We start from the raw sequence: 223650 nt of genomic DNA on the forward strand, positions 1-223650 counted from the left end.
GGAGATGTTGACCGAATTGGACCGGTCACCACCGGTGCCGACGATGTCCACCGACGGCCTGTCGATCGTCACCCGTTTGGCGTGCGCCAGCATGGCGTCGGCCATGCCGGAGATTTCCGCCGGTGTCTCACCTTTCGCGCGCAGCGCGACGGCGAACCCGGCGATCTGGGAGGGCGTCGCCGCCCCGCTCATGATCTGGTCCATCGCCCACGCGGTGTCCTCTTCGGACAGATCCGCGCGCGCGATGAGCTGGTTGAGCAGGGACGGCCAGGTCTTGGCGGCCGCGCTCATCGGCTCAGCCGTGCACGGCCGGCACCCGCCGGGCGCGCAGCACGTCGGCGACGGTCTCGGCGGCCGTCAGCGGGTCGAGCGGGTGGACGAGCACCGCGTCGGCCTGCGACCAGGTCGCGAGCCAGCGGTCGTCCTTGCGCCGGACCGAAACCACGATCGGCGGGCACTCCTCGATCTCGTTCTTCAGCTGCCGGGTCAGCCCGATGCCGCCCGTCGGCTGCGCCTCGCCGTCGAGGATGGCCAGGTCCACGTTGCCCGCGTCCATCTCGACGAGAACCTCGGAGATGCCGGAGGCCTCGGTGTAGTCCACCCGGCCGAGGTCGGCGGCGGGCCTGCGGCCGACGGCGTTGATGATCGCCTCGCGCACCTCCGCCTTGTGGCTGAACACCAGGATCCGCATCGCCTGCTCGCCCATGAGCGCGCCTCCGCCTCGTCTAGTCATGTCGACCCCGCGATGTTATCCGCCATGACCGACATCACGTGGACGCACCCGACGGCTGGAGCGCGTCCCAGCCCAGCGAGTCGCCGCCGAGCCGCTGCGCGAGGCCCGCCATCCGTGACCGTTCCTGCGCGCAGTGCAGCGCGTCGAGGGTCTGGACGCGCACCGCGTGCGTCAGGGTGAAACCGCCGTCGGAGCCCTGTTCCCGCAGCTCCCAGCCGTCCTGGGCGAGGATCGATGTCGCCTCCGCCACCTTTTCGGGCGGCAGTTTCAAGTGGTGGCGCAGGATCGCGGGCGCTTCGGCGACCCAAGCGGGTGATCTCGCCAGCACCGAAGAATCCGCCTCGGCCGGGTCGAAAGCCTCCGCGACGATCTCCACACCGGGCGTGTCGACGGTCAGACCTGGGAACTTGGGCTTCTTGACCAGGTCACGAAGCCGATCTAGTAAACCCATGAGTAGCCCTGTTCCCACTTTCGTTCAGATGTGACCCGACACGCACGCGACTTGCCGTGGACCCACCCGGCGGGCCCCGTGCGTGAGAGGACATAATGCGACGCGTGACAACGGCAGCTCCCACCATCAGCCAGCGGGTCCACTCGCTGAACCGGCCGAACATGGTCAGTGTCGGCACCATCGTGTGGCTGTCCAGCGAACTGATGTTCTTCGCCGGACTGTTCGCCATGTTCTTCACCGTGAAGGCGCAGAACGCGTCCGGCCAATGGCCGCCGCCGCTGCACGGTGAGCCCTTCCACCTGAACATCGCGCTGGCGATCCCGTTCACCGTGATCCTCGTGGCGTCGTCGTTCACCTGCCAGTTCGGTGTGTTCGCCGCCGAAAAGGGTGACGTGTTCGGCCTCCGCCGCTGGTACATCATCACGTTGATCATGGGCGCGATCTTCGTCGGCGGCCAGGGTTACGAATACATCAACCTGATCCACGAGGGGCTGACGATCCCGTCCGGCGCGTACGGCACGGTCTTCTACCTCGCGACCGGGTTCCACGGCCTGCACGTCATCGGCGGGCTCATCGCGTTCGTGTACTTGCTCATCCGTACCAAGCTGAGCAAGTTCACCCCGGCTCAGGCCACCTCGGCGATCGTCGTGTCGTACTACTGGCACTTCGTCGACATCGTGTGGGTGGGCCTGTTCGCGGTGATCTACATCCTTCCGTGAACGAAGCCGCCACCACGACCTATCGGCCTGAACTGACAGCAAGGGTTGCCGCAAGATGACCTCCAGCAAGGACAACACGGAGCGCCGCTTCCGCAAGCGGTCGAAGGCACGCAGGCGGTTCGCCGGCGCGCTGGCGCTCGGGATCGCGCTGCTGAGCGTGGGCGGGTTGTACGCCGTTTTCGCCCCGGAGCCGCAGACCGCGCAGGCGCAGGGTGAATCCGCCCTCCTGCGCGAGGGCGAGAAGCTCTACAACAACACGTGTATCGAATGTCACGGGCCGAAGCTCGAAGGTGTCACCGACCGTGGCCCGAGCCTCATCGGCATCGGCGACGCGGCCGTGTACTTCCAGACCTCCACCGGCCGTATGCCGGCGGTCCGCCAGGAAGCCCAGGCGCAGCGGAAGCCGCCGAAGCTGTCCGAGGCCGAGATCAACGCCCTGGGCGCCTACATCCAGGCCAACGGCGGTGGCGCGCAGCGCCCCACCGAGAAGGGTGACGCGCTGCGCGGCGAGGACGTCGCGCGCGGCAGCGAACTCTTCCGCCTCAACTGCGCCTCCTGCCACGGCTTCACCGGCCGCGGCGGCGCGCTCTCCTCGGGCAAGTTCGCCCCGAACCTGGACCCGGCCACGGAAGAGCAGATCTACACCGCGATGCTCACCGGGCCGCAGAACATGCCCAAGTTCTCCGACCGGCAGCTCTCGCCGGAGGAGAAGAAGGACATCATCGCGTTCGTGAAATCCGTTAGTGACGGGAAGAACTCCCCTGGCGGTAGCTCGCTCGGCGGTCTTGGCCCGGCCTCGGAGGGCGCGATCGCGTGGATCGTCGGGATCGCCGCGCTGATCGGCGTGACGTTGTGGATTGGATCGAAGGCATGAGCGCCGAAGGGCCGAAGCCGCCGACAGAGGCGGAATTGGCGGACATGGATCGCGACCAGCTGGTCAAGCTGGGTACCGCGCTCGACGGGGTCGAGATCATCGAATACCCGACGCCCTGGCCGGTCGAGGGGACGAAGGCGGAGAAGCGCGCCGAGCGCGCTGTCGCCCTCTGGTTCGTGCTGGCCGCGCTGTCCGGCCTCGCGTTCGTGGTCCTCCTCGCGTGGCCGCACTGGTTCGAGTACAAGGAGCCGGGCAAGACCGGCTACACCATGTACACGCTGTACACGCCGCTGCTCGGTGTCACGCTCGGCGTCGCCGTGCTCGCCATCGGCGTCGGCGCCGTCCTCTACACCAAGAAGTTCATCCCGGCCGAGGTCGCGGTCCAGGAGCGCGGGGACGGCGGGTCGAAAGAGGTCGACAAGGCCACCATCCTCGCCCAGCTGGCCGACTCGGGCAGCCGCAGCACCATCGCGCGCCGTTCGATGATCAAGCGGTCCGCGGGTGCCGGTGCCGGTGTGCTCGGCCTCGCCGTCGCGGCGCTGCCGGTCGCGTCCTTCATCAAGGACCCGTGGAAGGACACCGAGAACCGCGACTCCCTGTGGCACTCGGGCTGGAAGAAGAACTTCCCGGACGAGGTCGTCTATCTGCGCCGCAACACCGGCCGTCCGCACGAGATCTCCCTGGTGAAGGCCGAGGACCTCGACGCGGGCGCGATGGAGACGGTGTTCCCGTACCGCAAGTCCGAAGAGCACGACGAGCACGCGCTGTCGGCCGCCTTCAAACGCGTCGACAACCCGGTCATGCTGATCCGCCTCCGCCCGACCGACGCCGCCAAGGTCGTCAAGCGTCAGGGCCAGGAGGACTACAACTTCGGCGACTACTACGCGTACACGAAGATCTGCAGCCACGTGGGCTGCCCGACCTCCCTGTACGAGCAGCGGACCAACCGCATCCTCTGCCCCTGCCACCAGTCCCAGTTCGACGCGCTCCACTACGCCAAGCCGATTTTCGGGCCGGCGACCCGGCCTTTGGCCCAGCTTCCGATTACAGTGGACTCTGAGGGCTACCTGATCGCGCGCGGAGACTTCAACGAGGCCGTCGGACCGGCCTTTTGGGAGCGTAAGTCATGAGTTCACTCACCACCCCGACGAAGGGGACGAACCCGGTCGAGAAGGCCGCGGGCGCTGGTGCGAAGTGGGCCGACGACCGGTATCACCTGGCCAAGGGCATGCGGCACCAGCTCAACAAGGTGTTCCCGACGCACTGGTCGTTCCTGCTCGGCGAGATCGCGCTCTACAGCTTCATCATCCTGTTGCTGTCGGGTGTCTATCTGACGCTGTTCTTCGACCCCTCCATGGAGGAGGTCGTCTACAACGGCAGCTACACCGGCCTGCAGGGCGTCGAGATGTCGCGGGCCTTCGCGACCACGCTGGACATCTCGTTCGACGTCCGTGGCGGTCTGTTCGTCCGCCAGCTGCACCACTGGGCCGCGCTGATCTTCGTGGCTTCGATGATGGTGCACATGTTCCGGATCTTCTTCACCGGCGCGTTCCGCCGTCCGCGTGAGGCGAACTGGGTCATCGGTGCGCTGCTGCTGGTCCTGGGCATGTTCGAAGGCTTCTTCGGCTACTCGCTCCCGGACGACCTGCTCTCCGGTACCGGTATCCGCGCGACCCTGTCGGGCATCGTGCTCTCGGTGCCGGTCATGGGCACCTGGATCCACTGGGCGCTGTTCGGCGGGGAGTTCCCCGGCAACGAGATCATCCCGCGCCTGTACACGATCCACATCCTGCTGTTGCCGGGCATCATGCTCGGCCTGGTGGCCGCGCACCTCGCGCTGGTCTGGTACCAGAAGCACACGCAGTTCCCCGGCGTGCGCCGCAAGGAGACCAACGTCGTCGGCGTCCGCATCATGCCGGTCTTCGCGCTCAAGGGCGGTGCGTTCTTCGCGCTGGTCACCGGCGTCATCGCGCTGATGTCGGGCCTCTTCCAGATCAACCCGATCTGGAACATCGGCCCGTACAACGCGGCGCAGGTCTCGGCGGGTTCGCAGCCGGACTGGTACATGGCCTGGGCCGACGGCATGCTGCGGATCTGGCCAGCGTGGGAGCTCTACCTCGGGAACTACACGGTCCCGGCGGTGTTCTTCCCCGGCGCGGTCGGCATGCCACTGCTGATCGGCCTGCTGGTGATGTATCCCTGGATCGAGCGAAAGCTGTCCAAGGACACCGCGCACCACAACCTGCTGCAGCGTCCGCGCGACGTCCCGGTGCGGACCTCGCTGGGCATCATGGCCCTGACCTTCTTCGCGGTCATCATGCTGTCGGGCTTCAACGACATCATCGCGTTCGCCTTCGACATCTCGCTGAACGCGACGACATGGGCGGGCCGGATCGGTGTCCTGCTGCTGCCGCCGATCGCGTACTACGTCACCTACCGGATCTGCCTCGGCCTCCAGCGGGCCGACCGCGAGGTGCTCGAGCACGGTGTCGAAACCGGCATCATCAAGCGCCTGCCGCACGGTGAGTTCATCGAGATCCACCAGCCGCTCGGCCCGGTGGACGACCACGGCCACGCGATCCCGCTCGAGTACCAGGGCGCGTCGGTGCCGAAGAAGATGAACAAGCTCGGCTCGGCGGGGCACGCCGTCGCGGGTTCGGCCTGGTCGCCGGACCCGGTCGAGGAGACGATCGCGCTGGAACGCGCCCGGGCCAACGGGCACGGCAACGGCAAGGTCGACGACATCGGTGGCGAGCCTTCGGAGGAGCGCAAGGAGATCACCTCCGGGCACTAGCCCGAGACACGCGTGAAGGCCCCCTTCTCTCGGTGCAGCCGAGGGAAGGGGGCCTTCACGCGCTTCAGGGCTTAGCGGTTCCGGAGGGCGCCTCCGGATGCCATGAAAGGTCCTTTCCTTGCGAATTTTGCAAGGAAAGGACCTTTCATGGCACGTGCGCCGGCAAAAAAGAGGCTCAGGCGCCTTCGACACCGATGTCGAACGCCGACTCGCTGTCGGCCTTCGAGTACGAGCGGAACGCGATGTGCGTGACCGTGCTCAGCACGCCGGGGACCTTGCCGATCTTCGCCGGGATCAGATCCGCGAGGTCCTCGTGGGCGGCGACGCGGACCGAGGCGATCAGATCGACATCGCCCGCGCAGGAGTAGACCTCGCGGACCCCCTCGATGTCCGCGATCGCCTGTGCCGCCTCGGGGATGGCATCGGCCTCGACCTGGATCAGCACGATCGCGGTGATCACTACAGCGCCTCCTACGTCAATGAATCCGGTGCCGAAATCCTAGCCCGCCACGCGTTCGAGTGCCGTCGCGCTCGACGCCAGGTCGAGCCACTCCTGCCAGCCGCCCGCCACGGCGGCGGGCTCCGCCCAGGGCTGCGTCGTGCGCACGAGCCGGACACCCGGGCGGGTCAGCCAGCGCAGGAGGATCTGGATCTCCTCCGGGATCGCGCCGAAGAGCGGACCGGGGCCGGGGATCACCGTCTCCGCCGAGGCCACGAGCATCTCGACCACCGGCATCGGCGGTACCCCGCGTCGTGCGACACCCGCCGACGCGAGCCTGCCGTACCGGATCACGGCCAGTTCCCAGCCGCCTTTCCCGTCCGGCCCGGCGGCGATCAGTTCCGGGATTCCGGCCAGCGCCGACTGACGGTGCGCCCGGCCGACCGCGCGGATCAGCCCGGCCAGTTGATCGCGATGCTGGGCGGCCTGTTCGTAGTGCTCCGCCGCGGAGAGCCGGGCGAGTTGCTCGGCGGCGGCTCGCAGCGGACGTCCGTCCGTCCCGGCGATGAGCCCGGACACCGCCAGCACACTCGGCCGGTACGCCTCGATCGTCTGCTGCCCGGCGCACGGCGCTCCGCAGCGCCCGAGTTCGGCGAGGACACAGGGCGTTCCGTTCGGCGCGGTGGCCGAGATCCGCTGGGTGCACGTCCGCAGTCCCGAGGCGCCGGCGAGGGTGTCCGCGGCCGAGCGGGCGTCGGTCTGGGTGCGAAAGGGCCCCAGCATCCCGTCTCGCGGCATGCGGACCACCGAGAGGCGGGGGAACGCCTCCTCGGTCAGCGCGACCCACCAGGCGTGCCGTGGGTTCTTGGAACGGCGGTTGTACATGGGCCGGTGGGCGGCGATCAGCCGGAGCTCCCGGACCGCGGCCTCCAGCGCGTGCGCGCATTCGACCGCGTCGACCCGCTCGGCCAGCGCGACCATCTCCCGGATCCGTCCTCGGCTCTCCGATCCGGTGAAGTACTGCCGGACTCGGCGGCGCAGGTCCGACGACGTCCCGACGTAGAGGACCTCGTCGCTCGGGCCGCGGAACAGGTAGACACCGGGCCTCGACGGCAGGTGCTCGGCCAGCGACCGTTTGCGGCGCTGGGCCGCCGTCACCTCGGGCAGGTAGTCCAGCAGCTCCTCGAGAGTGTGGACGCCGAGGTTGCCCACGCGTTCGAGCAGCGCGTGCAGGACGTCGACGGTGGCGCGCGCGTCCGCGAGGGCACGGTGGTTCGGTGTCGTGCGCGCCCCGAACAGCGCGGCCAGCGCGGAAAGCCGGTAGCTGGGGGTCTCGTCGCGGGAGATGACCCGGCGGGCGAGCCGGACGGTGCACACGACGGCCGTCTTGGGCCAGCGGTAGCCGTGGCCCTCGCAGGCCGCGCGCATGAAGCCCGTGTCGAAGGGCGCGTTGTGCGCCACGAGCACGGCACCGGAGATGAACTCGAGGAACGCGGGCAGCACACGCTCGATGCGGGGAGCGTCGTAGACCATCGCGCTCGTGATGCCGGTGAGCTCGACGATCTGCGGCGGGATCGGCATCCCCGGATTGACGAAGGTGGCGAACTCGCCGACGATCTCGCCCGCGTGGACCTTGACGGCGCCGATCTCGGTGATCCCGTCCGGACCGGGTTTCGTCCCGGTGGTCTCCAGATCGAATACGACGAAAGTGGTGTCGCGCAAAGGGGTTCCGAGCTCGTCGAAGGCGAGTTGCGCCGCGCCGGGCCGCCGTCCGGTGTCCATGGTCGGGCACAGTAGGGGTGGGCACCGACAATCCCGGGAACGCCGCACGCCGTCCCATCCAGCGCGCCCCGAGGCCATGGGGCCTACGCTGGAGCGATGCAACCGCAGCCCGCAGAGCCCGAATCACCCGAGGACGCCACCGGTGGTCCCTCGGGTGTCGTGGCGTCGGCGGGCGCGGAGGAGCCGTCCGAAGAGGTACCGGCCGAAGGCTGGACGTCCTTGCCGGACACCGTGCGGGAGCGGATCGCCGAGCTGGCGGCCGCAGCCGTCGGCAAACTGCCGGTCGCCGACGTGCCGAGGCAGCTGCGCCCGGTCGCGAAGTTCGCCCCGGCGAAACGCGCGAAACTCGGCGGGGCGGCGTTGCTCGCCGCGCTGGGGGAGTCTTCGCAGTTCCGGGTCGCGGTCACCGAATGGCTGCGCGACCACCGCAAGGACGCCCTCGACCCGAACGCCCCCGATTCCGTCGCCGCCGCGGCCGCCGCCGTGCTCCTTGGCGAGGCCGGCGCGGCCGGACGGGTCCGGCTGGTGGCGAAGAACGCCGAGGAGACGGCGTTGCGCGCCGAACGAGATGCCGCGCTGGCCCGCAACCAGCGGCTCGAGACCGAACTGGCCCAGCTGCGCGAAGAGTTGCGCGAGGCCAAGGAGATCGCCAGTGGCGCGCGGGGTGAACGCGAGGCCGAGGTCGAAAAACTGTTGAAGCGCTTGCGAGAGCAAGGTGTCCAGCTGCGTCAGGCCAAGGACGCGGTCGCCGAGGCTCGCGCCGAAGTGGAGAGCGGCGGCGCCGAGAGCGCCGCGGAGATCAAGGCGCTGAAGGCCCAGCTGGACCGCGAGAGGCAGCGGGTCGCGGCCGAGCGGGCGCGCGCGGAGAAGGCCGTCACCGACGCTGAGATCGCCCGTCAGTCCGCCCGCGAGGCGCGTCAGGCCGACGAGGTCAGGCTCGGGCTGCTGCTGGACACCATCGAAGGCGCCGTCGGCGGGCTTCGCCGGGAGCTTTCGGTGAGCGCGCGGGGCCAGCGCCCGGCGGACATGGTCCGCGGCGCGACGTCGGGTCTCGGGGCGGGCGGCAAGATCCAGGACGTCACCGCGCTCGACCGGCATCTCGCGTTGCCCAACGTGCACCTGATCGTCGACGGCTACAACGTCACGAAGACCGGCTACCCGGAACTGGCGCTTTCCGATCAGCGCGACCGGCTGATCCACCAGCTTTCCGCGCTCGCCGCGCGGACTTCGGCCGAGGTCACCGTCGTGTTCGACGGTGCCGGTGTGCTCTCCGTGCCCGCGGCCGTGCCGCGCGGGGTGCGGGTGCTGTTCTCCGAACGCGGCGTCCTCGCGGACGACGTCATCCGGTCCCTGGTCGCGGCCGAGCCGCCGGGGCGCCCGATGGTGGTCGCGAGCACGGACCGCGCGGTGGCGGACTCGGTGCGGCGCAAGGGCGCGCATCCGGTGCCGTCCGCGGTACTGGTGTCGCGGCTCAGCCGGGTCTGAAGTCCGGTAGGGCGTACTTACGGCGGGCGGGTCGGGATCGCAGGTCCGTGAAGGACCCCAGTACATGAAGGACCCCTTCCTTGCGCCTAGGTACAGGAAGGGGTCCTTCATGTACCTCACGCAAGAAGCGCCACAGGTCACGCGGTAGGTACCTAGAGGAGGCTCGCCAGAACTGTCCTTGCCACTCACGAGGCCGAAACTGTCGGTGGTCGCTCTTAATGTGCACCTCACCACTGAAAGTGAGGAGTCGAGATGGACGGCAAGGCCATCGCCGATATAGCGGATATAGAGACCTTCGTCATCGATTGCGACCGTTGTGCGGTCCGCGGTGACGCATGTCATGACTGTGTCGTCAGTGTCCTTCTCGGCGCGCCGCCGGCGCTCGAATGGGACGTCGACGAGCGGAGGGCGGTCGACGCGCTCGCGGAAGCCGGGATGGTCCCGCGCCTCCGGATGGTCGAAATCGTGGGGCAGGAGCGCCGGAAATCCGCCTGAGACACGCCACGACCGGGGCATTCGACGAGTGGTCGATCCGATCGGGTGAACGGTAGGTAGTCGTGACCAGCCCCAGGATGTAACGCCTGTCACACCTTTCCGCTCATGCTGGTCCGAAGGTGTTTCGGCGCATCACGGAGAGTTTTTGCGCCTGCCATGGTGGACGTGGTGCCTGTGGTTTCGTAACCTGTCCGAGATCTCGTGGCCGGAAGTCGTCGCCAGACGGCGACACGGGATCGCCACTGAAGCAGCTTTGTCGGGGAGTTGCGCCAGAACCAGCCGTACGCCAAACCTGTTGCGATAGCACTCGGCCAGGCGCACGGCGGGAACGCGGAGAACCGCGCGGGCCTCACGGTCGGCGTCGCGGCTTCGCGGAAGAGGGCCCCCGACCTCTTCGTCCCGGGTTCTGAGTCGGTGGCCGACAGCAAAGGAGACACGCGCGACCGTGCAGTCGCATCCAGTCAAGCGCGTGGTGTCAGGAGCTTTGGCCGCGGCCGCGGTGATCACCGCCGTAACGGTCGCCCAGCCTGCTGCCACTGCTGCCCCAGCCCCCGCCCTCCAACAGCCCCCGTCCGGTTCGGACGCTCTCGCCAAGTACCGCGACCTCGCGGCACAGGCGGAGAAGGCGAACGAAGACCTCCTCAAGGCGAAGGACGATCTCGCCGCGAAGCAGGCAGAACTCGACAAGGCCACGGCGGACGCCGCCGCCGCCAAGGACCTCGGTGTCAAGGCGGCCGGTGACGAGAAGACGTTCCAGGCCGAGGTGAACAAGTTCGCCGGTGCCTCCTTCACCAGCGGTGTGCAGCTGAACAAGCTGTCGTCGCTGCTGTCGGGCGCGTCGACCCAGGACTTCCTGGAGCGCTCCTCGGCGCTCGAGGTCCTGGCCGCGAACAAGAACACCGCCCTGACCAACCTGAGCGGTGCCGTCGCCCAGGCGGCGGCAGCGGCGAAGCAGGCGGCTGACGCCCAGAACACGGCGACCGCGGCCCGTGACACGGCCGCCAAGCTGACCACGGACATCGAGGCGCGCCAGAAGACGCTGAACGACCAGCTGAAGGAGATTCAGCGGGCCAGCGGCAACCTGAGCACCGCGGACCGCAACGCCCAGAAGGACAAGGGCGGCGCGTTCCCCAACCTGCCCGCTCCGGGTCCCGCCGCGGCGGCGGCCCTGTCGGCCGCCAAGAGCAAGCTCGGCAGCCCGTACGGCTGGGGCGACGTCGGCCCCTCGTCGTTCGACTGCTCGGGTCTGATGCTGTGGGCGTACAAGCAGGCCGGTCTCACCCTGCCGCGGTCGAGCCGTCAGCAGTCGACCTTCGGCGCTCCGGTGCAGAGGTCGCAGCTCCAGCCGGGCGACCTGGTGTTCTACAACTCGCCGGTTTCGCACGTCGGCATGTACGTCGGCAACGGCATGATGGTGCACGCGCCGACCACCGGTGACGTCGTCAAGGTGTCGCCGCTGCAGAACAACTACGTCGGGGCCCGTCGCCCGACCGCTTGATCGAACACCCGAAAAGGGGCGGTACCGCGCGAGCGGTGCCGCCCCTTTCGCCTGCGGAGGGCCAAGTAGCCTGCAGAGGTGCTGAGGACCCTGCTGGTGACCAACGACTTCCCGCCCCGGCCAGGCGGCATCCAGAACTACCTGAACTCGCTGGCCACCCGCCTGCCCGCGGACGACCTCGTCGTCTACGCGCCCTCCTGGGAATCGAGCACCGGTTCGCACGGCGAGTTCGACGCCGCCGCCCCCTTCGAGGTGGTGCGCCATCCGACGTCGCTCATGCTGCCGACCCCGGACGTGCTCAAGCGGGCGAAGGAGATCATGCGCGCCCGCGACTGCGAGGCCGTCTGGTTCGGCGCGGCCGCGCCGCTGGCGTTGCTCGGACAGCCGCTGCGGGCCGCGGGCGCCCGCCGGGTGCTGGCGTCGACGCACGGCCACGAGGTCGGCTGGTCGATGCTCCCGGGTTCGCGGCAGGCGTTGCGCCGGATCGGCGACACCGTCGACGTGATCACCTACGTCAGCAAGTACACGCGCTCCCGGTTTTCGGCCGCCTTCGGCCCGATGGCGGGGCTGGAGATGCTCCCGTGCGGTGTCGACACCGCGCTTTACCGGCCGGACCCGGCCGCGGGCAAGGAAATCCGCGAGCGGCACGGCCTCGGCGACCGTCCGACGATCGTGTGCGTTTCGCGCCTGGTGCCGCGCAAGGGCCAGGACATGCTGATCAAGATCCTGCCCGAACTCCGCAAACGGATCCCGGACGTGGCGCTGCTGCTCGTCGGCGGTGGCCCGTACCGCAAGACGCTCACCGGGCTGGTCGAGGCGATGGGGGTCGCGGACAGCGTCGTCATCACCGGATCGGTGCCGTGGAAGGAGTTGCCCGCGCACTACAACGCCGGTGACGTCTTCGCGATGCCGGCGCGGACGCGCGGGAAGGGACTCGACGTCGAGGGCCTTGGCATCGTGTACCTGGAGGCTTCGGCGTCCGGGCTGCCGGTCGTCGCCGGGAATTCCGGGGGCGCGCCGGAAACGGTGCTGGACGAGGTCACCGGGCACGTCGTCGACGGCCGCGACGAGCAGCAGCTGCGAGAGACGCTGGCCGCGTTGCTGGCGGATCCGGTGCGGGCGCGGCGCATGGGGGCCGCCGGTCGCGAATGGGTGGGCGAGAACTGGCGATGGGACACCATGGCGGACAGGCTTTCCGGGCTGCTCGACGGCGATGCCGTCGCGGCCGTGCGCTGAGCAGTCAGGGTTCGTAGCGCGCCGGGTGCTTCGGGTCGTCGACGCGGACCACCACGTCGGACAGCGCCGACGGGTCGACTTCCTGTTCGTAGCGCTCGTAGGCGGGGAGCGCCCATGCGTCCGGCACCCGCCGCTTGAGCGCGGCAGGTGAGAGCCACAGGTGCACGCTCAGGTCGAAAGCGAGCCCCGCGCCGAAGAGGAACTCGCCGTCCAGCAGGACGACACCGCCTTTGGGCAGCTCGACGCGTTCGGCGCGGGTGGCGCGATCGCGGACCGGATCCCACAGCGACGGGAGGACCAGTCCGCTGCCGTCCTCGGCGAGCGGGTCGAGTACCTCGCGGCGCAGTGCGCCGAGGTCGAGCCAGTCGCTGTAGCGCGAGTCCGGATCCTGTTTGCCGCGTTCGAAACGCAGCGAGGCGGGGCGGAGGAAGTCGTTCGCCGAGATCCGCAACGCCGCGTGACCGGCGATCCGCAGGGGATCGACCAGGGCATCGGCGAGTTCTGTGGTGTTGGTCGCACCGGCCGCGCCGTCGACGGCGACCGCGATCCGGCGGCGGTCGGTGATCGCCGTGATGCGTTCGGTCAGTTCGGAGACCAGCAGAGCGGGAGAAATCGGACGGTAGCGCACGGAAAGAGATCCTCCACCCGGACCGGTGACCGTCGCACGGTACACCCGATGGGATGATGGCCCGGTGACCAAAGCAACGGCCAAAACAGCCGGAAGTGGTTGGCAGGTAGGCGTTTCCCAGACCGTGCCGTACAACAGCACACAGGTGTGGGACTTCCTGGTCGGACGTGAAGGCGTGGGCATCTGGCTCGGCCCCGGTGCCGAACTCGGCCACGAGCCGGGCGCGGGGTACGAGACGGCCAACGGGACGACCGGCGAGATCCGCCGTCGCTCCGAGGGCGACAAGCTCCGCCTGACCTGGCGGCCGAAGGACTGGGACCACGACTCGACCCTGCAGATCACGGTGAGCGGCACCGAGCAGAAGACCACGCTCCGTTTCCACCAGGAATGGCTCGCGGGCGCCGACGAGCGCGAAGAACAGCGGGCATACTGGACCGAAGTGACCGAGCGAGTGGTGGCCGCGCTGGCCGAACGCTGACCGGCGCGCCGGGGGAGGCGTACCGATGGGGGAACCGAAGAACCTGGCCTGGGATCTCGTCCAGGAACCACACCGGGTCTCGGCGCTGCTGCGCGAAGAGGGCCCGGCCCGCAAGGTCCGGATGCCGCGCGGCCTGGACGCCTGGATCGTCACCGGATACGCCGAAGCCCGCGCGATCCTCGCGGATTCCCGCGTCGGCAAGGATCCGGTGGCCATCCGGCGGCTCTTCGAACGCGACGGCTTCGAATCCGCGGCCGACAGCGCCGTACGCGCGCTCGGCGCGCACATGCTCAACACGGATCCGCCGGACCACACGCGGCTGCGCAAACTGGTCAACCAGGCCTTCACCTCGCGCACCGTTTCCCGGCTGCGGCCGAGGATCGAGCAGATCACCGCGGAACTGCTGGACGGCATCGGCGACGCCGAACGCGTCGACCTGCTGCCGTCCTTCGCCGTCCCGTTGCCGATCCGGGTGATCTGCGAACTGCTCGGCGTCCACGCGGGCGACCAGCCGGCGTTCGCGACGTGGTCGAACACGATGCTCGCCTGGTCGACGCCCGAAGAGCTCCAAGCCGCGGCCGCGAAGATGCACGCGTACCTCGTCGACCTCATCGAAGAAAAGCGCGCCGAGCCCGCCGGCGACCTGCTTTCGGGCCTGATCCACGCCAGTGACGAAGGCGATTCGCTCGCCGCGGACGAATTGCTGGCCATGGCGTTCCTGCTGCTGGTGGCGGGGTTCGAGACGACGGTCAACCTGATCGCGAACAGTGTCCTGGCGCTGCTCCGGGAGCCGGACCAGCTGGCCGCCCTCCGCGGGAATCCCGCCCTGCTGCCCGGCGCGGTCGAGGAGTTCCTGCGCTACGACGGCGCGATCCACCTGGCGACCATCCGGTTCACCAAGGAACCCGTGCCGGTCGGTGACGTCGAGATCCCGGCGGGCGAATTCGTGCTCGTCTCCCTGCTCGGCGCGAACCGGGACGCCGCGCGGTTCGAGGACCCGCACCGGCTGGACGTCACGCGGCCGGCCTCGGGGCATCTCGCGTTCGGGCACGGGATCCACCACTGCGTCGGCGCCCCGCTGGCCCGTCTGGAGGCCGAGATCGCCTTGCGCGGGCTGCTGGAGAGGTTCCCCGCCCTCGCCCTGGACGCCGAACCGGAAACCTTGCGGTGGAGGGAAAGCTCCCTCGTCCACGGCCTGGAAACCCTCCCTGTGCGCCTGCGCTGAGGAGGACGTGTCGTAGGGTCGCCGGATGGACGCCGCCGAACTCCTCGCGCTCGACGCGGAACACGTCTGGCACCCGTACGGGCCGATGCCGAGCACGATCGATTCCCTGCTCGTGCGCGAGGCGAGCGGGGTCCGGCTCACCCTCGACGACGGCCGCGAACTGATCGACGGCATGTCGTCCTGGTGGGCGGCGATCCACGGCTACCGGAACCCGGTGCTGGACGCGGCGCTGGCCGAGCAGGCGGGCCGGATGAGTCACGTGATGTTCGGCGGGCTCACCCACGAACCGGCCATCAGGCTGGCGAAGACGCTGGTCGACCTCGCCCCGGAGGGCTTGCGGCACGTCTTCCTGTGCGATTCGGGGTCGGTGTCGGTCGAGGTCGCCGTCAAGATGTGCCTGCAGTACTGGCAGTCGGTGGGGCGCAAGGAAAAGCGGCGCCTGATGACCTGGCGCGGCGGCTATCACGGCGACACGTTCACGCCGATGAGCGTCTGCGATCCCGAGGGCGGGATGCACGCGCTGTGGCGCGGGATCCTGCCGGACCAGCTGTTCCTGCCCAAGCCGCCGGGTGGTTTCGCCGACGAGCCGGATCCGGCGTACCTCGACCTGCTCGCGACCGAGATCGAACGGCACGCGGGCGAACTGGCCGCGATCATCGTCGAGCCCGTCGTGCAGGGCGCCGGCGGCATGCGGTTCCACCCGCCCGCGTACCTGCGCGCGCTGCGCGAGCTCACCGAGGCCAACGACGTCCTGCTCATCTTCGACGAGATCGCCACCGGTTTCGGCCGCACCGGCACGATGTTCGCCGCCGAACACGCCGGAGTCACGCCGGACGTCCTGTGCCTCGGCAAGGCGCTGACCGGTGGTTACCTCACGATGGCGGCGGCGCTGTGCACGCCGGAGATCGCCGACGGGATCTCGCGCGGTGAACTGCCGGTGCTGGCGCACGGCCCGACCTTCATGGCGAACCCGCTGTCCTCGGCCGTCGCCAACGCGTCGCTGGGGATCCTGGCCGAAGGCGGCTGGAAGTCCGACGTCCCACGGATCGAGGCCGCGCTGAAGGCCGGGCTCGAACCGGCTCGTGCGCTGTCTTCGGTCGCCGACGTGCGGGTGCTCGGCGCCATCGGCGTGGTGGAACTGGACCATCCCGTGGACATGGCGGTGGCGACCGAGGTCCTCACGGAGAACGGGGTCTGGCTGCGCCCGTTCCGGAACCTGATCTACACGATGCCGCCCTACATCTCCGAGGCGGACGACCTCGCCGCGATCACTTCCGCAATGGTCTCGGCCGCACAGAAAGCGTAAAAACGGCGAAATTCAGCACAAAGAGTGTGACCGTGGCCACAGGAAACCGGGAAGGCCACGCTCGGTACAGAGCGTGGTCATGAGTTGATCTTGGTAAGGCCAACGGGCGAGTCCGATCGGGACCCGTCTCGGGTGCTTTGTCGCAAATAGGTGTTACGTCCTAGTTCCTCGACGCACAAGCAAACCTGAGAAACCTTTGCGTAGCGGACTTTTGCGCGCCGATCGGGTTTCCTGCCCCCATGATCGACTTCGTTGGTGACGAGCACGACACCGGGCCCCCGGGCCGCCGCAATCCCGCAAAGACCCTCCTGAAGAACCTTCGCCACGACCTCCCGGCTTCGGTCGTCGTCTTCCTCGTGGCGGTCCCGCTCTCGCTCGGCGTCGCACACGCCGCCGGAGCCCCCTTGCTCGCCGGACTCATCTCCGCCGTCGTCGGCGGAGTCGTCGCGAGCCTCTTCGGCGCCTCCGCCCTGCAAGTCAGCGGTCCCTCCGCCGCGCTGACGATCGTCATCGCGGAGACCATCTCGACCTTCGGCTGGGCAGCCACCTGCGCGATCACCGCCGCGGCGGGCGTGGTCCAGATCGTCTTCGGCGTCTGCCGCGTCGCCCGCGCCACGCTGGTGATCTCGCCCGCCATCGTGCACGGCCTGCTCGCCGGGATCGGGCTGATCCTCGTCCTCGGCCAGCTGCACGTCGTACTCGGCGGAGCGGCGCAAGGCTCCACGATCGCGAACATCCTCGCGCTGCCGGGCCGGATCGTCGGTCACCACGACCAGGCCGCGCTGATCGGCGTGGTCACCGTCGGCGTCCTGCTGGCGTGGACCAGGATGCCGGCTTCGGTACGCCGCGTCCCCGGTCCGCTCGCCGCCGTCGCGCTCGCGACCGGCCTTTCCGTCGCGGCGGGGATGGACCTGCCGCGCGTCGACCTCCCGAACGGCTTGCCGGGGCTGGGTTTCGTCCCCGAGGTGCCGTCCGGGTCCATGGCGGCGATCATCGCCGCCGTCCTCTCCATCGCGCTCATCGCCAGCTTGGAGAGCCTGCTTTCCGCCGTCGCCATCGACAAGCTGCGCGAAGGCCCGCGCACCGACCTCAACCGCGAACTGATCGGACAGGGCCTGGCGAACGCCGCGGCCGGTTCGCTCGGCGGATTCCCGGTCACCGGCGTCGTCGTGCGCACCATGACCAACTTCGAAGCGGGCGCCCGGACCAGGATGTCGGCGATCCTGCACAGCGCCTGGATCCTCGGCTGCTGCCTGTTCCTGGCAGGCGCGCTGCGGCTGATCCCGCTCGCCGCGCTCGCCGGTCTCCTCGTCTACGTCGGCGCCAAACTGGTCAACCTCACCAATCTTCGCGAGGTCCGCCGCCACGGCGACCTGCCGGTCTACCTCGCGACCCTGCTCGGCGCGGTCGCCGTCAACCTGCTCACCGGCGTCGCCGCGGGGATCGTGGCGGCGCTCGCGCTGATGCTGCGCCGGATGCTGTTCTCCGGGATCCACGTCGAACCGGACGGCCCGCGGACCCGCGTCGTCATCGAAGGCGCGCTCACTTTTCTTTCCGTACCAAGGCTCACGAGCGTTCTGGCCACAGTCCCCGGGCGTTCCGAGGTGACGCTGGAACTGTTCGTCGACTACCTCGACCACGCCGCTTTCGACTGCCTGCGCGGCTGGCAGCGCGCGTACGAACGCGCCGGGGGCACCGTGGTCGTCGACGAGATCGGGCATCCGTGGTTCGGACGCGGCAAGGCTGGCGTGCCGACCGTGCGCCGCGGCGTCGCGTCACGGGTGGTGCCGCGCTGGCTCGCGCCATGGTCGCAATGGCAGGCCGAACACCTCGAACTGCCGAGCCAGCGCGGTGGCAGCGCCCCGTTGTGCCGTGGTGCTTCGGAGTTCCAGCGGCGGACGGCGCCGCTGCTGCGGAGCACCTGGGACGGGCTGGCGAACGGGCAGCGGCCGCATACCTTGTTCATCACCTGCGGCGACGCGCGGATCGTGCCGAACCTCATCACCACCAGCGGTCCGGGAGACCTGTTCACCGTGCGGAACATCGGAAACCTCGTCCCGCACGCCGGTGCCGACGCGGATTTCTCCGTGGGGGCGGCGATCGAGTACGCCGTCGGGTTGCTGCGGGTGCGGGAAGTGGTGGTGTGCGGGCATTCCGGCTGTGGCGCGATGAAGGCGCTGCTCGGGGACGCGCCCGCCGGGCTCACGCAACTGAGGGGCTGGCTGCGCCACGGCGAGGAAACCTTGCGGCGCAGGGAAAGGGAGGGACCGGTGCTGCTCGACGGTGCCCGTCCCGCGCACGAAAGCGATCAGCTCGCCCTGCACAACGTGGTGCAGCAACTGGAAAACCTGCGCTCGTATCCGGTCGTCGACGCGGCGCTGGCGCGTGGCGAACTCCGGCTCACGGGTATGTACTTCGACGTCGGCGAGGCGAACGTGTCGCTGCTCGACGAGGTGCCGCGGTCGTTCACCTCGGCCGCGACGCCGGTGAAGTCCTGAGCGCGTAACGGCCAGGCTCGCGCGTGAAGGGGCACTTCACCCCAGCCCAAGTACATGAAGGACCCCTTCCTTGCGCCTAGGTGCAGGAAGGGGTCCTTCATGTACTTCGGGCAGCACGCAAGAAGCGCCGCAGGTCACCCGAATCGCCACTCACGACCCACCGGAGTTGACCGGGCGGCCGACCGATACATCCCAGGATTCGGGAGCCCGTAAGGCTTTTCGCCACACGGAGGACATCTCCGGGCAACAAACCGAGCCGAAAGTGGGCCACGCCACCCGACAGTAGGGTGATATTCACTCGATAGGGTGGTGCATATCGGACAATTCACCAGTTATCTGGTGATCATGATGGTGATCATCAAAAAACCTCTCGCCGTGCTTCGGCACGACCTGCCCGCCTCGCTGGTGGTGTTCCTCGTCGCCGTCCCGCTCTCACTCGGGATCGCTCTCGCGTCGGGGGCGCCGATCGTCGCGGGGTTGATCGCCGCCGTGGTGGGAGGTGTGGTCGCCGGAGCCCTCGGCGGCTCCCCGCTTCAGGTCAGCGGTCCGGCCGCCGGGTTGACGGTGATCATGGCCGAAACCATCGCGACCTTCGGCTGGGCGACCACCTGCGCGATCACCGTCGTCGCGGGCGCGCTCCAGATCCTGCTCGGGCTGAGCCGCATCGCCCGCGCGGCGCTCGCGATCTCGCCCGCCATCGTCCACGGCATGCTCGCCGGTATCGGCGTCACGATCGTCCTCGGCCAGCTCCATGTCGTACTGGGCGGAACGGCACAGAGCTCGGCGCTCAAGAACATCGCCGAACTGCCCGCGCAGATCGTCGGCCACCACGACACCGCCGCGTTGATCGGCGTGCTCACCATCGGCATCCTGCTGCTGTGGCCGCGGCTTCCGCGGTCCGTCCGCAAGGTGCCCGGTCCGCTCGCCGCGATCGCGCTGGTGACCGTGCTGTCCGTCGCCACCGGGATGACCCTGCCCCGCGTCAACCTGCCGGGTGACCTGCTCAACATCCGCTTCGCGCCCGAATTCCCGGACGCGGGCTGGGGCGCGTTCGCCGTCGCGGTCATCACCATCGCGCTGATCGCCAGCGTGGAAAGCCTGCTGTCGGCCGTCGCCGTCGACAAGATGCACACCGGACCGCGGTCGAACCTCGACCGCGAACTGATCGGGCAGGGTGCCGCGAACATGACCTCCGGCGCGCTGGGCGGGCTCCCGGTCACCGGTGTGATCGTCCGAAGCTCCACCAACGTCGCCGCCGGCGCCCGCACCCGGGTGTCCGCGATCCTGCACGGCGTCTGGATCCTGGTGTTCGTCGCCGCGTTCGCCGGGCTGATCCAGAACATCCCGCTCGCGGCGCTGGCGGGACTGCTCGTCCACGTCGGCGCGAAACTGGTCAACCCCGGCCATATGAAGCAGGTCCTCAAGCACGGTGATCTGGGGCTGTACCTGGTGACGCTCGCCGGTGTCGTCGTCTTCGACCTGCTCACCGGCGTCCTGCTCGGTATCGCGCTTTCGGTGCTGCTGATGCTGCGGCGCACCGTGTGGTCCGGGATCCACGCCGAACGCGACGGCGACGAATGGCGCGTCGTCGTCGAAGGTGTCCTGACGTTCCTCTCGGTGCCGAGGCTCAGCCGGGTGCTCGCGACCGTGCCCGACGGCGCGAAGGTGACCCTGGAGCTTGTCGTCGACTACCTTGACCACGCCGCTTTCGAGAGCCTTTCGAACTGGCAGCAGGCGCACGAACGCTCCGGCGGGCAGGTGACCGTCGACGAGATCGGGCATCCGTGGTTCGCCAACGGCAAATCCGGCGATCCCACGCTGACCAGGACGGCCGCGATGCGTTCGGTGCCGCGGTTCCTCGCGCCGTGGTCCGACTGGCAGGCCAAGGACGTCGAGGTGCCTGGCCAGCGCGGCGGACCCACACGGCGCGGGGCGACCGAGTTCCAGCGGCGCACGGCCGCGCTCATGCAACCCGCGCTCAGCAAGCTGGCGGGCGGCCAGTCGCCGCACACCTTGTTCATCACCTGCGGCGACGCGCGGATCGTGCCGAACATGATCACCACGAGCGGCCCCGGTGACCTGTTCACCGTCCGCAACATCGGGAACCTGGTGCCCGCCCGCCGGGCCGACCCGTCGATGGGTGCCACCGTCGAGTTCGCCGTCGGCGTGCTGAAGGTGCGCGAGATCGTGGTCTGCGGGCACTCCGGCTGCGGCGCGATGCAGGCGCTGGCCACCGGCGCCCCCGACGGTGCGCCGATGCTGGCGTCCTGGCTGCGGCACGCCGAGCCGAGCGCGCATCGCGACGTCCCGGTGACCCTCGACGGCGAACGCCCGGACAGGCACGTCGATCGGCTGGCGCTGCAGAACGTGCTTCAGCAGCTGGAGCACCTGCGTCACTATCCGCTGATCGCCGAGTCGGAGGCACGCGGCGAACTGCACCTGACCGGGATGTACTTCGACGTCGGGGCGGCGCAGGTCTACCTGTCGGACGACGAGAGCCCGGCGTTCGCCCCGGTCGGTGTCGTGACCACCGTGCCCGATCGGGAGAGCTGAAGGACGCTTTCCCCGCATGCCACGAGGTGAAAGCGCCCTTCACCCGATCGCATGCGGGGATGGTCCCCTTCAGCCTCCCTGTAGACCGACCCACTAAGTTCAACGCACGTGAGCATGCTGGTCATGACCGGCACCGGTACGGGTGTCGGCAAGACGATCTCCACCGCCGCCATCGCCGCGCTGGCCGCCGGTCAGGGCCAACGCGTCGCCGTGCTGAAACCGGCGCAGACCGGGGTCGGCCCCGACGAGCCGGGTGATCTCGCCGACGTGCTCCGGCTCGCCGGTCCGGTCACCACCCGTGAGCTGCGGCGATACCCGGATCCGCTGTCGCCGGAGGCGGCGGCCAGGCTCTCGGGACTGCCGACGCTCGGCCCGAGTGAGATCGCCGCCGCGGCGAGCGACCTCAACGGCGAACACGACCTCACCCTGATCGAGGGCGCGGGCGGCCTGCTGGTCCGGTTCGACGCCGACGGGGCCACGCTGGCCGACGTCGCGTGGTCGCTCGGCGCGCTGGTCATCCTTGTGGCCGAGGCGGGGCTGGGCACGCTCAACGCGACCGCGCTGACCGCCGAGGTCGCGACCAAACGCGGGCTCACCGTGGCCGGGGTGATCATCGGCTCGTGGCCGGAGGAGCCGGATCTGGCGGCGGTGTCGAACCTGCGTGACCTGCCGGTCGCCGCCGGTGCCCCGCTGCTGGGCGTGCTGCCCGCCGGGCTGGGCACGGCCACTCCCGAGGAGTTCGCCGACCGGGCGAGGGCCGGCCTCTCGCCGTGGTTCGGCGGGGAGTTCGACCCGGAATGCTTCGTCGGCCAGGCGTCGGCCAAGAAGTGACCTGCGTCGCTGTGGCCGAGGCGCCCGGTCGTGCACGATGATGTGCCTTTGCTTCACCGCCCCACCCCGAACAGGAGCCGCCCCGTGACCACAGCCCCGGAGACCGTCGACATCCTCGCCGTGGCGCGTGACCAGGTCCTCGAGCGTGGTGTCGGACTCGCCGAAGAGCAGATCCTCGAAGTCCTGCGGCTCGACGACGACCACCTGACCGACCTGCTGGCGCTGGCCCACGAGGTCCGCATGCGCTGGTGCGGCCCCGAGGTCGAGGTCGAGGGCATCATCAGCCTCAAGACCGGCGGCTGCCCCGAGGACTGCCACTTCTGTTCGCAGTCCGGGCGTTTCCCGACGCCGGTGCGTTCGGCGTGGCTGGACATCCCCGGCCTGGTCAAGGCCGCCCGCCAGACCGCGGAGACCGGCGCGACCGAGTTCTGCATCGTCGCCGCCGTCCGCGGCCCCGACAAGCGGCTGCTCTCGCAGGTCCGCGAGGGGATCAAGGCCATCCGCGAGGACGGCAACGACATCCAGATCGCCTGCTCGCTCGGCATGCTCACCCAGGAGCAGGTCGACGAACTCGTCGAGATGGGCGTGCACCGCTACAACCACAACCTGGAGACCGCGCGGTCGCATTTCGCGAACGTCGTCACCACGCACACGTGGGAAGAGCGGTGGGAGACCCTGCGCATGATCCGCGAGGCGGGCATGGAGGTCTGCTGCGGCGGCATCATCGGCATGGGGGAGAGCATCGAACAGCGCGCCGAGTTCGCCGCGCAGCTGGCCGAGCTGAACCCCGACGAGTGCACGATGAACTTCCTCATCCCGCAGCCGGGTACGCCGTACGAGGGATACGAGATCGTCGAGGGCAAGGACGCGCTGCGCACCGTGGCCGCGTTCCGGCTGGCGATGCCCCGTCCGCTGCTCCGCTTCTCCGGCGGCCGTGAGCTGACCTTCGGCGACCTCGGCACCAAACAGGGCATGCTCGGCGGCATCAACGCGATCATCGTCGGCAACTACCTGACCAACCTCGGCCGCCCGGCCACCGCGGACCTGGAGATGCTCGACGAGCTGAAGATGCCGGTGAAGGCGATCAGTGACGTCCTCTGACCGGCCCGCGTTCTGCGTCCACTGTGGACAGCCGTCCGACGCCGGCGCGGAACATCCCGCTTGTCACAACCCGAGAACGGCACTCGAACCGCCGCGCTACTGCACGTACTGCGCGCGGCGGATGGTCGTCCAGATCACCCCGGTGGGCTGGACGGCCAAGTGCAGCCGTCATGGTGAACTCGCCGGCTGACTTCCCTCCCGCAATTCGTCATCTAATTGCGGTAGTTGCGCGCGCAACCACCGCAACCAGATGACGAATTGCGGGAGATACGCGGCGGGTTGCGTGCGCTGGGGGCGTCATTGGTTACGCTCTGCACAAGCAGTTCGAGGGAGGAGTCCGGGGTTGGGCGAGACGACCGGTAAACCGGCGCACCTGTCTTCCAGCGTGCCCGACCCCTGGTCGGTGCCCGTGCTGCCGAGGCCGCGCCGTCCGTTCCCCAAGGTCGTCGTCAAGGCCGATCTGCTGCCGGCGGTGAGCGTCCTGTCCACGGCGGGACTGCTCGGCTTCCCGCTGGCCTGGCTGTGGGCGCGGCTCGCGCCGCCACAGCGGATGCGGGTGATCAACGACCGCGGTGGCCTCGCCCCGCTGGAACTGGAGAGCTGGCACCGCTTCGACGACCTTGCCGTCTACGGTTTCCTCGCACTCGGCGCCGGGCTGCTGATCGGCATCGTGACCTGGCTGCTGCGGGAGCGCCGCGGCCCGGTCGTGCTGATCGCCGCGACCGGCGGAGCGACCCTCGCGGGCTGGCTGGGGACGACGATGGGGGTCGCGTTCGCCAACGGACGCTACGAGATCGCCTCGACGCCCGCCGTCGGTGACGTCATCGCGAAGGCGCCGCAGATCGAATCCCCGTGGATCATGCTCGCCGCGCCGCTGATGACCACGCTGGCCTACACGCTGCTGACCGCGTGGAACGGACGGGAAGACCTGGGTCGCCGCCTCGGCTGACGAATTTCCTCTAGGGTGGGCGGCAACTTCTCTAGGGGGCTCTCTCTTGACCGACGACATCGAGGTTTCCCGGCACAACGCCGTCCGGTTCCCGGGCATCAGCCCGCGCGCCTACGAACACCCCGTCGACCGCGGCGCCTTGGCCACCTTGCGCGCGGTTCCCGGATTCGCGCAGGTCGTGAAGGCGGTTTCCGGTTTCTACGCCGAACGCGGCGAGCGGCTCATGGCGCTCGCGTCCGGAATCCGGGTCGGGCCGACGCAGTATCCGGAGCTGGACAAACTGCGCAACGAATGCGCCGAGACACTCGACCTCGACCGCGTGCCGAACCTGTTCGTCGCCCGCAGCCCCGAGGTCAACGCGCAGACGATCGGCATGGACGAGCCGTTCATCGTGCTCAACACCGCGGCCGTCGAGGCGATGGACCTCGCGTCGCTGCGGTTCGTGATCGGGCACGAGATGGGGCACGTGCTGTCCGGGCACGCGGTGTACCGCACGATCCTGCTGCGGCTGATCAATCTCCAGATGTCGATGTCGTGGACACCGGTGAGCGCGATCGGCATCCGCGTCGTCATCGCCGCGCTGCGCGAGTGGTACCGCAAGGCCGAACTGTCCTGCGACCGCGCCGGGCTGCTGTGCTCGCAGGACCCGACGGCGGCGCTGCGCTCGCAGATCCTCGTCGCGGGCGGGATCGACCCGTCGAAGATCGACATCCCGGCGTTCCTGAAGCAGGCGGCGGAATACGAGTCGGTCGAGGACATCCGCGACAGCTACCTGAAGCTGCGTTACGTCGAGACGATGTCGCATCCGCTGGCCGTCGTGCGCGCCGCGCAACTGCAGAAGTGGGCCGCGTCGGAGGACTACCGGGGGATCCTGGCCGGCGAGTACCCGCGCCGGGACGCGGACGCGCCGTCGTCCACCTGGACCGACGACCTGAAGTCGGCCGCGAAGTCGTACAAGGACTCCTGGAACAGCTCGGCCGACCCGCTGACGAAGGTGTTCAGCGACGTCGGCGAGGCGGTGTCCGGGGCGGCGGGCAAGGTGTGGAGCAAGTTCGGCGGGGGTAGCGGTCCGGACGAGGAGTCGGCGCCGGAGTCGGGTAAGTAGCGTCTCGCGCGTGCTATGAAAGGCCCCTTCATTGCAAATTTTGCAATGAAGGGGCCTTTCATAGCGTTTGAGGGGGGCTTAGTTCAGGTTCGAGGACGCGCGTGCCGGCGTCAGCCTGAGTACGGGCTGAAGGGGACTTTCCCCGCGTCTCGTGTGGTGAAGGGAGCTTTCGTCGCGTGGCATGCGAGGAAGGCGTCCTTCGCACCGCGGCCTCAGTTCAGGTTCGAGGGGCGGGTGAACTCGCCGAGTTCCCCCGGCGGCATCGGGACCGCGCCGAGGGTGCTGAGGAACCCGGCCTCCCGCGTCAGCAGCCGGCACGCGATCCGCAGCCGCCGCAGCGGGTTGGTCTCCTCCAGCAGGCGCTGCCGGTCCTCCATCGGGAGCAGGCAGTCCGCGGTGAGCCGGTAGGCGAGGGCCGCGATGTCGCCGTCCTCGGGCGGGGTGGTCCAGTCGTCGGCGTCCCAGGCGGATTCGCAGTAGCGCCGGTGCGCGGCCTTCGCGACGTCGGCGAGCCTGTTCACGGTGTCGCCGGGCACCGTGGCGACCTGGTCGTCGGGCACCCACTCGACCGCGCCGATCAGGTACGGCGCGGAAACGCGGTCGATCTCGAGCAGCCGGAACCGGCGCCGCGCGGTGGTGACGACGTCGAATCTGCCGTCCGGCAGCCGTTTCGCCTCGCGCAGCACCGTGCTGCAGCCGACTTCGTGGACGTGCTCCGGCCCGCTGACCTCCCTGACCATCGCCGAACGCAGCGCGATCACCCCGAACTCGCGGTCCGGGATGACTTCGCCGACGAGGTCCGCCATCAGCTGCCGGTACCGCGGTTCGAAGATGTGCAACGGAAGGTGTGTTCCGGGCAGAAGCACGGTCTGTAGCGGGAACAGCGGCAAGATCGCCTTCCCGGTGGACTCCTCGCTCGGCTCGGTCACCCGTTCAAGGTACGGGGACCGCGAGGACTTCGCAGGACGGTCACTTCCGGGCGGGCGGGCGGAACACCGCGAACGGGTCGGTGATCTGCATCCCCTTGCCCGCGAAGGAGAAGAGCGCCGCCGGACGGCCGCCGCTGCGGCCCGGAGGGGCGGTGTGCCCGGTGGGCACGAGCAGTCCGCGCCGGGACAGCACACGCTGCAGGTTCGTCGCGGACACCCGGTAACCCAGCGCAGCCGAGTACAGCCCCCGCAACGCCGATACGGTGAACTCTTCCGGGGCGAGCGCGAATCCGAGATTCGTGTAGCAGAGCTTCGAGCGGAGCCGGTCCCGCGCGCGCAGCACGATGGACTCGTGGTCGAACGCCGTCCGCGGCAGCGCGGAGACGTCGTGCCATTCGGTGTCTTCCGGGATCTCGGGGTCCACATCGGACGGTACGAGGCCGAGGAACGCCGTCGCGACGACGCGCGGGCCCGGCACCCGCTCCGGCGCGCTGAAGACCGCCAGTTGCTCCACATGCTTCAACTGGCGTACGTCGACCTTCTCCGCGAGCTGCCGCCGGATGGACGCCTCGACGTCTTCATCCGGGCGAAGCCTTCCGCCGGGAAGGGACCAGCGGCCCAGATGGGGATCGAGCGCGCGCCGCCACAGCAGGACCCGGAGTGTGTCCGAGCGCACTTGCAGGACCGCTCCCAAAACCTCGTGGGCGAGGGGGGTCTGGGTGTTAAGATGACTTCGCACGGTTTTCGATTATAAGGCGAAAACCGGAGACAGGTCCAGGAGGGCCAGACGATGACGAGCACCCTGCAGAACGATCTGACCCCGTACGGCGGAGTTGTCGCCGACGCCGCTTGGGCGGAGGAGGTGCGGAGCCTCGCCCGCAAGCGCGACGCCGTCCTGCTCGCGCACAACTACCAGGTCCCCGAGATCCAGGACATCGCCGACTTCACCGGCGATTCCCTCGCGCTCAGCCGTATCGCGGCGAGCAGCGACGCGTCCACCATCGTCTTCTGCGGCGTGCACTTCATGGCCGAGACGGCGAAGATCCTGGCGCCGGAGAAGACGGTCCTGATCCCGGACGCGCGAGCGGGCTGCTCGCTCGCGGACTCGATCACCGGCGACCAGCTGCGCGCCTGGAAGGCCGAGCACCCCGGCGCCGTCGTCGTCTCGTATGTGAACACCACGGCCGAGGTCAAGGCGGAGACCGACATCTGCTGCACCTCGTCGAACGCTGTCGACGTGGTCGCCTCCATTCCCGCTGACCAGGAGGTTCTGTTCCTGCCGGACCAGTTCCTCGGCGCACACGTCAAGCGGGTGACCGGCCGGGAGAACATGCACATCTGGGCGGGTGAGTGCCACGTGCACGCCGGGATCAACGGCGCGGAGCTGGCCGAGCGGGCCGCGGAGAACCCGGACGCCGACCTGTTCATCCACCCGGAATGCGGCTGCGCGACGTCGGCGCTGTACCTGGCGGGCGAGGGCGCGGTCGCCCCCGAGCGGGTCAAGATCCTCTCGACCGGCGACATGGTCCACGCCGCCCGTGACACCAAGGCGAAGTCGGTGCTCGTCGCCACCGAGATCGGGATGATCCACCAGCTGCGCAAGGCCGCGCCGGAGATCGACTTCCGCGCCGTGAACGACCGGGCGTCCTGCCGGTACATGAAGATGATCACGCCCGCCGCCCTGTTGCGGTCGCTGCGCGAGGGTGCCGACGAGGTCCACGTCGACGTCGAGACCGCCGCCCGTGCCCGCGCTTCCGTGCAGCGCATGATCGAGATCGGGCAGCCTGGCGGCGGAGAATGACCGACCCGGTTACCGCCCTTCAGGCGAAAACCCTCCCCGTGTGGGAGGCCGCCGCCGATCTCGTGGTGATCGGCAGCGGGGTCGCCGGGCTCACCGCCGCGCTGCGCGCGCGGGAGCTCGGGCTGCACGTCCTGGTGGTCACCAAGGCGGCGGTCTCCGACGGGAACACCCGCTGGGCGCAGGGCGGGGTCGCGGTCGTGCTGGAGGGTGAGCACGAGCGAGGCGACTCCGTCGGCAAGCACGCGGCCGACACGCTCACCGCGGGCGCCGGGCTATGCGACGAGGACGCGGTCCGATCGATCATCGCCGGTGGCCCGGCCGCGGTGGCCAGGTTGCGGGCGGAGGGCGCCCGCTTCGACCCGGCCGTCGAAGGCCGTGACGAACTGGCGCGCACTCGCGAAGGTGGCCACAGCGCTTTCCGTGTCATCCACGCCGGTGGCGACGCGACCGGCGCGGAGGTCGAGCGGACGCTGGTCGCGAAGGCCGGTGACCGGCGGATCCCGGTGCTGGAGCACCACATCGCCGTCGACGCGATCCGCACGCCCGCGGGCGAGGTCGTCGGCGTGACCGTCCTGGACCACAACGGTGTGCCCGGCGCCGTCCGGGCGCAGGCGGTACTGCTGGCCAGTGGCGGGCTGGGGCAGCTCTATCAGGCGACGTCGAATCCGGAGATCGCCACGGGGGACGGGCTCGCGCTCGCGTTGCGCGCGGGGGCGCAGGTCGCGGACGTCGAGTTCGTCCAGTTCCACCCCACGGTCCTGTTCACGCCCGGCGCGCGCGGCCGCCTCCCGCTGGTCACCGAGGCGGTGCGCGGCGAGGGCGCGACCCTGCACGACGCGACGGGCGCCTCGGTCATGCGCGGGGTGCATCCGCTCGGTGATCTCGCGCCCCGCGACGTCGTATCGGCGGCGATCACGCGCCGGATGGTGCAGGCGCCCGGCGGTATCGACGACCACGTTTTCCTCGACGCGACAGGGATCTCCGGGTTCGCCAAGCGATTCCCGACCGTGCACGCGGCGTGCTCGGCGATCGGGCTGGATCCGGCGAAGGACCCGATCCCGGTCACGCCGGCTGCGCATTTCGCCTGCGGCGGTGTGGTGACCACTGTGGACGGACGTTCCGGTGTCCGCGGTCTCTACGCGGCGGGCGAGGTCGCGAGGACGGGCCTGCACGGCGCGAATCGCTTGGCCTCCAACAGTTTGCTCGAAGGACTCGTCGTCGGGCAGCGAGTGGCGGAGGCGGTCGCCATCGATCTCGCCGCCGGCTTGCTCGCCGACCCGCGCCGCGGTGTGCTCCTGCCTCCGGCGAAAGTCGCGGTGGCCGACCGTGACGCGCTGCAGCGTGCGATGAGCCGCTACGCCGCGATCGGCCGGGACGCCGAAGGACTTTCGGTCGTCGGTTCGGTGCTGGATCTTTCGGTGATCGAGAGTCCTTTGTGGACGCCTCGGATCGTGGAGGACGCGGCGCTCACCCTGGTGGCGGAGGCCTTGGTCGCGGCGGCCGCGCGCCGGACGGAATCCCGCGGCTGCCACGTGCGGACCGATTTCCCCGAACGTGACGACAACGTCTGGCAACGCGGCCAGCTCATCCGGCTCAGCCCGTCCGGGCAGCCGGTGCTGGCCGATCCGATCGCTTTGGAGGGTGTGGCATGAGCGAATTCTCCCCGTGGGTCACCAAGGCGCTGGCCGATCACGGTCTCGACGTCCCCGATGTGCACCGTGTCGTCTCCACGGCCTTGGCCGAGGATCTGCGGTACGGGCCCGACGCGACGACGAACGCCACCGTGCCAGAGTCCGCGACCGCGCTGGCCGAGCTCACGCCGAGGACGGCCGGGGTGGTCGCCGGGATCCCGGTGGCGCTGGCGGTGTTCGACGTCGTGCTCGGTTCGGAGCTGGAGATCCTGGCCGCCCGCGACGACGGCGACCGGCTGACCGCCGGCGAACCCGCGCTGGTGCTCCGCGGTCCGGTGCGTGGCCTGCTCACCGCCGAACGCACCGCGCTGAACCTGCTGTGCCATCTGTCCGGCATCGCCTCCGCGACCGCCGCCTGGGTTAACGCCGTGGAGGGAACCGGTTGCCGGGTCAGGGATTCGCGCAAGACCCTGCCCGGGCTGCGGTTGCTGGAGAAGTACGCGGTCCGCGCCGGCGGCGGGGTGAACCACCGGCTCGGCCTCGGTGACGCCGTGCTGATCAAGGACAACCACGTGGTCGCGGCCGGTTCGGTGACCGCGGCGCTCGCCGCCGCCCGTGAGCACGCGCCCGAACTGCACTGCGAGGTCGAGGTCGACGACCTCGACCAGTTGGAAGAGGCGCTCGCCGCGGGAGCCGACGAGGTGCTGCTGGACAACTTCACGCCCGACGAATGCGCGAAGGCCGTCGACAGGCGCGACGAGGTTTCGCCGAAGACCCGGCTGGAATCCTCGGGCGGCCTGCGGCTGGACGTGGCGCGGGCGTACGCGGAGTCCGGTGTGGATTTCCTCGCCGTCGGCGCACTCACCCATTCCTCACCCGCGCTCGACCTCGGGATGGACCTCCGCTGACCTTCGACAGTAGAATTCCCTTGTGTGACAAGGGGATTCTGGAGGAATGGTGGGCTTTGCCGGTAAAACTGCCGTCGCGGGATGCGTCGCTTTCATGGCATCGCTCGGCATCGGAGTCCCGGCGACGGCGGTCGCCGAGCAGTGCGCGAATCCGACGGGTACCTACACCGCCGCCGTTCCGTGGGGACAGCGGCTGATCGACCCCGTGCGGATCTGGCCGCTGTCGCGCGGCACCGGCCAGCTGGTCGCGGTGATCGGCACCGGGGTCGACGGCGGCAACGGCCAGTTCGCGTCCGGTCAGCTCGTCGGCGGCCAGGGCACCACGGCCGACGACTGCGACGGCCGGGGCACGATCGCCGCCGGGATCGTCAGCGCGCAACCGGATCCGTCCACGACGTTCACCGGAATCGCGCCCGGCGCCAAGATCCTGCCGATCCGCTACACGCAGGTGAACGGCGGCGGCGATCCCGGGCAGCTCGCGTCCGCCATCGAAACCGCGCTGAACCGCGGCGCCGGGATCATCCTGATCGCCGTCCCCGCGGCCGCCGACAGTCCCGCGCTGACCGGCGCCGTCTCGCGCGCCAGGGAGAAAGGCGCGCTGATCATCTCTCCCGCCGCGGGGACACAGCAGGGCCAGACGTCCTACCCGACCGCGACGCCAGGGGTGCTCGCCGTGGGGTCGACGAACCAGACCGGTGCGGCGGTGCAGACGGAATCCGGTTCGTACGTGGGGATTTCCGCGCCCGGCGCCGAACTGGTCAGCACCTCCGCCGGCGCGGGCGGGACGGTGGCGCACCGGTGGCCGGTGAGCGACCCGAGCCTGGCCGCCGCGCACGTCGCCGGTGTCGCCGCGCTCGTGCGCGCGTATCACCCGGAGCTGTCGCCGGAGCAGGTCGTCGCCCGGCTGACGCTGACCGCGCACCGTGGTCCGGGCGGCGGTCACGATCCCCGGCGGGGCTGGGGCGCGATCGACGCCTACGCCGCCGTTTCCGCCTCGATCCCGGCCGGTACACCCGGCCCGGGCGGTCCGCCGAGCGTCGCTCCGGACACCTTCGTCGTCCCCGCCGCCGCGCCCGCCCGAGCCAACGCGGACAAGGTTTCCGGCGTACTCGCCATCGCCGGGGTGGCCGCGGCCATCGCGGCGGGCGTGGTGGTGGCCGCGGTCCGGCGGGGCAAACGCCGGGGCTGGAAGCCTTCACGATTTCGCGCCTCGTGAGCGGCAGCGGTGTACTGGGGGACACCGCCACCGCTCACGAGGTCTTTTCGCGACCCCCTGGGGGTAAGTGTCCTGCGTCGGAAATCCGGCACGTGTCCCGGCAGAAACCTGGATCCACCGATCTACGCGCCGCATTTCCGACGCAGGACACTAGGGGACGACGGGTACGCAGGCCGTCGAGCCCACGATGGCCACGCCGTCGCCGACGCGGGAGACGTGCACGTTGAAGTCGGCGCCGTCGCGGCTGAACTGTGCGATCAGCTCACGCGGGTTGCTGCGGTCGCGTGTCCGCCAGCCCTGGTTTTCCATCAGGGGCAGGACGACGTCGACGAGGGTGCGGACCGCGTCGGACGCGTCGTCCACGCGGAGGCCGTACTGCCAGCACAGCGACCGGCCCGGCTGAGCCGGGTCGCAGTCCAGTTCGCCTTCCACGGTGCGCTCCGCGGCGGTGCCGAAGGTGCCCGCGACGCCGTCGATGACCGCTGCCAGATCTTCGGCCAGCGGGTCGAGCGCGGTGTTCGTGGTGATCATGACAAACCCTTCACAAGCCTCGTCCGACGCCTTCGATGGCCATCTCGCGCAGCGAGCCGCCGGTGAAGCCCTCGTGCGTGACCGCGCCGCCGGTGAGCACACCGTAGATGTTGTTCCACGAATCGGAACCCGGCTTCAGAACACCGCTATGGGAATCGAAGCCCCACTGCAGGTCGCCGTTCGCGTCGCGGCCGGTTTCCAGTTCGACGACGCCGGGGAAGCGGTCGGGGTCCGCTCCGTGCCCGGCGCCGAGCCATTCGAAGAGGCCCGCGTTGCCCTGCGCGACCACGATCGGGTCGAAGGGGGCCGTCATGGAGTACCGCTGCACACCGGCCTGGCTGGCCGGGAGGTCGTCCGGGCCCCATATCCCGTGTCCCATCCCCGCGGACTCGACGTGCAGCACCTGGTCGGCCCTGAGCCCGAGCTGCTCGGCGAGCCCCACGGTCGCGCCGCCGTAGCTGTGCCCGACGGCGGTGACCACGACGCCCGGTCCGGCGTGGCTGTCGATCTGGCCGCGCAGTTCGTCGCCGAACGCCTTGAGCTCGGGCGCCATCGTCTGCGCGTAGTGCGCGGCCGGCCCTTCGGTGATGACGTTCTGCGGGAAGACCCCGTCGGCCCAGACCACCATCGCGGTCCGTCCGGTGGCGTCCGCGGCGACCAGGCTCTTGCCGAGGTCGGCGTAGCTCTGGAAGTTGTCGAACGAGGTGTTGACGCCGGGGACGAACAACCCGACGTTGCGCGTGCCCGGTTCGATGCGGCCGACCAGTTCGGCGATGCGCCCGTTTCCGGACGGATCGAACCGCAGGATCTGCCGGTCGTTGGCGAGGATGTCCTCGTACAGCGCGATCCGGGTGCGCGCGCTCGCGATGTCGTCGGCTTTCCCGCCGTGCGCGAGGAGGTTCGCGAGCCGCTCGCGTTCGGAGGTCAGCGCGTCGGTGACCTTCGTGCGGTTCTCGGCGATCGCGGTGGCCCAGGAACCGGTGTCGGCCGCGCCGCCGACGCCGGACGGATTCCCGGCCTTGGGCAACGGGTTCTCCGGCATCAGCGACCGGTACGAGGCGGCGACCTGGACGTCGGCGCGCCGGTAACCGCCACCCGCGGAGGTGAGGCCTTGGTGGATCACCGTCGCCTTGGTGATCTGGCCGTCGAGTTTGCCCGCGACGTCCTTGATGCTCTTGGTGTACGTGGCCGAAGCTGCGCTGGAAGCCGAAACCTGGCCGAACGCGGCGGCGGGGACGTTCTCACCCGCCAGCGCGGTCTGCGCGGTCTTGAGCACGCCGGCACGCTGTTCGAGTTCCGCCGCCGCCGCTTCGAGCCTGGTGGGGGCGACTCGGTAACCGCCCGCACTGGATGCCATCACCGAGCCGCCTCTCCTGGTCGGAAAAGATCAGTACTGTTCGGGTTCTTCGCCGAGTACGGCGGGAGCGACCGGGGACGACTGGCCCCAGACGTTCTCGGTCTCCACGAGCCACGGCGGGATGCGCCGTCCGGAACCCATGTCGCCGCCCGCGCCCATGCCCATCGGCATCATGGGCATCATCGGCATCGCGCCCTTGGCCGCCGCCGCGCCCGCCGCACCGGCGGCCCCGCCCGCGAGCCCGCTCATCGCGCTGCCCGAGCCGCCGTCGCCCGCCAGACCGGAGAACGCGGCAGGCACCTCGCCGGGACCGGAGACCCCGCCGCCGCCGGCGCCGATCGCGCCGCCGTCCAGCGAAGGCGCGCCGCCACCGCCGATCGGGATGCCGCCGCCGGCACCGCCCGCGGTCGCGCCCGCCCCACCGGCGCCGCCGCCGACGACCTCGCCGTCCTTCTTCTCGTCCTTGGGGTTCTTGCCGTTGGCCCAGCCCGGCACCCGCGGCATGATCGAGCCGAACCGGCCGAAAGCGGCGGCCGAGGCCGCGGCGAGACCGGCGGTGAACATGTCGCCGAACAACGGATTCGACTTGGGGACCTGACCCGGCTGCCCGGTGGTGGGCGGCGTGGAGCCGTCCGAAGGCAGCGGATGCGTGTTGTCGCCCGGCACCACACCGACACCGGGCGTGCCGCCGATGTTGTTGCCGACCGAGCCACCCGGGGCGGTGCCGCCACCGGTGACCGGCGGCGGCGTGACGGCGTTCGGCGAGGCCGGAATGGACTCTTCCGCCGTCGAGTACTCGCCCGCGAGCTGGGTCATCACCACGATGGCCTTGCTGTGCGCCGCGCTGGCCGCGCCCGCGGCCTGTTGCTGCGCTTCGACGTTCGCGATGGCCTGCTGCCGTTGCTGCGCCGCGTTGATGATCGTCGCCTGCGACGCATCCGGCGGCAGCAGCGGCGGATTGACGGCCAGCGCGAGATCGGCGGGGGCGACGTCGGGCACCGCGACCGGCGGCGGCATCTCCTTCTTGGCCTTCACCAGCGCGTCCGCCGCGTCCTCGAGGAGGTTGTTCATCGCATGCGCGGTCTGGGCGACCTTGCGGATGCCACCGACCAGGTCGGTGATCATCGTGTGGTACTTGTCGGCGGCGCCGCCGGTCCAGCTGCCGGAGAAGTCCTTCAGCTCACCGGTCAGGTTCTCGGCCTGTTCGAACAGGCCGGAGCCGGTGGACTGCCATTTGTGGGCCGCGTGACGCGCCGTGTTCGGGTCGCCCGACTGCAGCATCGCGTAGAGCTGCTGGTGCGAGTACGCGGCGAAGTTCGTGTGCGCGGTCTCGGTCATCCCTTGTTCCCCCCGCCGTTCGAGCCGCTGTTACCGCCCAGCACGCCCCCGAGGACGTTGAGCAGCGGATCGAGCAGCCCGGTCTGCTGACTCGAGTGGTTCATGTCGCCCGCCACCGAATCGTCGGCCGCCGCGTAGCCGTCGGCGACGGTCGTGGTGACGTCCTGCGCGAAGGTGATCGCGCCCTTGACCTGGTCCAGCAGCCCCTGCATCTCGGCGACGGCCGCCTGGTGCGCCTTGTTGAGTGAACCCGCCTCCCCGAACTCGCCGAACAGCAGCGGCTGTTCGCTCAGGGTCAGCAGGAAGTCGTTCGGCTTGGACATCGCGTGGATCTGGGTCTCCAGTTCCCGCACGAAGTCCTTCAGTGATTCCAGATGGACGTAGTACGACTGGTCTTGCATTGATCCCGGCTCTCTCGTGAACGGCCACGCCGACAAGGGGACGACAACGCGCAAAGCCGGCCGGCCGGTGCCGAGGGGGTGAAAGCACCGGCCGGCCGACGGATGGGGGGTCAGCCGGCGAACAGGCCCTGGTTACGGTTCTCCAGGCTGTGCTGGAGATCGTGGGCGTCGCCGACCTTGCCACCGAACTGCGCGATGATCGCCACGATGTCCGCGGTGGCCTGGCGCAGGCGGGTTTCAGACGCACGGGCCGCTTCACCGGCGGAGCTGCCGGAGGCGTACCAGGTCTGGGTGATCGGCTGCAGGTTCGTGTGCAGCTGTTCGAGCTGGGACGTGAGCGCCTTGGCCTTGGCGGCCAGCGAGGCCGAGCTGTGCTGCAGCGCGGCGAAGTTGATTTCGACGACGTCAGCCATGATTGGTGGTCCTCTCGCGGATCAAGGGTTGAGCCGGTGGAACACGGTCTGGTCGACGGTTCCGCTGACCCCGGTCAGGCTTTCCCGGACCTGCTCGTCACCCGAGTTGTAGTTCCGGTTGCTCTCGTGCACGAGGCGCGACATCGTGTTGAGCTCGTTCACGGCGATGGTCATCTTCTCCTGCAGACGGCGCTGCAGATCCCAGAACGCGACCGCCTGGTCACCCTTGTAGTTGTGCAGGGTCTGGGTCAGCTCGCTCTCCAAGCTGGCCATCGTGGTCTTGGCGTTCGACGCGGTTTCCTCGAACCCCTGGACGGCGCGCGCCATCGCAGCTGCGTCTGCCTGATATCCCGTACCGGTCATTGATGGGCCACCTCCTCTCATCTCGCTGGAAATCCCGGTGAGCACCAGGGGACGCCCTGTCTGCTCTTGTGAAGGACACGCTAGAAAACAGGGGAGTCCGGTCAAACGGCACAACTGCCGGTCGCGGTGACGGCACTATTACCCACAGGTCGTCGGTAGGGCCTTCCCCACCATCGATCAGGGGGAGTACTCCAGTGTCCGGACCGGTGCCTCCCGGCACCCTCGAATCCATGGTGGACAAGGGTTCCAGGACAGTACTGCATCGGCCGCTGATGATCTTGGCGGCGGCGATGGCGGTGCTCGGGGTGATCGCGCTCGGCGGTCTCGTTTTCGACGATCGCAGCCTCGTCAACGCACCCATCTGGCTCAAACCGCTCAAGTTCACGATTTCCGTGGGGCTCTACGCGGTGACCCTGGCCTGGCTGATCGGGCAGCTCACACGGGGCAAACGGCTCGGCTGGTGGCTCGGGACGGTGTTCGCGGCCGGCCTCGGCATGGACATGGCGCTGCTGTTCTGGCAGGTCATCGTCCGCGGCAGGACACTCCACTTCAACCAGGCGACCCCGGCCGATCAGTGGATCAACAACATGGTCGCGAACGGCGCCTTCACCGGATGGGCAGCGACGGCGGCCATCGCGGTTCTCCTGCTGTTCCAACGTCTTCCCGACCGGGCGATGAACTCCGCGTTGCGCGCGGGTGCCGCGTTGTCCGTCGCCGGCATCGGGATCGCGCTGCTGATGTTCGGGGCGAACGAACAGCAGAAAGCCCAGTTCCGCTCCGGCGAACGGCCGTCGATCGTCGGTGCCCACGCGGTCGGCGTGCCCGACGGCGGCCCGGGGCTGCCGGTGCTGGGCTGGAGCACCGTGGGCGGGGACATGCGGATCCCGCACTTCTTCGGCATCCACGCGATCCAGGTGCTGCCACTGCTCGCTTTCGGGCTGCTCAAGCTCGCCAGGCGGTATCCGGTGCTGGAATCGGAGTTCGTGCGGCGGAATCTGGTCCGGACCGCTTCGGTGGGCTTCGCGGGGCTGCTGGTGCTGCTCACCTGGCAGGCTCAGCGCGGGCAGTCCATCGTGCACCCCGATTTCTGGACGCTGGTCGCGGGCGCGGGGATCATCGCCGTCGTGGGTGCCGGGTCGGCGCTTTCGCTCCGGACGAGGCGGCCGATGCATCAGCTGCGGTGAACCTCCGCGAAATCCAGTCGGGACTTCCTTCGGGATCGGATAGCTTCCGGTTGATGAAGGGGGTAGGCGTGTACAAGACACGTACATTTCGGCGGTTTTCGGGCGTGGCGTTCACCGCCGCGGTAGTGCTGATCGGCGGGACGGCTTGTTCGTCGGCTTCGCCGGACACGGGGGCTTCGGCGGCACCGGAGTCCTTCGGCCCGGCGGGATATCGCGGGCTGACGCCAGGGATGGCCAAGGACGCCGCGTTGGCGGGCGGGAAGCTCGCCACGGCACCGACGTCCACTTTGGATGGTTGCGCCGACTTTTCCTACGCGGGCGGCCCGGCACCCGACCCGGCGCGGATGAAGGCGGAGGCCGACGCCGAGACCAAGGCCAAGGAACTGAACAAGAAGGCCGACGAACTCCAGGCCGATCCGAAGCCGGGCGCCTCCGCCGAGGAGAGCGCCAAGGCGGCGGAGAAGTCCGCCAACGACACCCGGTTGTTCGCCGACGCCGCTCAGGCGTCCGCTGATCTGGCGGGCAAGCGGGAGGAACGCGACAAGGCCTTCGTGGCCGCCGGTGGTGCCTCGTTCGGCAAGGACGGGCTGCGTGAACTCGCGGCTCCTGCGGACGCGAAGACGGCGGAAGGGATCGGTGCCGGTTCGTCACTGGCCGAACTCAAGGCGGCCTACGACGCCAAGGGTTTGAAGATCGGCGACAACGGCCGGTTCCAGGTTTCTGTCGACGGAAAGCCGGGCTGGGTCTACGAGTTCACCGTCGACGGGGAGAAGGTCGGCTCGGTGTCGATGATCGACCCGAAGTCGAAGTGCGCCTGAGCCATCCGGTTCTCGGGCAGGGCGAAGGGCCGTTCGTTTCCGAACGGCCCCTTGCCCGTCTTCTCAGACTCCCGCGGTGGTGCGGATCCAGTCGCGGCTCGCCGCGACGCTGGCGTAGTTCTGGGTGCCCTGCGGGTTCGTGCCGGAGTTGCTGCCGGTCGAGCAGACGCCGACCTGGACGCCGTTCGAAAGCTGCGGGCCGCCCGAGTCGCCGTGCCAAGCCGAACCGTTGACGCCGACGCTGGCGATGGCCTGGCCGCCGTACGCGTCGCTGCTGGTGCCGGTGATGCGGACGTTGGCCGTCTTCAGGACGCTCGACGGCGGGTTGGTGCCCTGGGTGCGGCCCCAGCCGTAGATCTGGTTCGTGGTGCCGTTGGCCGGGTTCGCGGTGCCGAGCTTCATATAGGTCGTGCTGACCGCGGTGGTGAGGTGCAGCAGGGCGATGTCGCCGCTCGGGGCCGCCTTCTGCTGGTCGACGTCGGCCTCGGTGCCCTGGTTCAGGTTGACGTTGCCGACCTTGACGTGCATGCCGGGCTTGTTGAGGCAGTGCTTCGCGGTGAGGACCCACTGCGGGGCGATGATCGTGCCGGAGCAGTTGAAGCCGCCGAACACGGTGGCGTCGTCCCAGTAGATCTGGGCGCCCCACGGCGCGGAACTCACGGTGCCGCCGCCGATGATGTCCTGGCCCGCGTTCGCGGCGGGGGTGGCGGCAAGGGTCAGCGCCGCGGCGGCGCTCGCCACCGTTGCGACGATTTTGGACATACGCATGAATACGCCCTTCGGCCTGCGTCGAGGAGTTCGCTTCGAGTTGAAACGGTTTCACCAAGTTAGGCGGCGGTAAGGGTTTTAGTAACCTACCGAAGTCGGTAGACGATGCGAGGAAAGTAGTGGGCCGTCCGGGTGGGTCTCCTTGGGAAAAGCAAGTTCTGCGCGCATTTCAGAATTGGGTGGATACTGCCCTTTGCCGTGGACGTCCGTTGTATCCGAATTCCGGACGTGGCTCGCCTGCCGGTGTCTAAGGTGTTCGCGTGACGACAGTGATCGTGCTGAACGGTGGCTCCAGTTCGGGTAAGTCGGGGATCGCCAGGTGCCTGCAGGCGGTGCTGCCGGATCCATGGCTCACCCTCGGCGTGGATACCTTGATCGACGCCATGCCGTCCACGGTGGACGACGGGATCGACTTCGCCGCAGACGGTGGAGTGAGTGTCGGATCCGGTTTCCAGCGGCTCGAGAACGCGTGGATGGCCGGTGTCGCGGCGATGGTGCGGGCCGGGGCCCGGGTCATCATCGACGACGCCTTCCTCGGTGGGGCCGCGTCGCAGCTGCGGTGGCGTGACGCGTTGGACGGACTCGACGTCCTGTGGGTCGGGGTCCGGTGTGACGGCGTCGTGGCCGCCGGGCGGGAAATGGCGCGCGGGGATCGGGTCACGGGGATGGCGGAGGCGCAGGCCGAAATCGTGCATCGAGGCGTGGTTTACGACTTCGAAGTGGACACGGGGGTGAACGAAGCCTTGGCCTGCGCGCGGGAGATCGCCGCACGGGTCGGGTGACTTCGCTGGGGCGGGGCAGGGCTGCTTGCAGGGGGTGTGCCGGCGGTGACCTGGACCGTCCCGGTAGCAATACGGATGCGGCTCGACACTCCGGCCCTTGTCGTCTGTGGTTCTGGCCTGGCACGCGCACGCTATGACTGCCCGGGAGTCAGCCGAAGCAGGGGGAGCGCAATGCCGCCGCGAGCGCATCGCAACTTGACGGCCACGTTGTCCCGCACTCGTGTGCGAGCTCCAAAGTGGACGAAGCCGTTACGGCCATGGCTGAGCCACGGAGGCGCCTCCGTCGAAGTCGGGCGGCACGCTTCAGAAGGGTGGGGTGTCGTCCTCCGGTTCCGGTCGTGGGTCGTGGAGTGGTTCGGGGGTGGCGGTGTAGGTGCGGCCGGTGGGGGTGGTGATGGTCGTGCCGCCGTTGCCGGTGGGTTCGGTGGTCCAGCCGGGTTCTTCTTTGAGGAGGTTGTGGATTGTGCAGGCGGCGTGGCAGTTGTGGTGGTCGGTGGTGCCGTTGCGGGCCCAGGTGGTGATGTGGTCGATCTCGGAGAACTCCGCCGGGCGGTGGCAGCCGGGGTGGGTGCATTCGCGGTCTCGGGCTTTGATCAGCCGGGCTAGTGAGGCGGGGGATCGGTAGGTGCCGGGGCCGGCTTCGAGGAGTTGGCCGGTGGTGGGGTCGGTAATCAGCCGGGACCAGGTGGAGCCGGGATCGGCGGCGATCTCGCGGACGAGCCAGCCGGGGATGGGGCCGTAGCCGGCGAGGGTCGCGGGATCCTCCCGGGCACCGGCCAGGGTCAGCAAGTCGACATAGACGTGGACGTGCGCGCGGGGTGTGCCGTGGCCGTCTTCGGCGAGGAGTCGTTCGGCGAAGAGGTCGGCGCGGTGTTGATCGAGGGTGCGGGATGGGTCGTGTCTGCGGCGGGTTTTGGCGGCGTGGCTCAGTGACGCGTAAATCGAGCTGGCCACTTCGGCGGGGAGCCAGCCCGACAGTTTGGACATGGTCTCGTCTTCGTGTTCCAGCGAGATGTGCCGTAACGCGCGTTTGTTCGCGGCGCGTTCCCGGTGACCGTCGGGATCGAATTTCTGTACCGCGTGATCCACCGATTTCCGGATCGCCCCAGGGTCACGGTCGGCGAGACGACCGGCCATCCAGGCGTCCACCTGGGCGGCGATCTCGTCGGAGACCTCACGGGTCAGCTGACTGACCTTCGACGCCTTGTACAGGTCGATGTCGCCTCTTTCCAGTGCCGCCAACGTGTTCGGCAACCGGCCCACCAGGGCACATGAGGTTTCGACCAGTAGATGCGCCTGGTTACGGGAGACCGAGAAGGCCAACGCGACCTCCTCGGTCACCGATCTTCGGGAACCACCCACCGCGGCGAAACCGGCTATCGCACGCACTTGACGCCCCTGCGCCCGACGGAGCACAAGTTCCTCGTCGCAAGCGGTATCCAGAAGACGAGCGGCTTTCGGATTGAAAGCAAAAGATGTGGTCATGAGCAAGATCATACTCGAACTGATGTTCGATCGCCACTAAATCGACGCCTTGTGCTCGGTCGCCTGGTGCGAAGCGAGATTCTCTTGAGGGATAAGGGAATGCGGAATCGTGGAGTTTGCTGCGCTAGTTCAGCTCGGCGTGCAGATTCAGGCCATGAACGGTCACCGCACCACAGGAACGGCATCCGAAACAATGCGCACGAGTTGCTCGACCCGTTGTCCCCAACGGGAAACGATGACGAGATCACGATCGGGGTCGATCCAGAGCAGATGTTGATCGGCGTTGCCTCGGGCGAATCGGCCGGCCGGGGGCGCGGCCGGAAACGGGGTCCGCGTACCGTTAAGCCACCAGAGATAGCCGTAGTCGGGGTTGTGCGGACAGGGTGTCCAGGTGCGGTCGATCCACGTTTCGCCGAGCAAGCGCCGTCCGTCGTGTTCGCCCTTGCGGAGATAGAGCAGGGCGAGGTCGCCGGCGGAGACCCGGAGTCCGCCTCCCCAATGGGCACCACCGCTGACCACCGGGACGGTCTCGCCGTCGATGGTCGTCATCGAGTTGCGGTAGCCGTGCCAGGACCACGTACTGGACGCGCCGAGCGGGCCGAGGACGTGCTCGTCGAGCACCGCGGGCAGCGGGCGGGCGAAAAGGCGGTGACGGTCTCGCCCCAGGCGGCGATGCGCTCTCCGCCGTGGAGGATCACCCCGCTGGTTCCGGACGCCGGCCACAGCGGCCCGAGCACCTCACGGTGTGAACGCTCCTTCACCTGGCTAGCCAGGTACGCGCGCATGTCGTCGATGCCCGGCGTGACGCGCTCAACCTGGGCCGCGGCGGCGGCGTGGACAGCGGACAGATCCAGTGCCATGGGCCCAATCCTCCCGACAGGCGGACCCCTTAGTCCTCCACAGGCTTCGTCCAGGCCACCTGCACCAGCCCCGTCCCGTGCCGCCGCGAGACCAGCACACCCCGCCCCGCAGGCTGCGGCCCCGGCTTGACCTCACCGAGCAGCGCCCCTTCGTCCCGCGACCCGGACATCACCAAGCCCGGGGACCCCAGCTCCCGGATCCGTTGCAGCACAGGCTCGAACAGCGAACGCCCGGCCCCGCCGCTTCCGCGCGCGATGACGAGGTGGAGCCCGATGTCCCGCGCCTGCGGAAGGAATTCCAGCAGCGGCAGCAACGGGTTCCGGCCAACGGTCGCGACCATTTCGTAGTCGTCGACGAGCACGAACAGCTCCGGGCCCCGCCACCAGGACCGGTTCCGCAGCTGTTCCGGCGTGACGTCCGCGCCGGGGAGCCGGTTCCGCATGGCCTGCTGGCATTGGTCGATCAGCCCGGTCAGTACGGTCTCGGAGCCCGCGTAGCCGAGCAGGTGCGAATCCGGCACCGCACCCAGCATCCCTCGCCGATAATCGGCGACGACGATCGCGGCCTCTTCCGCCGAGTACTTCGACACGATGCCTTGCGCGATCGCGCGCAGGAGCGAGCTCTTGCCGGATTCCACGTCACCGAAGGCCAGGAAGTGCGGTTCGGTGGCGAAGTCGAGGTACACCGGTCGCAGGTTCGATTCCGCGATGCCGAGCGTGACCTGCTTGCGCGGCCCGGATTCCAGCGAGTCCAGCGGGACCTCGGGAGGCAGCAGCCGGACCTGCGGCGCCGCCGCACGATTCCAGGCCGCCGAAATCCGGCGGTTCAGATCCAGGCCACCGGCGCCGACGGTATCCGGCCGCTGATCCGAGTCGATCCGCGGCAGTGCCGCGAGGAAATGCAGTTTGTCCGCGGTCAGCCCGCGCCCCGGCCGGTCGGCGGGGACGTTCTGGGCGATCTTGCGGTCGATGAGCGAGTCCGCCGGTTCACCGAGCCGCAGTTCGAATTTGGTGCCGATCGCGTCGCGCAGCGGCGCCCGCATGCCCATCCACTGGTTGATCGAGACGACGACGTGGATGCCGAAACCGAGCCCGCGCGACGCCAGGCTGGTGATCTGTTCCTCCAGCTGTTCGTATTCCTGGCGGATCGTGGTCCAGTTGTCCACGAACAGGAAGACGTCGCCGAATTCGCGGCCTTCCGTGCTCTCCCGGAACTCCGAACGCCGCTGGCGGAACGTCGTGATCGACTCGATCCCGTTGGCGGAGAAGAACTCCTCGCGCTGTTCGAGCAGGGTCGTCAGTTCCGCCACCACGCGGCGGCAGCGCTGGGCGTCGCGCCTGGTCGCGTAGCCGGACACGTGGGGCAGCCCGGCGATCGGTGCCAGCGCGCCACCGCCCATGTCCAGCACGAACAGCTGGACCTCTTCCGGAGTGTGGGTGAGCGCGAGCATCGCGGCGATGTCACGCATCAGTGTGCTCTTGCCGCTCTGCGGCGCCCCGACGATCAGCGCGTGCCCGGCGGCACCGGAGAAATCGGCCCACAGCATGTCGCGTCGCTGCTCGAAGGGCTTGTCCACCAAGGCGACCGGGATCATCAGCTTGCCGTTGCCGCCCCAGCCCAGCGGGCACAGACCGCGTGCCGGGTCTTCGCCGAGCGGCGGCAGCAGCTGGTCCAGGGTCGGCGGTTCGGCCAGCGGCGGAAGCCAGATCTGGTGGGCCTCCGGGCCTTGGCCTTCGAGCCGCGAGATCATCGCGCCGATGATCGTCTCGCCGGTGCCCTTTTCGACCGGCTCCTCGGCCTCGACGGTCACCGGGATCTCCACCGGCGCCAGCGTGAACGGCATCAGGCCGAGACTCTGGCCGTCCTTGCGCACGATCTTGCTGCGCGGCGGCAGTTCCCCCGAGACGTACGCGGCCTTGAGCCGGATGAGGGTGTCGTTGTCGGACTTCAGATACGCCGAACCCGGCACGGGCGGCAGCTGATAGGCGTCCGCGACGCCCAGCACGGCGCGGCTCTCCGACGCGGAGAACGTCCGCAGGCCGATCCGGTACGACAGATGCGAATCCAGCCCGCGCAGCCGTCCCTCCTCCAGCCGCTGCGAAGCCAGCAGCAGGTGGATCCCGAGACTCCGCCCCAGCCGCCCGATCGCGACGAACAGGTCGATGAACTCCGGCCGCGACGACAGCAGCTCGCTGAATTCGTCGATGATCACCAGCAGCGACGGCAACGGCCGCAGGTTGGCACCGGATTCCCTGGCTTTTTCGTAGTCCCGGACCGACGCGTAGTTCCCGGCGGCGTGCAGGAGTTCCTGACGCCGCAACAGTTCACCGTTCAGCGCGTCCGCCATGCGGTCGACCAGCGCGAGATCGTCGGACAGGTTGGTGATGACGGCGCAGGTGTGCGGCAGCCCGGTCATCCCGGCGAAGGTCGCGCCACCCTTGAAGTCGATCAGCGCGAGGTTCAGCTTCTCCGACGAATGCGTGACGGCGAGCGCGGTGACCAGTGTCCGCAGAAGCTCGCTCTTGCCGGATCCGGTCGCGCCGATGACCAGCCCGTGCGGCCCCATCCCGCCTTCGGCCGATTCCTTCAGGTCGAGGTCGACCGGCCTGCCATCGGGGTTGACGCCCAGCGGGATCCGCAGCCGGTCGCGCGCGGACCGCGGCGCCCAGGTGACGGCCGTGTCGGTGTCGCGCGGGTCGCCGATGCCGAGCAGCCCGGCCAGCCCGAACGTCGCCGACATCGGCGCCTCGCTGACCACCGCCGCCCCTTGGAACAGCGGCGTCAGCATCCGTGCCAGCGCCTCGGCGGCCCCGCGGTCCAAGGTGTCCGGCATGCCGAGGAAACCGAGCCGCTGCTCCGTTCCGTCCCCGACGACCATTCCGAGCTGCTCCGGGCTCATGTGCAGGCTCAGCAGCCGTTCCGACGACACGGATCGCGGCTGCTCGGTGCCGATCTCCACCACGGTGACGCCGAGCCTGCCCTCCTCGGCGACGAGCCGCGCGTCCCCGAGGGTGTGCCCGCCGTCCACGATGACGACGATCTGGGGAAGGTCCAGCCGGGTATCCGGCCGCCGGGTGAACGCGGGCCGGTCGCCGAGGTCGGGGCCGAGGAGGTCGGCGAGTTTCCCGGAGTCGGCGTCGACGAGCCGTCGCGGACCGGCGGCGTCGGCGGCGGTGGAGGCCACGTGCGGCAGCCACTTCGCCCATTCCCAGTCGTGCAGCCGGTCGTCGTTGACGCAGAGCGCGATCCGCAGGTCGCCGGGTGAGTGGAAGGTCGCGAGCTGGGTCAGCAGCGCCCGCGCGGTCCCGAGCGTGTCCGGGCGGCGGCCGGACAGGCTGACCTGCGCGAACGACCGCAGCGAGACCGCGACCGGCAGTCCGTCGACCGTCGAATAGGTCCGGATGAAGTGCTTGAGGTTCGTCGAGCACACCGGGTCGAGGTCTTCCAGCGGCACGGTCTGCGGTGCCTTCAACGGCGTCGCGAGCCGCTGCGGCCCCGTCCCGACGCGCACCTGCCCGAACTGCGGGTCGGACCGGCGGCGATCCCACAGCTTCCCCGTCTCGATGTACGCCCACAGATCGGCCGGGTCGGGCTGCAACGCCGCCATCGCCGCGCGCTGGTTGTCCGCGATCTCCCGGACCTGGCCGCGAAGACCGGTCAGATACCGCTGGTAGTCCCGGCGTTCCTCGTTGATCTGCGCCTTCTTCGCCGCGCCACCGCGCCCGAGCGACATCACGACCATGCCCACCATCGCGGTGAGGAACAACGCGCCGAAGATGTAGGTCATCACCCCGCCGTCGCGTCCGATGTAGACGAACGACATGGCGCCCATGCCCAGCATCATCGGCATGAACATCAGCAGCTGCATGGCTCCGCCGGACGAGCTCTTCGGCAGCATCGGCGGGGACTGCAGGACGATTTCACCGGGCTGCTCGCCCAGGGCCGGCAGGCGGTCGCGAGTGGCGCTCATCAGGGTCTTTCTGGCCGCTTGTGGGTAATCCTGCCGATCATTCTGGCCACTCGTGCCGCCCCTGCGGTGGGTACTTTTGCCGTCCGCTCGCGTCTGGTGGCGAACTTACGCTGCTCGAACAGTCGCAGGCGTGGGGGAACGAGAGAAGGAGAGCCATGGTCGGCACGGGCGAGTACCGGGCGGAGCCCGAGGCCATGCGCTCGGCGGTCGGAAACCTCGGCGGCATCATCATGCAGGGCATCAATGTCGTCGGCGACCTCGAACGCACCGTCCTGCAGCCGATGTCGTTCGCCACCTTCGGCAGTGCGGTGGCCGCGGCCAACACGGCCATGCAGAGCCAGCAGGTGGTCGCGGTCCGAACCCTCCTGCAACTTCTGCAGCAGATCAACGGCTTCATCAAGAGCAGCGCCGACGCCTACCAGGCCGCGGACGAGGCGGTCGCGGGCGGCTACGGCGGCCGTCCCGGCGGCGGCGCCGGATCGGCGTCTTCGTCGATCTGGGGGAATTCGCACGCCTCCGAACTGGCGACGCTGGCCATCAACGACAGCGCCGGCGGCGAGGGCGAGCCGTCTTCGGTCGGCAACGTGCTGCGCTACCTGGGGGACGCGCGGCTGGGGCAGCTCGGCGACCACCCGATCACCGACACGCGGTTCCACGGCGTCTCGGACTTCAACGACTGGCTGGCCGGTGACGCCGACAACCAGGCGCGGGTCGGGGTCATCGAGGTCTACGCCGGCACGGCGCGCAACTTCGGCGACGTACCCGGCGGTGTGCACAGCGGGGACGTCGTCGTGGTCGAACCGCTCCTGTTCTCCGACCGCCGGCCGGTCATCGCCATCGCCGGAGAGGGCGGGCTGCTCTACAACCACGGAATCGTCGACGCGGACATCAACGGCCTGGCGAAGGTCAGTGTCTACCGCCCGGCTTCCGTCTGACTTCCGGCCTGAGGAGCGACCATGCTGACTTATCCGAATTCCAGCGCGATGGACGCCACGGCGTCCTCGGGCGGGCCGATCACCATCCTGCCGCAGATCCTCACCGGGCAGCCGGAGCAGATCGCCAAGCACGTACTCGAGGTGCTCAAGAAGGCCAACGAGTTCCTCACCATGTACAACGAGGTGACGAAGGCCGCCGAGCAGCTGGGCAAGATCTGGTCCGGCGCCGCGTCGGACTCCGCGCTGAAGAAGATCACCGACTCCCTGAACTCGCTGAACAAGATCATCCAGGTCGTGCAGAAGGGCGCCGAACTGCTCGGCGTCGCCGGGACGCTGATCAAGACCGCACAGGCCGCCTACAAAGCGGTGGTGTCGGCGGTGAACCCGACGGTCGCCGGCCTGATGTCGAATCCGTGGACCTACGGCGCCGCTGTCGCGCTTTCCACCGCCACCAGTGCTTCGCTGCGCGCGTTCATCACCGCGATCGGCGCGCTGCTGAAGGCGCTCGGCGTGGTCGATCTCGCCAACCAGATCACCCAGATCGCCACCATCATCGGCGAAGTCCAGAAACTGTTCGGGCACAACGACGCCGGTGACAACGGCGCCGCGGGCAACTCGGCGGTCTCGGGCACCCCGATCACCAACCCGCAGGCACCGGGCTCGGTCGCCAGCGGTTCGGGGCAGGCCGCTGTCGGCGGCTCCGGCGGAGGCGCTTCCGGCGGTGGCACGACGCCGGGCGAGACGCCGCCGTTCACCCAGTACCGGCCGCCCGCGCTGGGCGGCAACGGTTCCCAGGGCAACTGGCCGGGTGGCGCGGACGCCTGGATCCCGGTGGACAGACCCTCGGGCGGTGGCGCGGGCTCCGGAGGCTCGTACCCGGGCGCGGGCACTGGGAACACGGTCACCATCACCACCGACCTGAGCACCGGCAAGTCCACCGTGCAGGCGCCGGGCGGGCAGGACATCGATATCGACATCGACATGAACTACGGCGGGAAGCACTTCGAGCAGCACATCGATATCGATGCGGGAGCTGACTCACCGGCGAAGGGCAGGTAGCCGTGTGGGGGAGCGGTGTGGTCGACGCGTCGGGCGTCGTCAGTTCGATCCTGTCGAATTACCGGCGGCTCGTGGTCGAGTACCAGCGGCGGGTCACCGGTGATCCCGCCGCGCTGAACGCGGCGAGCCAGCGGTGCGGCGAGCGGGCGTCGACGGTTTCGGGTCGCGCGGAGGAGATCGGCAAGGCGGCCAAGGCGCTCAACGCGTCCTGGGAAGGCGACGCGTACGTCGCGTTCTCCACCTCCGCCGCGAAACTGAGCCAGGAACTCGGGGAGCTCGGCACGAAACTGGGCGACCAGTCGAACCGGCTACGGGGAGGCGCGCAGGCCCTGCAGGGTGCGAAGTCCTGTGTGGACTCGATCCTCGCCCAGTTCGACCAGTACGCCGCGCAGCTCACCAGTCAGGCGCGGACGGCGAACGCGAACGCGGTCAACGCGTTCATCTCCGCCGCCCGGCAGCTCGGCGAACGCGCCGCGCAGGCGGCGCAGGAGATCGCGGACGAACTGAGCGAGGAACTCGCGCGGCTGTTCCCGCCGGAGGGCGCCGGCCGGATCGAGCACGAACTGGGCAAATGGGGCCGCGGCCCGTTGTACTGGCTCAACGGAGAAGCGCTCGACGGCCGCAGGCGGCCGCGCTCGCATCCGTCGTGGTTCGGCAATTCGGGCTGGAAGAAGCTCACCTGGGACGGTCTCGAAGGCACGCGCGCCCCGCGTGCGGGTGACACGCCGTTCGGCAGGCCGAAGCCGGAAGGCCTGCGCGACAAGGCCTGGAACAGCACCGAGATCACGTACGCGAAATGGAAGCAGGAACAGGACGGCTTCACCCCGGGCTGGGACGCCAAGGTCTCCTCGCAGGGCTGGGACCTCAAGGCGTCCGGGCACGCCGAACTGGCCGCGTTCAAGGAAGAACTCGAACGCAAGGGCGAATGGGGCGTCGCTTCGGGCAGCGCCAAGGGGACGGCGTTCGTCGGCGGTGAGGTGAACGGCTCGCTCCAGGCGGGCGCGCACGGTGTCGGTGTGCACGCAAACGCCTTCGTCGGCGGCAAGATCGAAGGCGAACTCGCGGCCGACGTGGCCGGGGTGGGCGTCGGCGCGAGCGGGACCCTCCAATATGGACTCGGCGCGCAGCTCGACGGCCAGGCCGTTTACGACGCGGGACACATCAAGGTCGACTTCAAGGCCGGTGTCGCGCTCGGTCTCGGCGCCGGGATCGGCGCGAAGATCGACATCGACCTGCCGAAGATCGCGGACACCGTCGGCGAGTACGGCGGCGCGGCCGTCGACGCGGTGAGCGGCGCGGCGGGCGAGGCGGCGGACGCCGTCGGCGAGGCATGGGACGACGCGATCACCTACGTGGGCACGTGGTGAGCGGGATGAGCACGGAGGACCGGGTCTCCCTCCCGCTGGGCTTCGACATCCCCGAGGGCTGGGTGCCCGTCGAGCCGTCGTCCGTCGGCGCCGACGGCGCGGTCTTCGTGGCGGTGCACTCCGCGACGGACGGCGAGTTCACCCCCAACATCACCCTGAGCGTCGGGCAACGGCCGGACCGGGCGCGGATCACCGACATCGCCGACGAGGCCGTCGAACGCCTCGGCCGGTCGATGGCCGCCCTCGAAGTGGTGCGGCGCAAGGAGATCGGCACTCCGGTCGCGCCGGGGGTGACGCAGGTGCTGCGCATCCGCACCGGCGAAGGACAGGATCTCGTACAGACGCAGGTGCAGCTGACCGTGCCGGGGGCGAGCCCGGCCGAGCGGCTGATCCTCCAGATCGCCTGCACCGCGACACCCGAGGCGGCCCGTGGCCTCGGCGACGACTTCCGGCGGTTCGTGGGCAGCGTCCACGTCCGGCGGGATGCCACCGCAGATGAAGGAGAAGACTCGTGACCACCGACCCCTACGCCATGCCGGACATGGACGAGTTGCTGGACCAGGTCCGCAAGCAGACCGAAGAGGTGCAGCGCATCCAGCGTTCGGTCGAGGCGATGGAGGTCAAGGCGCACTCGCGGCAGAACGAAGTCACCGTCGTGCTGCGCGGAGACGGCCGTTTCACCTCGATCGACATCGACCCGCGCGCACTGCGTCAGTACGACGCGCGCAACATCTCGGAGATCGTGCTGGAGGCGGTCAACAACGGGCTCCAGAAGCTGGCCGAGGCCAGCAACGCCAAATTCGCGCCCGTCATCGAGTCCGCCAAGTCGATCGAAGCATGACGGCCGCGATCGCGGGCTCCACCCGGCGCGTCACGGTGGTGACACCGCGGGCGCGTGTCGACGTGGCGCTGCCGCAGCAGAGCACGTTCGCCGAACTCGTCCCGCAGCTCGTGCGGCTCGCGGGTGCTTCGGGGCAGGCGTCGGCCGAGCATCCCGGCTGGGTGCTGTCCCGGCTCGGCGGCGCTCCGCTCGCGCTCGGGCTCACGGTCGCCGCGGCGCAGGTACGCGACGGCGAAGTCCTCCACCTGACCCCGCGGGAACGCCCGCGGGGTCCGCTGCTGTTCGACGACGTCGTCGACTCGATCGCCAGCGTCGCCGAGTCGGGTACCGGGCGGTGGGGGCCGTCGGTGGCGCGCAAGGCGGGCATCGTCGCGTCCGTGGTGCTGCTGCTCGCCGGTGGACTGCTGGTGCAGGCGGCGGCGTCCGGGAGTGTGCTGGCGCCGATCGGCACCGGACTTCTCGCGCTGGTACTGGTGCTGGGCGGCGGCGCGCTGAGCCGCGCGTACGGCGACGCGGAGGCCGGCGCGGCCGGCGCACTCGCCGGGGTCGGCGCGGCACTGCTGGCCGGGATGTCGATCCTGCCGCCGCATCCGCTGTTCTCGCTGTCGGCAGGACCGCTGGCCGCCGGGCTCGCGGTGGTGACCGTCTACGGCGTGATCGCGGCCGTTTCGGTGGCGGACCGGTTGCCGTGGTTCGTCGCGGTGACGGTGTCGGCAGGGCTCGGTGCGATCACCACCGCCATCGTCCTGCTGGCCGACGTCCGCCCGGTTTCGGCGGCCGCCGTGGTCGCCGTCGTGGCGACGGCGCTGGCCGCGGTCGCGCCGATGATGGCGCTGCGGCTCGGCAGGCTGCCGCTGCCCCGGGTGCCCGACGACATGGACGCGTTCCGTGCCGACGAGGACCCTTCGCTCGGTGAAGACATGGTCGGTGGGACGACTTACGCGCAGGCGTTGCTGACCGGGCTGCTCGTCGCGCTCGGGCTCGTCGTGGTCTCGGCTTCGGTGGTCCTGTCGTCTTCCGGCGGGGCGTGGGAAGCGGGCTTGTGCGCGCTGCTGGGTCTGGCACTGATGCTGCGCTCGCGCGCCTTCGCGGGCCGCTCGCAGCGGGTCGTGCTCATCGGTTTCGGCGCGGCGGCCTTGGCGGCGGCCGGTTTCTGGCTCGCCGCGAGCGGACCGCGTTCGTTCGTCTTCGCCGCGGGCTGTGCCGTCGTCGTCGCGGCGGGCGTCTGTCTCACCTACGCGACGCGTGTCGCGAAGGGACGTCGTTCTCCGTACTGGGCAAGGACTCTCGACATCGTGGAGTTCCTGGTGCTGCTCTCGCTGATCCCGTTCGTCGGCATGATCGCGGGCGTCTACGAGGCCGTACGAGGCTGACCCACATTGCCGCAATTCGGCACCTGGTTGCGACCCTTGCCCGGGCAAGGAACGCAACCAGGTGCCGAATTGCGGTGTACGCGTTACGTCCGTGGAGGACTCCTTCCCTACCCTCAGAGAAGAAAGGAGTCCTCCACGGACCGTCCCCTCAGTTCTCCAGCGCCAGCGGCAGGGTCCGCCGGACCGCCGCAGCGTGCCGTCCGTGCAGCGGGATCACCGCGACCCCGCCCGGCCGCACAGTCTCCGCCCCGGGCCGTCCGCCGACCCGGATGGTCACTTCGGACTTCTCCCGTCCGCCAGGCGTCCGGTGCAGCGTGTACGAAGTCGCGGTGAACGCCGATCCGGGGACGTGCAGATCCAGCGTCCGCGCGAGATCCCGCTCGGACCGTGGCCGGTAACAGACCTGCGACGCGCCGCCCCAGTCCCAGGAACGCCAGCCGTTCACCGGCGCGCCCTGGCCGTGGCCGAGCGCGACGCGCAGTTCTTCCGCCACTTCACCGGCTTCGAGCACGGTGCTCTCGAATCCGGCTTCGGCCAGCGTGCCCATCAGTCTCAGGGCCGCGCAGGCGGTGCTCCGCAGTGCGCCGAGTTCTCCGCCGCCGCGGGCGAGCGCCGCGATCGGCGCGTTCTCGGGCCGGTACCGGACGGTGAGCCAGCGGACGCGGAGCACGGACTGTCCATTGGGGACGGTCCAGGTCAGTAGTTGCGCGCTGGACAAAGGGATCCCGGTGCCCGCGAAGGCCTCGCGCAGGATGGCGACGAGGGTGTCCGGCCCGGGTGCCATGGCGCCTGGGGTGAGCCGCACGATGGCGCTCCAGCCGTCGCTGACCTCGGCGACACCGAAGCGGTTTCCCGCGCGGTCGACGTGCTGGCGTACCCGGGCGGGACCGGCGAGCCGGTGCAGCGGATCGGGGACCTCGTTCTTGTCGCGGCGCTTCAGCCGGTAACCGGCCCAGGTGAGCAGCCAGCCCGCGAGGTGACGTCCGGCGAAGCGGACCGACGTCGTCAGCACGAGGACGCCGGCGACGGCGGTGATGCTGATCTGCGCGGCTAGGGGGATCCCGTCCACGGTGAAGGCCAGGAGGATCGCGATCCCGGCGATCTCCCAGAGCGCCGCCTGCAGCGGGCGGATCGGCAGCAGCCAGGGCAGCGGCGCCGCGCCCGCGACACCGCGCGCTGGAGCCTGGTCCTGGACCGGGCGGGCCGGGGCTTCAACCGACAAGGATTTCCCCTCCTCCGTGCACGCGCCCGACGGTAGCCGCGCCCCGCGCGGGGGAGGGGCGTAAAAAATACCCTCACCGCGAATCGGGCCCAGACCTAACGTGAGCACCCTCGAACGGGTGGGCACGAGCGGCGGGGGACGGGAGCGTGTGGACGCAGCGGGACCAGATCCAGGCCTACCAATTCCTCCGCAGGAGACTGGTTTCGGCACTGGTCTCGGCTGACGCCAACCATCCGGTCGCCCCGAGCCGCAGGCTGGTCATCGGAACCCTGTGCGGCCTCGGCGTGGCGCTGCTGGTCACCGCGGTGTTCGGCGTGATCGGCCTGCTGAACCCCTCCGGCGGCAAGGACTGGCTGGCGGGCGGCAAGGTGATCGTCGAGGAGGGCACCGGCGCGCGCTACATCCTCGGCCAGGACGGCGCGCTGCACCCGGTGCTCAATTACGCCTCCGCGCGGTTGATGGCCGGCGGCAACGGCGAGGCCACCGTGACCGTCCCTTCCGACAAGCTCGCGAAGGCGCCGCGCGGCTCGCAGATCGGCATTCCCGGCGCGCCCGATTCGCTGCCCGCGGCGGCCGCGCTGGTGAACACCCCGTGGACGAGTTGCACGCGGACCACCCAGGACGCGCCCGCGTCGGCCGAACCGGAGACGACGGTGCTCCTCGGCGCGCCCGCCGCCGGGGTCGACCTGCCGAGGGACCAGGCCGTCGTGGTCCGCGTCCCCGAGGGGGAGCGCTATCTCGTGACGGCGGGGCGCCGCTACAAGCTCACCCCGGAAGCCGCCACGGCGTTGCAGTTCGACACCTATCCGGCGATCGCGGTGTCGTCCCGGTGGATCGGTACCGTCGCCGCCGGACGCGATCTGGCCTACCGCGCGGTCGAAGACGCCGGACGGCCAGGCCCGAAGGTCGGCGGCACCGCGACGAAGGTCGGTTCGGTGCTCGGCGTCGTCGACGCGATGGCGACACCGGGCAACGCGACGTCGTACTACCTCGTCCACGCCGAAGGGCTCGAACCGATCGGCCAGACCGAGGCGAGCCTGCTGATCAACACGCCGCAGAACGCGGACGCCTACATCGGCGTCCCGGCGCCCGTCGCGGTGCGCGCGGCCGACGTCGCCGCGGTGCCGAAGGTCGGCACGGCGAGGTCGGGCGGGGCCGATCCCGCGGAGTATCCGGACCGGATCCCGCGAAAAGCGCCCGTTACCGGACAGTCCGTGACGTTATGCGCGCAGGGTTCTCGAATCGTTATCTCCGCACAGGTCCCGTTGCCGCAAGGTGCGAAGGCGATCCCGGTGACGGCGCGGACGGACGCGTTGGTCGCCGACGCGGTTTTCGTGCCTCCGTCGGGAGGCGCGGTGGTGGCGGAATCCGGTTCCGGCACGGTTTACGTCGTGACCGACACGGGCTTGAAGTACCCGGTGGCGAGCAGTGAGGCACTCGCTTCCCTCGGATACGGCCAAGCCGAACGGCAACCGGTTCCGAACGGATTACTGGCGCTGGTGCCACGAGGACCCGCGCTGGATCCGGCGCAGGCGGGCCGTGCGGTGTCCGCGGCAGGTGGGACGGGGTGAGCGGAAACGTGCAGATGACTGAAGACAGGCCGGAGACCGACCGGGTCGACGTCGCGGTGATCGAAGACCATCCGTTGTACCGGCACGCCGTGGTCCGGGTCCTCACCGAGGCCGAAGGGATCGAACTGGGCGCGGTGGTCGATTCGGTCGCCAGGTTCCACGTCCATCCGCAGCCGCCCGGCAGCGTGGTGCTGCTCGACCTCGGCCTGCCGGGGATCGCCGGCGCGGCGGCCGTGCTCCAGGTGTGCGAACTGGGGCATCACGTGCTCGTGGTGTCCGCGCAGGCGGAACCCGAGCAGGTACTGGGCGCGATCGCCGCCGGTGCCAAGGGATTCCTGTCCAAGGACGTCGACGTCGACGAGCTCCTGATCGCGATCAGGACGGTCGCGCAGGGCCGGGCCTACGTTTCCGCGGTGGTGGCCGGAATGATCATCAAGGACAACGCCGACCGTCCCGTGCCTGCTCCGGACGTCGCGCTTTCCGCGCGCGAGAAGCAGGTCCTGCGGCTGGTCGCGGCGGGCGAACGCGACGTCGACATCGCCCGCATCCTGGGCATCGGAGTCCGGACGGTTCGCGGTTATCTGGACCGGATCCGTGACAAACTCGGAGAGAGAAGGCGGGCCGGTCTGGTCCGCAAGGCCATCCAGCTCGGGCTCGCGTCGCCGCCGGAGGTGCCCGGCCCGTCTCGGCCGGTCGTACCCCGCGCCGACGCGGGCGGATTCGAAGGACGCCGGTGAACGCAGACGAGCAGCAGCCGAAACGCATCATGCCGATCAACGTCGGGGTGATCGAAGATCATCCGCTGTACCGGGACGCCGTCGCGCGCGTCCTCACCGAAGCGCCCGACATCGAACTGGGCGCCGTCGCCGACTCCGTCGCGCGGTTCGCCGTCCAGGAGCAGCCTCCCGGCAGCGTCGTCGTCCTCGACCTCAAGCTGCGCGGTGTCCAGGACGCCGCCGCGGTACTCGAAGTGGGACAGATGGGGCACAAGGTGCTCGTGGTGTCCGCGCACGCCGAGCAGCCCGAGGTACTGGGCGCGATGCAGGCCGGCGCCAAGGGCTTCCTGTCCAAGGACGTCGACGGCGACGAACTCCTGCGCGCCATCCGCACCATCGCCGACGACAACGCGTACGTGTCGCCGACGCTGGCCGGAATGATCATCCAGGACAGCGAGGACCGCCACGCCGGGCCCAAGATCGTCCTGTCCGAACGGGAAAAGCAGGTCCTGCGGCTGGTCGCGGCCGGCGAACGCGACGTCGACGTGGCGGAGATCCTGAACATCAGCGTGCGGACGGTGCGGTCCTACCTCGACCGGATCCGGGACAAGACCGGCGAACGGCGGCGGGCCGGATTCGTGCGGGTGGCGATCCGGGAAGGGCTGCTGCGTTAGCCGCTTCGGGTTGTGCGCTCAACCCGCCACTCCGGGCTGAAAGACTGCAATGAAGGGGCGCCTTCACCGCATGTGACGCGGCGAAGGTCCCTTTCGCGTCGCAGCGCTAACCGCGCGGCCCCGAGAAGTTCACCCGCAGCGTGTACACCGAACTGGACGCGGTGATGAACAGATCGTTCCGCCGCGGCCCGCCGAAGGTCAGGTTCGAACACACCTCCGGCACCCGCAGCTTCCCGATCCGCGTGCCGTCGGGCGCGAAGCAGTGCAGGCCGTCGTGCGCGGCGGCCCAGACCCGGCCCGCGGCGTCCAGGCGCACGCCGTCGAAACCGCCGGCGTCGGAGGTCGCGAAGACCTCGCCGCCGGAAAGCCGCCCGTCTGCCACCGAGAAAACCCTGATGTGGCTGGGGTTCTGGCGCGTGTCCACGATGTAGAGCCGTGTTTCGTCCAACGAGAAGGCGAGCCCGTTCGGACGCGAGAAATCGTCCGCGACGATCCGCACGGAACCGTCCACCGGGTCGGCGCGGTAGACGTGGCAGGCGCCGATCTCGCTTTCCGCCTGATGGCCTTCGTAGTCGCTGTCGATCCCGTAACTGGGGTCGGTGAACCAGATCGCGCCGTCCGAGGATTCGACGACGTCGTTGGGGCTGTTGAACTTCTTGCCCTGATAGGTCTCCGCGAGGACGGTGGTCGTGCCGTCGTGTTCGGTGCGCGTCACCCGGCGGTTGCCCTGTTCGCAGCTGACGAGCCTGCCCTGACGGTCGACGGTGTGCCCGTTGTGGAATCCGGCGGGCTCGCGGAACACGCCGACCGCGCCCGTGGTCTCGTCCCATCGCAGGACGCGGTCGTTCGGGATGTCGCTGAACACCAGGTACCGGCCTGCCGGGAAGTAGGCGGGCCCCTCGGTCCACCGGCAGCCCGTGTGCAGGCGCCGCATCCACTCGTCCCCGTTGACGCGGGCGAACCGCTCGTCGAGGACTTCGAAGTGTGCCTTGACCATGTCCATGAAAACCCCAGTGCTTCGAACGAGATATTGCGATCATCATGAACTGCTGAACTTGATATGGTCAACCCATGGATGACGTGGATCGCATATTGCTCACGGAGTTGCAGCAGGACGCGACGCAGGCGTACGCCGCGCTCGGCAAGGCGGTCGGCTTGTCGGCGGGCGCCGCGCACGAGCGGGTCCGCAAACTACGCGAACAGGGCGTCATCCGGCGCACGACCGTCGACGTCGATCCGGCGGCGGTCGGTCGCGGGGTGATGGCGTTCGTGCTGATCGAGGCGGGCTCGTGGATGGGCGACTCGCCGACCAAGGCCGCGCTGGAGGCGCTGCCGGAGGTCGTGGAGGCGCACATCATCGCGGGTCCGGCCTCGCTGCTGGTGAAGGTGCGCACGCCGACCACCGAGGAGCTCCAGGCGTCGCTGCGCAGGCTGTACGCCATCGAGGGCGTCACCGGGACGCAGACGATCGTCGTGCTCGAATCCTTCTTCGAACGCTCCGTGAACGCTAGAGGCGGCGGTTCGCCAGAACGCCCGTCGCCGCCCGCGCCTTCCCGCTGACCGCGGGATCCAGGTCGACGACCACCAGTTCCGGTCCGGGGCCCAGCTGCGTGTGGACGCGGCCGAAACCGTCGGACACCGTGGAGTAGCCGATCCCGGTCGGCGCCTTCGGGTTCACCGGCGTCGAGGTCGTGGCCGGATCGGCCTGCCCGCAGCCGAGGACCCAGCAGCCGGAGTCGAGCGCGCGGGCGCGCACCAGCACCTCCCACTGCTCGCGTTTGCCCTCGCCCGCGCCCCAGGAAGTCGGCACGAGGACGATGTCGGCGCCGTCGTCGGCGAGCCTCCGGAACAGCTCCGGGAAGCGGATGTCGTAACAGGTCGCGAGGCCGAACGTGACCCCGTCGACCTCGAAGGTGGCGGACGCGGTGCCGGGGGCGACCGTGTCGGATTCGGCGAACCCGAAGGCGTCGTACAGATGGATCTTGTCGTAACCGAAGTGATGTCCGGCGCCGGTGACCAGCAGGGTGTTGCTCACACGCCCGTCGGGCGACGGCGTGAACATGCCCGCGACGACCACTACACCGTGTTCTTCCGCGATGGACGCCACAGAGGACGCCCACGGTCCGTCCAAAGGTTGCGCCACGGGTCCGAGCGGGATGCCGAAGCGCGCCATCGCCGCTTCGGGGAACACCACGATCCGCGCGCCGTCGGCCGCCGCGGCCGCCACGCCTTCGCGAATCGGCTTCAGGTTCGTTTCGGGATCCTCGGCGGCCGTGAGCTGGCACAACCCGATTCGCGGCACGGCCGCCTCCCTCATCGTGGGATCGCTGGTCACCACCCCAGTGTGCCTGCTCGGGGCGATCGGGCCACCTCGTACCCTTGACCCATGCTGAACCGTACCGACCTGCGTGGACAGGTCCCGTCCGTTGCCGAACTCAGGAGCACGCTCCCGCGTGCCGAGTACGACGTGGACGCGGCGCTGCATCACGTACGGCCGGTGGTCGAGGCGGTCCGCGATCGCGGCGTCGAGGCGGTTCTCGAATACACCGAGAAGTTCGACAAGGTCCGCCCCGGCGGTGTGCGTGTCGCCGCCGCCGAGCTCACCAGCGCGCTCGAGAACCTGGATCCGGCGGTCCGCGAGGCGCTGGAGGAGTCGATCGTCCGGGCACGGAAGGTCCACGGTGATCAGCGCCGTCAGGACGTCACGACCGAGGTCGTCGACGGCGGCACCGTCACCGAGCGCTGGATCCCGGTGGAGCGCGTCGGGCTGTACGCGCCGGGCGGGCTCGCGGTGTACCCCTCGACCGTGGTGATGAACGTCGTCCCGGCGCAGATCGCCGGCGTCGGCACGCTCGTGCTGTGCTCGCCGCCGCAGGCCGCGTTCGGCGGGCTCCCGCACCCGACGATCCTGGCCGCGGCCGAACTGCTCGGCGTCGACGAGGTGTGGGCCGTCGGTGGCGCGCAGGCCGTCGCGCTGCTCGCGTACGGCGGAACCGACACCGACGGCACGACACTGGAGCCGGTCGACATCGTGACCGGGCCGGGCAACATCTACCTCACCGCGGCGAAGCGCATGTTGCGCGGCATCATCGGCATCGACTCGGAGGCGGGCCCGACCGAGATCGCGATCCTCGCCGACGAGACCGCCGACCCGGTGCACGTCGCCGCCGACCTGATCAGCCAGGCCGAGCACGACCCGCTCGCCGCGAGCGTGCTGGTCACCACGTCCGAGGCGCTCGCGGACGCCGTCGACAAGGAACTGACCGGCCGCGTGGCCGCGACCAAGCACTCCGAGCGGGTGACGGAGGCCTTGAGCGGCAAGCAGTCCGGCATCATCCTCGTGTCCACCATGGACGACGGGATCCGCGTCGTCGACGCGTATGCCGCGGAACACCTGGAGATCCAGACCGCGGACGCGCGTTCGGTGGCGGCCCGCGTGCGCAACGCTGGCGCGATCTTCGTCGGTGCGTACGCGCCCGTCTCGCTCGGCGACTACTGCGCCGGGTCGAACCACGTCCTGCCCACCGGCGGGTTCGCGCGGCACTCGTCCGGCCTTTCGGTGCAGAGCTTCCTCAAGGGCGTGCACGTCGTCGACTACAGCCAGGACGCGCTGCGCGAGATCGCCGGCCGCGTCGTCGCGCTGGCGAACGCCGAGGATCTGCCCGCGCACGGCGAGGCCATCACGGCACGGTTCGAAGGGGAGCGGGCATGAGCATCGGCGAGGAGATCACGCTCGACGCGCTCCCGCTGCGCGAGGACCTGCGGGGCAAGACCCCGTACGGCGCGCCGCAGCTCGACGTGCCGATCCGGCTCAACACCAACGAAAACCCGTATCCGCCGCCGGACGCGCTGGTGGCCGACGTCGCCGAGGCCGTCCGCGCCGAAGCCGCGTCGCTGCACCGCTACCCGGATCGCGACGCCGTCGCGCTGCGCCAGGACCTCGCGGACTACCTCGCGGTGTCCACCGGCGTGCTGGTGTCGGAGTCGAACGTGTGGGCCGCCAACGGGTCCAACGAGGTCCTGCAGCAGATCCTGCAGGCCTTCGGCGGTCCTGGCCGCTCGGCGCTGGGCTTCGAACCGTCGTACTCGATGCACCCGATCATCTCGGCGGGCACCCGCACCGACTGGCTGCCGGTGCCGCGCCGCGACGATTTCACGCTCGACACCGAGAAAGCGGCCGCGCTGGTGCGCGAACGCCGTCCGGACATCGTCTTCGTGACCAGCCCGAACAACCCGACCGGCGGGTCGATCCCGTTCGGCGAGCTGCGCGGCCTGCTCGAAGCGGCGCCGGGCATCGTGGTGGTCGACGAGGCGTACGCGGAGTTCTCGTCGCAGCCGAGCGCCATCGAGCTTCTCGAGGAGTATCCGGCGAAGCTGATCGTGTCGCGCACGATGAGCAAGGCGTTCGCCTTCGCGGGCGGACGGCTCGGGTATCTCGCGGCCGCGCCCGCGATCGTGGACGCGCTGCAGCTGGTGCGGCTGCCGTACCACCTCTCGAAGCTCACGCAGGCCGCCGCACGGGCCGCGCTGCGGCACGCGGACGCCACCCTCGCCTCGGTCGCCAAACTCGCGGCCGAACGCGACCGGGTGGTGGAAGCGTTGCTGGGCTTGGGATTCACGCCGGTCCCGAGCGACGCGAACTTCGTCCTCTTCGGACGGTTCGCGGACGCGCCCGCGACCTGGAAGTCCTATTTGGACAACGGCGTGCTGATCAGGGACGTCGGCATCGAGGGGCACCTGCGGGTGACCATCGGGACGCCGGAAGAGAACGACGCCTTTCTCGAGGCCAGCAAGGAGGTGCCGCGATGAGTCGCGTCGGCAAGGTGGATCGCACCACCAAGGAATCGTCCATTTCGGTCCAGCTCGACCTGGACGGCACGGGACAGGTGGAGATCGACACCGGTGTCCCGTTCTACGACCACATGCTCACCGCGTTCGGCGTGCACGGCTCGCTCGACCTCAAGGTGCGGGCGACCGGTGACGTGCACATCGACGCGCACCACACCGTCGAGGACACCGCGATCGTGCTCGGCCAGGCGCTGCGGCAAGCACTCGGTGACAAGAGCGGGATCCGCCGGTTCGGCGACGCGTGGATCCCGATGGACGAAACCCTCGCGCACGCCGCGATCGACGTCTCCGGGCGCCCGTACTGCGTGCACCTCGGCGAGCCGGAGCAGTTCAACAGCTTCACCATCGGCGGGAACTACCCGTTCGTGCTGACGCGGCACGTGTTCGACTCGCTGTCGTTCCACGCGCAGATCGCGCTGCACGTGCGGGTGCTGCACGGCCGCGACCCGCACCACATCGCGGAGGCCGAGTACAAGGCCGTCGCGCGTGCGCTGCGTGCCGCGACCGAGCCGGACCCGCGGGCGGGCGGCATCCCGTCCACGAAGGGCGTCCTCTAGTCCTGCCGCAATTCGTCACCTGGATGCGCGGATGTCGCATCCAGGTGACGAATTGCGTTGTAGGTGTTGAGGGTGACGCCGGACGGCGTTGTCGTCGTGCCGATGAGCTCCAAGGACTGCGCCGGGGTTGCGTCCGCGAAGAAACGCTTGCCCGTGCCCAAAAGGAGCGGGTAGACGGCCAGCACGACTTCGTCCGCGAGGCCGTGTTCGAGCAGCGTCGAGGTCAGGGTGGAGCTGCCCGAGAGGATCAGGTTCGGGCCGTCCTGCGCCTTGATCCGGCGGACGTCTTCGGCGATGTCCGGGCCGAGCCCTTCGAACGGGCCCCATTTCAGGCTTTCCGGCCGGCGGGTGACGACATACTTCGTCGCCGCCTTGAGCCGGTCGGCGAGCGGATCGCTCGGTGCGTCCGGCCAGTAGTCCGACCAGATGTCGTAGGTGCGGCGGCCGAGCAGCAGGTCGAAGGCTTCACCGTGCGCGGCCGTGACGGCGTCCCGGCCTTCGGGTGTCCGGTAGGGCGTGTTCCAGCCGCTGTAAGGGAAGTCGGTCTCATCGGCGGAGTGCTGGATCACGCCGTCGAGCGAGACGTGTTCGATGATCTTGAGTTTTCTCATCACGTCTCCAGGAGTGCGTCGAGTTGGGGCATCGCCGCGCGAAAGCCCTCTTCCATCCCCGGGATCGTCTTCTCCATGGCTTCGATACTGGAAAACCGGGTGACATGGGTCAGCCGTGAGCCTGTCGGTGTCGTCTCGAAGGTGAACGTCATCGAGGACGGCATGTCCTCGTCCGCGGCGTTGTCTTCACCGTCTTCCGCCTCGAACGAGTCGATGGGGTTCACCGCGGTGAACTTCCACGAATCGGCCCATTTCTCCCCGTTCGGCCCGGACAGGAAGTACTCGGCGCGGCCGCCGACCCGGAAATCGTGGTGGGTGAAGGTGGCGGGCGCGAAAGGTGGCCCCCAAAAGCGCTCTAGTTGCCGTGGATCGGCCCAAGCCTCCCAGAGGCGTTTTTGCGGCACGGGAAAGTCCGCCACGACGGTGAGGCTGAGCCGCTCGGGTTCTTTGGTGACCGAGGTGATCGGCATCGTCAGTTTCCTTCCCGCAGGACATCGTCGAGCTGCTCCACACGTTGGCGCCAAAGGACTTCGTAGGAGTCGAGAAGTTCACCGGCCCGCTGGAGCCGCGCGCGGTCGGTCGAGACCAGCTGCTCACGACCGTTGGCACGTTTGCGCACGAGACCCGCGCGCTCCAGCACGGCGACGTGCTTTTGCACGGCGGCGAAACTCATCTCGTACCGCGCGGCGAGATCGGACACCGACGGCGCTTCCGCGATCGCCCGCGCCAGGATGTCGCGGCGCGTGCCGTCGGCCAAGGCGCGGAAGAGCTGGTTGAGCGACTCCTCGCCCTCCTCCAGAAGTACAACCATGTGGTTGTACGTTAGCCGTGCCCGGTCGCGAGGGCAAGGCCCGGCCCGGCGCGGTCGCGGTGGCGGACATGTGGCAGGGTGGCGGTCGTGAGTAACACGACCATCGCTGTGCTGCTGTTCGCGCTCGGCGGCTTCCTGATCGGCGGCGTCTACGCGACCTGGAAGAGCGTCAAGTTCATGGCCGTCGTGCTGGGGATCGGCGCGGTGCTGGCCATCGGCGGCGCCATCGCCTGGCTCGCCTGAGCTCTGCCCGGTAATTCGGCTGCGCGCCGCGACGACGGCGAGCATGCTGTCCGGCATGTCCGGAAACCCGCGCTCGGTCGCCGAGGTCGTCCGGCTCCAGCGATCGGGGAGCCGCGTCAAGTTCCTGTTCTTCTGGGGCCATCAGCCTCGGCGTGACGGCACGATCGGGCCGGAATGCTTCAGCCAGTGGTGGCCCGCCCGGTTCGCCGCCGACGGCGAAAGCTTCTCGACGGCCGAGCACTACATGATGTGGCGCAAAGCAGTTCTGTTCGACGACGCCGAGAGCGCGGCGCGAATCCTCGGCTCCCGGCATCCGCGTGAGGCCAAGACGCTGGGCCGCGAAGTGCGGGGATTCGAGCAGGGCCGCTGGGAAGACGAGCGCTACGGCATCGTCCTCGACGGAACGATCGCGAAGTTCGGGCAGCACCCGGAACTGCGCGACTTCCTGCTCGGAACCAAGAACCGGGTGCTGGTCGAGGCCAGTCCGCTGGACGCCATCTGGGGGATCGGGCTCGCTGCCGACCACCCGCATGTCGAGAACGCGGAACGCTGGCGCGGCCTGAACCTGCTCGGCTTCACACTGGGAGAGGCCCGCGCGGCGCTCGCCTGAGTACGTGAAGGGGGCCTTCACGTACTCAGGCAAAAGGTGGCGTGTCGCGAAAGCCACTTTCGGGACGCCAGGCGTCCCGAAAGTGGCTTTCGCGACACGGGCGCCGACCCACGTCCCGGATGAACTCGCGACCAGTGCCTACTTCGAGGCGTCGACCAGCTCCCGCTCGTCAGGCGCGTCCAGCTGCTTCGCGAGCTTCTCGCCTTCGACGTCGACGTCCGGCAGCACCCGGTCCAGCCACTTCGGCAGCCACCAGGCACCGCGTCCGAGCAGGGACATCAGTGCCGGCACGATGGTCATCCGGATCACGAACGCGTCGACGAGCACGCCGAAGGCCAGCGCGAACCCGATCGACTGGATCAGCGAAGACTCCGCGAGGACGAATCCGGCGAACACGCTGATCATGATCAGCGCGGCGGCGACCACGACGCGGGAGCCGTGCCGGAAGCCGGTGACCATCGCCTGCTGCGGGTCGGCGCCGTGGACGTATTCCTCCCGCATCCGCGTCACCAGGAACACCTGGTAGTCCATGGCGAGCCCGAACAGCACACCGATCAGCAGGATCGGCAGCATGCTCATGATCGGCCCGGTCGTCTTCACCCCGAGCAGGTCGGTGAGCCAGCCCCACTGGAACACCGCCACCACGGCGCCGAACGTCGCGACCACGGAGCCGAGGAAGCCCAGCGTCGCCTTCAGCGGGACCACGATCGACCGGAACACCAGCATCAGCAGCAGGAACGCGAGCCCGACGATCAGCGCGAGATAGGGCAGCATCGCGTCGGCGAGTTTCTCCGAGACGTCGATGTTGGCCGCGGTCTGGCCGGTCACCGCCAGCGACGCGCCGGTGGCCGTGCCCAGTTTCGCGTTCAGGCCGCGGATGTCGCTGACGAGGTCTTCGGTCGCGGTGCTGCTCGGGCCGCTCTTCGGGATGACGGTCAGCAGCGCCAGGTCACCGTCCCGGTTGACCTTCGGCGGCGTGACGATCGGGCGTTCGGGGAGGCCGCCGATATCCGCGGCCGCCTGCTGGAGCGCGGCCTGGCGGTCGGTGCTGCCCGCGAGGTCGACGACGATCACGAGCGGCCCGTTCGCGCCTTCGCCGAAGCTGCGGGCGACGGTGTCGTAGGCCTTGCGCTGGGTGGTGTCCGGCGCGGCGGTGCTGTCGTTCGGCAGGCCGAGCTGCATGCTCGCGGCCGGGACGGCGACGATCGCGAGTCCGGCGATCGCGGCGATCAGCACCGGGATCCGGTGGCGGGCCACGAAACGTGCCCAGCGCTCGCCGTGCGTCGTCGTGTTTTCCTTGCGGCGCAAGCGGATCTTGCCGCCCGCCAGTTTGCCGCCCGCGAACCCGAGGATGGCGGGCAGCAGGGTCAGCGCGATGACGACCGCGATGGCGACGGTGATCGCCGCGGCGACGCCCATCTCGCCGAGGAACGGGATGCCGACGACGGTCAGGCCCGCCAGCGCGATGATCACGGTAAGCCCGGCGAACACCACGGCGGAGCCCGCCGTACCGGTGGCGCGTCCGGCGGCTTCCTCCGGATCTCGGCCGATCGTCAGTTCGTGCCGATAGCGGGAAACGATGAAGAGCGCGTAGTCGATGCCGACGGCGAGGCCGATCATCAGCGCGAGCACCGGCGTGTTCGTGTTCAGTTCGAGGAAACCGGACGCCGTCGTGATGCCCGCCATGCCGATCCCGACGCCGATGAGCGCGGTCAGCAGCGGGATCCCGGCCGCGAGCAGCGAGCCGAAGGTGATGATCAGGACGACGGCGGCGACCGCGACACCGAGGCCTTCGGTGGCGTTCGTGGCGGGCATCGCCTGGACGGCGTCACCGCCGAACTCCACCGTGTACCCGGCGGCCTTGGCGGAATCCGCCGCGGCCATCAGGCCGTCACGGTCGGCGTCGGTGAGCTCGAAGCCCTGCACGCGGTAGCTGACCTGGGCCAGCGCCACGTGCTTGTCGGGCGAGATCGCCTGCGCCTGCAGCGGGTCGACCACGCCGGCGACCTTCGGCGCGTCCTTGAGGCCGGTGACGAGGCGAGCGATCGCCGCCTGTCCGCCGGCGTCGGTGATGTCACCCGGTGTCGAGATGACGACACGCGCGGTCGCGCCGCCGGCGGCGGCTTCGGGGAACCGGTCGGCGAGCTGGTCGATCGCCTTCTGCGACTCGGTGCCGGGGATGGTCACCGAGTTCGAAAGCTGGCCGGACAAGGTCAGCGCACCCGCGCCGAGGGCCACCAGGAGGACGGCCCACACCGCCGTCACCAGTGCCCGGCGTCGGAACGAGAACCGGCCCAGTCGGTACAGGAAGCTGGCCACGAAAGTCTCCCGTTCACTCGTTCAGGTTCATTCCAAGCTAGCCGATCGGCTAGGGCGCTACAAGCCGATCGGCAAGTGTGTGACTAGCCGCACGGCTAGTACTCGTTTGGCTCGGCGGGCTCGCTTGACGTAACCTCCGACGGCTGAACGAGGAGGGATCATGGACGTCGTCCAGGCGGAGGACACCCGCACGCGACTACTGCGCACGGCGTTGGGGTTGTTCACCGAACACGGCGTGGAAGGCACCTCGCTGCAGATGATCGCGGACGCCCTGGGGGTCACCAAGGCTGCCGTCTACTACCACTTCAAGACGAAGGCGGAGATCACCGAAGCCGTCGCCGAACCCGTGCTGCGCGAGCTGGAGGGCATCGTCGACGACGCCCGCGCCCAGCGCACCCGCGGCGCGCAGATCGACCATCTGCTGGACGGCTTCGTCGACCTCGTGGTGCGCCACCGGGCACTGGTCGCCCTGTTCTCCAGCGACCCCGGCGTCGCGCGGGCGGTCGAAAAGTCCGTCCACCGCTCGGAAAGCTTCAAGAACCGGCTGCTGGAGATCCTCGCCGGCCCGGAGCCGGACGTGCTGGGGATGGTCACCGCGCAGGTGCTCCTGGCCGGTATCGCCCTCGCCGGCGGCTCGCCAGAGGTCGCCTCGCTCGACGACGAGACGCTGCGCGAAACGCTCCTCAGCGTCGGCCGCAAGCTCTACAACCGTCCGCGCCGCCGCTCGTGACCGATGTGTTCAAGACAGGCGTCGCGATCCGCGCGACCCTGTAGGCATGAACATCGATCTGAACGGCGTGGCCACCTTCATGGCCACCCAGGCCCGGCTGCTCGACAAGCGGCGCTTCGAGGTCCTTTACCGCGACGGCGACCCGGCGGCGGTGCTCGCCGCGCTGGAGGGATACCGCAACCCTGACGGCGGCTACGGCCACGGGCTCGAACCCGACTGCCGCTCGGCGACCAGCCAGCCCGGCGGTGCGCTGCACGCTTTCGAGGTCTTCGCCGACGCCGGCCCGGCGACCAGCCCGCGGGCGGCCGAACTGTGCGACTGGCTCACCTCGATCTCCTTGCCGGACGGCGGTATCCCGTTCGCTCTGCCGATGCCGGACCCGGCGGGCAGCGCGCCTTTCTGGGCCAGTGCGGACTCTTCCGTCTCCTCGCTGCAGATCACCGCGATCGTCGCGGTCACCGCGCACCGCGTGGCCGCGCACGATCCCGTGGTCGCCGCGCATCCCTGGCTCGCGAAGGCCACGCGCTACTGCCTCGACGAGATCGAGAAGCTCGACGAGGCGCCGCACGCGCTCGTGCTCGCCTTCGCGATGAAGCTGGTGGACGCGCTCGGCGACACGCGACTGGTCGAGAAACTCGGCCGGTTCGTCCCGGACGACGGGGTGGTCGCCGTCGGCGGCGGGATCGAGGGCGAGGCCATGCGCCCGCTCGACTTCGCGCCGGAACCCGGCGGCCCGGCGCGGAAGCTCTTCCGGCCGGAGGTCGTCGAAGCGGATTTGCGGCGGGTGGCCGACGGGCAGCACGACGACGGCGGCTGGCGGGTCGACTACACGAGCTATTCGCCCGCCGCCGCGCTGGAGTGGAACGGGTTGTTCACCGTGGCCACGCTCGGGCTCCTGCGGGCCAACGGCCTGGTCTAGGGGAGTCTGCGCAGGAACTCCGGCGGAACGGCGGCGGTGAGCCAGACGCCGTTCGCGCTCACCTGGAATTCGTGTCCGGCGGCGGACATCCGCCGTGCGTCCACGGCGAGCAGGACCGGGGCGCCGCGCCGTGCCCCGACGGTCCGCGCGGTGTCCACGGTCGCCGAGAGGTGTACGGCATGCCGCTTCATCGGCCGGAGTCCCTCGTACATGATCGCGTCGAGGAACCGGGAAACCGTGCCGTGATAGAGCACGTCCGGCGGGATGGCGGCGGGCAGCGCGAGGTCGACGGCGACGCTGTGTCCCTGGCTGGCGCGGATCCGCAGCCCGTCGTCATCGAAGGCGAAGCGTCGTTTGTCGTTGCCCTCGACCACTTCGTCGAGCTCGGCGCGGGTGAGGGTCAAGCCGTTGCGCCGCAAGGCGGCCAAGAGCGTGTCGACTCCGACCCAGCCGTCGGGGGTCAGGGTGATCCCGATGTCGCCGGGAGCGTGCCGAAGATGCCGTGAGAGCCGTTTCGAGGCTCGGATGAGGTGTTTCTTGTCCATTTCGCGTCCCAGTGACGCACATCCGGCCCCCGCGTGGCAACGGAATTCAGATGCCGCCCTCGGAGGCCGGGCGCAGTTTCCCCGCGCCGGGGCCGAACCGGGACATCTGGTCGTCGGCGTTGTACAGCCCGCAGCTGCGCAGGGAAAGGCACCCGCAGCCGACACAACCGGTCAGCCTGTCGCGCAGGCGCTGTAACGCGTCGATCCGCGCGTCGAGTTCGTCCTGCCACCCCCGCGAGAGGCGGGCCCAGTCGGCTTTGGTGGGGGCGTGGTCCCTGGGTAGGGTCTCCAGTGCCGAGCTGATGTCGTCCAGGCTGAGGCCGACCCGCTGCGCGGCGCGGATGAAGGCGATCCGGCGCAGCACCGAACGCGAATACCGCCGTTGGTTGCCCGCCGAACGCTCCGAGCTGATCAGCCCTTTGTCCTCGTAGAAACGCAAAGCCGTATGGGGCACGCCGCTGCGGTCGGCGACCTGCCCGATGCTCAGGTGTTCAGCCAGTCTCGTCACGTCGCCAGGCTAGCCTTGACTTCGACCTAAGTCGAGGTTGCAACCTCGGTTCATGACCACTGACATCAAGACCGGCTACGAGGATCTGCCGAGGCTGATCTCGTTGATGACCGGGGACGAGAAGCACCAGGCCGCCGCGGAGTCCACTGTGGACGTCTTATGGGTGCTCTACGACCGTGTGCTCGACATCACCCCGGAGAACCTCCGTGACCCGGGCCGGGATCGCTTCCTGCTGTCGAAGGGGCACGGCCCGATGGCCTACTACGCCGTGCTGACGAAGAAGGGCTTCATCCGGGAGGAAGAACTCGCCGACTGGACTTCGGCCGAGTCCCGGCTCGGGCACCATCCCGATCGGGCGCGGCTTCCCGGCGCCGAGATCTCCAGCGGTTCGCTCGGGCACGGGCTCCCGCTGGCCATCGGCACCGTGTTCGGCCTGCGCGCCAAGGGATACCGCGACGCCAAGGTCGTCACCCTCGTCGGCGACGCGGAGCTCGACGAGGGCTCCAACGCCGAGGCCATCGCGATCGCGGGCCGCATCGGCATGCCGCAGCTGACCGCCGTCGTCATCGACAACTCCTCGGCCACGCACGGCTGGCCCGGCGGGCTCGCGCGCCGGTTCGAGGTCGAGGGCTGGACCACCCGCACCGTCGACGGCCGCGATCACGAAGCGCTCTACGAAGCCTTCACCACACCCCATCCGGACCGGCCGCTCGCCGTGGTCGCGACCGTCGAGCGAAAGGCCTGAACCCGTGAACATGCGCGAAACGTTCCTCCACGCCACCGCCGAGGTCCTCGACACCGATCCGAACGTCGCCGTCGTGCTCGCCGACATCTCCGCGGCACAACTCGCCTTCGCCGCCCGGAAACATCCCGACCGGGTGCTCAACGTCGGCATCCGCGAACAGCTGATGATGAGCACCGCGGGCGGGCTGGCACTGGCCGGGATGCGCCCGATCGTCCACACCTTCTCGTCCTTCCTCGTCGAGCGTGCGTTCGAACAGGTCAAACTCGACCTCGGGCATCAGGACGTCGGCGCCGTGCTGGTGTCCTCGGGCGCGTCCTATGACATGCCGACCGCCGGGCGGACGCATCAGGCGCCCGGCGACGTCGCCCTCATCGACACGCTGCCCGGCTGGACCGTGCACGTGCCGGGGCATCCGGAGGAGGCACGGCGGCTGCTGCTCGAGTCCATCCCCGGCAACGGGCGGGTGTACCTCCGGCTTTCCGCGCAGGAGAACGAGAAACCGCATCTGGGCGCGGGCATGCAAACGCTGCGGGAAGGCGGCCGGGGTGTGGTGGTGGCCGTCGGGCCGATGCTCGACAGGGCACTGGAAGCGACCGCCGATCTCGACCTGACCGTGCTCTACACCTCGACCGTCCGGCCGTTCGACGCCGCCGGGCTGCGCTCGGCCGTCGAGGCCACGGGGAGCACCGACATCGTGCTGATCGAGCCGTACCTCGCGGGGACATCGGCGCACGCGGTGTCGGACGCTTTGCCCGAAACGCCGCATCGGCTGCTCTCACTCGGCGTCCGGCGCGACGCGGAAGTGCGGATCTACGGCGAAATGGCCGATCACGACCTCGCGCACGGCCTCGACGCCGGCTCGATCACCTTGTCCGTCAAGGAATTCCTCCGCTAGCGTCAGCAGGATGACGAAGATCCGCGCGCTCGCGCTCGGGGTGATCCGCCGCGGCGAAGACCTTCTCGTGTTCGAAGGCCGCGACCACGCCAAAGGCGAGACCTACCACCGCCCGCTCGGCGGCGGCATCGAGTTCGGGGAGACCGCCGCCGAGGCGCTGCACCGCGAATTCCAGGAGGAACTCGCGGCGGAGCTGACCTCGGTCGAGCAGATAGCCGTGCTGGAGAACGTGCACGTCTACGAAGGCAGGCCAGGACACGAGATCGTGTTCCTGTTCACCGCCGACCTGACGGACAAGGCGTTCTACGAGCGCGACGAAGTCGGCGTGGTGCTCGACGACGGCGCGCGCGTGCACTGGCTGCCGATGGCCGACGTGGCGAGCGGCAACGCGATCCTGTACCCGGCCGGACTCGCGGAACTCCTCTGAGCAGGCGCGGAGGTCAGCGGAAGGCGGCGAGCCCGGTGACCGACTGGCCGAGCGAGAGCGCGTGCATCTCTTCGGTGCCCTCGTAGGTCAGCACGGTTTCGAGGTTCGACATATGCCGCATCACCGGGTACTCCAGCGAGATCCCGTTGGCGCCGAGCATGCCGCGCGCGGTCCTCGCGACCTCCAGCGCGGAGCGGACGTTGGCGAGCTTGCCGAAGCTGACGTGGTTGTGGTGCAGCGTGCCGGCATCCTTGAGCCGCCCGATCCGCAGCGCGACCAGCCCGGCGCGGTTGACCTCGACGACGAGGTCGGCGAGCTTGCGCTGGGTGAGCTGGAACCCGGCCAGCGGCTTGCCGAACTGTTCCCGGCTCAGCGTGTACTCCAGCGCGGATTCGTAGCAGGAACGAGCGGCGCCGACGACACCGAACAGGATCCCGTAGCGCGCTTCGTTCAGGCAGGACAGCGGCCCGCGCAGTCCCCGGACCTCGGGGAACGCCGCCGACTCCGGCAGGCGGACGCCGTCGAGCACGAGCTCCGCGGTCAGCGAGGCCCGCAACGACAGCTTGTGCTTGACCTCGTTCGCGGTGAAGCCCGGCGTGTCCGTGGGGACGACGAAACCGCGCACGCCTTCGTCGGTCTGCGCCCAGACCACCGCGACGTCGGCCACGGTCCCGTTGGTGATCCACATCTTCGTACCGCTCAGCACCCAGTCCGAGCCGTCGCGCACCGCACGCGTCCGCATGCTGCCGGGGTCGCTGCCCGCGTCCGGCTCGGTCAGGCCGAAGCAGCCGAGCGCCTCGCCCGCGGCCATCCGCGGCAGCCACTCCTGCCGGTGCTCCTCGGTGCCCCATTTGTGGATCGCGTACATCGCCAGCGAACCCTGCACCGAGACGAAGCTGCGCAGCCCGGAGTCGACGGCCTCCAGTTCGCGGCAGGCGATGCCGTAGGCGACGGCGCTGGTCCCGGCGCAGCCGTAACCCTCCAGGTGCATGCCGAGCAGCCCGAGCTGCCCGAATCCCTTGGCGAGGTCGGCGGCGGGCAGGGCGCCCGTCTCATACCACTCGGCGACGTTCGGCAGGAGCTGGTCCTGCGCGTAGGCGCGCACGGCGTCACGCATGGCCCGGTCCTCGGCGGAGAGCTCGGCGTCGAGATCGAGGAAGTCGCGCGGATCCGGGCTGCTGCTCATGCGGTCACTCCTGGTCGGCTCGGTGGTGCATCTTCCCAAGAAGAAAACCACACACCTGACCGGAGTCGAGTGTCAGCGATCCCGCCATCCGGTGGTCTTCGTCACCTGAACCGATGCGGTGGCCGGCCGATTGGGGGCGGAGCGCCGCTTCTGCGCCGGAATCAGCAGCTCCGCGAAGGTAGGGAAAGGCACACTCTCGATGTCTTCACGCCAGGCGCGAAGCAGGCAGGTCAGGTCGTCGGCGTCCTGCATCGTTCCTCCATCCGTGCAGGGCGGTCCAGCGCCGACCCTTCACTCGGAGTCGCTATTACCCAGAAGAGTGAAGGTCGAAACGGGGAATCCGCGGAAAACCCGGTCCGCTAACCTGGACGGGTGGCTAATCCTCGCGTGGTGATCCTGGACTACGGGTCCGGCAACCTCCGGTCCGCCGAACGCGCCGTCCAGCGCGCCGGCGCGGACGTCGAGGTCACCGCCGACCCCCATGCCGCGCTCGAGGCCGACGGCCTGGTCGTCCCTGGTGTCGGCGCCTTCTCCGCCTGCATGGAGGGGCTTCGCTCGGTGTCGGGGGAGAAGCTCATCGGCAAACGCCTCGCCGGCGGCCGTCCGGTGCTGGGCATCTGCGTCGGCATGCAGATCCTGTTCGAACGCGGGGTCGAACACGGCGTGGAAGCCGAGGGCGCCGGTGAGTGGCCGGGCACGGTCGACAAACTGGAGGCCGACGTCCTGCCGCACATGGGCTGGAACACCGTCCGCGCCCCGGAGGACTCGCAACTGTTCGCCGGTCTCGACGCGGACACGCGCTTCTACTTCGTGCACTCCTACGCCGCGCGGACCTGGGAACTGGACTCCGGCCTCGCCGGGCAGCAACCCAAGGTGACCTGGGCGAACCACGGTCAGGACTTCGTCGCCGCCGTCGAGAACGGGCCGCTGTGGGCCACGCAGTTCCACCCGGAGAAGTCCGGGGACGCCGGGGCGCACCTGCTGCGCAACTGGCTGAACACCCTCGCTTAGAGTGGGCGCGTGACTTTCACGCTCCTTCCCGCCGTTGATGTGGCCGATGGCCAGGCCGTGCGACTCGTCCAGGGCGAGGCCGGCACCGAAACCTCCTATGGCAGCCCGCTGGAGGCGGCGCTCGCCTGGCAGCGTGACGGTGCGGAGTGGATCCATCTGGTGGACCTCGACGCCGCCTTCGGCAAGGGCTCCAACCGTGAACTGCTCGCCGACGTCGTGGCGAAGCTGGACGTCCAGGTGGAGCTGTCCGGGGGCATCCGCGACGACGCCTCGCTGGAGGCCGCGCTGGCCACCGGCGCCCGCCGGGTCAACCTCGGCACCGCGGCGCTCGAGGACCCGGAATGGACCGCGAAGGTCGTCTCCTCCTACGGCGACCGCGTCGCCATCGGGCTGGACGTGCGGATCACCGAGGCCGGGCACCGGCTGTCCGCCCGCGGCTGGACGCAGGACGGCGGCGACCTCTGGGAGGTCCTCGACCGGCTCGACCGCGACGGCGCGCAGCGCTACGTCGTCACCGACGTGAGCAAGGACGGCACCCTCCAGGGCCCGAACATCGACCTGCTCCGCGAAGTCGCCGCCCGCACCGACGCGCCGGTCATCGCCTCCGGCGGCGTGTCCAGTGTGGACGATCTCCGCGCGCTGGCCGCGCTGGCCCGCGACGGTGTCGAGGGCTCCATCGTCGGCAAGGCGCTCTACGCCGGCGCGTTCACGCTGCCCGAGGCGCTCGCCGCCGTCGCGGAGTTCTGAGCTTTACCTCCCGGGTAATCGACGCCACCCGCCCGTTCGGTCAGGATTCCTTCCAGGACACCAAAACCTGGAGGGAATCATGACCGCCTACGGAATCGCCCACCTGCGCCCCGCCGCCGTGCTGGCCGAAGAGGTCTTCGAGTACATGGAACGGATCCAGGCCACGCTCGATCCCTTCGGCGGCCGGTTCCTCGTGCACGGAGCCGAGGTGCAGGTGGTCGAGGGAGAGTGGCCAGGGGCATTGGTGATGATCGAGTTCCCGAGTCTCGACGCCGCTCGCGAGTGGTACGACTCGCCCGCGTACCAGGAGATCCTGCACCTGCGGGCGGACCACATCCCCGGCGACCTGATCCTGGTGGAAGGCTGCGGGCCGGACCACGACTCGGCGGCGATGGCGGCGGGACTGCGGGCGTTGCAGGCCTCGTGACCCCGGCGTCGAGCTCTTACGACCGCGAATCTCACGTGAGCGCCTGACTGGAGTCCTTCTCCGCGCTCCCGAGTGCGGCATCCAAGTACACGAGTCACGCCTTCATGTACTCACGACCGGTCGTCGAGGTCACAGCTCTCCCACTATCACCAGGGGTCACATCTGACGGTAGCGAAAGCCTCCTTCACTACCGTCAGAGTAGGCAAGGAGGCCCTCGCTACCAGGAGAACGCGTGCGCAGCCACTCACGAGCTAGTCCGCCAGTTTGATCGCGATTCCCACGGTCCGGTCCTTCGGCCCCCGCAGCCTGCTGAAGAACATCGTCACCCGCCCGGTGATCCCGTACTTGCGCGCGATCACCTTGCGCACGCGTTCGGTACCGTCGAGGTCGAGCAGCCGCGCCTCGCCGGGGACAACGTCGCCGTGGGTGTTGTTACCGCGGAAGTCGCAGGCCTGGACCTCGACCCGGCCGCTGTTGCGGATGCGCTTGACCTTGCCCGCCTTGCGCTCGGACCAGAGCACCAGTTCGCCGCCGTCGCCCGCCGCCCAGACCGGGGTCGGCACCGGGGTGCCGTTCTTGCGGAAGGTGGTCAGGACGACGTACTTCTCGGCGGCGATCCGCTCGAACTCCGATCCCATGTGGAGAGTCTATGCAGTTCGGCGCCGCAACGTCGCCGCGCCGAGGATCAGCGCGGCCAGGGCGCACGCCCCGACGATGATCAGGTTCCGGATCAGCGTCGCGTCCACGGTGCCCGAGGTGGTGACCCGCGTCAGCGCCTCGACGGCGTACGAAAGCGGCATGACGTCCGAGAGCCAGTTCAGCAGCCAGCCCATCTGGCCGCGCGGCACGAACAGTCCGCACAGCAGGATCTGCGGCAGGACGAACAGCGGCATGAACTGCACCGCCTGGAATTCCGTCCGCGCGAACGCGCTCACGAACAGGCCGAGCGCCATCCCGAGTAGCGCGTCGAGGACGGCGATGAGCAGCAGCATCCCGATCGACCCCGCGATGTCGAGGCCCAGCCAGGCGAGCGAGACGCCGGCCGCGAGGCCGACCTGCACGATCGCGATCGAACCGAACGCGATCGCGTAGCCGAAGAGCAGGTCGAGCCTGCCGATCGGCAGGGTCATCAGCCGTTCCAGGGTGGCCGTGGTGCGCTCGCGCAGCGTGGTGATCGAGGTGATCAGGAACATGATCAAGAACGGGAAGACGCCGAGCAGCGCCGGGGCGACGCGGCTGAACACCGCTTCGGAGTTGAAGACGAACCGCAGCAGCACCATCAGCAGCGACGGGACGACGATCAACATCGCGACGGTGCGCGGATCGTGCCGTAACTGCAGGAGGATGCGGCGGGCCGTGGCGAGCGTCAGTGTGGGGTTCACGAGGTCATCTCCGTCTCGCGGACGAGCCGCAGGAACGCCTGCTCCAGATCGGTCGTCCCGGTGCGTTCGCGCAGCCCGGCCGGGGTGTCGTCGGCGAGGATCCGGCCTTCGCGCATGAGCAGCAGGCGGTCGCATCGCGCCGCCTCGTCCATGACGTGGCTGGACACGAGCAGTGTCGCCCCGCCGTCGGCGAGACGGCGGAAGAGCGCCCAGAGTTCGTCGCGGAGCACGGGATCGAGGCCGACGGTGGGTTCGTCCAGGACGAGCAGTTCGGGTTTCCCGAGCAGCGCGACGGCGAGGTTGGCACGGTTGTGCTGGCCGCCCGACAGTGAGCCGACCAGCTTGCCCGCGTGGTCGGCCAGTCCGACTTCGGCGATCACCCTGTCCACATCGGACATCGGCGCGCGAAGGACGGATGCGAAGTAGCGCAACGCTTCCGCGATGGTGAGGTCGGCGTAGATGGCCGGGTTCTGGGTGGCGTAGCCGATCAGCCGCCGCAGCGGCGGGCTGCCCGCGGGATGACCGAGCACGGTGACCTCGCCGCCGTCGACGATCTGCACGCCGACGATCGAGCGCATCAGCGTCGTCTTGCCGCAGCCGCTCGGCCCGAGCAAGCCGGTGATGCGGCCACGCGGCGTCTGGAACGCGATGTCCTTGACGACCTCGCGGCCGCCGCGGACGACCTTCAGCCCCGTCACGGAGATCGCTGAATTAGCCATGCGTTTAATTCTGCGCCCGTTGAGAAGCGTGAGTCAAGGCTGCGTGTTTCAGGACCGCCGGACGGCGATGCCCGGGTAATCGTCGACGAGCAGCCGGCTCGCCGCCGCGGGAAGGCTCACGGCACCAGGACGAGCTTGCCCCGGACGTGCCCCGCTTCGCTCTCGTCCTGGGCCGCGGCCGCTTCGGCGAGCGGGTAGACCCTGGCGATCGGCAGGTCGAGCTTGCCTTCGGCGGCCAGCGCGACGCCTTCGTCCAGCGCGCCGGGGACCTGCTCGGCCGGGGAACCGGAGGTGAAGCGGACGCCGTGGTCGGCCGCGTCCGGCGCGGCGATGGTGACGACGCGCTTCGGGCCGCCGGTCAGTTCGACGAGGGTGGCGAGCGAGCCGCGTCCGGAGGTGTCGAAGGACGCGTCGATGCCCTGCGGCGCGACGTCGCGTACGCGTTCTGCCAGTCCTTCGCCGTACTGCACCGGGACGGCGCCCAGTGAACGCAAGTAGTCGTGGTTCGCTTCGCTCGCGGTGCCGACGACAGTGAGCCCGCGCGCGACCGCGAGCTGGACGGCGATGGTGCCGACACCGCCCGCCGCGCCGTCGATGAGCAGCGTCTCGCCCTCCTGGAGATCCAGCAGGTTGAGGGCGCGATAAGCGGTGCCGACGACCACGGGCAACGCCGCGGCGAGTTCCCAGGACAGCGCCTCCGGCTTGCGGGTCAGGCCCGCCGGATCCGCGAGGACGTACTCCGCGTATCCGCCGATACCCCTGCCGAGGACCTCGTCACCGGCCGCGAAGCCGGACACACCTTCACCGACGGCGTCGATCACGCCGGCGATGTCCCCACCGGGAACGGCGGGGAACTTCGCCGGGTACACCTCGGCCAGCAGCCCGGCGCGGATCTTCCAGTCGATCGGGTTCACCCCCGCGGCCCGGACGGCGACCCTGACCTGGCCGGGGCCGGGTTCGGGAAGCTCACGCTCGAGGACACGCAGGACCCCGGAGTCGCCGTATTCGGTGAACGCGATGGAGCGGTAGGTGTCCGTCATGCCGTCGACAACCTCCGCCCGCCCGTCACTATTCCGGCGGTTTCCCGAACCAGCTGTAGTCGCCGGGGACGATCTGCAGGCCCTCGGCGATGTCGGCCAGCGTGGCCCTGTCCCGTTCACCCGACACGGTGAGCCAGCGCCCGCCTTCGACCTGGACGGCGACCGTTTCGTCCAGCTGCCCGAGCCGCCCGTTCCGCGCGGGGAGGGCGAAACCGTCGAGGCCCCGGATCTTGAGCGGCACGGGCGCGGCGTCGCCCGCGTCCGGCCGTTCGCCGCCGAGCTTCGCCGTGACGACCGCCGGAGCGGTGGGCTGCCCGGCACGGGTGGCTTCGAGCTCGGTCATGCCGCCGCCGACCGCCATGGGCAGGTTCACCCCGGACAGCTCCAGATCGGCGGGCAACCTGCCGAACCGCAGTTCGCCCGAAACCCGGGCACGGCCGTCCCTGACCATCTCGTCCGCGATCCGCTGACCCACGCCGCGCGGGTCACGCACACCGTGCAGGGTCAGGTTCAGCACGTACGCGTTGTCGGGTGACCAGGTCAGCATCGTCGCGTCGCCGTCGACCTCCGAGACCATGCCGACCCGGCCGTGCACGATGATCTGGTTCGGGGCGGGCGCGATCGTCCACGGCCCGCGCCGCTCGTCCAGCGGAGTGGTCGTCAGCTTGACCTGGCCTGCCTCGCCGCCGTTCCACATCCTGGTCTGAGGCGCGGGGTAGGGCTTCGCGGTGCGGCTCATCTCCGTGAAACCGTCGGGCAGCCAACCCGGTTTGTACGGCAGTACCGCCCAATCGGCGTTGCGCTGCGCGGCCGGGGGAACCGCGGTGAAGGCCCGCAGGCCGAGCGGCACGCCGAGCGCGATGATCGCGACCGCCGCCGCGACCAGTGCCAAGGCCATCTTCGGCCTGCTTCGCGACCGTTGGGCCAGCACCTCGCGGATCTCGGCCCCGTCGGGCGCCCGCGCCGCCAGCTGTTCGAGGCTCTCCCGGAGCAGATCCTCGGTGCGTTCTTCACTCAGTCGGGTCATTTGCGGGCTCCCGTGGGCTGAACGGACGAGGACGGACCGGTTTCCCGCAGCGTCGCGAGCGCGCGCGAAATCTGGCTGCGCACGGTCGACGTCGCGCAGCGGAGTACCGCGCCGATCTCCTCGTCGGAGTAGTTCTCGTAGTAGCGGAGCACGATCGCGGCGCGTTGTTTGCGCGGGAGCTTCGCGAGCCTGTCCAGCATCGCGTCGCGTTCGTCGTACTCGGCGGCGTGATCGGAGACCGGCGGGCTGACGAGGTCGAGGACCTCGGGTGACGACGGCACCACCCGGCGGACCGCCAGCCGCCTCCGCCACGAGAGGTACTCGTTGGTCACCATCCGGCGGACGTACGTCGGCGGCGAGTCGATCTTCGGCCAGCGTTGCTGAGCGCGCAGCAGTACCTCCTGGACGATGTCCTGCGCCAGGTACGGATCGTCGGTCAGGACGGTCGCGTAGCGCAGGAGCCCGTCCAGGCGATCCGCGACGAACTCGTCGAAGGTCGCAGGCACGTGTTCCCCCTCAGCCGATGGTCTCCCTCTAGTGACGCGCGAGACCACCTGGCTGATGCATCGGGGGCCGGACTTTCTCGGCGCCGGGGGTCAGGTAGTACTGCGCGACCGGCGCCAGCATCGCGACGACCTCGTCCTCCGAGGCGGCGGCCAGCGGCGGGAGCCCGATGACGTAGCGCAGCAGCGCGAACCCGATCATCTGCGCGGCGATCCCGGCCACCCGGGCCTTCGGCACCCCGCGCGCCTCGGCGACCCGCGCCAGCACCGCGCGTTCCAGGAACTGCCGCATCATGGTCGCGACCTGTTCGTTGGTGGTCGCGGACCGGATCATCGCCAGGAACGGCGCGCGGCCCTCCGGCGCCTGCCAGAGGCCGAGGAACGCGCGGACGAGACGCTCACCGATCTCGTCTTCGGGGCCTTCGAGGATCCGGGGGACCAGTTCGCCGGGGTCGACCGGCAGGTTCATCGACGCGGCGAAGAGCCGTTGCTTGGTGCCGAAGAAGTGGTGCAGCAGCGCCGCGTTCACCCCGGCGTCGGCCGCGATGCCGCGGACGGTCGCCCCGTCGTAGCCCAGTTCGGCGAACCTGCGCCGTGCCGCGTCGAGGATCTCCTCCCTCGTCTCGGTCTGCCCCGGCCGCCGCCCCGCTTGTGCCATCCCGCGAGCTTAGAACGGCGCTTGACTACGCTTGTCCCCATGTCAGTCGCAGTCAGGGTCATCCCGTGTCTCGACGTCGACGCGGGCCGTGTGGTGAAGGGCGTCAACTTCGCCGACCTGCGCGACGCCGGCGACCCCGTCGAACTCGCCCGTCTGTACGACGCCGAGGGCGCGGACGAGCTCACGTTCCTCGACGTCACGGCGTCCTCCGGGGACCGCGAGACCACTTTCGACGTCGTCCGCCGGACCGCGGAACAGGTGTTCATCCCGCTCACCGTCGGTGGCGGTGTGCGCACGAACGACGACGTCAACCGGCTGCTGCGCACCGGCGCGGACAAGGTGAGCATCAACACCGCCGCCATCGCGCGGCCGGAGTTCCTGCGCGAGGCGTCCCGCCGGTTCGGCGCGCAGTGCGTCGTGCTGTCGGTGGACGCGCGCCGGGTGCCAGAGGGCACCGAGCCGACACCGTCCGGATTCGAGGTGACCACGCACGGCGGGCGCCGCGGCACCGGGATCGACGCCGTCGAGTGGGCCGCGCGCGGGGAAGAACTGGGCGTCGGCGAGATCCTGCTCAACTCGATGGACGCCGACGGCACCAAGAACGGTTTCGACCTCGAACTCCTGCGCCAGGTGCGCCGCGCGGTCCGTGTCCCGGTGATCGCCAGCGGCGGCGCCGGCGCGCTCGAGCACTTCCTGCCCGCCGTCGAGGCCGGTGCGGACGCGGTGCTCGCGGCCAGCGTGTTCCACTTCGGACAGTTGAAGATCGGCGAGGTCAAGGGCGCGCTGCGTGCCGGGGGAGTCGTGGTCCGGTGATGCCGTCCAAGTGGAAGGCCGCCACCGAGGTCAAGGTCGTCTGCGCGCTGCTGATCGGGCTCGCCCTCGCCTACCTCGCGATGGCCGGGATCCTCATGTTCGCGCCGTACTCGTCCGCGCGGACGTTCCTGCTGCCGGCGACGTCGCTGGTCCTCGGCGGGCTCGTCGTGGCGGGGCTCGTGCTGAAGATGTCTTCGGCGCGGTTCGCCGGTTTCGGCGTCAGCTTCCTGTTCGCGTTGCTGCACGCGCTTTCCATGCTGGCGGCGGAACTCTTCTGGGTGAAGATCGTGTCCGGGCTCCTCTTCGCCGGGTATGTCTACGCGGCGGTCCTGCTCAACTCGATGCCGGTGAAACGGCACCTTCTCGGAGCCACGAATGACGCTTGACCCCGCCCTCTCCGCCCGCTTGAAGCGCAACGCCGACGGGCTGATCGCCGCCGTCGTCGTCGAACACTCCACATCGGACGTGCTGATGATGGCGTGGATGGACGACGAGGCACTGGAACGCACCCTCACGACGCGGCGCGGAACGTACTATTCGCGCAGCCGCAAGGAATTGTGGGTCAAGGGCGAGACCTCCGGCCACGTCCAGCACGTGCGCGAGGTGCGGATCGACTGCGACGGCGATACCGTCCTCCTGCGCGTCGACCAGACCGGCCCGGCCTGTCACACCGGCACGCACACCTGCTTCGACACCGACGAACGGCTGCTGCTGGCCGACGAGAGCGAATAGCCCGTGAACGTCGTCGCCACTGTGCTGGTCGGCGGGGAAGAACAGGCCATGGTCATCCTGTTCCCGGCCGGACCGTCGGAGCCGCCAGGCTGAGCCGCCTGCTCACTTGCACGCTCGGCCGAGGCTCGCGGTTGCCCCGGAGCGACAGTGAACTCGTTATCCGGAAATGCCGCTGTTCGCGGCTATTCTCGGCGCATGAAACTGGGGCGAGGGAAGAGAAGGCCGGGAAAGCCCGAGCGTCCGAGAAGACGTCCGCACGTGGCCGGGCGGCCTCGGTCCATTTCGGATGGTGACGTCACCGAGAGCCATGACCCGCTGATACACGAAGCCGTGGCCACCCCGCTGATCGGGAAGCTGTCGCACTTCAAGGTGCGCGCGCTGGCGTTCACGGTGCTGTGGCTGGCTTTCTTCATCGCCTGCCACATGGTCATCGATCTCTCCCAGAAAGCGGCGGTGGAGCTGGCGAAGACCGGGATCCCAGTGGAGGGCACGGTGGAAAAGGTCGAGCCGTCCTCCAAACCGACGCGCCACAAGGTCACGCTCACCTACCCCGCCGGCACGAAACCGCGCACGATCGCGGTCGGCGCGGAAAAGTCCCGCGGCTTCAAAGCCGGGGACAAGATGTCTCTGGCCTACGCGCCAGGAGATCCCACGAGGCTCCTGGCAATCGATGGATACGTCGTGGACAACCCCGACGACGATTTCCTGACGCCGCTGTCCTTCTCCGCCTTTTTGGGCATTCCGACTTGCGTGTACGCCGCCTGGCTCTGGCGGAGCCGGTATCGCTCGGCCCTGAAGACCGGCTTGCGCGAGGCCACCGCGACCGTACGGCCCGGTTGGTTCTTCCCCAAGATCGACGTCTATCTGGCGCAGGACTACAAGCTGCTCCAAACGCGACGGTCGCTGCGGATCGCTCCCCGTTTCAAGGGACTCCAGAAGGTTCCCGTCTTCATCGGCGGCGAGGAGACGGACATGATCGTGATCTTCCCGCGCGGACGGTTCTTCAAGGACCGGCTGCACACCGTTCCCGCCAAGGAGATCGAGCCGGACACGGACTGAGCCACCTCGTGAGTGGTAAGGGGTAAGGGGTAAGGCAAAGGTGCCGGGTCGCGGGGATTCGCTCGCGGCCGTGGGGCGGAGGTGTCGCGAAAGCCACTTTCGGGACCTCAGGCGTCGCGAAAGTGGCTTTCGCAACACGCCACCTTTGACTTTCGGCTCACTAACCGTCCTTGCCACTCACGAGACCTCCCACTCTCTGCCACCTCAGTCGATCTTCCCGGTCAGGTAGCGCTGCATCGTCGGCGCGATCGCGGTCACCAGCGGCTCGATCTCGCTCGAAGCCATCGGCTCGAACTTCGCGACGTACCGGACCATGCCCATGCCGACCAGCTGGGACGCGCACAGGGTCGTCCGCAGTTCGATGTCGTCCGAGCCGATGTCGCCGATCACCTTGGTGAAGAAGTTCTGGAAGAACCCACGCAGCACCTGTGCCGCCTGTTCGTGGCCGGCGACGCTGCGGACGAGGGCCTGGAACACGTCGCCGCCCGCGCCGTCCCATCGGGTGAGGAAGGTCCGCACGATCCGCTGCCCGAACTCGTCGTCGGGGCCGTCGGTCAGTTCGGCGAGGAGTTCGCGCGGGTCGAAGGGGAGCTCCAGGATGGCTTGTCCGAAGAGGCCTTCCTTGCTGCCGAACCAGTGGTTGACCATCGCCGCGTCCACCCCGGCACGCGTCGCGATCGCGCGTACGGTCGCGCCGTCGAAGCCGCTCTCCCCGAACACCACGCGCGCCGCCTCGATCAGCGCGGTGCGGGTGTCCTGTCCGCCGGGCCGCCGTCCCCGGCGTCGAGCGGTAGTGTCTTCTCCAGCCATGGCGTCATCATGAACGGACCCGGCGCAAAATTCAACAATACTTGAATTTTGCCCCCGGTCCCGGACCCGCCGACCGTTGCAGCACAATGAGCGGCATGGTCAGCGCCGCAAACGCCAGCCCGTCGGGGCTCGGCTCGGTCAGCCCTTCGCGCGACGAGTTCCGCGCACTCGCCGAGGGCCGTCGCGTCATCCCCGTTGTCCGCCGCGTGCTCGCCGACGGTGAGACCCCCATCGGGGTCTACCGCAAGCTCGCCGCCGACCGGCCGGGGACGTTCCTCTTCGAATCGGCGGAGAACGGCGCCTCCTGGAGCCGATGGTCGTTCATCGGCGTCGACAGCCCAGCCGCGTTGACCGTGCGTGACGGCAAGGCCGTGTGGACCGGCACCCCGCCGGTCGGCCTGCCGACCGAGGGCGACCCGCTCACCGTGCTGCGGGAGACCGTCGCCGCGCTCCACACCGAGCAGTTGCCCGGGATGCCGCCGCTCACCGGCGGCATGGTCGGCTACATCGGCTACGACGCCGTCCGCTGGCTCGAACGGCTCCCCGAACTCGCCGAGCGTGACCTCGACATCCCCGAACTCACCATGCTGCTGGCGACCGACCTGGCCGCCTTCGACCATCACGAGGGCACCGTCACGCTGATCGCCAACGCGGTCAACTGGGACGACTCGCCCGAGCGTGTCGACGCGGCGTACGACGACGCCGTCGCGCGCCTGAACGCGATGACCAAGCAGTTGCATGTCGCGGCCCCGGCCACGGCCGCCGTCTTCGACCGCCCCGCGCCCGAATTCACGCGCCGCCGCTCCAAGCCGGACTTCCACGCGGCCGTCGAGAAGGCCGTCGAGGCGATCAAGGCGGGCGAAGCGTTCCAAATCGTGCCGTCGCAACGATTCGAGATCGAGACCCAGGCCGACGCGCTCGACGTCTACCGCGTCCTGCGCACGTCCAATCCGAGCCCGTACATGTACCTGCTGCGCCTCGACGGTTTCGACATCGTCGGGTCCAGCCCGGAGTCGCTGGTCACCGTCCGGGACGGCCGGGCGACCACGCATCCGATCGCCGGTACCCGCTGGCGCGGCGCCGATCCGGAAGAGGACGCGCAGCTGGCCAAGGACCTGCTCGCGGACGAGAAGGAACGCGCCGAGCACCTGATGCTCGTCGACCTCGGCCGTAACGACCTCGGCAAGGTCTGCAAGCCCGGCACCGTGCGCGTCGTCGACTTCTTCGACGTCGAGCGCTACAGCCACGTCATGCACATCGTCTCCACGGTCACCGGCGAACTCCTCGACGACAAGACGGCCTTCGACGCCGTCACCGCGTGTTTCCCGGCAGGGACGCTCTCGGGCGCGCCGAAGGTCCGCGCGATGCAGCTGATCGAAGAGCTGGAACCGACCCGCAGGGCGCTCTACGGCGGCGTCGTCGGATATCTCGACTTCGCCGGGGACGCCGACACCGCGATCGCGATCCGCACCGCGCTGATGAAGGACGGCACCGCGTACGTCCAGGCGGGCGGGGGAGTCGTCGCCGATTCGGTGGCCGACTACGAGGACAACGAGTCGCTCAACAAGGCCCGCACCGTACTGTCCGCCGTGGCGGCGGCGCAGACGATGATCGCGGCGGACGAACTCGACCCGGCGGGTGACAGCACTCGTGTCTGAGGCCCCGGAAGACGCCGCCCCGCCGTCGAAGAAGGCCAAGCGTCCACTGTGGATCGCCGTGGTGGGCCTGCTCCTCGGCGCGATCGCGCTGTGGGGTTCTTCGCGGCTCGTGTGGTTCGCGGAGTTCCGCGACGGAGGCGTGCGCGGCACGGTGCTGTACACGGAAACCGGTTCACAACGTGCGGTCGCGCTGATTCCGCTCGCGTTGCTGGCGCTCGCCGGCACGGCGGGGCTGATCGCCACCGGCGGCTGGCCACGCCGGGTGCTCGGCGTGGTACTCGCCGTGGCCGGGGTCGCCGCGGTGTGGGTCGGCGTGGCGGGCGGCTCGTTGAGCGGGTTCGCCGACGGCCTTCCGGCCACCCAGATGCTGGGAGCCCGCGGCCTCGCGATCCTCGGGGGAATTCTCGTGACAGCCGGGGGGTTGGCAGCCATCAAGGGCGCGGGCCGGATGCCGCGTCTCGGCGCGAAGTACTCGGCGCCGGGAGCGAAGAAGCGGGCCGCGAGGGATCCGGAGACCGAACTGTGGGAGGCCCTGTCCGAAGGCGAAGATCCCACCGCGAGCCGGTGATGGCCGCGGAAAACGCGCGTTTTCGAGATCTACGCCGCGAAAGATGACACGGTTGGCATTCGGAGCAACGGACATACCCGGAACCAGGCCGTATCCGTGCGGGGGTTAGCATCGTTTCGGCGGGAAGGGGAAGGTTTTTGTGAGCGACCTTGCGAAGGAATCCGTGAGTACGACAGCCGGTGAGGGACTCCGGTGAGCGTGCTCGAAGACATCGTCGCCGGCGTCCGTGCCGATCTCGCCGAGCGCGAGGCGGTTCTGCCGTTCGACGAACTGAAGAAGCGCGCGACCCAGGTCGCGCCCCCTCGAGACGTGCTCGCGGCCCTGCGCGAGTCCGGTATCGGCGTCATCGCCGAGGTGAAGCGGCGCAGCCCGTCCAAGGGTGATCTGGCCGAGATCCCGGATCCGGCCGCGCTGGCGAAGGACTACGCCGACGGCGGCGCCCGGGTGATCAGCGTGCTGACCGAGCAGCGGCGGTTCGGCGGTTCGCTCGCCGACCTCGACGCGGTCCGCGCGGCGGTGGACATCCCGGTGCTGCGCAAGGACTTCATCGTCAGCCCGTACCAGGTCCACGAGGCGCGGCTGCACGGCGCGGACATGGTCCTGCTGATCGTGGCGGCGCTGGAGCAGAACGCCCTGATCGCGTTGCTGGACCGGGTCGAATCCCTCGGGATGACCGCGCTGGTCGAGATCCACAACGCCGAAGAGGCCGACAAGGCCCTCGAAGCCGGCGCGAAGGTGATCGGCGTCAACGCCCGCAACCTGCACACCCTCGAGGTCGATCGTGACGTCTTCTCGCGGCTGGCCCCCGGCCTGCCGATGGACGTCTTCAAGATCGCCGAGTCGGGTGTCCGCGGTCCCGGTGACCTGATGTCCTACGCGGGTCACGGCGCCGACGCCGTCCTCGTGGGCGAAGGGCTCGTCGCTTCGGGCGACCCGAAGGGCGCGCTGGTCAAGCTCGTCACCGCCGGATCGCACCCTGCCTGTCCGAGGCCTTCTCGATGACCACTGAGTACCACGAAGAACCCCACGGCAAGCACGATCCGGACGACCGGGGCTACTACGGCCCGTACGGCGGCCGGTTCATGCCCGAGGCTCTCATCGGCGTCGTCGACGAGGTCGCGGCCGAGTACGACAAGGCGCGGAACGACCCGGACTTCGTCAACGAGTTCCGGCGGCTTCTGCGTGACTACGCCGGTCGTCCGTCGCTGCTCACCGAGGCCAAGCGCTTCGGTGAGCACGCCGGCGGCGCCCGGATCTTCCTCAAGCGCGAGGATCTGAACCACACCGGTTCGCACAAGATCAACAACGTGCTGGGCCAGGCGTTGCTCACCAAGCGGATGGGCAAGAAGCGGGTCATCGCCGAGACCGGGGCCGGTCAGCACGGCGTGGCCACCGCCACCGCCTGCGCGCTGCTGGACCTGGAATGCATCGTCTACATGGGCGAGGTCGACACCGAGCGGCAGGCGCTGAACGTCGCCCGCATGAAGCTGCTCGGCGCCGAGGTCATCCCGGTGAAGACCGGTTCGCGCACGCTCAAGGACGCGATCAACGAGGCGCTGCGCGACTGGGTCACCAACGCCGACACCACGCATTACCTGTTCGGCACGGCGGCGGGCCCGTACCCGTTCCCGATGATGGTGCGGAACTTCCACAAGATCATCGGCGAGGAGGCCCGCGTCCAGATCCTGGAGCAGGCCGGACGCCTGCCGGACGCCGTCGCGGCCTGCGTCGGCGGCGGATCCAACGCGATCGGCATCTTCCACGGCTTCATCGACGACCCGGAAGTCCGGCTCGTCGGTCTCGAGCCGGGCGGCGAGGGCATCGAGGGCAACCGCCACGGTGCCACGCTGACCAAGGGCACCCCCGGCAACCTGCACGGCGCGATGACGTACCTGCTGCAGGACGAGGACGGCCAGACCGTCGAGTCGCACTCGATCTCCGCGGGCCTCGACTACCCGGGCGTCGGCCCGGAGCACTCGTGGCTCAAGGACAGCGGCCGCGCCGAGTACCGGCCGGTGACCGACGCCGAGGCGATGGACGCGTTCAAGCTGCTTTCGCGCACCGAAGGCATCATCCCGGCGATCGAGTCGGCGCACGCGCTGGCGGGCGCGCTGGTGCTCGGCCGCGAACTCGGCCCCGAGGGCTTGATCATCGTGAACCTGTCCGGTCGTGGCGACAAGGACATGGACACGGCCGCGAAGTACTTCGGCCTGGTGGAGAACGCATGAGCGGGTTGAAGGAGCTCTTCGCGGCGACGCGCGCGGAGGGGCGTGGAGCGCTGATCGGGTACCTTCCGGCAGGCTTCCCGACGGTCGACGGGTCGAAGGATCTGCTGGCCGCGGTGGTCGACGGCGGCGCCGACCTGGTCGAGGTGGGCGTGCCCTACTCGGACCCGGTCATGGACGGCCCGACCATCCAGGCCGCGTCGGTGAGCGCGCTCTCCGGCGGCTTCAAGCTCAAGCACCTGTTCGAGGTCGTCGAGTCGGTGTCGTCGCGCGGCGGCAAGGCCGTCGTGATGACGTACTGGAACCCGGTGCACCGCTACGGCGTCGACCGCTTCGCGCGGGATCTCGCCGCCGCGGGCGGGCTCGGCATGATCACCCCGGACCTGATCCCGGACGAGGCCGACGAGTGGATGGCCGCCTCCGAGCAGCATGGTCTGGACCGCATCTTCCTGGTCGCGCCGTCCTCTTCGGAGGAGCGGATCGCGAAGACCGTCGAGGCCTCTTCGGGCTTCGTGTACGCCACCGCGGTGATGGGTGTGACAGGCGCCCGTGACCAGGTCGGCGTGCACGCCGAGGACCTGGTCGCGCGGACCCGCGCGCATACGGACCTGCCGATCGGTGTCGGACTCGGCGTCCGTTCCGGCGAGCAGGCGGCGCAGGTCGCCGGTTTCGCCGACGGTGTCATCGTCGGCTCGGCGCTGGTGACCGCCGCCGCGAGCGGCCTGGACGCGGTTCGCGAGCTTTCGGCCGAACTGGCCGCGGGTGTACGGAAGACCGTCGCCCCCGCTTGATCCTCACGACCAACTGGACCGGCCGCTCACCGGAGCTCCCCGGTTCAGTGCCGCCACCGCTGCGCCTCGGTGATCTCCTCCGGGGTCGCGAGCGCGAACCGTTCGATCTCCGCCCGCCGCACGTCCACGATCGTCGTCGCGAGCGGCGCGCCGAAGGCGGTCGCCAGCTCCTTGTCCGCCTCGAAGGCCATGACGGCTTCCTCCAACCGCTGAGGCAGCCGCTCGATCCCGCGCGCGGCGCGTTCGGCCTCGGTCAGCGTTCCCGGATCGACGTCCACCGGCTCCGGCAGTGCCGCCTCCTCGTCGACGCCCGCCAGCCCGGCGAACAGCAGGGCGGCCGCCAGCAGATACGGATTCGCGGTCAGGTCGAAGCATTTGATCTCGAGGTTCGCCGCCGAGTCCCGGTTCCCGGCGACCCCGCGCACCAGCCGCAGCGGCGTCTCCCGGTTCTCCAGTCCCCACGCGGTGTACACGCCCGCCCAGTGGTGCGGTTCCAGCCTCAGATAGCTGACGACCGACGGCGCCCCGATCGCGAGCAGCGCGGGCAGCCGCCGCAGGATGCCCGCGCTGAACGACTCCGCGACCGGCGTCAGCCCGAAAACCCTTTCCCCGCCGGAGAAAAGGTTCCGTGCGCCGTCCAAGACGCTCAGATGCACGTGGCCGCCGTTGCCGACGCCGGCGGGCGCGAACTTCGGGGTGAAGGACGCCTTCAGCCCGTGCCGGTGGCTGAGCGCGCGGATCGTTTCCTTCGTCAGGACGGCGATGTCGGCCGCACGCACCGGATCGGCCGCGGCGACGGACAGTTCGAACTGGCCGTCGGCGTATTCGGGGTGGATCTGTTCCACCCCGGCGCCCTGTTGGTCCAAAGTGGACACCAGAGCGCGGAGATAGTCCGCGTGCTCGGAAAGCCTCGCGTAGCCGTACGCCGGGCCCGCGGTGGCCGATGTCGGATCGTCCGGTGCGTCGGCACTGGTGATCACCCATTCGATCTCGAAACTCATCCTCGCCCGATGCCCGCGCGCGGCCAGCCGGTCCACCGCCGTCGCCAGCAGGGCACGCGGATCCTGCGGATGCGGCTCGCCATCCTGGTCGAGTTTCGTCACCGGCGCCCATGCCCAGCCGGGCTGCCCGGCGAGCACGGTCAGCGCGTCGAGGTCCGGATGCAGCCGCAGGTCACCGACCGGGCCGAGGGAATGCTCGCCGCCGGTGATGACGTCGTCCGAGCCGAAGAAGTCGAAGGATTTCGAAGCGCCGATACCCCACGCGGCCGCCGACGGCAGCTTCCGCAGCGGGATCGCCTTGACCCGCGCGATCCCGGCGTTGTCCACGAAGGTCAGCGCCACGAGTTCGACACCCCGCGACCGGAGCTCCGCGGTGAGGGCGGTCGCGCGGGCGGTCAGTGCTTCCCGGTTCACCATGGTTCCTCATCCTGGCCCCATTCCGAGCCCCTTGCCACGCCCGGATCCGGTCATAGGGTGGGGCCGCACTCGTCGACCACGAGAAGGGACGCGCTCATGCCGGGAACCCCGATCCTGCCGTTCGTCGCCCGGACGAGGCTGGTGGACCACCACTGCCACGGCGTCGTCACCGGCGATCTCGGCCGGATCGAGTTCGAACAACTGCTCACCGAGGCCGACACCGTCTCGTCGCTGGGCACGACGTTGTTCGACTCGCTGATCGGGCTCGCGGTCCGGGCCCGATGCGCGCCCGTGCTCGACCTGCCGCCGCACGTCCCGGCCGAGGTCTATCTGGCCCGCCGCGCCGAACTGGGTGCCGCCGAGGTCAACGCGCGTTTCCTGCGCGCCACCGGTACGACCGAATTCCTGCTCGACGGCGGCTTCCTGCCGGACACGCTGACCACGACCGAGCAGTTCGGGGCCCTGTCCGGCGCCCGCGCGCGGGACATCGTCCGGCTCGAACAGGTCGCCGAAGCGGTGATCGGATCCACCACCGCGGCCGGATTCGCGTCGGCCTTCGCCGGGGAACTGGCGAAACGCGCCACGACGGCCGTCGGGTTCAAGTCCATTGCCGCCTACCGGGTCGGCCTCGACCTGGTGGGGGAGCGGCCGACGGACGCGGAAGTCACCGAAGCGGCGGGCCGCTGGCTCGCGCGGATCGAGGCGGGCGAACCGGTCCGGCTCGCGGACGAGGTGCTGCACCGGTTCCTGATCTGGACCGGCGTCGACCTGGCCCTGCCGATCCAGTTCCACGTGGGTTTCGGCGACTCCGACGTCGACCTGCACCGCTGCGATCCGCTGCTGCTCACCGGGCTGCTGCGGGCCACTCGGTCACGCGGTGTGCCGATCATGCTGCTGCACAACTATCCCTTCCACCGGAACGCCGCGTATCTGGCGCAGGTGTTCGAGCACGTGTTCATCGACGTGGGACTCGCGACGCACAACGCCGGTCATCGTGCGCCCGCGATCATCGCGGAGACAATGGAGATCGTGCCGTTCGGGAAGCTGCTGTTCTCCACGGACGCGTTCGGGCTGGCCGAGCTGTACCACCTCGGCACCGCGCTGTTCCGGCAAGGACTGTCGGATTTCCTGTACGCGGGGCTCACCGCGGACGTACTGTCCGAAGTGGACGCGCATCGGATAGCGGCGCTGGTGGGGCACCGCAACGCCGAACGGGTTTACGGGCTGGAGGGGACATGACGGAACTGGACGAACTACAGGACCGCTGGGAGGCCGCCGTCGAGGCGGAGCTGCCCTCCGCGATCGAACTGCGGCACCGGGTGCATGCCGATCCCCGCGCGTCGGGGGACGAAGAGGACACCGCGCGGGTCGTCGTCGAGGCGCTCGGCGCCGACGAAGGGGTTCGTGTCGCCAAGACCGGGCGAGCGGTGCTGTTCCCGGGCACCGGGCCGGGTCCGGCCGTGGCCCTGCGCACCGAGCTGGACGCGCTGCCGGTCTCCGAGCGCACCGGGGTCCCGTGGGCTTCGGAGACGCCGCTGATGCACGCGTGCGGGCACGACGTGCACATGGCCGCGCTCGTCGCCACCTGCCGCGCGGCGGCCGTCGTCGGGGTACCGCGGCCGCTGCTCGCCCTCTTGCAGCCGCGTGAGGAGACGTCGCCGTCCGGTGCGCTGGACATCGTCGAATCCGGCGTACTCACCGAATACGGCGTCGAGGCGGTCATCGGCGCGCACGTCCAGCCCCGGCTCGCGGCGGGCGTGGTGTCGGCGGTGCCGGGACCGGTCAACGCCTCGACCGACGAGTTCGAGGTCGTCGTCCGCGGCCAGGGTGGGCACGCCGGCTACCCGCACCTCCTGCGGGACCCGATCCTCGCGCTCAGCCAGATCGTGGTGAGCCTGCAGCAGCTCGCGAGCCGCCGGGTCGACCCGGTGTTCGGCGCGGTCTGCTCGGTCGGCCGGATCGAAGCGGGAACGACCGCGAACGTCGTGCCGAACGAGGCCCGCCTGTCGGGTTCACTGCGGCTGATGCGCGCCGACGACCGCGACCTCGCGCTGGAGGGTCTCGCCGAAGTCGTCCACGGCACCGCGAAGGCGCACGGCTGCCGGGCGGAGCTCGAGATCAGCCCGTGCGAACCCGTGCTGCACAACGACGCCGGGCTCACCCAGCGCGCGCACCGGCGGCTCGTCCGGGCCGGGGCGGGCGTCGACACCGATTTCCGGTCGTTCGGCGCCGACGACTTCGCGCACTACTGCGGGGCGACGCGCGGGCTGATGATGTTCGTCGGCCTCGGCGACACCGCGGGCGCGCCGAGCCTTCACGACGAAGTGTTCCTGCCGCCCGATGCCGCCATCGGGCACGTCGCGTCCGCGCTGATCGCGGGCTATTTGGCCGCCGTCGAGGGCTGACGCCCCCAAGAAGCCGGCGAAGCGCTACGGTGGCCGACGTGAATACCGCCTCGGCAGCGTTCCTCGCGACCATCCCCAGTCCCGACCAGGGCGTCTGGCATATCGGGCCGGTCCCGATCCGTGCCTACGCGCTCTGCATCATCGCCGGCATCATCGTGGCGATCTGGCTGGGCGAACGGCGCTGGGTGAACCGCGGCGGCACGAAGGGCACCGTCATCGACGTCGCCGTCTTCGCGGTGCCGTTCGGCCTGGTCGGCGGGCGGTTGTACCACGTCATCACCGACAACCAGCTGTACTTCGGCGAGGGCAAGAACCCGATCAACGCGCTGAAGATCTGGGACGGCGGCCTCGGCATCTGGGGCGCCATCGCGCTCGGCGCCGTCGGCGCGCTGATCGCCTGCCGCCGACGGGGCATCCCGCTGCCCGCGATGGCCGACGCGCTCGCGCCCGGGATCGTGATCGCACAGGCGATCGGACGGCTCGGCAACTACTTCAACCAGGAACTCTACGGCGCGCACACGACTCTGCCGTGGGGACTGGAGATCTACCAGCGCTACAACCCGACCAACCCGGACGACTTCCTGAACGGCATCGCGATCGGGCACGTCCCGCTGCCGGACAGCCCGGTGCACCCGACGTTCCTCTACGAACTGATCTGGAACCTCGGCGTCGCGCTGCTGATCATCTGGGCGGACAAGAAGTTCCGCCTCGGCCACGGCCGCGTGTTCGCGCTGTACGTCGCCGGGTACACCGCGGGCCGGTTCTGGATCGAGATGATGCGGACCGACACCGCGAACCACATCCTCGGCCTGCGGGTGAACGTGTGGACCTCGATCCTGCTGTTCGTCGCGGCGGTCGCGTACTTCATCCTGGCCGCCAAGCGGGGGCCGAGGGAGGCGCCGGAAACGCTGTGGAGCAAGGACGTGCCGCGGGAGGACGACGCTTCGGCTTCTGCGGAGCCTTCTTCGGAGCCTTCCGAAGAGCACGCCGACGTGGCCGCGGCTCCGGACACCGTCCGGGACTCCGCCGCCGACAAGGCGACCGAGGATCCGAAGCCCGACGCGGAGAAGTAGCGCTCCGCTCTCGCTTCCCAGGCCTGTCTCAAGCGCCATGAAAGAGCCTTTCCTTGCAAAATTTGCAAGGAAAGGCTCTTTCATGGCATCCGGAGCCCTCTCAAGTCCGTGAGGGCCTCCTTCCCTACCCTCAAGGTAGGCAAGGAGGCCTTCACGGACCAGCGCCTCAGGGGGAGACCAGGCCCCGTCCCGTCACCAAGGGCAGGTCCAGCGCCGTCAGCAGCCCCGGCGGAGCCGCCACCACCGCCGGGATCGCGTTCACCAGCCGCATCGCGGTCGCCTTCAGCCCGGCCGTGTTGTGGTCGCCGTCGGTGCCGACCAGGCGCAGGTCCAGCACGTAGTTCGGCTCCCCGGTCACCTGGACGCGGTAGCAGCCCTGCCCGGTCGGCTGCGGCCAGTCCGGCCCGAGGTCGCCGCGCAGACGCGTGACGTGCTCCAGCACGCACACCGCCCGCCCGCCGCGCATGCCGCGCACTTCGAACCGCAGCGCGGCCGCCGTCCCCTCTTTGATCGTCCCCGAAGCGATCTCGAACGTCTCCGGGGCCGGAAGCCGTTCGTAGACCTCCTCGACGGAGTCGAGTTCGACGTCGAGTCCCGCCGCGAGCTGCCGCACGACACTGCCCCAGGCCAGCGACAGCACACCGGGCTGCAACAACAGCGGCAGGTCGTCCATCTCACGGCCGAAGCCCATGATGTCGAACAAAACCTTGCCGTTGTCGTACGTGGAGTAGTCGAGGATTTCCAGACAGCGCACCTCGTCGATCCGTTCGCACACGCCGGTGAGCACGAGCGGCAGCCAGTCGTTGGCGAAACCGGGGTCGACACCGTTGACCCACAGCGAAGCGCCGCCTTCGCGGGCGGCCTCCCGGATCGGCTCGATCATCTCCGGCGGGACGACGCCTTCGGGATACTGGAGGAACACCGGGCTGCTGGACACCACGTTGATCCCCGCGCGCAGAAACCGCTTCAGGTCCTCGACGGCCTCTACTAGCCGGTCGTCCGCCATCGCCGTGTAGACGACACAGTCCGGCTTCTGCGCGATGAGCGCGTCCGCGTCGGTCGTCGCGGAGACGCCGAGCGGGCGGCCGAGTCCGGCCAGCTCCCCGGCGTCCACGCCCGCTTTGGCCTCGCTCGAGACCCAAACCCCGGCGAGTTCGAGGTCGGGGCGGGCGTCGATCCCGGCCAGCGTGTGGCGGCCGACGTTCCCGGTACTCCACTGGACCACGCGCACGGCGTCGCCTCCTACAGGTCGGGCAAGCCCAGTTCGAGGTTCGGGGCCTGCAATCCACCGTCGACTTCGATGATCTTGCCGGTGACGTACCGGCCTGCCCGCGACGCCAGGAACACGACGGTGGCCGCGATGTCCTCGGCCTCGCCGATCCGGCGCAGGGGAGTGGCGGCCTCCATCCGGCCGCGGAGTTCGTCGTTGCCCACCACGACTTCGAGTGCGGAGGTCGCCACCGAGCCGACCGAGATCGCGTTCACCCGCACCTTCGGCGCGAGGTCGGCCGCCGCGAGGCGGGTGTAGTGCGCCAGCGCGGCCTTCGCCGTCCCGTACGCGGCGAAGCCCCGGCCGGTCACGCGGCCCATGACCGACGAGATGTTGACGACCGATCCGCCCGACTCCAGTAAGGACGGTGCCGCCGCGACGGTCAGCGCGTGCGCGGTGGAGACGTTGAAGCGAAAGGCTTCTTCGAGGAAGTCCGCGGTGGTTTCCAGCAGTGGCCGGGGATAGGTGCCGCCGACGTTGTTGACCACCAGGTCGAGCCGTCCGAACTCCGCCGTCGCGATCCGCGCCAGTTCCCCCGCGGCGGCCGGGTCGCTCAGATCGGCGGGCACCACGTGGGCGCGTCTGCCGGTGGCGGCGACCAGGGCCGCGACGTCCTCGAGCTGGGCTTCGGTGCGGGACGAGATCACCACGTCGGCGCCGGCTTCGGCGAGCGCCACGGCCGTCGCCGCGCCGATCCCGCGTCCGGCGCCGGTGACCACGGCGACCTGGTCGGTGAGCCGGAAACGGTCCAGGATCATGCGCCGAACTGTAACACGTTCTAGTGGCGACCGGTCCCGCTTCGGCGGGAAGCGGGACCGGCGCCGGGCTAGCCGTTCACGATGAACGAGTAGTACCGCGGATCACCGAGGTTGCCGTTGGTGAGGATCACCCGGACCTCGATCCGGTGCTGTCCGGCACTGGCCGGGGTGAACGTGATCGTCGCGGTTCCGTTCTCCGCCGCGACGAAAGCGGGTTCCCCGTCGTCGATCGTGTAGTAGAAGTCGGTGACGTCCGGCCGGGCCGAGGAGAAGACGAACTCGCCGGGCACGCCGATCCCGCCACCCGGCTGATCCGCCGGGTAAGTGGAACTGGTGACCGCCGGGACGCTGCTCTGCTCCATCGTGCCGCGCCACTGTTCGGACCGCCAGCCTTCCTTGGTCCGGCTCGACACGGTCAGATAGGTCGACGGCCGTGCCGGGGTGATCGTGGTCGTCGCCGCGCCGTCCGGGCCGGCGGGGACCACGACTTCGGCGCCGGTGCCCAAGGTGTAGACGTATTCGACGACGCCGGGCATCGCGCCGGGAGCGAAGTCGAGCCGCAACGGCTTGCCCACGGCGACGTCGTCCTTCTTGAAGGTGACGCCCGGCTTAGACGGTGTGGCCACGAAACCGTAGGTCGCACCCGGACCGCTGTTCCCCGCCTTGTCCTTGCCCCAGGCGCCGAACGTCTCGAACTCCCGCGTCGGCGTGTACCGGACGGTCGCCACACCGCCGGGACGATCCAAAGGCACGTAACCGCCGCTGGTGCTGAAGCCGACGATGTCCTGATCGCCCTTGGCGTCGACCGTGAACGTGCCCGGTATCCCCACGGCGCCGTGCCGTTCGCGGTCGTTCGGGTAGTCCGTCGACGTCACCAGCGGTTCGGTGGCCGGTGGAACCCGGTCGATGACGAAGGAGCACGGAGCGCTGACCGGTCCGGTCAGTCCTGCCCCGCCTTCCTCGACACCCTGCATGGTCCAGCGGTACTCGCGGCCGTGAGTGGTGAAATCGGACGGCAGCCAGTAGCGCACGTAGCGCGGTGCGGAGGAGAAGTAGTCGGGGCCCAGTTCCAGCCGCTTCGCGGGGTCGTCGGCCGCCCAGACCGTCACCTTGGCGGAGACCGCGGACCGGTCGTGGTCGTCGACCCGGCCGAAGATCTCGATGGGATTGTCCGCTGTGTACACCGGATCCGCGCCGCACGGCTTGAGGCCGACGTGCAGTTCGGTCGGTGCGGTCGGCGGCCGGTTGTAGTCGATGTAGAGGTGCAGGCGGTTCTCGACGCGCCTGCCGTAGGCCGGATCGAACTGGCGGTCGTTCGGCATCCGCAGCGTGAGGGTCACGGAGTCCTCGCCCGCCGCGAGCGCGGTCGAGATCGCCTGGGTCGCGTTCCATTCCACGCGGTTCCACAGGCAGCCGTCCTGAGCGCCCGGGCCGGGGAGCTTGGTTCGCTCCTTCGGCTGACGCAGCCAGGTCGGCGCCGTCGCCGGGTCGGTGACCCACATTTCGGTCGCGCGTGGCTTGGTGCAGTCGTTGGCGGCGGTCTCGGTCGCGTAGGCCTGAGCGTGCCCGATCGTGGCACCTCGATACGGGTGCAGATCGAAGGTGAAGTACGCCTTCGACGTGTGGAATCCGCGATCAGTCCACGCGCCCACCGGGACGTCCTCGTCGCCGGCGGTGAAGGACTTCGTCGGCGACCGCAGGTCCGTGTGGACGCCGGGCGACGACTCGGCGGTTCCGGAGGTGGCCGAAGCCGGCGAGGTCGCGAGCAGTGCGGAGAACGCCACTGCGGCGACTGTGAGCACAACGGATCTTCGGGCGAATTTGATCATCGATCCCCCTGGTGAGGTGGCGGTTTCACCGGCTTGTCGATCAAGGGGGCCGTAAAGTTAACGTGAAGATCGCGATTGGGCTGAACGGCGTAAAGGCCTTCGGCTCGCGCCAGGCGCCCGGAGTGACTAGGGTCGCGTCACCGCGTCTCGTGACTTCCCGGAACAAGACATATACTTAGCGGAACGAACTACTGTGACCTCATCAGGAACTGTGTCGTTCCGGGCGTCCATATCGTTACCCATCGGCGGGCTTTCGCGTCCGCCGAACTGATGCCGACGTGTTTCACAGGTGTTAAAGTCGCGCTAACGAACGGGCCATCGTCGTCCCGTGCGCATTCCCCCGGCCGGCCCCGTCCGCGCCGCTGAGCACAGACGACGAAGGAGGTCCCTTCATGATCTTCTCCGCCATTCCAGGCAAACAGGGCCTTTACGATCCCGAATCCGAACAGGACTCCTGCGGTGTGGCCATGGTGGCCGACGTCCGCGGGCGGCGCTCGCACGGCATCGTCACCGACGGCCTGTCCGCGCTGACGAACCTCGACCACCGTGGTGCCGCCGGCGCGGAGCCGACCAGTGGCGACGGCGCGGGCATCCTGGTGCAGCTCCCCGACGAGCTGCTGCGCGCCGAAGTGGACTTCACCCTGCCCGAGGCGGACGCCGACGGTCACCAGACCTACGCGACCGGGATCGGTTTCCTGCCCTCGGACGGCGAGGAGCGGAACAAGGCCGTCGCCCTGATCGAGCGGATCGCCACCGAAGAGGGCCTCGACGTCCTCGGCTGGCGTGAGGTCCCGGTGGACGCCGATCGCGCCGACATCGGCCCGACGGCGCGTTCGGTGATGCCGCATTTCGCGATGCTGTTCGTCGCCGCACACGAGACCGGCGGCCGACGCCCCGGCGGCCTCGAACTGGACCGCCTCGCCTTCTGTCTCCGCAAGCGTGTCGAGAACGAGAGCGTGACCGCGGGCTGCGGCACCTACTTCCCGTCGTTGTCCTCGCGGACCATCGTCTACAAGGGAATGCTGACCCCCGAGCAGCTCCCGCTCTTCTTCGCCGACCTGACCGACACCCGGCTCACCAGTGCGATCGCGCTCGTGCACTCCCGGTTCTCCACCAACACCTTCCCGTCGTGGCCGCTGGCACATCCGTTCCGGTTCGTCGCGCACAACGGCGAGATCAACACCATCCGGGGCAACCGCAACCGCATGCGCGCCCGTGAGGCGCTGCTCGAATCGGACCTCATCCCCGGCGACCTGACCAGGCTGTACCCGATCTGCTCGGCCGACGCGTCGGACTCCGCCTCGTTCGACGAGGTGCTGGAGCTGCTGCACCTCGGCGGGCGGTCGCTGCCGCACGCGGTGCTGATGATGATCCCCGAGGCGTGGGAGAACCACACCGGGATGGACGCACAGCGTCGTGCGTTCTACCGGTTCCACGCGAGCCTCATGGAGCCGTGGGACGGCCCGGCCTGCGTCACCTTCACCGACGGCACGCTCGTCGGCGCGGTGCTGGACCGCAACGGCCTGCGTCCCGCCCGCTGGTGGCGCACCGCCGACGACCGTGTCGTCCTGGCCAGTGAGGCCGGGGTGCTCGACGTGGCCCCCGAGGACGTCGTGGCCAAGGGGCGTCTCAAGCCCGGCCGCATGTTCCTGGTGGACACCGAGGCGGGCCGGATCGTCGATGACGAAGAGGTCAAGTCGGAGCTGGCGAAGCAACTCCCGTACGAGGGCTGGCTGCACGCCGGTCTGCTGCAGATCGCCGACCTGCCCGACCGTGACCACATCGTGCAGAGCCACGATTCCGTGCTGCGGCGCCAGCTTTCCTTCGGCTACACCGAAGAAGAGCTGAAGATCCTGCTCGCGCCGATGGTGGTCAAGGCGGCCGAGCCGATCGGTTCGATGGGGTCCGACACCCCGCCCGCCGTGCTGTCGCAGCGTTCGCGGCTGCTCTACGACTACTTCAAGCAGAACTTCGCGCAGGTCACCAACCCGCCGCTGGACGCGATCCGCGAAGAGCTCGTCACCTCGATGAGCCGGATCATGGGCCCCGAGCGGAACCTGCTCGCCCCCGGTCCGGCCTCCTGCCGTCACGTGCAGCTGCCGTATCCGGTGATCGACAACGACGAACTCGCCAAGCTGATCCACATCAACGACGACGGCGACCTCCCTGGCTTCGCGTGCAGTGTCCTTTCCGGACTGTACGAAGTGGACGGTGGTGCCGACGCGCTGGCGTCCGCGATCGAGCGGGTCCGGCGTGAGGCCTCCGAAGCGATCGCGGCGGGCGCGCGCACGCTCGTGCTGTCCGACCGCGACTCCGACCATCGCATGGCGCCGATCCCGTCGCTGCTGCTGGTCTCCGCGGTCCACCACCATCTGGTGCGCACCAAGGAAAGGCTTCGTGTCGCGCTGGTCGTCGAGACCGGCGACGCCCGCGAGGTCCACCACATCGCGCTGCTGCTCGGATACGGCGCCGCCGCGGTGAACCCGTACCTGGCCTTCGAGACCATCGAGGACATGATCTCGACCGGCGGCATCACCGGGATCGAGCCGGCCACCGCGATCCGCAACTACGTCAAGGCGCTCGTGAAGGGCGTCCTGAAGATCATGTCCAAGATGGGCATCTCGACCGTCGGCGCGTACACCGCGGCGCAGGTCTTCGAATCCTTCGGCCTCGCCCAGGATCTCCTCGACGAGTACTTCACCGGGACGTCGTCGAAGCTCGGCGGTGTCGGCCTGAGTGTGCTCGCCGAAGAGGTCGCCGTCCGTCATCGCCGCGCGTACCCGGACAACCCGACCGACAGGGTCCACCGAGGACTCGAGACCGGCGGCGAGTACGCGTACCGCCGCGAGGGCGAACTGCACCTGTTCACCCCCGAGACCGTCTTCCTGTTGCAGCACGCGACGAAGACCGGCCGGGAAGAGGTGTACAAGAAGTACTCGGACGAGGTGCACCGTCTCTACCGCGAGGGTGGCGCGCTGCGCGGGCTGTTCTCGTTCCGCGAGGGCACCCGCGAACCCGTCCCGCTGGACGAGGTCGAGCCCGTCGAGACGATCTTCAAACGCTTCAACACCGGCGCGATGTCCTACGGCTCGATTTCGGCCGAGGCACACGAAACGCTCGCCATCGCGATGAACCGCATCGGCGGCCGCTCCAACACCGGCGAGGGCGGGGAAGACCCCGAGCGGCTCTACGATCCGACGCGGCGCAGTGCGATCAAGCAGGTCGCGAGCGGCCGGTTCGGCGTCACGAGCGAGTACCTTGTCAACGCCGACGACATCCAGATCAAGATGGCGCAGGGCGCGAAGCCGGGCGAGGGCGGGCAGTTGCCGCCGAACAAGGTCTACCCGTGGATCGCGCGCACGCGGCACTCGACGCCCGGTGTCGGGCTGATCTCGCCGCCGCCGCACCACGACATCTACTCGATCGAGGATCTCGCCCAGCTGATCCACGATCTCAAGAACGCCAACGAGAACGCCCGCATCCACGTGAAGCTGGTGTCCTCGCTCGGCGTCGGCACGGTCGCGGCGGGCGTGTCGAAGGCGCACGCCGACGTCGTGCTGATCTCCGGCCACGACGGCGGCACCGGCGCCTCCCCGATGAACTCGCTCAAACACGCGGGGACACCGTGGGAGATCGGGCTCGCCGAGACGCAGCAGACGTTGCTGCTCAACGGTTTGCGTGACCGGATCACCGTGCAGGTCGACGGCGCGATGAAGACCGGCAAGGACGTCGTCATCGCCGCGCTGCTCGGCGCGGAGGAGTACGGCTTCGCGACGGCGCCGCTGATCGTCGAAGGCTGCGTCATGATGCGCGTCTGCCACCTCGACACCTGCCCGGTCGGCGTCGCGACCCAGAGCCCGGAACTGCGCAAGCGGTACACCGGCCAGGCCGACCACGTCGTCAACTACTTCCGGTTCGTCGCCGAAGAGGTCCGTGAAACGTTGGCGGCACTGGGTTTCCGCACTCTCGACGAGGCGATCGGGCACGCCGAGATGCTGAACGCCGACGACGCGATCGAGCACTGGAAGGCCTCCGGCCTCGACCTCTCGCCGATCTTCGAGATGCCGACCGAGACTCCTTACGGCGGGGCGAAGCGGCGCACGCGGACGCAGGACCACGGCCTGGAGCACGCGCTCGACCGGACGCTGATCCAGCTCGCCGAGGCGGCGCTGGAGGACGCGCATCCGGTGCGGCTCGAACTGCCGGTGCGGAACGTGAACCGGACCGTCGGCACACTGCTCGGCTCCGAGATCACCCGCCGCTACGGCGGTGAGGGCCTGCCGGAGGACACGATCCACGTGATGCTGACCGGTTCCGCCGGACAGTCGCTCGGGGCGTTCCTGCCGCGCGGCATCACGCTCGACATGGTCGGCGACGCGAACGACTACGTCGGCAAGGGGCTTTCCGGCGGGCGGATCATCGTGCGCCCGCATCCGGACGCGAAGTTCGCCGCCGAAGGCCAGACCATCGCCGGGAACACGCTCGCTTACGGCGCCACCGGCGGCGAGATGTTCCTGCGCGGCCAGGTCGGCGAACGGTTCTGCGTGCGCAACTCCGGTGCCGTGGTCGTCGCCGAGGGCGTCGGCGACCACGCCTTCGAGTACATGACCGGCGGGCAGGCCGTGGTGCTCGGCCCGACCGGGCGCAACCTCGCGGCGGGGATGTCCGGCGGCGAGGCCTACGTGCTCGACCTCGACCGGGGCAAGGTCAACGAGGAAATGGTCAACCTGCTGCCCCCGTCGTCGGAAGACCTCGTCTGGCTCAAGAAGACCGTGCAGAAGCACTACGACCTCACACGTTCGGCCGTGGCCGCGTCGCTGCTCGGCGACTGGCCGCGTCGCTCGGCGGCGTTCACCAAGGTGATGCCCCGCGACTACCAGCGTGTCCTTGACGCGGCGAAGGCGGCGCGTGCCGCGGGCCGCGACGTCGACGAAGCGATCATGGAGGCCGCTCGTGGCTGATCCGACGGGTTTCCTCAAGTACGAACGCGAAGAGCCGAAGAAGAAGTCCAAAGAGGACCGTCTCGCCACCTGGGGCGAGGTGTACGCCGACGTGGAACCCGCCGAGCGCAACGAACAGGTGCGCGAACAGGCGACGCGGTGCATGGACTGCGGCATCCCGTTCTGTCATTCCAGTGGTTCCGGCTGCCCGCTGGGCAACCTGATCCCGGAGTGGAACGACCTGGTGCGCCGCGGCGACTGGGCCGCGGCGAGCGACCGGCTCCACGCGACCAACAACTTCCCCGAGTTCACCGGGAAGCTGTGCCCCGCGCCGTGCGAGGCGGGCTGTGTCCTGTCGGTCTCGCCGCTGTCCGGCGGGCCGGTGGCGATCAAACGCGTCGAGCAGACGATCGCCGACCAGTCCTGGGAAGCGGGCTACGTGCAGCCGCAGATCTCGGAGGTCTCGTCGGGGCAGCGGGTCGCGGTCGTCGGCTCCGGCCCGGCCGGGCTCGCCGCCGCGCAGCAGCTGACCCGCGCCGGCCACGAAGTGACCGTCTACGAACGGGACGACCGGCTCGGCGGCCTGCTGCGGTACGGCATCCCCGAGTTCAAGATGGAGAAGAAGGTCCTCGACCGGCGGCTCGCGCAACTCCGCAAGGAAGGCACGAAGTTCGTCACCGGCTGCGAGGTCGGCGTCGATCTGACCGTCGAGGAACTCCGCGCGGGCTACGACGCGGTGGTGCTCGCCGTTGGCGCGCTGCGCGGCCGCGACGACACGACCACACCCGGTCGCGAGCTGTCCGGGATCCATCTGGCGATGGAACATCTGGTCCCGGCCAACAAGTACGTCGAGGGCGACGGCCCGTCGGCGGTGGACGCGGCGGGCAAGCACGTGGTCATCATCGGCGGCGGTGACACCGGGGCCGACTCGTACGGCACCGCGACCCGTCAGGACGCGCTTTCGGTGACACAGCTTGATCAGTACCCGACGCCACCGTCCACAAGGGACGACGAGCGGTCGCCGTGGCCGACCTGGCCGTACATCCTGCGCACCTACCCCGCGCACGAAGAGGCGGGCGAGCGCAAGTTCGCCGTCGCGGTCACCCGGTTCATCGGAGACGACGACGGCAACGTGCGCGCGGTCGAGATCCGGCAGGTCCGCGTGGTCAAGGACCCCGAGACCGGCAAGCGCATGGTGACCCCGGTCAACGACGAGGTCGAAGAACTGCCCGCCGACCTCGTGCTGCTCGCGATCGGGTTCGAGGGTGTCGAGCACATGCCGCTGCTCGACGGGCTCGGGCTGTCGTTGACCAAACGGGGCACGCTCTCGTGCGGCGCGGACTGGCAGACCTCCTCGCCCGGCGTGTTCGTCTGCGGCGACGCGCACCGCGGTGCCTCGCTGGTGGTGTGGGCGATCGCCGAGGGACGTTCGGTGGCGAGCGCGGTGGACGCCTACCTCACCGGCGCTTCGGACCTGCCCGCTCCGGTGCACCCGACGGCGCTGCCGCTCGCCGTCGTCTGAGCCCGGTTCGCGCCGACAGCGTGGTCGGCGCGTTCCCTCCTGCCGAAGGTGGAGGGCGGGGATCAGCCCCGGGTCCGACGCGGTAGAGCCTTTTCGCCCGCCAAGCTCTGCCGCATGAGAAAAACGTTGGCGATACTGGCTTTCCTGCCACTGACCATGGCCATCCCGGTGACCGCCGAAGCGGCTCCGGCACTGAAGTGGACGTCGCCGTGCCCGGACTACGGCATGACGCCCTCACCGACCGCGGGCCTCGAATGCGCGAAACTCAAGGTGCCGCTGGACTACGCCGACCCCGGCGGGCGCACCATCGAACTCACCGTCTCCCGTAAGGCGAGCACTTCGCCGAAACGCCGTGGCGTGCTGCTGATGAACCCCGGCGGCCCGGGGAGCCCCGGCCTGGCGATGCCCGCGCAACTCGCGCAGCGACAGGGCCAGTCCGGTCTGCTCGACGGTTACGACGTCATCGGTTTCGATCCGCGCGGCACCACCTACAGCACACCGGTGACCTGCGATCTGACCGAGGAACAGCGGTTCATCCTCACCGGCCCGTACGCGGACGGCCCGCGTGACGTCGCCGAGAAGGCAGCGAAGTCCCGTGTGGTGGCGAAGCAATGCGCCGAGTCGAAGACGGCGGATCTCCTGCCGCAGATGACCACCGCCAACACGGCGCGCGATATGGACCGGATCCGCGAGGCGCTGGGGGAGCGGAAGATCTCCTATTACGGCGTCTCGTACGGGAGCTATCTCGGCGCCGCCTACGCCTCGATGTTCCCGGCGCGCACGGACCGGATCGTGCTGGACAGCCTTACCGGGCCGAACGGCCTGGACGTCCGGGCGCACCAACGCTTCGCGGAAGGTTTCGACGACCGCTTCGGCGACTTCACGGCTTGGGCGGCGGCGCGGGACGACGTCTACCACCTCGGGCGGACACAGGCCGAGGTGACGGCGAAGTTCTTCGAGCTGGTGGAAAAGCGTCCGGGAATCCGAAGTGACACTTGGGGAGCCCTGTACGACGACGCGAACTTCCCCGGTCTCGCCGAGCAATGGTCCGCACCTGCAGCGAAGGCCCAGGGCGGGCCGCTCGACGGAGACAACCACGCCGCGCTCCAGCTCCAGGTGCTGTGCAACGACTCGGACTGGCCGGAAAGCGTGCGCTACTACCAAAAGGCGGTCGAACGGGCCCGCGTGACGCATCCGATGTTCGGCCCGGCCGCGGCGAACATCACGCCCTGCGCGTTCTGGCCGGTGGAGCGTCGCGAGCCTCCGGTGCGGATCCACGACCGCGGACCGTCGAACATCCTGTTGGTGCAGAACCTCCGCGACACGGCGACGCCGCTCGTCGGCGCCCGCGAAATGCGGTCGGCGCTGGGGGCGCGGGCGAAGTTCGTCACCGTCGACGCCGGCGGGCACGGCGTCTTCACCAAGGAGAACGCCTGCGGGAACGACACCGTCGTCCGCTATCTGCGGGACGGCGTCCTCCCGGCCGCCGATTCGCACTGCCGCTAGGCCGATTGGCCGACATGTCGCCACGGATGCGGCCGAACGGCCGCTTGTACGCCTGGTAGCAGGACAAATACTTTCGAAATGTCGTGCAAGTCATACGGCAATTCACCGGTGGCGAAAGGTGGTACGCCATGCAGAGGACGGCTTCCCGGACGGGGATCCTGGCGGCGCTCATGGGGCTCGCGGTGACGGCGCTGACCGCTGTCGCGAGTCCCGCTCACGCCGGACCGGTCCATCATCAGGCAGCGGCCGGCGCGCAGGCGGTGGCGGCCTACTGGACGCCCGAGCGGATGCGGTCGGCGGTGCCGATCGAGCAGCTGGTCCAGGCCCCGCCCCTTTCGCTCAAGGACGTCGCGAAGGGGGAGAGCACGATCATCCAGAGCATCCCCAACGGCGGTGGTGCGTGGACGGGGGCCGGCAAGGTCGTGCAGACCGCCGGCCGGGTGTTCTTCACCATGGGCGGGCGGAACGCGTCGTGCTCGGGTGACGCGGTCACCAGCGCGAACGGCAGTGTCGTGATCACCGCCGGGCATTGCGTGAAGTACCAGGGCGCCTGGCACACCAACTGGACCTTCGCGCCCGGCTACAACAACGGCAACACGCCCTACGGCACCTGGGCGGCGAAGAGCACGCTGACCACTCCGCAGTGGGAAGCCAGCGAGGACATGAACTACGACATCGGCGCGGCCGTGGTCAACCCGCTCAACGGGCAGAAGCTGACCGACGTGGTCGGCGCGCAGGGGATCGCGTTCAACCAGGCGCGCAACCAGTCGATGTACACCTTCGGCTACCCGGCGGCGGCGCCGTACGACGGCTCGAAGCTGATCTACTGCAGCGGGAGCACGTTCACCGACTTCCTGCTCACCAAGGACCACGGGATGAACTGCAACATGACCGGTGGTTCGAGCGGCGGCCCGTGGTTCCTCAACTTCAGCGAGGCGACCGGCGCGGGCGTCCAGGCCTCGGTGAACAGCTTCGGCTACAACTTCCTGCCCGGCTACATGTTCGGCCCGTACTTCGGCACGGACGCGCAGAACCTCTACAACAAGGCGCAGGCCGCCTGATCAACCCGCCGCCCGTCCACCTTTTGGGACTTTCGTCCCGGTGGGCGGGCGGCTTTCGGCGCGGCATATCCTGGTCCGGTGAACTGGACAGTGGACGTTCCCGTCGACACGCTCCCCGAACTGCCTCCTCTGCCTCCCGAGCTGCGTGATCGGCTCGACGACGCGCTTTCCCGGCCCGCCGCGCAGCAGCCCGAATGGCCGGACGCCGAGCTGACGAAACGCGTCCGCGGCGTGCTGGAGAGTGTGCCGCCGATCACCGTCCCCGCCGAGATCGACCGGCTCTCCGACCGGCTCGCCATGGTCGCCCGCGGTGAGGCGTTCCTGCTGCAGGGCGGTGACTGCGCGGAGACCTTCGAGTCGAACACCGAGCCGCACATCCGCGCCAACCTGCGCACCCTGCTGCAGATGGCCGTCGTCCTCACCTACGGCGCGAGCCTGCCGGTGGTGAAGGTCGGCCGGATCGCGGGCCAGTACGCGAAGCCGCGTTCGGCGTCCACCGACGCGCTCGGCCTGCCGGTGTACCGCGGCGACATCATCAACTCGCTCGTCGCCAAGCCCGAGCTCCGCGTGCCCGACCCGGGCCGGATGATCCGCGCCTACGCCAACGCGGGCGCCGCGATGAACCTCGTCCGCGCCCTCACCGGCGCCGGCATGGCGGACCTGCACCAGGTGCACGACTGGAACAAGGACTTCGTGAAGTCCTCGCCCGCCAGCGAACGCTACGAGGCGCTGGCCGCGGAGATCGACCGCGGCCTGCGGTTCATGTCGGCCTGCGGCGTGACCGACTCCTCGCTCCAGTCCACCGAGATCTTCGCCAGCCACGAGGCGCTCCTGCTGGACTACGAGCGCTCCATGCTGCGGATGGACCGCGCGGACGCGGCGAACCCCAAGCTGTACAACCTGTCCTCGCACTTCCTGTGGGTCGGCGAGCGGACCAGGCAGCTCGACGGCGCGCACATCGCCTTCGCCGAACTGCTGGCCAACCCGATCGGCCTCAAGATCGGCCCGACGACCACGCCCGAACAGGCCGTCGAGTACGTCCGCCGCCTCGACCCGCGCAACGAGCCCGGCCGCCTGACGCTGATCGCCAGGATGGGCAACGGCAAGGTCCGCGAGGTGCTGCCCGCGATCGTCGAGAAGGTCGAGGCGTCCGGGCACAAGGTCATCTGGCAGTGCGACCCGATGCACGGCAACACGCACGAGGCTTCGACGGGCTACAAGACCCGGCACTTCGACCGGATCGTGGACGAGGTGCAGGGCTTCTTCGAGGTGCACCGCAAGCTCGGCACCTACCCGGGCGGCATCCACGTCGAGCTCACCGGCGAGGACGTCACCGAATGCCTCGGCGGCGCGCAGGAGATCTCGGATCTGGACCTTTCGGGCCGGTACGAGACCGCGTGCGACCCGCGCCTGAACACGCAGCAGTCGCTGGAGCTGGCGTTCCTGGTCGCGGAGATGCTGCGCGGCTGACGCCTCTCACCTGCGCCATGAAAGGTCCTTTCCTTGCGAAATTTGCAAGGAAAGGACCTTTCATCGCACGCGCTAGGCGGTGTCCAGCAGCCTCGCGGCCGACTTGAGCACCCCGTCCCGCAGCGAACCCACGTCCGAGACCGCCGCCCCGTTCGCCTGAAGGCCGATGTGGACGGAGTCGCGGTAGGTCGCCACCGCGATCCCGATCGCCTGCCGCGGCGCCAGCGGCACGAACGGGTACACACCGTGGAGTTTCGTGCCGTCGAGGGTGAGCCGGTTGGGCGGCACCGGCACCGTGGTGATCACGAGGTCGAACAGCAGCGGCGCGGCGAGTCCGGCGGCCTTGCTGCCGAGCCGGTGCAGCATCGGCGGCATCCGGTCGGCGAGCAGCGGGAACGCACCGGGGCCACGGGCCGGGCCCGCGGCCTTGTTCCGGCTCATCTCGCGCTGGACGGCCAGCAGCCGCTCCAGCGGGTCGTCGAGGCCGACCGGCAGATCGCAGAGGTAGCCGGACAGCTTGTTCCCGCCGAGTTGCTCGGCGGACCGTCCGCGCACGCTGACCGGGATGAGCGCCCGCAGCGTCCGGTCGTCGGCGCGCTGGCCGCGGTTGATCATCCATTCGCGCAGCGCGCCGCTGAGGATCGCCAGCACGACGTCGTTGGCCGTCCCGCCGTGGGCCCGGCGGATCCGCCGGATCTCGGTGGTGTCCAGCCGGACGAGGCCGAGCCGTCGTTCGGTCGACGGCGGCGCGCTGATCGGCGACAGCGGCGAACGGGTCGCGCGGACGACCGAAGAGGCGATCCCGGCCTGGGCCAGCGTCGAGCCGACGGCTTCCTTGACAGCGTCCACAGGGGAGCGAGGCGTGGGCGGTCCGGAGCCGCTGTGCGGACGCCTCGTCGCGCGTGGGACCTCGTCGAGCAGGCCCGCGGCGACGGCGTACGCGCCGGCCCCGTCGGTGAGCGCGTGGTGCAGTTTCAGCAGCAACGCGAACTCGCCGTCCGGCAGGCCGGTGACGAGATGCAAGTCCCACAAGGGTTTTCCGGTGTCGAGCGGCCGTCCCATCCAGCGCGACGCGTAGGCGGAGAGCGGGTCCGGTTCGTACAGGGAGCTCAGGTGGTGATGTGAAATATGTTCACTGGCAACGAAATCCGGGTCCTCGGCCCAGGTCGCGGCGCCGGGCGGGAACAGCGCGGCGCGAGGGCGCTGACGCAGCTTCGGGAGCCGTTCCGCCCGCTCGGCGAGCAGCGTGGTCAGCTTACGCGCGTGCACCTGCCCGTGCGGGCGGAACGTGGCCACCGCGCCCATGTGCATAGGTGTCGTTTCGCTTTCCAGGCAAAGGAAAGCGACATCGAGTGCGCTCAGCTGAGGGCCTGACATCAGTGACCTTTCTCGGTTCTCCGGCGATGGGCACAACTGCATCAGCCTGACATGACGGGCGGGTGGTCGTCATGTTTCCTCGGCGCTAACTACCGTCGGTTTCACTCGAACGATGGGATGGTGTTCGGACATGGACCACGGCTCTGCGGCAGATGGTGGACAGTGCGTCCCGGGGTAACTCGTTAGCGGATCATCGGAGGAAACCGGCAGACTGCACCACCATGACCGACGAACCCAAGCGCCCCGAACCGCCGCTCACCGGCGACGAGCGCACCCAGCTGAACGGCTTCCTCGACTTCCTCCGCGCGACGGTCGTGTGGAAGTGCTCGGGCCTCACCGACGAGCAGGCCCGGCGGCCGCTCGTCCCCAGCGAACTGACCACCGTCGCCGGTCTGCTCGGCCACCTCACCCTCGTCGAGCAGTACTGGTTCACCGTCGTGCTCAACGGGCAGGAAGATGTCTGGAAGGAGGCACTGGAGGTCGATCCGGACGCCGAGTTCCGGGTCGCCATGCAGACCCCGATCGACCAGCTGATCGCCGCCTACGAGGCCGAGTGCGAACGCAGCCGCAAGGTCGTCGCCGGGATGGGGCTCGACGACGTGGTCCCCTTCCGTGGCGATCGCCAGGTCAACGTCCGGTTCGTGGTCGCGCACATGATCGAGGAGACCGGCAGGCACGCCGGCCACCTCGACCTGTTGCGCGAGCTGACCGACGGTCTCACCGGGGAGTGACGCGGCTGCGTCATTCAAGGCGCGCTTTCGGATTCCCGTAGCCGGGCCGTGGCACGGGCTGGTCACTCACTCCGGCCTTTCAGCGGCCCGCCTCCGCGAATCCGAGGCCTCCGGCCGACAAGAAACGCGCGCGCGTGCTCTCGAGTAGCCGGTCTCAGTTCAGGAGACACCCCCTCGGCGAGGGGGCAGCGGGAAGAAACCGCTGGTCCGCTCGACGTACGTGGCGTATCCCGGCCGGGAACGCCGCAAACCCTTCTCCAGCAAAGGTTTTCCGGTGCCCTTGGCCAGGGTGTACGTCATCGCGATCGGCGACAGGATCGTCGCCGCCCCCACCCAGCTCGAACACGCCAGCAGGTACAGGCCCCACCACACGCACGCGTCACCGAAGTAGTTCGGATGCCGGGTGTAGCGCCACAGCCCGGTGTCGAGGACCTTCCCCTTGTTGTCCGGGTCGGCCTTGAAACGCCGCAGCTGTTCGTCGCCGATCGTCTCGAACCCGAAGCCGACCAGCCACAGCGCGACGCCGAGCCACGCCGTCACCCCGAAGGTGTCGCCGTACATCGCGAACTGGACCGGCAGCGAGACGAACCAGAGCACCACGGCCTGGAGCAGGTACACGCGGACGAAGAGCTTGAGCGCCGGATTCTCCCCGGCGTTCTCCGCCATCCGCACGTAACGCGGGTCTTCGGGCAGCTTGTGGTTGCGCAGGTGGAGGTGGACGCCGAGGCGTACACCCCAGACCGTGGTCAGCAGCGCGGTGACCACGCGCAGCGCCACCGACCCGTCCCCGAGCGGGGCCGCCACCAGCGCGACGAGCGCGAAGCCCGGCCCCCAGAACGTGTCGACGGTGTCGTACCGCTTGCGCCACCGCGCGACGGCGAAGGTGACGACGAAGGCCACGAGAGTCGCTCCCGCCGTCACCGCGAGGGTCCCGCCGAGGGGCATCAGGACCACTCCCGGGTGGCGGGCAGGCCGCTCAGGCCTTCGTCGGACGGGCGGACCGCGAGGATCTGGTCGACGCCCATCCGGTTCTCCTCGAACGCGAGCGCCCCACCGACCAGGTACAGCCGCCAGACCCGCGCACCGGACTCACCGATCAGCGCCACGACGTCGTCCCAGTTGCCTTCCAGCGTCTTCTCCCATGCCCGGACCGTACGCACGTAGTGCTCGCGCAGGGCGTGGACGTCGCGGATCTCGAATCCGGCGGTCTCCAGATGCCCGAGCGTGCGGCTCAACGGCCGCATCGTCATGTCGGGGGCGATGTAGCGCTCGATGAACGCGCCGCCGCCGGGCGCCACCGCGCCGCGCGACATCTGCTGCAGGACCAGCCGCCCGGTGGGCTTGAGCATCCGGAACAGCGTCCGCGTGTACTCGGGGTAGTTCTCCTCGCCGACGTGTTCACCCATCTCGATGGACGCGACCGCGTCGAACGGCTTGTCGGCCAGCTCGCGATAGTCCTGCCGCCGGACCTCGACCCGTTCCTCCAGGTCGTGCTGGGCGAGCCGGCCGCGGACGTGTTGCTGTTGTTCCGCCGAAAGCGTGATCCCGACGGCGTGCACACCGTGGTGTTTCGCGGCGTGCACCAGGAGCGACCCCCAGCCGCAGCCGACGTCGAGCAGCCGCATCCCGGGCCGCAGGCCGAGCTTCCGGCAGATCAGTTCGAGCTTGTCCCACTGTGCCTGCTCGACGCCGTACCCGTCCTCGTCGGAGGTCCAGTAACCGGACGAGTAGGCCATCGATTCGTCGAGCAGCAGCTGGTAGAAGGCGTTGCTCAGGTCGTAGTGGTGCGCGATCGCGGACTTGTCGCGGAGCAGCGTGTGCAGTTTCCCGGACAGCCGGGCCTCCTCGGCGGGCGGCTTGGGCGGAGGCCCGACGACGCCGAGGCGCACCGCGATCCGCAGCGCTTCGGCCCATTCGCGCGGGCCGAGCCTGGCACCGCGCAGGGCACCCGACCGGGTCAGCGCCCAGATCCGGCGGAATCCGTCGGCGAGGTCGCCTTCGACATCGAGATCACCGGAGACGTAGGCCCTCGCCAGCCCCAATTCGCCGGGGGCGTAGAGGAGGCGGCGCAGCGCACGCCGGTTCCGGAGTACCACGGTCGGGGCATCCGGCGGACCGGCGCGTACGCCATCCCAGGTACGGAGACCGACCGGGAGGGAGCAACCGAGGAGCCGCTCGACGAACGGGGCTAGGCGGGACGCGGGACTGTTCGGCATAGTCGTCATTCGCTCCCGGACCGGAAAGGGATGGGTCGGATGTGGCACCGGTTCACGCGATCCAATCCTCGCCCGATCCGGCTCCGAATGCTTCACGTGCACACCAAGGGTCAACGCATCGGAGTCATCGGCAGCGGCGTCGCCGGTCTCACGGCGGCCTATCTGCTCCAACGCCGCTACGAAGTGCTGCTGTTCGAAGCCGACGACAGGCTGGGCGGGCACGCGCACACCCACGACGTCCCGAGCGCGCACGGCGGCACCGTCGGCGTCGACTCCGGCTTCATCGTGCACAACGAGCGCACGTATCCGAACCTGCTCCGCCTGTTCGCCGAACTGGGCGTCGCCACCCGCGACACGGAAATGTCGATGAGCATCCGCTGCGACGGCTGCGGCCTTCAATACGCCGGGGCGAAGGGCATGAAGGGCCTGTTCGCCCAGCCGCGCAACGTCACCCGAGGGCGCTATCTGCGGATGCTCGCCGACGTCAAGCGCTTCCACCGGCACGCCAAGCGCGTCCTCGAAGCACCCGAGGCCGGAGACGTCACGCTCGGCGCGTTCCTCGCGATCGGCGGGTACTCGAAGTACTTCGTCGACCACTTCATGCTCCCGGTCGTCTCGACCGTCTGGTCGGCCGACCGCACCGACACGCTCCGCTACCCGGCGCGCTATCTGTTCGAGTTCCTGCGCAACCACGGGATGCTGTCGGTCGGCGGGTCCCCGCGCTGGCGCACCGTCGACGGCGGCTCCCGCGAGTACGTCGAGCGCGCCGCCAAGCAGCTGACCGCCGTGCACCTGTCGACGCCGGTCCGCTCGGTCAAGCGCACCGCGCGCGGGATCGAGGTCCGCGACGACGCCGACACACGGCACAAGCTCGACAAAGTCGTCCTCGCCACGCACGCGGACCAGGCGCTGAAGCTGCTCACGTCGCCGACCGAGGCCGAACGTGCAGTCCTCGGCTCGTTCCGGTACTCCAGCAACGAGGCGTGGCTGCACACCGACACCGGCGTGCTCCCGACGGCGGAATCGGCGCGGGCGGGCTGGAACTACGCCACCCCGTTCTGCGGCGCCGCCCACGGCGCGGTCCAGGTGTCCTACGACATGAACCGCCTGATGCGGCTCGACGAGCCCACCGGCTACGTCGTCACGCTCAACCCCGGCACCGCCCCCGACACCGGTTCGGTGCTGGCCAAGATGACCTACGAACACCCCGTCTACACGCCGGAATCCGTGGCCGCCCAACGCCGGCTTCCCGAACTCGGCGACGACGTGGTCGCGTTCGCCGGGGCGTATCACGGCTGGGGGTTCCACGAGGACGGCTGCGCTTCCGGTGTCCGCGCGGCCGAGAACTTCGGGGTGCGCTGGTGACCGTCATGGCCGTGCTCTACGACTCCACGGTGGCGCATGTCCGGCGCCTCGATCCGCCGCTCTCGTTCGCCCATCGCGTCTATCTGTGGTTCGTCGATCTCGACGTGCCGCCGAAGCTGCCGTGGTGGCTGCGCCCCTTCGCCCGCTTCGACTCACGAGACCACTTCGCGCCCGAGGACGCCTCCAGCATCCGGTCCAAATTGGACCGTTGGCTCGCGGCTCGCGACGTCGACCTCCACGGCGGCCGGGTGCAGATGCTCGCCGGCGCGCGGATGTTCGGCCACAACTTCAACCCCATCACCCTGTATTGGTGCCACCGGCCCGACGGGGAACTCGAATGCGTGGTCGCCGAGGTCCACAACACCTACGGCGGTCGGCACGCGTACCTCCTGCGCCCCGACGAGTCCGGGAACGCCTTCGCGGACAAGGAGTTCTACGTCTCGCCGTTCCAGTCGATGGACGGCGAGTACCGGATGGAGGTGCCAAGGCCGGAGTCACTGCTCTCGGTCAAGATCGCCCTCCGGCAGGGCGGGAAGACGCCGCTGACGGCGTCGCTGCGCGGGGTGCGGCGACCGGCCACAGCCAAGTGGCTGGCGCATATGCTGCTCACCCGTCCGCTCATGCCGCACCGGGTCTCCGCGCTGATCCGGCGGCACGGGATCACACTGTGGTGGAAGAAGGCGCCGATCACCCGGCGTACGCCGCAGACGGCCGGAGGCACGCTTGATGGATGAATCGGCACGCCCGCGCCGGATGGCGCCCGTCCCCGGGGACGGCGAACCGGCCGGTCCCACGGCCGAGGATCTGCTCGTCCGGGTCGCGAAGGGCGACGAGCGGGCCTTCGACGCCTTGTACGACAAACTCGCCGGACCGGTCCTCGGACTGGTGCGGCGGATCCTGCGTGACTCCGCGCAGTCGGAAGAGGTCACCCAGGAGGTCATGGTGGAGCTGTGGCGCACGGCCACGCGCTACTCCCCGGAGCGGGGGAGCGCGCTGAACTGGGCCATGACGCTCGCGCACCGCCGTGCCGTCGACCGCGTCCGCTCGGCACGCGCCAGTTCGGATCGCGAGGTCAAGGCGACCTTCGAGGCCGCCCGCGCCCGGCCCTTCGACGAGGTGGCCGAGGCCGTCGCGGCCCGCTGGGAACGGTCGCAGGTGCGCCGCTGTCTCACCACCTTGACCGAGCTGCAACGGGAATCCGTGCTGCTCGCCTACTACCAGGGCTATACCTATCGCGAGGTCTCGGAAGTGCTCCAGACTCCGCACGGGACCATCAAGACCCGGCTCCGGGACGGCCTGATCAGGCTCCGGGACTGTATGGGGGTGACGGCATGACCATGCCCGAAATGCACACGCTCACCGGGGCCTACGCCGTCGACGCGCTGTCCGAAGTGGAGCGTGCCCAGTTCCAGCGGCACCTCGGCGAGTGCGCTTCGTGCGCTCAAGAGGTCCTGGAACTGCAGATGACCGCGACCCGTCTCGGTGCCGCGCTGGCCGAAGACCCGCCGCCCGAACTCAAGCGCCGGGTGCTCGCGGAGGCGATGGCGACCAGGCAGCAGCCGCCGAAGACACGCTTCGAGACCGGGGAGCGCGTCAAGGGCCGCCGCCGCGCCCCGCGCTGGGCGATCGCGGCCGCCGCGGCGGCGATCGTCGGGCTCGCGGGAACCGCCGTGTTCGGCGGCATCGCCTTCGACAACCACACCCAGCTGACCGCCGCGCGCGAACAGGCGGCGCAGTACGCGGCTCGGTACGCGCCCGTCGCCGAGGTGCTTTCGGCGGCCGATCTCCGGACCGGGCACGCCGAAGCTTCCGGCGGGGGCGGCGGGACCGTGATGATGTCGCGCTCGAAGGACAAGCTCGTCTTCATGGCGGCACAGCTGCCGAAGAACGAACCGGGCCGGACGTATCAGGCGTGGCTGATGTTCCCGGGCACCGCGCCCAAGCCCGCCGGGCTCATTCCCGGTGGTCAGGACGGTGCGCTGCTGGTCGCCGACGGACTCGGCGGGGCCGAGAAGTTCGCGCTCAGCGTCGAACAGGACGGCGGATCACCGACCGGAACGCCGTCGAAGGACGTCGTCATGGTCATGTCCATGCCCACCTGATCTCCGCTCTTACCAGGCCGCCGTTCGCCGCCGCGACCGGGTCTCGCTCTTGCGCCCGCGAACATGTTGTGGCAAAACACCTTTGCGACACACGGCGTGGCTACTGGATTCGAGCCAGCCTGGTGCATACCGTCCTGCTTCAACGTCGGCAGTTGACATAACTCTCAATCTGAACTTCAGCTCGAGGGTTCGGCCCAGGCTCAGCGACCGGCGGGCAGCACGAGCACACACGATCAGGAAGGCGGCTCCGATGACGCCCCCGCACAACTACCTTGCGGTGATCAAGGTCGTCGGTATCGGCGGCGGCGGAGTGAACGCCGTGAACCGCATGATCGAGGTCGGCCTCAAGGGCGTCGAGTTCATCGCGGTGAACACCGACGCTCAGGCACTGCTCATGTCCGACGCCGACGTCAAGCTCGACATCGGCCGGGAACTGACCCGCGGCCTCGGTGCCGGCGCCGCCCCCGAAGTGGGGCAGAAGGCCGCCGAGGACCACCGCGAAGAGATCGAAGAGGTCATCAAGGGCGCCGACATGGTGTTCGTGACCGCGGGTGAAGGCGGTGGCACCGGCACCGGTGGCGCGCCCGTCGTCGCCCAGATCGCCCGCAAACTCGGCGCGCTGACCATCGGCGTCGTCACCCGCCCGTTCACCTTCGAGGGCAAGCGCCGCAGCAAGCAGGCCGAAGACGGCATCCAGCAGCTGCGCAACGAATGCGACACCCTCATCGTCATCCCGAACGACCGGCTGCTCCAGCTGGGCGACATCGGCGTCTCGCTGATGGACGCCTTCCGCTCGGCGGACGAGGTGCTGCTTTCGGGTGTCCAGGGCATCACCGACCTGATCACCACGCCGGGTCTGATCAACCTGGACTTCGCCGACGTCAAGAGCGTCATGTCCGGTGCGGGTTCCGCACTGATGGGCATCGGCTCGGCGCGCGGTGAGGGCCGGGCGATCCAGGCCGCGGAGAAGGCGATCAACTCGCCGCTGCTGGAAGCGTCGATGGACGGGGCGCACGGCGCGCTGCTGTCGATCGCGGGCGGGTCGGACCTCGGCCTGTTCGAGATCAACGAAGCCGCGTCGCTGGTGCAGGAATCCGCGCACCCCGACGCCAACATCATCTTCGGGACGATCATCGACGACTCGCTCGGCGACGAGGTCCGGGTCACCGTGATCGCGGCCGGTTTCGACGCCGGCACCCCGACCCACAAGAAGCTCGACCCGTCGACCTTCGGCTCCCGCTCCAACTCGTCGACCGCGTCCGCGCAGGCGGGCCAGGTCAACGGCGGCGGGGCGACTCCGGTGCAGAGCCCGCCTTCGGGTGCCACGCCGGTGCCGTCGACCGGTTCGAACGGCTACCCGGTCGCGCCGCCGCGCACGCACACGCCGATGCAGTCTTCCCGCAACGAAGGCAACGGCTCGCTGAGCGGCGGACTTCCGCAGCCCGGCGGCGGCTCGCGCGGCTACTCGCCGATCGGGTCGAACTCGACCCACGGCAGCCTGCCCGGCCGCGCCACCCCGGTGCACGACGACCCTTCGGACGACGAGGTCGACGTGCCGCCCTTCATGCGGCGGTAGCTCGCCAGTACGTTTCGTGAAGGCCTCCTTGACTACAGTCGAGGGGGCCTTCACTCAGGTCTAGGAGGAAACGCGTGCGCGTACGGCGGATTGTCACGACAAGGGCGGGCGGGGCCTCCCGGCCGCCTTTCGACACCTTCAACCTCGGTGATCACGTCGGTGACGACGCGGGCGACGTCTACGCCAACCGCAAACGTCTCGCCACCGAACTCGGCCTCGCCGAGGACAGGCTGGCGTGGATGGAACAGGTCCACGGCCGCACCGCCACCGTCGTCGACGGTTCCGAAACCTCCGCCGCCGAAGCGACCGACGCACTCGTGACGGCCGAGCCCGGCCTCGCGCTCGTGGTGCTCGTCGCCGATTGCGTTCCTCTCATGCTCGCCGACGTCGAAGCCGGTGTCGTCGCCGCCGTCCACGCCGGCCGCGTCGGCGCCAGGGTCGGGGTCGTCCCCGCCGCGATCGAGGCGATGCGTTCGCTCGGCGCCGAACCGGCCAGGATCGAAGGGCTGCTCGGTCCCGCTATTTGCGGCGACTGCTACGAAGTCCCCGCGGACATGGCCGCCGACGTCGAAAAACACGTGCCGGGCAGTGCCTGCAAAACCCGTAAGGGCACGCCGGGGCTCGACCTGCGCGCCGGTCTCTGGCGGCAGCTGGCCGACCTCGGTGTCGGCAAGATCGGCGTGGATCCGCGCTGTACCAACGAAGACAAGACACTCTTCAGCTTCCGCCGCGACGGCACCACCGGCCGGATCGCGGGGATCACCTGGCTGGACGCGTCGTGAGTGACGCACGAAAGGCGGAACTCGCCGCGTCCCTCGCCGAAGTGGAAGAGCGGATCGGCGCCGCGTGCAAGGCCGCCGGCCGGACGCGCGACGAGGTCAAGCTCCTCGCGGTCACCAAGACCTTCCCTGCGCTCGACGCCGCGCTGCTCGCCGACCTCGGCGTGCTCGACCTCGCCGAGAACCGCGATCAGGAGGCGGGCGCGAAGGCCGAAGAGGTCGCCGGTCTCCGTCCCGACGCCCGGATCCGCTGGCATATGGTCGGCAGCCTGCAGCGGAACAAGGCCAAATCGGTCGTGCGCTGGGCGGACGAGATCCAGTCCGTCGACTCCGAACGCCTCGCCGACGCGCTCGCGAAGGCGACCAAGTCGGCCCTCGATTCCGGGCAACGCGAGCACCCGTTGGACGTCCTCATTCAAGTAAGTCTCGATGACGATCCGAACCGCGGGGGCATTCGGTTGAGCGAGTTACGCCGGTTGGCGGAGCGGGTAGCCCATGTGGGTGATCTTCGGCTTCGGGGGCTTATGGCCGTGGCTCCGCTGGGTACTGACCCCGCTGAGGCGTTCGAGGAACTCGCTCGCGCGTCGGAGAGTCTTCGGGAAGAACACCCAAAAGCCCGTGAGATCTCCGCCGGAATGAGCAATGATCTCGAGCAGGCTATCGCGCACGGCTCGACCTGTGTGCGTGTCGGAACCGCGTTGCTCGGTGGACGCGGTTTAGCCTCGCCCTAGGGAATACCGTCTCGTCGTTACGGGGAGTGGCGGCGAGGGCGGGGGAGTACGGTGCGGGACGCGGCTAAGGCTAGGGAGAGGCATGAGCGCGCTGCAGAAGCTGAAGGCCTACTTCGGGATGGTGCCCGCGGACGAAGACGGCTATGACGTCGAGGATGACTACCGGCGAGGCTACGCCTCGAAGGAATACGTCGACGACGAGTACGACTACGACGATGAGCCGCCGGCCCGGTCACGGGGTGGACGTTACCGGGACGTCGATGACACTTATGACGAGCCCGCGCCGCGGCCTCGGTCACGCTCCGTGCCCAGCCCGGAGCCTGCGGTCCACGGGGCATTGGCGATCGACCGCCAGCCGGAGCCGGTCGCGCGGCTACGGCCGGTCACCGAGCCGGTCCGTGCCGCGGTGCGTGACCCGTTGAGCCGGATCACGACGCTGCACCCGACGAGCTACGCCGAAGCGCGGGCGATCGGGGAGCACTACCGGGAGGGCATCCCGGTGATCATGAACCTCACGGAGATGGAGAACGCGGACGCGAAGCGTCTCGTCGACTTCGCCGCGGGGCTCGCTTTCGCGTTGCGCGGATCGATGGACAAGGTCACCAACAAGGTGTTCCTTCTCTCACCGCCCGATGTGGACGTCACCGCGGAGGACCGTCGGCGGATTGCCGAAGGCGGATTATTCCTGCGCGGCTGATCACCCGGTGACCGCTGAACGCAGCCGGATGTGATTTTGTCGACTCATCGGCATCCGGAGCCCGTCAACTGCGTGTTTTGACGCGAGGCATGGCAGAGTGGTTACGTGAATGCTGTGTTGCTGGTCGTCTGGTACGTGCTGTTCGCTTTCTGGCTCCTGCTGACGGCACGGATCGTCGTTGAGCTCGTGCGTGCTTTCGCTCGCGAGTGGCGTCCTGCCGGAGGGGTTGCGGTAACGCTCGAGACCATCTACACAGTGACCGACCCACCGGTTCGTCTGTTCAGACGAATCATCCCGACCGTACGAATCGGCGGCGTCGGACTGGACTTATCGATTATGGTGCTGCTGTTGGTTGTGTTCTTTGCGATGCAGCTGGCAACGCCAGGGTGATTTTCGGGGAAGCCCCGGTGGACCTGCAGGCCATGGAGTGCGTGAGGTGATCTGATGTCGTTGACCCCCGCTGACGTGCATAACGTCGCGTTCAGCAAGCCGCCCATTGGCAAAAGGGGCTACAACGAGGACGAGGTGGACGCGTTCCTCGACCTGGTGGAGACCGAGCTTGCCCGGTTGATCGAGGACAACAACGAACTGCGGCAGCAGGTCGAGCAGCTCGACAACGAGCTCGAGACCACCCGTGGTGAGCTCGAGAACGCCAAGGCCGGTGCCGTCGGCCCGCCGCCACAGGTACGCGACGAGCCGTCGCGCCGCCTGGCGCCGGTGCCGCCGCCGCAGTCGGCGATGGAGCAGACCCAGGCCCATTCGATGGTGCCGGACAACGGGGAGCCCAACGTCCAGGCCGCGAAGGTGCTCGGGCTGGCTCAGGAAATGGCCGACCGGCTCACCGCCGAGGCCAAGACCGAGTCGGACGGCATGCTCGCCGAAGCCCGGACCAAGTCCGAGCAGCTGCTGTCGGACGCGCGATCCAAGTCGGACTCGATGGTGAACGAGGCACGCACGCGTGCCGAGACCATGCTGAACGACGCGCGAACCCGTGCCGAGACCTTGGAGCGCCAGGCGCGCGACAAGGCGACGACCATGGAGCGCGAAGCTCAGCGCAAGTACACCGAGACCATGAACAACATGAACGCGGAGAAGGGCTCGCTGGGCAAGAAGATCGAAGAGCTGCGCACGATCGAGCGGGAGTACCGCACGAGGCTGCGCGGGTTCCTCGAGTCCCAGCTGCGTGAGCTCGACGACCGCGGTTCGGCCGCTCCCGCCTCGGCGTCCTCGTCGAACTCGGGGCAGTCGTCGTCCTCCGGTGGCGGACAGGGTTACTCGTTCGGTCCTCGGGCCGAAGCGGGCTGATCTCTGCTCGGTTTCTACACAGTTGTTTCTACACAGTGGAACGGCCTCGACACTCTCCGGAGGGTCGGGGCCGTTTCGCTTGGCTCTCGTGTTGTAATTCACCGTGCTCTACATCGTCCTGGTACTGGTACTGGCGGCTCTGGGGCTGCTCGTCGCGGCGCTCATCACCGCGAACTCCCTGTGGGCTTGGATCTCCATCGGTCTCTCCGTCGTCGCGGGGTTGCTGCTCCTCTTCGACCTCCTGCGCCGCCGGAAGAAGCGCGCGGCGGAGGTCCCCGTCGAAGAAGCGGCGGAAGACTCGGCCGAAGACGCCTCCGACGACGAGTCCTCCGAGGGTGAGGAAAAGAAACCCGAGGACGTCGAGCAGACCGTCTTGATGCCGGCCGCCGGTGAGCTGGGCGACGCTGAAGAGGCGGAAGAGCCGCAGCGCACCGGTGACCCCGGCGAGGAGGACAGCGACCCTGATGACGTGGCGGTCGTCTCCGAACTCGAGACCGAGGTCGTCGTCGTCGACGAGTACCCGCGCTATCACGTGACGTCGTGCACGTGGCTCGAAACCCGGGACACGATCCCGCTCGGCATCGGCGAGGCGCGGCAGCTCGGGTTCACTCCGTGCGCGCTGTGCACGCCCGACGCCGAGATCGCCGGGCAGCACCGCGAGAAGGCTTAGAGCTTCTGAGCCGCTTCGCCGACCGTCACCACGTCGGCGGCGATCGTGTCGAGCACCAGCCGCAGTTCCTCGTCCGCGCCCCGTGGCACCGGGATCTCCGCCGCTTCTTCCGTCCCGAGCGTGCGGGCCGCTTCGTCGACAGCGTCCGCCGCACCGGCTGATCCCGGCCGCAGCAAGAGCGACGACGCGGTGACGGACAGGCCGCGCAAGGCTTCGGCGGCGTTCTCCAGCGCGTCCCGCTGGCCGGGCGCGGGTTCCTTCGTGCCCGGCTCCGCCGCGCGCAGGCCGTGGTGCGCGACGGCGGCGGCACGGAACTCGCGGCCGAGCGTCCGCGGGTCGACGTCCTCGCCGCGCAGTTTCCGCCCCACCGAGCCGAGCAGCGCACGAGTGGCGCCGACCGCGCTCTCGAACCGTTCCACCGGGCCGGGTTTCGGCACGCCGGGAATCGCGGCGAAACCGAACAGCAGGGCGATGGCGCCGGCGAGGACCATCAGAAGCAGGTACTCGACGAGGACGTAACGCGGGTCGAGATGTCTGGTGGTCGCGTTCATGCCGACCGACATCAGGACCATGCAGCCGTTGAACACCGCCGGCCGTGTCTGCATGAACGAGAACCCGCCGAGCAGTGCGACCAGCCCGATCGGCAGCAGAAACCCTTGCGGCAGAAGCCAAAGAACGAGCGTGAGCACGACGGCGCCGCCGAGAGAGCCGCCGATCCGCTGCCAGGCCTTGCCAAGACTGTCCCGCCATTCCGGCTGCATGATGGCGAAAGTGCCGAGCAGGAATGACACGGTGAGCGGGTCGCCGGGCCGGAAACTCGCGACCACCAATGCCAGCCCGACACCGAGCCCGCAGCGGAGCGCGTGCCGGAACTGCGCCGACTGCCAGGAAAACGCGCCGCTCAGCTCGATGCGGCGCAGCTCCTTCCGGAGTCCTTTCGGAACGTCCACACGCGACTCGTCGCGTTCGATCGCCGCGGCCCGGATGGTTTCGAGCGCGTCCCAGAGCCCGTCGACGAGCCTCGCCGTGGCCCCGGGAAGTCCGACGGGTTCCTTGCGCCGCACCGGTTCGACCTCGTCCGGTGCCGCCGTGCTCCGGACGGCCTCGGCGAGCCTGGCGGCTTCTTCCTTGGCGGCGTCGAGCGTTTCGCCGATTTCTTCGCTGTTCAGTCGTTTCCGCCGGATCTCCAGCAACCCGGTCGCCGCGCGGTACCGGAACATGCCGCCGAGAACCCTGCCGGTCCAGCGACGAGGCCGATCGGCGAGCCAGAGCCTCGCCGCACGTTCCTGCGTTTCGAATGAACCCGCCGCGAGCGCGTCGGCCAGCGCGTCACGAGTCGGTTTGGCCGGATCCTTCGCGCCCATCAACACCCGCAACAGGACCACGACCCCCACCGCGAGCGCGGGCGCACCCAAGATCTGCCCCGCCGACGCCGTCCCCGTCAACTGGAAGCCGTACCCGAACAGCGACGCCATCCCGAGGCCCAGGCCGACCGTCACGAACCGCGCCCCGAGCACCGGCAACAGCCCGGCGACGACCACGATCACCACCAGTAGCCCGATCGCCGCCCACTGCGACACCGCCCCCAGCAACCGCGGCACGCCGACCGCGAGGATCAACGCGGGCGCGAACCACGCCAGCAGCCGCAGATCCGCCCAAAGCGGCCCGCCGACCGCCGCCATGAGACAGAAGAGCGCGGTGAGGGCCGCCAGAACGGCCGCGTTGCCCAGCCCTAGGACGAACCCCAGCCCACTGACACCGCCGAGGACCACCAGCAGGACGACGAGGAGTCCGGGCCCCTTCACGGAGCCTCGCAGATCGACATACCGTCAACCTAGAGACGGTGGCGGGGATGGCAACTCGGACCCTTCCCCAAGTACATGAAGGACTCCTTCCTTGCGTCTAGGTACAGGAAGGGGTCCTTCATGTACTTCACGCGAGCACTGGCCTCCTGGCATCAGGCAAATACACGCCGCACGTCACCTGTGAAAGGGTCGCTAGAACCCCGAACTGCCCCTCACGACGCCTTCGCGCCTTTAAGGTCGCTTCGCTTCTTTATCTGCATGTGCATTTCGGATTCTTTTCACGCTAGGCCGTTCGTGCTCGCACGTCTGTTCGATTCGGTGTATCGTTGGGGTCGTGGCCAGCAACGACGCAACCCAGACGACACCCACCGAGTGGTGGCGCGTCGACACCGCGACGCTGCACGCCCGCAAACAAGAACTCGAAATCATCAAACGACGAGCGGATGCGGAACAGAACGCAATCTTGGCGGAAATCAATTCCCGCGGGGTACGCGGGTGTTCGGGTCATTCGACGTTGGCGGCGCTGATCTTCGAGGACTTTCATGTGACGGACAAGGAAGCCGGTGCCCGCGCCGACCGCGTCCTGGCCCTGCATCCGGGCCCGGCTATCGGCGGAGACCCCGAGCCACCCCTCGCGCCGCTGACGGCCGCAGCCGCTGCGGAGGGCGCGATCGGCGGTTCGCAGATCGACGCGATCATCCGCACCCTCGCCCGCATCCCCTCCACTGTGCCCGACGAAGACGTGCGAGCCGGGGAGAAGATCCTCGTCGACCTGGCCCGGCACGCCGGGCCGCGGCAGATCGCCCGCGCCGGGCGGCGCCTGCTGGACGAACTCGACCCCGACGGCAAGGAACCCCGCAACGAGGATCCGAAGGACACGCGTCCGGAGATGCGGTTCGTCAAACACCGCGACGGCACCCTCGGCTTGAAAGCCACCCTCGACCTGGAAACCTACGCCCGCTTGAAGTCGGATCTGGATCCGATGGCCAAGCCGCACAAGGCCATCGACGGCAACCGGGATTCCCGTACTCAGGATGAACGCTACGGGGATGCCTTCACCGACTACGTCCTCTTGAAGACCACCAGCCGCAACCTTCCCGGCCAGGCAGGCGAGGCGACCCACATTTTGGTCACCATGTCGTATGAGGACCTCATGCGGGATCTCGGCGAAGCCCACCTCGACCTCGTCGGACCGATCAGCGCCACCGACGCAAGGATCCTCGCCTGCGACGCCCGCGTCCGACCCGGCGTCCTCGGCACCGCAGGCGAACCCTTGGACATCGGCCGCTCCAAACGCACCGTCTCCCTCGCCCAGAAGTACGCCCTCACCCTTCGAGATGGCGGCTGCGCGTTCCCGGGCTGCGACATGCCCGTGCCCCGCTGTACCGCCCACCACATCGTCTTCTGGCGACACCACGGCGAAACGAAGATCGACAATCTAGTGCTCCTGTGCACCAAACACCACCGACTCATCCACCACAGTGAATGGAAAGCCCACATCGCCCAAGACGGACTGCCCGAATTCACCGCCCCCACCTACCTCGACCCCGCCGGGGCGCCAAGGAGGAACACCATGCACCTCAGGATTTAGGTCGGCCCACGACCGTATAACGACCTACACGCCCGCGCTCTCAGAAAGCTGCGTGGTGGACTTGTCGCGCCGTGTTCCACGGGACGCCGTCGACCGCGACAAGATCGGTGAAGGCGAGGACCGATTCGTCGAGTCGTTGGAAGATCAGCCCGCCCTCGTGCGTCTCCTCCAGTTCACCCGCGACCAGCGCCAGTGGTCGTCCTCCGATCCGGAAGTGAACTTCGGCCAGGAAATGCCGCTCGTGGAAGACGGCGACGTGATCGACCGGACCGGTGGGCAACTCGGGAAAGGACCTCCAGCGATAGATACCGTCCCAATGGCCGTCGTCGGACGATCCGCCCGACGGGTGGCCGCAGAGACCGAAGCCATCGTCGTCCTGGTAGGTGTAGATCTCCACCGCGCTGCCGTCGTCCAACCAAGCTTGAAGCCAGTACAGCTGCAGGCAGGGAACCTCGGGGTCGGCGAATTGCGGGCCGGTTCCCGCCACGTCCTCCCGCACTGCCATCTCCACGCCGGTCCACCTGTCGACCCGCTTGCCGTGCAGTGCGGTGAAGGTCCGTGTTTGCCCGGCGAGCCAGTCTTCCCGCGTCATGCCCGCAGTATCGCCGAAACCGTCGATCCCGCCACATCCGTGCGGGAGCAGACCTGCGAACGATAAGCCCACCCCGGACAACCCGGTTGCCCCCGCGCGCTACCCTTGAATCAACTGGCACCGATCCGGCCATCACCGGGGAGCCTCCGGAAGAACAGGGCCCGCGTCTCAGCAGAACGAGCCCTCAGTAGAACCGGACGGGTACGGCCCGTCACAGCCGTCGAATGAGCGGCCCAGCCGGAACACCACCGGCCGGGCAAGCGGGGTGGTACCGCGGAACGCGCCGGAAACGGCCGTCTCGTCCCCGTGTGGGCGCAAGCCCGTACGAGAGAGACGAACCGCGAGGAGCACCGAAGATGTATCCCAAGGCACAGATGGACGGCGAGACCGGCGTCCCGTCCCAGCCTTCGTTCCCCGAGTCGGAAAAGCGCGTCCTCGCGTACTGGGAATCCGATCGGACCTTCCAGGCTTCGATCGACGCCCGCGACCCCGGCGTCAACGGTTCGAACGAGTACGTCTTCTACGACGGCCCGCCGTTCGCCAACGGTCTCCCGCACTACGGTCACCTGCTCACCGGGTACGTGAAGGACCTGGTGCCGCGTTACCAGACCATGAAGGGCAAGCGCGTCGAGCGCCGCTTCGGCTGGGACACCCACGGCCTGCCCGCCGAACTCGAGGCCATGCGCCAGCTCGGGATCACCGAGAAGTCCGAGATCGACGCGATGGGCATCGACGTCTTCAACGAGGCCTGCCGCGAGTCCGTGCTGCGCTACACCGGCGAATGGCAGGACTACGTCACCCGCCAGGCCCGCTGGGTCGACTTCGACAACGACTACAAGACGCTCGACCTGTCCTACATGGAGTCGGTCATCTGGGCGTTCAAGCAGCTGTGGGACAAGGGCCTGGTCTACGAGGGCTACCGGGTCCTGCCCTACTGCTGGCGCGACGAGACGCCGCTGTCCAACCACGAGCTGCGCATGGACGACGACGTCTACGCCAGCCGCCAGGACCCGGCCGTCACGGTCGGTTTCCGCCTGGAGGGCAACGACAACGAGCTCGACGGCACGTATCTCCTGATCTGGACGACGACCCCGTGGACGCTGCCGTCCAACCTCGCGACCGCGGTGCACCCCGACGTGCGCTACGTCGTGGTGGAGTCCGACGGCAAGCGGTTCCTGCTCGCCGAGGCGCGTGTCGCCTCGTATGCTCGCGAGCTCGGTGAAGAGCCGGCCGTCGTCGGGCACTACACCGGCACCGAACTGCTCGGAACCCGTTACGCCCCACCGTTCCCGTATTTCACCGGACACGAGAACGCGCACCGCGTGCTGTCCGCGGACTACGTCACCACCGAGGACGGCACCGGTGTCGTCCACATCGCGCCCGCCTACGGTGAAGAGGACAAGGTCGTCACCGACGCGGTAGGCATCGTGCCGGTCACCCCGGTCGACGCGCAGGGCAAGTTCGACGCCACCGTCTCGGACTACGCGGGCCAGCAGGTGTTCGACGCCAACCCGAACATCATCAAGGATCTCAAGAACGGCACCGGATCCGCCGGCCGTCAGGGCGCGGTGCTGCTGCGCCACGAGACCTACGAGCACCCGTATCCGCACTGCTGGCGCTGCCGCAACCCGTTGATCTACCGCGCCGTCTCGTCGTGGTTCGTCGCGGTGACCGAGTTCAAGGACCGGATGATCGAGCTGAACCAGCAGATCACCTGGTACCCGGAGAACGTCAAGGACGGCCAGTTCGGCAAGTGGCTGGAGAACGCCCGCGACTGGTCGGTCTCCCGCAACCGGTACTTCGGCACGCCGATCCCGGTGTGGCAGTCGGACGACCCGGCGTACCCGCGCACGGACGTCTACGGCTCGCTCGACGAACTCGAACGCGACTTCGGCGTGCGGCTGGAGAACCTGCACCGGCCGTTCATCGACGAGCTGACCCGGCCCAACCCGGACGACCCGACCGGGAAGTCCACCATGCGCCGGATCGAGGACGTGTTCGACGTCTGGTTCGACTCGGGTTCGATGCCGTACGCGCAGGTGCATTACCCGTTCGAGAACACCGAGTGGTTCGAGCACCACTACCCGGGCGACTTCATCGTCGAGTACATCGGGCAGACCCGCGGCTGGTTCTACCTGCTGCACGTGCTGGCGACCGCGCTGTTCGACCGGCCGGCGTTCCGCACCTGCGTCTCGCACGGGATCGTGCTCGGCTCGGACGGCCAGAAGATGTCCAAGTCGCTGCGCAACTACCCGGACGTCAACGAGGTCTTCGACCGCGACGGCTCCGACGCGATGCGCTGGTACCTGATGGCGAGCCCGATCCTGCGCGGCGGGAACCTGGTCGTCACCGACAAGGGCATCCGCGACGCCGTCCGCCAGGCCGTGCTGCCGCTGTGGAACTCGTACTACTTCCTCGCGCTCTACGCGAACGCCGAGGGCGTGGAAGGCCAGTGGCGCGCGGATTCGAAGCACGTCCTCGACCGGTATGTGCTGGCGAAGACGCACGAACTGGTGACCGACGTCGAGCACGCGCTCGACACCTACGACGTCGCCGGCGCCTGCTCGACCGTCCGTGACTTCCTCGAAGTGCTGACGAACTGGTACGTGCGCCGGTCGCGCGACCGGTTCTGGGCAGGCGAGCAGGACGCGATCGACACCCTGCACACCGTGCTGGAGGTGACGTCGCGGGTGGTGGCACCGCTGCTGCCGTTGACCAGCGAGGTCGTCTGGCGCGGGCTGACCGGCGGCCGCTCGGTGCACCTGACCGACTGGCCGAACGCGCTCGACCTGCCCGCCGACGCGGCGCTGGTGACGGCGATGGACCGGGTCCGCCAGGTGGCGTCCTCGGCGCTTTCGCTGCGGAAGTCGAACAAGCTGCGGGTGCGGCTGCCGCTGGCCAAGCTGGTCGTCGCCGCGCACGAGGCCGACTCGCTGCGCGAGTTCACCGACATCCTGCGCGACGAGGTCAACGTCAAGTCCGTCGAGCTGACCACGGACGTCGCCGCGCACGGCGGTTTCGAGGTCGCGGTGAACGCGCGTGCCGCCGGACCGCGGCTGGGCAAGGACGTCCAGACGGTGATCAAGGCCGTCAAGGCCGGCGAGTGGACGACGTCGGAGAGCGGTGCCGTCGTGGCCGCCGGGATCGAACTCGTCGAAGGCGAGTACGACCGGCGTCTGGTCGCCAAGACCGGCGGCGCGGCCGCGGAACTGCCGGGAGGCGCCGGGCTGGTGTTGCTCGACACCGAGGTGACCGGCGAACTGGCGGCCGAGGGTCTCGCCCGTGACCTGGTCCGGGTCGTGCAGCAGGCCCGCCGGGACGCCGGGCTCGACGTCGCCGACCGGATCTCGCTGACGGTCGACGCGCCGGAAGACGTGGCCACGGCCGCGAAGACGCACGAGGAGTTCATCGCTTCGGAGACGCTGGCGACTTCGGTGGCCTACGGCGCCGTCGCCGACGGCTCGGCCGGGACGGTCGGGGAGGGCACCAAGGTGACCGTGGCGGTCGCCAAGGTCTGACCCTAGCGAGCGCTATGAAAGGTCCTTTCCTTGCAAAATTTGCAAGGAAAGGACCTTTCATAGCATCCGGGAGGTCCCGACCGCCGGGATCACGAATCGGATTCGGAACAGCCGCTTTCCCGTCCGAAGGCAGCCTTGCCCCGGGGAAATCGGCAGGCTGGCCCGAGGCGCGCGAGGGGTGCGCCGCACTGGGGGAGAGCGAATCCATGAGTCCTGCCCGGAAAAGAGGGATCCTGATCGGCGCCGTGCTGGCGGTCGTCGCCATCGTGGTGGCCGCGGTGGTGTTGTTGGTCAAGGGGGACCAGGCGCCCGCGGCCGACGGCGGACCAGGGGAGTCCGCCGCGAACGTGCAGGACAGCCCGGCGCAGGTCGCAGCCCGGTTCCTGCGGCTGTTCGACCTCGGTGACCTGACCACGGCCCCGGTCGACGACCCGGCGGTGGCCACGGCCGCGCTGACGGGGACGCGCAACACACTCAACGGGGCGTCGGTCAAGACGACGCTCGGCGAGGTCCCGACGACGCCGGGTGACGCGACCTCGACGTCGGCCACCTTCCACGCCGCGTGGACCTTCGCGAGCAAGAGCGTCTGGAAGTACGAAGGCAAGCTGGACCTGGTGCGCAACGGTGGGAAATGGGTGGTCCGATGGGCGATGTCGGCGATCCACCCGAAGCTCGAAGCCGGGCAGCGGCTTTCCGTCGCGCCCGTTTCGGCCAAACCGGTCGTGGCCGACCGGGACGGCAAGGCCCTCGTCGGCGGTGACGCGGCCGGTGTCGCGCCGATCCTGCAGGGGGCGCTGTCCAAGGTCGCCTCCGAGCAGAACGGCGGCACCGGGGCCCCGGCCACCGTCACGGTGTCGCGCGTCGACGCCTCCGGCAAACCGGTCGAAACGCTCTTCGGGCAGGCCGCCGGGACCGATAAACCGCTGGTCTCGACGTTGAGTGTGGCGTCACAGGCCGCCGCGCAGAAAGCCGTCGACGGTTTCGGCGGATCGGCGATCATCGTCGCGATGAAGACCTCGGGCGAACTCCTGGCGGTTGCGCAGAACGCCGCCGCCGGGAACCAGCCGAAGGCGCTCAGCGGTCTCTACGCGCCGGGTTCGGCCTTCAAGATCGCCACGGCGACCGCGGCGTTGCAGCAGGGCGGGGTTTCCGCCGACTCGCCGGTGGCCTGCCCGGGCAGCGAGCAGATCGGCACCCGCACGCTCAAGAACGACAACGGGTTCGACCTGGGAACGGTGCCGCTGAAGACGGCGTTCGCCGCGTCGTGCAACACGACCTTCGGGCGGCTCGCCGGGCAACTGCCCGCGGACGGCCTCGCGAAGGCCGCGAGCCAGTTCGGCCTCAACGCCGACTTCGAGATCCCGGGGCTGGCCACCGAGACCGGGAAGGTGGAGTCGTCGGGCAGCGGCGACGAGCAGGTCGAAGCCGGGATCGGCCAGGGAAGGGTGCAGGTCAGCCCGCTGGGCGCGGCGCTCATGGCCGCGACCGTCGCCACGGGGAAACCGGTGGTGCCGAAGCTGTGGCAGGGGCTGGAGACCAAGGTCAACGCCGGTTACCAGGCTCCGTCCGCCGGGGTGTTGAACCAGGTCCGCGCGATGATGCGCGAGGTCTGCACGACGGGGACCGCGAAGGCGTTGAAGGGCAGCGGCGCGGTCTTCGGCAAGACGGGGACGGCGCAGTTCGGTTCGGGTGCCGACGCCAACGGCTGGTTCGTCGGCTACCGCGGGGACGTCGCCTTCGCCGTCATGCTCGAGGGTGCCAACGACTCCAAGCCCGCGGTGCAGCTGGCGGCGAAGTTCCTGGCCGGCTGACGGTTCGGCGCTCGCCGAAGCGTGGGTCTTCTACGGTGAACGCATGGAAACGATCGCACTGGCCGAGGTCGCGGCCGTGCTCGCCGATCCGAGCCGCGCGTCGATGTGCCTCGCGCTGCTCGACGGGCGCGCCTGGACGGTGACGGAGCTGGCGGGCGCGGCCGAGGTGGCCGCGTCGACGGCGAGCGAGCACGTGACGAAGCTGGCCGAGGCCGGGTTCGTCGTGCGGGTGAAACAGGGACGGCACAGTTACGTCCGGATAGCCGACCCCCGGGTGGCGGAGCTGATCGAGCATCTGGCGCAGCACGCCGAGCACCGCCCGGTGAAGGGATTGCGCTCGTCGGTGCGGGTGAAACGGCTGGAGTTCGCCCGGACCTGCTACGACCACCTCGCCGGGAGGGTCGGCGTCGCGCTGCGGGACGGGATGCTCGCCACCAGGCTGATCGACGAGGCCGACGGCCTGACGTTGACCGGTCGCGGACGCGAGGTGCTCGGCGGGCTCGGGGTGGAGATCGCCGACGGCCGCCGCCCGATGCTGCGCGACTGTCTGGATTGGACGGTCCGGCGTGATCATTTGGCGGGCCGGGTCCCCGCGGCGTTACTGTCTCACGCGGTGAGTGCCGGCTGGTTGTCCCGTGAGGGCGACCGCGCGGTGAAAGTCCTGCCCGCGGCAGAGAAACCGCTCGCGGAACTCGGTGTCGACCTGGTGGCCCTGCGCAGTCCCTAGTGGACAGTCTGTAACACAGTCCGTTCGGCTCGCCGTCGAGCGGTGCACGAAGGTGTGACGATCACCGCCTCACTATTCTGGAGCCCTCACGGCGACCGGACGGGAGGCGACATGGAGCAGCTCCCGCTCATTCTCGGTACCGGTGGAGCCGTCCTCCTCGTCGCCGTGATCGCCGTCCGGGTGTCGATCCGGGTCGGCCTTCCCTCGCTGCTGCTGTACCTGGGGATGGGGGTCCTGCTCGGCGAAGCCGGGTTCGGCATCCAGTACGACAACCCCGAGCTCACCCAGTCGCTCGGCCTCGCCGCGCTGGTGATGATCCTTTCCGAGGGTGGCCTCACCACCCGCTGGACGGCCGTGAAACCGTCGCTGGGCATCGGAATCGCACTGTCCACAGTGGCCGTCGTGGTGAGCATCGCGGTCACCGGCGCGGCCCTGCACTGGTTGCTGGGCCTGGACTGGCGGATGGCGTTGCTGTGGGGTGCGGTGCTGGCGTCGACCGACGCCGCCGCGGTCTTCTCCGTGCTGAGATCGGCGGGGATCGGCAAGCGGCTCGTCGGTGCGCTGGAGATCGAGTCGGGGATCAACGACGCGCCCGCCTACATCGCCGTCGTCGTCCTGGCCGAGGGCACGACCATCGACTGGTCGCTGCCGCTGCTGGTGATCTACGAACTCGGCGCCGGGCTGGTGATCGGGCTGGCCTTCGGCTGGGGCGGGGCGTTCGCGCTGCGCCGGGCGGCGCTTCCCGCCACCGGTCTGTACCCGCTGGCCACGGTCGCGGTCTGCGTCGTGGCGTACTCGAGCGGGCAGCTCGCCCACGCGTCGGGTCTGCTCGCCACCTACGTCGCGGCCCTGGTGCTCGGGAACTCGAAGCTGCCGCACCGGTCGGACACACTGTCCTTCGCCGAGGGGCTCGGGTGGCTCGCGCAGATCGGGCTGTTCGTGCTGCTCGGCCTGTTCGCCTCGCCGAGCAGGATCCTCGAAAGCCTGGTCCAGGGCCTGGTCGCGGGCGCGGTCGTGCTGTTGCTCGCCCGTCCGTTGTCCGTGGTGCTCTCGGCGCTGCCGTTCAAGATCCCTTGGCGAGAACAGGTGTTCCTGTCCTGGGCGGGCTTGCGCGGGGCGGTCCCGATCGTGCTCGCGCTGATCCCCCTGTCGTCGGGGGTGCCCGGCGCGCAGGAACTGGTCGACGCGGTGTTCGTGCTGGTCATCGTGCTGACGCTGCTCCAGGGCGCGACACTCACCCCACTCGCGCGCGTGCTCGGGCTTGCCCAGCACGCCGAAGCGCACGAGATCGACGTCGACTCCGCTCCGCTCGACGAGATGGGCGCGGAACTCCTGCAGGTACGGATCAACGCCGGATCCAAGATGCACGGCGTCTACCTGGCCGAACTGCGGCTGCCCATCGGGGCGACGATCAGCCTCCTCGTCCGCGACGGCACCGGCTTCACACCCAACAAGAACACCCGGCTCCAGGAACGGGATCAGTTACTCGTCGTGACCACTGCCGAAGTCCGTGACGCGGCCGAGCGGCGCCTGCGGGCCGTCGACCGCGCCGGACGCCTCGCCAGGTGGAAGGGCGAATCCGGCCAGTAGGTCACGGCCCGGCACCAGCTGTTCGTCGGTTGATCTCAGAAAATTCTTCCCTTCCGTCCTCCTTTTGGATTACTTTCCCGGCAATCGACTCCATCGAATGGGTGAGTGTCGCCGGGTAAGGAGTACGCAAGGTGACGAAACTTCCTGTGCGGTTCGCCGGTCTGGGGGTCGCTGCGGCACTCGTCGGGGTAGTTCTCACCGCCCCGGCGGCGACAGCGGCCGGCGCCTTTCCCGCGTTCGGGCTGCCCTTCGAGACCGGCCAGTCGGTCTACTCGGCGGGGATCCACTCGGACAACGGGACTTCCGGCGTGAAGAACGCCATCGACTTCAGCCCCGGCGACCGGACCGTTCGCGCCCCGCTGGCGGGCACGGTCCGGATCCAGCACTGCGACGGCGGCGACTGGGTGACCGTCGACCACGACGGCGGCTGGCGGACCGGGTACTACCACCTGGAAGGCATCGCGGTCACCGACGGCCAGAAGGTCGCCCCTGGTGACGCCCTCGGCCGGACCGGTAACGCCCTGCCCTGCGGTGGCAGCAGCACCGGCGCCCACGTGCACTTCACCCTGTGGACGCTGCCCGCGGCCGCCGCGCAGGGTGGCGACTCGCGCGACTTCGGCGTCGGCGCGGGCAACTGGAACGGCATGTCCTACGACGAGGTCTCGACCAAGGTCGCGGCGGCCTACGGCGAGGCGGTCGACGGCAAGACCTTCGGCGGCTGGCAGTTCACCGCGGGCACCGATCAGTATTCGGGGACCGCGACCGAGGTGTCCTCCCGCGCGATCGTCCCGCTGCCCGGCCGATTCCGCGTCTGACCTGCCGCAATTCGGCACCTGATTGCGATAGTTCGCCGCGGGGCACGTGAGCGGCGTCTCAAGATGCGGACGAGGGGTGGCTCGATCGCCCGTCCATCCGCTAACTTCGTCCGTAGGTCACGAGTGTCAGCGTCAAGCCCCGGCTAGCTGACCGGCAACCCTCCTTCCGCGGTGGGGTGCCCCGGGTGAGGACCTGGCTCGTCGCGTGGTGCGACGGGCAAGCGCGGGATCCTCGTCGGGTCCCCTGGCCCGGAGGATGACGATGACTCTCGCTCTCGAACGCACGAACACCCCCGCCGCTGTCGGGGAAACCGTTGCCACACACGAAATCCCGACGGTCGCGTGCGCCGATCTGCGGGTTCCGCTGGTGACCGGTGGCGGCAGTGACCATATCGGATACGCGAATCTCGACCACGCGGCGAGCGCGCCCTGCCTGGACAAGGTGCGGGCCGCGGTCGACGAATTCCTGCCCTGGTACGCCAGCGTGCACCGCGGCGCCGGGTTCGCTTCGCAGATCTCCACCAAGCTTTACGAGCGCACGCGCGGAATCCTGCGGGACTTCGTCGACGCGCGGTCGACCGACGCCGTCGTGTTCACCCGCAACACCACCGATTCCTTCAACCTTCTCGCGCGCAGCCTGCCGAAGCACACGTCGGTCGTCGTGTTCGACACCGAGCACCACGCCGCGCTGCTGCCGTGGAAGGGACCGAACGTCCGCAGGGTGCAGACGCCGCGCACTCGCCTCGCCGCGGTGTCCGCTGTGGACGAAGCGCTCGCGGACTGCCCGCAGGGGCCGCGGCTGGTGGTCATCACCGGCGCGTCCAACGTGACCGGGGAACTGTTGCCGGTCAAGGAGATCGCCGCCGTCGCGCGGCGGCACGGCGCCCGGATCGCGCTCGACGCGGCGCAGCTCGCCCCGCACCGGAAGATCTCGGTGCGCGAACTCGACGTCGACTACGTCGCGCTGTCGGGCCACAAGCTGTACGCGCCTTTCGGTGCCGGAGCGCTGATCGGCCGCGCCGACTGGCTGCGCGCCGCCCAGCCGTACCTCGCCGGTGGCGGGGCGACGAAGCTCGTCAACTGTGACTCCGAAAACCTCGGCGTGGTCTGGAATTCCGGCCCCGAGCGGCACGAAGCCGGTTCCCCCAACACCGTCGGCGTCCACGCGCTCGGTGTCGCCTGCCAGACGCTGGCCGCGAACTGGGACGCGATCGTCGCCCACGAGGACGAACTGCTGGCGCGGCTGCGTCGCGGTCTCGCCGCCGTTCCCGGATTCGCCGAACTGCGGCTGTTCGACGCGCCGGTCGACAGGGTCGGCACGCTCAGCTTCGTCGTCGACGGTTTCGACCCTGGCTGGCTCGCCGCGGTCCTTTCGGCGGAGTACGGCATCGGCGTGCGAGACGGCGCGTTCTGCGCGCACATCGCCACCAAACGGCTGATCTCCGCCGCCGGTTCGACCGGGCAGCAGGCCGTCCGGGTCAGCCTCGGCCTCGGCAGCACCACCGAACACGTGGACCGGCTCGTGCTGGCGCTGCGCCAGATCGTCGCCCGCGGCGCCCGCTGGCAGTACGAGAAGCCCGAGGGCCGCTGGGTGCCGGAGAACGATCCGAGGGAACTGCCGCCGTTCTGCGCCTGACCCACTAGCCTCACCCCGCATGGGGAACGAGCGACCGCGTTACTGGTTTCCGCTGGCGTTGCTGGGATTCGCCCAGCTCGCGGTGGTGGCCCTGTCCTTCGGCGGAATGCGATCCGGGAGCTGGTTCGCCTACGCGCCCGCCGGTGAACAGCAGTCGTTCGGGTACGTGGGCTTGTACGGGGTCGAGATGAGCCGCGAGTCCGCGGCCGTGCTTTCGTTGTCCGGCGTCGGCCGGAACGACGGCTGGCTGTTCGCCGTCCTCGCGGTCTACCTCGGCACGGTGCTGTTCTACGCCTTCCGGGCGAAGACCGCGCGATGGTGGAAGGTCGCCGGGATCGCGCTCGGCGGGCTGGTCGCCATCGTGCTGGCGGATCTGGTCGGCTACTGGGAACTCGAAATGGACGGCGACGCGCGGAGCGCGGTTCTGTTGACGCTCGGCCTGGCCGGGCTCGCCTGGCTGGAGCGCAGCGTGCTGGTGCTCGTCGTGGCCGCGGCGTTCGTGCTCTGCGCGGTCGTGCTCGCGCAAGGACAGCTCGCGTTGGTGCTGTCGTCGCTGGTCGCGCTCGCCGGCGCGTTCGCGGCCCTGCTGAGCAGGCCGAAGACAGCCGCCGAGGAGGCCTGAGCACGCTCAGTGGACAATGGGGGAGTGAGTACAGAGCCCGAAACCGCGCCACCGTCGCCGCCGCTGCCCACGAAGCGCGTCGCCGTGGTGTTCGCCGTCGCCGCGGTGCTGTGGGGGATCGACCTCGTCACCAAACAGATCGCCGTGTCCACGCTCGAGGGCAAGCAGCCGGTCGAGTTCCTCGGCGGACTGGTGTACTTCCAGCTGGTGCGCAACCCCGGTGCCGCCTTCTCGATGGCGACCGGGCTGACCTGGGTGCTCGCGCTGGTCGCGATCGCCGTCGTGATCGCCATCGTCTGGCTGTCCCGGCGGCTGCGCTCGGTCGGCTGGGCGATCGGCCTCGGCCTGGTGCTGGCCGGTGCGCTCGGCAACCTCACCGACCGGATCTTCCGCGCGCCGGGCCCGCTGCAGGGACACGTGGTCGACATGATCTCCGCGTTCGCGCCGAACGGGCAGGGCTGGGCGATCTTCAACGTCGCCGACTCCGCGATCTGTGTCGGCGGCGTGCTCATCGTGATCCTTTCCTTGCTGGGCAAGGACTACGACGGAACATCCACAAAAGACAAGAAGAAAGCGGCGAGCGAATGAGCGCGCGGATGTTGCCCGTTCCCGACGGGCTCGACGGCATGCGCGTCGACGCGGGGCTGGCGAAACTCCTGGGACTTTCCCGCACGATCGTGGCGGAACTGGCCGAATCCGGCGAGATCCTGCTCGACGGCAGGCAGGCCGGGAAATCGGACCGGCTGACCGCCGGCGGACTGCTCGAAGTGACGCTGCCCGATCCGGCCTCGCCCATCGAGGTCGTCGTGGAACCCGTCGAAGGCATGAAGATCCTGCACGACGACGACGACATCGTGGTGATCTCGAAGCCGGTGGGCGTCGCCGTGCACCCGAGCCCCGGCTGGACCGGCCCGACCGTCGTCGGCGGGCTCGCCGCCGCCGGGCTGCGGATCGCGACCTCGGGCGCGGCCGAACGCCAGGGCGTCGTGCACCGGCTCGACGCCGGCACCACCGGGGTGATGGTGGTGGCGAAGAGCGAGCACGCGTACACCGTGCTGAAGCGGGCGTTCAAGGAACGCACTGTCGACAAGGGTTACCACGCCATCGTCCAGGGGCACCCGGATCCGACGCGCGGCACCATCGACGCGCCGATCGACCGGCACCCCCGGCACGACTACAAGTTCGCGGTCGTCCAGGGCGGGCGGCCCAGCGTCACACACTACGAGGTCGTCGAGGCCTTCCGCGCCGCGTCGCTGGCGCAGATCAAACTGGAGACCGGCCGCACGCACCAGATCCGCGTGCACTTCTCGGCGCTCAAGCATCCGTGCGTCGGCGACCTGACTTACGGCGCCGACCCGGTGCTGGCGCGCAAGCTCGGGCTCTCCCGGCAATGGCTGCACGCGAAGACGCTCGGCTTCGCCCACCCGTCCGACGGGCGCTGGGTCGAGTTCGAATCGGAGTACCCGGACGACCTCGCCACCGCGCTGCGGATCCTGCAGGACGAAAACTAGGCGCGCTTCCCAGCTGGGCTGTTGGTCCGTGAGGGCCTCCTTCCCTACCTTGAGGGTAGGGAAGGAGGCCCTCACGGACTTCCGCAGCGCGGGGTCAGTCGTCGATGGACCAGGTCAGCGTGCGCTCGTCCGGTTCCGGCCGGGGTGACCAGCGCACGGCGACGACGCGGGTGGCGTCCGGCAGCACGTAGACGGTGTGCCCGCCGAGGGTCTCACCGGGCCGGACACCGATCTTGTGCGGCGGCCGCGAGGTCAGCGAGACCGGCGCCTTCGCGATCGGCTTGCCGTCCGCGGTGAGCAGTTCGAGGTAGTTGTCCGGAAGCGACACGAACGGGATGTTCCCGCGGTTGGTGATCTCGGTGTGCACCACGACCGAGCGTTCGCCGGCTTCCAGCGAGTAGCCCGCCGCGCTGAACAGGTAGTCCGCCGGGTCCTGGACCTCGAGCAGCTGGACGGTGAGCTGTTCGCCCTCCAGGCCGTGGGTCTCCATCACGTCACCGGCCCGGCCCTTTTTGCCCTCCGGGGCCGCCTGCGGGGTGACCTGCTGTTCGTCGCCACGGGCCCAGGACGCGGTCTGCGGCACACCCCAGGTGCTCATCACCGGGTCGGCTGGCGCCATCGGGGGCGGGGCGAACTGCTGCTGCGGCGGGGCGGGCGGCCGCGGTGGTGGCGCCATCGGCTGGCGTACCGGGGCCGACGGCGGGCCGGCATAGCGCCCCGACGGGGTGCCGTGAACGTTGTAGGCGCCCGACGGGGTGCCGTGCACGTTGTACGCGCCTGACGGCGTCCCCTGGACGTTGTACGGCCCCGAGGGGGTGCCCTGGATGTTGTGCGGCCCGGAGTGGCCCGGCGGGCGCTGGGGCTGCTGTGGCTGTGGGGGCTGCTGGGCCCACGAAGGCGGCGCCCCGGCGATGGCGGCCCGTAGCCCGTTCGGGTCGCTCTCGACGCCGACGAGCAGCGGCAGTCCGCTGCCGGAGAGGGCGACCAGCCGGTACGCGACCTCGCGCGGGTCCATCCCGACCTTGGCCGCGAGTTCGTGTACGGCCGCCTTGCCCAGGTCCGCGAGGGCGGCGAGCAGGCGGATGTCCACGGGATCGGTCACGGCCACGTCCGGGAACGCTACCGCCTCGCCTCCGGCGCCGCGGGAAGAGGCCGTCCGAGTGCCGCAAAACCCGGCTTCGGTAGGTCGCGGTCTCCATTAGGGTCGGGGATACCGCCTCCACCGATCACTGGGGAAGAAACATGAGCGAAGTCTCCGCCCTCGCCGACGAGTTCGTCGAAGCCCTCTTCGACGCCGAGCCGGTCATGCCCGCTTTGCAGGGCTTCCGTCCGGAATCGACCGGGCTCACCGATCTCAGCGAGGCCGCTGGAGACGCCTTCCGCGCGCGGCTGGCCGGGCTCGCCGAGCGGGCCGAGGCGCTCGCCACCGAGGGGCTGAGCGCGGAGGAGAAGACCACTCGTGACGTCCTGATCGCGATGGCGCGGGCGAGGATCGCGCTGCTGGACTCGCGGTTCGTCGAGTTCACCGTCAGCGACCTGTTCATCTCGCCCGCCGCCGAGGTGCTCACCGTGCTGCCGATGATGTCGATCGGGACGGGGGCGCAGGCGGAGGCACACCTCGGGCGGATCGCCGCGATCCCCGAGTACCTGCGGCAGGCCGCGCAGCGGCATCGTGACGGCGTCGCCCGCGGCCTGGTCCCGGTCGCGTACCTCGTCGACGCCGCCGTCGCGTACCTCGACCGGCACCTCGCCGATCCGTCGGCCGATCCGCTGCTGCGCCAGCCCGCGCCCGACGAAGACTTCGAGACCCGCCGCGCCGACCTGTTGCGTGACGTCGTCCGGCCCGCGATCGCCGAGTACCGCGAGGTGCTCGCGAAGGAGATCGCGCCGCACGGCCGTCCCGAGGACAAGCCCGGCGTCTGCTGGCTGCCCGAAGGCGAGCGCATCTACGCCCTGCTCGCCGAGATGCACACGACGACCGTCCGCACCCCGCGTGAGCTGCACCAGACCGGGCTCGACGTGATCGCGAACCTGGCCGACGAGTACCGCGAGTACGGCTCCCGGGTCTTCGGCACCAGCGACCTCGCCGAGATCTTCACCAAGCTCCGCAGCGACCCGGCACTGCGGTGGTCCAGCGCCGACGAGATGCTCGACTCCGCCCGCGCGGCCATCACCAGGGCCGAGGCCGAGGCGCCGAAGTGGTTCGGCCGGATCCCGCCGCAGCCGTGGACGGTCGAGGCGGTCCCCGCCGAATCCGCGCCCGGCGCGCCCGCCGCGTACTACATGTGGCCCGCGGTCGACGGCTCCCGGCCGGGCATCTACTTCGCCAACACCCACAAGGCGGAGGAGCGGTTCCGGCACGCGGCCGAGGCGACGGCGTTCCACGAGGCCATCCCCGGCCACCACTTCCAGCTGAGCCTCGCGCAGGGACTCACCGAGCTCCCGCTGCTGCGCCGCATCGGCGACTTCACCGCGTACGCCGAGGGCTGGGGCCTGTACACCGAGCGCCTCGCCGACGAGATGGGCCTGTACTCCGACGACGTCGCGAAGCTCGGCATGCTGACCATGGATTCGATGCGCGCCGGGCGCCTGGTCGTCGACACCGGGTTGCACGCGCTGGGCTGGAGCCGCCGCCAGGCCATCGACTTCCTCACCGAGAACACGCCGATGGCGCTGGTGGAGATCGAGTCCGAAGTGGACCGTTACATCGCGTTCCCCGGGCAGGCGCTGTCGTACATGGTGGGGCGGCTGGAGATCCAGCGCATCCGCGCGCGGGCCGAACTGACGCTGGGCAGCCGGTTCGACATCAAGGCCTTCCACGACGTCGTGCTCGGCGGCGGGTCGTTGCCGCTTTCGGTGCTGGACGGTGTGGTCCGCGACTGGATCGCGGGGCATGGCGACACCCCGAACGGTCTCGCCGACGAGCTGATGGAACTCAAGTTCGAGGAGCTCCCGCTGTGGCGGTCCCTGCTCGGGCTGCCCGGCGACCACGGCGCGCTGCCCGATCCGAGCGCGGAGGCCGCGGCCGCGCAGCGCGCTTCGGCGGTCGCCATCGCCGAGCGGGCCGAAGCCCTTGCCACCGAAGGACTTTCCTCGGCCGAAGTGGTCACCCGCGAGGTCGTGATCCAGCAGGCGAAGGCGATGATCGACGTGATCGACGCCCGCGCCGCCGAGTTCTCGGTCAGCGACGGGCTGGCCTCGCCCGCGCTGTTCATGCTCAACGAACTCGCGGTGCTGTCGCTGAACGACGAGGAAAAGGTCCGCGGCTACCTGAAGCGGCTGGACGGCATGGGCGCCTACCTGGACGCTTTGATCGTGCGCCAGCGCGCCGCGGCGGCCGAAGGGCTGGTCCCGCCCGATTTCCTCGTCGAAGGCGGGATCGCTTACGTGGAGCGCTATCTCGGTGACGAGGCGGGTGACCCGCTGGCGCTCACCGCGTCCGTTTCCGTGGAGGGCTACGAAACCGAACGGGATCGGCTGCTGGCCGAGGTCGTCCGGCCCGCCTACGCCCGGTATCGCGACTTCCTCGCCGACGAGCTGCGTCCCGTGGCGAAGTCCGAGAAGGAGCCGGGGTTGTGCGCGCTTCCCGGCGGGCAGGAGAAGTACGCCGCGCTGATCCGGGCGCACACCTCCACCGAGCGCACCGCGCGGGACCTGCACGACACCGGGCTCGACATGATCGCGAAACTGTCCGACCAGTACCGCGAACTGGGCGACAAGATCTTCGGCACCAAGGATCTCGACGAGATCTTCGAGCGGCTGCGCACCGACCCCGCCCTGCGCTGGCGGGACGGCGACGAACTGCTCGACGCCGCGCGTGACGCCATCACCCGCGCCGAAGCCGTTGCCCCGCAGTGGTTCTCGACCGTCCCCGAGCAGCGGTGCCAGGTCGAGCCGGTCCCGCCTGCGGAGGCACCCGGCGGCACGCTGGCGTACTACATCGAGGCGGCGCTCGACGGATCGCGGCCGGGCACCTACTACGCGAACACCCACGAGGCCGAGCAGCGCCCGAAGCACACGAGCGAGGCGATCGCCTTCCACGAAGCCGTTCCGGGGCACCACTTCCAGATCTGCATCGCGCACGAACTCGAAGGCCTGCCGATGCTGCGCGGCCACGCCGACGTCAACGCCTACGTCGAAGGCTGGGGTCTCTACTCGGAGCGCCTCGCCGACGAGATGGGCCTGTACTCCAGCGATCTGACCAGGTTCGGCATGCTCACCCAGGATTCGATGCGCGCCGGGCGGCTGGTCGTCGACACCGGGATGCACGCGCTCGGCTGGAGCCGTCAGCAGGCCGTCGACTACCTCGCCGAGAACACACCCATGGCGAGGGTGGAGATCGAGGCCGAGATCGACCGCTACGCCGCCGTTCCCGGGCAGGCGCTGTCGTACATGGTGGGGCGGCTGGAGATCGAGCGGATCCGTGCCGAGGCCGAGGCCGCGCTCGGCGACCGGTTCGACATCAAGGGCTTCCACGAGGTCGTGCTGAGCAACGGCATTTTGCCGCTGCGGGTGCTGGACGACGTCGTCAAGGCGTGGGTGGCCGCGCAGTGAGTCGGCACACAGGCGGGCGGCGGCGTCCCGGCGCATACTGTCGCTAAGCGAACGCTCAGTAACTTGTGAGGAGATGTCGATGAGGATCGGGACCGCGATCAGCTATGCCGGTGGTTTCGCCGACAGCGTGGCGGACATCGTCGAGCTGGAGAAGGCCGGACTGGACATCGTCTTCGTCCCCGAGGCCTATTCGTTCGACGCGGTCAGCCAGCTCGGCTACGTCGCGGCGAAGACCGAGCGGGTCCAGATCGCGTCCGGCATCTTCCAGATCTACACGCGGACGCCGACGCTGACCGCGATGACCGCCGCCGGGCTGGACTTCGTCTCCGACGGCCGGTTCACCCTCGGCATCGGCGCGTCCGGTCCGCAGGTCATCGAGGGTTTCCACGGCGTGAAGTACGACGCGCCGCTCGGTCGCACGCGCGAGATCATCGACATCTGCCGTCAGGTGTGGCGGCGGGAGAAGGTGGTGCACTCCGGCACGCACTACTCGATCCCGCTGCCACCCGAGCAGGGCACAGGCCTCGGCAAGCCGCTGAAGCTGATCAACCACCCGGTGCGCGAGCGGATCCCGATCCTGCTGGCCTCGATCGGCCCGAAGAACGTCGCGCTCACGGCCGAACTCGCCGAGGGCTGGGAGCCGATCTTCTTCCACCCGGAGAAGGCGGCCGACGTCTGGGGAGCGTCTCTGGCCGAGGGCAAGGCGAAGCGCGACCCGTCGCTGGGCGAGCTGGACACCTTCGTCGGCACCGCGCTGGCGATCGGTGACGACGTCGACGGGATGCTGGACCACCTGCGCGGCATGCTGGCGCTCTACATCGGCGGGATGGGCGCGCGCGGCAAGAACTTCTACAACAGTCTCGCTCAGCGGTACGGCTACGAGGCCGAAGCGAAGCTCATCCAGGACCTGTACCTGGACGGCAAGAAGGACGAAGCCGCCGCGGCGGTGCCGAAGGAACTGATCAAGGCGATCTCGCTGATCGGGCCGGAGGGTTACGTCAAGGAGCGGCTGGCCGCCTTCCGCGAGGCCGGCGCGACCACGCTGGTCGTCAACCCGCTGTTGCCCGGCCGCGAAGCCCGTGTGGCGCAGGTTTCGAAGCTGCGTGAACTCATCGACTAGGCACGCGGGGGAGAGGTGAACCTCTCACCTGTATCGATACGGTATACTTGACCTGCGCCGGTATATCTTCTTCGTGCTCAAAAAGCGGCCTTCCGGTGGAAAGAGAACGTAAACCCCGCCTGAACGGCGAGATAATCCGCCATTATCAGGAGTGAAAGCGAGACCTCGGGGGAATACGTTCGCGATGAAGGTGAGGTGCCTCGCGTGCGCAAGCAGATCGGGGAACCGTCCGCCGCGGTCCTGGACGTCGGGTCGTTCAGTGCACGGCTGGTGGTCTTGGCCAAGGGTGGTTCGCCGCTCGATCCCGCGCTGAGTCACCAGACGCGACTGCGGCTCGACAGGGAACTCGACGACGGCGGGAACCTGACCCGGCGCGGCATCGACGCGGTCTCGTCCGCGGTCGAGGCGGGGATGACCATGGCCGCCAAGCACGGCGTCGGGGACGTGTTCCCGCTGGCCACTTCTTCGATCCGCGACGCGGCCAACGTGAAGCAGGTCGTCCGCGACGTCGCGAAGGCCACCGGAGTCGAGCTGCGGTTCCTCACCGGCCGCCGCGAGGCCGAGCTGGCGTACGTCGGCGCGCGCCGGTGGTACGGGGCTTCGGCGGGCGGGCTGCTGGTGCTCGACATCGGCGGCGGGACCGTCGAGCTCGCCGCGGGAAGCGCCGAAGAAGCCGAGTTCGCGCACTCGCTGCCCCTCGGCGCGCGTTCGCTGACGCGGGACTGGTTCGCCACCGAATGCCCGTCGCCCAAGGTCGTGCGGGCGATGCGGGAGCACGTGCTCGACGAGGTCCGCGACGCGATGCAGGACGTCCTGCCGCATATCCGCGACCATCGCGCCGTCGGCTGCTCCAAGGTGCTGCGCCAACTCGCCCGGCTCGCCGGCGACCGGCCGTCCCGCGCCAGGGAACTGCACCTCGAGGACCTTCGCGCGTGGATCCCGAGGCTGGCGAAGCTGCCCGCGAAACGCCGCGCCGAACTGCCGGGCATCTCGCGGCAGCGCTCGCATCAGGCGCTCGCGGGCGCGATCGTCGCCGAGGCGCTGCTGACGCTTTCCGGCGGTCAGGTCGCCATCTGTCCGTGGTCCACCAGGGACGGACTGCTGCTCGGCCTGCTCGACGGGCTCGTCACGCTGGAGGGCAAGCCGGCGAAAGCGGCCTGAAAACTGGCGTTTCCGGCCGCGAGCGGGTACCCCGGATACATGAGGGAAAGCAAGAAGAGCTTCGGGCAGGACGACGAAGAAGACCTCGACGACCTCCGCGGTATCCAGCCGAAGACCGACGTGCCGAGCGTGCCCAACCGTGACGTCGGCCCGCACGGCACGAAGGAGGTCGACGGCGTGCCGGGCAGCGGCGAAGTGCCGATCGAACCTCCGGACTGAGCTGTCGCGCGTGCTATGAAAGGTCCTTTCCTTGCAAATTTTGCAAGGAAAGGACCTTTCATAGCACGCGAGGGACCGGTCACCCGTCCTTCGGCTGCCTCCGCACCGGAGCGCGGCCCGCGGGCTGCACCGGCGCCGGGCCGGGGTCGGCCACCGGGATCGGCAGCCGCACCGGCTCCGCGGTCACCGTGAACGTCTCGCCGTGGTGCGCCAGTTCCAGCGGCTCCCCGGTGATCACGTGATACGTCGCGCCCTCGCCGTCGATCTCGACCTGGAACCGGGTGCCGCGGAAGGTCAGCCGGAACGCGATCCGCCGGAGTTGTGGCGGCAGCCGTGGCGCGAAGGTCAGCCGTCCGCCGTGATCGCGCAGCCCGCCGAACCCGGCGACGGTGCCCTGCCACGCGCCCGCCAGCGAGGCCAGGTGCAGACCGTTGCGGACGTTGTTGTGCACGTCGTGCAGGTCCGTGAGCGCCGCTTCGGCGAGGTAGTCGTAAGCCAGTTCAAGGTGCCCGACTTCGGCGGCCACCACGGCCTGCGTTCCCGCCGACAGCGAGGAATCCCGCACCGTCCGCGCCTCGTAGTAGGCGAAGTCGCGTGCCTTTTGCTCCGGGGTGAAGGAATCCCCGCACAGGTGCAGCGCGAGTACCAGATCCGCCTGTTTGACGACTTGCTTGCGGTACAGGTCGAAATACGGGAAGTTCAGCAGCAGCGGGTAGAAGTCCGGGTCCGTGCCCTCGAAATCCCACTCGTGGTGCTCGAGAAACCCTTCGGACTGCGGATGGACGCCGAGGTCCTCGTCGTAGGGCACAAGCATCGCCTCGGCCGCCTTGCGCCACGACGCGACTTCCTCCTCGCTGACGTCGAACTGCCGCGCCACGTCGTCGTGCTGGCCGACGATTTCGGCGGCGTAGAACAGGTTCCGGCGGGCCATCAGGTTCGTGTAGACGTTGTTGTCCGCCACCGCGGAGTACTCGTCCGGCCCGGTGACCCCGTCGATCCGGAACCGGCCCCGCCGGTCGAAATGCCCCAGTGACAACCACATCCTCGCGGTTTCGAGGAGCAGTTCCGCGCCGCAGGTCCGCATGAATTCGTCGTCGCCGGTCGCGTTGAGATACCGCACGACGGCGTCCGAGATGTCCGCGCTGACATGGAACGCCGCGGTGCCCGCCGGCCAGTACGCCGAACATTCCGCGCCGTTGATGGACCGCCAAGGGAACGCCGCGCCGCGCAAACCCAGCTGTACGGCCCTTTCCCTGGCCTTGTCCAAAGTGGAGTGACGCCAGCGCAGTGCGTCACGGGCGGCGTCCGGCATGCTGTAGGTGAGCACGGGCAGGACGAAGGTCTCGGTGTCCCAGAACGCGTGACCGTCGTAGCCGGGACCGGTCAAACCCTTGCCCGCCAAGGCCCTCGTCTCGCCGCGAGCCCCGGCCTGCAAGAGGTGGAAGAGCGCGAACCGCACGGCCTGCTGCAGTTCCGGGTCGCCCTCGATCTCGATGTCCGAGGTTTCCCAGAAGTCGTCGAGGAACGCCTTCTGCTCGGCGAGCAGTCCCTTCCAGCCGGTCTGCCGGGCCCCGGCCAGCGCGGCCTCGACCTGCGCGCGCACGGCAGGCACCGAACGCTGCGCGGACCAGCCGTAGGCGAGGAACTTGGTGATCCGCAGCCGTCCACCCTTGGGTACGTCGACGGCGATGGTGAGCCGCGCCAGGTCGTCTTCGGCCTCGATATGCGTACGCACGCCATCGGAGACGTCGATCTTGTGGTCCATCGCGGCGGCCATCCGCAACCCGGATTTCCGGGTCTGGTGCACCAGCACCGCGTGATACGCCTCCGCGTGGTGGTACTCACCGACCAGCGGCGACTCCAGCGCGGCCGCGACCCGCGGATCACGCGTGTCGGACTCGATCGGTTCGTTCGCCAGCAGATCCGACTGCACCACCAGCTGGAGCTCGTCGTCGAGCGGTTCGACCTCGTACCGGATCGCGGCGACGGCGCGCTGGGTGAAGGAGACCAGGCGCTCGGTCTTCACCCGGACCCGGCGGCCGGTCGGCGACGCCCAGACCGTGTCGCGCGTGAGGGTGCCCTTCCGGAAGTCGAGCACGCGGTCGTGCTCGGTCGCCTGTCCGTACCGCATGTCGAGTGGTTCGTCCTCGACCAGCAGGCGGATGATCTTGCCGTCGGTCACGTTGACGACGGTCTGTCCTTCTTCGGGGTAGCCGTAGCCGGTCTCCGCGTAGGGAAGGTCGTGCTGTTCGTAGAAACCGTTCAGGTAGGTGCCAGGCAGGCCGCGCGGCTCGGCTTCCTCAAGTGTCCCGCGCAGGCCGATGTGCCCGTTGGACAACGCGAACGCCGATTCGGTGCGCTGCAACGCGTCGACGTCCATCCCGTGCCAGCGCAGCTCCCATGGCGAGACCTCGTAGCCGTGGAAAAGCGATTCGGTCACTTGCGGTCCTCCAGGAGTTCGGCGAGGTCGTCCACCACGACGTCGGCGCCGTGCGCGAGCAGTTCGCCCGCCTGATGCGCGCGGTTCACCCCGACTACGTAACCGAAACCGCCTTCCTTGCCGGCCTGCACCCCCGCGAGGGCGTCCTCGAAGACGGCCGCGTGCTCCGGGGCGACACCGAACGCCTCGGCACCGGCGAGGAACGAATCGGGAGCGGGCTTGCCGCGCAGATTCCTTTCGGTGATCACGATTCCGTCGATCCGCGCTTCGACGAACCTGGTCAGGTCGGCGGCGTCGAGCACCTTCGCGCCATTGGCCGACGAGGTGACGACGCCGATGCGCAAGCCTGCCGCCTTCGCCGCCTCCAGGTATCGGACGGAACCCGGATACGGAGTGACACCCTCTTCGTCGATGATCTTCAGGACAAGCTGGTTCTTGCGGTTTCCGATGCCGTTGACGGTGGCGGCGTCGATGCCGTCGTCCGGACTTCCCTCGGGCAGTTCGATACCGCGCGAAGTGAGGAAGGTGCGGACGCCGTCGGCCCTCGGCCTTCCGTCGACGTAAGACGCGTAGTCGGCGTCGGTGAACGGGGAGAACGCGTCACCGTCGCGGGCGCGCAGGAATTCGTCGAACGTGCGTTTCCACGCTGCGCGATGCTGGGCCGCGGTGCCGGTCAGCACGCCGTCGAGGTCGAAGAGGCAGGCCGTGATGGAGCCGGGCAGACCGATCATGCCTCCGAACGCTACCCGCGCTCGCCGGTGCCCGCTCGGCTCTCTCAGGCGGCGCGGACCACGAGCGCGACGTGCCGCGCGGCCCGGTCCAGCGGTTCGGGGGACCGGCGGACCCGGCTGACCAGCAGGGCTCCTTCGAGGTTGTTCATGACGGCCGCGGCGACGTCTTCGGGGTCCTTCACACCGCGTCCGCCGAGCAATTCGACCAGCAGCACGTGCCAGGCGGCGAACGCGTCCTGGCACGCCTTGGTGATCGCGGGCGAGGCGTGTGCCATCTCCAGTGTGATCGTGGCGAGCGGGCAGCCGCCGCGGTAGTCGTCGGCGGCCAACGCCTCGCCCGCCTTGCGGTACCACCAGCTCACGGCGTCCTCGACGGTCTCGTTGCGCTCGAAGGCGCGGCGGACGGTCTTCGCCACGACGGCGGTGCCGAGTTCGATCGCGGCGACCGCGAGCTGTTCCTTGCCGCCGGGGAAATGGTGGTACGCCGAGCCCCACGGCGTCCCGGCCTGCTCGACCAGCCGCCGCCACGAGGTCGCCTGGTAGCCCTCGCGGCGGAAGAGCGTCATCGCGGTCGAGATCATCCGCTCGCGAGTGGTGGTGTCGGACACGTCGCTCAGCATAGCCCTTGACTAGGACGACCGTCTTAGGAAAGCCTAGGACGATCGTCTTAGGAGGCAGGATGACCATCGACGTCACCGGGCAGACCAGGCAGAAGACCGTGACCTGGCAGGATCCGCTGCCCACCGCCCGGCTCGGCCTGGAGCTGTCCGGACTCGACTACCTGACCGGTATCGCCGAGGGCCGGATCCCGCCACCGCCGATTTCGGCGCATTTCGGCATGCGCTGGGTGAGCGTGGCCGAAGGCGACGTCGTCCTCGCCGCCACACCGGACGAGTCGCTGTACAACCCGATCGGGACCGTGCACGGCGGCGTCGCGGCGACCCTGCTGGATTCGGCGGTGGCGTGCGCGGTGCACTCGACCCTGCCCGCCGGCGTCGGGTACACCTCTGTCGAGCTGAAGGTGAACTACCTGCGCGCCATTTCCGGTTCGGTGGGGGAGATCCGCGCGCACGGCTGGGTCGTGAAGGCCGGTTCGCGCGTCGCGTTCGCCGAGGGCGACATCCGCGACGGGCAGGGCAAGGTGCTCGCGACCGCGTCGAGCACCTGCCTGATCATCAAGCCCTAGAACATTTCGGCAGCGGGCGGAACCGGCTGCTTGACGTCCCAGTGCTCCACGATGAGCCCGTCCTCCACACGCACGATGTCGACGACGGCCGTCCGAGCTCCTCGCCCGGCGGGACCACGTGCAGGTGCACGACGACATGATCCTCGTCGGCGATCACGCGTTTGACGGAGACGTCGGCGCCGGTAATCGGTGAATTCCGCATCGCTTCGACGAAAGCGTCACGGCCGGACGGGAAACCCGGGCTGTGCGTGACGAAATCCGGGTGCACGTTCGCGCCCGCCGCGGCGAAGTCCTTGCGTACGAACAGGTTCTCGAAACAGTCGACGACGATCTTCTTGGCTGTGGTCATGCGGACATCGTTTCGCGCGGGTGTGCCGCCGTCGATTACCGCGGAGGTAACGCCCTGCCTAGGCCGCGCCGACCTTGCGTTCGAAGACCAGGCCCTCGGCGGCGCGCAACCCGACGCTGATCGCGCCGGTCAGCACCCCGTCGTCGCCCAGTTCGCCCTGGACGACCGCGGGCACCAGGGGAGTGAACGCGCGCAGCGCGCGGTCGATCGGGTCGAGCAGCAGATCGGCCGCGGTGCCGATCCCGCCGCCGAGCACGATCAGTTCGGGGTCGATCACCGCCGCCACCGACGCCACGGTGTACGCGAGCCTGTCCGCCTCCGCCTCGACGGCGCGCAGGGCGAGTTCGTCGCCGTCGCGGGCGAGCCGGAAGACCTCGCGGGCCGATTTCGCCGTGCCGAGGCCGAGTTCGCGTGCGCCGCGGACGACGGACTGTGCCGCCGTCGCCTCTTCGAGGTGGCCGCGGACCGGCGGGGCGTCCTCACCTTCGCCCGGCGCGTCCGACTGCCCGTACGGCAGGTAGCCGATTTCGCCGGCCGCGCCTGTCGCGCCCCGGAAGACCTGGCCGTCGACCATCACACCCATGCCGACACCGGTGCCGATGGTGATGCAGCCGAACACCGACGCCCCGCGCGCGGCACCGCGTTCCCATTCGCCGACGGCGGTGAGGTTCGCGTCGTTCTCGACCATGAGGTCCGGGCCGAGGACGGCTTCGAGTTCGTCGAGCAGACCGGCCTTGCCCCAGCCGGGCAGGTTCGGCGCGTGCCGGAAGCAGCGTTTCGCCGGATCCGCGACGCCGGGTGAGCCGAGGACCCGCACGACGATGTCGGTCTGGCTGAGCCCCGCCTCGCGCACCGTCGCCGCCGCGAGGGCGCCCACCGCGCTGACGAGCGCGGTGCCCGAACGAGACGTGTTCCGCTCGTCACGGCGGGCGACCACGGTGTGGCCGAGATCCGAGACGGCGACACGGAGATGTTCGCGTCCGATGTCGACACCCAGCACGTACCCGGCCGTGGGATCCGCTTCGTAGAGGACGGCGGACCGGCCGGTGCCGGTCGAGGTGTGCCCGGTCGCCCTGGCGAGACCGGCTGCTTCGAGCGCCAGTAACGCTTGGCTCACCGTGGGTTTCGAAAGACCGGTGTCCTTGGCGACTTGGGGTCGCGTCGCCGGGCCGCTGCGGCGCAGGAGGTCCAGTACGGCGCGCTGATTGATCTTCCGCATCCCGGCGGGGGTGCCGACGGGCGGATTTTCTGCGCCAACCACGAGCTTCGCCTCCTGTCGAACCAAGGTGTTCCACCAAAGTTATCCGGGTCCGGCCCGAAATGGGCAAGAAGGTTTACATTCGGTGGTTCCCGGTGACGATAAACGTGCCGGCGCCGCGAATCGCGCACGCCGCGCGCGAAAACCCGGTGATTCACCCGGTATCCGGGCATGCGCTCCCAGTGACCGGTAATGGTCTAGACCAGAAGGTTCACGCCACGTGGCGGCTCGCGGGACGCCGGAATCCCCTGTGCTGACGGGGCCGCTCGGGGACTTCGCCGGTCTCGTGGTCCGTCTCCGCGAGGTGGGAACCCGGACTGTCGGCCGTCGTCGCGGGGCTGGGGCGGTTGCGCAGACGGTGCTGGCGGTTCACCACATAGAGCAAAAGCAGTCCGGCGACGACCAGCCCGTGGGTGAGCACGCGTCCGGCGGTGACCTGTCCGGTGACGAGGTCGCCCGCCGACAACGCCAGGAGGAGCGCGACGAAACCGGTCAGCGCCGGTAGTTGCCCGGCCGCCGCCTTCGTGCGGACGGCCGCCCAGCCGAGTCCGACGCCGACGGCCAGGTTCCACGCGCTGCTTTCGTGGGAAAGGTGCCCGACCAGGGATTCCGTGCCGTGTCCCGCGCCGTGGTCGTCGACGCCCAGCAGCTGGGCGAAGGCGAGACCGAGCTGTGCGATCGCGACCATGGCGAGCGCGATCCTGGCGGGCCAGCCCTCCGTCTGCGGGGCGGGGGTGCGCTCGAGGATGACGGCGGTGAGGTCCGGGACCGGCGGAGCGGGCCTCAGCAGCATCGTGCGGTGCAGCCGCTCGGCGCGCGAGAGCCACGACCGGCAGGCGGCGCAGCCCGCGACGTGCCGGTCGACCACCTCGGGCGGGGCGGGTTCGGTTTCGCCGTCGAGCCGGGCCGACAGGGCCTCGCGGCAGGTCTCGCACTTCACGTCTCACTTGTCGGGCGCGGGCCTGCCCGGGTTCCCGGGACGCTGCTACGTTTCTCGTATGGCCGGGCCGCGCAACCACGACGACGAGCGGGTGACCGCGCTCGCCCTCGCCGCCGCCCGCGGTGACCGGCGGGCTCTCGAGGACTGGGTGCGTGCCACTCAGGCGGACGTCTGGCGGTTCGTGGCGCACCTCGCCGACGTCAGCGCCGCCGACGATCTCACCCAGGAGACGTACCTGCGCGCGTTCGGCAGCCTGCGCCGGTTCGCCGGCCGGTCCTCCTCGCGGACCTGGCTCCTGTCGATCGCGCGCCGGGTGGTCGTCGACCGCATCCGGGCGGCTTCGGCGCGTCCGAAGCTCGCCGATGTCGACTGGGAAGCCACCGCCGAGCGTCGCGGTGCTCGTCAGGCGGAGGGTGTCGCGGGGTTCGAAGACCTCGTGGAGCTGCGGATGCTGCTCGACGGGCTCGACCCGGAGCGGCGCGAGGTCCTCGTCCTCACCCAGGTGCTGGGCCTTTCGTACGCCGAGGCGGCCGAGATCTGCGGTTGCCCGGTCGGCACCGTGCGCTCACGTATCGCGCGCGCCCGTGAAGACCTGCTCGAAGCGGGCCGGGAGCGCGACTCCATCTGACGCAATTCGTCATCTGGTTGCGGTAGTTCGCGTTACCAACTACCGCAACCAGATGACGAATTGCGGCGTGGGCTGTGGCGCGCCACACATTTGGGGCGCTTCGCTGTCACCGCGTCACACAGATGGGCTGACCCGACTACTCCGCGTTGACTAGGCCGAATGCCGATGCCTAGCGTGTCGCCATCCGACCCCAGGCCGCGCGAGGGTCCCCGCCTTCTCCGCGCGCTCTCGAAGGGATCTTCCCGATGGCCAGTCCCACCGCTGGAACCCCAGGCGAGACTCAGGACCCCGGCGGTCTCGGCCGCCGCCGGTTCCTGAGCTTCCTCGTCGCGGCGCCCACGCTCACGATCGCCACGAAGATCGGCATCGACGGCTTCGCGCCCGAAGAGGCCGAAGCCGTCATCCCGACTCCGCCCGGCCCTGCCGAGATCCTCGACCTCGGCGACGTCCTCATCCTTTCGAACGCCCCCACCGCCAACCTGCTCGTTCTCGAAGTCCGCGAAGACGGCAGCGTCCGGCTGGAACTGCCCCGGACCGAGGTCGGCCAGGGCATCACCACGGCCAACGCGATGCTGGTCGCCGAGGAGATGGACCTGCCGCTCGACCGCGTCGACGTCGTGCTCTCCGACGCCCGCTCCGAGCTGCTGTTCAACCAGCTGACCGGCGGTTCCAACACGATGCGTTCGCTCTACACCCCGGTGCGGATCGCGGCGGCCGCCGCGCGCGCCCGGCTGGTGGCGACGGCGGCTCGGCAATGGGGCACTAAGGCCGATCGTCTGTCCACAAGGGACGGAGCGGTGATCGCGCCCGACGGCCGCCGCGCGGAGTACGGCGCGCTGTCCAAGCCCGCCGCCCGTGCCGATCTGGGGAAGCTCACGGCGACTCCGAAGGCGGAGTCCGCGCACCGGCTCATCGGCACGCCGCAATCGCGCAAGGACGCGCGCGCGATGGTCACCGGGCAGCTGAAGTACACGCTCGACCTGGACATCCCCGGTGCGAAACCGGCGATGGTCCGCCGCCCGCCGACGATCAACGGCACGGTCAAGAAGGTCAACAACGAGGCCGCCGTGCGCGCGATGCCCGGCATCATCGACATCGCCGTGATCAAGACCGGGGTCGCGGTGCTGGCGGAGACCTTCGGCCAGGCACTCGACGGCAAGAACGCCCTCGACGTCACCTGGAACGCCGGCACCGTCGACGGCGAGAACAACGCGACGATCAAGAAGAAGCTGCAAGCCGCGGCGCTGCCGTTCGTCGTGCCGCCGCTGCTGACCCAGTACGTCGACGGCGAATTCGACTTCGCCTTCGCCAGCCACGCGCCGCTGGAGACCAACTCCGCGGTCGCCGACGTGCGCGAGGACAGCGCGACCATCTGGTCCGGGATGAAGGTCCCGATCCTCGCGAAGCAGAACATCGCGCAGGAACTCGGCCTGCCGGAGAACAAGGTCACCGTGCACGTCCAGCAGGCGGGCGGATCGTTCGGCCGCCGCCTGTTCTCCGACGGCGCGATCGAAGCCGCGCGGATCTCGAAGGCGATGAAGCGGCCGGTGCGGCTGATGTGGAGCCGCATCGACGACATGCGCCACGGCCGCGCCCGCGCCGCCAGCCACCACAAGATCCGCGCCACCTTCGCACTCGGACAGGTGCTCACCTTCGAGCACCGCGTCGCCAGCGTGGAGACCGACTGGGGTCACGGGCTCGGCGAGGTCCTGACCGCCTTCGCCGCGCAACTGCCGGTCGGCGGGAACCTGAGCTTCGCGCAGACGGTGTTCCTGTTGACGGTGAAGTCGCCGTACAACTTCGGTGTCACCACCCAGTTGCTCAACGAGGTCCCGGTGGACTTCCACACCGGCGCGTGGCGGTCGGTGTACTCGTCGAGCACCCGTGGCGCGGAAGAGATCATGGTCGACGAGATCGCCGCGAAGCTCGGCAAGGATCCGGTGGCGTTCCGGCGGGAGTTCATCAAGAACGACCGGCAGCGTGCCGTCCTGGACAAGGTCGCCGAACTCGGCGAGTGGGGCAAGAAGATGCCCAAGGGTTTCGCGCAGGGTGTCGCCGTGCACGGCGAGTACAAGTCGTACACCGCCTGCCTGGTCGAACTCGACGGACGCGACCCGAAGAAGCCGCGCGTCACCAAGGCGACCATCGCGGTCGACGTCGGCAAGCCGATCAACCCGCGTGGCCTCGAGGCGCAGATGCTCGGCGGCCTGACCGACGGTATCTCGACCACGCTGACCGCGGGGCTGCACATCGACAAGGGCCTGCCGCTCGAGGGCAGCTACTCGCAGTTCCACTACGCGCGGCAGAAGAACTCGCCGATGGACGTCAAGGTGTTCGTCATGCCGGAGACGGGCGAGATCGGCGGCGCCGGGGAGCTCGGCGTGCCTGCGCCGGTCGGCGCGATCGCGAACGCCTACGCGCGGGCGACCGGCACCAAGCCGCGGAGCTTCCCGATCGACTTCCCGATCGACTTCGAACCCTTCCCCCGCTGACTTTCCTTCCCCGCCAAGGAGTTCCGATGCCCAACTACACCTTCACGGTGAACGGGAAGACCGTCACCGTCGACGCGCCCGCGGATCTGCCCATGCTGTGGGCGCTGCGGGACAAACTCGGCGTCCGCGGCCCGAAATACGGCTGCGGGATCAACGTCTGCAAGGCGTGTACGAGCCACCTCGACGGCGAGGCGTTCAATCCGTGCGTGACGCCGGTGTCCGACTGCTCGGGCAAGGAGGTCACCACCATCGAAGGCCTCGCCGACGGCGATGACCTGCATCCGGTGCAGGAGGCCTGGCTGGAGCAGGACGTCGCGCAGTGCGGCTACTGTCAGCCGGGGCAGATCATGGCCGCGGTGGCGCTGCTGAAGAAGACGAAGAACCCGACCGACGCCGAGATCGACGCGATCCAGAACGTCTGCCGGTGCGGCACCTACTTCCGGATCCGCGAAGCCATCAAGAGCGCGGCCGCGAAGATGTGAAACCCCGTCGGTGCGGCGGAAATCCCGATTTTCCGCCGCACCGGCGGAGCCCTTCCGGCTTCGACAGGCCACCTCCGGGCAAGTCGTGTTAGATGACGTCCCCAGGGATTCGACGAGGAGTCCCTGCCCCGGAGGACGTCCATGCACTACCGAACTGTGCTCCGCGAAGGCTCGGCCGCCGTCGTCGCCGAATTGGCCTTCGAGGTCGAAAAACAGCTGCCGAGGCTCATCGAGAGCACCGTCGCGCAGATCCGCGCCGAGATGCCGGTGTACCGCGACGCGCAGTTCGTCACCCTCGCCGAACTGCGGACCTCGGTGCGGAACAACCTCGAGTTCGTCATGCGGACCCTGCGCGGCACCGAGGAACCCGACCTCACACAGGCGCGGGCGACCGGGCGCGCACGGGCGTTGCAGGGCGCGCCGCTGCCGGAACTGCTGCGGGCCTACCGGATCGGGCTCACCGAGGTGTGGAACCGGTTCGTCGAACTGACCGCTTCGGGTGAGCATCAGGACCTCCGCGGCCTCGTCGCCGCGACGTCGGCCATCTGGGCGCTGATCGACGACTACGCCGAGGCGCTGACGACGACGTATCGCGACACCACCGCCGAAGTCATGCTGGCGCACCAAAGCAGACGCTCCGCGTTGGTCGAGGCGTTGTTCGCCGGCGGCGCCGCCACCGAGGGCACGCTGTGGGACATCGCGCGCGTGCTGGAACTCTCGCTCGACGGGACCTATGTGGTCGTCGCGGCGGAGACCCCGCGCGTCGGGCACGAACCGTTGCCCCAGATCGAAAACCGGCTCCGCGACCGGCATCACGCGTCCGCCTGGCGGCTCACGCCGGACCTGCAGGTCGGGGTCGTGTCGATGCGGGATCCGTCGGCGTCGCAGCTGATCGTCGAGTTGCTGCGGGAGAACCAGATCGGCCGGATCGGGGTCAGCCCGGTGTTCACCGGTCTCGGGAACACCTCCCGCGCGCTGCACCTCGCCAGGGTCGCGCTCTCCAGCATGCCGCCGGGGACGACCGGAATGGTGCAGTTCAACGAATCCCCGCTCGCCGGCCTCGTCGCCAGCGCGCCGGAGGCGTCGGTCCAGCTCGCGCACCACGTGCTGCGGCCGATCCTCGACCTGCCCGGTGACGACCGGAACGTGCTGCTGCTGACGTTGCGGGCGTGGTTCGAATGCCAGGGCTCCACGAAACTGACGTCGGAACGGATGTTCTGTCACCCCAACACGATCCGGCACCGGCTGAAGCGGATATCCGAGGAACTGGGCCGTTCGCTGACCGACCCGGCCGACATCGCCGAGCTCGGCGCCGCCCTGCGCGCGCTCCACATGTTCCCGGACACCTCTCATCTGCCCTCGCCGAGGGATCCGCTGCGCTAGGTTTCCCGCATGAACGAATTCGCCATCGGCGGAGATTTGACCGTGCACCGACTCGGTTTCGGCGCCATGCGCCTGCCGACCGAAACCGGCCCCGCGCGTGAGGCGTCCATCGCGTTGGCGCGAAGGGCCGTGGAGCTCGGCATCACGCTGATCGACACCGCGCATCTGTACGGCGGGGGAGCCAACGAGGACTTGCTCGCCGAGGCGCTGTATCCGTACCCGGACGACTTGGTGATCACCACCAAGGTCGGCGTGGTGCGGACTGGGGACGAGTGGAAGTACGACGGGCGGCCGGAATCCCTGCGTGTGCAGGTGGACGAGGGGTTGCGGCGGCTGCGCGTCGAGCGGATCGAGTTGCTGCAACTGCACCGCATCGACCCGGAAACCACGCTGGCCGATCAGCTCGGCGCGCTGCGGGACCTGCGAGACGAGGGCAAGATCGGCCGGATCGGGCTCTCCGAGGTCACCGTGGACGAACTCGCGCGGGCACGGGAGATCGTGGACATCGCGAGCGTGCAGAACCGCTACAGCCTCCTCGACCGCGAGCACGAAGCGGTGCTGGTCGCGTGCGAGGCGGCCGGGATCGCTTTCCTGCCTTGGCGTCCCGTGCTCGGCGCCGCGTCTTCCGCCACCGCCGCGATCGAGGCCGTCGCTTCGGAACTGGGCGTGACCACGGCGCAGGTCGGGCTCGCGTGGCTGCTCGCGCGGTCGCCGGTGATGCTGCCGATCCCGGGGACGGCGAGCGTCGCGCACCTGGAGGAGAACTTCGCCGCCGCCGAGGTCGAGTTGAGCGCGGAGCAGCTGAAGCGCTTGGGCTCGTGAGGTGTTTTGAGGGGTAGAGCGGACGGCAGGTTCCCAATGTCGCATCTGAGACGCTCAGCGACTCAGATGCGACATTGGGAACATCGGCCCCGCCACTCACGACGGTTTGACGGCCTCCACGAGCACCCGCCGCGAGTGCGCGACGAATTTCCCGTCAGTCTCGATCATCCGATGGAGTTCCGCGAGCTTGTCGCGGTACTTCGCCACCTCGAAGCCCGGCACGATCCAGATCACCTTCCGCAGGAAGTGCACCACCGCGGCGAGGTCGAAGAACTCCATCCGCAGTTTCGCCGGTTCGAGCCGCTCCACCCGCAGCCCGACGGCCTCCGCCTCGACGCGCAGCACGTCGGGTGTCCAGCCGCCGTAGTCCTGCGGGCCGAGGAAGAACTCCTTCAGTTCGCGGACGGTTCCGGCGCCGATCTGCTGCGACAGGAAGGTCCCTCCCGGCCGCAGGACGCGCGCGATCTCCCGCCACGGGTTCGCGATCGGATGGCGGCTGCTCACCACGTCGAAGGACTCGTCGGGGAAGGGCAAAGGTGCGTCGTACTCGGCATCGACCACTTCGCCGCCCAAGGGCGCGAGGGTCTTCCTGGCGACCTCGACGTTCGGCGGCCAGCCTTCGGTCGCGGCCAGGACCGGCGGCGGTTTCGAGATGCCCGCGAGCACCTCGCCGCCGCCGGTCTGCAGGTCGAGTCCTGCGGACGCCGCCGCCATCCGCTCACCGAGCAGCCGCGAGTATCCCCACGGCGGCCGTTCCTCCGTGGCCCGGCCTTCGAACCAGGAGAAGTCCCAGCCTTCGACCGGGACGGCCTCTCCCTCGGTGAGCAGCTCTTCGAAAGTCATGTCCGCAGTCTCAGCTCCCCGGCCGGATGGGGCAACGCGATTTCGGGTGTCATCCGGCGTCGGTCGAGCGCTTCCAGAGGTTGATGTCGGCCTCGGTGGCGTAGCGGTCGATCTCGGCCAGCTCTTCGTTGGTGAAGTGCAGGTTCTTCAGCGCGCCGACGTTGTCCTCCAGCTGGGCGACGCTGCTCGCGCCGATCAGCACCGACGTCATCCGCGGGTCACGCAGACCCCACGCGAGCGCGAGCTGCGCCAGCGTCTGCCCGCGCCGCTCGGCGATCTCGTTCAGCGCCCGGATCTTGCCGACGGTGTTCTCGGTGATCGTGTCCGGGTTGAGCGACTTTCCTTGCGCCGCACGGGAATTCTCGGGAACGCCGTCGAGGTAGCGGCTGGTCAGCAGTCCCTGCGCCAGCGGCGAGAAGGCGATGCAGCCCGCACCTTCGGCTTCGAGCGTGTCGAGCAGTTTGTCACCTTCGAGCCAGCGGTTGAACATCGAGTACGACGGCTGGTGGATCAGCAGCGGAGTGCCCAGTTCGCGCAGGAGCCGCGCGGCCTCGGCGGTCTTCTCCGACGAGTACGACGAGATGCCGACGTACAGCGCGCGTCCCGAGCGGACGGCGGTGTCGAGCGCGCCGACGGTCTCTTCGAGCGGCGTCTCGGGGTCGAACCGGTGCGAGTAGAAGATGTCGACGTAGTCCAGGCCCATCCGGCCGAGCGACTGGTCCAAAGAGGACAGCAGGTACTTGCGCGAACCCCATTCCCCGTACGGGCCCGGCCACATGTCGTAGCCCGCCTTGGTCGAGACGACCAATTCGTCACGGTAGGGCTTGAAGTCCGAAGCCAGCAGCCTGCCGAAGTTCTCCTCGGCCGAACCGTAGGGCGGGCCGTAGTTGTTGGCGAGGTCGAAGTGGGTGATACCCAGATCGAACGCGCGCCGCGCGATGTCCCGCTGGGTGCCCAGCGGCTTGTCGTCGCCGAAGTTGTGCCACAGGCCCAGCGAGATCGCGGGCAGTTTCAGGCCACTGCGCCCGGTGCGGCGGTAGGGGATGCTCTCGTATCGGCCCTCGGCCGCGACATAGGTGCTCACGGGCCCGATGCTAGCCGCCGGACGCCCTGGAGAAGAGGGTGGCGACGGCGCCCAGGTGATCTTTGAACGCCGAAGGGCTCTCGACCTCGAAGGGCACCCCGATGGCGGCGAGGATCAGGACGGGCCAGTCGAAGGTGTCGACGTTCATCGTCAGACGGCAGGACGTCTCGTCGATCGCTTCGAGTGCGCCACCGATGTAGCGCACGGCCGCCTCGACCTGTGCCTTCGGCGCCTCGACCCGGACCACCAGTTCGTACGTGGTCGGCCTGGCCTTGATCTGGGCCTCGACGAACTTGACCGCGTCCCCGCCGGGGATCTCCCGTGGCCGGTAGCGGGCGCCGGTGGTGCGCGGCTCACTGAGCCGGTCGACACGGAAAGTGCGCCAATCCACCCGGTCGAGGTCCCACGCCACCAGGTACCAGCGCCGACCGAGTGAGACGAGCCGGTGCGGCTCGACCAGCCGAGCCGACTCCTCGCCGCCGCGCGCCGCGTAGTCGAACTTCAGTCGCTCGTCGTCCCGGCACGCCTGCGCGATCACCGTCAGGCTGGCCGCGTTGACCCGGGGACCCGTGACGGCCGCCGGCGTCGTGTACGCCTGGAGCGCGTCGACCCGTCTGCGCAGCCGGGGCGGCATCACCTGGACGACCTTCGTCAGCGCCCGGACCGAGGTTTCCTCGATGCCCTCCACCGAACCGCCCGCCGCCGTCCGCAGGCCGACCGCGATCGCCACGGCCTCCTCGTCGTCCAGCAGCAACGGCGGCATGACCGTGCCCGACCGCAGCTGGTAGCCGCCCGCGACGCCGCGGCTCGCGTTCACCGGATAGCCCAGCTCGCGCAGCCGTTCGACGTCACGCCGCAGCGTCCGCTCGCTCACTTCGAGCTTGTCGCTCAGTTCGATCCCCGACCAGAAGCGGTGTGTCTGCAGCAGCGACAGCAGCCGCAGCATCCGCGCACTCGTATTCGCCATGAATCCAGGTTCGCTCCGATTCCGGTCAGAAAGTGGCCGGAATTGACTTTAGCGTTGTTCCCATGACGATGACACTGGACACCCCGAGCGGTGTGACCACGGAAAACGTGGAGAAGTCCTACCGCTGGCGCTGGCCCGCGCTGTTCGTGATCCTGACCGGTTCGGTGATGGAACTGCTCGACATGACGGTCACGAGCATCGCCGGTCCGGTCATGCGGGCCTCGCTCGGCGGCGGCACGGCGATGATCCAGTGGCTCGGCGTCGCCTACACCCTCGCGATGGTGTCCGGGCTGCTCACCGGCGGACGGCTCGGCGACATCTTCGGCCGCAAGCGCATGTTCCTGATCGGCGCGGCCGGCTTCGTCGTCGGCTCGCTGTTCTGCGCGATCGCGGTGAACCCCGAGATGATCATCACCGCCAGGGTGGTGCAGGGCCTGTTCGGCGCCGCGATGATCCCGCAGGGCCTCGGCATGATGAAGGAGATGTTCACCGGAAAGGAGCTTCAGTCCGCGTTCGGCATGTTCGGCCCGGTGATGGGGCTCGCCGCGGTCGGCGGCCCGATCCTCGCGGGCTGGCTGGTCGACGCCGATCTCTTCGGCACCGGCTGGCGGATGATCTTCCTGATCAACCTCCCGATCGGCGCGCTCGCCGTGCTGGCCGCGGTGAAGTTCCTGCCTGCCAACCGGCCCGGCGGTTCGCTCACCCTCGACATCCCCGGCGCGCTGCTCGCCACGACCGGTGCGCTGCTGATCGTCTTCCCGCTGGTACAGGGCCGCGAGTACGGCTGGCCGCTGTGGACGTTCGCGATGATGGCCGCCGCGGTCGTGGTGTTCGGTGTCTTCGCCTGGTTCGAGAAGCGCAAGAGCGGTCGCGGTGGTGACCCGCTGGTCGAGCCCAGCCTGTTCCGCAAGCGCAGCTTCCTCGCCGGGATGGCGACCGGCACGATCTACTTCGCGGCGTTCTCCGGCTTCGGTCTCGTCTTCACGCTGTACCTGCAGCTCGGGCTCGGTTTCTCGCCGCTCAAGGCCGGGCTGACCGGGGTGCCGATGTCGCTGGGGATGATCGTCGGGATGGGCCTGGTGCAGGTGGTGCGCAAGCACGGCCGCAAGGTGCTGCACACCGGCGCGTTGATCATGACCGCGGGCGTGGTCGCCCTGCTCTTGCTCCTCGGCCCGGAAACCGGTCCGTGGCTGATCGCCCCCGCGTTGCTGGTGGTCGGGATCGGCTCCGGGCTGATCATGGGGCCGTACTTCGAGATCGCGCTGTCCGGAGTGGAACCGTCGGAGGCCGGATCGGCGTCGGGCGCGCTGACCTCGCTCCAGCAGGTCGGCGGCGCGCTGGGGATGGCGCTGCTGGGCACGGTGTTCTTCGACGCCGGGACCGCAGACCCGACCGACGCCGCCCAGCGGACGTTCTGGGTGGTCGCGGTGATGGTGATGCTCACCTTCGCGGTCGGGTTCCTGCTGCCCAAGCGGATCCGCGACGTAGAGTCGGCCGGGTAGGCGATCGAGCTGGGAGGCCGCGTGGCTGGGACCGGGTACTTCACATCCGTCGAAGACGTGACGGCGAAGCTCGCCGACACCGGCTACCTGGCCTCCGCGGCCGTCGCCACCACGGTGTTCCTCGCGGACGCCCTCGGCAAGCCGTTGCTGATCGAGGGCCCCGCCGGGGTCGGCAAGACCGAGCTGGCGAAGGCGGTCGCGCAGGCGAGCGGCTCCCGGCTCGTGCGCTTGCAGTGCTACGAAGGCGTCGACGAGTCCCGCGCGCTGTACGAGTGGAACCACGCGAAGCAGCTTCTCCGGATCACCGCCGGCAAGGACGAGACGTGGGACGAAGCCCGCAACGACATCTTCGGTGAAGAGTTCCTGCTGGCCAGGCCACTGCTGACGGCGATCAAGGGCGACGAGCCGACCGTCCTGCTCATCGACGAGACCGACAAGGCCGACGTCGAGATCGAGGGGCTGTTGCTGGAGGTCCTCGGCGACTTCCAGATCACCGTCCCGGAACTCGGCACGATCACCGCCGGGCGCCAGCCGTTCGTGGTGCTGACCTCCAACGCGACGCGCGAGCTTTCCGAGGCGCTGCGCCGCCGGTGCCTGTTCCTGCACATCGATTTCCCCGACGCGGCACTGGAACAGCGCATCGTGCGGCTCAAGGTGCCCGGCGTCGACGACGCGCTCGCCGCGTCCTTGGTCAAGGTGATCACCGCGCTGCGGGCGATGGAACTGCGGAAGGCGCCGTCGGTCGCGGAGACCATCGACTGGGCCCGCACCCTGCTGGCGCTCGGCGCGGACAGCCTCGGCGAGGACGTCGTCCGCGCGAGCCTCGGCGTGATCCTCAAACACCAGGAAGACGTCGTGAAGGCGGACGCGCGGCTGGAACTCGGCAAGGTCCTCGACTCGTGAGCGGCGTGCCCGGCAGGCTCGTCGAGTTCGTGGAAGCGTTGCGGGAGCACGGAATTCCCGCCGGTCCCAGTGAGACGGTCGACGCCGCCGCGGCACTCGAAGTGCTCGGCCTTGCTTCCCGCGAGCAGATGCGGGAAGGGCTCGCGGCGGCGCTCGTCCGGCGCGGCGGCCAGCGCGCGGTGTTCGACGCGACGTTCGACATCTATTTCCCGCTCGGCGTCGGCGCGCCCTCGCAGGACCCGGTCGAAGACCTGGCGGCGCTGCGGGACCGGCTCGCCGCCGCACTCGCCGCCAACGACCAGACGGAACTGACGCAGCTGGCCGGGCTCGCCGTCGACATGCTGGGGGAGTACGGCGGCACGGCGGGCGCGGGTGGCTGGTCGGCGCACCAGACGCTGGAACGGCTTCAGCCGCAGACGCTCGTGGTCCGCGTGCTCGAAGCGATCCGTGCGGGCGCTTTGAGCGATTTCACTGACAGACTGGACCGCGACGACGTCCGTCGGCGGGTCGAAGGCTTCCGTGGACTGGTCCGGACCGAAGCACGCCGCCGAGTGTCGGAAGTCCGTGGCAGGGAACGGGTTTCGCGGCACGCCGTCCCGCCCGCGGCCGACCGCGTCGACTTCCTGCTCGCCAGCCGTGCGCAACTCGCCGAACTCCGCCGTGTCGTGCAGCCCCTGTCCCGCAAACTCGCCACCCGGCTGGCCGCCCGGCGACGGCGGCACGCGCGCGGGCAGATCGACCTGCGCCGGACGCTTCGGCGTTCGCTGTCCACCGGCGGCGTCCCGATGCGACCGTCGTACCGGCGGCACCGGCCAGGGAGGCCGGAAATCGTGCTGCTGTGCGACATGTCGGGCTCGGTGGCCGGTTTCGCGAACTTCACCATGCTGCTGGTGCAGGCCCTGCGCGACCAGTTCAGCAAGGTGCGGGTGTTCGCGTTCATCGACGCTTGCGACGAGATCACCCACCTCGTCGACACCGGCGCCGCCGATCCGGAGGACCTCGGCGCGCGCATCCTCGCCGACGCGGAACTGACCCGCTGGGACGGGCACAGCGACTACGGGCACGCGCTCGGCGAGTTCGTCGAACGGTACTCGGATGCCGTGGGCCCCAAGACATCCATGCTCATCCTCGGGGACGCCAGGACCAACGGCGGCGACCCGAACCTGGCGGCGGTTCGCGGGATCGCCGCCGCCGCGAGGCATACGTACTGGCTCAATCCCGAGCGGACGGCGTTGTGGTCCACCGGGGACTCCGAGGCGCACGCGTACGCGGAGGTCGTCGAGATGCACGAATGCCGGAACGTGCACCAGCTGACGCGGCTGGTGACCAGGCTGCTGCCCGCTTAGCCCGGACCCCGCCCCGCCGCCACCCTCAACGGGCAGGCTGCGCCTGGCTGCTACTTTCCGAGCGCGGCCTTCCCGTAGGCGTCGGCGTTGCTGAACACTTCTTGCCCGTACGCGGTGGAGTTGTTGTAGATCAGCACCGAGGTCCACCAACCGGCGGGTTTGCCGAGGTCGCCGCCCCGGGCGCACAGGTACCGGGCGGTCGTCATCGCGGCGTCGTCGATGTTCTGTGGATTCGGCGCGGCGCCGTCACCGTTCGCACGGACGCCGTATCGCTTCCAGGTGGCGGGCAGGAACTGCATCGGCCCGACCGCGCGATCCCATTTCGGGTCGCCGTCGAGGGCGCCCTTGTCGGTGTCGACGACCGCCAGCACGCCGGGGGAGCCGTCGAGCGGGATGCCGATGATCGGCGGCGTCACGACGCCGTCCTCACCGGCGCGGGAGCCGTCGTGCCGGGCGTGCTGGGACTCGGTCCGGCCGATCCCGGCGATGGTCGCCCAGGTGATTCCGCAGCGTGGCGTGGTCTTCGCGGTCTTCTCGGCGGCGTTCACGTACGCCCGCAGCGCGCGCGAAGGAATGTCCGTGTTCTCCGACACCTTCGCGATCCAGGCGTCCTTCGCGGGCTCCGCGGGTAGCGGTCCGGCGTCGCCGGGGATCGCCGAACGAGGGGCGGGTTTGAGGGCGGGAACGACGAATTCCGGTTTGACCGGCACCGGCTCGCGGTCGGTGAGGCTGACCACGACCCAGACGGCGCCTGCCACCAAGGCGCCCACGACCAGCAGCGCGAGCATCACGCAGCCGCGCGGGCCGCGCCTCTTGGGCGGTGGTTGCCACTGGTCCATGAGATCCAGTGCCGAAGGGGACGAAGCGGTCACCGGTTCCACGGTACGTGACTGTTGTGGAGAACTTGTGTAGCCCGCCTGCGACTACCGCAAGTAGGTGACGAATTGCGGGGTGCGATCGCCCCCTTTGCCCGGTTGACAGCGGTTCGGCCGGATGGTGAAACTGGTCCGCGTTAGGAAGGTTTCCTAACAAGGGCTCGCCGCGCCCCTGCTCCACGGAACGCAACGATGCTTCTGAAGGAGGCACAAAGTGGTACGCCCAAGATGGCGGGCGGCGCTGGTCACGGTGCTCGCGGCCGCCTCGGTCCCGATCTCCGCCCAGGCCGCTTCCGCGGCTCCCGTCCGCTACGAGTCCGAGAACGCGACGGTCTCCCGCGGCGTGGTCGAATCCAATCACCAGGGCTTCACCGGATCCGGCTTCGTCAACTACGACAACGTCACCGGCAGCTACGTCGAGTACACCGTCAACGCGGCGCAGGCGGGACAGCACACGCTGACCTTCCGCTACGCCAACGGCACCACCGCCAACCGCCCGCTCGACATCACCGTCAACGGCGCTCTCGCCGTCGACGACCTCGGGTTCGCCGGCACCGGCGCGTGGACGACCTGGCGCACCGTCACCACCACGGTGAACCTCGCGGCCGGCAGCAACAGGATCCGCACGACCGCCGTCACGTCGAACGGCGGGCCCAACGCGGACTCGCTTTCGGTCGAGGCCAGCGGTGGTTCCAACGACACCGAAGCGCCGACGGCGCCGGGTTCGCCCACGACGTCGAACGTGACCTGCGGCAGCGCGACCCTGAGCTGGCAGGCGTCGGCGGACAACGTCGGGGTCGCCGGGTACCGCGTCCTCCGGAGCGGTCAAACCGTTGCCACGACGGTGAATCCGCCCGCGACGGTGACCGGTCTCGCCGCGTCGACGTCGTACTCGTTCACGGTGGTCGCCTACGACGCGGCGGGGAACACGTCCGCTCCGAGCAATGCCGTCTCCGTCACCACGCCCTCGTGCGGTACCGGGACACCGGTGTCGATCAACGGAAAACTCCACGTCTGCGGCGTCAAACTGTGCAACCAGTACGGCAAGCCCATCCAGCTGCGAGGGATGAGCACGCACGGGATCCAGTGGTACAGCCAATGTGTGAAGACCGCTTCGCTGGACGCGCTGGCCAACGACTGGAAGGCCGACATCCTGCGTGTCGCCATGTACATCCAGGACGACGGCTACGAGAGCAACCCGCGCAAGTTCACCGACATGATGCACAACTACATCGAAGAAGCGACGAAACGCGGGATGTACGTCCTCGTCGACTGGCACCAGCTCGACCCCGGTGACCCGAACGCGAACACCCATCTCGCGAAGACGTTCTTCGCCGAGATCGCGCAGCGGCACAAGGACAAGGTCAACATCATCTACGACGTCGCGAACGAACCGAACGGCGTCAGCTGGGCGGACGTGAAGCGGTACGCCGAAGAGGTCATCCCGGTGATCCGGGCCCAGGACCCGGACAGCGTCGTCTTCCTCGGGACGCACGGATGGTCGACCTTCGGCATCTCCGACGGCCGCGACGAGAACGACATCCTGAACAACCCCGTCAACGCCACCAACATCATGTACACGTTCCACTTCTACGCGGCTTCACACCAGGACGAGCACTACGACGCGCTGGCGCGGACCGCGGACCGGATCCCGGTGTTCGTCACGGAATTCGGCACCCAGACCTACACGGGTGACGGCGGGAACGACTTCACGTACTCGCAGAAGTACCTTGATCTGCTGGCCGCCAAGAAGATCGGCTGGACGAACTGGAACTTCTCCGACGACTTCCGCTCCGGTGCCGTGTTCAAGACCGGAACCTGCGCCGGGAACTCCTTCACCGGCACTTCGATGCTGAAGCCCGCCGGTGTCTGGGTGCGGGACCGCATCCGCACGCCGGACGACTTCCCGACCGGCTGAGCCAGGACGCCTCGTGCCCGCTGTCTCACCGGGCACGAGGCGTTCTCCGGCATGGCAGACTCCGCCGGATGAACGCGTGGCTCACCAGCCTCATCGCCGTGGCCGGGACCCTGCTCGGCTCGACGTCGACCTTCTTGTTCCAGCGGCTCAACGCCGCTCGCACCGACCGATTCACCCGGGAAGAACGACTCCGCCAGGACCGGACGGAAGCCTGTGCCGATTTCGCGGGCGCGATCACCGGGCTCAGGCGCGGCGCGGTCAGTCTGTGGCTCTTGCGACAGCGAGCCACTGCCACCGACGAGGATCTGCGCGCCGCTTTCACCGAATCCGACGTTCTCGGTGCCACGGCCGACCACGCCCGCTTCCGGGTGGCACTGCTCACCGGCGATCCGGAGCTGGTGGCGCTCGCCGATGTCACCTTCGAACACTGTGCCGCGATCAGGGAAGCGGCCGATCATGCCGAACTGGCCGGTCACGAAGACCGGTGCCAGCGGGCGCTCGATGCCTTCATCGACGCCGCGGGGGCCCAGGTGCGCGGCGTCAGGCCAGCCAGGCGTCGATCTCTTGGTGGATCGAACGCTTGAGCTCGGCGGGCGCGAAGGACGCGTCGACGGACGCCCTGGCGAGTCCGGCGAGCGCGAGGTCGTCGTAGGCGAACGCCTCGCGAGTGCGCAGGAACTCGTCGGTCAGCGTCGTCCCCGTGATCGAAGGGACGTCGGTGCTGAGCGTGACCACGAGCCCGGCGTCGACCAGCCGGGGGAGCGGGTGCTCCTCGAACGACGGCACGAGCCCGAGCGTCACGTTCGACGACGGGCAGACCTCCAGCGCGATACCGCGTTCCCGCACCTCGGCGACCAGCGCGACGTCCTCCAGGATCCGGATGCCGTGGCCGATCCGCTCGCTGTGGCCCACGTCGAGTGCCTCGCGGATGCTGGCCGGTCCGGCGTCCTCGCCCGCGTGGTGGATCAGGCGCAGCCCGGCCTCTCCGGCCTCGTCGCAGATCCCGGCGAACGGCGCCAGCGGATACTTCTCCTCCCCAGCTAGGCCGATCGCGAACACCCCGTCCGGGGTGTACCGGCGTGCCAGGTCGAGGGTGAGCCGGGCGCGTTCGACCGGCCGGCGGCGTGAGTGGTCCAGGAGCATCCGCCAGTGGAGCCCGTATTCGGCCGACCCCGCCGAAAGTCCTTTGAGGACGGAAGCCAGCGGCATGTCCGGCTCGCCCAGTCGTTCGCCGTGCGAAGCCGCCGTGAAGGTGACCTCGGCGTAGCGGACCCCGTCCGCGACCTGGTCCTCGCAGAACTCGCGCGCCACCCGTTCGAAGTCCTCCGGTCTCCGCAGGCAGGATCGCAGCAGCCCGTTGTAGTCACCGAACGCGCGGAACCCGTCGAACACGGGTTGTTCCGGGGGTACGGCGACGCCGTTCGCCTCACCGAGGTCACGGAGCGTGTCCGGCCGGATCGTGCTTTCGAGGTGGACGTGCAGATGGGCCTTGGGCAGCAGCGAAAGATCCCGCATGAGCCCGAACTTAGCGGCCTCGGCCCTCGTCGCGCGCCCCGTTTTCCGTGCTCCGACCGGCGCGGGTATCCGAAATGAGTGATTCGGCGCGCTTCGGGGAACCCAGTGACCACTACCGGTCGTTGAGCAGGACACCAGACGACCCCGAGGAAAGGACCACAGTGCCTCTACTGCGGAAGTTGACCGCCCTGGCCGGCACCGCCGGGGCCGTGCGCGCCTACGTGCGGAAGAACCCCGAGAAGGTCTCGAAGGTCGTGAACAAGGCCGCGACCTTCGTCGACCACAAGACGAAGGGCAAGTACCACAGCCAGATCGACGGCGCGGTACGCAAGGTCGACGGGATGACCGGACGGCCGCCGCGCCGGCCGCACGAGCACTAGGCCTCGGCGAGCGTCTCGAGGATCTGCTCGCCGTACTTGGCGAGCTTGTTCTCGCCGACGCCGCTGACCGAACCCAGTTCCTGCAGCGTGGCGGGCCGTTTGGTGGCGATCTGGCGCAGGGTCGCGTCGTGGAAGATCACGTACGCGGGCACTCCCTGCTCCTTCGCCGCCGCGGCTCGCCACGACCGCAGCAGTTCGAACACCGGCGCCGCCTCGGCGGGCATGTCGGCGGCCGCGGCCTTCTTCGTGCTGGACCGCGCCGCGGCCTTGGCCGCCCGCTCCGGCTCACGCCGCAGCTGGACCTTCCGCTGCCCGTTCAGCACCTCGGCACTGCCCTCGGTCAGCACGAGCGAGCCGTAGTCGCCCTCGACCGCCGCGAGCCCCTGCGCCAGCAGTTGCCGCACCACGGCCCGCCACTCGGGCTCCTTCAGCTCCGTGCCGATGCCGAACACCTTCAGCGAATCGTGCCGATGCTGCGTCACCTTCGGCGTCGACTTGCCGAGCAGGATGTCGATGAGCTGCCCCGCGCCGAACTTCTGCCGCCGCTCGTTCTGCAGCCGGACGATGGTGGAGAGGAGTTTCTGCGCCGGGATCGTGCCGTCCCAGGTCTCCGGCGGCGCCAGGCAGGTGTCGCAGTTGCCGCACGGCTCACTCTGCTGCCCGAAGTAGTTCAGCACCTGCACGCGACGGCATTCGACCGTCTCGCACAGCGCGAGCATCGCGTTGAGGTGGGCGCTCAGCTGCCGCTTGTGTGCCTCGGACCCCTCCGACATGTCGATCATCTTGCGCTGCTGGACGACGTCCTGGAGGCCGTACGCCAGCCACGCCGTCGACGGCAGCCCGTCACGACCGGCGCGGCCGGTCTCCTGGTAGTAACCCTCGACGGACTTCGGCAGGTCCAGGTGCGCGACGAACCGTACGTCCGGTTTGTCGATGCCCATGCCGAACGCGATCGTCGCGACGACGATCAGCCCGTCCTCGCGCAGGAACCGCGACTGGTGCTTCGCGCGTGTCCGCGCGTCCAGCCCGGCGTGATAGGGCACCGCCGGAATCCCGTTCTCGACCAGGAAGTCCGCGGTCTTCTCCACCGAGTTCCGCGACAGGCAGTAGACGATGCCCGCGTCGCCCTTGTGCTCGGTGCGCAGCAGCTCCAGCAGCTGCCGCTGCGGCGAGTTCTTGCCGACGATCCGGTACTGGATGTTCGGCCGGTCGAAGCTCGCGACGAAATGCCGCGCGTCCTCCAGGTTGAGCCGGGACGCGATCTCGGCGTGCGTCGTCTTGGTGGCGGTGGCGGTGAGCGCGATCCTCGGCACGTCCGGCCAGCGCTCGTGCACCGCGGACAGCATCAGGTAGTCGGGCCGGAAATCGTGCCCCCACTGGGAGACACAGTGCGCCTCGTCGATGGCGAACAGCGAGATCTTGCCGCGATCGAGCAACCGCACGGTGGATTCGACCGAAAGCCGCTCCGGTGCCAGATACAGCAGGTCCAGCTCGCCGGCGACGAAGGCGGCCTCGACCCTGTTCCGCTCGGCGTAGTCCTGCGTCGAGTTCAGGAAACCCGCGCGCACGCCGAGGTTGCGCAGCGCGTCGACCTGGTCCTGCATCAACGCGATCAGCGGTGAGATCACCACCCCGACGCCCGGCCGGACCAGCGCGGGGATCTGGTAGCACAGTGACTTCCCGCCGCCGGTGGGCATGAGGACGAGCGCGTCACCGCCTGCGATGACGTGTTCGACGATGGCGTGCTGGTCGCCGCGGAAGTCGTCGTAGCCGAAGACGCGGTTCAGCGTTTCAAGGGCTTCCGAGACTTCCGAGGTACCGATGTCGGGGGCTGCCACCCGGACGATTCTAGGGGCGGGGTCCGACAGTCCACGCGCCCGCGCACCTCAGCGCGGGAACTCCCAGTCCAGCGCCCGGTTCGCGCCGACGACCGGCCGGTAGCCGCCGACGACCGGCACGAACCGTCCGTGCCACCAGGAACCGACGTTGCCGTCCAGCCCGCTCGAGACCAGCACGTCGCACATGACCTTCGCTTCGTTCACGACGGTTTCCGTGGACGCGAGGTGGTGGAACGGGGTAAAGCGAAGCTTTCGCCGGTGCCCGAGACACCGTCGTGCCGCAGCAGGAAGGCGACGAGTTCGGCGGGGAAGGCGACGCCGGTCTTCCGTTGCGCCTCGGCGGGGCCCTGTCCCAGGCGGCAGCCACTGTCGACGGCGCGCGTCGGACGGGTCGTGGGCGCGGGTGCGGCCGTCGAATAGGACGGCAAGCGAGGTGTCGTCGGCGGGGCCGGGTACGACTGCACTCCCTTGTCCCGACCACCGCGTTCCGTGACCGCGAAGACGAGCCCCAGCACGATGACGACGCTCGCGACGGCACGCCCCACCCCTTGCGCATGGGCCGGCCCTAGTCTTCGGCGGCCTTCCGGCGCTCGCGGCGGCCACGGGCGATCTCGGTGGCGAGCGCGTCGAGCGGCCCGGTCCAGAAACGCCGGTACTGCTCCAGCCAGCCGTCGATCTCCTTGAGCGGGCCCGGATCCACCGAGTACAGCCGCCGCGCGCCCTCGGCGCGGACGGTGGTGAAGCCGTTCTCGCGCAGGACGCGCAGATGCTGGGAGACCGCGGGCTGCGAGATCCCGAACTCGGCGCGCACCACCGTGGTCACGTCGCCGGAGCTCTGTTCCCCGCCCGCGAGCAGTTCCAGGATCCGGCGGCGCACCGGATCCCCCAGGACGTCGAACGCGTGCATCCGGCAACTATCACGGCCTGGGCTTATATAAGTCAAGGTTGTAAGGCAGGGGTCACCTCGCGGTGTCATGGTGGAGGGAGACGCAGGAAGGGGATTCGATGAAACTGGCCGAAGTGGTGGCCGACGGGTTCGGCCGCGTCCAAGAGGTCGTGCACGCCGCCGTCGAGGGGTTGGACGCCGACCAGCTGACCGAGAGCCCGGCTCCGGGCGCGAACACGATCGCCTGGCTGGTCTGGCATCTGACCAGGGTGCAGGACGATCACCTCGCCGACCTGATGGGCACCGAACAGATCTGGACCGCGCAGGACTGGGTGGGCCGCTTCGAATTGCCCTTCCCGGCGTCGGACACCGGATACGGACATCGCCCTGAGGACGTCGAGGCGGTCCGTGTCGACTCCGCCGAGCTGCTGACCGGGTACTACGACGCGGTCCACGAAGTGACGACGGCGTGGGCAGCCGGACTGGCCGAAGCCGACCTCGACCGTATCGTCGACGACGCGTGGGATCCGCCCGTCACCCTCGGGGTTCGCCTGGTCAGCGTGCTTTCCGACGATCTCCAGCACGCCGGGCAGGCCGCGTACGTCCGAGGGCTCGTACTCCGCGATACGTAGGCGAGGTGCCGCTCCACGACGGACGACGGGAGCTCAGCCTGCGGAAACACTGGGCACATGAGTATTTCCACAGTGCGGCGACCGCCGATCACGCTCACCCCGCGGTGGCGGAAACTCGTCCTCGTCGTCCATGTCGTTTCGTCACTCGGCTGGCTCGGGATCACCATGGTGAACGCGGTCCTGACCTTCACCTCCGTGTTCACCGAAGACGCCCGCCGTCAGCACGGGGCCATCCTGATGATGGACCAGATCGGCGGCTACCTGCTGCTGCCGGTCAGCCTGACCGCCCTGATCAGCGGGATCGTGCTCAGCGTCGGCACGAAATGGGGACTGATCCGGTACAAGTGGGTCGCGATCAAACTGGTGCTGACCCTGGTCGCCGCCGGGCTGACGCTGTTCTCCCTGCTGCCGGGGATCCGGGAACTGGCGGCGGCGGCCGAGTCCACTATGGACGGTACGTTCGTGGAAGCGGGACGCCGGGTGGACGGGTTCTACCCGATCATCGTGTCCACGACGATGTACGTGACCATGACCGTGCTGTCGGTCTACAAGCCCGGCGGCAAGACACCCTATGGACGCCGGGTGGCCGCTACGCGGGTTCGTGAACGTCAGCCGGCTTAGAACTCCTCGAGGGCTTCCTCGACTCGCTCGGCTTCGCCGCGCAGATCGTCCAAGACGGTCTGCGCGGCCGCGGTCTCGCCGTTCGCGGTCTCTTCCTCGAGTTCGGCGTCGGCGAGCCGCCGCCGGAGGTCGTTCGCCTTCTCGGTGGCCTTTTCGGACCGGCGTTCGGCGCGGGAGAGGTCGATCTCGGCCTGCTTGCAGGCCTTCGCGAGATCGGCGGCCTCGCGCCGGAGCCGGTTGAACTCCGCTATCCGTTTCTCTTCGCGCTCGGCCTCTTCTCGGGCCCTGGCGGTCCGCTCCTGGTCGGCCTTCTCCGCGGCCTCCCGTTTCGCCTTCCGCCGATCGTCCAAATGCGACACCGTGGCGGGCTTTTCCCGTTCCGGGGAGGGTTTGCGCTTCGGTTGCGGGGTGAACCCGCTGGTCAGCCACTGGTCGCCCGAGCTGTCCGCGCCGCTGCTCAGCCGCCCGGCCAGCGCGAGCGCCGCCACCTCGGGATCGGCCACGACGGCCTCGAGGGTCGCTTCGACTTCGCGGGTGACAGGTTCGCTCATCGACCGTTCGTCCCGCAGGATCCGGTTCACCAGTTCCTGACGCCGCCGGGCCAGCTTGCGCAGGTCCGCGCCGGCCAGGGCCGAATGCGCCTTTCGCAGATCGTCGCCCAGCCTTGCCAGCTCCGCGAGCTCGGGGGAGCCCGCCCGGCGATTGAGGATCGTGGCCGCGAGCGTGGGCTTCCGTAAGGCGCGGATCCGTTCGGCCAAGGCGGCTTCCCCCGCCGCTTTCGCCTCTTTCGCCCGTTGGTTGCGCACCGACACGAACTCGGCCGGATCGCCGGCGTAGAGCTCATCCGCGACCTGGTCGAAGTCCATCGTCCTCCGCAGGGTCAGTGGCCGGTCAAGGCCGATCAGGTGGCCATGCTGCCGCATTCGTCCGACGATGATCCCACGAGACCGCGGAGCTTTCACCTTTTCGGTGGTATTCGGTCACGCTCCACTTCGGCGTACCCGGCGGAACACGGATTACCCGGGGCCGGTCGGCCCAAGGACAGATCGGCATTTCGGAGGTGGTGCGGCCCCTCCAGCGCAACAACGATGAGCGGCAGGGGGAAGCCATCTGACGCTGGAGGCACGAATGTCCGTCACCGAACGCGCTCCCGTTTCGCCGCAGGCGCATTTCCTCGGCTCCGGTCCGTACCCGGAACATCGGTGGCGGGTGGTGCTCTGGTCCGTCCTCGCCGGATTCGCGCTGACGGTCATCTGGTCGGCGCCCTTTGTGGACAGTGTGATCGGCGACAGCGTCGCCAACACCCTCCTCGGTCACGACGCCAAGGAGACCCCGATCGGCGGAGTGCTGGCCGGGACGTTCTTCGCGTTCGTCTCCGGGCTCGCGGGAACGTTCACCGCGTGCAATATCGCCGCTTTCGGCGCCGTCGCGCCGCTTGTCGGCGGAGGAGCCGCCGGGCGACCGAAGTTCACCGACACCTTGAGGCCGCTGGGCTGGATCGCTGCGGGAATGCTGACGGTCTCCGTGGTGTACGGCGTCGTCGTCGCGCTCGTCGGCACGAGGATGCCGCAGTTCTCGACGGTTTCGTCGCCGGGTGGGCTCACCCCGCGGAACATCCAGTCGATGATCGTCTACGGCGTGATCGGGATCGTGTTCATCGTGCTGGGCCTGGCCTCCGTCGGCCTCGTCCGCAACCCGATCGGCGGCCTCACCCGCCGGTTCCCGCCCGCGCCGCTCGTGCTGATGGGCGCGCTCATCGGCGGATTCCTGATCGGCAGGCCGTTCCCGCTGTTCCGGATGATGTTCCGCAGCGCGGCCGAAAGCCACAACGTCTTCTACGGCGCCGCCGCGTTCTCCCTCCAGTCGGTCGGCAACATCCTGGTGATGGCGTTGTTGTTCCTGCTGCTCACCCACGGCACGGGCGGGCGGCTTCAGCGATGGATGCTCGCGAAATCCACCAGGATCGCCGTGGTGACCGGTGCCGCGTTGCTGGTCGCCGGCACTTTCACGGTGCTGTACTGGGATCTGCGGGTGCTGGGCCGGACCGGCGTCATCTGGTATCCGACCATCAAGTGGTGAACAGCCGCGCCAGCAGCTGTTCGACCGATTCCTGAAGGCACCTCGCCGCGTCTGCCCGGCCGGCGAGGTGTTTCAGCAGACCTTGCTGGAACAGGCCGTCGAAGAGCGCGTACGTCGTCGACGGGGCGAAATCCGCCGGCTTTCCGAGAAGTTCCGCATAGCGGGAGACGACCCGCCAGATCATCAGTTCGAGTGTCTCGTCGATGGCGAGGACCTCGGTCTGGAACAACTTCTCGAACAGGCTCTGGTTACGCAGGTCGTACCAGAGCCGGTGCAGCCGGGCGTTTTCCCGCAACGTGGCCGCCGTCGCGGCACCGAAGGCGCGCTTCAGTTCTTCGGCCGTTTCCGCGGTCTCGACCATCCGGTCGTACCGGGTGACGCATTCGGCCTTGTACTGCTTGACGCAGTAGGTGATCAGCTCGGCCTTGTTCCGGAAGTAATAATGCAGTACCCCGTGGGAGAACTCGGAGTTCTGCGCGATCTCCCGCAGGCTCGTGCGCGCGTAGCCCAGTTCGGACAACGTGACCAGCGCCGACATCGCCAGCTGCGCGCGTCGCTGGTCGAATCTGTCCACCCGGCGGGTTTCGTCACCGCTGCGGTCCGCCACGTCGGTCACAGTTCCCGGTTCCCGTCGCCTCGGGTGCCCGCCGGACACGAGCACGTCGTCGGATTCTAGCCCGGGAAAGGGTTTTCTTGCGCCCGACAGAATTCATTCGAGCCACTCGGTGATGAAATGGTCGCTCTCGTGGATGTGGACGGCTTCGTAGGTCTCCGGGCCGATCACGGCGAACTTGTGCGGGGTGTTCGAGGGCACGACCAGGACGTCGCCCGCGCCGCCCTCACGTTCGGCGTCGTCGATGGTGAACCTGGCCCGGCCGCGGACGATGACGAACGTTTCCCGGTACGGGTGCTGGTGCAGCCTCGGTCCGGAACCGTCGACGTCGGTCCGTTCGCGGATGATCGAGATTCCGGAGCCGATGTCGCGGCCTTCGACGTTTCCCAGGTTGTCGGTGGTCATTCCGCCACCTTAACCCTGGTCACACCCGTCACGGGCCTATTCGCCGCGGTCGACCACGAACGCCGAGAGGCCGACGAGCAGCGCTCTCGCCGGCCGGTCGGGGAGACCGAGCGCGAGGTCCCTCGCCTTGGCGGCGTATCCGTGGGCTTCGGCGAGGGCGCGGTCGACACCGGCGGAGCCGCGCAGGAGACCGAGTGCCTCCTGGCGGACCGCCGGATCGGAAACCGGCCCATGACCGATGATCTCGCGCAACCGCGCGGCATCGGGTCCCTCGTCGTCGAGCGCGTGCAGCATCGGCAGGGTGACGATGCCTTCGCGGAGGTCGGTGCCCGCGGACTTGCCGAGGTCCGTGGTGGACGCGGAGATGTCGAGGACGTCGTCGGAGATCTGGAACGCGACGCCGATCAGTTCGCCGTACTGGCCCAACGTTTCGATGGTCCGCTCATCCGCACCCGACACCTGGGCGCCGAGCCGTCCCGCCATCGCGATCAGCGAGGCGGATTTGTCGGCCATCACCTGGATGTGGTGCTCGTAGGGCGCGTGACGGCCACAGTCTTCGAACGGTCCCGTCGTTTCCAGGAACTGCCCGCGTACGAGCCTGCCGAACGTCTGCGCCTGCGACCGCAACGCGAAGTCGCCGAGCCCGGCACCGACCCGTGCCGCGCAGGCGAGCACGTAATCGCCGATCAGGACGGCCTTCTTGTTACCCCACAACGAGTTCGCACTGGTCACCCCATGCCGCATCGGCGCCTCGTCCATGACGTCGTCGTGGTAGAGCGTCGCGACGTGGACGAGCTCGGCGAGTACGGCCGCCGAGATCGCATCGCCTCGTCCGTCGCCGAACGCCGCTCCGGCCAGCGCCATCAACGGCCGCAGCCGTTTTCCGCCCGCGCGCACGAGATGGGTGGCGGCTTCGGTGAGATCCGGCTGCCCCGGACTGCGCAACACCTCCTGAAGTCTGTCTTCGACCAGGGACAACCCGGTGCGGAGTTCGGTGGCGAACTCCGCGTGCCGCTCGTCGGCCGGGTCCAGCCCGATTTCGGTGAGGATCGTGGTCGTGTTCACGACCTCCAGCATCCGAGCCGGACGGCCGCGACCGCATGCCGCCGGAGAGGGAGATCGTTCCCTCCCGGGAGGGAAACCGCCGGGTCAGAAGGGCGGCTCCGGACTTCCGGCGGTCACCGGCGTTCGTTCCCACGCGCCGTCCGACGGGGTGCCTCCCGAACTTCGGCCCGCCTTGTTCACCTTCGCCGTGGCATAACGCAGCGACGGGCCGATCTCGTCGACGTCGAGCTCCACCACCGTGCGTTTCTCGCCTTCCTTCGTCTCGAACGAGCGCTGTTTCAACCTGCCCTGCACGATCACCCTCGTCCCCCTGGTGAGTGACTCGGTCAGGTTCTCCGCGGCCTGTTTCCACAATGAGCAGCGCAGGAACAGCGGGTCGCCGTCGCGCCATTCCCCGCTCGCGCGGTCCAGCACGCGCGGCGTCGACGCGACCGTGAAGTTCGCGACCGCCGCTCCCGACGGGGTGAACCTCAGCTCCGGGTCGGTCGTCAGGTTTCCGATCACCGTGAGCACCGTTTCTCCGGCCATGGGACTTTCTCCTCGCTTCCGCGCGCGGGCCCGGCCGGGCCCGCTGTCGCCTGGGAAGAGGAGACCACCGGGGTACGACAGTTTCCGGCGGTCCGCGGCGGCCGGATGTCAGGAAAGGGTCGTTCAAGACGAAAAATGTCCTGAACGACCCTTTCATGACATCTCGGTGACCGTCCGATGTGGACCGATCAGTCCCTGAGCGCGTGCCGGAAGTGTTCGGCGAGGTCGAGCGCGACGGCTTCTTCCCGCGTGTACCAGACGTGGGCGTCGTGTTCCTCGGGATCGAGCACGACGTCTCGCGGCTCGTCTTCGGCGAGCGTGTACACCGTGGCGTGGATCCGCATCGGCTTGCCCGCGACGTCGTCCCAGCTGCGGGCGCCGCGTTCGCCGGTGACACGGACGGTCAGCCCGGTCTCCTCGGCGAACTCGCGAACGACGGTCTCGGCGGGCCGCTCGCCCGGCTCGACGGTCCCGCCCGGCAGCTCCCAGTGGCCGCCGAGGAAGGACCCCGGCCGCCGCCGGATGAACAGGATCTTCCCGTCGCGGATGAGCCTGCCGTAGGCCAAGTACTTGTCCGTCACGAGCGCATCTTCCCGTACTCCGGAAGCCGGTTCCGATTGAGGACCGAACCTGTCCGCAATGCCTCGTAACGTGGGCATCATGGAAAACACCGAGATCCGCCCCTTCCGCCTCGACGTCCCTCAGGAGCAGCTGGACGAACTGCACGCGAAGATCGACAGCGCGCGCTGGCCCGCCCCGCTCCCCGGCGACGGCTGGGACACCGGAGTGCCGGTGGCATGGCTGCGCGGACTCGCCGAATACTGGCGCCACGGTTACGACTGGCGCGCCGCCGAACGCGAGATCAACGGTCACCCGCAGTTCACCACGGTCATCGACGGGCAGCGGATCCACTTCCTGCACGTCCGCTCGCCCGAAGCCGACGCCACGCCGTTGATCCTGACGCACGGCTGGCCGGGTTCGGTGGTCGAGTTCCTCGACGTCATCGGTCCGCTCACCGACCCGAAGGCGTACGGGGGCGACCCGGCGGACGCGTTCCACCTCGTGATCCCGTCGCTGCCCGGTTTCGGTTTTTCGGGCCCCGTCTCGGATTCCGGCTGGACCATGCCGCGGATCGGCCGCACATGGGCGGAGCTGATGCGACGGCTCGGGTACGAACGCTACGGCGTGCAGGGCGGCGACCTCGGCGCTTCCGTGTCGCCGGAGGTGGCGAGGTTCGCGCCGGACAAGGTGATCGGCGTGCACGTCAACGGCGGACTGACGCCGATGCCCCCGATGTCGTTGTCGGAGGAGGAACTCGCTTCGCTCACCGACATCGAACGCGACCGCGTGAAGCGGATCGGCGCGTTCATGCAGGAGGAGTTCGGGTACATCGCGATCCAGTCGACGCGGCCGCAGACCCTCGGCTATGGGCTCGTGGACTCGCCGGTCGCGCAGCTGGCCTGGATCATGGACAAGTTCCGGGAGTGGACGCATCCGCGCCCGACGCTGCCGGAGGAGATCATCGGCCGGGACCGGTTGCTGACCAACGTCATGTTCACCTGGCTCACCGGCACGGCGGCTTCGTCCGCGTACGTCGGCTACGCGCAGGCGGAAACCTGGGGAGCCGTCGAGAAGAACTCCGGCGTGCCGACGGCGGCGCTGATCTTCGCGCACGACGTCGGGATCCGGCGGTACTCGGAGGACGCGCACACGATCGTACGGTGGACCGATGTCGATCGCGGCGGGCACTTCGCGGCGTTGGAGGAGCCCGAAATCCTGATCGGGGACGTGCGGGAATTCTTCCGCTCTCTCAAATGACGAGGACGGCGGCTTCCCCGAGGAAGCGGCCGTAATCGTCCACTTCGGACTCCAGACCGGCGATGGCGGACCGCGGAAGCGTGACGAAGGGCTCGACGACGACCTTCGTCCGCTTCGCGGTTCGCTTGGTGTGCCAGGTTCCGGCGATCCGGCCGTCGACCAGTACGGTCGGCGCGATCATTCCGCCGCCGGAGTTGACGCGCTTCGCCTCGGCCTGGTCGAGGAGCAGTTCGCGGTCGCGGTAGCCCAGCAGGTAGGTGTCGAAGGCGCCGAGCAGGCGGGGAGGACACGGTGGAGCGGAGAGGCCGGTCTCCGAGAGCGCGAAGCCGTGGCCGGCGGGCACGAGATCCAGCGCGGCGAAAGCCTTGCGGCACAGGCCGAGCGGGAGACCGGACCAGGCGCCGAAATCCTCGGCTGTCGCGACGCCGTACGCGGTCAGGTACCGGTGGGCGAGTTCCGCGTGCGGTTCGTCCGGCGTGTGGTCGTCGGTGACCCATTCGTCGAGGAGTACGTACGTCGGTTCCGTTCCGTCGTCCTGACCCCGGCAGAGCAGACCGTGATTCGCCGCGTACGCCAGCAGATGGGCCGGAGCCTGGGACCTCGCGTCGAGCGCGATGCCGTCGGCGGCCAAGCCGTCCAGGATCTGTTGCCGGGTGAGTGCCTTGCCCGGCAACAGATCCTGGAGCTTCGCGAGTGCTCGTTCGCAGAGTTCGTCGGTGAGCCCCAGTTGCGTGCGGCGGCCCTGTCCCGCCTGGACGTTGCGCGGACCGAACAACCGGTTCAACCAGCGGAGATCCGCCGTCGGCACCAGATGGAGCGTCTTGCGCATCAGCCAGGTGCGCGCCACCGCGCGGGACCCGTCGACGTCCGGCGCGGTCAGTCCCCGGCTGCGGGCACGGATCGCGAGCCGGGCGGCGGGAGTCGACTGCGCCTGGATCGCGGCGACGGACCTGGCCACGGCGAGCACGTCCGCGGCCGGGGCGGTCAGCAGTTGCGCGTGGGCGCGGACGGCGCGGATGTCGTTGTCGGACAGCGTCACCCGGTGACGATCTCATGGGCGTTCGCCGGTTCGGTGTGCACGACCGCTTCCGCGAGCCGCGGGAGGACCTCGCGCAGCCGCCGCTCGACCCGATGCGCGAGGTGATGTGCCTCGGTGACGCTCAGCCCGGACTCGACCGAAACCGCCAGTTCCGCGCGCAGGCTGTGGCCGATCCAGCGCATCCGCAGATCCCGGGTGCCGAGTACCCCGGGCACCTCGGCGGCCGCGCGCTCGGCGCGATCGACGTCGGCCGGGTCGACGGCGTCCATCAGGCGGCGGAAGACCTCCTTGGCGGCATCACGCAGGACGAACAGGATCGCGACCGTGATGGCGAGGCCGATGATCGGGTCGGCCAGCGGGAAACCGAACGCGACACCGGCCGCGCCGAGCACGACCGCGAGGGACGTGAAGCCGTCCGTACGCGCGTGCAGCCCGTCGGCGACCAGCGCGGCGGACCCGATCTCGCGGCCGACGGTGATCCGGTACCTGGCCACGATTTCGTTGCCCGCGAAACCGATGACCCCCGCCGCGGCGACCACCCACAGATGCTGGACCGGGCGTGGATCGAGCAGCCGCTGGATCGACTCGTACCCGGCGAGGAAGGCCGACGCGGCGATGAGCAGGACGACGAGCACGCCGGCGAGGTCTTCGGCGCGCCCCAGTCCGTAGGTGTAGCGGCGGGTGGCGGCGCGGCGGCCGAGCAGGAAGGCGATGCCGAGCGGGACCGCGGTCAGCGCGTCGGCGAAGTTGTGGATCGTGTCGCCGAGCAGGGCGACAGATCCGGTGATCAGCACGAGCACGAGCTGGGCGACGGCGGTGACGAAGAGGGCGGCGAACGACCAGATCAGCGTCCGGACGCCGCGTTTGCTGGTCTCCAGCGCGGTGTCGACGCGATCGGCGCTGTCGTGGCTGTGCGGGGTCAGCAAGTGGCGGAGGCGGCTCTTCCCCTGCCCGTGGCCGTGACTGTGTCCATGGCCGGTCATTCCTCACCTCACTGTTCTGATACCTGCGCAGTCATGCAGGTACGCAGGCAGAAGGGTAGCGGCTATCCTCCTGACATGCACGAGTCGGTCCCGGATTTCGAGATGCCCACCGAGGAGCAGGTCCACCTGGCCGCGGAGACGTTCCGGCTGCTCGCGGATCCCACGCGGATCAAGGTGCTCTGGGCGCTCCTGCAGGGCGAGTCCTCGGTCGCCTGTCTCGCGGAACTGGCGGGCGCGGCGCCGACGGCGGTCAGCCAGCATCTCGCGAAACTGCGGCTCGCCGGACTGGTCAAGGGCCGTCGCGAGGGGACGTTCGTCTACTACTCGGCGGCAAACGACCACGTCCGCGGCCTGCTCGCGCAGGCGTTGTTCCACGCCGACCACATCGATCGCGACATCCCGGCACTGCATTCGGCGGGGAAACCCCACCGTCCGGCGGCGCGCTGAATCCGGCTACGGTGGAACCGTGACCCAGTCCTCGTACCCGGCCGTCCTGCGGTGGCTGCTGTTGTGCGTGGTGGCGCTGGGGCTGGTCGGCATGCATCACGTCGTCGCCGAGTCCGGCCACGGCGCGGGGCATTCGGCCGTCGCGATGGCGGATCCATGTTGCGCGGACACGCCTTCGCACGACGACGGCGGACACAAAGGACTGCATCTGTGCCTCGCGGTACTCGCCGCGGCCGTGCTGCTGATCGTCACCTGGCTGCTCGTCCGGAGTGGACGGACGGCGGGGGCGACCTGGAAGTCACGCCGGGGCGGCGGTTCGGCGTCGGGCCGTGATCCTCCGCGCTGGAGACCGGTTCCCGAGAGATTGTCCTTCCTTTGCGTGTTGCGGGTGTGACAGGCGGGTTCGTCCCACCCTGCCCGAAACCGAGTTGAGGAAAGAACCATGACCAGCAGGAAACTGGTCGGGGTGGCCCTCGCCGCCCTGGCCTCCTTCGCCGTGCTCACCGGATGCGCGAGCTCCGACACCGCCTCCACCGGGCACGACATGTCCACGGTGAAGGCGCCGGATCCCCAGCAGGCAGGCCACAACCAGGCCGACGTCACGTTCGCGCAAGGGATGATCCCGCACCACGAACAGGCGCTCGCGATGGCGAAACTCGTCGACGGCCGCACTCGCAACGCGAAGGTCGCCGACCTCGCCGCGCGGATCCAGAAGGCGCAGGATCCGGAGATCCAGCAGCTGAACGGATTGCTGAAAGGCTGGGGAGTGGCGCCGTCGGGCGAGCACTCCGAGCACGGCTCGGCGTCCGGCATGATGACCGAGGAAGATCTCGCGAAACTCGGCCAAGCCAAGGACGCCGCCTTCGACAAGCAGTGGCTGGAGATGATGGTCGAACATCACGAAGGCGCGCTCGAGATGGCGAAGACCGCCCTGCAACAGGGCAGCAACGCCGAGGTGAAGGCCTTGGCGCAGAAGGTGATCGACGGTCAGCAGGCCGAGATCACCGAGATGCGCGCGCTGCTCGGCTGAGCCGGGACGGTGGCGCGGATCAGCAGGCCCGCGCCACCGCCTCCCGGAAATGCGAGCACTGGGTGAAGTCTTCGTGCTCGCACCCGAGAGCGCAGTCGACGATCGCGAGCGACGCCCGCGCGGCGGCGATACGTCGCTCGAGTTCTTCTTTGTGCTGCTTGAGGACCGCTTCGCGTTCACCGGGCTTCTGGAACATCTCACGGATGCCGTCGAGGCTCAGTCCCGCCTCTTTCGAGCGCAGAATGATCGCTATCCGGCACAGGTCGCCGTCGTCGTACCGCCGCCGATCGCCCGCTCGCGCCGGCTTGAGCAGGCCGACGGATTCCCAATGGCGCAGGACATGCGGCGCCAGGCCGAAGCGCTCCGCGACCTCGCCGACGCTCAAGGTGCTTGACTTCATGTCGCCATTAAGTCGGACGATTCCCGGTATGTCCATGTTGCAGCGGCTCGACGCCGCCGATGCCCTGCCGGGAGCCGCCGAACTGCGGGCCCGGACCTACGAACTGCTCCGGCTGGAGCCCGGTTCCGCGGTGCTCGACGTCGGCTGCGGTGCCGGCCTGGCCGTATCCGAGTTGTCTTCGCGGGGATTCCGTGCTGTCGGCGTCGATCTCTCGGCCGAGATGATCGAAGAGGCCCACCGTCGATCGCCTGGGTCCGAGTTTCTGGTCGGTGATGCTTACGCGTTGCCAGTCGACGGCGGGTTCGCGGGATACCGGGCGGACAAGGTGTTCCATGAACTGGCCGAGCCCGAGCGCGCTTTGGCGGAGGCGCGGCGGGTTCTGGCTCCGGGCGGGCGGATCGTGTTGTCAGGACCCGATTGGGAGGCGCTGATGATCGATTCCTCCTATCCGGCACTGACGCGCGAGATCGTGCGCGCCCGGGCTTCGGTGATCGCCGCACCCCGGATCGCGCGCGGGTTTCGACGGTTGCTGACCGGATGCGGGTTTCGTGAGGTTTCGGTGGAAGGGGTCGTCGGGTTCCTTGGTGGAGCTACGTTCTTTCGCGGGTTGGTGGACGTCGCTGTCCGGGTGGGGGCGGTATCTGGTGAGGAGGGGGAGGTCTGGCTGGCGGAGCAGGTTGATGGTGAGGGTTTTGTTGCTGTGCCGCAGTTTTTGGCCAGTGGTCGCGCTGGGAGTTCGTGCTGAGCTGCTTACGGCGTTGCCGGAAATCGGCGATGGCCGTGGTGTCTGTGTGTCGGATGTTGTGAGGTGGCGTTCGTGGCAGTGAGCCCCTTTGGCCTGCTCCCCTACGGCCCGGATCCGGGTGTGAGCGGTTGGCCGCCTGCTGGCCTGCGGAGAGATTCGCAGGGCACACGCACGGTGCCGCCGGCGCCGCGGCGGTCGGCGGCGATCCGGTCGATCGGCAGGAGCGTGGTCGAGCGAGTGATCTTGGTCGTGAACTCCTCTATCAGGAGCTTCGCCACGTACAGCACCTGGGGACCGGCGAACTCCAGCCTGTCGCAACCAGGTTGGGAAGTGCTCACTGCCTGACGGGTGATGTTCCGGGCGCGATACTGGCCTTCATGACTCCAGCGAACCGCCCGGACACAGTCCACTTGAGGGCGTTCACCGAGGCCGACCTCGCCTTTCTCGACCGCCTCTGCACGGATCCCGATGCGCTCGGCGAGTTCGAGTGGCCCGGATTCGGTGATCCGAGGGCACGCCGCAAGCGATGGGAGATCGACGGGTATATCTCCGCCGAGTCCGCGGCGGTTGCGATCGCGCGGGCCGACGACACGGTTGTCGGCATCGCCACCTGGAAGCCCCGTGGCTTCCCCTCGGGTGTCACCTACGAGATCGGCGTGGGGGTGCTGCCCGAGCATCGTGGACAGGGGGTGGGCACGGTGGCGCAGAGGCTGCTCGTGGACTACCTGTTCGGCCGCACGACTGCGAACAGAATCGAAGCCCTCACCAATGGCGGTAACCTCGGCGAGCAGAAAGCCCTCGAACGCCTGGGGTTCCGCCGGAAGGGTCATGCGCGGCAGGTCCTTCCAGCACGGCGAGTATGTCGATGTGCTCGTCTACGGTCTGCTCCGCTCAGAGCATTGTCCCGGAACGCCATGAGCACTCCTCCCAACCTGTTCAGAGTGAGGTGGGAAAAGGCTCACTGTTGTTGAGCCGGGGTTTGTGCCGTTGCCGGAAATCGGCGATGCCCGTGACGTCTGTGTGATCGGAAATTGTCGGTGGCCGGTTGTAAGTTCTGTGTGTGGATACGTCGAACGCCATTGTGGCGCTATTGAAGGAATTGACCGAGTCGGATGTGCTGGGGGAGGTCAATGGTTCGCTGGATGTGTTGGGGGATAAGGATGCTGTGGATGTCGCTGTGGCGGCGTCGGAGGGGATCGCGCGGTTGGAGGCGGTCCGGTTCCGCGCTATCGCACAACTGGGCCGTCATCGCGATGGTGCTTCGAGTGTGGTGCAGGAGGTGGCGTTCGCGTTGTCTGTTGTGGACGGTCACGCGGGTGCCCTGGTTTCCACGGCGGAGGCGTTGACCACCAGGTTGCCGCGGACGTTGGGGTTGATGGATCGTGGGGTGGTGGATGGGTTCGGGGCGGTGAAGGTGGCTGCGGCGACGTCGTGGCTGTCGGATGAGGATGCCCGGGCGGTGGACGTTCTGTTGGAGGATCGGTTGGAGGGGAGGAATTCGGAGCAGATCCGGAAGGCGGCGAGTCATGCGGCGTCGACCGTGGATCGTGATGGTGCTTCCCGCCGGACCGAACATCACCGCGCGGGGCGTCGTCTGGTGGTGCGCCAGGGTGAGGTGGGGGTGGCCTCGATCGAGGTGGAGGACGGGCCGGTGGAGAAGGTGACCGCCGCCTACACCCGGATCGACCGGGAGGCGCGGGCGCTCAAGACCGGCGACGAGCCCCGCACCTTGGACCAGCTGCGTGCCGATGTCGCCCTGGACCTGCTGCTCGGCGGCCAGGTCGGGAAAAGTGAACGGTGCGAGGTGTTTCTCTACATGGACTTGGCGACCTATCTCGGTGTGAACGAGGATCCGGCGGAGCTGGCCGGGCATGGGTATATTCCGGCGTCGTTGGCCCGTGAGATCGCGGCGGGGCCGGATACGGTGTTGCGGCGGATCATCACCGATCCGTTGTCGGGGCAGGTGCTGGATTTGGGTCGGGACCGGTATCGGCCGACTGCGGGGGTGGGTGAGTTCGTGCGGGTGCGGGATCGTGAGTGCCGAAGACCCGGCTGCCACCGTGTCGCGCAGGCCTGCGATCTCGATCATGTGGTGCCGTGGCAGTTCGGTGGTCACACCAATGCTGATGAGTTGATCGATTTGTGTCGGCGGGACCATCGGCTCAAGGACGAACCCGGCTGGGTCTACTCCCTCGCCCCAGACGGCACTCTCACCGTGACCACCCCAACGGGACAGACCTACGACAGTTCGCCTCCGCCCCTGCACGAACCTCGGGTTGCCGACGAACCGCCACCGTTCTGAGCTGTTGCCGGAAAACGGCAATGGCTGTCTCTGGCAAGGGTCGCCGCCTGCGGCGGTGCTGCACCAATGTGGCTATCCGCGTTGCCGCACTCTTCGACCCGGGAGGGCTTCTGAGCCGTCGCCGGGCAGAGTCGCGACAGTCCGCCTCAGCTCCTGCACGAACCCCGCTCGGTTGGCGAACACCGCATCGCCGGAAAGTGGCGACGCCCCGGCGTGGGCTTCAGCTCGCCACTGCATGAATCCCGCCTGACCGAAGGCCGTTGCCGAAAGACGGCAATGGCTTCCTCGGGCAAGCCTCGCCACCCAGGACCACGATGCGCCGCACCTTCGGCCCGGCAGCGAGGGGTACCCACCACCCAACTCACTGCAAAGCAACAAACGACCCTCAAACGCGGGTACCGAGCACCGACATCCCCAGCACCAGCTCGTTCGCCGGATCGCAGCCGAGGAGGTCCTCGACCAGTTCGTCGCGGAGCGCCGCGGTGAACGTGACGTTCAGGCCGAGCGCGGTCGCCAGCAGGTACACGGTCTGGCTGAGGTGGCCGACGTCCATCAGCAGGACCCGGTAGGTGCGGCTCACCGGGTACTTCCACTGGTTTCGCTCGATGACGCTGGTGTAGATCAAAAGCGCGCCGGCGTTGCCGGTCCAGTGCTGGTCGCCGGCGAGCGCGATCAGCTGGTCGTCGTCGATCTTGCCGTCCAGTGGCGTGAGGCCGTGCCGGAAACCGTCGTAGTGGTAGACGGCCCGATCGAGGCCTTCGACGTTCCTCGCGTAGACGTACACCTCTGTCGGGTGCCTCGCGCCGCCGGACGGGCTCGTCTTGAAGACGTTGCCGGTGGCGGGGATGTCGGGATGCGTTTCCGGTCTCGTCGGCCGGGCGGCGGTGAGGAGTGCGCTCAAGTCGCGCAGCCGCAAGGGTTCTTCGCCGAACTCGCGGACGCTTCTGCGCTGGTTCAGTGCGTCGCCGAGTCCGATCGCGTTCAGTTTCTCCGGTGACGGTTCGGGCAGCGGTATCGTCTCGTACTCGCCCGAAGGTCGCACCGGAGAAGGCGGAGGGCTGGCCTTCGCCTTCTCCAGCAAGGATTTCGCCGTCATTTCGCTGGTGGTGAACTCGGTCTCACGCAACGAGCGGGTGCCATAGTGAAAAGCCCTCGCGGACGTTCCCCAAGGGCCCCAATCCCGAAGGATCTCTTCTTCCCGCTGGTGCCGGTAAGAACCTTTGACCACCAGCACGTCGTACCGGATCATCGCTCGCGCGATACGGACGAGCCTTTCCCCGATCTCGGGATTCTCGTCCGCCGCGCGGACCGATTCCGGTTCTCGCCAAGAACCGAACCAGCGCAGGACGCGTTCGGTTCCTTCGGCGAGTTTGAGCTGGCGATGTCCGAGGTGGTCGTCCCAGACGACGTCACCATCGGACCAATAGAGCGTTCCGCAAGAGGAAACCCTTACCAGCATCGAATGTCTTGCGCCCCAGTCCCCAGTAATACTTTCCGAATACGTCAGGTCATTCAGCGTCGCGAACGGAAAGGAGGGCCGCCGTTCGGCGGCGGCTCGAACCCGCCCCAGGTGCTCTGTGCCTTGTACTCCGCTTCGAGCTCGTACAAGAACTCGTCGTCATCTTCATCGTGCATGCCGCCGATCCTCTCCGTGAGCGGTTACTCCGGTCAAGCGAATATACCTACGCCAACAGAGTACCGGAACAGAACGGCTAATTACGCCGAGTAATCAGTCAGGTGCTGTTTGAGTTCGCGCACCTCTGGCGACTCGGAAATGCCGAGATCGGTGTACAAGCGCAATGCGAAGCGGCGATGACGTTCCGCATTCAGTCGCTTACCGAGAATGTCGAACGCCGCCGCCATCTCCTTGTGAGCGATGGGCAGCATGCTGCGATTACCGGTCGATTCGAGCACTTCCACCGCGGTCGTGAACTGGGCGACCGCGAGTGCGGCATCGCCGAGTGCACGCGAATTGATACCGAGAGCGAGAAAGCATTCCGCCTCGAGATCGGGTGATTCGTTCTCGTGCGCGAGTCTCAGCGCCTCGTCGAGTTCCTCGGCGGCTTCGGGATAGCGCCTGTTCTCGGTGTGGATCAGCCCGATCCGGTGCCTGGCGCGGGCTTCGATGAGCACGCTGCCGTGGGCGTGGGCGGTCTCGCGGACCCAGCCGAGGTGTTCGATCGCCTCGTCCGACTCGCCTTTGAGCCAGTGGGTGACCCCCGAGTTGCCCCTGGCCCGGCACTGCATCCGGACGTCGCCGGTGGTCGCGGCCAGTTCGAACACCTCGTTGAACAGCCGGTTCGCTTCGGTGAACTCGTTGAGCCGCCACAGGGTCAGCGCGTACATGTGCAGGGCCTGGTACTCGAGGACCACGTTCCCGGTGACCCGCGCGGCGGACAGGGCGAGGGTCTCCAGCTCCCTGGCCTGCCGGTAGTAGCCGCGGTTGTCGAAGTAGCGCCACACCGCCGAGCAGAACGGCACGAGGTCCGAATAGCGCTGGTGGTTGTTCATCGCGACGGCCACCGGCAGCACGTTCTGCCATTGGGCGTCCATCCAGTGCGCGGCCTGGTCGTAGTCCGCGAAGGACTGTCCGTACTCGCTCTTCGGGACCTCGAGGCCGCCCGGCTCCTCTTCGGAATCCGGGTCGATGAAGTCCATCGCGGCCGCGACGGTGCTGCGGTAGTAGTCGAACAGCCGCCGCATCATCGCCTCACGCTGGTGTTCGGGCTCCTCGGCGAGCAGGAGTTCGCGACCGTAGCTGCGGAGGAGGTCGTGCATCTCGTACCGGTCCATCGACGGCTGGCGCAGGAGGTTCACGTCGACGAGGCGTTCGGCGAGGCGGCGGGCCTCGCCGAGGTCCACTTCGGCCAGCGCCGCGGTCGAATGGAGATCGAAAGCGGCACCGGGATGATGGCTCAGCCGGCGGAACACCCGGCGTTCGGTTTCGCTCAAGTTCAGATAGGACACCCGGAAAGCGCCTGCGACGTCGCGTTCCCCCGCGGTGAGCTCGCCGAACCGGTTCCGCTCGTCGCGCAGCTGCCTGGCGACGAAGTCGAGCGTCCACGAGGCCCGCGCGCGCAGCCTGCTCGCCGTGACGGCCAGCGCGAGCGGGAGGTCGCCGCACAGGCTCGCGACCCGGTCGGCCGCGTCCGGGGATTCCCGCTTCAGCCGGGCGGGGCCGACGATCCGGCCGAGCAGGTCCACCGCGTCGGCCCGGCTGAACGGTTCGAGGGACAGCAGTTCGGCGCCGTCGAGGTCCACGAGCCGGGTGCGGCTGGTGATCAGCACGCAGCAACTCGCCGAACCGGGCAGCAGCGGGTTCACCTGCGTCGCCCCGATGGCGTTGTCCAGCACCAGGAGCACGCGTTTGCCGGCGAGACAACTGCGGAACAACGCCGCGCGCTGCTCCGTCCCGGCGGGGATGTCCGAACCCTGGATGCCGAGCGATCGCAGGAGTGCTTCGAGCGCGGACCCCGGGTCGACCGGATCACCCGCCGGCGAGAAGCCTTCGAGGTTCACGAACAGCTGCCCGTCGGGGAACAGCGGGGCGAGCCGGTGCGCGGCGTGGACGGCCAGCGCGGTCTTGCCGACACCGGGCATCCCGTCGATCGCGATCAGCCGGGGCCCCGAGGAGGAGCCGTCCTGGCCGATTTCGAGGACGGCCCGCAGTTCCGCGGCGCGCCCGCCGAACGCGGGGAGGTCCGCGGGAAGCTGCGCGGGGCGGGGGAAGAGCGCCTTCTGCGCGTCGGCGTTCTCACGTCGCCCGACGGTGTCCATCCCGGCCCGGAGCCCGCCGACGCCGTACCGGACGAGGGCGCCGTCCCCCATCAGTTCGGCGTCGGCGCGCAGGATCTGCTGGTGCAGCGCGCTCAGTTCGGCGCTCGGGTCGACGCCGAGCTCCTCGGCGAGCGCGATCCTGGTCCGGTCGAACGTCCGGAGCGCGTCGGCGCCGCGGCCCGCCCGGTAGAGCGCCAGCATGGTGAGGCACTGCAGGGTTTCGCGAGTGGGATGCCAGGCGGCGAGGTCGTAGGCCTCGCGGGCCGCCGCCTCGGTCTCGCCGAGCCGGAGCCTGGCGCCGATCAGGAGTTCGCAGGCGGCGAGGCGTTCTTCGTCGAGCCGCCGCGCCGTCTGCTCGATGGCGTCGCCTTCGAGACCGTCGAAGGCCGGGCCGCGCCAGAGCGAGAGCGCGTCCGCGAGTTTGACGGCCGCCTGCGAGATCAGCCCGGCCGCCAGGAGTTCGGCGCCCTGGTTGTAGTCCGCTTCGAAGCGGACCGAGTCGAGCGAGGCGCTGCTGATGACGACGCGGTACGCCGAGCCGGTGGTGACCACGGCGGAGCGGGCCACGCCGAGGTCGTGCCGCAGCCGCGCGATCGCGTTGCTGACCTGGCGGACCGCGGTCTTCGGCGGATTCTCCGGCCACATCGTGCCGATCAGGTACGAGACCGGGACCAGCCTGCCCGCGTTGATCAGCAGAGCGGCGAGAAGACGCTGCTCACGACGCCCGCCGAGCCGGACGGGGACGCCGTCGACCTCGGCTTCGAGCGGGCCGAGAACGGAGAAGCCGAGTTGGGAGCTGTGGGCGGCGGTCCGGGGAGATCCCGCCGAATCGGGTAAACGATCAGCGGTCATATGCGACTATGTCGTCCGAGACCGTGAGCGTGCTCACGCACTACCTCCAGTCCGTTCGCCGGCTGATCGGCACCCTAGCCCACCGCTTCGGCCTCCAGCCAGGTCGGCGCGGGGCACGCCGTACGGCATTCGGCCTAACGGGCGCGTGCTCGGCTGCCCTGGAACCGGTTCGATTCTACGCCCGGCGGCCCCTGAACTGCGCGGATGCCCGGCGGTGGAGAGCCGATGTAATTCCGATGCAGGGCCTTGGAAAGCTGAAGACATCAGCTGGCGGGTCGGCGCGACGGGGCAGCGTGCCGAACCGTGTGTAGGGGCTCCGCGGCGGTTGGCCTTCGAACTGGGGGTGGCCAACCGCCCTGGTAGCCCTTTTCGCGCACAGGTTGCTCCCAGCCGAGCACGGCACACTGGAACAAAGAGGAGTGTGCCGTCATGAGTGCTCTTGGCTATCTTGTGGGCGTCCTGCTCACCCTGTTCCTGATCGTGCTCGTCGTCCGGATGGTGCTGGACTGGACCGTCAACCTCGCCACCCGGCCGCCCGTCTGGTCCTTCCGGGCGCGCGGGATCGCCCATCGGCTGACCGAGCCCGTGCTGGCGCCGGTCCGCCGCGTGCTCCCGCCGGTGCGGGCCGGTGGGGTGGCGTTCGATCTCGCCTTCACCGTGGTGTTCCTCGGGGTCGTTCTCCTGCAGTCCCTCGCTTTCAGCCTCTGACCAGGTGTGATCCGCCGCCGTCGCGGGTACCAGGTGGCTGGAGGAGAGGAGTGTGCCCATGCGCCCGGTCTGGAGCGGTTCGCTTTCACTCGGTCTGGTGACGGTGCCGGTCCGGTTGTACAGCGCGGTCGAGGACCATACGGTGCACTTCCGCCAGTTCCAGCGCGGCACCGAAGACCGCATCCGGTACCGGCGGGTGAACGAGCGCACCGGCAAGGAAGTCGGCTACGAGGACATCGTCAAGGGTTACGAGCTCGACAGCGGCGACTACGTGGTCGTCGAACCCGAGGAACTCGACGAGATCGCCCCCGGGCGGTCGAAGTCGCTCGACATCGAAAGCTTCGTCGAGCTGGACGCCATCGACCCGATGTTCTTCGACAAGACGTATTGGCTCGCGCCCGCGAAAGAGGAGTTCGAGCGTCCGTACGCGCTGCTGCTCGAGGCGATGAGTTCGTCGGGCAAGGCCGGGATCGCGAAGTTCGTCATGCGCGGCCGCGAGTATCTGGCCCTGGTCCGTTCCGGCGACGGCGTCATGGTGCTCAACACCCTGCATTTCGCCGCCGACCTGCGGGATCCCGCCGAGCAGCTGCCGGATCTCCCCGGCAAGGCGAAGGCACGCGGCAAGGAACTCGACATGGCCGTCAACCTCATCGACGCGATGAGCGATGACTGGCGGCCCGAGGAGTACCGCGACACCTACACCGACCGTGTGCGTGAGCTGATCAAGGCCAAGAAGAAGGGCGACACCATCACGCCCGCCACCGAACCCGGTGAGCCGACGAAGGTCGTCGACCTGTTCGAGGCGCTTTCGAAGAGCGTGGAGAGCGGGAAGGCCAAGAAGAAGTCCGGGGCGAAGAAGCCTCCAGCGAAGCAAGATCTCTCTTCGTTGTCGAAGGCGGACCTGGAGAAGCTGGCTCGGGAACGGGACATCAAGGGGCGGTCGAAGATGACGCGGGCCGGTCTGGAGAAGGCGCTCAAGGCCTCGTGACGATGCCCACCGCCGCCAGTTCGCCCGCGATGGCCTCGATCAGCAGCCGGACGTCCTCGGCCGCGGTCGCGTGCAGACCTTCGGAAACGATCAGCACTTCGGACGTCGTGGCGGAGACCGCCGAGTGCCCGCTCTGCCGGTTCGTCCACCGCCGCGCGTGGGCTTGACCGTCTTCGTCCGCGAAGATCACCTCGCCGGGGTTCGGCTGTTCGACCGTGCCGGCGAAGGTCACGTACTTCTCGTCGCCTCGCGCGTGGCGGACCTCCAGCGAGCCGCTGATCTTCGCGACGTCGAGCACCGCGACGGGAACGGCGTAGGCGACCGAAACCGCGTTGCAGAGGTCGATCACCGGGTGGATCCGGGGGAGCGAGCCTTCTTTCCGCAGCCGGCGCAGCAGTGACTCCGACGCGCAGCGGTACTGCGTCGGCTTCAAGCCCATCCTGGCGAACGCCCGCCGCCAGGCTTGGATCTCGGGGAACTCCGATTCGGGGCCATCGGCCAGCCGTCGTGTCGCTCGCTCGACGAACTTCTCCAGGTCGACCGGCATTTCCGGGGTGATACCGCCTGCCTGGATCGTGCCGACGGCGAGGCCGGGGTGAGCGGCGTGGATCTCTGGGTGGTGCTGGAGTCGCATGCTGGACCTGTCTACTGGGTGGTGAACGCGAGTTTGACGCCGAGCGCGGCGAAGGAACCGGCGAAGATCCGCCGAAGCCAGGCGAGCACGCGGGGCCGGGAAAGAACGTGGTGCCGCACGCCGGCGGCGAGGACGCCGTACACGCTGAACACCACGAACGTCGCCAGCATGAACACCCCGCTCAGCAGCAGCATCCGGGGGATCGAACCGGGCTCGCCCGCCGGGACGAACTGGGGCAGGAACGCGAAGAAGAACAGTGTCAGCTTCGGGTTCAGGACGTTGATCAGCACGCCGGAGGTGATCGTCCGCAGGGTCGACGCGGGTTCGGGATCGCCCTCCACGACGATCGCTTCCCGGTCCTTGAGCGTCGCCCAAGCCATGTAGAGCAGGTACGCCACACCCAGGTACTTGAGGATTTCGAACGCCAGCGCGCTCGCGTGCAGCAGTGCCGCGAGACCGGTGATCGCGGCGACCATATGCGGGATGATGCCGAGGGTGCAGGCGGTCGCGGCGATGACGCTCGCGCGTCTGCCGCGGGCCAGTCCGGCGGAAAGCGTGTAGACCACGCCGGTGCCGGGCGTGGCGACCACGACCAGCGTGGTGATCAGGAAGGCGATGCTCACGAGATCACTGTGCGCGCGGTTTGGCCCCGTGAACAGAGCCAAAGTCCGCCTGGTCCATTGGACCAATGGCTTGCGTGAGGCGGCGTGAGGGCTTCACCGGATGGAGTGGCATGATGCACGCTCGCACGTCGACGAGGAAGGCCTTGGTTTGAGCGCGCGCACTTCCCAGATGGACGACCTCCGGCTGGTGGCACAACCGAATGCCGTGTTGTGCTCCGAGCTTTTCGTCCGTCTCATCTTGTCGGACTGGTCCTTGCGGCCGTTGCTCGATCAGGCGAAGACCGCCGCCGCCAGATTGGTGGGCGCGCTCGTCGACGTCGCCGACCCGAAGGAGCCGCCGTTCCTGACGCTCAGACTGCGGTTGCGCTCGGACGTCCTGGTCATCGAGGTCGATCACGACGTGGACGGGCTTCCCGTGCCGACGCCCGCACCGGGTGAGCGGACCGGAGTGGCGCCGAGCGAGACCCGCGGCGTGACGTTCTGGTGCGAGCTGCCGCTGCCCGGTGGCCTGTCCGCCGGACAGGTCCAGCTGCCGCGGCGTGGCGACCGCCGGACCCTGGTGGACGAGCCTGTCTCCGGTGCGCCCGTCGGCGCCGATCCCGAAGTCCTGGAACGGCTCTTGACACGGCTGAGTGGCTGGTCGGGCTGATCCCGTGAGGGTGATCACCCGTCCGTGCGCATGACGATCTGGATCTTCGCTTGTCCTACCGGGTAGGCGCACGATCCGGGCGCCATGGACGGAGGAGGACCCGATGTCGTTGGGCGACAAGATCAGCAACAAGGCCGAAGAGTTCGGCGGTAAGGCCAAGGAAGCCGCGGGCGACGCCACCGGCAACGAGGAACTGCGCGCGGAAGGTCAGGCCGACCAGGCGAAGGCCGGTCTCAAGGGCGCCGTCGAGAACGTGAAGGACGCCGTCGGCGACGCGGCGGACAAGCTCCGCGACACCTTCAAGAAGTAGCGGCTCTTCCGGGCCGGGGCGGCGGACTTCCGCGCCCCGGCCCGCTTTTCAGCCGTGCAGTAGTACCGGCAGGCTGGTGAGCCGCGTGCCCTGGATGCCGCCGAGGAACGTCTGCCGGAGTTCGGCGTAGGGCACTGCGAGCCGGGCTCGGGGGAAGTCCGTGCGCAGGACCGTCGCGACCGCCCGCAGTTCGAGCTGCGCGAGCTGGGCGCCGACGCAGAAATGCGGGCCCGCGCCGAAGGTCAGATCCGGACCGGGTTTCCTGGCCGGATCGGTGTTGACGCCCTGGATGTCGACGAGCACCGGGGCCCTGGCGGGGAGCCGGATCCCGGCGAGCTCGATCTCCGTGGTCGTGAACCGCCAGAGGGTGAACGGGGCGGGCGGATGCTCCCGGAGGGTTTCGCGAACCAGAGTGCCCTCGGGGGCGGTGTCCCCGTTGAGAAGCCGTGAGATCAGGAAACCGATCGAGGCGTCGGTGGTCAGCTGCCCGGCGAAGATCAACGCGAACAGGTGATACCGCAGTTCGTCTTCGGACGTCTCGGGCGGGAGGTTGTCGCGCAGTTCCTTCGCGAGCCCGTTCCGGTTCGGCGTCAGCCCCGCGGCGGCGAGGTCCGCGATCGCGGCGATGGCATTGCCCTGGGCGCCCGGTGCGGGGTCGGACATGCGGCGGCAGGCGTCGACGGCGGTGTCGAGCAGCCGGAGCGGGATGCCGAGCAGGTCGAGCAGCACGGTGAGCGGGAAACGGGTGGAGAACCCGTCCATGAGGTCGACGGTTCCGTCGCCGAGTTCCGCCAGCAGCGCCTGCGCGATCTTGTGGATCCGATCCGACTGAGCCTGGATCCGTTTGGCGCTCAGGAGCGGAGCGTGTGCTCGCCGCAAGAGCGTGTGGTCCGGGCCGTCCAGTGTGGTGAGGGACGGCTGTTCGGCGGCGGTTTGTTCGAGCGCGGTCCACCCCTCGGGGGCCAGCGCGGGATCTTTGGTGATGCGCGGATCCGACAAGACCGCACGGGCCAGCTTCTCGTCGGTCACGATCCAGGCGCTTCCGCCCTCGGGCGCGGCCACTTCGACGAGTGGGCCGGCGGCTCGCAGCGCGGGGCGGACGGGATCGGGCTCGGTGATGCCGCGGGTCTTCGCGGCGAACGGATCGGGGAGCACGGGAACTCCTTCATGAGAAAGTAGCTTCATGATGAAGGTATATTCACGACCGGTAGGTTGTCAAAGCACCTGAGTCGAGGAGGGCTGATGGAGGACCGCGTCACGTCGTTGCTGGACGGCCTCCGGAGCTTCGGGGCGAATTACACCGAGTTCACCCGGCGTTTCGCGAACTGGCTCGGCCTGCACGCCACCGACGCCGCCGCGCTGGTGGAGATCCTCTACGCCGAAGACACCGGCTCCCCGCTGTCCCCGGCCCGGCTCGGCGAACGCATCTCGCTGACCTCCGGCGCGACCACGAACCTGCTGAACCGCCTGGAGAACCTCGGCTACGTGGTGCGCACCCGCGAGAACACCGACCGGCGCGTGGTGACCTTGCGCAGCGGCCCCGACATCCAAGGGCCCGCGCGGGAGTTCTTCGGTCCGTTCAGTGCCGGGCTCGCGGCGCTGGTCGCGGAGTATCCGGCCGAGGAGATCGAACGGTTCGAGGCCTTTCTGCGGCATCTGCGGTCCACAATGGACAAAGTGCTCGAAGAACAGGGGTAAGCCCCCGTTCGAGTGTTCTCGGCCCCCGACCAGTCCATGCCGCCCTCGGCGCCGAATCCCTCCCTGACGCCAGGGAACCGCGTAGCCGGGCGTCGGGTGAGGTGGAGGCAGCTTGATGGTCGAGGGTGTGCGGACGAGTCCGCGCGGAAGCGGCGGCACCGGAACGGAGCCTGCCGAAACGAGCTTGATGCAACGGGTCGCGGCAGGAGACGAACAGGCGTTCGCCGACCTGTACGACGTCGTCGCGGGACCGGTGTGGGGAGTGGTGAACAGGGTCGTCCGCAACGGCACGTTCGCCGAGGAGGTCACCCAAGAGGTCCTGGTGGAGGTGTGGCGGACGGCGGCGCGGTTCAAACCGGGCAAGGGGAGCACGCTGGCCTGGGTGCTCACCATCGCGCACCGGCGGGCGGTGGACCGGGTGCGTTCGCATCAGGCCTCGCTCGACCGGGACGACCGCGCGGGCAGACTCGATTTCCGGCGCCCGTTCGACGAGGTCGCCGAGTCGACGATCAGCAATCTCGAACAGCAACGGGTGCGCCAATGCCTGTCCGCGCTGACCGACCTGCAACGGGAATCGGTGGTGCTGGCGTACTACAACGGTTACACCTACCCGGAAGTCGCGGAAGTGCTCAAGACCGCGCCCGGCACGGTGAAGACCCGTATCCGCGACGGCCTGATCCGGCTGCGTGACTGCTTGGGGGTCGGGCAATGACGGCGGAACTGCACACGCTGACCGGGGCCTACGCCCTGGACGCCGTCCCGGAGGAGGAGGCCGCGGCGTTCAAGCGGCACCTGCGGGGTTGTCCCTCGTGCGGCCAGGAAGTCCGGGAACTGCGGGAGACCGCGGCGCGGTTGGGAGCGGCGATCGGCACCGCGCCACCGGCGAGGCTGAGGGAAGCGACGCTCACGCTGGTCGCCGGGACCCGTCAGTGGCCTCCACTTGTCGCTGTCGCACGTCGAGACGGGCCGTTGAAGACGCGGATCGCCCTCTGGGGTGCCGCGGCGGCGGCCGCCGCTGCGCTGGTGTTCGGCCTGGTCACCACGAACACCGAGCCGGTGACCGACCCCGCGCAACAGCGGCTCGCCTCGGTGAACGCGGTGCTCACCGCACCCGACGCGTCGACGGCCAAGGGCGCCGAACCCGGGACGACCACGGTGGTGACTTCGCGGAGCCACGGCAAGATCGTCGTGCTGGCGGGCGATCTGCCGCCGTTGGCGCCGGGCAAGGCGTACCAGGTCTGGCTTCTCGGCGCGAGCGGCGTGCATTCGGCCGGGCTGCTGGCGCAGGACGGTCCACATCGGACTCTTCCGGTCCTCGCGGAGCTGCCTCGCGGGATCGACCGGGTCGGTATCACCGCGGAACCCGCCGGAGGTTCGCGGACGCCGTCCACCCCTGCGGTCGCGATGATCCCCCTCGGGACGTGACCGGAGGGGGATCATGCGTGATCGGCCGCCGTACAGCCGAGTGCGGAGTCCAGTCACGCGAGTTACGTTTCTGATCACGCGAGTTACGTGCCTGAACACGCGAGTTACGCCTTCGCTCTGCCCGCCACCCCGGGCGAACGGGCTCGTCACCATGGGGCCAGGAGCGAAGGCGTCCTTCGTCGCATCGGACGCGGTGAAGGGAGCCTTCACCTCACTGCCGGCGTGATCGGAAGGCGAACTCGCGTGATTGGAGGCGTAACTCGCGTGATTGAGGGCGGATCACTGGAGGCGGGCGCCGGCCTTCGCGGAGAAGCGGAACTCGATGGTCGTCGGGAGTTCATCGAGGTCGAGTGCCTGGCGCAGCCTCGGCAGGCCCTCAGTGGTGATCCGCTCGCGGATGGCGGCCAGATCGCCGTCCTGTTCGGCGCTCAGCACCACGGCCAGCACCGGAGCGTCCTGGGCGCCGCCGAGCGTGGCGTGCGCGGCGTGGACGCCGGGGTAGGTCGCGACCTCCGCGGTGAACGGGTCGACCGCGGTGCTCGCGGCCAGCGTGGTCTGGCCGGTGTCCTGGCCGAAGCGCCAGGTGTGGGACTTCGGTTTGCGGACGGGCTGCGCGATGAGCCACCGCAGCACCAGCAGGCCGACGACCACCGCGCCACCGGCGACGGCGTACCAGACCCATCCGGGCGGCATCGCCGTACCGGGGACGAGCGTGGCGCCGGGGTCGAGCGGCGGGATCCTGCCGAAATGGGTGCCGACGGCGAACACGCCGCCGGCGAGCAGCACGAGCCCGGTCAGCACCAGCAGGGTGCGGTTCAGCCGGGCGGGACGGTTGAGGTCGGTCATGACGTGCTCCTGGTGGCCTTGACCCGGACCCGAACGGCCGGGACGGTGGCCGGGCCGATCTGGGCGAGACGGTGCTCGATGGCGGCGCGGACGGCGTCGGCGAGCCCCGCGGTGTTCGTCCGCGCGGTGGTCACCACCGAGACGATCCCGCGCCGCTTGACCTTCAGCTTTGCCGCCGAAACACCATCCACAGTGGACGCGGCGGTGCGCAGGGTCGACCGGTAGCTGCGCCGGGAGGCGCCGGAGTCCGGGTCGCCTTCGAGTGGCAGCACGGTCGGCTTCCCGGGGGCGATCGCGCTCACGAGGAGCACGAGGCCGAGCAGCGCGACCACACCGCCGGCGATCGCCGGAAGCGGATCACTCCACCGGAGGCCGTGCAGCGCGGACGCGACGGCGTCGTAGCGGATCCACGGGTTTTCCCCGAGGATCGTCTGCACCGCGACGGTGGCGGCGAGGACACATCCGGCGAGCACCACGACGGCGACGAGCACGGCCGGGACACTGCGGCGGGGGCGCCGTTTCATCGGACCCTCCTCGTTTCGGTCTCGGTGGAATGCAAGGCCGTCACGGTGATGTCGACCCGGGAGACGGTCAGTCCCGAGAGTTCGCCGACGCGGCGGATCAGATGCTCTCGCGCGGTTTCGGTGGTGGCGCGGACCGAAAGCGGGTACTTCACCGAGAGCCGGACGTCCAAAGTGGTCGTCGATCCGGTGACGTGCGCGCTCACCTTGGCGCCCTGGTCGAGGTCTTCGCCGCCGACCGCGATCCCGAGCACCCGGGAAGCCGCGCCGCCGATGCCGTCGAGTTCGGTGATCGCCCGTGCGGCGATCCGCTCGACGGCACCACCGGCGACCGTCAGGCCGCCGCGCCCGTCCGTTTCCGGCGCGGCGGCGGTCATGGTCGTCATGGCGATCAGCCCCTGTCGCGGCCGGCCAGGGCCGAAAGGTCGAGCTTGCCGTCGAGGAACCGGCCGACCAGCAGGCCGAGGGCGGCGAGGACGAGCACGACGAGGAAGGCGCCGAAGCCGCCGAACGCGCCGGCCACGCCGAGCACGAGACCGGTCAACAGGCCGAGATGGGTGGCGTTCATGAACGTTCTCCTTGCTGTGGGGGCGCGGACGGCGCCGGTGGTCACTGGACGCGGCCGGATTCGGTGGTCTCGTCGGCGTCGTCGTCGCCGGGGATGTGCACGTCGGACACGTTGATGTTGACCTCGACGACCTCGAGCCCGGTCATCTGCTCGACCGCGCCGATCACGTTGCGGCGCACCGATTTGGCGAGATCCGCGATCGCGACGCCGTATTCGACGACGATCTGCAGGTCGACCGCGGCCTGGCGTTCGCCGACCTCGACGGAGACGCCCTGCCCGGCGGACGCGGTGGCGCCCGGGATGCGCTCGCGCAGCGCGTTGAACGCCCGCACGGCGCCGCCGCCGAGCGCGTGGACACCGGTGATCTCGCGGGTCGCGAGGCCCGCGACCTTCTGCACGACGGTGTCGGCGATCGTGGTCACGCCCTGCGTGGAGACGAGGGCGCTGTTCTCGGCGGGGGCGGCGGAGTTCGAGTTCGGCTTGGTGGTCGTGGCGGTGTTCGTCATCGCGCTCTCCTGAAGTCAGGTTTCCGTTGCCTGCGGTGGAAGTTCTTCACTTCCACACTCCATAGACCCAGCGGCGCGAAGATCGTCACGACCCGATCGTGTGGTCTGGATCTCACCGTTCGTGGGTATGTCTTTCGGCCTAGTCCCCGCGGCCGACGACGGCGAGGTCTTTTCAGCCTGTCGAGGGTCGTGCGCGCGGCGGGTGCCGGGGTTGGATCGTCCGGTGTCCCGAAAGCAGGAGTTTCGAGTGAGCTGGAAATGCGTGGTGCTGTCGGTCGCACTGGTCGCCGGATGTACTGGAGGTACCGCGTCACCGGGAAGCCCGTCCCCGGTGACCAAAGTGGACGAACCGGAGCGCGAAGCGGCGCTGACGTCGTTCTACCGGCAGACCCTGGACTGGCGGCCGTGCGACGCCTTCCACTGCGCGAAGCTGACCGTGCCCGTGGACTACCGGCGACCGGACGGGCCGAAGTTCACGCTGCCGGTGATCAAAGCGGTGGCGACCGGGCCCGAGCGGCTCGGCACGCTGGTCGCCGGCGCGGGCGGCCCCGGCCAGTCCGGGGTCGCGATGGTGAAGGACATCGCGGGCACGTGGCCCGCCGCGGTCCGGGAACGGTTCGACCTGGTCGGCTTCGATCCACGGGGGATCGGCGGCAGCGAACCGCGGCTCCGCTGCGACACCGAGGGCGAACCCGCCTCGAAGGCGCCGGAGGGCTTGCCGCTGATCGGCGCGGAGGTCCCGAAAACGCGTCAGTACGCCGAGGCGTGCCTGCGCGGCACGGGGGAGAACGTGTTGCGGCACCTGGGCACCGACGACGTCGTCAGCGACCTCGACGTCCTGCGGGTGGTCACCGGCCAGGAGAAACTGAACTACCTCGGTTACTCCTACGGCACGCGGATCGGGCAGCTGTACGCCGACCGGTTCCCGAAGAAGATCCGCGCCATGGTGCTCGACGGCGTCGACAACACCTATCTCGATTGGCGGGCCGACACCGTGGAGCAGGCGAAGGGGATGGAAGACACCCTGCTCACCTACGCGAAATAGTGCGCTACCAGGACCAATAAACCGTGCCCAGGGCGGGACGAGAAGGAAATCCTCGCCACCGTGGACCGAGTGCTGGCCAAGGCGGACGAAGCGGGCGACGGAGCGGGCCTTCGCGAGGAGATCTCCGCGAAGCTCACTTTCCCGGCGGACTGGGCGGAACTGTCCGAAATCGTCCTCGGCGCCGCCGCGCCCGCGGAGGACTCGTCCGAAGAGCCCGCCGACGAGCCGGAGACCTCGACCGACACGACCGACGCGCTCACCGTCGTCAACTGCCTCGACCGTACCCATCCCACCGATCTGGCCGCCTACGAAGAGGCCGCGCGAGAGCTCCGCCGGGTCTCGCGGCTGTCTTCCGGCACGGAGGCGCTCGGCTGTGCCTTCCTGCCCACCGGGGCGGCCCCGTCCCGGACGGTCCGCGCGGCGGGCGCGCCGCCCATCCTGCTGGTCGGGACCACCAAAGACGCCGCGACACCTTACGGCTGGGCGCGGCATCTGCTGGGCAGCCTCGGATCTGCGGTGCTGTTGTCCAATGAGGACGTCGGGCACGCCGTCTACGGCAACGGAGCGTCCTGTGTGGACGAGGGGGTCAGCCGGTACCTGATCGACTTGACGATTCCCGCCGCTCCGGCCCGCTGCGCGACCGGACCCGTGTGATGCTGGGAGCGTGAAGATGGTCGACCGGCGGCTCGTCACCGTGCTCGGCGAGGTGCTCCTCGCCGGACTCGTCGCGGGCGTGACGATCTTCCTCGCCGATCTCCTGCCCGCGTGGGGCTGGCCGGAGGTGTTCTCCCCGTCCGCGCCGGTGCTGACCGCGGTGGTCGCCTGTGCCGTGGTGCTGACACCGGCGCGCCGCCGGTTCACGATGTCCGCGCTGCTCGCCGCGACGGTGCTGTTCGGGCTGTTCCCCGCGACCGGCGTGGCGCTCGCGGTCATCGCGTACACGGCGGGGACCCGGGGACGGCGCTGGCCGTTGTTCGGCGTCGCGGCGTTGCTCCCGGCGGCCGTCGTGCTGCTCACCCAGCCAGCCTTTCGCTGGCAGTACGTCCTCGTGGTGATCGCCGTGTCGACGGTGTCCTGCCTCGTCCTGCCCGCGCTGGCAGGCGCGATGCAGGCGCAGCAGGCCAGGCTGGTGGTGGCGTTGCGGGACCGCGCGGAGTCGCTCGCCGAAGCACGCCAGGTGACCAGGGAACGGGCTCGGCTGGAGGAACGTTCGCGGCTCGCCGAGGAGATGCACGACCAGCTCGGGCACCGGCTCAGCCTCATCACGATGTTCTCCGGCGCGCTGGAGGTCGCCGCCGATGGCAAGGACCCGGAGCTGCGGCAGGCCGCCACGCACGTCCGGTCGACGGCCAAACTCGCGCTCGAAGAACTGCGGCAGTCACTCGGCATCCTGCGGCCGGGCGGGGAGCCGGTCGAGCCCGCGGAGGCCACCGATGCCGCCGGTACCGAGGCGGACATCGCCGAGCTGGTGGCGTCGTCGCGCGATGCCGGCCTCGAAGTGGCGTTCGACTGGCACGGGGCCGACCTCGACGGGGTCCGGCCACCGGTCCGCCGGGCCGTGCACCGCGTGGTGCGCGAGGCGCTGACCAACGTGCACAAGCACGCCGCCGGGGCGCCGGTCGCCGTCGTCGTCGACCACGGCCCCGAGCTGGTGAAGGTCGTGGTGCGCAACAGCGCGGAGCGAATCGGGGCCGAGCGGCTGCCCGGCACCGGACGCGGGTTGATCGGCCTGCGCGAACGGGTCCGTCTCCTCGGCGGCACGTGCACCGCAGCGCCGGATCCGGAAGGCGGCTTCGCCGTCACGGCCGAGCTGCCGCTGCGTGCGGACGCGCCCCTCGCCGAAGAGACGGGCGAGGAGCAACCGGTCGCGGAGCCCGGCGGGCGGGCGGGCCGGATCCAGTCCGGGCTGATGCTGACGACCGGTCTGGCCGCGGTCGCCGCGTTGCTGCTGACGACGCTGGTCTTCGTCCCGCCGCTCACACCCGCCGACAGCCTGCACCCGCTCGACAGCGTCAAGGTCGGGATGACCCCGGAGGAGGTCGAGGCGTGGTTCGGGCCGAACGAACCCTCGGCGCAGGTCGCCGCGCAAGGTCAGGAGCCGCCGCTCCCCGACGACGCCTACTGTGTCTACACCTCGGCCGCCGACCCGCCCGACGCCGAGACCGCCGCGATCTTCCGGTTCTGCTTCGGCGACCACGGGCTGGTGGAGAAGACCTGGTTCGAGGTCCCCGTACCGAAAGAGGCGCCATGATCCGGGTTCTGCTCGCCGACGACGAACCGCTGCTCCGGGCCGGCGCGCGGCTCCTGCTGAACCAGGCGGGCGACATCGAGATCGTGGCAGAGGCCGCCGACGGCGCGGAGGCGATCGACGTCGTCCGGCGGCTGGCCGTGGACGTCGCGCTGATGGACATCAGGATGCCCAGGGTGGACGGGCTCGCCGCGGTGGAGGAGTTCGGCCGGGTCGCGCCGGAGGTGCGGGTCATCATGCTGACCACGTTCGGCGACGAGGCTTACGTGGCCCGCGCCCTGCGCGCGGGAGCGGCCGGTTTCCTGCTCAAGGACACCGACCCGGCGCAACTCATCCAGGCCGTCCGCTCCGCGGCCGGTGGCGACGCGGTGCTGTCACCCCGGATCGCGAAGCAGGTCATCGACCGGTTCCGCGACGCCGACGCGGCCGACGCCGACAGTGTCGCGCGCGCCCGCCGAAGGCTCGAAGCGCTGACCGCGCGCGAAATCGAGGTCCTGGTGCGGGTGGGGCGGGGGCTGGGCAACGCGGAGATCGCCGGCGAACTAAGGCTGTCGACCGGCACGGTGAAGATCCACGTCAGCCGGATCCTCGCCAAGCTGGGCTGCGCGAACCGGGTCCAGGCCGCGATCCTCGCCCACGACGCGGGCGTCCTGCGCGGCTGAAGGGACCCCTGGTCTTCGCACGACTTCTCTGTTAGGAAAGGTTCCTAACTAACTGGAGGCGATGTGCGCGGACGTGGACTGGCGGCGGCGACGGTTCTGGTGGTCCTGTGCGGCGGCTCGGCCGCCGTCGCGGACACGGCGACGGCGCGGACGGCGCGCAACATCATCTACATCCAGGGCGACGGCCTCGGGCTCGGCCAGCGCGACCTGCTCCGCCTGGCGCTCAAGGGCAAGCGCGGCAAGCTGGCGATGGACGGGCTCGCGGCCACCGGTCTCGTGCGGACGTCGTCCGACGATCCCGACGAGATCGTGACCGACTCGGCCGCGGCGGCCACCGCCCTCGCGACCGGGCACAAGACGCGCAACGGCGCCGTCGGCGTGGACGCCCACGGCCGCCCGCTGGAAACGATCCTCGAACGGGCGAAGCGGGCGGGGAAGTCGACCGGCCTGGTCACCACCGCGCAGGTGACAGGCGCCTCGCCGGCGGCCTTCGCGGCGCACGTGCCCAGCCGGGACTCGCAGAGCGACATCGCGAAGCAGTACATCGAGAACAGCCGCCCGGACGTCCTGCTCGGCGGCGGCGAGGACTGGTGGTATCCGAAGGGGAATCCCGGGCTGTGGCCGGACAAGCCGGGGGAGGAGAGTCGCAGTCCCTACGGCGACCTGGTCGAACGCGCGCGGCGAACGGGCTACACCTACGTGCGTGACGGCGACGAACTGCGGAACACGCGGGCGAACCGGATCCTCGGCCTGTTCGCGAACGAGGACATGGTCGACTACGGCCCGGACGGTGTCGGGAAGTACGCGCCGCGGGTGCCGCTCCATCAGATGGCGCGCAAGGCGCTGGACACCCTGTCGAAGAACCCGCGCGGCTTCTTCCTCTTCCTCTTCCTCTTCCTCGAGGAAGAGGGAACCGACGGGATGTCGCACGAGAACAACGCGCACGGCGTGATCGACGCCGGCCGCGCGCTCGACGCCACCGTCGCCGAGGTGATGCGGTTCGTCCGCACGCACCCCGACACGCTGGTGATCATCGGCGGCGATCACGAGACCGGCGGACTGTCCATCGAGAACTACGACTCCTCCGACACCGATCCGGATCAGGACGGTCCGTTCGACGTGCCGGGCTCGAAGCTCAAGTTCACCGTGGACTGGACGACCCACGACCACACCGGCTCCGACACCCCGGTCACCGCCGAAGGCCCCGGCGCCACCCGGCTTGGCGGCACGGTCGAGAACACCGATGTGCACTGGGTGATGCGGGCGGCAAGCGGCCTTTGAACCGGGATCCCTGACGGTCAGCCGGCTCGCACGGATGCCGGTGTCGCCGATTCGATCTTCTTTCCCTTGGCGGGCAACGTGGCCATGAGCACGGCCGCGCCGAGGAGGGTGGCGACCGCGATCCAGCCCGCGCCGACGTGCATGGCATGGATGAACGCGTCGTCGGCGGCCCGCGCGAGCGTGGGCTCGCCGACGGCGGTGGCGACGTGGCGGGCCTGTTCGGCGGAAACCCGCGCCTGATCCCGCACCGGGCCGGGTGCGTCCGCCAGCGAAGGTTCGATGGCCCGCCGGTACACGATCGACATGATCGTGCCGCCGACCGCGATTCCGAGCACGCTGCCGGTTTGCCGCACCGTGTTGGTGACGGCGGATCCCGCACCGGCCTGGTCCAACGGCAGGTCGCCGATCAACGCGGCCGTGACGGGGCCGATCACCATGCCGATCGCGAGACCCTGCACCAGCAACAGGATTTCGATCCAGACGAGTGGGGTGTGCAGCCCGAGGAACCCGTATCCGGCCATCGTCAGCGCGGCCATGGTCAACGCGGGCACGGTGACAAGGCGTAGCGACAGGCGGCGGACCAGCCGGGTGGCGAGGGGCGCCCCGGCGAGCGCGCCGAGAGCGGTCGGGACAGTGGCCAGACCCGCTTTCATCGGGGAGAATCCGAGCGCGCCTTGGAGGTAGAAGGCGTTGTAGAAGGTGATCGCGGCCACGGCGAAGAGCAGCAATCCGAGCGCCACGTTGCCGCCACCGAACGCGCGTCGCGCGAGCAGCCTCGGGTCAAAGCCGGGCACCTTGGCACGCAGTTCGACGAGTACGAAAACGGCCAGCAGAACCAGGCCGAGAACGATCGGCGCCCAAACGTCGGCACGACTCCACGCGGTCACCTGCCCCGCCCGGATCAGCCCGTAAGCCAAGGCCACGAGTCCGCCCGCCGACAGCGCCATTCCGGCGGGGTCCAATGGTCGCGGAACAGGGCTGCGGAAATTCGGAACCAGCAAGGCGAGCCCGGCGAACGCCAACACCGACACCGGGACATTGATCAGAAAGACCGAGCCCCACCGGAAATGATCGAGCAGGAACCCGGCCAGCACCGGGCCCGCGGCCATTCCGACACCGGCCGACGTCGAGAAAACGCCGATCGCGGCAGCGCGGGCGGGGCCGGTGAAGGTCCACATGAGGATGGCCAGCATGGCGGGCGTGATCAGCGCGCTGCCCACCCCTATCACCGCCCTGGCCGCGATCAACTGGCCCGCGTCGCTCGCGTACGCCGCCCACAGCGAGGATCCGGCGAAGACCGCCAAGCCGCTGGAAAACACCGTCCGGTGACCGAAACGATCGCCCAAGGCGCCCGCGGTGAACATCAAGGTGGCGAAGGCCAGCGTGTACGAACCGGTCGCCCATTGCAGTTCACCGGGATCGGCCCCAAGGCCGCGGACCGGGTCCGCGAGGGTCTCCAGCGTCGTACTCAGGACGGTGTTGTCCAGCCAAATCAGCAGCGAACACAACATGAGAACGGAAAGAATCAACCGCTGCCTGAATTTCGGCAGCGTCGCAGGCGTGGTCAATGAGCACCTTCGGATATCGATCGGCGGGAACTCGAGCGACCATAAGGAAACTCCGCGATGCTGTCAAACTTCGGTTTTCTTGGCGATACTGTTGCGGTTGAATGAATTGTATGCCCTCGGAATGATTTGTCATTTGAAGGATTTCATGCCTTCTGGAGGTCGCGATCGGGCGGCATTCATGCCGGTTATTGATCGGACTCCGCACTCCCGAGCGCGGCATCCAGACACGCGAGTCACGCCTTACTTCACGACCAGCCGCCGAGGACACAGCCACCCCGCCGTCACCAGGGACCACATCTGACGGTAGCGAAAGCCTCCTTCACTACCGTCAGAGTAGGCAAGGAGGCCCTCACTACCAGGAGAACGCCTGCGCAGGAGCGACACTGGCTTGCTCGTACTTGCTGTAGACGATGCCGAAGTAGAACAGTATTGACCTCCAGTATGGTCGAGGTCCGACCATGAGGCCATGACCCTCGAAGCAGACGAAATGCTCCTGTTCCGGAACACCATGCGGATCACTGACGGCCACCTGGAGCAGTTCACCGCCGCCGTGCGCGAAGCCGTCGACTTCGTCGAGCGCAACGCGCCGCAGGTGATGGTGCAGACGTTCGTGGACGCCGATCGCATGCTGGCCTACAGCTATCAGATGTACGCCGATTCGGACGCGGTTCTCGAACACTGGCGGATCTCCGAGAACCACATCAACGCCGTGTCGGAGCACTGCACGGTGGTGGATTTCCAGGTGCACGGCTCGCCGGACGAACGAGTGCTGTCGGGGATGCGGGGCATGATCGACGACGGCACCGCTGTCGTCACGCCACGGATCGCGGGCTTCGTGCGCCCCCTGAGGGACCCGCACGGCGCTGCATGACCCGTACGTGTCGGCTCACGGTTCGCGGTCCTGGACCCGGCGGGCGATGGCGAGTGCGATCGGCGCCACGAGCCAGCACAGATACGCGCCGGCGTCCTCGGTCAGGAACGAGACGGGAATGGAAACCCCGAACACCGCGGCCAGGCAGATGCTGCGCGTCAGGCTTTGGGCGAAGACCCGGGGCGGGCCGTCGGTCCGGTACAGGTGTTCGCGCCGGATCTCCCGGATGATCAGCGCGAACGACGCGGAGGCCAGCACCTGCACCGTCGCGTAGAGGCTGAATCGGAGTGGGAGGGCTCCCTCGGCGGTGATCACCCGCGTCGCGAACGGCATCAGGACCTGCATGAACAGCCATCCCAGGGTGAGGCTGATCAGGCGGCCGTTCAGCGAGCGGACGTAGGGGAAGATCTCGTGGTGGGCGCGCCAGTGGGCGGAGATCACCGCGAAGCTGAGCGCGAAGGCGATGTACTCCTTGCCGTGGGCCGAAATCGAGCTCAGCATGGCGGCGGTGGTGTCGCCGTGGGGGATCGGGAGATCCAGTGCCAGCAAGGTGAGCGCGATCGCGATCACCGCGTCGACGAAGGTGGTGAGCCGCTCGGCGGCGGCCTTCCCGATCGCGTGGTCGGTCTGTGTCGTCATGGTGAGCTCCCGTGGTCTCAGGCGGCGATTGCCGCGGCCGGTCGTGGGAGGTTCGCGAGTCGCCGGGATCGCACGGCCAGGATGATCATGACCGCCGGGATCGCGATGTCGTTGACGAGGACTCCGCCGGTGTTGCCGGGAGCGTGGTCACCGCCCGCGAACCATTGGTAGACGTGGCCGATCGCGGCTCCCCAGAGGAACATCCCGCCGCCGATGCCGATGGTGATGCGTTCGCGCGCGGACGCCGAGGCGGCCCGGAAGCCCATGACGGCCAGTGCGAGGTTGGCGAAGGCGATCTCGAACATGAACGGCGTCCGGTCGAAGCCGATCGCCGTGGCCATGACGTCCGGGAAGGCGAGGAAAGCGACCGTCATCCACAGGCTGCCGCAGCCGAAGGCGCCGATGGCCCACCAGCGCTGCCAGATCTCGAGCCGTTCCTCGGGTGACGTCGCGTGGCGGGCGCGGAGGAAGGCTCCGGCGGCGGGCACGACGATCCAGACCAGCGGGAAGGCGGATTGGGCGAGGTAGGAGAAGGTGTCCATGAGCTCAGTCTTACCTAGTTAATATTAACTAGTCAACACTCTGGTATGGTGAGGTCGTGGATGACGGACTCGCAGACCTGCTGCACCGCGTGGTCATGCTGATGGGCGAAGCGGCCCGTCGGCGTGCCGATGACTCCGGCGGGTTGACCTACAGCCAGATACGGCTTCTTGGCACGCTCGAGGACATCGAGCCGACGACGCAGCACCGGCTCGCTCAGGCGCTGTCGGTCTCCGACCCGGCGATCAGCCGGGCCCTGCGGCCACTCGAAGCGGACGGTCTGGTGCGGATCACCGTCGACCCCGAACACGCGCGGCGGCGGCTGGTCCGGCTCACCGATCCCGGCCGGAAAGCCTTCCATGCCGCGGGAAAGCCGCTCTACGACGAGTTCCGTGAGGGACTCGTCGCGGCCGGCTTTCCTTACGAGCGCTACCTCGAAGACACCCTTCGGCTGGCGGAAATCCTCACACCCGACTGAGTCCGCTGCCGGGCACGTGTTGCCGCGCGACTCAGATGGTGGTGATTCCGGCGCTCAGAGCCAGGGCCGCGGCTTCACCGCGTGAGGTGACGTCCAGCTTCTTCAGCAGGCCGGTGACATGGAACTTGACCGTGCTTTCGGTGATCCCGAGCGCGTCGGCGATGGACTTGTTGCGCTGCCCCCGGGCGACCAGCCGCAGCACTTCGAGTTCGCGGCGGTTGAGATTCGACGGCAGCGTCTCGTCGGTCCGGCCCGCGGCCGGTTCGAAGGGGACGCTGATGGCGACGTGGCTTCCCCACTCGGGGAGGGCGTCGATCCGGACGGTGGCGCCGAGGGTCTTCGCGCGTCCGTCGAGTTGCAGGCGCAGGTCGGCGCTGTCGAGGCTGCCCGGTCCCTGATCGCGGACGTCGAGGTGCAGCGCGGTGCTGTCGGTCGACCAGGCGACCCGGAGGCGGGTCAGCTCGGGTTGGCTGGTGAAGGCCAGCACCGCCGTGCAGGTCATCGCGCGGGCGGCGTGGGCGATCTCGCCGGGTATCGGCCGCCCGTTCTTCGGCGGGGCGACGAAGTCCAGCCGCGCGTCGTGGTGGCGCAGCATTTGCCGGATTTCCCGCCGCAGCCTGCCGAACGCGGTGTGCGCGGGCTCTTCGGACTGGGCGAGATCGGTCTTCTGGGCCGATCGGAGCGCCACCAGTGCGGCCGAGGCGGAGTCGGTCGCGGCGAGCCGGGCGCGGTGGTCGTCCAGCCGGGAAGACCGCAGTGTGGTGAGGATCGTGACGAGCGCGGTTTCGTGCGCGGCGGCCATTTCGGCGATCGTCCTGGCGCGTTCGCTGGAGGCCGCGCGGGATTCGGCGAGGTAGTCGGGGCTGGCCTGCGTCACCTGCTGGCGGATCGAGGTCGCGACGACACCGAAGACCTCGGCCAGGGAAGCGGGTTGCGGGAAGCGGGTCCGGCTCGACCGGGGGACGAGCGCGAGCAGGGTGCCGATCGGGTCCTGCACGGCCCAAACGGTCCGGGTGGCGCCGCCGAGAGTGGCCGTCGTGGTCAGCTGATGGCCGGGCGGCACACTCGCTTTGAGCGCTTCGAGTTCGGCGATGGTGATCTTGTCGGTGATCTCCCTGGCGCCGGTGACCTTGCGCGGCCGCCCGGTGCACTCCCGGGTGAAGATGACCAGAGCCTGATGCGGCCAGCCGTCGGCGAGGAAGCGCGAGAACCGGTCGGCGATTTCGCGCAACGGGCCTTCGATGACGTCGCGTAGCGCGGTCAGGTCGGCGGAGTCGGGCATCCAGCGAGCCTAGCCGCAGGATTACCTGGTCGAAAGGACAGGATCCACTGGACCGATGACCAGGTCGCTTCCGCGGCTTCCCGGCTTAGCCTCACGTGAAGCATGCGTCGACGCGCATGCCTGTGTTGCCGAACGGCGGAGGAAACAGGGAATGTCACAGCAGGTGCGCGGAGTGATCGCCAGGTCCCGGAACGCTCCGGTGGAGCTGACGGACATCGTGATCCCGGATCCGGGCCCCGGCGAGGTCGTCGTGTCGATCGCGTCCTGCGGGGTCTGCCACACCGATCTGACCTACCGCGACGGCGGCATCAACGACGAGTTCCCGTTCCTGCTCGGTCACGAGGCCGCGGGCACCGTGGAGAGCGTCGGCGACGGCGTGGATTCCGTACGACCGGGGGATTTCGTCGTCCTCAACTGGCGTGCGGTGTGCGGACAGTGCCGGGCCTGCAAGCGCGGACGTCCGCAGTACTGCTTCGACACCTTCAACGCGACACAGAAGATGACGCTGACCGACGGCACCGAGCTGACCCCGGCACTGGGCATCGGCGCGTTCGCGGACAAGACGCTCGTCCACGCCGGACAGTGCACCAAGGTGGACCCCGCCGCGGATCCGGCCGTCGCGGGCCTGCTCGGCTGCGGCGTGATGGCCGGACTCGGCGCGGCGGTCAACACCGGCGCCGTCGGCCGCGGGGATTCGGTCGCGGTCATCGGCTGCGGGGGAGTCGGCGACGCCGCCGTCGTCGGGGCCCGGCTGGCAGGTGCGGGCACGATCATCGCGGTCGACCGCGACCAGCGGAAACTCGAGTGGGCCCGTGAACTCGGCGCGACCCACACCGTCAACGCCTCCGACACCGACACGGTCACCGCGATCCAGGAACTGACCGGCGGTTTCGGCGCCGACGTCGTCATCGACGCGGTCGGCCGCCCGGAGACGTGGAAGGCCGCCTTCTACGCACGTGACCTGGCGGGCACGGTGGTCCTGGTCGGCGTCCCGACGCCGGACATGCGCCTGGAGATGCCGCTGATCGACTTCTTCTCCCGCGGCGGCGCGCTGAAGTCGTCCTGGTACGGCGATTGCCTGCCGGAGCGGGACTTCCCGATGCTGATCGACCTGTATCTGCAGGGCCGGTTGCCGCTGGAGCGGTTCGTGACCGAGCGGATCCCGCTCGACGGGGTCGAGAAGGCCTTCGACGCCATGCACGCCGGCGAGGTCCTGCGTTCGGTGGTGATCCTGTGAGCGGGAACCTGCGGATCGAACGCGTCGTCACCGCCGGGGTCTTCGAACTCGACGGCGGGAGCTGGGACGTCGACAACAACGTCTGGCTCGTCGGGGACGACGACGAGGTCGTGATCGTGGACGCCGCGCACGACGAGAAGACCATCACCGAGGCCGTGGGCGGCCGTGACGTGGTCGCCGTCGTCTGCACCCACGGGCACAACGACCACGTCACCGTCGCTCCGATGCTGAGCGAACACCTGCACGCCCCGGTCGTGCTGCATCCGGGGGACCAGGAGCTGTGGGAGATGACCCACCCCGGCCGCAGTTTCCGGCCCATCGAGGACGGCGAGCGGATCGCCGTCGCCGGCACGGAACTCGAGGTCGTCCACACACCGGGACACTCGCCCGGATCGGTGTGCCTGCACCTTCCCGAGGCCAAAGCGCTCTTCTCCGGGGACACGCTCTTCGCGGGCGGTCCCGGCGCGACGGGGCGCTCGTTCTCCGACTTCCCGACGATCATTTCCTCGATCAGGGAACGGCTCTTCGCCTTGCCCGAGGACACGAAGGTCCACACCGGACACGGCGATCCCACCACCATCGGTACCGAAGCGCCCCATCTGGCCGAGTGGATCGCCCGCGGGCACTGAGTCCCGGCCTCAGTCGATGAGGACGTTCTTGTAGAACAGGTTCGCGTAGCGGTTGATGTTGTCCATGCTGCTGCGCGAACCGAAGCCCATGTACAACCGGGTCTCCCCGGCCAGGCTCCGGTAGATCCCGAGTCCCTCCGGCTCGCGGAACACCAGCGACTGCCCCGCCTTGGTCAGCGCGCGGCTCTTCACCTGGCCGGTGTTCATGTCGATGCACGTGACGTAGGAATTGATGTCGGCGGGATCCGCGTGTCCCGTACCGTCCAATGTGTACAGATACTGGCCGTAGATGGTGTACCCCTGGAACGTCACCGCCTGATCGGACAGTGCGGGTTGCGGGAAGTGCGCCAGCGGTGCGCTGAAGTTGCCGGCCGCGGCGGACGCCAGCGGGTACACGCTGATGTGCATCTTGCCGCCTTCCTTGCGGCGTACCGCGATCCGCTTGTTGATCGGATCGGTGGCGCAGGTGATCGTGTCGCTGCCGGTGAGGAACTTCTTCACCGACGGCGTGCCACCGTTGACGAATTTGAACCTGGCCAGCGCCGTCCCGCGACCGGTGCCGGTCGGTCCGTCCGAGTCGCATTCCATCCAGATGTAGGAGTCGGTGCCCACCGGTTCGACGCCGATCGACACACCGTGCCCGGCGTTGTTGAGATGCATCGAGCCCTGGATCTCCCCGGAGAAGTTGACCTGCGTGACGCACAGGTCGTCCCCGGTCCCGCCGTTGCGGGCGTTCACGATGAAGATGCGCACGTTCTGGTTGTCGAAGGCGAAGCCCTGCATCACGTGGTGCGACTCGTGCAGGATCTTGCTGCGGAACTCGTCGTAGGACGGCTCGGTGAGGTCGAAACGCTTGGACACCGGCATCGCGGTGATCGCGGCCGAAGCCGGTCCGGCGAACATCGCGCCGGTGCCGAGTAGTGCCGTCGTCGCGGCGAGCCCACCGCCCATGCGCAACAGTGAACGTCGAGAAACGTGCTCGGACATGAGCGCTCACCTTCGTCGAGTTTCGAGGTCCGATCGAAACTTCTTGAAGCTCGTACAAGATTCGTACAATGCGGCCGCGAACCCGAGCGTGCCGCGCTAGGCCGGTGCCAGGGAAGCGTTCCAGAACTCGGCGTAGCGGCCGCCGCGGCGGAGCAGCTCGTCATGGCGGCCTTCTTCCACGATCCGGCCGCCGTCGAGGAAGGCGATACGATCGGCGCGCCGGACCGTCCGCATCCGATGCGCGACCATCACGACCGTCCTGCCCGCCATCAGGCGTTCGATGCCCTCGTGGACGGCGGTCTCGTTCACCGGGTCCAGCGCGGAGGTCACTTCGTCCAGAAGCACGATGGGCGCGTCCTTCAGCAGAGCCCGTGCGATCGAGACGCGCTGACGTTCGCCTCCCGACAGCAGCGTGCCACCCTCGCCGACGGTCGCCGCCCAGCCGCCGGGCAACCGCTCGATCACCTCGTCCAGCCGCGCGGCGCTCGCCGCCGCCCGCAGTTCGGCCTCGGTGGCCTCGGGGCGGCCCAGTCGTACGTTGTCCTCGATCGTGCCGTCGAAAAGGTAGACGTCCTGGAAGACGATGGCGATCCTCGCCATCAACTCCTCGGTGGCGACGGAGCGCAGGTCCACGCCGCCCACGCGGACCGCGCCCGCGTCCACGTCATGGAAGCGCGCGAGCAACTGCAGCAGTGTGCTCTTGCCCGCGCCCGAGGGGCCGACCACGGCGAGGCGCTGTCCCCCCGGCACGGACAACGACAGGTCGTCGAACACCGTGCGATCGCCATGCCGGAAGGTGACGGACTCCAGATCCAGGCCATGCCCCACCGGCCGGACCGGGTCGGCTGCCTCGGGCAGGGGCTCGGTGCGCAGGACCGCGTCGAGCCTGGCCAGTTCGGAGCGCGCGGAGCGGAGTTTGCCGCCGATGTCGGCCAGTGACAGGACAGGATCGGCGCCGCGGGCGGTCAGCACCAGGATCGTCAGCACCTCCGCGACACCGATGCTCCCGCCGAGCGCGAGGTAGGTGCCCAGAAGCAGCAACACGGTGAACATCGCCTGCACCACGAGCGTCAAGCCGATCATGCCGGGCAAGACCGACAACACGGTACGGCGGGAGGCACGCTGAAGTCCTTGCAGCGCCTCGTCGAGCAACGCGAAACGGTGGGCGCTCCGGCCGCCGGCGCGCAGCACCGGCTGGGCCTGAAGGAACTCGATGACGCGGCCGGTGGCCTCGGTGTCCCGTTCGTGGCGGTCGGCATCGCCCGCGGCCACCGAGCGGCCGGTCCGGAGCTGGATCGCCACCACGAGGGGAACGGCGAGGAGCGCGACGAGCCCCAGCTGCCAGTTGAAGGCGAACATCACGCCGATGATCGTCACGGGGGTGACGAAGGCGGAGATGTAGGGCCCCAGCAGATGCGCGATCACGCCCATCGTCTCCAGAACGCCCTGGCCTGCCAGCACGGACAGCTCCCCGACGCGGCCGGTGCTGTACCAGCCGAGGGGCAACCGGGCCAGATGATCGCCGAGGCGGTGGTACATCCCGCCCAGCAGCGTGGTTCCGGCGCGGAAGCCGAACAGATCGCTGACATAGCGCAGCACCGCGTAGATCGCGACCGCGCCGCCGAACATGATCAGCCAGGGCACCGCGTCCGCGGGATTGCCGCCGAACAGCGCTGTCAGCACGGGAACCAGCAGTGCGTAGGACAAGCCCTCGACGATCGCGGTCGTCGTCATCAAGGCCACGGTGCGACGCACTGGCCGGGCGTAGTCCTGGCCGAGGACGTGCAGCAGGGTGCGGATCATCGGTACTCCTCGGATTGCCAGAAGGCGGCGAACTTTCCGTTCTGTGCCAGTAGATCGGCGGGTTTGCCCTGCTCGACGATCGACCCGTCGTCGAGCATCACGACGGTGTCGGCGCCGGCGATCGTCTCCAGGCGGTGGGCGATGAGCAGGATCGTGCGATCGCTTTCCAGCGTGGTCAACGCCCGCCGTACCGCCTGCTCGGTCTGCGGGTCGGCGAAGGCGGTCGCCTCGTCCAGCACCAGGACGGGGGTGGCGGCGAGCAAGGCGCGGGCGAGTGAGATCCGCTGCGCCTCCCCACCCGACAGCCCGGCTTCCCGCCCCAGCACCGTGTCGTAGCCGTGCGGCAGCTCGAGAATCCGATCATGGATGTTCGCCATCCGGGCCGCGCGGACCACGTCGTCGAGATCGGCGTGCGGTACGGCGAGCGCGATGTTGTCCGCGACCGAGGCTCGCAGCAGGCGAACGTCCTGGAAGACGAAGGAGACCATCCGGTAGAGGTCATGGCTGCCGAGTTCGCGCAGATCGACGCCGCCCAAGGTGACCGAACCGTGGGTCGGGTCGAAGAAGCGCGGCAGCAATTGGACCAAGGTGGACTTACCGCTGCCCGAGGGCCCGACGATCGCGGTGACCGTGCCCGGTTCGAGGACCAGGTCGATCCCGCGCAGCACCTCGCGATCGGCTTCGTAACCGAAGCGCACATCACGCAGTTCCACCCGGTGGCCCCGCGGCGCGATCGGATGCGCGGGCTCCGGCAGCGGCGCCACGTCGAGCACGGTTTTGATCCGGCCGATCGCGCGTTTGGCGGCCTGCAGGTCGTCGAAACCGTGGGCGATCAGAGCCGCCACCGGAGCGGTCAAACCCAGTCCCAGCAACAGGAACGGCAGCAGGTCGGCCGGGGGCAGGCCGCCGGTCGTGATCAGCACGGTGCCGCCGATCAGGACGACCAGCAGCACGAACGGAGGTGACAGCACCAGCTGCATTCCGGCCGCGAGCACGGAAAGGCCGCGTACGAAGCCGTGGTAAACGCCGACGAAGTCGTCGGTGGCCGTGCGGAACCTGCGGTGGGCGCGCCCGGCCCCGCCGAACGCCTTGACCACCGAGATGCCCTGTACGAACTCGACGACGGAATCGGCGATCCGCCCCATGGCCGCGTCGAACCGCTTCTCCTGTTCCAGCCGGGCCGGGGTCATCATCAGCGGGATATGCGCCAGTGCCAGCACCACCGGGATCAGCGTGATCAGCGTGAGCCGCCAGTCGATGGTGAACAGGTAGGCCAGCGAGACCAGCGGCACCACGAACGCGGCGACGAGCTCGCCGGGGGCGTGGGCGATGAACGGGTGCACGGCACTGACGTCCTCGCCGACCACCTTGGCCAGTTCACCGGTCCGGCGCCGGGAGAACCAGCCGATCGGCACGCGTCCCAGCCGCGCGGCCAGGTGACGGCGAAGGGCCAATTGCACCCGTCCGTCGAGCAGGTGCCCGATTCCGGACGACGCGGCGGTGAACAGCAGGCGGACGAGCAGGCCGACGGCACCGGCGATCGCGACGAACCAGACGCGATCGTGGTCGATCGGGCCAGGGGCCAGCAGCGCGCGCCCCAGTTCGACGACCGCCAGCAGCGGCGCCAGTCCCGCGAGCGCGCCGATCACCTGCAGTAGGACAACGGCGCCGAAGCTCCATCTGTAAGGGCGCAACAGCCCGGTCATGGACTGTCCCGCCGCGAAATCGGTGGTAGTCATCGTTCTCCTGATTTCGTGGCGGCCCGGTCAGCCGCACATCGCCGCGTCGTACAGAGCCGCGAGCGCGTCGTTGATGGGATGGGGCTGCGGAGTGCCCGTGGAGTCGAACCTGTTCCACCGCTGCATGTTCACCGCGACGGCCAGTTGCCGCTTGCCGTCGGCGCTGGTCATGGCCAGTGCGCCGCCACCCCAGACGGTGCCGCCATGTCCCCAGAAGGTGCCGGCGGGCGTCTCCATCGGGTACAGGCCCAGCCCGTAGTCGATGATCTTGCTTTCCTGGGAGACGACGCGGACGGTGCGCCGCATTTCCGCCAGCGACGACGGGCTGACGATCTTCCCGGCGAACAGCAGGCCGAAGAACCGGTTGAGATCCGAGACGGTCGAGATCAGCGAAGCCGATGGCCCCACATAGGACATGTCGAAGACGCTGAAGTCGCGCGGCGGCTCGTACATGCCGAACCACGCCTCGTAGATCTGCGACTGCGGGCCGTCGAAGCGCGGTCCATCGGGAAACTCCGTGTCGCGGAGGCCGGCGCGTTCGATGACGTTCTGGGTGATGCACTTTTCGGCCGTGGCGCCGGTTACGTGCTCCAGAAGCCGGCCGAGAAGCAGATAGTTGGTGTTGGAGTACAACCCCGGAGTTTCGCCTGGCGCGGCGAAAGCCGGTGCGGCGACGCCCTTCTCGATCAGCTCGATGGTGTCGAACCGGGTGTGCCGGTGATCCTCCAAGCTCTGCGGCGTGGTTTCGGCGAGGGCCGGGAACGCCTTGAGCGAGGGGTAGACGTACGGAAGGTATTCGGCGAAGCCGCTGGTGTGGTTGATCAACATCCGGACCGTGATCGCGTCGCCGCGGGTCCCGGGAACCAGCTTCGGCAGGTAGCGGCCGATCGGCGCGTCGAGCCCGATCTGACCTTCTTCGACCAGCTGCAGCACGGCGGCGGCGGTGAAGGTCTTGGTGATACTGCCGACGCGGTGCCGCATGTCGGCGGTGACAGGGCGGCCGGTGGCGAGGTCGGCGACCCCGGCGGCGCCGGACCAGACTTCGTCGCCTTCTCGTACCTCGGCGAACACGCCCGGCATCCCGGCGCGGTGGACATTCTCGATGGCGATGGTCAGCTTCGCGGAATCCAGCGGTTTCCTCACGACATACGTCCTTTCGTCTTCCCCGAGTCGGTGTCTTGCCATCATTATGCACGCGGTGCGTGCAACACCAAGTGCATAAGTTAAGCTGGGTCTCGACGAGAGGGGTGGGATGACAGGCAGAAGGCGCTGGTCGACCGAGGACATCCTGGACGCGGCGGCGGAGTTGCTGCGCACGGGCGACGCCGAGTCCTTCAGCGTGCGCAAGCTCGCGGCCGTGCTCGGCACCGATTCGTCCAGCCTGTACCGGCACTTCCGCAGCAAGACCGAACTGCTGCGCGCGGTCGCCGACCGGATCCTTCTGTCCGCTATGGACGGTTACCGGCCCGAAGGCGACTGGAAGCAGCGCATCACGACCCTGGCCCTGCGCGTGCGGGAGGCCTTCGGTCAGCACCCGCAGCTCGCCGCGGTCTGGGGACGCTACGCCTCGGGCGGCACCGGTTCCCGCCTCGTCATGGAAGAAGTGCTGCAGGCTCTACGCGAGTCGGGGCTGCCCGACGCGGAGATCCCGGCGCGCTACCACCGGATCGCGGTCCTCATCGCGGCGTTGATCGCCTCCGAGGCCGGGGTCAGCACCCTCACTCCCGAAGAGTACGAACAGGGAATGGAACTGTTCCGCGTCGCGGTACTCGGCGCCGATCCCGAACGCTTTCCCGCGCTGGCCCATTTCGCCCGCGACGTCCGCCCTCTCGGTGTGGACCGCCTCGCCGTGTTCGAAGAGATCCTCGCCGTCCAGCTCGCCCACATCGAGGCCGCGATCGGCTGAGCCGGCTCGTCGGGCTGGTCACCTTGGGCGCGGCGGCCGGGACGAATCCCTGCTCAGTCTCCGTGGCGCGAGAGCCGCCCGCCGGTGATGGCGAGCGTGCGATCCGCCGAGGGAGCGGCCGCGGTGTCGCTGTGGCTGATCATGAGCAGCGCGGTGCCGTGCCGGTTCGCCGCGGCGGTGAGGACGTCGAGCAGCCGGGTGCGGTTGGCCGCGTCGAGAGCCGATGTCACCTCGTCGCAGACGAGGACTCTCGGGTGGGCCATGAGCGCGCGGGCCACGGCACAGCGCTGGAGCTGTCCGCCGGAAAGCAGGCCGGGACGGCGGTCGAGCGGATCGACGCCGAGGGAACGCAGGAGTTCCTCCGCTTCGAGCCGGGCGTCCGCACGGCTGAGGCTGCGGAGGAGGCGGCCGGTGTCCGCCACTTGGTCGAGCACGCCGCGGAACTCGTCGAACGAGGCGCGGCTGTCCTGGTGGACGTAGTGGACCGCACGCAGTTGCGCGCGATCGCGACGACGGGCTAAGTGAGGGAGACGGACGCCGTCGACTTCGATCGTGCCCGCGGCCGGTGGGGTCAAACCCGCCAGTGCGCGGCCGAGCGTCGTTTTGCCCGCGCCGGAGGCACCGGTGAGCGTGGTGCGGCTGCCCGCCGCCAGCTCCAGGTCGACGTCCTCGACGAGCGTCGTCCGCCCGGCCCGCACCGTGAGCCCGCGGACGACGAGCACCGGGGACGTCGGCGACGCGGCCGGAGATCCGTCGAAACGGCTGTGTTCGGGAACGGCGGGGGACGGCACCAACCGGTGGTCGCGGAGTTCGGCGACGTCGTCGGCGAGGGCACGCGCCAGCGTGAGGTCATGGGTCAGGATCAGCATCGCCGCCCCGGCACGGGAAAGCGCCGCGAGGCGGGCGGTGAGCGCGATCCTGTTCGCCGCGTCGAGACCGCTGGTCGGTTCGTCAAGAACGAGAACACGGGGCCTGGTCACGAGGGCGGTGGCGAGAGCCATGCGCTGCTGCTGTCCGCCGGACAGCTGGTGCGGGAACCGGCGCCACAGATCCGGCTCGAGTCCCGCTTCCGCCAAGGCGGTGCGGGCCGCCGCCAGCCGCGCGGCGCGGCCATGGTGGTGAAGCGCGGCGAGTTCGGCCAGCACCGGGCCGCAGCGGCGGACCGGGTCCAGCACCGCCGACGGCTGCTGCGGCAGGTGACCGATCACCCCGGCCCGCGCCCGTCGCAGTTCGGACGCGGGCCGGTCCAGCAGCGGGTATTCCGCGAGGCGGACCGAGCCGGACAGCTCGATCCCCGGCCGGGCTCGTCCGGTCGCGGCGAGGCCCAGTGTGGTCTTTCCCGCGCCGGACGCGCCGAGCACAACGAGGACGCGGCCGGGTTCGAGGGCCAGCGAGACGTCCTCGAGCAGAACGGTTTCCCCGGCGCGGGCGGACAGTCCGGTGATCTCCAGTACGGTCACGGGATCATCCGCCGGGCGGCGAGCAGCCGGTCGGTGACGAGGTTTGTGCCGACGCACAGAGCCATCAGCAGCGCGGCGGGCACCAGGACCACCGCGGGGGCGGTGTAGAGGGCTTCGCTGTTGCGTTCGATGACCACGGCCCAGTCCGGGGAGTCGGCAGGCAGGCCGAGCCCGAGGAAGTTCGCCGATGCCAGCAGGTAGAGCACGACGCCGAGCCGCGTGCCGGCGTCGGTCGCGACCGGACCGGTGACGTGCCGGGCGACGTATCCGAGTTGGATGCGCCACCACGATTTTCCTTGCAGGGTCAGGGCTTCCACGGCGGTTCGGCAGCCTGGCGCCAGTGCCGCGGCGCGCACCACGCGGGTGATCGCCGGTAGCTGAAGGACGGCCACAGCCGGGACGAGCACACCGGGCCCGCGGTGTCCGGTCGCGGCGAGCACCATGAGGACCAGCAGCGAGGGAAAGGCCAGCACGAGGTCGAGTGATCGCATCACGGTCTCGTCGGCCAGCCGTCCGCGCCCGGCCGCGACGAGACCGAGCGGCACCCCGATGAGATAGGCGAGCAGGAGCGCGGTGACCGTCATGCCGATCACGGGAAGACCACCCGCGAGGATCACGGTGAGCGTGTCGCGGCCGAGGACGTCGGTGCCGAGCGGATGGGTGGCGTCCGGTGCCTGCCACGGTGCCCCGACGGACACCGCGGGGCCCGCGATCACCGGCCCGGCCACCGCGAGCAGGAGCGGCACCGCGAGCAGCGGCCAGCCGAGGGCTCTGCTCACCACGTGACCAGCTCCCGGCGCGGGGTCAGCCGGTGCGCGACGAGATCGGCGACGAGGTTCCCGAGCACGACCACCCCGGCGAACACCAGCACGTATCCCTGCACCTGCGGGATGTCGCGGTTCTGCACGGCTTCGACGAAACCCGTGCCGAGGCCGGTGATCGCGAACAGGGACTCGACGATCACCGTTCCGGTCAGCAGCCCTTCGACGGCGCGGGCGAGTTGCTGCACGGCGGGGGCCGCGGCGGCAGGCAGGAGGTGCCGCAGCACCACGGTGCGTTCGGGCAGGCCGAGCAGCCGCAGATGCTCGGCCACCTGCCCCCGGGTCTGCTCGGCGATCCCGATCCGGAGCTGCCGGGCGACGTCGCACAGTTGCCTGGCGACGAGCACGATCACCGGCAGCACGAGCACCTCGGGGCGTGCGGCGAGGTCCGTTCCGGCCGCGGTGGCCGGAAGCAATCCGGTGTAGACGGCGAATCCCGCGACCAGCAGCAGGCCGAGGACGAACTCCGGTATCGAATGCAGGAACAGCGTGACAGCGTTGAGTACCCGGTCGATCCGCGAACCTTCGCGCAGGCCGCAGGTGACCCCGATGACGAGCGCGAGCGGTACGAGCACGAGCAGGGTCACTCCGGCGAGCACCGCGGTGGCGGCGAAGCGGCGGACGATCTCGTCGGTCACCGGGGCACCGGTCACGAGCGATCGGCCGAGATCGCCGGTGACCAGTCCCGAAAGCCAGTTCCCGAACCGGTCGAGGAGTGGCTGGTCGAGGGCGAGCCGTTGGCGTACGGTCGCCACCTGCTCGTCGGTGGCCTGTTCGCCGAGCACGACCGAGGCGGCGTCGCCGGGGAGCAACGCGGTCACGGCGAACGTCGCGACCAGCACGACCATCGCCTGCAGTACGGCGAAACCCAGCCGCCGCACGGTGTGACCCGGCACGTCAGGACAGCCGGGCGCGGTCGAACCTCGCCCACTCGAAGGTGTTCGGTGGCGCGGTCACCAACCCGGAAACCCGCTTCGACACGGCGATCGTCCAGGTGCTGAACCCCCAGGCGAGCAGGCCGCCGGAGTCGTGCACGATCCGCTGGGCGTCGCCGAACAGCGTGAGCCTGGCGGCTTCGTCCGCGGTGGCCGCGGCGCGATCCATGAGGGCGTCGAATTCCGGCGAGCCGAATCCGTTGACGTTGTTGGAGCCGCCGGTGCGGAAGCGCTGGTTGAGGAACGTCGCCACCGGCAGGGTGGCCGTGCGGGTGAGCGCGGCCACCCCCTTGGTCTTGATCTCGCCGAAGTAGGTGCTCGACGCGCGTGTGTTCGGCGTGACGGTGAGCCCGATTTCCTTGAGCTGCTGGGAAATCAGCGTGGCCGCGGTGGCGAAGCCCGGGTCGACGTCGCTGGTTTCGACGGCGAAGGCGAGCCCCTCGGCTCCTGCCTCGCGTACGAGCGCCCTGGCCAGTTCCACGTCGCGCCGACGTTGCGGGATGCCGGCGGCGTACCCGCGGAGTCCTTTGCCGAACAGGTCGTTGCCGATTTCGCCGCGACCGGCCAGCGCGACCCGGTTCAACGCCTCCCTGTCCACTCCGGACAGTACGGCGCGCAGCAACCTCGGATCGGTGAACGGCGGCTGTGTCAGGCGCAGGATCAGGCCCTGCATCGTCGTTCCCTTGGCTTCGAGCAGCGAGACACGCCCGTCGCCGGTCAGCCGGGCCGCGGTACCGGCCGCGAGATCGTGGGCGTAGTCGACCTGTCCGGACAGCAAGGCGTTGACGCGCGCGGTTTCGTCGTTGACCGGGACGAACTCCAGCTCGTCGATACTCGGTGCGCCGTCCCAATAGGACTCGTTCTTACGGAACACCGCCGGGCCGCCGGGAGTGAACGAGACGAAGCGGAACGGGCCGGACCCGATCGGCGCCGTGAAGCCCGTCGTCCCGGCCGGCACGATCTCCGCACCCGGCGCGCCCCACCCCGACGGGAATTCGAAGTCGGGAGCGGTCAGCGTCAGTTCGAGTTCGTTGGGCGACACCGCCTTGCTGCGGGCGAAGTCCACCTTCGCGAAGTATTGCCGGGACGAGGAGGCCAGTGCGGGATCGGCGATCCGCCGGAAGCTGTAGAGCACGTCGTCCGCGGTGAGCGGACGCCCGTCGTGGAAGGCCGCCTGCCGCAGCCTGATCCGCCAGCGCGTACCGGAACCGTCACTTTCCCAGGACTCGGCCAGCCGCGGCCGCAACGAGGTGTCGGCGTTGTAGGCGACGAGCGTGTCGAAGAGCGCTTTGGCCCGCGCCTGGTCGACGAAAAGCGAAACCTGGGCCGGATCAAGGGTTTCCTTCGACCCACCCGCCGCGAACGCGACCTTCAGCCGTCCCGCGGTCGCGGGCGCGGTCCCGCAGGCGGCCAAGGGCGTGAGCGCGGCCAAAGCGAGCAGGCGCCGACGAGTGAGCGGATGACGCGTCATAGGGACCTCCGGGACATCGAGCACTGTCCCGGGCGCGCGGCCGCACGTGAACGGGACCCCGCTCCGTACTCCACGACAGTTGGGGCTGGCAGCACTCGGCGGGCAGTCCGGCTCACGGCACAGGCCGTTCACGGTTGCGGGTCAGCGCCGGATTCACACCGGCTTCCCCCGACGGGCACCTTCTTACGTTGTGACGCACACGGTAACCCATGACCGAGGTGTGCTACACAGGATGAAGATCACGAGGGGAGCGCGGTGGATCAGGAACTCGCGGCAAGCTGGGTGCGACGGTGGGACGTCCAGCAGGAACGCTACATCGCCGACCGCGAAGAACGTTTCGACGTCCTGATCGATGTCGTCGAGCACGTCTGCCGCGACGTCGCCGAGCCGCTGGTGCTCGATCTCGGCTGTGGCCCCGGCTCGCTGGCCACCAGGCTCGCCCGGCGGCTACCGCGAGCGCGAGTCGTCGGCATCGACAACGATCCGTTCCTGCTCGGCCTAGCCGAGGCCACCCGGCCTGCGCACGCGGCCATCGAGTACCTCCAGGCCGACCTCGCCGAGCGCGGCTGGCTGAAGT

The 223650-nt window shown here is 69.1% G+C and carries 227 protein-coding genes and 2 riboswitches (2 of these 229 running past the window's edge); of the genes, 131 read left to right on the plus strand and 96 right to left on the minus strand.

Going from position 1 to position 223650, the window contains the following annotated elements:
• From trpD to ACLJO0_RS38885, 3 genes are all read right to left on the minus strand, one after another.
• A protein-coding gene (gene trpD, locus ACLJO0_RS38875; RefSeq protein WP_410584612.1) for an anthranilate phosphoribosyltransferase crosses the window boundary here: on the minus strand, positions 1-291 show its 5' end (the start). It extends 741 nt beyond the left edge of the window; 291 of the gene's 1032 nt are visible here — the first part of the coding sequence; the start codon lies at positions 289-291; the stop codon falls past the left edge of the window.
• Between the two features lie 4 nt (positions 292-295).
• Positions 296-706 carry a hypothetical protein gene (locus ACLJO0_RS38880; RefSeq protein ID WP_410585006.1) on the minus strand — a complete coding sequence of 137 codons (411 nt, stop codon included), beginning with the start codon at positions 704-706 and terminating at the stop codon, positions 296-298.
• A 61-nt stretch (positions 707-767) separates the two neighbouring features.
• On the minus strand, positions 768-1184 hold the full coding sequence (locus ACLJO0_RS38885) for a hypothetical protein (protein ID WP_410584614.1): 417 nt from the start codon (positions 1182-1184) through the stop codon (positions 768-770).
• Between the two features lie 95 nt (positions 1185-1279).
• Here ACLJO0_RS38885 and ACLJO0_RS38890 point away from each other — a divergent pair, with 95 nt between their 5' ends.
• From ACLJO0_RS38890 to ACLJO0_RS38905, 4 genes are read left to right on the plus strand one after another with little or no spacing between them, the layout of a single operon-like run.
• Positions 1280-1903: a heme-copper oxidase subunit III gene (locus ACLJO0_RS38890; RefSeq protein WP_125787912.1), complete on the plus strand. Its 624-nt coding sequence runs from the start codon at positions 1280-1282 to the stop codon at positions 1901-1903.
• 55 nt (positions 1904-1958) lie between these two features.
• Positions 1959-2777: a c-type cytochrome gene (locus ACLJO0_RS38895; RefSeq protein WP_125794855.1), complete on the plus strand. Its 819-nt coding sequence runs from the start codon at positions 1959-1961 to the stop codon at positions 2775-2777.
• Positions 2774-3907, plus strand: coding sequence for a ubiquinol-cytochrome c reductase iron-sulfur subunit (locus ACLJO0_RS38900; protein WP_410584617.1), 1134 nt, complete (start codon positions 2774-2776; stop codon positions 3905-3907). The genes ACLJO0_RS38895 and ACLJO0_RS38900 overlap by 4 nt, the downstream gene beginning before the upstream one ends.
• The gene (locus ACLJO0_RS38905) at positions 3904-5571 is read left to right on the plus strand and encodes a cytochrome b (protein ID WP_410584619.1); all 1668 of its coding nucleotides are present in this window, start codon (positions 3904-3906) and stop codon (positions 5569-5571) included. Before ACLJO0_RS38900 ends, ACLJO0_RS38905 begins: the two co-directional genes overlap by 4 nt.
• A 175-nt stretch (positions 5572-5746) precedes the next feature.
• Here the strand turns inward: ACLJO0_RS38905 and ACLJO0_RS38910 are convergent, their stop codons facing one another.
• Together ACLJO0_RS38910 and ACLJO0_RS38915 are read right to left on the minus strand one after the other, a co-directional pair.
• Complete coding sequence (locus ACLJO0_RS38910; RefSeq protein WP_005154220.1) at positions 5747-6031, minus strand: Lrp/AsnC family transcriptional regulator; 285 nt, start codon at positions 6029-6031, stop codon at positions 5747-5749.
• Positions 6032-6070: 39 nt separating this feature from the next.
• Positions 6071-7792, minus strand: a complete 1722-nt coding sequence (locus tag ACLJO0_RS38915; protein WP_410584621.1) for a DEDD exonuclease domain-containing protein — start codon at positions 7790-7792, stop codon at positions 6071-6073.
• Positions 7793-7888: 96 nt separating this feature from the next.
• Here ACLJO0_RS38915 and ACLJO0_RS38920 point away from each other — a divergent pair, with 96 nt between their 5' ends.
• The 4 genes from ACLJO0_RS38920 to ACLJO0_RS38935 all read left to right on the plus strand — a co-directional run bounded on the left by ACLJO0_RS38920 (position 7889) and on the right by ACLJO0_RS38935 (position 12506).
• The gene (locus ACLJO0_RS38920) at positions 7889-9277 is read left to right on the plus strand and encodes an NYN domain-containing protein (protein ID WP_410584623.1); all 1389 of its coding nucleotides are present in this window, start codon (positions 7889-7891) and stop codon (positions 9275-9277) included.
• A gap of 252 nt (positions 9278-9529) precedes the next feature.
• Positions 9530-9772 carry a hypothetical protein gene (locus tag ACLJO0_RS38925; RefSeq protein WP_410584625.1) on the plus strand — a complete coding sequence of 81 codons (243 nt, stop codon included), beginning with the start codon at positions 9530-9532 and terminating at the stop codon, positions 9770-9772.
• Between the two features lie 445 nt (positions 9773-10217).
• A complete protein-coding gene (locus tag ACLJO0_RS38930; RefSeq protein WP_410584627.1) occupies positions 10218-11270 on the plus strand; it encodes a C40 family peptidase in 1053 nt (350 codons plus the stop codon).
• A 78-nt stretch (positions 11271-11348) separates the two neighbouring features.
• Positions 11349-12506: a glycosyltransferase family 4 protein gene (locus ACLJO0_RS38935; RefSeq protein ID WP_410584629.1), complete on the plus strand. Its 1158-nt coding sequence runs from the start codon at positions 11349-11351 to the stop codon at positions 12504-12506.
• A gap of 4 nt (positions 12507-12510) precedes the next feature.
• On the opposite strand, the gene ACLJO0_RS38940 is transcribed toward ACLJO0_RS38935, so the two are convergent.
• Complete coding sequence (locus ACLJO0_RS38940) at positions 12511-13134, minus strand: uridine kinase (RefSeq protein WP_410584631.1); 624 nt, start codon at positions 13132-13134, stop codon at positions 12511-12513.
• Between the two features lie 124 nt (positions 13135-13258).
• On the opposite strand from ACLJO0_RS38940, the gene ACLJO0_RS38945 reads away from it, so the two are divergent.
• The 10 genes from ACLJO0_RS38945 to ACLJO0_RS38990 all read left to right on the plus strand — a co-directional run bounded on the left by ACLJO0_RS38945 (position 13259) and on the right by ACLJO0_RS38990 (position 25180).
• Positions 13259-13612 carry an SRPBCC domain-containing protein gene (locus ACLJO0_RS38945; RefSeq protein ID WP_125795419.1) on the plus strand — a complete coding sequence of 118 codons (354 nt, stop codon included), beginning with the start codon at positions 13259-13261 and terminating at the stop codon, positions 13610-13612.
• Positions 13613-13637: 25 nt separating this feature from the next.
• The gene (locus ACLJO0_RS38950) at positions 13638-14837 is read left to right on the plus strand and encodes a cytochrome P450 family protein (protein WP_410584633.1); all 1200 of its coding nucleotides are present in this window, start codon (positions 13638-13640) and stop codon (positions 14835-14837) included.
• Between the two features lie 25 nt (positions 14838-14862).
• Complete coding sequence (locus ACLJO0_RS38955; protein WP_410584635.1) at positions 14863-16143, plus strand: adenosylmethionine--8-amino-7-oxononanoate transaminase; 1281 nt, start codon at positions 14863-14865, stop codon at positions 16141-16143.
• Between the two features lie 239 nt (positions 16144-16382).
• Entirely contained in the window at positions 16383-18641 is a 2259-nt protein-coding gene (locus tag ACLJO0_RS38960) for a bifunctional SulP family inorganic anion transporter/carbonic anhydrase (RefSeq protein ID WP_410584637.1), read from the plus strand.
• A gap of 348 nt (positions 18642-18989) precedes the next feature.
• Positions 18990-21194 (plus strand): SulP family inorganic anion transporter, encoded by a 2205-nt coding sequence (locus ACLJO0_RS38965; RefSeq protein WP_410585008.1) that lies wholly within the window; start codon positions 18990-18992, stop codon positions 21192-21194.
• Between the two features lie 114 nt (positions 21195-21308).
• Positions 21309-22025: a dethiobiotin synthase gene (gene bioD / locus ACLJO0_RS38970; RefSeq protein ID WP_410585010.1), complete on the plus strand. Its 717-nt coding sequence runs from the start codon at positions 21309-21311 to the stop codon at positions 22023-22025.
• 84 nt (positions 22026-22109) lie between these two features.
• Positions 22110-23126 carry a biotin synthase BioB gene (bioB, locus tag ACLJO0_RS38975; RefSeq protein WP_125787900.1) on the plus strand — a complete coding sequence of 339 codons (1017 nt, stop codon included), beginning with the start codon at positions 22110-22112 and terminating at the stop codon, positions 23124-23126.
• Entirely contained in the window at positions 23113-23316 is a 204-nt protein-coding gene (locus tag ACLJO0_RS38980; protein WP_410584639.1) for a hypothetical protein, read from the plus strand. The genes bioB and ACLJO0_RS38980 overlap by 14 nt, the downstream gene beginning before the upstream one ends.
• Positions 23317-23469: 153 nt before the next feature.
• On the plus strand, positions 23470-24075 hold the full coding sequence (locus ACLJO0_RS38985; protein ID WP_125794867.1) for a DUF2567 domain-containing protein: 606 nt from the start codon (positions 23470-23472) through the stop codon (positions 24073-24075).
• 46 nt (positions 24076-24121) lie between these two features.
• Positions 24122-25180, plus strand: coding sequence for a M48 family metallopeptidase (locus tag ACLJO0_RS38990; RefSeq protein ID WP_410584641.1), 1059 nt, complete (start codon positions 24122-24124; stop codon positions 25178-25180).
• A gap of 212 nt (positions 25181-25392) precedes the next feature.
• On the opposite strand, the gene ACLJO0_RS38995 is transcribed toward ACLJO0_RS38990, so the two are convergent.
• Both ACLJO0_RS38995 and ACLJO0_RS39000 read right to left on the minus strand, forming a co-directional pair.
• On the minus strand, positions 25393-26109 hold the full coding sequence (locus tag ACLJO0_RS38995; RefSeq protein WP_410584643.1) for an LON peptidase substrate-binding domain-containing protein: 717 nt from the start codon (positions 26107-26109) through the stop codon (positions 25393-25395).
• 40 nt (positions 26110-26149) lie between these two features.
• Positions 26150-26785, minus strand: a complete 636-nt coding sequence (locus ACLJO0_RS39000) for an NUDIX hydrolase (RefSeq protein ID WP_410585012.1) — start codon at positions 26783-26785, stop codon at positions 26150-26152.
• A gap of 114 nt (positions 26786-26899) precedes the next feature.
• Between ACLJO0_RS39000 and nadA the strand changes: the two genes are divergently transcribed.
• The 4 genes from nadA to ACLJO0_RS39020 are packed head-to-tail and all read left to right on the plus strand — an operon-like array spanning position 26900 to position 31665.
• Positions 26900-27910, plus strand: coding sequence for a quinolinate synthase NadA (gene nadA / locus ACLJO0_RS39005; RefSeq protein ID WP_396560649.1), 1011 nt, complete (start codon positions 26900-26902; stop codon positions 27908-27910).
• The gene (locus ACLJO0_RS39010) at positions 27907-29562 is read left to right on the plus strand and encodes an L-aspartate oxidase (protein WP_410584645.1); all 1656 of its coding nucleotides are present in this window, start codon (positions 27907-27909) and stop codon (positions 29560-29562) included. The genes nadA and ACLJO0_RS39010 overlap by 4 nt, the downstream gene beginning before the upstream one ends.
• On the plus strand, positions 29559-30449 hold the full coding sequence (gene nadC / locus ACLJO0_RS39015) for a carboxylating nicotinate-nucleotide diphosphorylase (RefSeq protein ID WP_410584647.1): 891 nt from the start codon (positions 29559-29561) through the stop codon (positions 30447-30449). The genes ACLJO0_RS39010 and nadC overlap by 4 nt, the downstream gene beginning before the upstream one ends.
• A gap of 46 nt (positions 30450-30495) precedes the next feature.
• Positions 30496-31665, plus strand: a complete 1170-nt coding sequence (locus tag ACLJO0_RS39020; protein WP_410584649.1) for a S8 family serine peptidase — start codon at positions 30496-30498, stop codon at positions 31663-31665.
• Positions 31666-31815: 150 nt separating this feature from the next.
• Here ACLJO0_RS39020 and ACLJO0_RS39025 read toward each other — a convergent pair whose 3' ends face one another.
• From ACLJO0_RS39025 to ACLJO0_RS39050, 6 genes are all read right to left on the minus strand, one after another.
• Positions 31816-32196, minus strand: a complete 381-nt coding sequence (locus ACLJO0_RS39025) for a hypothetical protein (RefSeq protein WP_410584651.1) — start codon at positions 32194-32196, stop codon at positions 31816-31818.
• 10 nt (positions 32197-32206) lie between these two features.
• Positions 32207-33553, minus strand: a complete 1347-nt coding sequence (locus tag ACLJO0_RS39030; protein WP_410585014.1) for an alpha/beta hydrolase — start codon at positions 33551-33553, stop codon at positions 32207-32209.
• Between the two features lie 30 nt (positions 33554-33583).
• Entirely contained in the window at positions 33584-34891 is a 1308-nt protein-coding gene (locus tag ACLJO0_RS39035) for a WXG100 family type VII secretion target (protein WP_410584653.1), read from the minus strand.
• The gene (locus ACLJO0_RS39040; RefSeq protein ID WP_038510253.1) at positions 34888-35292 is read right to left on the minus strand and encodes a hypothetical protein; all 405 of its coding nucleotides are present in this window, start codon (positions 35290-35292) and stop codon (positions 34888-34890) included. The genes ACLJO0_RS39035 and ACLJO0_RS39040 overlap by 4 nt, the downstream gene beginning before the upstream one ends.
• 110 nt (positions 35293-35402) lie before the next feature.
• A complete protein-coding gene (locus ACLJO0_RS39045) occupies positions 35403-35705 on the minus strand; it encodes a hypothetical protein (protein WP_005155348.1) in 303 nt (100 codons plus the stop codon).
• A gap of 21 nt (positions 35706-35726) precedes the next feature.
• On the minus strand, positions 35727-36068 hold the full coding sequence (locus ACLJO0_RS39050; RefSeq protein WP_125787887.1) for a WXG100 family type VII secretion target: 342 nt from the start codon (positions 36066-36068) through the stop codon (positions 35727-35729).
• 230 nt (positions 36069-36298) lie between these two features.
• On the opposite strand from ACLJO0_RS39050, the gene ACLJO0_RS39055 reads away from it, so the two are divergent.
• Positions 36299-37252 (plus strand): hypothetical protein, encoded by a 954-nt coding sequence (locus ACLJO0_RS39055; RefSeq protein WP_410585016.1) that lies wholly within the window; start codon positions 36299-36301, stop codon positions 37250-37252.
• Positions 37253-37320: 68 nt separating this feature from the next.
• Positions 37321-38070 (plus strand): hypothetical protein, encoded by a 750-nt coding sequence (locus ACLJO0_RS39060; protein ID WP_410584655.1) that lies wholly within the window; start codon positions 37321-37323, stop codon positions 38068-38070.
• A 63-nt stretch (positions 38071-38133) separates the two neighbouring features.
• Here ACLJO0_RS39060 and ACLJO0_RS39065 read toward each other — a convergent pair whose 3' ends face one another.
• Positions 38134-38838 (minus strand): S1 family peptidase, encoded by a 705-nt coding sequence (locus ACLJO0_RS39065; protein ID WP_410584656.1) that lies wholly within the window; start codon positions 38836-38838, stop codon positions 38134-38136.
• A 260-nt stretch (positions 38839-39098) separates the two neighbouring features.
• Here ACLJO0_RS39065 and cpt point away from each other — a divergent pair, with 260 nt between their 5' ends.
• Positions 39099-39620 (plus strand): chloramphenicol phosphotransferase CPT, encoded by a 522-nt coding sequence (gene cpt, locus ACLJO0_RS39070; protein WP_233611670.1) that lies wholly within the window; start codon positions 39099-39101, stop codon positions 39618-39620.
• Positions 39621-39923: 303 nt separating this feature from the next.
• Here the strand turns inward: cpt and ACLJO0_RS39075 are convergent, their stop codons facing one another.
• The 4 genes from ACLJO0_RS39075 to eccCa form a co-directional block, all read right to left on the minus strand.
• Positions 39924-41009, minus strand: coding sequence for a DUF222 domain-containing protein (locus ACLJO0_RS39075; RefSeq protein ID WP_410584659.1), 1086 nt, complete (start codon positions 41007-41009; stop codon positions 39924-39926).
• 258 nt (positions 41010-41267) lie between these two features.
• Positions 41268-41654 carry a hypothetical protein gene (locus ACLJO0_RS39080; RefSeq protein WP_410584661.1) on the minus strand — a complete coding sequence of 129 codons (387 nt, stop codon included), beginning with the start codon at positions 41652-41654 and terminating at the stop codon, positions 41268-41270.
• Complete coding sequence (locus tag ACLJO0_RS39085) at positions 41651-41965, minus strand: hypothetical protein (protein ID WP_410584663.1); 315 nt, start codon at positions 41963-41965, stop codon at positions 41651-41653. Before ACLJO0_RS39085 ends, ACLJO0_RS39080 begins: the two co-directional genes overlap by 4 nt.
• Positions 41966-41994: 29 nt before the next feature.
• Entirely contained in the window at positions 41995-45936 is a 3942-nt protein-coding gene (gene eccCa, locus ACLJO0_RS39090) for a type VII secretion protein EccCa (RefSeq protein WP_410584665.1), read from the minus strand.
• A 155-nt stretch (positions 45937-46091) separates the two neighbouring features.
• On the opposite strand from eccCa, the gene ACLJO0_RS39095 reads away from it, so the two are divergent.
• The 6 genes from ACLJO0_RS39095 to eccD are packed head-to-tail and all read left to right on the plus strand — an operon-like array spanning position 46092 to position 51511.
• Positions 46092-46871, plus strand: coding sequence for a WXG100 family type VII secretion target (locus ACLJO0_RS39095; protein WP_410584667.1), 780 nt, complete (start codon positions 46092-46094; stop codon positions 46869-46871).
• Positions 46872-46892: 21 nt separating this feature from the next.
• Entirely contained in the window at positions 46893-47930 is a 1038-nt protein-coding gene (locus ACLJO0_RS39100) for a hypothetical protein (RefSeq protein ID WP_410584669.1), read from the plus strand.
• Positions 47931-47947: 17 nt separating this feature from the next.
• On the plus strand, positions 47948-49297 hold the full coding sequence (locus ACLJO0_RS39105) for a WXG100 family type VII secretion target (RefSeq protein ID WP_410584671.1): 1350 nt from the start codon (positions 47948-47950) through the stop codon (positions 49295-49297).
• A gap of 5 nt (positions 49298-49302) precedes the next feature.
• A complete protein-coding gene (locus ACLJO0_RS39110; RefSeq protein WP_410584673.1) occupies positions 49303-49812 on the plus strand; it encodes a hypothetical protein in 510 nt (169 codons plus the stop codon).
• Positions 49809-50138, plus strand: a complete 330-nt coding sequence (locus ACLJO0_RS39115) for a YbaB/EbfC family nucleoid-associated protein (RefSeq protein ID WP_199746568.1) — start codon at positions 49809-49811, stop codon at positions 50136-50138. Before ACLJO0_RS39110 ends, ACLJO0_RS39115 begins: the two co-directional genes overlap by 4 nt.
• A complete protein-coding gene (gene eccD, locus ACLJO0_RS39120) occupies positions 50135-51511 on the plus strand; it encodes a type VII secretion integral membrane protein EccD (protein WP_125794883.1) in 1377 nt (458 codons plus the stop codon). The genes ACLJO0_RS39115 and eccD overlap by 4 nt, the downstream gene beginning before the upstream one ends.
• 148 nt (positions 51512-51659) lie before the next feature.
• On the opposite strand, the gene ACLJO0_RS39125 is transcribed toward eccD, so the two are convergent.
• Positions 51660-52733 (minus strand): type VII secretion protein EccE, encoded by a 1074-nt coding sequence (locus tag ACLJO0_RS39125; protein ID WP_410584676.1) that lies wholly within the window; start codon positions 52731-52733, stop codon positions 51660-51662.
• 146 nt (positions 52734-52879) lie between these two features.
• On the opposite strand from ACLJO0_RS39125, the gene eccB reads away from it, so the two are divergent.
• The 3 genes from eccB to ACLJO0_RS39140 are packed head-to-tail and all read left to right on the plus strand — an operon-like array spanning position 52880 to position 55694.
• Positions 52880-54304, plus strand: coding sequence for a type VII secretion protein EccB (gene eccB, locus ACLJO0_RS39130; RefSeq protein WP_410584678.1), 1425 nt, complete (start codon positions 52880-52882; stop codon positions 54302-54304).
• A gap of 14 nt (positions 54305-54318) precedes the next feature.
• The gene (locus ACLJO0_RS39135) at positions 54319-55041 is read left to right on the plus strand and encodes a response regulator transcription factor (RefSeq protein ID WP_233611672.1); all 723 of its coding nucleotides are present in this window, start codon (positions 54319-54321) and stop codon (positions 55039-55041) included.
• A 29-nt stretch (positions 55042-55070) separates the two neighbouring features.
• Positions 55071-55694, plus strand: coding sequence for a response regulator transcription factor (locus tag ACLJO0_RS39140; RefSeq protein ID WP_125795426.1), 624 nt, complete (start codon positions 55071-55073; stop codon positions 55692-55694).
• Between the two features lie 106 nt (positions 55695-55800).
• On the opposite strand, the gene ACLJO0_RS39145 is transcribed toward ACLJO0_RS39140, so the two are convergent.
• Positions 55801-56697, minus strand: a complete 897-nt coding sequence (locus ACLJO0_RS39145) for an SMP-30/gluconolactonase/LRE family protein (RefSeq protein WP_410584681.1) — start codon at positions 56695-56697, stop codon at positions 55801-55803.
• A 68-nt stretch (positions 56698-56765) separates the two neighbouring features.
• Here ACLJO0_RS39145 and ACLJO0_RS39150 point away from each other — a divergent pair, with 68 nt between their 5' ends.
• Positions 56766-57254, plus strand: coding sequence for an Lrp/AsnC family transcriptional regulator (locus tag ACLJO0_RS39150; RefSeq protein ID WP_410584683.1), 489 nt, complete (start codon positions 56766-56768; stop codon positions 57252-57254).
• On the opposite strand, the gene ACLJO0_RS39155 is transcribed toward ACLJO0_RS39150, so the two are convergent.
• A complete protein-coding gene (locus ACLJO0_RS39155; protein ID WP_410585018.1) occupies positions 57202-57996 on the minus strand; it encodes a carbon-nitrogen hydrolase family protein in 795 nt (264 codons plus the stop codon). The genes ACLJO0_RS39150 and ACLJO0_RS39155 overlap by 53 nt on opposite strands.
• Positions 57997-58080: 84 nt before the next feature.
• On the opposite strand from ACLJO0_RS39155, the gene hisD reads away from it, so the two are divergent.
• Genes hisD through hisB form a run of 3 tightly spaced genes read left to right on the plus strand, consistent with a single transcriptional unit; the run spans position 58081 to position 61099 of the window.
• Entirely contained in the window at positions 58081-59406 is a 1326-nt protein-coding gene (hisD, locus tag ACLJO0_RS39160; protein ID WP_410584685.1) for a histidinol dehydrogenase, read from the plus strand.
• The gene (locus tag ACLJO0_RS39165) at positions 59403-60503 is read left to right on the plus strand and encodes a histidinol-phosphate transaminase (protein WP_410584687.1); all 1101 of its coding nucleotides are present in this window, start codon (positions 59403-59405) and stop codon (positions 60501-60503) included. Before hisD ends, ACLJO0_RS39165 begins: the two co-directional genes overlap by 4 nt.
• Positions 60500-61099 carry an imidazoleglycerol-phosphate dehydratase HisB gene (gene hisB / locus ACLJO0_RS39170; protein ID WP_410584689.1) on the plus strand — a complete coding sequence of 200 codons (600 nt, stop codon included), beginning with the start codon at positions 60500-60502 and terminating at the stop codon, positions 61097-61099. The genes ACLJO0_RS39165 and hisB overlap by 4 nt, the downstream gene beginning before the upstream one ends.
• Here hisB and ACLJO0_RS39175 read toward each other — a convergent pair.
• Genes ACLJO0_RS39175 through ACLJO0_RS39185 form a run of 3 tightly spaced genes read right to left on the minus strand, consistent with a single transcriptional unit; the run spans position 61096 to position 62521 of the window.
• Positions 61096-61710 carry a dihydrofolate reductase family protein gene (locus ACLJO0_RS39175; RefSeq protein WP_410584691.1) on the minus strand — a complete coding sequence of 205 codons (615 nt, stop codon included), beginning with the start codon at positions 61708-61710 and terminating at the stop codon, positions 61096-61098. The two genes, hisB and ACLJO0_RS39175, sit on opposite strands and share 4 nt — an antisense overlap.
• Positions 61710-62180: an SRPBCC family protein gene (locus tag ACLJO0_RS39180; protein ID WP_410584693.1), complete on the minus strand. Its 471-nt coding sequence runs from the start codon at positions 62178-62180 to the stop codon at positions 61710-61712. Before ACLJO0_RS39180 ends, ACLJO0_RS39175 begins: the two co-directional genes overlap by 1 nt.
• 2 nt (positions 62181-62182) lie before the next feature.
• The gene (locus ACLJO0_RS39185) at positions 62183-62521 is read right to left on the minus strand and encodes an ArsR/SmtB family transcription factor (protein ID WP_410584695.1); all 339 of its coding nucleotides are present in this window, start codon (positions 62519-62521) and stop codon (positions 62183-62185) included.
• An 87-nt stretch (positions 62522-62608) separates the two neighbouring features.
• Between ACLJO0_RS39185 and ACLJO0_RS39190 the strand changes: the two genes are divergently transcribed.
• Positions 62609-62764, plus strand: coding sequence for a hypothetical protein (locus ACLJO0_RS39190; protein WP_167373564.1), 156 nt, complete (start codon positions 62609-62611; stop codon positions 62762-62764).
• Positions 62765-62819: 55 nt separating this feature from the next.
• Positions 62820-63374: an NADAR family protein gene (locus ACLJO0_RS39195; protein ID WP_410584697.1), complete on the plus strand. Its 555-nt coding sequence runs from the start codon at positions 62820-62822 to the stop codon at positions 63372-63374.
• Between the two features lie 138 nt (positions 63375-63512).
• Here ACLJO0_RS39195 and ACLJO0_RS39200 read toward each other — a convergent pair whose 3' ends face one another.
• Complete coding sequence (locus ACLJO0_RS39200; protein WP_410584699.1) at positions 63513-65693, minus strand: MMPL family transporter; 2181 nt, start codon at positions 65691-65693, stop codon at positions 63513-63515.
• 160 nt (positions 65694-65853) lie between these two features.
• On the opposite strand from ACLJO0_RS39200, the gene ACLJO0_RS39205 reads away from it, so the two are divergent.
• Positions 65854-66423: a TetR/AcrR family transcriptional regulator gene (locus ACLJO0_RS39205; protein WP_410584701.1), complete on the plus strand. Its 570-nt coding sequence runs from the start codon at positions 65854-65856 to the stop codon at positions 66421-66423.
• Between the two features lie 46 nt (positions 66424-66469).
• On the plus strand, positions 66470-67342 hold the full coding sequence (locus ACLJO0_RS39210; RefSeq protein ID WP_410584703.1) for a hypothetical protein: 873 nt from the start codon (positions 66470-66472) through the stop codon (positions 67340-67342).
• Here the strand turns inward: ACLJO0_RS39210 and ACLJO0_RS39215 are convergent.
• On the minus strand, positions 67339-67887 hold the full coding sequence (locus ACLJO0_RS39215; protein ID WP_410584705.1) for an RNA 2'-phosphotransferase: 549 nt from the start codon (positions 67885-67887) through the stop codon (positions 67339-67341). The two genes, ACLJO0_RS39210 and ACLJO0_RS39215, sit on opposite strands and share 4 nt — an antisense overlap.
• Before the next feature lie 46 nt (positions 67888-67933).
• Entirely contained in the window at positions 67934-68395 is a 462-nt protein-coding gene (gene soxR, locus ACLJO0_RS39220; RefSeq protein ID WP_125794898.1) for a redox-sensitive transcriptional activator SoxR, read from the minus strand.
• Positions 68396-68447: 52 nt separating this feature from the next.
• Here soxR and ACLJO0_RS39225 point away from each other — a divergent pair, with 52 nt between their 5' ends.
• From ACLJO0_RS39225 to ACLJO0_RS39235, 3 genes are read left to right on the plus strand one after another with little or no spacing between them, the layout of a single operon-like run.
• Positions 68448-69140 carry a transketolase gene (locus tag ACLJO0_RS39225; RefSeq protein ID WP_410584708.1) on the plus strand — a complete coding sequence of 231 codons (693 nt, stop codon included), beginning with the start codon at positions 68448-68450 and terminating at the stop codon, positions 69138-69140.
• 4 nt (positions 69141-69144) lie between these two features.
• A complete protein-coding gene (locus tag ACLJO0_RS39230; protein WP_410584710.1) occupies positions 69145-70035 on the plus strand; it encodes a transketolase family protein in 891 nt (296 codons plus the stop codon).
• Positions 70036-70045: 10 nt separating this feature from the next.
• On the plus strand, positions 70046-70462 hold the full coding sequence (locus tag ACLJO0_RS39235) for an NUDIX hydrolase (RefSeq protein ID WP_410584712.1): 417 nt from the start codon (positions 70046-70048) through the stop codon (positions 70460-70462).
• 13 nt (positions 70463-70475) lie between these two features.
• On the opposite strand, the gene ACLJO0_RS39240 is transcribed toward ACLJO0_RS39235, so the two are convergent.
• Positions 70476-71648 carry an acyl-CoA dehydrogenase family protein gene (locus tag ACLJO0_RS39240; RefSeq protein ID WP_410584714.1) on the minus strand — a complete coding sequence of 391 codons (1173 nt, stop codon included), beginning with the start codon at positions 71646-71648 and terminating at the stop codon, positions 70476-70478.
• A gap of 72 nt (positions 71649-71720) precedes the next feature.
• Entirely contained in the window at positions 71721-71900 is a 180-nt protein-coding gene (locus ACLJO0_RS39245; protein ID WP_410584716.1) for a hypothetical protein, read from the minus strand.
• Between the two features lie 135 nt (positions 71901-72035).
• Between ACLJO0_RS39245 and hisH the strand changes: the two genes are divergently transcribed.
• From hisH to ACLJO0_RS39260, 3 genes are all read left to right on the plus strand, one after another.
• Complete coding sequence (gene hisH / locus ACLJO0_RS39250; protein WP_410585020.1) at positions 72036-72659, plus strand: imidazole glycerol phosphate synthase subunit HisH; 624 nt, start codon at positions 72036-72038, stop codon at positions 72657-72659.
• A 9-nt stretch (positions 72660-72668) separates the two neighbouring features.
• On the plus strand, positions 72669-73406 hold the full coding sequence (priA, locus tag ACLJO0_RS39255) for a bifunctional 1-(5-phosphoribosyl)-5-((5-phosphoribosylamino)methylideneamino)imidazole-4-carboxamide isomerase/phosphoribosylanthranilate isomerase PriA (RefSeq protein WP_007029948.1): 738 nt from the start codon (positions 72669-72671) through the stop codon (positions 73404-73406).
• Between the two features lie 79 nt (positions 73407-73485).
• Positions 73486-73833: a DUF1330 domain-containing protein gene (locus tag ACLJO0_RS39260; RefSeq protein ID WP_410584718.1), complete on the plus strand. Its 348-nt coding sequence runs from the start codon at positions 73486-73488 to the stop codon at positions 73831-73833.
• Positions 73834-74084: 251 nt separating this feature from the next.
• On the opposite strand, the gene ACLJO0_RS39265 is transcribed toward ACLJO0_RS39260, so the two are convergent.
• From ACLJO0_RS39265 to ACLJO0_RS39295, 7 genes are all read right to left on the minus strand, one after another.
• The gene (locus ACLJO0_RS39265; RefSeq protein WP_410584720.1) at positions 74085-74471 is read right to left on the minus strand and encodes a PPOX class F420-dependent oxidoreductase; all 387 of its coding nucleotides are present in this window, start codon (positions 74469-74471) and stop codon (positions 74085-74087) included.
• Between the two features lie 9 nt (positions 74472-74480).
• Entirely contained in the window at positions 74481-75215 is a 735-nt protein-coding gene (locus ACLJO0_RS39270; protein ID WP_410584722.1) for an ABC transporter permease, read from the minus strand.
• Entirely contained in the window at positions 75212-75934 is a 723-nt protein-coding gene (locus ACLJO0_RS39275; RefSeq protein ID WP_410584724.1) for an ABC transporter ATP-binding protein, read from the minus strand. Before ACLJO0_RS39275 ends, ACLJO0_RS39270 begins: the two co-directional genes overlap by 4 nt.
• 116 nt (positions 75935-76050) lie before the next feature.
• Positions 76051-76974 (minus strand): NADP-dependent oxidoreductase, encoded by a 924-nt coding sequence (locus ACLJO0_RS39280; RefSeq protein ID WP_410584726.1) that lies wholly within the window; start codon positions 76972-76974, stop codon positions 76051-76053.
• Between the two features lie 28 nt (positions 76975-77002).
• Positions 77003-78001 carry a hypothetical protein gene (locus ACLJO0_RS39285; protein WP_410584728.1) on the minus strand — a complete coding sequence of 333 codons (999 nt, stop codon included), beginning with the start codon at positions 77999-78001 and terminating at the stop codon, positions 77003-77005.
• Entirely contained in the window at positions 77998-78507 is a 510-nt protein-coding gene (locus ACLJO0_RS39290) for a SigE family RNA polymerase sigma factor (protein WP_410584730.1), read from the minus strand. The genes ACLJO0_RS39285 and ACLJO0_RS39290 overlap by 4 nt, the downstream gene beginning before the upstream one ends.
• Before the next feature lie 28 nt (positions 78508-78535).
• A complete protein-coding gene (locus ACLJO0_RS39295; protein WP_410584732.1) occupies positions 78536-79162 on the minus strand; it encodes a TetR family transcriptional regulator in 627 nt (208 codons plus the stop codon).
• Positions 79163-79201: 39 nt separating this feature from the next.
• Between ACLJO0_RS39295 and hisF the strand changes: the two genes are divergently transcribed.
• From hisF to ACLJO0_RS39315, 4 genes are all read left to right on the plus strand, one after another.
• The gene (gene hisF / locus ACLJO0_RS39300; protein WP_125789636.1) at positions 79202-79975 is read left to right on the plus strand and encodes an imidazole glycerol phosphate synthase subunit HisF; all 774 of its coding nucleotides are present in this window, start codon (positions 79202-79204) and stop codon (positions 79973-79975) included.
• Positions 79972-80361: a hypothetical protein gene (locus ACLJO0_RS39305; RefSeq protein WP_410584735.1), complete on the plus strand. Its 390-nt coding sequence runs from the start codon at positions 79972-79974 to the stop codon at positions 80359-80361. The genes hisF and ACLJO0_RS39305 overlap by 4 nt, the downstream gene beginning before the upstream one ends.
• Positions 80351-80707: a phosphoribosyl-AMP cyclohydrolase gene (gene hisI / locus ACLJO0_RS39310; protein WP_410584737.1), complete on the plus strand. Its 357-nt coding sequence runs from the start codon at positions 80351-80353 to the stop codon at positions 80705-80707. Before ACLJO0_RS39305 ends, hisI begins: the two co-directional genes overlap by 11 nt.
• A 195-nt stretch (positions 80708-80902) precedes the next feature.
• The gene (locus tag ACLJO0_RS39315; protein WP_410584739.1) at positions 80903-81766 is read left to right on the plus strand and encodes a hypothetical protein; all 864 of its coding nucleotides are present in this window, start codon (positions 80903-80905) and stop codon (positions 81764-81766) included.
• A gap of 204 nt (positions 81767-81970) precedes the next feature.
• Here ACLJO0_RS39315 and ACLJO0_RS39320 read toward each other — a convergent pair whose 3' ends face one another.
• Positions 81971-82576: a TetR family transcriptional regulator gene (locus tag ACLJO0_RS39320; protein WP_410584741.1), complete on the minus strand. Its 606-nt coding sequence runs from the start codon at positions 82574-82576 to the stop codon at positions 81971-81973.
• 95 nt (positions 82577-82671) lie between these two features.
• On the opposite strand from ACLJO0_RS39320, the gene ACLJO0_RS39325 reads away from it, so the two are divergent.
• The 5 genes from ACLJO0_RS39325 to trpA all read left to right on the plus strand — a co-directional run bounded on the left by ACLJO0_RS39325 (position 82672) and on the right by trpA (position 87818).
• Positions 82672-84234 (plus strand): anthranilate synthase component I, encoded by a 1563-nt coding sequence (locus ACLJO0_RS39325; RefSeq protein WP_125789630.1) that lies wholly within the window; start codon positions 82672-82674, stop codon positions 84232-84234.
• Positions 84227-84802: a Trp biosynthesis-associated membrane protein gene (locus tag ACLJO0_RS39330; protein ID WP_410584743.1), complete on the plus strand. Its 576-nt coding sequence runs from the start codon at positions 84227-84229 to the stop codon at positions 84800-84802. Before ACLJO0_RS39325 ends, ACLJO0_RS39330 begins: the two co-directional genes overlap by 8 nt.
• 192 nt (positions 84803-84994) lie before the next feature.
• Positions 84995-85804 carry an indole-3-glycerol phosphate synthase TrpC gene (gene trpC / locus ACLJO0_RS39335; RefSeq protein WP_020630310.1) on the plus strand — a complete coding sequence of 270 codons (810 nt, stop codon included), beginning with the start codon at positions 84995-84997 and terminating at the stop codon, positions 85802-85804.
• Positions 85801-87030 carry a tryptophan synthase subunit beta gene (gene trpB / locus ACLJO0_RS39340; protein ID WP_125794919.1) on the plus strand — a complete coding sequence of 410 codons (1230 nt, stop codon included), beginning with the start codon at positions 85801-85803 and terminating at the stop codon, positions 87028-87030. The genes trpC and trpB overlap by 4 nt, the downstream gene beginning before the upstream one ends.
• Positions 87027-87818 carry a tryptophan synthase subunit alpha gene (trpA, locus tag ACLJO0_RS39345; RefSeq protein WP_410584746.1) on the plus strand — a complete coding sequence of 264 codons (792 nt, stop codon included), beginning with the start codon at positions 87027-87029 and terminating at the stop codon, positions 87816-87818. The genes trpB and trpA overlap by 4 nt, the downstream gene beginning before the upstream one ends.
• A 44-nt stretch (positions 87819-87862) precedes the next feature.
• Here trpA and ACLJO0_RS39350 read toward each other — a convergent pair whose 3' ends face one another.
• Positions 87863-89236 (minus strand): glutamine synthetase, encoded by a 1374-nt coding sequence (locus ACLJO0_RS39350; protein ID WP_410584748.1) that lies wholly within the window; start codon positions 89234-89236, stop codon positions 87863-87865.
• 96 nt (positions 89237-89332) lie between these two features.
• On the opposite strand from ACLJO0_RS39350, the gene ACLJO0_RS39355 reads away from it, so the two are divergent.
• The 3 genes from ACLJO0_RS39355 to lgt are packed head-to-tail and all read left to right on the plus strand — an operon-like array spanning position 89333 to position 92714.
• Positions 89333-90475 carry an amidohydrolase family protein gene (locus tag ACLJO0_RS39355; RefSeq protein ID WP_410584750.1) on the plus strand — a complete coding sequence of 381 codons (1143 nt, stop codon included), beginning with the start codon at positions 89333-89335 and terminating at the stop codon, positions 90473-90475.
• A complete protein-coding gene (locus ACLJO0_RS39360) occupies positions 90472-91641 on the plus strand; it encodes a M20 metallopeptidase family protein (RefSeq protein ID WP_410584752.1) in 1170 nt (389 codons plus the stop codon). Before ACLJO0_RS39355 ends, ACLJO0_RS39360 begins: the two co-directional genes overlap by 4 nt.
• 29 nt (positions 91642-91670) lie before the next feature.
• A complete protein-coding gene (gene lgt, locus ACLJO0_RS39365; protein WP_410584754.1) occupies positions 91671-92714 on the plus strand; it encodes a prolipoprotein diacylglyceryl transferase in 1044 nt (347 codons plus the stop codon).
• Between the two features lie 166 nt (positions 92715-92880).
• Here lgt and ACLJO0_RS39370 read toward each other — a convergent pair whose 3' ends face one another.
• From ACLJO0_RS39370 to ACLJO0_RS39380, 3 genes are all read right to left on the minus strand, one after another.
• The gene (locus ACLJO0_RS39370; protein ID WP_410584758.1) at positions 92881-93945 is read right to left on the minus strand and encodes a diacylglycerol kinase; all 1065 of its coding nucleotides are present in this window, start codon (positions 93943-93945) and stop codon (positions 92881-92883) included.
• Between the two features lie 11 nt (positions 93946-93956).
• Positions 93957-94742, minus strand: a complete 786-nt coding sequence (locus ACLJO0_RS39375; RefSeq protein WP_410584760.1) for an SDR family oxidoreductase — start codon at positions 94740-94742, stop codon at positions 93957-93959.
• A gap of 68 nt (positions 94743-94810) precedes the next feature.
• Positions 94811-96571, minus strand: a complete 1761-nt coding sequence (locus tag ACLJO0_RS39380) for a hypothetical protein (RefSeq protein WP_410584762.1) — start codon at positions 96569-96571, stop codon at positions 94811-94813.
• Between the two features lie 392 nt (positions 96572-96963).
• Here ACLJO0_RS39380 and gltB point away from each other — a divergent pair, with 392 nt between their 5' ends.
• The 5 genes from gltB to ACLJO0_RS39405 all read left to right on the plus strand — a co-directional run bounded on the left by gltB (position 96964) and on the right by ACLJO0_RS39405 (position 107070).
• Positions 96964-101532 (plus strand): glutamate synthase large subunit, encoded by a 4569-nt coding sequence (gltB, locus tag ACLJO0_RS39385; RefSeq protein WP_410584764.1) that lies wholly within the window; start codon positions 96964-96966, stop codon positions 101530-101532.
• Positions 101525-103033, plus strand: coding sequence for a glutamate synthase subunit beta (locus ACLJO0_RS39390; protein WP_410584766.1), 1509 nt, complete (start codon positions 101525-101527; stop codon positions 103031-103033). The genes gltB and ACLJO0_RS39390 overlap by 8 nt, the downstream gene beginning before the upstream one ends.
• A gap of 114 nt (positions 103034-103147) precedes the next feature.
• Positions 103148-104539 carry an alpha/beta hydrolase gene (locus tag ACLJO0_RS39395; RefSeq protein WP_410584768.1) on the plus strand — a complete coding sequence of 464 codons (1392 nt, stop codon included), beginning with the start codon at positions 103148-103150 and terminating at the stop codon, positions 104537-104539.
• Between the two features lie 128 nt (positions 104540-104667).
• Complete coding sequence (locus ACLJO0_RS39400; RefSeq protein WP_410584770.1) at positions 104668-105600, plus strand: trypsin-like serine peptidase; 933 nt, start codon at positions 104668-104670, stop codon at positions 105598-105600.
• A gap of 78 nt (positions 105601-105678) precedes the next feature.
• A complete protein-coding gene (locus tag ACLJO0_RS39405; protein ID WP_038522829.1) occupies positions 105679-107070 on the plus strand; it encodes a class II 3-deoxy-7-phosphoheptulonate synthase in 1392 nt (463 codons plus the stop codon).
• 72 nt (positions 107071-107142) lie between these two features.
• Here ACLJO0_RS39405 and ACLJO0_RS39410 read toward each other — a convergent pair whose 3' ends face one another.
• Positions 107143-108447: a wax ester/triacylglycerol synthase family O-acyltransferase gene (locus ACLJO0_RS39410; protein WP_410584773.1), complete on the minus strand. Its 1305-nt coding sequence runs from the start codon at positions 108445-108447 to the stop codon at positions 107143-107145.
• A gap of 221 nt (positions 108448-108668) precedes the next feature.
• Here ACLJO0_RS39410 and ACLJO0_RS39415 point away from each other — a divergent pair, with 221 nt between their 5' ends.
• Complete coding sequence (locus ACLJO0_RS39415) at positions 108669-109178, plus strand: DinB family protein (protein ID WP_410584775.1); 510 nt, start codon at positions 108669-108671, stop codon at positions 109176-109178.
• Positions 109179-109337: 159 nt separating this feature from the next.
• Here the strand turns inward: ACLJO0_RS39415 and ACLJO0_RS39420 are convergent, their stop codons facing one another.
• Positions 109338-110123: a DUF1295 domain-containing protein gene (locus tag ACLJO0_RS39420; protein WP_410584777.1), complete on the minus strand. Its 786-nt coding sequence runs from the start codon at positions 110121-110123 to the stop codon at positions 109338-109340.
• Complete coding sequence (locus tag ACLJO0_RS39425) at positions 110123-111394, minus strand: class I SAM-dependent methyltransferase (RefSeq protein WP_410584779.1); 1272 nt, start codon at positions 111392-111394, stop codon at positions 110123-110125. Before ACLJO0_RS39425 ends, ACLJO0_RS39420 begins: the two co-directional genes overlap by 1 nt.
• A gap of 87 nt (positions 111395-111481) precedes the next feature.
• On the opposite strand from ACLJO0_RS39425, the gene ACLJO0_RS39430 reads away from it, so the two are divergent.
• The 11 genes from ACLJO0_RS39430 (at position 111482) to ACLJO0_RS39480 (ending at position 120619) form a co-directional block, all read left to right on the plus strand.
• On the plus strand, positions 111482-112759 hold the full coding sequence (locus ACLJO0_RS39430) for an NAD(P)/FAD-dependent oxidoreductase (RefSeq protein WP_410584781.1): 1278 nt from the start codon (positions 111482-111484) through the stop codon (positions 112757-112759).
• A gap of 5 nt (positions 112760-112764) precedes the next feature.
• Entirely contained in the window at positions 112765-113493 is a 729-nt protein-coding gene (locus ACLJO0_RS39435; RefSeq protein WP_410585022.1) for a DUF1365 domain-containing protein, read from the plus strand.
• Positions 113486-114094: an ECF RNA polymerase sigma factor SigK gene (gene sigK / locus ACLJO0_RS39440; RefSeq protein WP_125794933.1), complete on the plus strand. Its 609-nt coding sequence runs from the start codon at positions 113486-113488 to the stop codon at positions 114092-114094. The genes ACLJO0_RS39435 and sigK (ACLJO0_RS39440) overlap by 8 nt, the downstream gene beginning before the upstream one ends.
• Positions 114091-114861 (plus strand): anti-sigma factor domain-containing protein, encoded by a 771-nt coding sequence (locus tag ACLJO0_RS39445; RefSeq protein ID WP_410584783.1) that lies wholly within the window; start codon positions 114091-114093, stop codon positions 114859-114861. The genes sigK (ACLJO0_RS39440) and ACLJO0_RS39445 overlap by 4 nt, the downstream gene beginning before the upstream one ends.
• Positions 114862-115111: 250 nt before the next feature.
• On the plus strand, positions 115112-116437 hold the full coding sequence (ftsZ, locus tag ACLJO0_RS39450; protein WP_410584785.1) for a cell division protein FtsZ: 1326 nt from the start codon (positions 115112-115114) through the stop codon (positions 116435-116437).
• Between the two features lie 74 nt (positions 116438-116511).
• Positions 116512-117219 (plus strand): peptidoglycan editing factor PgeF, encoded by a 708-nt coding sequence (gene pgeF, locus ACLJO0_RS39455; RefSeq protein WP_410584787.1) that lies wholly within the window; start codon positions 116512-116514, stop codon positions 117217-117219.
• Entirely contained in the window at positions 117216-117947 is a 732-nt protein-coding gene (locus ACLJO0_RS39460; RefSeq protein ID WP_410584789.1) for a YggS family pyridoxal phosphate-dependent enzyme, read from the plus strand. Before pgeF ends, ACLJO0_RS39460 begins: the two co-directional genes overlap by 4 nt.
• Positions 117948-118029: 82 nt before the next feature.
• Positions 118030-118644 carry a cell division protein SepF gene (locus tag ACLJO0_RS39465; protein ID WP_410584791.1) on the plus strand — a complete coding sequence of 205 codons (615 nt, stop codon included), beginning with the start codon at positions 118030-118032 and terminating at the stop codon, positions 118642-118644.
• Between the two features lie 114 nt (positions 118645-118758).
• Positions 118759-119034, plus strand: a complete 276-nt coding sequence (locus ACLJO0_RS39470; protein ID WP_005155180.1) for a YggT family protein — start codon at positions 118759-118761, stop codon at positions 119032-119034.
• 54 nt (positions 119035-119088) lie between these two features.
• On the plus strand, positions 119089-119949 hold the full coding sequence (locus tag ACLJO0_RS39475; protein ID WP_034319194.1) for a DivIVA domain-containing protein: 861 nt from the start codon (positions 119089-119091) through the stop codon (positions 119947-119949).
• Between the two features lie 103 nt (positions 119950-120052).
• Positions 120053-120619 carry a hypothetical protein gene (locus ACLJO0_RS39480; protein ID WP_410584793.1) on the plus strand — a complete coding sequence of 189 codons (567 nt, stop codon included), beginning with the start codon at positions 120053-120055 and terminating at the stop codon, positions 120617-120619.
• On the opposite strand, the gene ACLJO0_RS39485 is transcribed toward ACLJO0_RS39480, so the two are convergent.
• Positions 120616-122424 carry an FUSC family protein gene (locus ACLJO0_RS39485; RefSeq protein ID WP_410584795.1) on the minus strand — a complete coding sequence of 603 codons (1809 nt, stop codon included), beginning with the start codon at positions 122422-122424 and terminating at the stop codon, positions 120616-120618. The genes ACLJO0_RS39480 and ACLJO0_RS39485 overlap by 4 nt on opposite strands.
• Before the next feature lie 334 nt (positions 122425-122758).
• Here ACLJO0_RS39485 and ACLJO0_RS39490 point away from each other — a divergent pair, with 334 nt between their 5' ends.
• Positions 122759-124015: a DUF222 domain-containing protein gene (locus ACLJO0_RS39490; protein ID WP_410584797.1), complete on the plus strand. Its 1257-nt coding sequence runs from the start codon at positions 122759-122761 to the stop codon at positions 124013-124015.
• Between the two features lie 40 nt (positions 124016-124055).
• Here ACLJO0_RS39490 and ACLJO0_RS39495 read toward each other — a convergent pair whose 3' ends face one another.
• The gene (locus ACLJO0_RS39495; RefSeq protein ID WP_410584799.1) at positions 124056-124607 is read right to left on the minus strand and encodes a hypothetical protein; all 552 of its coding nucleotides are present in this window, start codon (positions 124605-124607) and stop codon (positions 124056-124058) included.
• 356 nt (positions 124608-124963) lie between these two features.
• On the opposite strand from ACLJO0_RS39495, the gene ileS reads away from it, so the two are divergent.
• The 9 genes from ileS to ACLJO0_RS39540 all read left to right on the plus strand — a co-directional run bounded on the left by ileS (position 124964) and on the right by ACLJO0_RS39540 (position 136837).
• The gene (ileS, locus tag ACLJO0_RS39500; RefSeq protein WP_410584801.1) at positions 124964-128125 is read left to right on the plus strand and encodes an isoleucine--tRNA ligase; all 3162 of its coding nucleotides are present in this window, start codon (positions 124964-124966) and stop codon (positions 128123-128125) included.
• 206 nt (positions 128126-128331) lie between these two features.
• The gene (locus ACLJO0_RS39505; RefSeq protein ID WP_410584804.1) at positions 128332-129936 is read left to right on the plus strand and encodes a penicillin-binding transpeptidase domain-containing protein; all 1605 of its coding nucleotides are present in this window, start codon (positions 128332-128334) and stop codon (positions 129934-129936) included.
• Between the two features lie 43 nt (positions 129937-129979).
• The gene (locus tag ACLJO0_RS39510) at positions 129980-130663 is read left to right on the plus strand and encodes an ArsR/SmtB family transcription factor (protein ID WP_410584806.1); all 684 of its coding nucleotides are present in this window, start codon (positions 129980-129982) and stop codon (positions 130661-130663) included.
• A gap of 111 nt (positions 130664-130774) precedes the next feature.
• Positions 130775-132253, plus strand: a complete 1479-nt coding sequence (locus ACLJO0_RS39515; protein WP_410584808.1) for a potassium/proton antiporter — start codon at positions 130775-130777, stop codon at positions 132251-132253.
• 131 nt (positions 132254-132384) lie between these two features.
• The gene (locus ACLJO0_RS39520) at positions 132385-133068 is read left to right on the plus strand and encodes a M23 family metallopeptidase (RefSeq protein WP_410584810.1); all 684 of its coding nucleotides are present in this window, start codon (positions 132385-132387) and stop codon (positions 133066-133068) included.
• A gap of 115 nt (positions 133069-133183) precedes the next feature.
• Positions 133184-133298, plus strand: a riboswitch (SAM riboswitch).
• Positions 133299-133330: 32 nt separating this feature from the next.
• Positions 133331-134704 (plus strand): aminotransferase class V-fold PLP-dependent enzyme, encoded by a 1374-nt coding sequence (locus ACLJO0_RS39525; protein ID WP_410584812.1) that lies wholly within the window; start codon positions 133331-133333, stop codon positions 134702-134704.
• A gap of 19 nt (positions 134705-134723) precedes the next feature.
• The gene (locus ACLJO0_RS39530) at positions 134724-135326 is read left to right on the plus strand and encodes a hypothetical protein (RefSeq protein WP_410584814.1); all 603 of its coding nucleotides are present in this window, start codon (positions 134724-134726) and stop codon (positions 135324-135326) included.
• A gap of 24 nt (positions 135327-135350) precedes the next feature.
• Positions 135351-135914 carry a signal peptidase II gene (gene lspA, locus ACLJO0_RS39535; protein WP_410584816.1) on the plus strand — a complete coding sequence of 188 codons (564 nt, stop codon included), beginning with the start codon at positions 135351-135353 and terminating at the stop codon, positions 135912-135914.
• A complete protein-coding gene (locus ACLJO0_RS39540; protein WP_125788613.1) occupies positions 135911-136837 on the plus strand; it encodes an RluA family pseudouridine synthase in 927 nt (308 codons plus the stop codon). Before lspA ends, ACLJO0_RS39540 begins: the two co-directional genes overlap by 4 nt.
• Before the next feature lie 94 nt (positions 136838-136931).
• Here the strand turns inward: ACLJO0_RS39540 and ACLJO0_RS39545 are convergent, their stop codons facing one another.
• On the minus strand, positions 136932-137945 hold the full coding sequence (locus tag ACLJO0_RS39545) for an AsnC family protein (protein ID WP_410584819.1): 1014 nt from the start codon (positions 137943-137945) through the stop codon (positions 136932-136934).
• Between the two features lie 134 nt (positions 137946-138079).
• On the opposite strand from ACLJO0_RS39545, the gene ACLJO0_RS39550 reads away from it, so the two are divergent.
• The 4 genes from ACLJO0_RS39550 (at position 138080) to ACLJO0_RS39565 (ending at position 143891) form a co-directional block, all read left to right on the plus strand.
• On the plus strand, positions 138080-141391 hold the full coding sequence (locus ACLJO0_RS39550; RefSeq protein ID WP_410584821.1) for a DUF885 domain-containing protein: 3312 nt from the start codon (positions 138080-138082) through the stop codon (positions 141389-141391).
• A gap of 79 nt (positions 141392-141470) precedes the next feature.
• Complete coding sequence (locus ACLJO0_RS39555) at positions 141471-142511, plus strand: LLM class F420-dependent oxidoreductase (RefSeq protein ID WP_125794951.1); 1041 nt, start codon at positions 141471-141473, stop codon at positions 142509-142511.
• A gap of 204 nt (positions 142512-142715) precedes the next feature.
• Positions 142716-143672 carry a Ppx/GppA phosphatase family protein gene (locus ACLJO0_RS39560; protein WP_410584823.1) on the plus strand — a complete coding sequence of 319 codons (957 nt, stop codon included), beginning with the start codon at positions 142716-142718 and terminating at the stop codon, positions 143670-143672.
• A 39-nt stretch (positions 143673-143711) separates the two neighbouring features.
• Positions 143712-143891 (plus strand): hypothetical protein, encoded by a 180-nt coding sequence (locus tag ACLJO0_RS39565; protein WP_410584825.1) that lies wholly within the window; start codon positions 143712-143714, stop codon positions 143889-143891.
• A gap of 79 nt (positions 143892-143970) precedes the next feature.
• Here the strand turns inward: ACLJO0_RS39565 and ACLJO0_RS39570 are convergent, their stop codons facing one another.
• From ACLJO0_RS39570 to ACLJO0_RS39580, 3 genes are read right to left on the minus strand one after another with little or no spacing between them, the layout of a single operon-like run.
• A complete protein-coding gene (locus tag ACLJO0_RS39570) occupies positions 143971-146331 on the minus strand; it encodes a glycoside hydrolase family 65 protein (RefSeq protein WP_410584827.1) in 2361 nt (786 codons plus the stop codon).
• On the minus strand, positions 146328-147062 hold the full coding sequence (locus tag ACLJO0_RS39575; RefSeq protein WP_410584829.1) for an HAD family hydrolase: 735 nt from the start codon (positions 147060-147062) through the stop codon (positions 146328-146330). The genes ACLJO0_RS39570 and ACLJO0_RS39575 overlap by 4 nt, the downstream gene beginning before the upstream one ends.
• Before the next feature lie 44 nt (positions 147063-147106).
• Entirely contained in the window at positions 147107-147670 is a 564-nt protein-coding gene (locus ACLJO0_RS39580) for a TetR/AcrR family transcriptional regulator (protein WP_410584831.1), read from the minus strand.
• A 71-nt stretch (positions 147671-147741) separates the two neighbouring features.
• Here ACLJO0_RS39580 and ACLJO0_RS39585 point away from each other — a divergent pair, with 71 nt between their 5' ends.
• Positions 147742-148248, plus strand: coding sequence for a PaaI family thioesterase (locus tag ACLJO0_RS39585; RefSeq protein WP_410584833.1), 507 nt, complete (start codon positions 147742-147744; stop codon positions 148246-148248).
• Here ACLJO0_RS39585 and ACLJO0_RS39590 read toward each other — a convergent pair.
• The 3 genes from ACLJO0_RS39590 to ACLJO0_RS39600 form a co-directional block, all read right to left on the minus strand.
• Entirely contained in the window at positions 148238-148597 is a 360-nt protein-coding gene (locus ACLJO0_RS39590) for a nuclear transport factor 2 family protein (RefSeq protein ID WP_410584835.1), read from the minus strand. The two genes, ACLJO0_RS39585 and ACLJO0_RS39590, sit on opposite strands and share 11 nt — an antisense overlap.
• Before the next feature lie 58 nt (positions 148598-148655).
• Positions 148656-149858, minus strand: a complete 1203-nt coding sequence (locus tag ACLJO0_RS39595; protein ID WP_125794958.1) for an ROK family protein — start codon at positions 149856-149858, stop codon at positions 148656-148658.
• Positions 149859-150066: 208 nt separating this feature from the next.
• Positions 150067-150795, minus strand: a complete 729-nt coding sequence (locus tag ACLJO0_RS39600; protein WP_410584837.1) for a zf-HC2 domain-containing protein — start codon at positions 150793-150795, stop codon at positions 150067-150069.
• 58 nt (positions 150796-150853) lie between these two features.
• Here ACLJO0_RS39600 and sigC point away from each other — a divergent pair, with 58 nt between their 5' ends.
• From sigC to ACLJO0_RS39625, 5 genes are all read left to right on the plus strand, one after another.
• A complete protein-coding gene (sigC, locus tag ACLJO0_RS39605; protein WP_125788601.1) occupies positions 150854-151423 on the plus strand; it encodes an RNA polymerase sigma factor SigC in 570 nt (189 codons plus the stop codon).
• Between the two features lie 245 nt (positions 151424-151668).
• Positions 151669-153915 (plus strand): molybdopterin cofactor-binding domain-containing protein, encoded by a 2247-nt coding sequence (locus ACLJO0_RS39610; RefSeq protein WP_410584839.1) that lies wholly within the window; start codon positions 151669-151671, stop codon positions 153913-153915.
• A gap of 26 nt (positions 153916-153941) precedes the next feature.
• On the plus strand, positions 153942-154397 hold the full coding sequence (locus ACLJO0_RS39615; RefSeq protein WP_016335901.1) for a (2Fe-2S)-binding protein: 456 nt from the start codon (positions 153942-153944) through the stop codon (positions 154395-154397).
• Between the two features lie 141 nt (positions 154398-154538).
• A complete protein-coding gene (locus ACLJO0_RS39620; RefSeq protein ID WP_410584841.1) occupies positions 154539-155780 on the plus strand; it encodes a PucR family transcriptional regulator in 1242 nt (413 codons plus the stop codon).
• Between the two features lie 9 nt (positions 155781-155789).
• Positions 155790-156602 carry an aldo/keto reductase gene (locus ACLJO0_RS39625; protein WP_410584843.1) on the plus strand — a complete coding sequence of 271 codons (813 nt, stop codon included), beginning with the start codon at positions 155790-155792 and terminating at the stop codon, positions 156600-156602.
• A gap of 96 nt (positions 156603-156698) precedes the next feature.
• Here the strand turns inward: ACLJO0_RS39625 and ACLJO0_RS39630 are convergent, their stop codons facing one another.
• The 3 genes from ACLJO0_RS39630 to ACLJO0_RS39640 are packed head-to-tail and all read right to left on the minus strand — an operon-like array spanning position 156699 to position 159496.
• Positions 156699-157445, minus strand: a complete 747-nt coding sequence (locus ACLJO0_RS39630; protein ID WP_410584845.1) for a class I SAM-dependent methyltransferase — start codon at positions 157443-157445, stop codon at positions 156699-156701.
• 49 nt (positions 157446-157494) lie between these two features.
• Positions 157495-158529: an L-glyceraldehyde 3-phosphate reductase gene (mgrA, locus tag ACLJO0_RS39635; RefSeq protein ID WP_410584847.1), complete on the minus strand. Its 1035-nt coding sequence runs from the start codon at positions 158527-158529 to the stop codon at positions 157495-157497.
• Between the two features lie 10 nt (positions 158530-158539).
• Complete coding sequence (locus tag ACLJO0_RS39640; RefSeq protein WP_410584849.1) at positions 158540-159496, minus strand: helix-turn-helix transcriptional regulator; 957 nt, start codon at positions 159494-159496, stop codon at positions 158540-158542.
• A gap of 62 nt (positions 159497-159558) precedes the next feature.
• Between ACLJO0_RS39640 and ACLJO0_RS39645 the strand changes: the two genes are divergently transcribed.
• Genes ACLJO0_RS39645 through ACLJO0_RS39655 form a run of 3 tightly spaced genes read left to right on the plus strand, consistent with a single transcriptional unit; the run spans position 159559 to position 163247 of the window.
• Positions 159559-160998 carry an MFS transporter gene (locus ACLJO0_RS39645; RefSeq protein WP_410584851.1) on the plus strand — a complete coding sequence of 480 codons (1440 nt, stop codon included), beginning with the start codon at positions 159559-159561 and terminating at the stop codon, positions 160996-160998.
• A 21-nt stretch (positions 160999-161019) separates the two neighbouring features.
• A complete protein-coding gene (locus ACLJO0_RS39650) occupies positions 161020-161901 on the plus strand; it encodes an AAA family ATPase (protein ID WP_410584853.1) in 882 nt (293 codons plus the stop codon).
• Positions 161898-163247, plus strand: coding sequence for a vWA domain-containing protein (locus tag ACLJO0_RS39655; RefSeq protein ID WP_410584855.1), 1350 nt, complete (start codon positions 161898-161900; stop codon positions 163245-163247). The genes ACLJO0_RS39650 and ACLJO0_RS39655 overlap by 4 nt, the downstream gene beginning before the upstream one ends.
• Positions 163248-163297: 50 nt before the next feature.
• Here ACLJO0_RS39655 and ACLJO0_RS39660 read toward each other — a convergent pair whose 3' ends face one another.
• Complete coding sequence (locus tag ACLJO0_RS39660) at positions 163298-164119, minus strand: lytic murein transglycosylase (protein ID WP_410584857.1); 822 nt, start codon at positions 164117-164119, stop codon at positions 163298-163300.
• A 217-nt stretch (positions 164120-164336) separates the two neighbouring features.
• Here ACLJO0_RS39660 and ACLJO0_RS39665 point away from each other — a divergent pair, with 217 nt between their 5' ends.
• Both ACLJO0_RS39665 and ACLJO0_RS39670 read left to right on the plus strand, forming a co-directional pair.
• Positions 164337-166040, plus strand: a complete 1704-nt coding sequence (locus ACLJO0_RS39665) for a cellulase family glycosylhydrolase (protein ID WP_410584859.1) — start codon at positions 164337-164339, stop codon at positions 166038-166040.
• A 68-nt stretch (positions 166041-166108) separates the two neighbouring features.
• A complete protein-coding gene (locus tag ACLJO0_RS39670) occupies positions 166109-166624 on the plus strand; it encodes a hypothetical protein (protein ID WP_410584861.1) in 516 nt (171 codons plus the stop codon).
• Here ACLJO0_RS39670 and add read toward each other — a convergent pair.
• The gene (gene add / locus ACLJO0_RS39675) at positions 166581-167555 is read right to left on the minus strand and encodes an adenosine deaminase (protein ID WP_410584863.1); all 975 of its coding nucleotides are present in this window, start codon (positions 167553-167555) and stop codon (positions 166581-166583) included. The genes ACLJO0_RS39670 and add overlap by 44 nt on opposite strands.
• Before the next feature lie 161 nt (positions 167556-167716).
• On the opposite strand from add, the gene ACLJO0_RS39680 reads away from it, so the two are divergent.
• Positions 167717-167935 (plus strand): antitoxin, encoded by a 219-nt coding sequence (locus tag ACLJO0_RS39680; protein ID WP_125794974.1) that lies wholly within the window; start codon positions 167717-167719, stop codon positions 167933-167935.
• Here the strand turns inward: ACLJO0_RS39680 and recQ are convergent.
• The 4 genes from recQ to ACLJO0_RS39700 are packed head-to-tail and all read right to left on the minus strand — an operon-like array spanning position 167932 to position 170680.
• Complete coding sequence (gene recQ, locus ACLJO0_RS39685) at positions 167932-169773, minus strand: DNA helicase RecQ (RefSeq protein WP_410584866.1); 1842 nt, start codon at positions 169771-169773, stop codon at positions 167932-167934. The two genes, ACLJO0_RS39680 and recQ, sit on opposite strands and share 4 nt — an antisense overlap.
• Before the next feature lie 48 nt (positions 169774-169821).
• Positions 169822-169977, minus strand: coding sequence for a hypothetical protein (locus ACLJO0_RS39690; protein ID WP_410584868.1), 156 nt, complete (start codon positions 169975-169977; stop codon positions 169822-169824).
• Positions 169974-170318: a hypothetical protein gene (locus ACLJO0_RS39695; RefSeq protein ID WP_410584870.1), complete on the minus strand. Its 345-nt coding sequence runs from the start codon at positions 170316-170318 to the stop codon at positions 169974-169976. The genes ACLJO0_RS39690 and ACLJO0_RS39695 overlap by 4 nt, the downstream gene beginning before the upstream one ends.
• A 20-nt stretch (positions 170319-170338) precedes the next feature.
• Entirely contained in the window at positions 170339-170680 is a 342-nt protein-coding gene (locus tag ACLJO0_RS39700) for an ArsR/SmtB family transcription factor (protein WP_016335887.1), read from the minus strand.
• A gap of 98 nt (positions 170681-170778) precedes the next feature.
• On the opposite strand from ACLJO0_RS39700, the gene ACLJO0_RS39705 reads away from it, so the two are divergent.
• Complete coding sequence (locus ACLJO0_RS39705) at positions 170779-171291, plus strand: mycothiol transferase (RefSeq protein ID WP_410584872.1); 513 nt, start codon at positions 170779-170781, stop codon at positions 171289-171291.
• A gap of 57 nt (positions 171292-171348) precedes the next feature.
• Positions 171349-171912: a hypothetical protein gene (locus ACLJO0_RS39710; protein ID WP_410584874.1), complete on the plus strand. Its 564-nt coding sequence runs from the start codon at positions 171349-171351 to the stop codon at positions 171910-171912.
• Here ACLJO0_RS39710 and ACLJO0_RS39715 read toward each other — a convergent pair.
• Entirely contained in the window at positions 171909-172778 is an 870-nt protein-coding gene (locus ACLJO0_RS39715; RefSeq protein WP_410585025.1) for a hypothetical protein, read from the minus strand. The genes ACLJO0_RS39710 and ACLJO0_RS39715 overlap by 4 nt on opposite strands.
• A gap of 262 nt (positions 172779-173040) precedes the next feature.
• Between ACLJO0_RS39715 and ACLJO0_RS39720 the strand changes: the two genes are divergently transcribed.
• Positions 173041-173991, plus strand: a complete 951-nt coding sequence (locus ACLJO0_RS39720) for a hypothetical protein (RefSeq protein WP_410584876.1) — start codon at positions 173041-173043, stop codon at positions 173989-173991.
• Here ACLJO0_RS39720 and ACLJO0_RS39725 read toward each other — a convergent pair.
• The 5 genes from ACLJO0_RS39725 to ACLJO0_RS39745 all read right to left on the minus strand — a co-directional run bounded on the left by ACLJO0_RS39725 (position 173981) and on the right by ACLJO0_RS39745 (position 177183).
• A complete protein-coding gene (locus ACLJO0_RS39725) occupies positions 173981-174607 on the minus strand; it encodes a TetR/AcrR family transcriptional regulator (RefSeq protein WP_410584878.1) in 627 nt (208 codons plus the stop codon). The genes ACLJO0_RS39720 and ACLJO0_RS39725 overlap by 11 nt on opposite strands.
• 93 nt (positions 174608-174700) lie before the next feature.
• The gene (locus ACLJO0_RS39730) at positions 174701-175009 is read right to left on the minus strand and encodes a cupin domain-containing protein (protein WP_410584880.1); all 309 of its coding nucleotides are present in this window, start codon (positions 175007-175009) and stop codon (positions 174701-174703) included.
• A gap of 36 nt (positions 175010-175045) precedes the next feature.
• A complete protein-coding gene (locus ACLJO0_RS39735; RefSeq protein WP_410584882.1) occupies positions 175046-176074 on the minus strand; it encodes a polyprenyl synthetase family protein in 1029 nt (342 codons plus the stop codon).
• Positions 176075-176158: 84 nt separating this feature from the next.
• On the minus strand, positions 176159-176602 hold the full coding sequence (locus tag ACLJO0_RS39740) for a single-stranded DNA-binding protein (protein ID WP_125788577.1): 444 nt from the start codon (positions 176600-176602) through the stop codon (positions 176159-176161).
• A 188-nt stretch (positions 176603-176790) separates the two neighbouring features.
• On the minus strand, positions 176791-177183 hold the full coding sequence (locus tag ACLJO0_RS39745) for an NUDIX domain-containing protein (RefSeq protein ID WP_410584884.1): 393 nt from the start codon (positions 177181-177183) through the stop codon (positions 176791-176793).
• Positions 177184-177262: 79 nt separating this feature from the next.
• On the opposite strand from ACLJO0_RS39745, the gene ACLJO0_RS39750 reads away from it, so the two are divergent.
• Positions 177263-178420, plus strand: a complete 1158-nt coding sequence (locus tag ACLJO0_RS39750; RefSeq protein WP_410584886.1) for an epoxide hydrolase family protein — start codon at positions 177263-177265, stop codon at positions 178418-178420.
• On the opposite strand, the gene ACLJO0_RS39755 is transcribed toward ACLJO0_RS39750, so the two are convergent.
• Both ACLJO0_RS39755 and ACLJO0_RS39760 read right to left on the minus strand, forming a co-directional pair.
• Positions 178413-179459, minus strand: coding sequence for a winged helix DNA-binding domain-containing protein (locus tag ACLJO0_RS39755; protein ID WP_410584888.1), 1047 nt, complete (start codon positions 179457-179459; stop codon positions 178413-178415). The two genes, ACLJO0_RS39750 and ACLJO0_RS39755, sit on opposite strands and share 8 nt — an antisense overlap.
• Positions 179456-180442 carry a cation diffusion facilitator family transporter gene (locus ACLJO0_RS39760; protein ID WP_410584890.1) on the minus strand — a complete coding sequence of 329 codons (987 nt, stop codon included), beginning with the start codon at positions 180440-180442 and terminating at the stop codon, positions 179456-179458. The genes ACLJO0_RS39755 and ACLJO0_RS39760 overlap by 4 nt, the downstream gene beginning before the upstream one ends.
• A gap of 75 nt (positions 180443-180517) precedes the next feature.
• On the opposite strand from ACLJO0_RS39760, the gene ACLJO0_RS39765 reads away from it, so the two are divergent.
• Genes ACLJO0_RS39765 through ACLJO0_RS39775 form a run of 3 tightly spaced genes read left to right on the plus strand, consistent with a single transcriptional unit; the run spans position 180518 to position 181919 of the window.
• A complete protein-coding gene (locus ACLJO0_RS39765; RefSeq protein ID WP_007030039.1) occupies positions 180518-180889 on the plus strand; it encodes an ArsR/SmtB family transcription factor in 372 nt (123 codons plus the stop codon).
• Between the two features lie 19 nt (positions 180890-180908).
• Entirely contained in the window at positions 180909-181283 is a 375-nt protein-coding gene (locus ACLJO0_RS39770; protein WP_410584893.1) for a DUF6153 family protein, read from the plus strand.
• Positions 181284-181331: 48 nt separating this feature from the next.
• The gene (locus ACLJO0_RS39775; protein ID WP_410584895.1) at positions 181332-181919 is read left to right on the plus strand and encodes a DUF305 domain-containing protein; all 588 of its coding nucleotides are present in this window, start codon (positions 181332-181334) and stop codon (positions 181917-181919) included.
• Between the two features lie 19 nt (positions 181920-181938).
• Here the strand turns inward: ACLJO0_RS39775 and ACLJO0_RS39780 are convergent, their stop codons facing one another.
• Positions 181939-182319 carry a MerR family transcriptional regulator gene (locus tag ACLJO0_RS39780; protein ID WP_410584897.1) on the minus strand — a complete coding sequence of 127 codons (381 nt, stop codon included), beginning with the start codon at positions 182317-182319 and terminating at the stop codon, positions 181939-181941.
• Between the two features lie 28 nt (positions 182320-182347).
• Here ACLJO0_RS39780 and ACLJO0_RS39785 point away from each other — a divergent pair, with 28 nt between their 5' ends.
• The gene (locus ACLJO0_RS39785) at positions 182348-183064 is read left to right on the plus strand and encodes a methyltransferase domain-containing protein (RefSeq protein ID WP_410584899.1); all 717 of its coding nucleotides are present in this window, start codon (positions 182348-182350) and stop codon (positions 183062-183064) included.
• Positions 183065-183165: 101 nt separating this feature from the next.
• On the opposite strand, the gene ACLJO0_RS39790 is transcribed toward ACLJO0_RS39785, so the two are convergent.
• On the minus strand, positions 183166-183402 hold the full coding sequence (locus ACLJO0_RS39790) for a hypothetical protein (RefSeq protein WP_410584901.1): 237 nt from the start codon (positions 183400-183402) through the stop codon (positions 183166-183168).
• Positions 183403-183441: 39 nt separating this feature from the next.
• Here ACLJO0_RS39790 and ACLJO0_RS39795 point away from each other — a divergent pair, with 39 nt between their 5' ends.
• Positions 183442-184035 carry a GNAT family N-acetyltransferase gene (locus tag ACLJO0_RS39795; RefSeq protein WP_410584903.1) on the plus strand — a complete coding sequence of 198 codons (594 nt, stop codon included), beginning with the start codon at positions 183442-183444 and terminating at the stop codon, positions 184033-184035.
• A gap of 146 nt (positions 184036-184181) precedes the next feature.
• Complete coding sequence (locus tag ACLJO0_RS39800; protein ID WP_410585027.1) at positions 184182-185366, plus strand: DUF222 domain-containing protein; 1185 nt, start codon at positions 184182-184184, stop codon at positions 185364-185366.
• Between the two features lie 385 nt (positions 185367-185751).
• Here ACLJO0_RS39800 and ACLJO0_RS39805 read toward each other — a convergent pair whose 3' ends face one another.
• The 3 genes from ACLJO0_RS39805 to ACLJO0_RS39815 form a co-directional block, all read right to left on the minus strand.
• Entirely contained in the window at positions 185752-186825 is a 1074-nt protein-coding gene (locus ACLJO0_RS39805; RefSeq protein ID WP_410584905.1) for a SagB/ThcOx family dehydrogenase, read from the minus strand.
• Positions 186826-186878: 53 nt separating this feature from the next.
• Positions 186879-187001 (minus strand): hypothetical protein, encoded by a 123-nt coding sequence (locus ACLJO0_RS39810; protein ID WP_255431256.1) that lies wholly within the window; start codon positions 186999-187001, stop codon positions 186879-186881.
• Positions 187002-187082: 81 nt separating this feature from the next.
• On the minus strand, positions 187083-189995 hold the full coding sequence (locus tag ACLJO0_RS39815) for an AfsR/SARP family transcriptional regulator (protein WP_410584908.1): 2913 nt from the start codon (positions 189993-189995) through the stop codon (positions 187083-187085).
• 429 nt (positions 189996-190424) lie between these two features.
• On the opposite strand from ACLJO0_RS39815, the gene ACLJO0_RS39820 reads away from it, so the two are divergent.
• Positions 190425-190703, plus strand: coding sequence for a YggT family protein (locus ACLJO0_RS39820; protein ID WP_410584910.1), 279 nt, complete (start codon positions 190425-190427; stop codon positions 190701-190703).
• Positions 190704-190761: 58 nt separating this feature from the next.
• A complete protein-coding gene (locus ACLJO0_RS39825; RefSeq protein WP_410584912.1) occupies positions 190762-191691 on the plus strand; it encodes a Ku protein in 930 nt (309 codons plus the stop codon).
• On the opposite strand, the gene ACLJO0_RS39830 is transcribed toward ACLJO0_RS39825, so the two are convergent.
• A complete protein-coding gene (locus ACLJO0_RS39830; protein ID WP_410584914.1) occupies positions 191678-192325 on the minus strand; it encodes a B3/4 domain-containing protein in 648 nt (215 codons plus the stop codon). The genes ACLJO0_RS39825 and ACLJO0_RS39830 overlap by 14 nt on opposite strands.
• Before the next feature lie 11 nt (positions 192326-192336).
• Complete coding sequence (locus ACLJO0_RS39835; RefSeq protein ID WP_125794991.1) at positions 192337-192948, minus strand: LysE family translocator; 612 nt, start codon at positions 192946-192948, stop codon at positions 192337-192339.
• Between the two features lie 148 nt (positions 192949-193096).
• Between ACLJO0_RS39835 and ACLJO0_RS39840 the strand changes: the two genes are divergently transcribed.
• Together ACLJO0_RS39840 and ACLJO0_RS39845 are read left to right on the plus strand one after the other, a co-directional pair.
• Entirely contained in the window at positions 193097-193597 is a 501-nt protein-coding gene (locus ACLJO0_RS39840; protein WP_125795443.1) for an ATP-binding protein, read from the plus strand.
• A gap of 103 nt (positions 193598-193700) precedes the next feature.
• Positions 193701-193907 carry a CsbD family protein gene (locus tag ACLJO0_RS39845; RefSeq protein ID WP_125794993.1) on the plus strand — a complete coding sequence of 69 codons (207 nt, stop codon included), beginning with the start codon at positions 193701-193703 and terminating at the stop codon, positions 193905-193907.
• 48 nt (positions 193908-193955) lie between these two features.
• Here ACLJO0_RS39845 and ACLJO0_RS39850 read toward each other — a convergent pair whose 3' ends face one another.
• Positions 193956-195062 carry a cytochrome P450 gene (locus ACLJO0_RS39850; protein ID WP_410584917.1) on the minus strand — a complete coding sequence of 369 codons (1107 nt, stop codon included), beginning with the start codon at positions 195060-195062 and terminating at the stop codon, positions 193956-193958.
• A gap of 87 nt (positions 195063-195149) precedes the next feature.
• Between ACLJO0_RS39850 and ACLJO0_RS39855 the strand changes: the two genes are divergently transcribed.
• From ACLJO0_RS39855 to ACLJO0_RS39865, 3 genes are all read left to right on the plus strand, one after another.
• The gene (locus tag ACLJO0_RS39855) at positions 195150-195605 is read left to right on the plus strand and encodes a MarR family winged helix-turn-helix transcriptional regulator (RefSeq protein WP_125794995.1); all 456 of its coding nucleotides are present in this window, start codon (positions 195150-195152) and stop codon (positions 195603-195605) included.
• Positions 195606-195720: 115 nt separating this feature from the next.
• Positions 195721-196317: an ECF RNA polymerase sigma factor SigK gene (sigK, locus tag ACLJO0_RS39860; protein WP_410584919.1), complete on the plus strand. Its 597-nt coding sequence runs from the start codon at positions 195721-195723 to the stop codon at positions 196315-196317.
• Positions 196314-197030 carry an anti-sigma factor domain-containing protein gene (locus ACLJO0_RS39865; protein ID WP_410584921.1) on the plus strand — a complete coding sequence of 239 codons (717 nt, stop codon included), beginning with the start codon at positions 196314-196316 and terminating at the stop codon, positions 197028-197030. Before sigK (ACLJO0_RS39860) ends, ACLJO0_RS39865 begins: the two co-directional genes overlap by 4 nt.
• Positions 197031-197309: 279 nt before the next feature.
• Here the strand turns inward: ACLJO0_RS39865 and ACLJO0_RS39870 are convergent, their stop codons facing one another.
• The 5 genes from ACLJO0_RS39870 to ACLJO0_RS39890 are packed head-to-tail and all read right to left on the minus strand — an operon-like array spanning position 197310 to position 199471.
• Positions 197310-197876, minus strand: coding sequence for an alkaline shock response membrane anchor protein AmaP (locus tag ACLJO0_RS39870; protein ID WP_410584923.1), 567 nt, complete (start codon positions 197874-197876; stop codon positions 197310-197312).
• Complete coding sequence (locus ACLJO0_RS39875) at positions 197873-198400, minus strand: DUF6286 domain-containing protein (protein WP_410584925.1); 528 nt, start codon at positions 198398-198400, stop codon at positions 197873-197875. Before ACLJO0_RS39875 ends, ACLJO0_RS39870 begins: the two co-directional genes overlap by 4 nt.
• A complete protein-coding gene (locus ACLJO0_RS39880) occupies positions 198397-198783 on the minus strand; it encodes an Asp23/Gls24 family envelope stress response protein (RefSeq protein WP_410584927.1) in 387 nt (128 codons plus the stop codon). Before ACLJO0_RS39880 ends, ACLJO0_RS39875 begins: the two co-directional genes overlap by 4 nt.
• 5 nt (positions 198784-198788) lie before the next feature.
• Positions 198789-198965, minus strand: a complete 177-nt coding sequence (locus tag ACLJO0_RS39885; protein WP_037321503.1) for a hypothetical protein — start codon at positions 198963-198965, stop codon at positions 198789-198791.
• 41 nt (positions 198966-199006) lie between these two features.
• The gene (locus tag ACLJO0_RS39890) at positions 199007-199471 is read right to left on the minus strand and encodes an Asp23/Gls24 family envelope stress response protein (RefSeq protein WP_410584929.1); all 465 of its coding nucleotides are present in this window, start codon (positions 199469-199471) and stop codon (positions 199007-199009) included.
• Between the two features lie 247 nt (positions 199472-199718).
• Between ACLJO0_RS39890 and ACLJO0_RS39895 the strand changes: the two genes are divergently transcribed.
• The 5 genes from ACLJO0_RS39895 (at position 199719) to ACLJO0_RS39915 (ending at position 204707) form a co-directional block, all read left to right on the plus strand.
• Positions 199719-200516: an alpha/beta fold hydrolase gene (locus tag ACLJO0_RS39895; RefSeq protein ID WP_410584931.1), complete on the plus strand. Its 798-nt coding sequence runs from the start codon at positions 199719-199721 to the stop codon at positions 200514-200516.
• 60 nt (positions 200517-200576) lie between these two features.
• Positions 200577-201170 carry an alpha/beta hydrolase gene (locus ACLJO0_RS39900; protein WP_410584933.1) on the plus strand — a complete coding sequence of 198 codons (594 nt, stop codon included), beginning with the start codon at positions 200577-200579 and terminating at the stop codon, positions 201168-201170.
• A gap of 16 nt (positions 201171-201186) precedes the next feature.
• The gene (locus ACLJO0_RS39905) at positions 201187-202767 is read left to right on the plus strand and encodes a sensor histidine kinase (protein ID WP_410585029.1); all 1581 of its coding nucleotides are present in this window, start codon (positions 201187-201189) and stop codon (positions 202765-202767) included.
• The gene (locus ACLJO0_RS39910; protein WP_410584935.1) at positions 202764-203426 is read left to right on the plus strand and encodes a response regulator; all 663 of its coding nucleotides are present in this window, start codon (positions 202764-202766) and stop codon (positions 203424-203426) included. Before ACLJO0_RS39905 ends, ACLJO0_RS39910 begins: the two co-directional genes overlap by 4 nt.
• Before the next feature lie 63 nt (positions 203427-203489).
• The gene (locus tag ACLJO0_RS39915; protein ID WP_410584937.1) at positions 203490-204707 is read left to right on the plus strand and encodes an alkaline phosphatase; all 1218 of its coding nucleotides are present in this window, start codon (positions 203490-203492) and stop codon (positions 204705-204707) included.
• A gap of 17 nt (positions 204708-204724) precedes the next feature.
• Here the strand turns inward: ACLJO0_RS39915 and ACLJO0_RS39920 are convergent, their stop codons facing one another.
• Positions 204725-206275 (minus strand): MFS transporter, encoded by a 1551-nt coding sequence (locus tag ACLJO0_RS39920; RefSeq protein WP_410584939.1) that lies wholly within the window; start codon positions 206273-206275, stop codon positions 204725-204727.
• Between the two features lie 466 nt (positions 206276-206741).
• Between ACLJO0_RS39920 and ACLJO0_RS39925 the strand changes: the two genes are divergently transcribed.
• A complete protein-coding gene (locus ACLJO0_RS39925) occupies positions 206742-207146 on the plus strand; it encodes a hypothetical protein (protein ID WP_410584941.1) in 405 nt (134 codons plus the stop codon).
• A 15-nt stretch (positions 207147-207161) separates the two neighbouring features.
• On the opposite strand, the gene ACLJO0_RS39930 is transcribed toward ACLJO0_RS39925, so the two are convergent.
• Positions 207162-207785 carry a TMEM175 family protein gene (locus ACLJO0_RS39930; protein ID WP_410584943.1) on the minus strand — a complete coding sequence of 208 codons (624 nt, stop codon included), beginning with the start codon at positions 207783-207785 and terminating at the stop codon, positions 207162-207164.
• A gap of 17 nt (positions 207786-207802) precedes the next feature.
• Entirely contained in the window at positions 207803-208327 is a 525-nt protein-coding gene (locus tag ACLJO0_RS39935; protein WP_410584945.1) for a DUF6790 family protein, read from the minus strand.
• Positions 208328-208383: 56 nt separating this feature from the next.
• Between ACLJO0_RS39935 and ACLJO0_RS39940 the strand changes: the two genes are divergently transcribed.
• Positions 208384-208803, plus strand: a complete 420-nt coding sequence (locus ACLJO0_RS39940; RefSeq protein WP_410584947.1) for a MarR family winged helix-turn-helix transcriptional regulator — start codon at positions 208384-208386, stop codon at positions 208801-208803.
• Between the two features lie 31 nt (positions 208804-208834).
• Here ACLJO0_RS39940 and ACLJO0_RS39945 read toward each other — a convergent pair whose 3' ends face one another.
• The gene (locus ACLJO0_RS39945; protein WP_410584949.1) at positions 208835-210085 is read right to left on the minus strand and encodes a LuxR C-terminal-related transcriptional regulator; all 1251 of its coding nucleotides are present in this window, start codon (positions 210083-210085) and stop codon (positions 208835-208837) included.
• 151 nt (positions 210086-210236) lie between these two features.
• Here ACLJO0_RS39945 and ACLJO0_RS39950 point away from each other — a divergent pair, with 151 nt between their 5' ends.
• Both ACLJO0_RS39950 and ACLJO0_RS39955 read left to right on the plus strand, forming a co-directional pair.
• Complete coding sequence (locus tag ACLJO0_RS39950; RefSeq protein ID WP_410584951.1) at positions 210237-211322, plus strand: S-(hydroxymethyl)mycothiol dehydrogenase; 1086 nt, start codon at positions 210237-210239, stop codon at positions 211320-211322.
• Positions 211319-211951, plus strand: a complete 633-nt coding sequence (locus tag ACLJO0_RS39955; protein WP_410584953.1) for an MBL fold metallo-hydrolase — start codon at positions 211319-211321, stop codon at positions 211949-211951. Before ACLJO0_RS39950 ends, ACLJO0_RS39955 begins: the two co-directional genes overlap by 4 nt.
• Before the next feature lie 9 nt (positions 211952-211960).
• Here ACLJO0_RS39955 and ACLJO0_RS39960 read toward each other — a convergent pair whose 3' ends face one another.
• The 4 genes from ACLJO0_RS39960 to ACLJO0_RS39975 form a co-directional block, all read right to left on the minus strand.
• Entirely contained in the window at positions 211961-212938 is a 978-nt protein-coding gene (locus ACLJO0_RS39960) for a teichoic acid biosynthesis protein C (RefSeq protein WP_410584955.1), read from the minus strand.
• A gap of 96 nt (positions 212939-213034) precedes the next feature.
• On the minus strand, positions 213035-214741 hold the full coding sequence (locus ACLJO0_RS39965) for an ABC transporter ATP-binding protein (protein ID WP_410584957.1): 1707 nt from the start codon (positions 214739-214741) through the stop codon (positions 213035-213037).
• Positions 214738-216480 carry an ABC transporter ATP-binding protein gene (locus ACLJO0_RS39970; RefSeq protein ID WP_410584959.1) on the minus strand — a complete coding sequence of 581 codons (1743 nt, stop codon included), beginning with the start codon at positions 216478-216480 and terminating at the stop codon, positions 214738-214740. Before ACLJO0_RS39970 ends, ACLJO0_RS39965 begins: the two co-directional genes overlap by 4 nt.
• A gap of 27 nt (positions 216481-216507) precedes the next feature.
• Entirely contained in the window at positions 216508-217623 is a 1116-nt protein-coding gene (locus ACLJO0_RS39975) for a serine hydrolase domain-containing protein (RefSeq protein ID WP_410584962.1), read from the minus strand.
• Positions 217624-217732: 109 nt separating this feature from the next.
• Between ACLJO0_RS39975 and ACLJO0_RS39980 the strand changes: the two genes are divergently transcribed.
• On the plus strand, positions 217733-218386 hold the full coding sequence (locus ACLJO0_RS39980) for a TetR/AcrR family transcriptional regulator (protein WP_410584964.1): 654 nt from the start codon (positions 217733-217735) through the stop codon (positions 218384-218386).
• Between the two features lie 53 nt (positions 218387-218439).
• Here the strand turns inward: ACLJO0_RS39980 and ACLJO0_RS39985 are convergent, their stop codons facing one another.
• The 4 genes from ACLJO0_RS39985 to ACLJO0_RS40000 are packed head-to-tail and all read right to left on the minus strand — an operon-like array spanning position 218440 to position 223073.
• Positions 218440-219846 carry an ABC transporter ATP-binding protein gene (locus tag ACLJO0_RS39985; protein ID WP_410584966.1) on the minus strand — a complete coding sequence of 469 codons (1407 nt, stop codon included), beginning with the start codon at positions 219844-219846 and terminating at the stop codon, positions 218440-218442.
• Positions 219843-220628, minus strand: a complete 786-nt coding sequence (locus ACLJO0_RS39990; protein WP_410584968.1) for an ABC transporter permease — start codon at positions 220626-220628, stop codon at positions 219843-219845. Before ACLJO0_RS39990 ends, ACLJO0_RS39985 begins: the two co-directional genes overlap by 4 nt.
• Complete coding sequence (locus ACLJO0_RS39995; protein WP_410584970.1) at positions 220622-221563, minus strand: ABC transporter permease; 942 nt, start codon at positions 221561-221563, stop codon at positions 220622-220624. Before ACLJO0_RS39995 ends, ACLJO0_RS39990 begins: the two co-directional genes overlap by 7 nt.
• A gap of 1 nt (position 221564) precedes the next feature.
• Positions 221565-223073: an ABC transporter substrate-binding protein gene (locus tag ACLJO0_RS40000; protein ID WP_410584972.1), complete on the minus strand. Its 1509-nt coding sequence runs from the start codon at positions 223071-223073 to the stop codon at positions 221565-221567.
• A gap of 83 nt (positions 223074-223156) precedes the next feature.
• A riboswitch (cobalamin riboswitch) is annotated at positions 223157-223271 on the minus strand.
• A gap of 57 nt (positions 223272-223328) precedes the next feature.
• Between ACLJO0_RS40000 and ACLJO0_RS40005 the strand changes: the two genes are divergently transcribed.
• On the plus strand, positions 223329-223650 hold the beginning of the coding sequence (locus tag ACLJO0_RS40005) for a class I SAM-dependent methyltransferase (protein WP_410584974.1). The gene runs 422 nt beyond the window's last position; 322 of the gene's 744 nt are visible here — the first part of the coding sequence; the start codon lies at positions 223329-223331; the stop codon falls past the right edge of the window.

Source organism: Amycolatopsis sp. lyj-108, assembly GCF_046549005.1.
Taxonomy (GTDB): Bacteria; Actinomycetota; Actinomycetes; order Mycobacteriales; family Pseudonocardiaceae; genus Amycolatopsis.

Bases quoted from the DNA above. Each gene is read 5' to 3' on its own strand.
- ACLJO0_RS39765 (WP_007030039.1), top strand. From the start codon at position 180,518: ATGCACGAGTCGGTCCCGGATTTCGAGATGCCCACCGAGGAGCAGGTC.
- ACLJO0_RS39475 (WP_034319194.1), top strand. From the start codon at position 119,089: ATGTCGTTGACCCCCGCTGACGTGCATAACGTCGCGTTCAGCAAGCCG.
- ACLJO0_RS39865 (WP_410584921.1), top strand. From the start codon at position 196,314: ATGACGGCGGAACTGCACACGCTGACCGGGGCCTACGCCCTGGACGCC.
- ACLJO0_RS39445 (WP_410584783.1), top strand. From the start codon at position 114,091: ATGACCATGCCCGAAATGCACACGCTCACCGGGGCCTACGCCGTCGAC.
- add (WP_410584863.1), bottom strand. From the start codon at position 167,555: ATGCGGGATCTTTCGCTGCTGCCCAAGGCCCATCTGCACGTCCACCTC.
- ACLJO0_RS39785 (WP_410584899.1), top strand. From the start codon at position 182,348: ATGTCCATGTTGCAGCGGCTCGACGCCGCCGATGCCCTGCCGGGAGCC.
- ACLJO0_RS39830 (WP_410584914.1), bottom strand. From the start codon at position 192,325: ATGCGACTCCAGCACCACCCAGAGATCCACGCCGCTCACCCCGGCCTC.
- ACLJO0_RS39175 (WP_410584691.1), bottom strand. From the start codon at position 61,710: ATGAGAAAACTCAAGATCATCGAACACGTCTCGCTCGACGGCGTGATC.
- ACLJO0_RS39355 (WP_410584750.1), top strand. From the start codon at position 89,333: ATGCCGGGAACCCCGATCCTGCCGTTCGTCGCCCGGACGAGGCTGGTG.
- ACLJO0_RS39285 (WP_410584728.1), bottom strand. From the start codon at position 78,001: ATGACCCGACTGAGTGAAGAACGCACCGAGGATCTGCTCCGGGAGAGC.
- ACLJO0_RS39510 (WP_410584806.1), top strand. From the start codon at position 129,980: ATGGAAACGATCGCACTGGCCGAGGTCGCGGCCGTGCTCGCCGATCCG.
- ACLJO0_RS39960 (WP_410584955.1), bottom strand. From the start codon at position 212,938: ATGTCCGAGCACGTTTCTCGACGTTCACTGTTGCGCATGGGCGGTGGG.
- ACLJO0_RS39205 (WP_410584701.1), top strand. From the start codon at position 65,854: ATGGACGTCGTCCAGGCGGAGGACACCCGCACGCGACTACTGCGCACG.
- ACLJO0_RS39810 (WP_255431256.1), bottom strand. From the start codon at position 187,001: ATGCACGATGAAGATGACGACGAGTTCTTGTACGAGCTCGAAGCGGAG.
- ACLJO0_RS38885 (WP_410584614.1), bottom strand. From the start codon at position 1,184: ATGGGTTTACTAGATCGGCTTCGTGACCTGGTCAAGAAGCCCAAGTTC.
- ACLJO0_RS39780 (WP_410584897.1), bottom strand. From the start codon at position 182,319: ATGAAGTCAAGCACCTTGAGCGTCGGCGAGGTCGCGGAGCGCTTCGGC.
- ACLJO0_RS39030 (WP_410585014.1), bottom strand. From the start codon at position 33,553: ATGGCATCCAGTGCGGGCGGTTACCGAGTCGCCCCCACCAGGCTCGAA.
- ACLJO0_RS39020 (WP_410584649.1), top strand. From the start codon at position 30,496: ATGGTGGGCTTTGCCGGTAAAACTGCCGTCGCGGGATGCGTCGCTTTC.
- ACLJO0_RS39210 (WP_410584703.1), top strand. From the start codon at position 66,470: ATGAACATCGATCTGAACGGCGTGGCCACCTTCATGGCCACCCAGGCC.
- ACLJO0_RS38915 (WP_410584621.1), bottom strand. From the start codon at position 7,792: ATGGACACCGGACGGCGGCCCGGCGCGGCGCAACTCGCCTTCGACGAG.
- ACLJO0_RS39065 (WP_410584656.1), bottom strand. From the start codon at position 38,838: ATGCGTATGTCCAAAATCGTCGCAACGGTGGCGAGCGCCGCCGCGGCG.
- ACLJO0_RS39715 (WP_410585025.1), bottom strand. From the start codon at position 172,778: ATGGACTTCGACCAGGTCGCGGATGAGCTCTACGCCGGCGATCCGGCC.
- ACLJO0_RS39855 (WP_125794995.1), top strand. From the start codon at position 195,150: ATGGAGGACCGCGTCACGTCGTTGCTGGACGGCCTCCGGAGCTTCGGG.
- ACLJO0_RS39040 (WP_038510253.1), bottom strand. From the start codon at position 35,292: ATGCAAGACCAGTCGTACTACGTCCATCTGGAATCACTGAAGGACTTC.
- ACLJO0_RS38880 (WP_410585006.1), bottom strand. From the start codon at position 706: ATGGGCGAGCAGGCGATGCGGATCCTGGTGTTCAGCCACAAGGCGGAG.
- ACLJO0_RS39225 (WP_410584708.1), top strand. From the start codon at position 68,448: ATGACCACTGACATCAAGACCGGCTACGAGGATCTGCCGAGGCTGATC.
- ftsZ (WP_410584785.1), top strand. From the start codon at position 115,112: ATGACGCCCCCGCACAACTACCTTGCGGTGATCAAGGTCGTCGGTATC.
- ACLJO0_RS39295 (WP_410584732.1), bottom strand. From the start codon at position 79,162: ATGGCACAAGCGGGGCGGCGGCCGGGGCAGACCGAGACGAGGGAGGAG.
- ACLJO0_RS39380 (WP_410584762.1), bottom strand. From the start codon at position 96,571: ATGATCAAATTCGCCCGAAGATCCGTTGTGCTCACAGTCGCCGCAGTG.
- ACLJO0_RS39495 (WP_410584799.1), bottom strand. From the start codon at position 124,607: ATGACGCGGGAAGACTGGCTCGCCGGGCAAACACGGACCTTCACCGCA.
- ACLJO0_RS39845 (WP_125794993.1), top strand. From the start codon at position 193,701: ATGTCGTTGGGCGACAAGATCAGCAACAAGGCCGAAGAGTTCGGCGGT.
- ACLJO0_RS39730 (WP_410584880.1), bottom strand. From the start codon at position 175,009: ATGACCACCGACAACCTGGGAAACGTCGAAGGCCGCGACATCGGCTCC.
- ACLJO0_RS39885 (WP_037321503.1), bottom strand. From the start codon at position 198,965: ATGAACGCCACCCATCTCGGCCTGTTGACCGGTCTCGTGCTCGGCGTG.
- ACLJO0_RS39505 (WP_410584804.1), top strand. From the start codon at position 128,332: ATGAGTCCTGCCCGGAAAAGAGGGATCCTGATCGGCGCCGTGCTGGCG.
- ACLJO0_RS39625 (WP_410584843.1), top strand. From the start codon at position 155,790: ATGAACGAATTCGCCATCGGCGGAGATTTGACCGTGCACCGACTCGGT.
- ACLJO0_RS39880 (WP_410584927.1), bottom strand. From the start codon at position 198,783: ATGACGACCATGACCGCCGCCGCGCCGGAAACGGACGGGCGCGGCGGC.
- gltB (WP_410584764.1), top strand. From the start codon at position 96,964: ATGATCTTCTCCGCCATTCCAGGCAAACAGGGCCTTTACGATCCCGAA.
- eccCa (WP_410584665.1), bottom strand. From the start codon at position 45,936: ATGAGCGCCACTCGCGACCGCCTGCCGGCCCTGGGCGAGCAGCCCGGT.
- ACLJO0_RS38955 (WP_410584635.1), top strand. From the start codon at position 14,863: ATGGACGCCGCCGAACTCCTCGCGCTCGACGCGGAACACGTCTGGCAC.
- ACLJO0_RS39415 (WP_410584775.1), top strand. From the start codon at position 108,669: ATGACCGACGAACCCAAGCGCCCCGAACCGCCGCTCACCGGCGACGAG.
- ACLJO0_RS39100 (WP_410584669.1), top strand. From the start codon at position 46,893: ATGCTGACTTATCCGAATTCCAGCGCGATGGACGCCACGGCGTCCTCG.
- ACLJO0_RS39705 (WP_410584872.1), top strand. From the start codon at position 170,779: ATGAAACTGGCCGAAGTGGTGGCCGACGGGTTCGGCCGCGTCCAAGAG.
- ACLJO0_RS39080 (WP_410584661.1), bottom strand. From the start codon at position 41,654: ATGACGACCATCGACGGCGAGACCGTCCCGGTGGTCAGCGGTGGTGCC.
- ACLJO0_RS39945 (WP_410584949.1), bottom strand. From the start codon at position 210,085: ATGCCCGACTCCGCCGACCTGACCGCGCTACGCGACGTCATCGAAGGC.
- ACLJO0_RS39430 (WP_410584781.1), top strand. From the start codon at position 111,482: ATGCTTCACGTGCACACCAAGGGTCAACGCATCGGAGTCATCGGCAGC.
- ACLJO0_RS39750 (WP_410584886.1), top strand. From the start codon at position 177,263: ATGGAAAACACCGAGATCCGCCCCTTCCGCCTCGACGTCCCTCAGGAG.
- ACLJO0_RS39590 (WP_410584835.1), bottom strand. From the start codon at position 148,597: ATGACCACAGCCAAGAAGATCGTCGTCGACTGTTTCGAGAACCTGTTC.
- ACLJO0_RS39045 (WP_005155348.1), bottom strand. From the start codon at position 35,705: ATGGCTGACGTCGTCGAAATCAACTTCGCCGCGCTGCAGCACAGCTCG.
- ileS (WP_410584801.1), top strand. From the start codon at position 124,964: ATGTATCCCAAGGCACAGATGGACGGCGAGACCGGCGTCCCGTCCCAG.
- ACLJO0_RS39465 (WP_410584791.1), top strand. From the start codon at position 118,030: ATGAGCGCGCTGCAGAAGCTGAAGGCCTACTTCGGGATGGTGCCCGCG.
- ACLJO0_RS39640 (WP_410584849.1), bottom strand. From the start codon at position 159,496: ATGGCGAATACGAGTGCGCGGATGCTGCGGCTGCTGTCGCTGCTGCAG.
- nadC (WP_410584647.1), top strand. From the start codon at position 29,559: ATGAGCGAATTCTCCCCGTGGGTCACCAAGGCGCTGGCCGATCACGGT.
- ACLJO0_RS39905 (WP_410585029.1), top strand. From the start codon at position 201,187: ATGGTCGACCGGCGGCTCGTCACCGTGCTCGGCGAGGTGCTCCTCGCC.
- trpA (WP_410584746.1), top strand. From the start codon at position 87,027: ATGAGCGGGTTGAAGGAGCTCTTCGCGGCGACGCGCGCGGAGGGGCGT.
- ACLJO0_RS39195 (WP_410584697.1), top strand. From the start codon at position 62,820: ATGTCCGGAAACCCGCGCTCGGTCGCCGAGGTCGTCCGGCTCCAGCGA.
- ACLJO0_RS39530 (WP_410584814.1), top strand. From the start codon at position 134,724: ATGGGGAACGAGCGACCGCGTTACTGGTTTCCGCTGGCGTTGCTGGGA.
- ACLJO0_RS39435 (WP_410585022.1), top strand. From the start codon at position 112,765: ATGGCCGTGCTCTACGACTCCACGGTGGCGCATGTCCGGCGCCTCGAT.
- ACLJO0_RS39325 (WP_125789630.1), top strand. From the start codon at position 82,672: ATGGTCAGCGCCGCAAACGCCAGCCCGTCGGGGCTCGGCTCGGTCAGC.
- ACLJO0_RS39425 (WP_410584779.1), bottom strand. From the start codon at position 111,394: ATGCCGAACAGTCCCGCGTCCCGCCTAGCCCCGTTCGTCGAGCGGCTC.
- ACLJO0_RS39760 (WP_410584890.1), bottom strand. From the start codon at position 180,442: ATGACCGGCCATGGACACAGTCACGGCCACGGGCAGGGGAAGAGCCGC.
- ACLJO0_RS39815 (WP_410584908.1), bottom strand. From the start codon at position 189,995: ATGACCGCTGATCGTTTACCCGATTCGGCGGGATCTCCCCGGACCGCC.
- ACLJO0_RS39035 (WP_410584653.1), bottom strand. From the start codon at position 34,891: ATGACCGAGACCGCGCACACGAACTTCGCCGCGTACTCGCACCAGCAG.
- ACLJO0_RS39550 (WP_410584821.1), top strand. From the start codon at position 138,080: ATGAGCGAAGTCTCCGCCCTCGCCGACGAGTTCGTCGAAGCCCTCTTC.
- ACLJO0_RS39150 (WP_410584683.1), top strand. From the start codon at position 56,766: ATGGATGACGTGGATCGCATATTGCTCACGGAGTTGCAGCAGGACGCG.
- ACLJO0_RS39095 (WP_410584667.1), top strand. From the start codon at position 46,092: ATGGTCGGCACGGGCGAGTACCGGGCGGAGCCCGAGGCCATGCGCTCG.
- ACLJO0_RS38950 (WP_410584633.1), top strand. From the start codon at position 13,638: ATGGGGGAACCGAAGAACCTGGCCTGGGATCTCGTCCAGGAACCACAC.
- ACLJO0_RS39350 (WP_410584748.1), bottom strand. From the start codon at position 89,236: ATGGTGAACCGGGAAGCACTGACCGCCCGCGCGACCGCCCTCACCGCG.
- sigK (WP_125794933.1), top strand. From the start codon at position 113,486: ATGGATGAATCGGCACGCCCGCGCCGGATGGCGCCCGTCCCCGGGGAC.
- trpB (WP_125794919.1), top strand. From the start codon at position 85,801: ATGACCACTGAGTACCACGAAGAACCCCACGGCAAGCACGATCCGGAC.
- ACLJO0_RS39870 (WP_410584923.1), bottom strand. From the start codon at position 197,876: ATGACCGACCTCAACCGTCCCGCCCGGCTGAACCGCACCCTGCTGGTG.
- ACLJO0_RS39910 (WP_410584935.1), top strand. From the start codon at position 202,764: ATGATCCGGGTTCTGCTCGCCGACGACGAACCGCTGCTCCGGGCCGGC.
- ACLJO0_RS38900 (WP_410584617.1), top strand. From the start codon at position 2,774: ATGAGCGCCGAAGGGCCGAAGCCGCCGACAGAGGCGGAATTGGCGGAC.
- ACLJO0_RS38895 (WP_125794855.1), top strand. From the start codon at position 1,959: ATGACCTCCAGCAAGGACAACACGGAGCGCCGCTTCCGCAAGCGGTCG.
- ACLJO0_RS39360 (WP_410584752.1), top strand. From the start codon at position 90,472: ATGACGGAACTGGACGAACTACAGGACCGCTGGGAGGCCGCCGTCGAG.
- ACLJO0_RS39620 (WP_410584841.1), top strand. From the start codon at position 154,539: ATGCACTACCGAACTGTGCTCCGCGAAGGCTCGGCCGCCGTCGTCGCC.
- nadA (WP_396560649.1), top strand. From the start codon at position 26,900: ATGACGAGCACCCTGCAGAACGATCTGACCCCGTACGGCGGAGTTGTC.
- ACLJO0_RS39700 (WP_016335887.1), bottom strand. From the start codon at position 170,680: ATGCACGCGTTCGACGTCCTGGGGGATCCGGTGCGCCGCCGGATCCTG.
- ACLJO0_RS39775 (WP_410584895.1), top strand. From the start codon at position 181,332: ATGACCAGCAGGAAACTGGTCGGGGTGGCCCTCGCCGCCCTGGCCTCC.
- ACLJO0_RS38905 (WP_410584619.1), top strand. From the start codon at position 3,904: ATGAGTTCACTCACCACCCCGACGAAGGGGACGAACCCGGTCGAGAAG.
- ACLJO0_RS39710 (WP_410584874.1), top strand. From the start codon at position 171,349: ATGAGTATTTCCACAGTGCGGCGACCGCCGATCACGCTCACCCCGCGG.
- sigK (WP_410584919.1), top strand. From the start codon at position 195,721: ATGGTCGAGGGTGTGCGGACGAGTCCGCGCGGAAGCGGCGGCACCGGA.
- hisD (WP_410584685.1), top strand. From the start codon at position 58,081: ATGCTGAACCGTACCGACCTGCGTGGACAGGTCCCGTCCGTTGCCGAA.
- hisI (WP_410584737.1), top strand. From the start codon at position 80,351: ATGACGCTTGACCCCGCCCTCTCCGCCCGCTTGAAGCGCAACGCCGAC.
- ACLJO0_RS39575 (WP_410584829.1), bottom strand. From the start codon at position 147,062: ATGATCGGTCTGCCCGGCTCCATCACGGCCTGCCTCTTCGACCTCGAC.
- ACLJO0_RS39050 (WP_125787887.1), bottom strand. From the start codon at position 36,068: ATGACCGGTACGGGATATCAGGCAGACGCAGCTGCGATGGCGCGCGCC.
- ACLJO0_RS38965 (WP_410585008.1), top strand. From the start codon at position 18,990: ATGGTGATCATCAAAAAACCTCTCGCCGTGCTTCGGCACGACCTGCCC.
- ACLJO0_RS39615 (WP_016335901.1), top strand. From the start codon at position 153,942: ATGCCCAACTACACCTTCACGGTGAACGGGAAGACCGTCACCGTCGAC.
- ACLJO0_RS39950 (WP_410584951.1), top strand. From the start codon at position 210,237: ATGTCACAGCAGGTGCGCGGAGTGATCGCCAGGTCCCGGAACGCTCCG.
- ACLJO0_RS39135 (WP_233611672.1), top strand. From the start codon at position 54,319: ATGACTGAAGACAGGCCGGAGACCGACCGGGTCGACGTCGCGGTGATC.
- ACLJO0_RS39110 (WP_410584673.1), top strand. From the start codon at position 49,303: ATGAGCACGGAGGACCGGGTCTCCCTCCCGCTGGGCTTCGACATCCCC.
- ACLJO0_RS39395 (WP_410584768.1), top strand. From the start codon at position 103,148: ATGAGAAAAACGTTGGCGATACTGGCTTTCCTGCCACTGACCATGGCC.
- ACLJO0_RS39525 (WP_410584812.1), top strand. From the start codon at position 133,331: ATGACTCTCGCTCTCGAACGCACGAACACCCCCGCCGCTGTCGGGGAA.
- ACLJO0_RS39410 (WP_410584773.1), bottom strand. From the start codon at position 108,447: ATGTCAGGCCCTCAGCTGAGCGCACTCGATGTCGCTTTCCTTTGCCTG.
- ACLJO0_RS39970 (WP_410584959.1), bottom strand. From the start codon at position 216,480: ATGACTACCACCGATTTCGCGGCGGGACAGTCCATGACCGGGCTGTTG.
- ACLJO0_RS39645 (WP_410584851.1), top strand. From the start codon at position 159,559: ATGACGATGACACTGGACACCCCGAGCGGTGTGACCACGGAAAACGTG.
- ACLJO0_RS39085 (WP_410584663.1), bottom strand. From the start codon at position 41,965: ATGGCACTGGATCTGTCCGCTGTCCACGCCGCCGCCGCGGCCCAGGTT.
- bioD (WP_410585010.1), top strand. From the start codon at position 21,309: ATGCTGGTCATGACCGGCACCGGTACGGGTGTCGGCAAGACGATCTCC.
- ACLJO0_RS39630 (WP_410584845.1), bottom strand. From the start codon at position 157,445: ATGACTTTCGAAGAGCTGCTCACCGAGGGAGAGGCCGTCCCGGTCGAA.
- ACLJO0_RS39235 (WP_410584712.1), top strand. From the start codon at position 70,046: ATGACGAAGATCCGCGCGCTCGCGCTCGGGGTGATCCGCCGCGGCGAA.
- ACLJO0_RS38920 (WP_410584623.1), top strand. From the start codon at position 7,889: ATGCAACCGCAGCCCGCAGAGCCCGAATCACCCGAGGACGCCACCGGT.
- ACLJO0_RS39820 (WP_410584910.1), top strand. From the start codon at position 190,425: ATGAGTGCTCTTGGCTATCTTGTGGGCGTCCTGCTCACCCTGTTCCTG.
- ACLJO0_RS39215 (WP_410584705.1), bottom strand. From the start codon at position 67,887: ATGGACAAGAAACACCTCATCCGAGCCTCGAAACGGCTCTCACGGCAT.
- ACLJO0_RS39280 (WP_410584726.1), bottom strand. From the start codon at position 76,974: ATGACGGACACCTACCGCTCCATCGCGTTCACCGAATACGGCGACTCC.
- ACLJO0_RS39585 (WP_410584833.1), top strand. From the start codon at position 147,742: ATGACCATCGACGTCACCGGGCAGACCAGGCAGAAGACCGTGACCTGG.
- ACLJO0_RS39925 (WP_410584941.1), top strand. From the start codon at position 206,742: ATGACCCTCGAAGCAGACGAAATGCTCCTGTTCCGGAACACCATGCGG.
- ACLJO0_RS39565 (WP_410584825.1), top strand. From the start codon at position 143,712: ATGAGGGAAAGCAAGAAGAGCTTCGGGCAGGACGACGAAGAAGACCTC.
- ACLJO0_RS39930 (WP_410584943.1), bottom strand. From the start codon at position 207,785: ATGACGACACAGACCGACCACGCGATCGGGAAGGCCGCCGCCGAGCGG.
- ACLJO0_RS39375 (WP_410584760.1), bottom strand. From the start codon at position 94,742: ATGATCCTGGACCGTTTCCGGCTCACCGACCAGGTCGCCGTGGTCACC.
- ACLJO0_RS39320 (WP_410584741.1), bottom strand. From the start codon at position 82,576: ATGGCTGGAGAAGACACTACCGCTCGACGCCGGGGACGGCGGCCCGGC.
- ACLJO0_RS39315 (WP_410584739.1), top strand. From the start codon at position 80,903: ATGAAACTGGGGCGAGGGAAGAGAAGGCCGGGAAAGCCCGAGCGTCCG.
- ACLJO0_RS39275 (WP_410584724.1), bottom strand. From the start codon at position 75,934: ATGGCTAATTCAGCGATCTCCGTGACGGGGCTGAAGGTCGTCCGCGGC.
- ACLJO0_RS39180 (WP_410584693.1), bottom strand. From the start codon at position 62,180: ATGCCGATCACCTCGGTCACCAAAGAACCCGAGCGGCTCAGCCTCACC.
- ACLJO0_RS39935 (WP_410584945.1), bottom strand. From the start codon at position 208,327: ATGGACACCTTCTCCTACCTCGCCCAATCCGCCTTCCCGCTGGTCTGG.
- ACLJO0_RS38960 (WP_410584637.1), top strand. From the start codon at position 16,383: ATGATCGACTTCGTTGGTGACGAGCACGACACCGGGCCCCCGGGCCGC.
- hisF (WP_125789636.1), top strand. From the start codon at position 79,202: ATGTCAGTCGCAGTCAGGGTCATCCCGTGTCTCGACGTCGACGCGGGC.
- ACLJO0_RS39025 (WP_410584651.1), bottom strand. From the start codon at position 32,196: ATGATCACCACGAACACCGCGCTCGACCCGCTGGCCGAAGATCTGGCA.
- ACLJO0_RS39670 (WP_410584861.1), top strand. From the start codon at position 166,109: ATGAACGCGTGGCTCACCAGCCTCATCGCCGTGGCCGGGACCCTGCTC.
- ACLJO0_RS38925 (WP_410584625.1), top strand. From the start codon at position 9,530: ATGGACGGCAAGGCCATCGCCGATATAGCGGATATAGAGACCTTCGTC.
- ACLJO0_RS39555 (WP_125794951.1), top strand. From the start codon at position 141,471: ATGAGGATCGGGACCGCGATCAGCTATGCCGGTGGTTTCGCCGACAGC.
- ACLJO0_RS39825 (WP_410584912.1), top strand. From the start codon at position 190,762: ATGCGCCCGGTCTGGAGCGGTTCGCTTTCACTCGGTCTGGTGACGGTG.
- ACLJO0_RS39720 (WP_410584876.1), top strand. From the start codon at position 173,041: ATGTCCGTCACCGAACGCGCTCCCGTTTCGCCGCAGGCGCATTTCCTC.
- ACLJO0_RS39515 (WP_410584808.1), top strand. From the start codon at position 130,775: ATGGAGCAGCTCCCGCTCATTCTCGGTACCGGTGGAGCCGTCCTCCTC.
- ACLJO0_RS39260 (WP_410584718.1), top strand. From the start codon at position 73,486: ATGACCGCCTACGGAATCGCCCACCTGCGCCCCGCCGCCGTGCTGGCC.
- ACLJO0_RS39010 (WP_410584645.1), top strand. From the start codon at position 27,907: ATGACCGACCCGGTTACCGCCCTTCAGGCGAAAACCCTCCCCGTGTGG.
- ACLJO0_RS39185 (WP_410584695.1), bottom strand. From the start codon at position 62,521: ATGGTTGTACTTCTGGAGGAGGGCGAGGAGTCGCTCAACCAGCTCTTC.
- ACLJO0_RS39610 (WP_410584839.1), top strand. From the start codon at position 151,669: ATGGCCAGTCCCACCGCTGGAACCCCAGGCGAGACTCAGGACCCCGGC.
- ACLJO0_RS39265 (WP_410584720.1), bottom strand. From the start codon at position 74,471: ATGGGATCGGAGTTCGAGCGGATCGCCGCCGAGAAGTACGTCGTCCTG.
- ACLJO0_RS39805 (WP_410584905.1), bottom strand. From the start codon at position 186,825: ATGCTGGTAAGGGTTTCCTCTTGCGGAACGCTCTATTGGTCCGATGGT.
- ACLJO0_RS38890 (WP_125787912.1), top strand. From the start codon at position 1,280: ATGCGACGCGTGACAACGGCAGCTCCCACCATCAGCCAGCGGGTCCAC.
- ACLJO0_RS39140 (WP_125795426.1), top strand. From the start codon at position 55,071: ATGCCGATCAACGTCGGGGTGATCGAAGATCATCCGCTGTACCGGGAC.
- ACLJO0_RS39875 (WP_410584925.1), bottom strand. From the start codon at position 198,400: ATGAAACGGCGCCCCCGCCGCAGTGTCCCGGCCGTGCTCGTCGCCGTC.
- ACLJO0_RS39890 (WP_410584929.1), bottom strand. From the start codon at position 199,471: ATGACGAACACCGCCACGACCACCAAGCCGAACTCGAACTCCGCCGCC.
- ACLJO0_RS39400 (WP_410584770.1), top strand. From the start codon at position 104,668: ATGCAGAGGACGGCTTCCCGGACGGGGATCCTGGCGGCGCTCATGGGG.
- ACLJO0_RS39145 (WP_410584681.1), bottom strand. From the start codon at position 56,697: ATGGACATGGTCAAGGCACACTTCGAAGTCCTCGACGAGCGGTTCGCC.
- sigC (WP_125788601.1), top strand. From the start codon at position 150,854: ATGGCCGGGCCGCGCAACCACGACGACGAGCGGGTGACCGCGCTCGCC.
- eccD (WP_125794883.1), top strand. From the start codon at position 50,135: ATGACGGCCGCGATCGCGGGCTCCACCCGGCGCGTCACGGTGGTGACA.
- ACLJO0_RS39795 (WP_410584903.1), top strand. From the start codon at position 183,442: ATGACTCCAGCGAACCGCCCGGACACAGTCCACTTGAGGGCGTTCACC.
- ACLJO0_RS39980 (WP_410584964.1), top strand. From the start codon at position 217,733: ATGACAGGCAGAAGGCGCTGGTCGACCGAGGACATCCTGGACGCGGCG.
- hisB (WP_410584689.1), top strand. From the start codon at position 60,500: ATGAGTCGCGTCGGCAAGGTGGATCGCACCACCAAGGAATCGTCCATT.
- ACLJO0_RS39740 (WP_125788577.1), bottom strand. From the start codon at position 176,602: ATGGCCGGAGAAACGGTGCTCACGGTGATCGGAAACCTGACGACCGAC.
- ACLJO0_RS39055 (WP_410585016.1), top strand. From the start codon at position 36,299: ATGGTGGACAAGGGTTCCAGGACAGTACTGCATCGGCCGCTGATGATC.
- ACLJO0_RS39965 (WP_410584957.1), bottom strand. From the start codon at position 214,741: ATGATCCGCACCCTGCTGCACGTCCTCGGCCAGGACTACGCCCGGCCA.
- ACLJO0_RS39240 (WP_410584714.1), bottom strand. From the start codon at position 71,648: ATGAGCAGCAGCCCGGATCCGCGCGACTTCCTCGATCTCGACGCCGAG.
- ACLJO0_RS39420 (WP_410584777.1), bottom strand. From the start codon at position 110,123: ATGCCCCTCGGCGGGACCCTCGCGGTGACGGCGGGAGCGACTCTCGTG.
- ACLJO0_RS39540 (WP_125788613.1), top strand. From the start codon at position 135,911: ATGAGCGCGCGGATGTTGCCCGTTCCCGACGGGCTCGACGGCATGCGC.
- ACLJO0_RS40000 (WP_410584972.1), bottom strand. From the start codon at position 223,073: ATGACGCGTCATCCGCTCACTCGTCGGCGCCTGCTCGCTTTGGCCGCG.
- ACLJO0_RS39245 (WP_410584716.1), bottom strand. From the start codon at position 71,900: ATGCAGGACGCCGACGACCTGACCTGCCTGCTTCGCGCCTGGCGTGAA.
- ACLJO0_RS39165 (WP_410584687.1), top strand. From the start codon at position 59,403: ATGAGCATCGGCGAGGAGATCACGCTCGACGCGCTCCCGCTGCGCGAG.